The 199,979-nt window shown below is 54.8% G+C and carries 169 protein-coding genes, 3 tRNA genes, 2 pseudogenes and 1 riboswitch (1 of these 175 cut by a window edge); of the genes and pseudogenes, 98 read left to right on the top strand and 76 right to left on the bottom strand.

The genetic code is table 11. The features are described 5' to 3' along the window. From KO499_RS19620 to KO499_RS19610, 3 genes are all read left to right on the top strand, one after another. Positions 1-1,001, top strand: a 1,001-nt coding sequence (locus KO499_RS19620) for an MFS transporter (protein ID WP_215985422.1), incomplete at its 5' end; no start/stop codon positions are given. Next, positions 1,001-1,618: a flavin reductase family protein gene (locus KO499_RS19615; RefSeq protein ID WP_215985421.1), complete on the top strand. Its 618-nt coding sequence runs from the start codon at positions 1,001-1,003 to the stop codon at positions 1,616-1,618. The genes KO499_RS19620 and KO499_RS19615, both read left to right, overlap by 1 nt. 19 nt (positions 1,619-1,637) lie before the next feature. Then, a complete protein-coding gene (locus KO499_RS19610) occupies positions 1,638-2,531 on the top strand; it encodes a LysR family transcriptional regulator (RefSeq protein ID WP_215985420.1) in 894 nt (297 codons plus the stop codon). A gap of 3 nt (positions 2,532-2,534) precedes the next feature. Here the strand turns inward: KO499_RS19610 and KO499_RS19605 are convergent, their stop codons facing one another. Further along, positions 2,535-3,194 (bottom strand): cupin domain-containing protein, encoded by a 660-nt coding sequence (locus KO499_RS19605; protein ID WP_215985419.1) that lies wholly within the window; start codon positions 3,192-3,194, stop codon positions 2,535-2,537. 65 nt (positions 3,195-3,259) lie between these two features. Next, positions 3,260-3,790, bottom strand: coding sequence for an isochorismatase family protein (locus tag KO499_RS19600; protein ID WP_215985418.1), 531 nt, complete (start codon positions 3,788-3,790; stop codon positions 3,260-3,262). Between the two features lie 221 nt (positions 3,791-4,011). Here KO499_RS19600 and KO499_RS19595 point away from each other — a divergent pair. After that, a tRNA-Ser gene (locus KO499_RS19595) sits at positions 4,012-4,102 on the top strand. 153 nt (positions 4,103-4,255) lie between these two features. On the opposite strand, the gene KO499_RS19590 is transcribed toward KO499_RS19595, so the two are convergent. The 3 genes from KO499_RS19590 to KO499_RS19580 form a co-directional block, all read right to left on the bottom strand. Next, positions 4,256-4,861 (bottom strand): DUF938 domain-containing protein, encoded by a 606-nt coding sequence (locus tag KO499_RS19590; protein ID WP_215985417.1) that lies wholly within the window; start codon positions 4,859-4,861, stop codon positions 4,256-4,258. Between the two features lie 58 nt (positions 4,862-4,919). Beyond that, the gene (locus KO499_RS19585; protein WP_215985416.1) at positions 4,920-5,195 is read right to left on the bottom strand and encodes an acylphosphatase; all 276 of its coding nucleotides are present in this window, start codon (positions 5,193-5,195) and stop codon (positions 4,920-4,922) included. Between the two features lie 180 nt (positions 5,196-5,375). Continuing rightward, positions 5,376-6,323, bottom strand: coding sequence for an AEC family transporter (locus tag KO499_RS19580; protein ID WP_215985415.1), 948 nt, complete (start codon positions 6,321-6,323; stop codon positions 5,376-5,378). 253 nt (positions 6,324-6,576) lie between these two features. On the opposite strand from KO499_RS19580, the gene KO499_RS19575 reads away from it, so the two are divergent. Next, a complete protein-coding gene (locus KO499_RS19575; protein ID WP_228340053.1) occupies positions 6,577-6,990 on the top strand; it encodes a DUF1330 domain-containing protein in 414 nt (137 codons plus the stop codon). Between the two features lie 6 nt (positions 6,991-6,996). Here KO499_RS19575 and KO499_RS19570 read toward each other — a convergent pair whose 3' ends face one another. Together KO499_RS19570 and KO499_RS19565 are read right to left on the bottom strand one after the other, a co-directional pair. Further along, on the bottom strand, positions 6,997-7,326 hold the full coding sequence (locus tag KO499_RS19570) for a branched-chain amino acid transporter permease (RefSeq protein ID WP_215985414.1): 330 nt from the start codon (positions 7,324-7,326) through the stop codon (positions 6,997-6,999). Next, entirely contained in the window at positions 7,319-8,023 is a 705-nt protein-coding gene (locus KO499_RS19565; RefSeq protein ID WP_215985413.1) for an AzlC family ABC transporter permease, read from the bottom strand. The genes KO499_RS19570 and KO499_RS19565 overlap by 8 nt, the downstream gene beginning before the upstream one ends. Before the next feature lie 166 nt (positions 8,024-8,189). Here KO499_RS19565 and KO499_RS19560 point away from each other — a divergent pair, with 166 nt between their 5' ends. From KO499_RS19560 to pgsA, 5 genes are all read left to right on the top strand, one after another. Continuing rightward, positions 8,190-9,809 (top strand): methyl-accepting chemotaxis protein, encoded by a 1,620-nt coding sequence (locus KO499_RS19560; RefSeq protein ID WP_215985412.1) that lies wholly within the window; start codon positions 8,190-8,192, stop codon positions 9,807-9,809. Between the two features lie 84 nt (positions 9,810-9,893). Then, the gene (locus tag KO499_RS19555; RefSeq protein WP_215985411.1) at positions 9,894-10,145 is read left to right on the top strand and encodes a hypothetical protein; all 252 of its coding nucleotides are present in this window, start codon (positions 9,894-9,896) and stop codon (positions 10,143-10,145) included. Positions 10,146-10,240: 95 nt separating this feature from the next. Further along, positions 10,241-10,903 (top strand): UvrY/SirA/GacA family response regulator transcription factor, encoded by a 663-nt coding sequence (uvrY, locus tag KO499_RS19550; protein WP_215985410.1) that lies wholly within the window; start codon positions 10,241-10,243, stop codon positions 10,901-10,903. Continuing rightward, the gene (gene uvrC, locus KO499_RS19545; RefSeq protein WP_215985409.1) at positions 10,887-12,749 is read left to right on the top strand and encodes an excinuclease ABC subunit UvrC; all 1,863 of its coding nucleotides are present in this window, start codon (positions 10,887-10,889) and stop codon (positions 12,747-12,749) included. The genes uvrY and uvrC overlap by 17 nt, the downstream gene beginning before the upstream one ends. A gap of 7 nt (positions 12,750-12,756) precedes the next feature. After that, a complete protein-coding gene (gene pgsA, locus KO499_RS19540) occupies positions 12,757-13,335 on the top strand; it encodes a CDP-diacylglycerol--glycerol-3-phosphate 3-phosphatidyltransferase (protein ID WP_215985408.1) in 579 nt (192 codons plus the stop codon). Here pgsA and KO499_RS19535 read toward each other — a convergent pair. Genes KO499_RS19535 through KO499_RS19520 form a run of 4 tightly spaced genes read right to left on the bottom strand, consistent with a single transcriptional unit; the run spans position 13,268 to position 16,792 of the window. Then, on the bottom strand, positions 13,268-13,921 hold the full coding sequence (locus tag KO499_RS19535) for an ABC-type transport auxiliary lipoprotein family protein (protein ID WP_215985407.1): 654 nt from the start codon (positions 13,919-13,921) through the stop codon (positions 13,268-13,270). The genes pgsA and KO499_RS19535 overlap by 68 nt on opposite strands. After that, a complete protein-coding gene (locus KO499_RS19530) occupies positions 13,918-14,856 on the bottom strand; it encodes an MlaD family protein (protein ID WP_215985406.1) in 939 nt (312 codons plus the stop codon). The genes KO499_RS19535 and KO499_RS19530 overlap by 4 nt, the downstream gene beginning before the upstream one ends. Before the next feature lie 2 nt (positions 14,857-14,858). Next, the gene (locus KO499_RS19525) at positions 14,859-15,683 is read right to left on the bottom strand and encodes an ABC transporter ATP-binding protein (protein WP_215985405.1); all 825 of its coding nucleotides are present in this window, start codon (positions 15,681-15,683) and stop codon (positions 14,859-14,861) included. 11 nt (positions 15,684-15,694) lie between these two features. Further along, positions 15,695-16,792, bottom strand: coding sequence for an ABC transporter permease (locus tag KO499_RS19520; protein ID WP_323133379.1), 1,098 nt, complete (start codon positions 16,790-16,792; stop codon positions 15,695-15,697). A gap of 295 nt (positions 16,793-17,087) precedes the next feature. On the opposite strand from KO499_RS19520, the gene KO499_RS19515 reads away from it, so the two are divergent. Next, positions 17,088-17,163, top strand: a tRNA-Gly gene (locus KO499_RS19515). A gap of 59 nt (positions 17,164-17,222) precedes the next feature. Beyond that, positions 17,223-17,296: transfer RNA gene (locus KO499_RS19510), tRNA-Cys, on the top strand. Positions 17,297-17,652: 356 nt separating this feature from the next. On the opposite strand, the gene KO499_RS19505 is transcribed toward KO499_RS19510, so the two are convergent. The 3 genes from KO499_RS19505 to KO499_RS19495 are packed head-to-tail and all read right to left on the bottom strand — an operon-like array spanning position 17,653 to position 20,623. Beyond that, positions 17,653-19,158 carry a tripartite tricarboxylate transporter permease gene (locus tag KO499_RS19505; protein ID WP_215985404.1) on the bottom strand — a complete coding sequence of 502 codons (1,506 nt, stop codon included), beginning with the start codon at positions 19,156-19,158 and terminating at the stop codon, positions 17,653-17,655. Then, positions 19,158-19,628 (bottom strand): tripartite tricarboxylate transporter TctB family protein, encoded by a 471-nt coding sequence (locus KO499_RS19500; RefSeq protein ID WP_215985403.1) that lies wholly within the window; start codon positions 19,626-19,628, stop codon positions 19,158-19,160. Before KO499_RS19500 ends, KO499_RS19505 begins: the two co-directional genes overlap by 1 nt. 26 nt (positions 19,629-19,654) lie before the next feature. Then, the gene (locus KO499_RS19495; RefSeq protein WP_215985402.1) at positions 19,655-20,623 is read right to left on the bottom strand and encodes a Bug family tripartite tricarboxylate transporter substrate binding protein; all 969 of its coding nucleotides are present in this window, start codon (positions 20,621-20,623) and stop codon (positions 19,655-19,657) included. Between the two features lie 536 nt (positions 20,624-21,159). On the opposite strand from KO499_RS19495, the gene KO499_RS19490 reads away from it, so the two are divergent. From KO499_RS19490 to KO499_RS19440, 11 genes are all read left to right on the top strand, one after another. After that, positions 21,160-21,936 (top strand): SDR family NAD(P)-dependent oxidoreductase, encoded by a 777-nt coding sequence (locus KO499_RS19490; RefSeq protein ID WP_215985401.1) that lies wholly within the window; start codon positions 21,160-21,162, stop codon positions 21,934-21,936. Between the two features lie 93 nt (positions 21,937-22,029). Continuing rightward, positions 22,030-23,607 carry an aldehyde dehydrogenase (NADP(+)) gene (locus KO499_RS19485; RefSeq protein WP_215985400.1) on the top strand — a complete coding sequence of 526 codons (1,578 nt, stop codon included), beginning with the start codon at positions 22,030-22,032 and terminating at the stop codon, positions 23,605-23,607. 83 nt (positions 23,608-23,690) lie between these two features. Continuing rightward, positions 23,691-24,425 (top strand): ribonuclease activity regulator RraA, encoded by a 735-nt coding sequence (locus KO499_RS19480; protein WP_215985399.1) that lies wholly within the window; start codon positions 23,691-23,693, stop codon positions 24,423-24,425. 123 nt (positions 24,426-24,548) lie between these two features. After that, entirely contained in the window at positions 24,549-25,538 is a 990-nt protein-coding gene (locus tag KO499_RS19475; RefSeq protein WP_215985398.1) for an EamA family transporter, read from the top strand. Positions 25,539-25,634: 96 nt separating this feature from the next. Then, the gene (locus KO499_RS19470) at positions 25,635-26,336 is read left to right on the top strand and encodes a FadR/GntR family transcriptional regulator (protein WP_228340052.1); all 702 of its coding nucleotides are present in this window, start codon (positions 25,635-25,637) and stop codon (positions 26,334-26,336) included. Between the two features lie 126 nt (positions 26,337-26,462). After that, the gene (locus KO499_RS19465; RefSeq protein ID WP_215985396.1) at positions 26,463-28,178 is read left to right on the top strand and encodes an NADH-ubiquinone oxidoreductase-F iron-sulfur binding region domain-containing protein; all 1,716 of its coding nucleotides are present in this window, start codon (positions 26,463-26,465) and stop codon (positions 28,176-28,178) included. 9 nt (positions 28,179-28,187) lie between these two features. Continuing rightward, a complete protein-coding gene (gene fdhF / locus KO499_RS19460) occupies positions 28,188-31,037 on the top strand; it encodes a formate dehydrogenase subunit alpha (protein WP_215985395.1) in 2,850 nt (949 codons plus the stop codon). Between the two features lie 33 nt (positions 31,038-31,070). After that, a complete protein-coding gene (locus KO499_RS19455) occupies positions 31,071-32,192 on the top strand; it encodes a metallophosphoesterase family protein (protein WP_215985394.1) in 1,122 nt (373 codons plus the stop codon). Further along, entirely contained in the window at positions 32,189-34,837 is a 2,649-nt protein-coding gene (locus KO499_RS19450; RefSeq protein WP_215985393.1) for an AAA family ATPase, read from the top strand. Before KO499_RS19455 ends, KO499_RS19450 begins: the two co-directional genes overlap by 4 nt. Before the next feature lie 312 nt (positions 34,838-35,149). Further along, positions 35,150-38,278, top strand: a complete 3,129-nt coding sequence (locus tag KO499_RS19445; protein WP_215985392.1) for a DEAD/DEAH box helicase — start codon at positions 35,150-35,152, stop codon at positions 38,276-38,278. Further along, positions 38,245-39,957, top strand: a complete 1,713-nt coding sequence (locus KO499_RS19440) for a class I SAM-dependent methyltransferase (protein ID WP_323133372.1) — start codon at positions 38,245-38,247, stop codon at positions 39,955-39,957. Before KO499_RS19445 ends, KO499_RS19440 begins: the two co-directional genes overlap by 34 nt. A 102-nt stretch (positions 39,958-40,059) precedes the next feature. Here the strand turns inward: KO499_RS19440 and KO499_RS19435 are convergent, their stop codons facing one another. Continuing rightward, positions 40,060-40,878: an SDR family NAD(P)-dependent oxidoreductase gene (locus KO499_RS19435; RefSeq protein ID WP_215985391.1), complete on the bottom strand. Its 819-nt coding sequence runs from the start codon at positions 40,876-40,878 to the stop codon at positions 40,060-40,062. Between the two features lie 87 nt (positions 40,879-40,965). After that, positions 40,966-41,904: a lipid A deacylase LpxR family protein gene (locus tag KO499_RS19430; protein WP_228340051.1), complete on the bottom strand. Its 939-nt coding sequence runs from the start codon at positions 41,902-41,904 to the stop codon at positions 40,966-40,968. A 214-nt stretch (positions 41,905-42,118) separates the two neighbouring features. Here KO499_RS19430 and KO499_RS19425 point away from each other — a divergent pair, with 214 nt between their 5' ends. The 3 genes from KO499_RS19425 to KO499_RS19415 are packed head-to-tail and all read left to right on the top strand — an operon-like array spanning position 42,119 to position 47,100. Then, positions 42,119-45,061, top strand: coding sequence for a hypothetical protein (locus KO499_RS19425; RefSeq protein WP_215985390.1), 2,943 nt, complete (start codon positions 42,119-42,121; stop codon positions 45,059-45,061). Then, on the top strand, positions 45,054-46,481 hold the full coding sequence (locus KO499_RS19420; RefSeq protein ID WP_215985389.1) for a hypothetical protein: 1,428 nt from the start codon (positions 45,054-45,056) through the stop codon (positions 46,479-46,481). The genes KO499_RS19425 and KO499_RS19420 overlap by 8 nt, the downstream gene beginning before the upstream one ends. After that, a complete protein-coding gene (locus tag KO499_RS19415) occupies positions 46,474-47,100 on the top strand; it encodes a condensin complex protein MksE (protein WP_215985388.1) in 627 nt (208 codons plus the stop codon). Before KO499_RS19420 ends, KO499_RS19415 begins: the two co-directional genes overlap by 8 nt. Before the next feature lie 11 nt (positions 47,101-47,111). Here KO499_RS19415 and KO499_RS19410 read toward each other — a convergent pair whose 3' ends face one another. Then, a complete protein-coding gene (locus KO499_RS19410; protein WP_215985387.1) occupies positions 47,112-48,818 on the bottom strand; it encodes a putative bifunctional diguanylate cyclase/phosphodiesterase in 1,707 nt (568 codons plus the stop codon). Between the two features lie 167 nt (positions 48,819-48,985). After that, positions 48,986-49,078, top strand: a riboswitch (glycine riboswitch). Positions 49,079-49,241: 163 nt separating this feature from the next. Here KO499_RS19410 and KO499_RS19405 point away from each other — a divergent pair. After that, positions 49,242-50,459: a D-amino acid dehydrogenase gene (locus KO499_RS19405; protein ID WP_215985386.1), complete on the top strand. Its 1,218-nt coding sequence runs from the start codon at positions 49,242-49,244 to the stop codon at positions 50,457-50,459. A 25-nt stretch (positions 50,460-50,484) separates the two neighbouring features. Beyond that, a complete protein-coding gene (locus KO499_RS19400) occupies positions 50,485-51,177 on the top strand; it encodes a cytochrome b/b6 domain-containing protein (protein ID WP_215985385.1) in 693 nt (230 codons plus the stop codon). A 12-nt stretch (positions 51,178-51,189) separates the two neighbouring features. Here the strand turns inward: KO499_RS19400 and KO499_RS19395 are convergent, their stop codons facing one another. The 5 genes from KO499_RS19395 to KO499_RS19375 all read right to left on the bottom strand — a co-directional run bounded on the left by KO499_RS19395 (position 51,190) and on the right by KO499_RS19375 (position 57,429). Continuing rightward, positions 51,190-51,654 carry a c-type cytochrome gene (locus tag KO499_RS19395; RefSeq protein WP_215985384.1) on the bottom strand — a complete coding sequence of 155 codons (465 nt, stop codon included), beginning with the start codon at positions 51,652-51,654 and terminating at the stop codon, positions 51,190-51,192. 110 nt (positions 51,655-51,764) lie between these two features. Next, positions 51,765-53,324, bottom strand: a complete 1,560-nt coding sequence (locus KO499_RS19390) for an FGGY-family carbohydrate kinase (protein WP_215985383.1) — start codon at positions 53,322-53,324, stop codon at positions 51,765-51,767. Next, complete coding sequence (locus tag KO499_RS19385; protein ID WP_215985382.1) at positions 53,314-54,912, bottom strand: glycerol-3-phosphate dehydrogenase/oxidase; 1,599 nt, start codon at positions 54,910-54,912, stop codon at positions 53,314-53,316. The genes KO499_RS19390 and KO499_RS19385 overlap by 11 nt, the downstream gene beginning before the upstream one ends. A gap of 26 nt (positions 54,913-54,938) precedes the next feature. After that, the gene (locus KO499_RS19380; protein WP_215985381.1) at positions 54,939-56,543 is read right to left on the bottom strand and encodes an FAD-binding oxidoreductase; all 1,605 of its coding nucleotides are present in this window, start codon (positions 56,541-56,543) and stop codon (positions 54,939-54,941) included. A 238-nt stretch (positions 56,544-56,781) separates the two neighbouring features. Then, entirely contained in the window at positions 56,782-57,429 is a 648-nt protein-coding gene (locus KO499_RS19375; RefSeq protein WP_215985380.1) for a type II secretion system protein N, read from the bottom strand. Positions 57,430-57,595: 166 nt separating this feature from the next. Between KO499_RS19375 and gspE the strand changes: the two genes are divergently transcribed. From gspE to gorA, 11 genes are all read left to right on the top strand, one after another. Then, entirely contained in the window at positions 57,596-59,104 is a 1,509-nt protein-coding gene (gene gspE / locus KO499_RS19370; protein WP_215985379.1) for a type II secretion system ATPase GspE, read from the top strand. Between the two features lie 3 nt (positions 59,105-59,107). Continuing rightward, on the top strand, positions 59,108-60,319 hold the full coding sequence (gene gspF, locus KO499_RS19365) for a type II secretion system inner membrane protein GspF (RefSeq protein WP_215985378.1): 1,212 nt from the start codon (positions 59,108-59,110) through the stop codon (positions 60,317-60,319). A gap of 70 nt (positions 60,320-60,389) precedes the next feature. After that, the gene (gspG, locus tag KO499_RS19360; protein WP_215985377.1) at positions 60,390-60,842 is read left to right on the top strand and encodes a type II secretion system major pseudopilin GspG; all 453 of its coding nucleotides are present in this window, start codon (positions 60,390-60,392) and stop codon (positions 60,840-60,842) included. A gap of 6 nt (positions 60,843-60,848) precedes the next feature. Further along, positions 60,849-61,379: a type II secretion system minor pseudopilin GspH gene (gene gspH / locus KO499_RS19355; protein ID WP_215985376.1), complete on the top strand. Its 531-nt coding sequence runs from the start codon at positions 60,849-60,851 to the stop codon at positions 61,377-61,379. Then, positions 61,376-61,750 (top strand): type II secretion system minor pseudopilin GspI, encoded by a 375-nt coding sequence (gspI, locus tag KO499_RS19350; RefSeq protein ID WP_215985375.1) that lies wholly within the window; start codon positions 61,376-61,378, stop codon positions 61,748-61,750. Before gspH ends, gspI begins: the two co-directional genes overlap by 4 nt. Beyond that, the gene (gene gspJ, locus KO499_RS19345) at positions 61,750-62,523 is read left to right on the top strand and encodes a type II secretion system minor pseudopilin GspJ (protein WP_215985374.1); all 774 of its coding nucleotides are present in this window, start codon (positions 61,750-61,752) and stop codon (positions 62,521-62,523) included. Before gspI ends, gspJ begins: the two co-directional genes overlap by 1 nt. A gap of 5 nt (positions 62,524-62,528) precedes the next feature. Further along, positions 62,529-63,533, top strand: coding sequence for a type II secretion system minor pseudopilin GspK (gene gspK, locus KO499_RS19340; RefSeq protein ID WP_215985373.1), 1,005 nt, complete (start codon positions 62,529-62,531; stop codon positions 63,531-63,533). Between the two features lie 2 nt (positions 63,534-63,535). Next, positions 63,536-64,840 (top strand): type II secretion system protein GspL, encoded by a 1,305-nt coding sequence (gene gspL / locus KO499_RS19335; RefSeq protein WP_215985372.1) that lies wholly within the window; start codon positions 63,536-63,538, stop codon positions 64,838-64,840. 4 nt (positions 64,841-64,844) lie between these two features. Further along, on the top strand, positions 64,845-65,375 hold the full coding sequence (gspM, locus tag KO499_RS19330) for a type II secretion system protein GspM (RefSeq protein ID WP_215985371.1): 531 nt from the start codon (positions 64,845-64,847) through the stop codon (positions 65,373-65,375). A gap of 57 nt (positions 65,376-65,432) precedes the next feature. Beyond that, the gene (locus tag KO499_RS19325; protein WP_215985370.1) at positions 65,433-66,104 is read left to right on the top strand and encodes a GNAT family N-acetyltransferase; all 672 of its coding nucleotides are present in this window, start codon (positions 65,433-65,435) and stop codon (positions 66,102-66,104) included. A 26-nt stretch (positions 66,105-66,130) separates the two neighbouring features. Beyond that, positions 66,131-67,492: a glutathione-disulfide reductase gene (gene gorA / locus KO499_RS19320; protein WP_215985369.1), complete on the top strand. Its 1,362-nt coding sequence runs from the start codon at positions 66,131-66,133 to the stop codon at positions 67,490-67,492. Between the two features lie 43 nt (positions 67,493-67,535). On the opposite strand, the gene KO499_RS19315 is transcribed toward gorA, so the two are convergent. From KO499_RS19315 to KO499_RS19305, 3 genes are read right to left on the bottom strand one after another with little or no spacing between them, the layout of a single operon-like run. Continuing rightward, a complete protein-coding gene (locus tag KO499_RS19315; RefSeq protein WP_215985368.1) occupies positions 67,536-69,479 on the bottom strand; it encodes an ATP-binding protein in 1,944 nt (647 codons plus the stop codon). After that, positions 69,472-70,449: an ABC transporter substrate-binding protein gene (locus tag KO499_RS19310; protein WP_215985367.1), complete on the bottom strand. Its 978-nt coding sequence runs from the start codon at positions 70,447-70,449 to the stop codon at positions 69,472-69,474. The genes KO499_RS19315 and KO499_RS19310 overlap by 8 nt, the downstream gene beginning before the upstream one ends. A 32-nt stretch (positions 70,450-70,481) precedes the next feature. Next, entirely contained in the window at positions 70,482-72,629 is a 2,148-nt protein-coding gene (locus tag KO499_RS19305) for a TonB-dependent receptor plug domain-containing protein (RefSeq protein ID WP_215985366.1), read from the bottom strand. 130 nt (positions 72,630-72,759) lie between these two features. On the opposite strand from KO499_RS19305, the gene KO499_RS19300 reads away from it, so the two are divergent. Further along, positions 72,760-73,395 (top strand): J domain-containing protein, encoded by a 636-nt coding sequence (locus KO499_RS19300; RefSeq protein ID WP_215985365.1) that lies wholly within the window; start codon positions 72,760-72,762, stop codon positions 73,393-73,395. A 13-nt stretch (positions 73,396-73,408) separates the two neighbouring features. On the opposite strand, the gene KO499_RS19295 is transcribed toward KO499_RS19300, so the two are convergent. From KO499_RS19295 to KO499_RS19280, 4 genes are all read right to left on the bottom strand, one after another. Further along, the gene (locus KO499_RS19295) at positions 73,409-74,404 is read right to left on the bottom strand and encodes a bile acid:sodium symporter family protein (RefSeq protein WP_215985364.1); all 996 of its coding nucleotides are present in this window, start codon (positions 74,402-74,404) and stop codon (positions 73,409-73,411) included. Positions 74,405-74,407: 3 nt separating this feature from the next. Next, positions 74,408-75,085, bottom strand: coding sequence for a FadR/GntR family transcriptional regulator (locus tag KO499_RS19290; RefSeq protein ID WP_215985363.1), 678 nt, complete (start codon positions 75,083-75,085; stop codon positions 74,408-74,410). 80 nt (positions 75,086-75,165) lie between these two features. After that, positions 75,166-76,653: a flavin-containing monooxygenase gene (locus KO499_RS19285; RefSeq protein ID WP_215985362.1), complete on the bottom strand. Its 1,488-nt coding sequence runs from the start codon at positions 76,651-76,653 to the stop codon at positions 75,166-75,168. 89 nt (positions 76,654-76,742) lie between these two features. Continuing rightward, positions 76,743-77,654 carry a LysR family transcriptional regulator gene (locus tag KO499_RS19280; protein ID WP_215985361.1) on the bottom strand — a complete coding sequence of 304 codons (912 nt, stop codon included), beginning with the start codon at positions 77,652-77,654 and terminating at the stop codon, positions 76,743-76,745. Between the two features lie 101 nt (positions 77,655-77,755). On the opposite strand from KO499_RS19280, the gene KO499_RS19275 reads away from it, so the two are divergent. Next, positions 77,756-79,369, top strand: a complete 1,614-nt coding sequence (locus tag KO499_RS19275) for an NADH-quinone oxidoreductase subunit L (RefSeq protein WP_215985360.1) — start codon at positions 77,756-77,758, stop codon at positions 79,367-79,369. Further along, positions 79,366-81,822, top strand: coding sequence for a YbcC family protein (locus KO499_RS19270; RefSeq protein ID WP_215985359.1), 2,457 nt, complete (start codon positions 79,366-79,368; stop codon positions 81,820-81,822). Before KO499_RS19275 ends, KO499_RS19270 begins: the two co-directional genes overlap by 4 nt. A gap of 36 nt (positions 81,823-81,858) precedes the next feature. Here the strand turns inward: KO499_RS19270 and KO499_RS19265 are convergent, their stop codons facing one another. Both KO499_RS19265 and KO499_RS19260 read right to left on the bottom strand, forming a co-directional pair. Next, on the bottom strand, positions 81,859-82,131 hold the full coding sequence (locus tag KO499_RS19265) for a YebG family protein (RefSeq protein WP_215985358.1): 273 nt from the start codon (positions 82,129-82,131) through the stop codon (positions 81,859-81,861). A 146-nt stretch (positions 82,132-82,277) separates the two neighbouring features. Beyond that, the gene (locus tag KO499_RS19260; RefSeq protein ID WP_215985357.1) at positions 82,278-83,246 is read right to left on the bottom strand and encodes a beta-ketoacyl-ACP synthase III; all 969 of its coding nucleotides are present in this window, start codon (positions 83,244-83,246) and stop codon (positions 82,278-82,280) included. 167 nt (positions 83,247-83,413) lie between these two features. Here KO499_RS19260 and KO499_RS19255 point away from each other — a divergent pair, with 167 nt between their 5' ends. Both KO499_RS19255 and KO499_RS19250 read left to right on the top strand, forming a co-directional pair. Continuing rightward, positions 83,414-83,665, top strand: a complete 252-nt coding sequence (locus KO499_RS19255; RefSeq protein WP_215985356.1) for a YdcH family protein — start codon at positions 83,414-83,416, stop codon at positions 83,663-83,665. Positions 83,666-83,836: 171 nt separating this feature from the next. Beyond that, entirely contained in the window at positions 83,837-83,989 is a 153-nt protein-coding gene (locus tag KO499_RS19250) for a hypothetical protein (protein WP_215985355.1), read from the top strand. 145 nt (positions 83,990-84,134) lie between these two features. Here KO499_RS19250 and KO499_RS19245 read toward each other — a convergent pair whose 3' ends face one another. The 6 genes from KO499_RS19245 to KO499_RS19220 form a co-directional block, all read right to left on the bottom strand. After that, on the bottom strand, positions 84,135-86,141 hold the full coding sequence (locus tag KO499_RS19245; RefSeq protein WP_228340050.1) for a methyl-accepting chemotaxis protein: 2,007 nt from the start codon (positions 86,139-86,141) through the stop codon (positions 84,135-84,137). Positions 86,142-86,259: 118 nt separating this feature from the next. Continuing rightward, the gene (locus KO499_RS19240) at positions 86,260-87,225 is read right to left on the bottom strand and encodes an ABC transporter substrate-binding protein (RefSeq protein WP_215985354.1); all 966 of its coding nucleotides are present in this window, start codon (positions 87,223-87,225) and stop codon (positions 86,260-86,262) included. Positions 87,226-87,506: 281 nt separating this feature from the next. After that, positions 87,507-89,351 carry a protein kinase domain-containing protein gene (locus KO499_RS19235; protein WP_215985353.1) on the bottom strand — a complete coding sequence of 615 codons (1,845 nt, stop codon included), beginning with the start codon at positions 89,349-89,351 and terminating at the stop codon, positions 87,507-87,509. A 9-nt stretch (positions 89,352-89,360) separates the two neighbouring features. Then, positions 89,361-90,944, bottom strand: coding sequence for a dihydrolipoyllysine-residue acetyltransferase (locus KO499_RS19230; protein ID WP_215985352.1), 1,584 nt, complete (start codon positions 90,942-90,944; stop codon positions 89,361-89,363). A 26-nt stretch (positions 90,945-90,970) separates the two neighbouring features. Further along, a complete protein-coding gene (locus KO499_RS19225; RefSeq protein WP_215985351.1) occupies positions 90,971-91,948 on the bottom strand; it encodes an alpha-ketoacid dehydrogenase subunit beta in 978 nt (325 codons plus the stop codon). A 1-nt stretch (position 91,949) separates the two neighbouring features. Then, on the bottom strand, positions 91,950-93,134 hold the full coding sequence (locus KO499_RS19220; RefSeq protein WP_215985350.1) for a thiamine pyrophosphate-dependent dehydrogenase E1 component subunit alpha: 1,185 nt from the start codon (positions 93,132-93,134) through the stop codon (positions 91,950-91,952). A 267-nt stretch (positions 93,135-93,401) separates the two neighbouring features. Between KO499_RS19220 and KO499_RS19215 the strand changes: the two genes are divergently transcribed. The 4 genes from KO499_RS19215 (at position 93,402) to KO499_RS19200 (ending at position 96,754) form a co-directional block, all read left to right on the top strand. Continuing rightward, on the top strand, positions 93,402-94,865 hold the full coding sequence (locus KO499_RS19215; protein ID WP_215985349.1) for a malate:quinone oxidoreductase: 1,464 nt from the start codon (positions 93,402-93,404) through the stop codon (positions 94,863-94,865). A gap of 73 nt (positions 94,866-94,938) precedes the next feature. Further along, entirely contained in the window at positions 94,939-95,340 is a 402-nt protein-coding gene (locus KO499_RS19210) for a hypothetical protein (RefSeq protein ID WP_215985348.1), read from the top strand. Between the two features lie 186 nt (positions 95,341-95,526). Further along, positions 95,527-96,507 (top strand): LysR family transcriptional regulator, encoded by a 981-nt coding sequence (locus KO499_RS19205; protein ID WP_215985347.1) that lies wholly within the window; start codon positions 95,527-95,529, stop codon positions 96,505-96,507. A 76-nt stretch (positions 96,508-96,583) separates the two neighbouring features. Beyond that, on the top strand, positions 96,584-96,754 hold the full coding sequence (locus KO499_RS19200; protein WP_215985346.1) for a hypothetical protein: 171 nt from the start codon (positions 96,584-96,586) through the stop codon (positions 96,752-96,754). Positions 96,755-96,817: 63 nt separating this feature from the next. Here KO499_RS19200 and KO499_RS19195 read toward each other — a convergent pair whose 3' ends face one another. Then, positions 96,818-97,687, bottom strand: a complete 870-nt coding sequence (locus KO499_RS19195) for an AraC family transcriptional regulator (protein ID WP_215985345.1) — start codon at positions 97,685-97,687, stop codon at positions 96,818-96,820. 109 nt (positions 97,688-97,796) lie between these two features. Here KO499_RS19195 and KO499_RS19190 point away from each other — a divergent pair, with 109 nt between their 5' ends. Together KO499_RS19190 and KO499_RS19185 are read left to right on the top strand one after the other, a co-directional pair. Then, positions 97,797-98,264 carry a YHS domain-containing (seleno)protein gene (locus tag KO499_RS19190; protein ID WP_215985344.1) on the top strand — a complete coding sequence of 156 codons (468 nt, stop codon included), beginning with the start codon at positions 97,797-97,799 and terminating at the stop codon, positions 98,262-98,264. An 82-nt stretch (positions 98,265-98,346) separates the two neighbouring features. Then, positions 98,347-98,685 (top strand): thioredoxin family protein, encoded by a 339-nt coding sequence (locus KO499_RS19185; RefSeq protein ID WP_215985343.1) that lies wholly within the window; start codon positions 98,347-98,349, stop codon positions 98,683-98,685. A 100-nt stretch (positions 98,686-98,785) separates the two neighbouring features. On the opposite strand, the gene KO499_RS19180 is transcribed toward KO499_RS19185, so the two are convergent. The 7 genes from KO499_RS19180 to KO499_RS19150 all read right to left on the bottom strand — a co-directional run bounded on the left by KO499_RS19180 (position 98,786) and on the right by KO499_RS19150 (position 103,773). Next, a complete protein-coding gene (locus tag KO499_RS19180; RefSeq protein ID WP_215985342.1) occupies positions 98,786-99,256 on the bottom strand; it encodes a DUF1348 family protein in 471 nt (156 codons plus the stop codon). Between the two features lie 115 nt (positions 99,257-99,371). Beyond that, entirely contained in the window at positions 99,372-99,617 is a 246-nt protein-coding gene (gene nrtS / locus KO499_RS19175; RefSeq protein WP_215985341.1) for a nitrate/nitrite transporter NrtS, read from the bottom strand. Further along, positions 99,595-101,025, bottom strand: a complete 1,431-nt coding sequence (locus KO499_RS19170) for a dihydrolipoyl dehydrogenase (protein WP_215985340.1) — start codon at positions 101,023-101,025, stop codon at positions 99,595-99,597. The genes nrtS and KO499_RS19170 overlap by 23 nt, the downstream gene beginning before the upstream one ends. 48 nt (positions 101,026-101,073) lie before the next feature. Beyond that, positions 101,074-101,349, bottom strand: coding sequence for a glutaredoxin family protein (locus tag KO499_RS19165; RefSeq protein ID WP_215985339.1), 276 nt, complete (start codon positions 101,347-101,349; stop codon positions 101,074-101,076). A 140-nt stretch (positions 101,350-101,489) separates the two neighbouring features. Further along, positions 101,490-101,954 carry a DMT family transporter gene (locus KO499_RS19160; protein WP_215985338.1) on the bottom strand — a complete coding sequence of 155 codons (465 nt, stop codon included), beginning with the start codon at positions 101,952-101,954 and terminating at the stop codon, positions 101,490-101,492. Continuing rightward, the gene (locus tag KO499_RS19155; protein WP_215985337.1) at positions 101,947-102,573 is read right to left on the bottom strand and encodes a TetR/AcrR family transcriptional regulator; all 627 of its coding nucleotides are present in this window, start codon (positions 102,571-102,573) and stop codon (positions 101,947-101,949) included. The genes KO499_RS19160 and KO499_RS19155 overlap by 8 nt, the downstream gene beginning before the upstream one ends. A 72-nt stretch (positions 102,574-102,645) precedes the next feature. Beyond that, positions 102,646-103,773 (bottom strand): MFS transporter, encoded by a 1,128-nt coding sequence (locus KO499_RS19150; protein WP_215985336.1) that lies wholly within the window; start codon positions 103,771-103,773, stop codon positions 102,646-102,648. Between the two features lie 108 nt (positions 103,774-103,881). Between KO499_RS19150 and KO499_RS19145 the strand changes: the two genes are divergently transcribed. From KO499_RS19145 to KO499_RS19135, 3 genes are all read left to right on the top strand, one after another. Beyond that, positions 103,882-104,814: a LysR family transcriptional regulator gene (locus KO499_RS19145; RefSeq protein WP_215985335.1), complete on the top strand. Its 933-nt coding sequence runs from the start codon at positions 103,882-103,884 to the stop codon at positions 104,812-104,814. Positions 104,815-104,981: 167 nt separating this feature from the next. Further along, the gene (locus KO499_RS19140) at positions 104,982-105,680 is read left to right on the top strand and encodes a glutathione S-transferase family protein (protein ID WP_215985334.1); all 699 of its coding nucleotides are present in this window, start codon (positions 104,982-104,984) and stop codon (positions 105,678-105,680) included. 15 nt (positions 105,681-105,695) lie between these two features. Continuing rightward, complete coding sequence (locus tag KO499_RS19135) at positions 105,696-106,385, top strand: glutathione binding-like protein (protein WP_215985333.1); 690 nt, start codon at positions 105,696-105,698, stop codon at positions 106,383-106,385. An 80-nt stretch (positions 106,386-106,465) separates the two neighbouring features. On the opposite strand, the gene KO499_RS19130 is transcribed toward KO499_RS19135, so the two are convergent. Beyond that, positions 106,466-106,717 (bottom strand): hypothetical protein, encoded by a 252-nt coding sequence (locus tag KO499_RS19130; protein ID WP_215985332.1) that lies wholly within the window; start codon positions 106,715-106,717, stop codon positions 106,466-106,468. Between the two features lie 417 nt (positions 106,718-107,134). Between KO499_RS19130 and KO499_RS19125 the strand changes: the two genes are divergently transcribed. From KO499_RS19125 to KO499_RS19115, 3 genes are all read left to right on the top strand, one after another. Then, positions 107,135-108,160: a lipid A deacylase LpxR family protein gene (locus KO499_RS19125; protein ID WP_215985331.1), complete on the top strand. Its 1,026-nt coding sequence runs from the start codon at positions 107,135-107,137 to the stop codon at positions 108,158-108,160. Between the two features lie 121 nt (positions 108,161-108,281). Next, on the top strand, positions 108,282-108,605 hold the full coding sequence (trxA, locus tag KO499_RS19120; protein WP_215985330.1) for a thioredoxin: 324 nt from the start codon (positions 108,282-108,284) through the stop codon (positions 108,603-108,605). 139 nt (positions 108,606-108,744) lie between these two features. Further along, on the top strand, positions 108,745-109,698 hold the full coding sequence (locus tag KO499_RS19115; RefSeq protein ID WP_215985329.1) for a LysR family transcriptional regulator: 954 nt from the start codon (positions 108,745-108,747) through the stop codon (positions 109,696-109,698). A gap of 85 nt (positions 109,699-109,783) precedes the next feature. Here KO499_RS19115 and KO499_RS19110 read toward each other — a convergent pair whose 3' ends face one another. Continuing rightward, positions 109,784-109,927: a hypothetical protein gene (locus tag KO499_RS19110; protein ID WP_215985328.1), complete on the bottom strand. Its 144-nt coding sequence runs from the start codon at positions 109,925-109,927 to the stop codon at positions 109,784-109,786. Positions 109,928-110,186: 259 nt separating this feature from the next. Between KO499_RS19110 and KO499_RS19105 the strand changes: the two genes are divergently transcribed. Then, positions 110,187-110,594 carry an ACT domain-containing protein gene (locus KO499_RS19105; RefSeq protein ID WP_215985327.1) on the top strand — a complete coding sequence of 136 codons (408 nt, stop codon included), beginning with the start codon at positions 110,187-110,189 and terminating at the stop codon, positions 110,592-110,594. Positions 110,595-110,650: 56 nt separating this feature from the next. Here the strand turns inward: KO499_RS19105 and KO499_RS19100 are convergent, their stop codons facing one another. Then, on the bottom strand, positions 110,651-111,613 hold the full coding sequence (locus KO499_RS19100) for a LysR family transcriptional regulator (protein ID WP_215985326.1): 963 nt from the start codon (positions 111,611-111,613) through the stop codon (positions 110,651-110,653). Between the two features lie 101 nt (positions 111,614-111,714). Between KO499_RS19100 and KO499_RS19095 the strand changes: the two genes are divergently transcribed. Next, positions 111,715-112,755 (top strand): zinc-binding alcohol dehydrogenase family protein, encoded by a 1,041-nt coding sequence (locus KO499_RS19095; protein ID WP_215985325.1) that lies wholly within the window; start codon positions 111,715-111,717, stop codon positions 112,753-112,755. Positions 112,756-112,785: 30 nt separating this feature from the next. Here the strand turns inward: KO499_RS19095 and KO499_RS19090 are convergent, their stop codons facing one another. Next, entirely contained in the window at positions 112,786-113,673 is an 888-nt protein-coding gene (locus KO499_RS19090; protein ID WP_215985324.1) for an AraC family transcriptional regulator, read from the bottom strand. Positions 113,674-113,837: 164 nt separating this feature from the next. Here KO499_RS19090 and KO499_RS19085 point away from each other — a divergent pair, with 164 nt between their 5' ends. After that, a complete protein-coding gene (locus tag KO499_RS19085) occupies positions 113,838-115,001 on the top strand; it encodes an iron-containing alcohol dehydrogenase (protein WP_215985323.1) in 1,164 nt (387 codons plus the stop codon). A gap of 12 nt (positions 115,002-115,013) precedes the next feature. Here the strand turns inward: KO499_RS19085 and KO499_RS19080 are convergent, their stop codons facing one another. Genes KO499_RS19080 through KO499_RS19060 form a run of 5 tightly spaced genes read right to left on the bottom strand, consistent with a single transcriptional unit; the run spans position 115,014 to position 122,687 of the window. Continuing rightward, complete coding sequence (locus tag KO499_RS19080; RefSeq protein ID WP_215985322.1) at positions 115,014-116,315, bottom strand: sensor histidine kinase; 1,302 nt, start codon at positions 116,313-116,315, stop codon at positions 115,014-115,016. Then, positions 116,308-116,997, bottom strand: a complete 690-nt coding sequence (locus KO499_RS19075) for a response regulator transcription factor (protein ID WP_228340048.1) — start codon at positions 116,995-116,997, stop codon at positions 116,308-116,310. The genes KO499_RS19080 and KO499_RS19075 overlap by 8 nt, the downstream gene beginning before the upstream one ends. Further along, positions 116,991-120,158 (bottom strand): efflux RND transporter permease subunit, encoded by a 3,168-nt coding sequence (locus KO499_RS19070; protein ID WP_215985321.1) that lies wholly within the window; start codon positions 120,156-120,158, stop codon positions 116,991-116,993. Before KO499_RS19070 ends, KO499_RS19075 begins: the two co-directional genes overlap by 7 nt. Further along, on the bottom strand, positions 120,151-121,317 hold the full coding sequence (locus tag KO499_RS19065; protein WP_215985320.1) for an efflux RND transporter periplasmic adaptor subunit: 1,167 nt from the start codon (positions 121,315-121,317) through the stop codon (positions 120,151-120,153). The genes KO499_RS19070 and KO499_RS19065 overlap by 8 nt, the downstream gene beginning before the upstream one ends. Continuing rightward, entirely contained in the window at positions 121,314-122,687 is a 1,374-nt protein-coding gene (locus KO499_RS19060; RefSeq protein WP_215985319.1) for a TolC family protein, read from the bottom strand. Before KO499_RS19060 ends, KO499_RS19065 begins: the two co-directional genes overlap by 4 nt. Positions 122,688-122,928: 241 nt before the next feature. Between KO499_RS19060 and KO499_RS19055 the strand changes: the two genes are divergently transcribed. The 9 genes from KO499_RS19055 to KO499_RS19015 all read left to right on the top strand — a co-directional run bounded on the left by KO499_RS19055 (position 122,929) and on the right by KO499_RS19015 (position 134,080). Then, positions 122,929-124,668: a HAMP domain-containing sensor histidine kinase gene (locus KO499_RS19055; RefSeq protein WP_215985318.1), complete on the top strand. Its 1,740-nt coding sequence runs from the start codon at positions 122,929-122,931 to the stop codon at positions 124,666-124,668. Beyond that, positions 124,661-126,010 (top strand): sigma-54-dependent transcriptional regulator, encoded by a 1,350-nt coding sequence (locus KO499_RS19050; protein ID WP_215985317.1) that lies wholly within the window; start codon positions 124,661-124,663, stop codon positions 126,008-126,010. The genes KO499_RS19055 and KO499_RS19050 overlap by 8 nt, the downstream gene beginning before the upstream one ends. Next, a complete protein-coding gene (locus tag KO499_RS19045; protein WP_215985316.1) occupies positions 126,007-127,257 on the top strand; it encodes an ABC transporter substrate-binding protein in 1,251 nt (416 codons plus the stop codon). Before KO499_RS19050 ends, KO499_RS19045 begins: the two co-directional genes overlap by 4 nt. 262 nt (positions 127,258-127,519) lie before the next feature. Next, positions 127,520-129,166, top strand: coding sequence for a fatty acid--CoA ligase (locus KO499_RS19040; protein ID WP_215985315.1), 1,647 nt, complete (start codon positions 127,520-127,522; stop codon positions 129,164-129,166). A gap of 143 nt (positions 129,167-129,309) precedes the next feature. Then, positions 129,310-130,119 carry an ABC transporter ATP-binding protein gene (locus KO499_RS19035; RefSeq protein WP_215985314.1) on the top strand — a complete coding sequence of 270 codons (810 nt, stop codon included), beginning with the start codon at positions 129,310-129,312 and terminating at the stop codon, positions 130,117-130,119. 8 nt (positions 130,120-130,127) lie between these two features. Next, the gene (locus tag KO499_RS19030; RefSeq protein ID WP_215985468.1) at positions 130,128-130,844 is read left to right on the top strand and encodes an ABC transporter ATP-binding protein; all 717 of its coding nucleotides are present in this window, start codon (positions 130,128-130,130) and stop codon (positions 130,842-130,844) included. A gap of 65 nt (positions 130,845-130,909) precedes the next feature. Beyond that, the gene (locus KO499_RS19025) at positions 130,910-132,124 is read left to right on the top strand and encodes an ABC transporter substrate-binding protein (RefSeq protein ID WP_215985313.1); all 1,215 of its coding nucleotides are present in this window, start codon (positions 130,910-130,912) and stop codon (positions 132,122-132,124) included. A gap of 92 nt (positions 132,125-132,216) precedes the next feature. After that, positions 132,217-133,104, top strand: coding sequence for a branched-chain amino acid ABC transporter permease (locus KO499_RS19020; RefSeq protein WP_215985312.1), 888 nt, complete (start codon positions 132,217-132,219; stop codon positions 133,102-133,104). A 49-nt stretch (positions 133,105-133,153) separates the two neighbouring features. After that, positions 133,154-134,080 carry a branched-chain amino acid ABC transporter permease gene (locus tag KO499_RS19015; protein ID WP_215985311.1) on the top strand — a complete coding sequence of 309 codons (927 nt, stop codon included), beginning with the start codon at positions 133,154-133,156 and terminating at the stop codon, positions 134,078-134,080. Between the two features lie 93 nt (positions 134,081-134,173). On the opposite strand, the gene KO499_RS19010 is transcribed toward KO499_RS19015, so the two are convergent. From KO499_RS19010 to KO499_RS18950, 13 genes are all read right to left on the bottom strand, one after another. Then, a complete protein-coding gene (locus tag KO499_RS19010; RefSeq protein ID WP_215985310.1) occupies positions 134,174-135,352 on the bottom strand; it encodes an ATP-binding protein in 1,179 nt (392 codons plus the stop codon). 1 nt (position 135,353) lies between these two features. After that, positions 135,354-137,207: a PAS-domain containing protein gene (locus tag KO499_RS19005; RefSeq protein WP_215985309.1), complete on the bottom strand. Its 1,854-nt coding sequence runs from the start codon at positions 137,205-137,207 to the stop codon at positions 135,354-135,356. Continuing rightward, on the bottom strand, positions 137,204-138,538 hold the full coding sequence (locus KO499_RS19000; RefSeq protein WP_215985308.1) for a sugar phosphate nucleotidyltransferase: 1,335 nt from the start codon (positions 138,536-138,538) through the stop codon (positions 137,204-137,206). Before KO499_RS19000 ends, KO499_RS19005 begins: the two co-directional genes overlap by 4 nt. A gap of 22 nt (positions 138,539-138,560) precedes the next feature. Continuing rightward, entirely contained in the window at positions 138,561-140,051 is a 1,491-nt protein-coding gene (locus KO499_RS18995) for a WecB/TagA/CpsF family glycosyltransferase (RefSeq protein WP_215985307.1), read from the bottom strand. 170 nt (positions 140,052-140,221) lie between these two features. Beyond that, positions 140,222-141,247 (bottom strand): glycosyltransferase family 2 protein, encoded by a 1,026-nt coding sequence (locus tag KO499_RS18990; RefSeq protein WP_323133371.1) that lies wholly within the window; start codon positions 141,245-141,247, stop codon positions 140,222-140,224. 48 nt (positions 141,248-141,295) lie between these two features. Continuing rightward, complete coding sequence (locus KO499_RS18985; RefSeq protein ID WP_215985306.1) at positions 141,296-142,519, bottom strand: glycosyltransferase family 4 protein; 1,224 nt, start codon at positions 142,517-142,519, stop codon at positions 141,296-141,298. Then, a complete protein-coding gene (locus tag KO499_RS18980; protein ID WP_228340047.1) occupies positions 142,516-143,784 on the bottom strand; it encodes an O-antigen ligase family protein in 1,269 nt (422 codons plus the stop codon). The genes KO499_RS18985 and KO499_RS18980 overlap by 4 nt, the downstream gene beginning before the upstream one ends. Next, the gene (locus KO499_RS18975) at positions 143,754-145,172 is read right to left on the bottom strand and encodes a hypothetical protein (protein WP_215985304.1); all 1,419 of its coding nucleotides are present in this window, start codon (positions 145,170-145,172) and stop codon (positions 143,754-143,756) included. The genes KO499_RS18980 and KO499_RS18975 overlap by 31 nt, the downstream gene beginning before the upstream one ends. Further along, the gene (locus KO499_RS18970) at positions 145,169-146,431 is read right to left on the bottom strand and encodes a polysaccharide biosynthesis/export family protein (protein ID WP_215985303.1); all 1,263 of its coding nucleotides are present in this window, start codon (positions 146,429-146,431) and stop codon (positions 145,169-145,171) included. The genes KO499_RS18975 and KO499_RS18970 overlap by 4 nt, the downstream gene beginning before the upstream one ends. 360 nt (positions 146,432-146,791) lie before the next feature. Next, positions 146,792-148,105: an oligosaccharide flippase family protein gene (locus KO499_RS18965; protein ID WP_215985302.1), complete on the bottom strand. Its 1,314-nt coding sequence runs from the start codon at positions 148,103-148,105 to the stop codon at positions 146,792-146,794. Positions 148,106-148,132: 27 nt separating this feature from the next. Then, positions 148,133-148,468, bottom strand: a complete 336-nt coding sequence (locus tag KO499_RS18960; RefSeq protein WP_215985301.1) for an STAS domain-containing protein — start codon at positions 148,466-148,468, stop codon at positions 148,133-148,135. Continuing rightward, positions 148,443-148,946, bottom strand: a complete 504-nt coding sequence (locus KO499_RS18955) for an ATP-binding protein (RefSeq protein WP_215985300.1) — start codon at positions 148,944-148,946, stop codon at positions 148,443-148,445. The genes KO499_RS18960 and KO499_RS18955 overlap by 26 nt, the downstream gene beginning before the upstream one ends. Next, positions 148,943-150,220, bottom strand: coding sequence for a PP2C family protein-serine/threonine phosphatase (locus KO499_RS18950; protein WP_215985299.1), 1,278 nt, complete (start codon positions 150,218-150,220; stop codon positions 148,943-148,945). Before KO499_RS18950 ends, KO499_RS18955 begins: the two co-directional genes overlap by 4 nt. Before the next feature lie 294 nt (positions 150,221-150,514). Between KO499_RS18950 and KO499_RS18945 the strand changes: the two genes are divergently transcribed. From KO499_RS18945 to KO499_RS18885, 13 genes are all read left to right on the top strand, one after another. Next, entirely contained in the window at positions 150,515-151,351 is an 837-nt protein-coding gene (locus tag KO499_RS18945; RefSeq protein WP_228340046.1) for a phosphate/phosphite/phosphonate ABC transporter substrate-binding protein, read from the top strand. A 36-nt stretch (positions 151,352-151,387) separates the two neighbouring features. After that, a complete protein-coding gene (locus tag KO499_RS18940; protein ID WP_215985298.1) occupies positions 151,388-154,483 on the top strand; it encodes a PAS domain S-box protein in 3,096 nt (1,031 codons plus the stop codon). Between the two features lie 32 nt (positions 154,484-154,515). Continuing rightward, a complete protein-coding gene (locus tag KO499_RS18935; RefSeq protein ID WP_215985297.1) occupies positions 154,516-155,991 on the top strand; it encodes a sigma-54-dependent transcriptional regulator in 1,476 nt (491 codons plus the stop codon). 129 nt (positions 155,992-156,120) lie between these two features. After that, on the top strand, positions 156,121-158,289 hold the full coding sequence (locus KO499_RS18930; protein WP_215985296.1) for an EAL domain-containing protein: 2,169 nt from the start codon (positions 156,121-156,123) through the stop codon (positions 158,287-158,289). A gap of 169 nt (positions 158,290-158,458) precedes the next feature. Beyond that, positions 158,459-159,634, top strand: a complete 1,176-nt coding sequence (locus tag KO499_RS18925; protein WP_215985295.1) for an efflux RND transporter periplasmic adaptor subunit — start codon at positions 158,459-158,461, stop codon at positions 159,632-159,634. A gap of 10 nt (positions 159,635-159,644) precedes the next feature. After that, positions 159,645-162,839: an efflux RND transporter permease subunit gene (locus KO499_RS18920; protein WP_215985294.1), complete on the top strand. Its 3,195-nt coding sequence runs from the start codon at positions 159,645-159,647 to the stop codon at positions 162,837-162,839. 183 nt (positions 162,840-163,022) lie between these two features. Further along, a complete protein-coding gene (locus KO499_RS18915) occupies positions 163,023-163,940 on the top strand; it encodes a pirin family protein (RefSeq protein WP_215985293.1) in 918 nt (305 codons plus the stop codon). Between the two features lie 571 nt (positions 163,941-164,511). Further along, a complete protein-coding gene (locus KO499_RS18910; protein ID WP_215985292.1) occupies positions 164,512-165,642 on the top strand; it encodes a DUF1116 domain-containing protein in 1,131 nt (376 codons plus the stop codon). A 109-nt stretch (positions 165,643-165,751) separates the two neighbouring features. Continuing rightward, positions 165,752-166,903 (top strand): ABC transporter substrate-binding protein, encoded by a 1,152-nt coding sequence (locus KO499_RS18905; protein WP_215985291.1) that lies wholly within the window; start codon positions 165,752-165,754, stop codon positions 166,901-166,903. Positions 166,904-166,972: 69 nt separating this feature from the next. Beyond that, positions 166,973-167,845, top strand: a complete 873-nt coding sequence (locus tag KO499_RS18900) for a branched-chain amino acid ABC transporter permease (RefSeq protein ID WP_215985290.1) — start codon at positions 166,973-166,975, stop codon at positions 167,843-167,845. A gap of 1 nt (position 167,846) precedes the next feature. Beyond that, positions 167,847-168,893 carry a branched-chain amino acid ABC transporter permease gene (locus tag KO499_RS18895; protein WP_215985289.1) on the top strand — a complete coding sequence of 349 codons (1,047 nt, stop codon included), beginning with the start codon at positions 167,847-167,849 and terminating at the stop codon, positions 168,891-168,893. After that, positions 168,890-169,693, top strand: a complete 804-nt coding sequence (locus KO499_RS18890; RefSeq protein WP_215985288.1) for an ABC transporter ATP-binding protein — start codon at positions 168,890-168,892, stop codon at positions 169,691-169,693. Before KO499_RS18895 ends, KO499_RS18890 begins: the two co-directional genes overlap by 4 nt. Next, on the top strand, positions 169,686-170,399 hold the full coding sequence (locus KO499_RS18885) for an ABC transporter ATP-binding protein (RefSeq protein ID WP_215985287.1): 714 nt from the start codon (positions 169,686-169,688) through the stop codon (positions 170,397-170,399). The genes KO499_RS18890 and KO499_RS18885 overlap by 8 nt, the downstream gene beginning before the upstream one ends. Positions 170,400-170,401: 2 nt before the next feature. Here the strand turns inward: KO499_RS18885 and KO499_RS18880 are convergent, their stop codons facing one another. The 4 genes from KO499_RS18880 to KO499_RS18865 form a co-directional block, all read right to left on the bottom strand. Further along, positions 170,402-170,902: a MarR family winged helix-turn-helix transcriptional regulator gene (locus tag KO499_RS18880; protein WP_215985286.1), complete on the bottom strand. Its 501-nt coding sequence runs from the start codon at positions 170,900-170,902 to the stop codon at positions 170,402-170,404. A gap of 101 nt (positions 170,903-171,003) precedes the next feature. Then, on the bottom strand, positions 171,004-172,140 hold the full coding sequence (locus KO499_RS18875; protein WP_215985285.1) for a 2Fe-2S iron-sulfur cluster-binding protein: 1,137 nt from the start codon (positions 172,138-172,140) through the stop codon (positions 171,004-171,006). After that, positions 172,137-172,946 (bottom strand): FAD binding domain-containing protein, encoded by an 810-nt coding sequence (locus tag KO499_RS18870; RefSeq protein WP_215985284.1) that lies wholly within the window; start codon positions 172,944-172,946, stop codon positions 172,137-172,139. The genes KO499_RS18875 and KO499_RS18870 overlap by 4 nt, the downstream gene beginning before the upstream one ends. After that, positions 172,946-175,330, bottom strand: a complete 2,385-nt coding sequence (locus KO499_RS18865; protein WP_215985283.1) for a xanthine dehydrogenase family protein molybdopterin-binding subunit — start codon at positions 175,328-175,330, stop codon at positions 172,946-172,948. Before KO499_RS18865 ends, KO499_RS18870 begins: the two co-directional genes overlap by 1 nt. Positions 175,331-175,564: 234 nt before the next feature. Between KO499_RS18865 and KO499_RS18860 the strand changes: the two genes are divergently transcribed. The 4 genes from KO499_RS18860 (at position 175,565) to KO499_RS18845 (ending at position 180,844) form a co-directional block, all read left to right on the top strand. Continuing rightward, the gene (locus KO499_RS18860; protein WP_215985282.1) at positions 175,565-176,827 is read left to right on the top strand and encodes an amidohydrolase/deacetylase family metallohydrolase; all 1,263 of its coding nucleotides are present in this window, start codon (positions 175,565-175,567) and stop codon (positions 176,825-176,827) included. Between the two features lie 2 nt (positions 176,828-176,829). Then, positions 176,830-177,840, top strand: coding sequence for an XdhC family protein (locus tag KO499_RS18855; RefSeq protein WP_215985281.1), 1,011 nt, complete (start codon positions 176,830-176,832; stop codon positions 177,838-177,840). Between the two features lie 90 nt (positions 177,841-177,930). Beyond that, positions 177,931-178,683, top strand: a complete 753-nt coding sequence (locus tag KO499_RS18850; RefSeq protein ID WP_323133370.1) for a hypothetical protein — start codon at positions 177,931-177,933, stop codon at positions 178,681-178,683. Between the two features lie 487 nt (positions 178,684-179,170). After that, positions 179,171-180,844 (top strand): methyl-accepting chemotaxis protein, encoded by a 1,674-nt coding sequence (locus KO499_RS18845; RefSeq protein ID WP_215985280.1) that lies wholly within the window; start codon positions 179,171-179,173, stop codon positions 180,842-180,844. A 51-nt stretch (positions 180,845-180,895) separates the two neighbouring features. Here KO499_RS18845 and KO499_RS18840 read toward each other — a convergent pair whose 3' ends face one another. Continuing rightward, positions 180,896-181,342, bottom strand: coding sequence for a hypothetical protein (locus KO499_RS18840; protein ID WP_215985279.1), 447 nt, complete (start codon positions 181,340-181,342; stop codon positions 180,896-180,898). Positions 181,343-181,625: 283 nt separating this feature from the next. Between KO499_RS18840 and KO499_RS18835 the strand changes: the two genes are divergently transcribed. The 4 genes and pseudogenes from KO499_RS18835 to KO499_RS18820 all read left to right on the top strand — a co-directional run bounded on the left by KO499_RS18835 (position 181,626) and on the right by KO499_RS18820 (position 185,642). Further along, complete coding sequence (locus KO499_RS18835; protein WP_215985278.1) at positions 181,626-182,387, top strand: hypothetical protein; 762 nt, start codon at positions 181,626-181,628, stop codon at positions 182,385-182,387. Positions 182,388-183,032: 645 nt separating this feature from the next. After that, a complete protein-coding gene (locus tag KO499_RS20005; RefSeq protein ID WP_416240404.1) occupies positions 183,033-183,203 on the top strand; it encodes a TnsA endonuclease C-terminal domain-containing protein in 171 nt (56 codons plus the stop codon). Next, a pseudogene (locus KO499_RS20000) lies at positions 183,191-183,397 on the top strand (Tn7-like element transposition protein TnsE); the annotation flags it as partial. The gene KO499_RS20005 and the pseudogene KO499_RS20000, both read left to right, overlap by 13 nt. Positions 183,398-183,662: 265 nt before the next feature. After that, on the top strand, positions 183,663-185,642 hold the full coding sequence (locus tag KO499_RS18820) for a TonB-dependent siderophore receptor (protein WP_228340045.1): 1,980 nt from the start codon (positions 183,663-183,665) through the stop codon (positions 185,640-185,642). A gap of 134 nt (positions 185,643-185,776) precedes the next feature. Here KO499_RS18820 and KO499_RS19995 read toward each other — a convergent pair whose 3' ends face one another. Beyond that, positions 185,777-186,109, bottom strand: a complete 333-nt coding sequence (locus KO499_RS19995) for a sucrase ferredoxin (protein ID WP_215985274.1) — start codon at positions 186,107-186,109, stop codon at positions 185,777-185,779. Positions 186,110-186,309: 200 nt separating this feature from the next. Between KO499_RS19995 and KO499_RS18810 the strand changes: the two genes are divergently transcribed. Continuing rightward, complete coding sequence (locus KO499_RS18810; protein ID WP_215985273.1) at positions 186,310-189,471, top strand: PAS domain S-box protein; 3,162 nt, start codon at positions 186,310-186,312, stop codon at positions 189,469-189,471. A gap of 237 nt (positions 189,472-189,708) precedes the next feature. Here the strand turns inward: KO499_RS18810 and KO499_RS18805 are convergent, their stop codons facing one another. Together KO499_RS18805 and KO499_RS18800 are read right to left on the bottom strand one after the other, a co-directional pair. Then, the gene (locus tag KO499_RS18805) at positions 189,709-190,857 is read right to left on the bottom strand and encodes a hypothetical protein (protein WP_215985272.1); all 1,149 of its coding nucleotides are present in this window, start codon (positions 190,855-190,857) and stop codon (positions 189,709-189,711) included. Between the two features lie 220 nt (positions 190,858-191,077). Then, positions 191,078-192,025, bottom strand: a complete 948-nt coding sequence (locus KO499_RS18800; protein WP_215985271.1) for a LysR family transcriptional regulator — start codon at positions 192,023-192,025, stop codon at positions 191,078-191,080. 194 nt (positions 192,026-192,219) lie between these two features. On the opposite strand from KO499_RS18800, the gene msuE reads away from it, so the two are divergent. From msuE to KO499_RS19770, 6 genes and pseudogenes are all read left to right on the top strand, one after another. Then, positions 192,220-192,801: an FMN reductase gene (gene msuE / locus KO499_RS18795; protein WP_323133378.1), complete on the top strand. Its 582-nt coding sequence runs from the start codon at positions 192,220-192,222 to the stop codon at positions 192,799-192,801. A gap of 45 nt (positions 192,802-192,846) precedes the next feature. Beyond that, positions 192,847-193,827, top strand: a complete 981-nt coding sequence (locus KO499_RS18790; RefSeq protein WP_215985269.1) for a DUF1852 domain-containing protein — start codon at positions 192,847-192,849, stop codon at positions 193,825-193,827. 33 nt (positions 193,828-193,860) lie between these two features. Next, positions 193,861-194,886, top strand: coding sequence for a methionine synthase (locus KO499_RS18785; protein ID WP_215985268.1), 1,026 nt, complete (start codon positions 193,861-193,863; stop codon positions 194,884-194,886). Beyond that, on the top strand, positions 194,883-195,455 hold the full coding sequence (locus KO499_RS19775) for a bile acid:sodium symporter (RefSeq protein WP_416240398.1): 573 nt from the start codon (positions 194,883-194,885) through the stop codon (positions 195,453-195,455). Before KO499_RS18785 ends, KO499_RS19775 begins: the two co-directional genes overlap by 4 nt. A 393-nt stretch (positions 195,456-195,848) precedes the next feature. Continuing rightward, entirely contained in the window at positions 195,849-196,241 is a 393-nt protein-coding gene (locus KO499_RS18775) for a globin (RefSeq protein WP_215985267.1), read from the top strand. Positions 196,242-196,259: 18 nt separating this feature from the next. Further along, a pseudogene (locus KO499_RS19770) lies at positions 196,260-197,036 on the top strand (serine hydrolase); the annotation flags it as partial. Between the two features lie 118 nt (positions 197,037-197,154). Here the strand turns inward: KO499_RS19770 and KO499_RS18760 are convergent. Continuing rightward, positions 197,155-197,877 carry an SDR family oxidoreductase gene (locus KO499_RS18760; RefSeq protein ID WP_215985266.1) on the bottom strand — a complete coding sequence of 241 codons (723 nt, stop codon included), beginning with the start codon at positions 197,875-197,877 and terminating at the stop codon, positions 197,155-197,157. Positions 197,878-198,113: 236 nt separating this feature from the next. On the opposite strand from KO499_RS18760, the gene KO499_RS18755 reads away from it, so the two are divergent. Together KO499_RS18755 and KO499_RS18750 are read left to right on the top strand one after the other, a co-directional pair. Further along, positions 198,114-199,058 carry an AraC family transcriptional regulator gene (locus tag KO499_RS18755; protein WP_215985265.1) on the top strand — a complete coding sequence of 315 codons (945 nt, stop codon included), beginning with the start codon at positions 198,114-198,116 and terminating at the stop codon, positions 199,056-199,058. Between the two features lie 848 nt (positions 199,059-199,906). Further along, positions 199,907-199,979: the start of a hypothetical protein gene (locus KO499_RS18750; protein WP_215985264.1), read on the top strand. The gene runs 611 nt beyond the window's last position; only the first 73 of its 684 coding nucleotides appear in the window; its start codon is at positions 199,907-199,909; its stop codon lies beyond the right edge, outside the window.

Genomic DNA, 199,979 nt, shown 5'->3' with positions numbered 1-199,979 from the left:
GGCGCAAGCGTGTGATGTTGCTGGGCGCGATGATGGGCATTGTGGCGGGCCTTGTGGGCGCGTTGGGATCCTGGGCAGGGCTGTTTTCGCTTTTGTGTCTGGCGGCTGTTCTGGGAGGCACCGGCCTTGCGGTAGTCCACCAATACCGGTTTGCTGCCATGGAATCTGTCGCCCCGGATATGGCCGGCTCTGCCGCTGCTCGTGTACTGCTGGGCGGTCTTGTGGCCGCCTGGCTCGGGCCGGAAGTTGCCGGTCTGGGTAGTGACGCATCGGAAGAATACCCATTTCTGGTTAGCTGGGTTGCTCTGGCGGTGGTCCAGGGAGTAGCTTTGCTGATCCTTGGTGCCGGCTACCGGGCCGGGGCTGAGCATGTTCATGCGTCGCGCCCCGGAGGCGGTCGCCCGTTGCGGGACGTTCTGGCAAATCCTCTGGTATGGGCAGCCATCAGCGCTGCGGCCATTGGTTATGCGGTTATGAGCTTCATTATGACGGCCACGCCGCTGAGCATGACCGAGATGGCCGGCCATGACTTCGATGACGCCAAGCGCGTCATCCAGCTTCACATTATGGCCATGTATCTTCCGTCGCTTATCAGCGGTTGGCTGACTCGGGTTATGGGAATACCACTGATGATGGGGGCAGGGCTGCTGGCGTATCTGGCCTGTATTGTTCTGGCCGCCAGCGGTGTTAGTTTTCACCATTATCTGTCGGCGCTGTTGTTGCTTGGTATTGGCTGGAATTTCCTTTTTGTTGGTGGTACCACGCTTCTGCCCCAAGGCTATCGGGATGCGGAGCGCTTCCGTGTGCAAGGGCTTAACGACATGATGGTTTTTGGCTCGCAGGCCATAGCTGCTTTGTCTGCGGGTGCCATTCTGAATTGGCTGGGTTGGGGTGGATTGGTGATGGTCGCGGTGCCTTTCCTCATACTTCACGGGTTGTTGATGATTTGGTGGCTGTTGCGGGAGCGCGCACCGGCAACGGCAAGTAACGGGAGAAAGTAATGCTGATAGATGTCGAGGGTCTCGATCCGAAGGATGCGTACCATATTCTGACACAGACAGTGATTCCCAGACCGGTTGCCTGGGTACTCACTGAAAACCCCGATGGCGGCTTTAATCTGGCGCCGTTCTCGTTCTTTACCCCCATCACGAGTAGCCCACCTTTGCTGATGATTTCTGTTGGCAAGAAACCGGCACAGGCTGTAGCCAAAGACACTCGTGTCAATATCGAGGCGAGGAAGCATTTTGTTGTTCATATCGCCCATCGGGATCTTGCCGCAGCGGTCACCGAATCGTCACGAACCTTACCCCATGGTGAATCCGAACTGGAAAATCTGGATCTCGAGCTGGTGGATTTTGAAGGTTCAACGTTACCGCGTCTCAAAGACTGTCATGTTGCGTTTGCATGTGAGCTATACGATATCAAGGAAATCGGCGATGGGCCCCAGTCGTTGGTCTTCGGGAAGGTTACCCGGATCTGGGTCTCGGATTCCGCTGTCCGGTATGATGAAAAGGATCGTCTGACTTTTGATGGCGCTGCCATTGACCCGATTGGACGTCTTGGCGGAAGCGAATATGTCACGTTTGGTGAGGTATTCAAGATTCCGAGACCATCCTGAAGCGGAGTAGGGCAAAGGAATGGAAGACCTTAACCTTCGCCACCTCTACTATTTCTGGGTAATCAGCCGGGAAGGATCGATTGCATGCGCGAGCGAGGTGCTGGAACTGGCGCCTCAGACGTTGAGCGGCCAGCTGGCTACGTTTGAAGGCGCTGTTGGTGGACGTCTGTTCTCCCGGGAAAGGCGCAAGCTGATCCTGACGGATCTCGGGAGGCTGATCCTCGGATACGCTGACGACATTTTTGCCTTGACTGGCGAACTGTCCGAAACCCTTCGGCTGGACCCCGCTGAGCGTCCCTTGCCTCTGCGCGCCGGCGTATCGGCGTCCATCCACAAGTTGATTGCCTACTACCTGTTGCAGCCAGCCATGGCTGGCGAGCGTTCGATCCAGCTGGAGTGTCAGACTGGTGGCACCGACGATCTGGTATTGAGCCTGAAACGCAAGGAGCTGGATCTGGTACTGACAGATCGCATGCCCCGGCTGCAGGATGACGGGAATCTCACAGTACATCCGCTGGCGGGTTCAAGCATGAGTCTGTTTGCTGCGCCCGGGCTGGCTAAAATCCTGAAAAAGGGATTTCCGGAATCCCTGAATGGCCAGCCGTTGCTCGCTAACGACACCGACGCGCCCTATTTCGCGAGGCTGATGAACTGGTTTTCACTGAACGGGGTTCGCATGAAACTCGTTGCCCGGGTAGACGACAGTGCGCTTATCAAAGTGTTCGGCAGCCAGGGCTATGGAGTCTTTGCCGCGCCGACATCAATCTGCGAGGAAGTCTGTCGTCAGTATGAAGTAGAGCAGATCGCCTCAATCGATGAGGTGATGGATGAGCTTTTTGCCATAACCCGGGGCCGCAAGACCACGCATGCAGGGGTTAGAGCGATTGTCGAATCCCATAGCGACGACGCCTGAAAATCATTGAGGCTTGACCGGTAAGTGGCCGGTTTTTACCCAAATGACAGTTTCCTTGTCTACGAAGGGCGTGTGTTGGCTCAAATGTGGGCTTCGTATCCAGGAAGCCGCAGGATAGCGGCCATGCTCGTCGCAGAATTCTCCGGATAGCACGAAAATTTCCTCGCCCCCGAAGTGTCTGTGAGGCTGGAAGACTTCATTGGCAGGCCATTTAACCAGGGCTACATGTTCGTGCTCGAACTCGTGCAGAGGCATTACCTGAAGACCACCGATACCCTGCAGCCAAGCTGTATTCCTGGTGTTTATCCGCACCGCGGATTGATCCCGTTCATCAAACTGATGAAGCTTGACCAGCAGGGTGCATCCCTCTTTGCTGAACGGGGCATGTCCGCTGCCGGGAGGGTTGCGCAGGTAGGTGCCGGCGGGGTAGTCGCCATTCTCATCGGAAAACACACCGTCCAGGACCAGAATTTCCTCGCCCAGAGGATGCTCATGCCGGTTGAACGATGCGCCGGGCTCGTAACGGACCACGCTGGTGGCGTGACCGCGCTCGGCTTCCTCGCGGGCGAGGGGCTTTCGTAAAACACCGCCGGCAGGGCTGGGAACCCACGCTTGTTCGGCGGTGCGAATGACAACCTTTTTGGAAAAATCCATGTTGAGCATTGTGAACCTCAAAGCCACGGGTCATTGGCTGGAATGTTACGTCTGCACCGGCTTGCCGGATGCCTCTATTTGATCAGCGCCTGGATGTTTCTGAACTGGGGGTGCTTGCAGTGCCGCATCCATTCAAATGCCACCATCTCAAGCGTTACGATTCTTGCACCGCTCTCGTTCAGACGATCCAGTGCTACGTCCCGGTCAAATTCGTTGCGGGATCCTGTAGCGTCCGCCACCACCCAGACTTTATAACCTGCATCAATCAGACTCAGGGCGCTCTGCATCATACAGACATGGGTCTCGCAACCGGCGATGACAATATGCTGCCGTCCCTCCGGTAGCTGGTCGACAAGACCATCCGGGCAAGCATCGAAGTGATACTTCGAAAGAGTCTGATCACATAGTTCCCGAACGGCTTCAACGTTGTGGCCCAGCTTGTCCGGCAGTTGTTCGGTACCCAGAACAGGTACCTGAATAAGCCCTGCAATCGTGGCCAGAGCAGTGCATCGTTCTACAACCTCATCGCCGTGGCTGATAGCAGGCATCAGTTTTTCCTGAACGTCGATGATCACTAGGGTCGATTGTTCGGCTTTCATCAGCATTGTTATATTCTCCTGGATCCGGGGGATCGCCCTCAAAACCCCGATGATAATTGGCCATGGTGGATTACGATAGTCGCGAATCTGTTCAACTTGTATGGGGAAGGTCGTCCGCACATCTTTTTTTGATGATTTTTCTCTTGGGAGTTGCCAAGCGTCTATAAAACCATTAAAGTTTGCGCCCTCAAATGAGCGACGACGTAGCTGATTTGAAACAGTTTATTGGAGAGGTGGCCGAGTGGCTGAAGGCGCACGCCTGGAAAGTGTGTATACGTTAATAGCGTATCGAGGGTTCGAATCCCTCCCTCTCCGCCAATACAGAACCCCAGCATTGCTGGGGTTTTTTATTGCCCGATCTGCAGGATAAAAATAAGCTCTTCAGATCTGATCGAGGCACGGGGGATTCCGGATAATCACATCCGTTACCGGATGTCTGAATCCCCGTAACCGGGCTCGAATCTTTCTCTTTTAACCGACCTTTCGCCAAACCAGCAGGCGATTATTGGCCGGCATATCAAAATCTTCCTCAAGCGCCAGGCCACTGTGTTCGCCGAGAGCCTTGATATCCTCCATGTCCCTTATTCCCATATGCGAAGCCTCAGCGTTCAGGCTGCGGTCGAACCGTTCGTTACCTTCACTGGTATGCTGCCCACTGTAGCTGAAAGGCCCGTACAGGCAGAAAATACCATCCACAGGCATTACTCCGGAGATGCCGCGAAACATCGCCTGCACTTCGTGCCAGGCCATGATGTGGGCTGTGTTGGCGGAAAACGCACCGGTAATGGCGGGCAAGCTGGACCAGTCACCATCCAATACGTTCAGGGCGATAGGCGGATAGATGTTCGTCAGGCCTGAATCCTGGAGCCAGGAATTGGAGAGTTGGGCGTTGCGGGGGTGGTCGCTGGGCTGCCACGTCAGATGTGGTAAATGGCTGGCAAAATGCACCGCGTGCTGACCTGTGCCTGTACCGATTTCGAGAATCGTCCCCGGCTGTTTGAAAACTCCCGCAAGCTTTTCCAGAATCGGCGCTTTATTGTTTTCGCAGGATTGGGAAAACGGCTTGTCTTTGTGCATGGTTTGATCCTCGATACAACGGCTGGTTTTTGGCAGTTCTCATTCCAGGGCTCATTGGCTAGCGCACTCCGAAATCGCTGAATTCTCCGGTGGGGGTTTCGAGGGAAGCATCAACAGAGTCTACCCTCGCAGCAGGTGGTCCGTCCGCACACCAGGTCTTGAGCTGATTCAACCCGTCCTTTGGCCCTTCTGCAATGATCTGAACCCGGCCATCGGGAAGGTTGCAAGCGTAGCCGGTGAGCCCCAGGGAGGATGCCATTTCCTGCGTTGAGGCGCGATAGTAAACACCCTGCACCCGCCCGGATACCAGAAGTCGCCAGCGTGTGTTATCCATGATTTTCCCCCGCTAATTCTGTCGTGTCAGGCTTTAATTCAATCTAACGGTTCGGGCAGGAGAACTTCAAGGCGTGCGCAGAGCCATGGTCGATACTCACCTGAAACAGAGTGCAACCGGGTATTCCGATGCCCTGATCTGTGAGGCGTTCTGTCACGGCAACTCAATCGATTGGGTTATCTAGATCAGTTCCGCACTTCGCAGAATGAAGACTCCGAGGGTTACCGTGATGCTCGCCAGTAGCGTGGTGAGCGCAATGATGTTTGCCGCTAACCGGTCATTTCCGCCCAGTGCTTTCACCATCACGAAACTGGCGGCAGCGGTGGGGCTGGCAAAAAACAGAAACATCAGCCCCAGTTCCGAACCCCGAAAACCTGCCAGCCACGCGGCGACGGTGCAGACCGCTGGCAAAACGACCATCTTGAAGAGGCTCGACCCCAGAGCTGTTTTACTGTCGTTGCGGATGGCGTTCAGGGAGACGGTGGCGCCGATACACAGCAGAGCAAGGGGGAGGGTAAGGGATGCAAAATAGTCTCCGCTGATCATTATCCAGCCAGGAAGAGTGATATCCAGTGCGGCAACGGGAATGGCCACACATACTGCCAGAATGAGAGGGTTGCGGATGATGTCGTGAAAGATCTTTGTCCAGTCTGTGGTTTGCCCTGGCTGATAGGCCACCAGAACGATCACCGACAGAACGTTGTAAGAAATGATCACCAGCCCAAGAAGTATCCCACCGGCCGACAGGCCAAAATCCCCGTACAGGTTGGCAGCAAGCGCCAGGCCGACGATGCCACAGTTCCCCCGAAACGCACCTTGCACATAGACGCCCCGGTCGTCCCGAACAACGCGCCAGCGGGCCCAGAGCCAGGTAATAACAAAGCTCGCCAGGGTTGCGCTGAGGTAAAAGACCAGAAGGCCAGGGTTGAACGCGGTATCCAGGTCTGCCCGAATGATGCTCAGAAATACCAGTGTCGGCAGTGTGGCTTTGAACACCAGCGCTGAGGCGGTGTTAATGAAAGCATTGTCGATCCAGCCAATCCGGCGCAGTCCCAGACCGATAAAGACCATGGCAAACACCGGCAATGTTGTTTCCAGGGTTTGCTGGAACAGTTCGATCAGGTTCATTTGATGAGACCATTAGTTCGGGGAAATGGAAAGAGTGCTCCGGAATTATAAGCGGGGAGAAAGCTAGGATGCTACGGGAATACCACCAAGGTATGGGCTATAAAACGATGAAATGAAGTATTGATGAGGTTTGCGTATCTCTCATTGAAGCCCCGCGAAGCAGGGAGATAAACGGGCAATCTGAATGAAAGGTAATAAAATCGCTTGCGTGGACGCCTCCAGCCTGAGCTATAGTAAGCCCCGGAAACATGAGATGAAGAGGACAAGGATGGACGCTGTGAATCCCGCGACCGAACAGCTGAAAAAAGTGCTGGCGGATACCCCGAAAGACCAACCCGTGGTCATGTTGAATCTGATGCGCTTCCGTGACCGTGCCCATTACAAGGAAGAGGAGCCTGAACGAACCGGGCGGGAAGCTTACAAGCTTTATATGGAAGAGGCCGCTGCCTGTGTGGAATCAGTAGGCGCTGAAGTTATCTGGTCAGGTCGTAGTGTGGGGTCGCTGATTGCGCCTCCGGATGAATCCTGGGATCAGGTGTTGCTGGTTCGATACCCGTCAATTGACGCCTTCATGGCCATGATCGAAAGCCGGGAATACAAGGGCGTTGTCAAACACCGGACGGCCGCCCTTCAGGACTCACGGCTGGTAGCCAATATCGAAAACTGATTCTGATCAGATCCCGGCTTGCTGAATAGCCATATAGCTGATGGTCCCGACTGCGATAGAGAGCAGGGCATTCCGGCGCCATAAATGGATGATAATCACCAGAGCGCCGGGTAGCAGTGCGTCAAATCCCATCCATAAGCCGTTCCAGTCCGCCGAGCGTTGCAGAAACACGGTTGCCAGCAGCGCCATGACCGCCGCCGGAAGATAACGCCCGAGATGACGTACCAGAGGATGTTCCGTGTGACGCGCGAAAAACAGGAACGGAATCACCCGCGTGGCAAAGGTTGCGGCCGCTGCTACCACAATGAACGCGGCGAGATAGCCAGACTCACCCATGTTTGGACTCCTCTTCAGATGGCTGACCATGACTCTTCCGATACTGTACGAGGAGTGCTGCGGTAACGAGGGCTATTGCGCCGATCAACTGGTGTGCTGAAGGAAGCATCAGCATGGCAACACCAGCCGCCGCCGCGCCAAGCCAGATCGGAAATCCCTCGCCCAAAGCCTTGAACTGTTCCAGGGTCAGAACAAGGAACAGAGCTACCAGTGCAAACTCAATTCCGGTACTGTCAAAGACCACGTTCTCGCCAAGCAGTGCGCCAATTGTGCATCCCACCACCCAATAGCACTGGTTGAACCCGGTGATCCTGAAGTCCAGTTCCTGTTCGTAAGCCCTGTCGGTTCCCCGGGGTCTGCTGGTGAGCAGAGAGTAAGTTTCATCGGTCAGCCCGAAAATCAGATAGAGCTTGCGCCAACCGGCGCCCTTGAACTGGCCAAGCAGAGACAATCCGTAGAAAAGATGGCGGGCATTGAGAACAAACATGGCGATGCACACCTCCAGCAGGCCGGCATTTAACGCCAGCAGGCTCACCGCAAGTATTTGCCCGGCACCGGCGTAAATGACAATGCCCATCAGGGGGGCCGTCCACCAGGCATAGTCCAGCTGGGTGGTGAACAGCACACCAAATGCCATCCCAAGCGGGAGGTAGCCGAACAAGATCGGCAGTGTCAGACGGAAAACGGACTGATTCATTAGCATCCAAACGTTAAGAAAGCGGCGATCATAGAGAAATGATGGTTTCTTTTGAAGAGGTTAACCGTCTGGCAGGCCACCAATGTGGAGGATTGGCGCACTTTGGGCCATAAAAGTGTCACAAAAACGACATAGCATTTCGCTATTCCCCGTTTTTGGAGCTGTCATGTTCAGCACAGTAAGAACCCGAATTCTGTTTTTCGCCTTTCTCTCGGTCTTTGCCCTGGCGGGACTTTCCGCTTTGTCCTGGAGCATCATCCTGAAAGCCGAAGATGCGTCCAAAACCCTGATCCGAAACAATCTGCACGAAACCTGGCTTCTCGCAGACCTCGCGCAGGATCACCGACACCTCCAGGATCTCGCCTACAAGATCAAGGCGCAACTGTTGCTCTGGGATGAGATCGAGACCGAATTCAGCCGTCTTGAAACTGCTTTACCCGGGCATTGGCGAAGTCTCGAAGAAGATACCGGTCTTGATAGCTGGGCGGAGGTTCACAGCGAGGATTTCAAACGGGTTCAGGCTTTGATGGCCCGAATGAAGGATGGCATCGCTGAGAAAAGCTATTACCGTGTCGGCCAGGTGGTCGACTTTGATCTGTTTCCGGCCATGGAGCCCATGCTCGGAGCGATCGCAGAGCGTCAGCGTCAGAGTCGCGAATCGGTCTCAGCCGGGGCCGATGAGTTGTTGTCATTCCTTGATGCACAGCAGAATTTCCTGGTGATCGGATCTGTGTCCTTTCTGATGATTGTTGTGCTGATGACCGGATGGTTGCGACAGTCTGTCATCCTGCGTTTGCAGGGTATGGAAAGTGATCTGGAGGCCATGGAGAAGAACGCCGACCTGACCCGGGTTCCGGTTCTGAAAGGACGCGATGAAGTGGCTGGAGTGGCGAAGGCTCTGGGTGGCCTGGTTTCCCGGTTCGAGCATTTCATCGGTGATATCCGCTCCGCTGCTGGCGGTCTGGACGAACGCTCCGGCGCTCTGGATAACGGCGCGGAATCGCTCCAGGCAGCATCCGAGCAAACCCGGAGGCAGATTCATGATGTCAGCCAGTCAATGGCAGCTATTGCGGATCAGGCGTCAGCCATCGAACGTGCGACCGACGAATCGGCCACCACCGTAGAAACAGCTGTCGCGGCCAATAAAGAAGTCCAGAGCCGGCTCTCGACCAGTGAAGAGGCTGCAGATCACACCGTAAACGTTATATCCCGTGTTTCGGGCTCAATTCACGCTCTGAGCGAGTCTACTGGGAAAATCAAACAGGTCATCGGTGTGATCGCCGAGATCGCGGAGCAAACCAATCTGCTGGCCCTGAACGCGGCTATTGAGGCGGCTCGTGCCGGCGAGCATGGTCGCGGTTTCGCGGTGGTGGCTGATGAAGTCAGGACATTATCCCGCCGAACGTCCGAGTCCACCCGGAATATATCTCAATGGGTACAGGATCTCGTTTCCGGAGTCGGCAGTGTAGATGGTCAACTGGAGGAAATGCGTGATGCGGGGAGCAGTAACCGCAAGCACCTGGCCGAGCTCAAGGGGCATCTGGAATCGTTGCAGGGGCAATTCGTCGATCTGGAACGCCACAGTAGCGAGATCAGTTCTGCTGTAGCATTACAACGTGATGAAATCGGGCGGGTGGGGCGCCGGGCTGATGCACTGGACGACAGTGCTGACGTCCTGATCCGGAGTGTCGAGCAAACCCGCAACGTGAGCGAGGCGTTACGGCAGGAGTCGGTTTCGATGCGACAATTGATCGCACGCTTCAAAACTGCCGCAGACTCTGCCTGAGCGACGCACTGTCTCCCTGGTTCCGTAACCGGGCTTCTCACTTACCGATATTATGCTTACCATGGTGTTAACATGGGAGGCAGTATGACAGACAGTACCGGACATCGGCCCGAGCAGGACCCAAGGCAGGAAAAGTTCATTGTTGATGCCGATTTGCTGACGGCAGATCAGATTCAGGGCCTGGTAGAAGAGTACTGTACCCGCTACCACGGGCTGAACGACACGGAGAGCCCGCTGGACGAACAGGGCAAGGTGTTATCTGCGGTTCGCCGGGGCGATCTGGTTGTCTGGTTCGACCCGGTGGAGAACACCGCGGGCCTGGATGTGCCGGCCTAACCGCCATATGCGTCACGGTATTTGGCTTTACACCTACCGGGGGCCGACACTAAACGATACAATCGCCCTGTTTTGAGGCACGTGCGAGGTGGAATTTGATCAGGGTACTGGTTGTTGATGACCATGAGCTGGTGAGATCGGGTATTACCCGAATGCTCTCAGACAACCCGGATATTGAGGTCATCGGGCAGGAGGCATCCGGAGAGGCGTCTATTGATTTCGTTCGGCAGCACCGGCCGGATATCGTTCTCATGGATATCCGCATGCCCGGTATCGGCGGCCTGGAGGCGACTCGCCGTATTCTTCGCATTGATGATTCCATCCGGGTAATCGTTGTCACCGCCTGTGCGGACGATCCTTATCCAACCCGGGTTATGCAAAGTGGCGCCACTGCGTACATCACCAAAGGTGCAGACATCAAAGAGATGGTCCGTGCCATTCGTATGGCCCACTCGGGGCAACGCTACATCAGTCCGGAAATTGCCCAGAAAATGGCCCTGAAACAGCTTGGCGGTGGTGACCGGGATGAAGACGGCGAGCTCTCGCTGTTCGAACGGCTATCCGAGCGGGAAATGCAGATTGCCATGATGGTGGTGGACTGTCAGAAAGTTCAGGATATCTCGGACAAGCTGTGTCTGAGCCCGAAAACGGTGAACAGTTACCGCTACCGGATTTTCGAAAAGCTGGAAATCTCCAGTGATGTTGAACTGGCCCTGATGGCCGTGCGGCTCGGACTGCTTGATGCCGACAAGGTCTGACCCTGAGAGTACACACATCGGGGAGTTTGACAGTAAGAGCTTCCTGAAACAGCTTACCGAACGGCCTGGCGTCTACAGAATGTACGACGATGGCGGCTCGGTGTTGTACGTGGGCAAAGCCCGCAACCTGAAAAAGCGGGTAGGCAGCTATTTCCGCAAGACCGGTCTGGCGCCGAAAACCGAAGCTCTGGTCAGCAAGATAGCCTCTATCGAGGTGACAATTACCGGCAGTGAAACCGAGGCGCTGTTACTTGAGCAGAACCTGATCAAGTCGTTACGGCCGCCCTACAATATCCTGCTCCGTGACGATAAATCCTACCCCTATATCTACCTGTCCTCCCACGACGACTACCCCTCACTGACGTTTCGTCGCGGGCGCACCAAGAAGGGTGGCGGTACCTGGTTCGGGCCATTTCCAAGCTCGGGTGCGGTTAAGGAAAGTCTTAATATTCTGCAAAAGGTTTTCCGTATAAGATCCTGTAATGAAAGCTATTTTAGGAATCGTACCAGGCCTTGTCTGCAGTATCAGATCAACCGTTGCACCGCGCCGTGTGTGGGCTATGTCACGCCTGAGGAATACCAGCAGGACATCCGTCACGCCGCCATGTTCCTGGAAGGAAAGAACCCGGCCATCATTCACGACCTGATGAATGCCATGGAAACGGCGTCGAAGAGCCTGGAGTTTGAAAAGGCGGCGGCCTATCGGGATCAGATCAATCATCTGCGCCATGTTCAGGAACAGCAATCCGTCGACGGTGAGGGCGGTGACGCCGATGTCATTGCCATTGCCCAGGATGCCGGTGTTGTGTGTATCGTGGTGATCATCGTGCGCGGTGGCCGTGTGTTGGGTACCAAGGACTACTTTCCCCGGTACTCCATTGAGCAGACAGAAGGCGAGCTTCTAAGTGCTTTTCTTGGCCAATATTATTTTGGTGGTAACACCCGCCGGGAGATTCCTCGGGATATACTGGTGCCTGTCGAGGTGGATGGCCAGGAGCTGTTGGCTCAGGCCTTAACCGAATCGGCGAACCGTGAGACCCGGATAAGGGGTAATGTTCGTGGCGAACGGCGCCGGTGGCTGGAACTGGCTATGACCAACGCCCGTCAGACACTGCTTACCCATCTGGCCAGCAAAGAGACAGTCTTCCGTCGCCTGCTGGCACTCAGGGATCTCCTCGAGTTGGCGGAGACCCCTTCGCGCATGGAGTGTTTCGATATCAGTCATAGCCATGGGGAGAATACCGTCGCATCCTGTGTCGTTTTCGATGAGAATGGCCCTCTGAAAAGTGACTATCGGCTGTACAATATTGAAGGCGTTACCGCCGGCGACGATTACGCGGCCATGCGTCAGGTGCTTTCCCGTCGCTACAAGCGATTGGTGGCCGGGGAGGGCAAACGCCCGGATCTGGTTTTCATAGATGGTGGTAAGGGGCAGTTGAACATTGCCCGGGAAGTCTTTGAAGAACTTGAGATTTCAGATATTCCGCTGATCGGTGTCGCCAAGGGTGTCACCCGTCGGGCGGGCATGGAGCAGCTCATCGATGCCATGACGGGCGATGTGTTTCGGGCTCCGGCTGATTCGCCAGCTCTGCACCTGATCCAGCACATTCGGGATGAATCACACCGTTTTGCCATTACCGGGCACCGGGCCCGTCGGGACAAGAAACGCCGACAGTCTACGCTGGAAGGCATTGAAGGCGTGGGGCCGAAGAAGCGTCGCGACCTGATCCGGTATTTTGGCGGCATACAGGAACTTCGCAAAGCCGGGGTTGATGAGATGATCAAGGTTCCAGGCATCAGCAAATCACTGGCCGACACCATATACGCAGCATTGCATGACGAGTAAGGACAGTATGAATTTACCAAATATCCTCACCCTCTCCCGCATTATCATGATCCCGGTGTTTGTGGTGATTTTTTACCTTCCCGTGGGGTGGAGTTACCTTGTGAGTGCGGCCATTTTCGGATTGGCGGCGGTCACCGACTGGCTGGATGGTTATCTGGCAAGAAAACTGGATCAGAGTACCCCGTTTGGCGCCTTCCTTGACCCGGTGGCTGACAAACTCATGGTAGCTGTTGCTCTGGCTGTTCTGATCGAAGAGCATTCTGCGATCCTGCTGACGATTCCGGCCACCATCATTATCGGTCGTGAAATTGTCATTTCCGCCTTGCGGGAATGGATGGCAGAAATCGGTAGCCGTGCCAGCGTGGCGGTTTCCTATATTGGCAAAATCAAGACGACAGCGCAGATGGCCGCGATTGTAGGTCTGCTGGCGTTTCCTCCCGGGGTAATCTGGGCGAATGTCGCCGTGGCACTGCTTTATATCGCCGCGATTCTCACGCTCTGGTCCATGGGGCTGTACCTCAAGGCTGCCTGGCCCGATCTGTTTCCTGAGAAGGCATCAGGCGAGACGGATAGTCGCACCTCCTAGCCCATTCAATCACGCTGGCAGCCAGTTTGCTGCCAGCGGTTCCGAAAGCAGTCACTATCTGATCAACAGATGAGCCCGAGGCTGATTCCACGATCCGGACTGTGCGGGTGCACAGTGTGGCCCGGGAGCGGTTGTGAACCATCTGCAGATGCAACTCGATGATCACCTCTGGTCTGGATTCCGGATTTTGCGCGTGGAACGCCGACAGTTCTGTTACCAGGGTCAATTCGGCCTGAGCGGGATTAGTGTCGGTAATAACGGTGGTGTAGGTGCCACTCTGACGGATGCGGTTAACCAACGCGTCCCGAACCACCACCGGTGCCGCATCTCTCCAGCGGGTTTCCGGGTAAGCCCGGAACTCCCGGGGTGTCGGTTTGGCCAATATCAGCGAACTGTTAAAAGGCTCTGAGGCATAGGGTGTGTCAACGCGAAGTGCTGCCCGAATTGGTTTCTGGGCTCCTGCAACCGATTGGCCCAAAGCCAGGTCCATAACTCTGGGGGGCTCCAGGTTTGGAAACACCGTGCAGCCACCGGTAAGGGCAACAGCAAGGACAAAGATGACGTTTCTGATGGAGCTTAATGTCACTGTGCCATCTCCTGCATGGGTTCATTACCGAACAGCGTACCTGAAGGATCCCGCTCCAGACGGTGTGTGAACCGGTTCAGGCTGCGCAGGGTTGCCCTCAGTTCCCTCATGGCAGGCGCCAGCTCACCCATACCCTGGAGACCGGCATCCATCGCACCCTGGTTGCTACGGGCCAGCTCATCAAGCCGTGCAATGGAGGTAGTGATCACCGCCAGGGCCCGGTCCATGGATGCGAGAACCCGCCGTCCGTCGGTTTTCAGCAACTCGTTGGCGTTATCTGAAACGCCGGACACCTTGATCGCAGCCTCCTCGGTGCGAATGGCAGCATTGTCGAACTGTTCCAGCAGGGCAGTGAGCTGGTCCCGCCTGGCGAGGAGTGCATCCGTGGCTTCGCGGGTGTTCTGCAGGATGGCCGTTGCATTCCCGATGTTGTCATCGGATAACAGCTCTGTAGCACTGGTGAGCAGTCTGTCTGCCTTGGTCAGCAGCTGTTCGCCACTGGCAAGCAGGTTATTGAATGCCGAGGGCTCGGCAACAATGACCGGCGGGTTGTCCCGGTCGCCCTGTAACGCTGGCTGGTCCGGACTACCTCCGCTGAACTGAACGCTCATACTGCCAGTGATATTGGCCAGCACCAGGCCTACCCGGGTGTTCTCGCGAATGGGGACCGACTGGTCAACCCGAACCAGCACACGAACCTGACCGGGATTGCGGGGATCCAGTGTCAGTTCCACCACATCCCCAACCTGAACGCCGCTGTACAGCACCGGATTGCCCTCAGAAAGGCCGCCTACCGTCTGGTCAAACACGATGTCGTAATAGCTCCAGTCCCGATCAGCGGACGATTTCGCCAGCCACAGGGCAAAGATCAGCCCGGCCGCAAAGGCCAGGATCGTAAACAGACCAATAATCAGGTGGTGGGCGCGCGGCTCCATGGTTACTGCTCCTGAGTCCGTTGGTTCAGATGTTGCCTGAAGGCGTAGCTGGCTGCGCGGCCACGGGGGCCGTTAAAGTAGTCCTGAATCCACGGGTCCTCCGTGGCGGCAACCGACTCCAGCGTATCAGCTACCAGCACCCGGCGTTGCGACAGTACCGCAACCCTGTCACAGGTTGAATACAGGGTGTCGAGGTCATGGGTAATGAGAAATACAGTCAGCCCCAGGGCGTTGCGCAGAGTCACGATCAACCGATCAAATGCCGCCGCACCAATCGGGTCCAGGCCAGCTGTTGGCTCATCCAGAAAGAGGATTTCCGGGTCGAGGGCCAGGGCCCGGGCCAGTCCTGCCCGTTTGACCATTCCGCCAGACAGCTCGGACGGATATCGCACCGCCGCATCGGGTGGTAAACCGGTCAGTGCCAGCTTCATGCGCGCAAGCTGCTCCGCCTCCGGCCGTTTCAGGCCCGCATGCTCCATCAGCGGAACGGCGATATTTTCCTGAAGGTTCAGAGAAGTGAACAGCGCGCCACCCTGGAACATAACGCCGAAGCGTTGTTCAATTCGTGACCGGGCGCGGGCGGAAAGCCGGGTAAGATCTTCGCCAAACACCCGGATATGTCCGGAAGCGGGGGTGCTGAGCCCGACAATGCTCCGGAGCAGAACCGTCTTGCCGGTACCCGAGCCGCCAACCACACCCAGAATTTCGCCTCGGAGCAGATCAAGGTCAAGATTTTCGTGAACAACATGGGTGCCAAAACGGTTGCACAGATCCCGCACCGCAATGACGGGCTCATTGCGAGTTTCAGGTTTCGGGGATGCGGCCATGATCACCATGATTACCAGCCCATTTCCATAAAGAAGAGTGCAGCAATGGAATCCAGAAGAATTACCATGAAAATAGACTGAACCACGCTGGAGGTGGTGTGCTCGCCCACCGATTGTGCACTGCCTGCCACTTTGAAGCCTTCCAGACAGCCGATTACAGCTATCAGAAAAGCAAAGATAGGTGCTTTGACCATGCCGACAACGAAATGCTTCAGGTCGATATCCCGTTCCACGATGGCCATGAACTGGACTGGTGAGATATCCAGCACCAGGGCGCAGACCACCGCACCACCAACCATTCCAGACATCATTCCCACAAAGGTCAGAATGGGCAGGCTGACCATCATCGCCATCACCCTCGGCAGTACCAGCAGCTCAATCGGGTTGAGGCCCAGGGTGCGGATGGCATCCAGCTCTTTATTCACCTTCATTGCACCAATGTTCGCTGTGAAAGCGCTGGCGGTTCGTCCTGCCAGCAGGATTGCGGCCAGCAGAACACCGAATTCCCGAAGGAAGGAGAATGCCACCAGGTTTACGGTATAAATGGTGGCACCAAAATCCTCCAGAACCGTCGCCCCCAGAAAAGCCACCACCGCGCCCACCAGAAACGTCAGCAAAGCCACAATGGGCAGGGCATTCAGGCCAGTGTCATGAACGGCGGCGACGAACGACGTCATGCGCCAACGCCATGGTTTGGGAAGATTCCAGGCCAGAGTGCCCAGGGTCTGGCCAATAAAGCCCACCAGGACCCACACCAACCGGAAGATGCTCTCCACCTTCTGACCGGTACCGATGACAAAACTGAACACCAGAGACGGCGAAGCGCGAACGGGTGTGGGCTGGTCCTTCATGGCTTCGCACACGGCTGCAATCAGGGCGGATTGCTCACGAGGTAACTCCCCGGCGGTGGTCGCAGCTTCGAGCAACCGGGCTGGCCCGACCAGCGAGGCCAGTTGCGAGGCACCGGCGGTATCAATTCGCTCAAGCCCGGCAAGTTCGATCGGCAACCTGGCTAACTCTTTGGCTGAGACCGTCGGCTTTACGGTCGCCAGAGCGCGATAATGTTTCAGCAACCAGTCGCCGGTGACTCTCAGCGCGCCGGCTTCAATGGTCACGGACCCCGGAGCGGAGGAGGGCGCCTGTGGGACGGTCTGCTCGGAAGACAGGGAATCTGGCACGTATTTGTCGAATCCATCAGTAATTTTGTCGGCCACTCATTAGCTTAGAGACTGCCGTGGTTATCCGCCAGTTTGGAATCTGCATTGGCCGGTAACCCGTTATCAGTTGGCCAAAATTTGCTCACAAACCTCAATAAAACAGAAACTTGATAAAAAACTGTTGACGCCCGAACGGTAATCCGTAGAATACGCAGCCGTTGACGAGGCAATGCTTCGGAAACAAAGAGCGGGAATAGCTCAGTTGGTAGAGCACAACCTTGCCAAGGTTGGGGTCGCGAGTTCGAATCTCGTTTCCCGCTCCAATTTCAAGTCTCTCAACGCCCACCTGAGAGCACAAAGATCCGATCCTTCGATCTTTTCCGGCGCGGTGGCAGAGTGGTTATGCAGCGGACTGCAACTCCGTGTACGCCGGTTCGATTCCGACCCGCGCCTCCATTTTGATTATCTTGCTCAACAACACAGTTGTTCGGTGTTGCTTGAACAGTCATCCCTATAGAATCCCAAAAAATCTCATGCTGTGTCTGGTAGGCAATCTTGTTGCCACAGCCAGATCAAATGATTTGCCGTCCAGCATTGTTGTTTGCTGTCTACCCATAGGAGCGTCCACGAGCAGTGGGTTCCCTCCCTTTCAGGACGGTTCTGAATCTTCATTATCCAGTCTTGCTAGAGCCTGTGCCCATGGGGTTTTCTACAGACGCACCTCAGGCTGCGCACCTCAGGCTTACACAAAACCGGCTGTGGTTTGGAGTAAGCCTGGGCGTCTCGGTAATGCGGTTGGTAGATAGGGGCGCCTATTGGCTGAATGGCAGCCGGCTGTTAGTGCGGCGAAAGGAAATGCTATTTGCCATGATCATTCCCCATATCAGGGTGGCTGCAACGGCGAGCGTTATGGCAATGGGCCGATCAACAAATGCTGTCAGGTCGCCATTGGCCTTGATGATCGAGCGCATGAAGTTGCTCTCTATAATTGGCCCAAGAATTACTGCGAGTATTAATGGTCCGAGCGGGAAATCATTTTCTGCCATTACGAAGCCGAGCAATCCGAAGGCGAGCATAATCCATATGTCGAACATTGAGTTATTCGCGGCATAGGCTCCCACCATGCAGAATATGAGGATCAGCGGGAAGAGCACTCCGGAGGGTACCGATAGAATGTGTCGTGCCCCTTTAATGGCTATGAAGCCAAGGGGAAGCAGCAATAGATTGGCAATGATAAAAGACAGGAAGATTGCATTGACCAGCGGTGCTTCACTGACAAAAACATCCGGCCCTGGTGTGATGCCTTTGGTCATCAAAACGCCGATGATGATTGCAGTAATGGCGTCGCCCGGGATACCAAAGACCAGCGCAGGGATGTACGCCCCGGATAGTGAAGCGTTGTTGGCCGAGCTTGCGGAGATCAGCCCTTCGGGGTGACCGGTGCCGAACTTTTCGGGCGAGCGCGAAAGCTTGCGGGCGATGGCGTAGCTAATCCATGAGGCAATGTCTGCACCTGCGCCAGGCAGTGCGCCTATCATGGTTCCCAGCACGCCGCTTCGTGCTACGCCGAACTTGTATTTCCAGAGTAGCGGTGCAGTACCTGAAAAGGGTTTTTTCACGCGCATCTGTACTTCTTGGTGCGGATTGTTCGTTTCCGGCATCCGACGAATGAGCTCTGAAATGGCAAATAAGCCAATCAGTACCGGCAAAATAGAGATGCCTGCGAGCAGGTCATAGCTACCCAGCGTGAAGCGGGCCTGGCCTGAAACGCTGTCCATGCCAACCATTGAAATCGCCAGGCCAACAAACATTGAAATCGCGCCTTTCAGTCGGTCTCCGCCTGAAACCAGAATGGCGCACGATAGCCCCAGTAGCGCGAGCCAGAAATACTCATCGCTGGTGAACTTGATGGCAAAATCAGCAATAAGCGGCCCAACCATGGCCAGGCATATCACGCCAATAATCCCGCCAATCATGGAGCAAACGATATTGAGGCCAAGCGCGACACCAATTTTGCCTTGCTTGCCCATAAGGTAGGCTTCGTCAGTGTAGACGGCAGATGCGGGGGTACCGGGCATGCGGAGCAGGGCACCGGGCAGATCGCCGGCCACAATAGCCATGGCCGTGGCCGAAACGATCGCCGCAATTGCAGGTAGCGGCTCGAGGAAAAACGTGGCCGGCACCAGCAGTGCGGTTGCCATCGTGGCAGTAAGGCCTGGAATCGCCCCCATGAATAACCCGAAAATGGATGCAGACACAATGATAAGCATCACTTCCCAGGTGAACACGAGCGTCGTCGCTGCCAGAAAGCTATCCATTAGTAGACCACCTCTTCCAGAATACCCAGTTCGAGCGGCACCTGGAGCAGGCGACCAAAAACAACCCAGATGACAGCCGTCGAAGCTATCGCTGTACAAGCTGCGAGCGTCCAGTTCTGACGATAAAAGCCGTACAGCAGAAGGCACAACAGAGCCGTTGAGACAATGGGGAATCCAAGGACCGGAACCAGCAATATGTACGCGACAATTGCTGAGACAATGGCCAGCAAGGTCAGGTAGAAGCGTTTGATCGGCACTTCGTTTACCCAGACCATCAGCGGAGCGCGACTGCTTAACCCCCTTAAAGCCAATAGTCCACCAAACGCTATCAATAGCCCTCCAATAACTATGGGGAAGGTTCCTGCTCCGTAGTCCTGCTGGGGCAGGTTATTCAGCCCTCTGGAGTTGGTTATTACCAAAACCCCGAACGTTACTGTCACCAGCCCTGTGATTTTGTCGTTGCTGCGCATGCGGCTGCCCTCTGGGTATTGTCGGCTTAGTTGGCCAGGCCAAGCTTTTGGATCGTTACAGCGTTCTTTTCACTTTGGTCTTTCATATAGGCTTCGAACCCTTCTGCGTCAGCCCAGACGGGGCCGAATCCACGGCTCACCATAAAGGATTGGAATGACTCAGAGTTGAAGACCTTTTTCGCTGCAACTTCCAGACGTTTGGTGACATCGTCGGGCAAATTGGCCGGGCCAACCAGGCCGCGCCATGAACCCTGGGTCCATTCGTCTCCGGTTACTTCTTTGGCAGAGGCGACATCGGGGAACCGGTCCAGGCGTTCGTTCGACAGTACGGCCAGTGTGCGAGTGCGTCCCGACCTGTTCATTGGTTGGGTTTCCGGAAGAGAATTGAAAACAATATCCACGCCGTTAGCTGCGAGTTCCTGTAAGCCCGGAGCTGCGCCTTCGCTCGGAACCAGGTTGATTGTCTGAGGATCTATGCCTTGCTGGTCGATAAAGCCGGCAAATGACAGGTGATAGGCGGCACCCGGGGCTGAGCCCGAAACGGTATAGGTGTTCGGATTGTCTTTTAGATCGTTCAGTGCGTCGTCCAGATTCTTCCAGGGCGACTCTGCATTCACAGTGAATGTGGCGTAATCAACGTTGAGTAGGGAAATTGGTGTGAAATCTGTGTACGAAATGTCTGCGGTACCGATGTGCTTGTACGTTGCGATTTCAGCCGTGCCCAGGCCCAGAGTGTAACCGTCCGGCCGGGCCATCTTCATGTTCATGTGGCCGATAACGCCTGCTCCGCCTGTTTTGTTCACAACGTTTACAGGCTGTCCCAGTTCTTCCTGGAGCCCCATTGCAAATTGTCGACCTACGGCGTCTGATCCGCCACCCGCAGACCAGGGCACAATTAACGTAATCGGCTTAACCGGGTAGGAGTCGGCTGCGTGGGCGATGCTGGCGCCAATGGTGAGAACCGTGGCGTATAGCAGTTTGGATAGTGTGCTCATTTTAAACCTCATTGTTTTTAGATGGTTTAGCGAGTGGCGGGCTGCGTGCACAACGAAAAGAGCCGGGTGTGCTGTCTTGCCCAGATAAAGCCACTGGCAAACGGACGCTCTCAGGAGACCGTTTGCTTGGGGGAGTATCATCGTGGTCAAAAAAATTTGCAAGTATTTACAACATCTATTTTTTAAAATCGTATTCGGCCGTTTTTTCTGCGAACCTGGCGTAAGAGTTTCAGGTTGAAGGGCGTCTTTTGCACTTCTGAATAGCTCTGATTCATAGGTGTTAAAATTATCCAAGTAACTGGATAAAAAGGATAATAAGGAAATTTTCGGTTTTCTGGAGAGGCGTTTTATATAGCCTTAAGTCAGCGCGCCAGCCTTGCTGGGCAAGTCTCAGTTAGGTGATGACCAAGTTGTAAAGATTTGTTTGATTCTCACTGGGTGCTCGTCTATATTGTGAGCGTCTGGCAGTTGCGACAGGGTATCGTTAGCCCTTCTCGCGCCACGTAATGCTTATACAAGAGATTCAAGGAACTGACATGTTTGATGATCTGAAAAACAAGAGAGTACTGGTCACCGGTTCAACTAAAGGAATCGGGTTTGCCGCAGCTTTGGAGTTCGCCAAGCAGGGGGCCGTGGTGGGCATCAATAGCCACGTCATGGACGCTGCGGCAGAGAAGGCAATTGCACAATTCGAAAGCCTTGGTATCAACTTCGCCTACTTTAAGCATGACCTCAGCCGCAGCGATGAGTGTGCAGCACTGGTTAATGAGTTTGTCGAAACATTCGGCGGGCTGGATGTGTTGGTTAATAACGCGGGAGGCCTGGGTGTACGTGAGGGCCTTGAAAACCTTGATGATGCGGCCTACGACCTTGTTTTTGATCTGAATATTCGTTCTGTTGTTATGACCACAAAATACGCTGTGCCGCACCTGAAAGAATCTGCGGTCAAGAGCGGCACCACATCAGCGGTTATCAGTACAGGCTCTATCGCCGGTCGTGAAGGGGGAGGTCCTGGGGCCAGTCTCTATGGCGGGTCTAAAGCGGTAATTCACAACCTGCATCGTACCTGGGTGAAGGAACTCACCGGCAGTAATATTCGCTTCAACGTAGTGGCGCCGGGCACAATCGATACCGCTTTCCACGAAGACAAAAGCCCCGAACTGAAAGAAAAAATCCGCAATTCAATACCTATGGGCCGCTTTGGTACATCCGAGGAGTGCGCTCCAGCCTATCTATTCCTGGCTTCACATCAGGCGAGCGGTTACATCACCGGTCAAGTGATTGACGTGAATGGCGGGCAGATGTGCCCGTAACGGCGTTCACCCGATAGGGAAATAGCGTGTCATAGCGCCCCTGTGGGTTCAGCGGGGGCGACCATTTCATATCTATCTTCAGGGTATTTTTTTATGCACCTCAAGGGACACCAGCTCATTGGGCAAGAATCGTTTGCAGCGACCGGCAACCCGGTCTTCGCAGTTAATCCGGCTACTGGCCAGCGTATCGAGCCTGGCTATGGCACTTGCGGCCAGGAAGAGGTTGATCGGGCAGCTGAACTGGCATGGTCAGTATTTGATCGGTATCGCGAAACATCATCCGCATGCAGGGCGGAATTCCTGGAAGCAATTGCTGATCAGATTGAAGCAATCGGGGATGTATTGATCGAGCGCGCCATGGAAGAAACCGGCCTGCCTCGTGCCAGGCTGGAAGGTGAACGCGGCCGGACATGTGGCCAGTTACGGCTTTTTGCGAGAGTGATTCGTGCAGGAGAATGGCTCGATGTGCGAATTGATCCGGAACTGCCAGATCGCAGTCCGCTGCCACGCAGCGATTTACGTCAGCGGCGCATCGCACTTGGGCCGGTAGCCGTATTCGGCGCCAGTAACTTTCCTTTGGCGTTTTCAGTTGCCGGTGGCGATACCGCATCGGCACTGGCGGCAGGTTGCCCGGTTATCGTCAAAGCCCACTCTGCCCACCCAGGCACCTCCGAGCTGGTGGGGCGCGCTGTGCAGAAAGCAGTGGCTGACTGCGAGCTTCCATCCGGCGTGTTTTCATTGCTCTACGGTGCCGGTAATGAACTGGGCCAGGCACTGGTTACCCATCCCCGTATTCAGGCGGTTGGTTTCACGGGGTCGCGCAGCGGTGGAACGGCTCTGATGAAGGCTGCCAATAACCGGCCACAGCCAATACCCGTGTATGCCGAAATGAGCAGTATCAACCCTGTGGTGCTCATGCCCGCAGCACTGGAAGAAGGGGCCGAAGCCCTGGGGAAAGCCTTTGTTGCCTCGCTCAACATGGGAGCAGGGCAGTTTTGCACCAATCCTGGATTGATCCTGACTATCAAGGGCGCAGCTCTGGATCGTTTCAAGGCTGCGGCAGCGGAAGATATCCGTGAAAGCGCGCCGCAAACAATGCTGACACAAGGCATCTGTTCTGCCTATGGCGCCGGGCTTATGCAGTTGCGTGAGACAGGCAAGGTTGAAGAGGTTGCTGCAAGCAAGCTCGATAGTGATTCGCACAGCCCGTGTCACAGCACTTTGTTTGCGGTCAGTGCGACTGATTTTATCAGCGATGAGCGTCTGCACGCCGAAGTATTTGGTTCCTGTTCATTGATTATTGAATGCGATGAGGTCACTCAGCTTCAAGACGTACTGGAACACCTGGAAGGCCAGCTGACCGCTACGGTGCACATGATTGAGTCCGATTACTCTGCGGTTGAGGGGTTGCTACCTACCCTGGAGCGCAAGGCCGGGAGAATTCTTGCCAATGCGTGGCCTACCGGTGTCGAGGTCTGCGACGCGATGGTTCACGGCGGCCCGTGGCCTGCCACTTCTGATAGCCGGAGTACATCGGTTGGCACCGCGGCCATTCACCGTTTCCTCCGCCCGGTTTGTTATCAGGGCATACCGCAAACGCTACTACCTGATGCACTCAGGGATGGTAACCCTCTGGAAGTCTCACGGCTGATCGATGGCAAACGAGAGTAGGGCGATTCGTTCTGTAAGCAAGGCGCGCCGCAAATCAAAGCCAGCGGACGTGATACTCATTACTACCGAAAAGAGAATAAAGCATGAGCACATCTGAATACGCTCCGAACAAGACTCTATCGAGCGCCGCCAAAGCAGGTCTGATGCGCGCATCTACTGCGACATTGCATACGATTCTGTTCAAGCGTGGCCTGCGCAACACCTACATTCAAGGTGTTAGCAAGATGAATAAGGGTGCGGTTAAAATGGTTGGCCAGGCCTTCACCCTGCGTTACATTCCTGCACGAGAAGATATTGATACAGTGGCTGCCTTCAGGGATCCGAAGCACCCGCAGCGGGTTGCTGTAGAGACCGTTCCGGAAGGTATGGTGCTTGTGTCCGACTGCCGTCAGGATGCCTCTGCTGCCAGTGCAGGGAGCATATTGCTGAATCGGCTGGAGTACCGTCATTGCGCGGGTTTTGTATCGGATGCAGGCATCCGTGACTCAGCGGATGCTGCCGCCATGAACATGCCGGTTTTTTGCGCCAAGGCGAGCGCACCAACCAACCTCACAAAGCATCACGGGGTGGATATTCAAGTACCCATTGGCTGCGGCGGGGTGGCTGTTTTCCCCGGCGACGTACTGGTAGGCGATGACGACGGAATCATTGTCATTCCGTTAGAGCTGGCAGACGAGGTCGCTGAGGAAGCAGAAAAAATGGAAGCGTTCGAAGACTATGTGCTTGAGAAGGTTCGTAATGGAACCCCTGTCATCGGTCTGTACCCGCCCAACGAAGATACTCAGGCGGAATACAAGCGCTACCTGGAAAGTCGTTAATGAGCTAGTTGTGTGGATCTGTGCGGTAAGGCGCCTGAATGAGGTTGCCTGCCGCAGAGTCAATCCCGGCGTAGGCCGTGTTGCCGTTGGCGAGTAAACCTATCTGAAGTGGAAGCTGCTGTCATGAAGTCGTCTGCTCAATTGCCCCGTCCCATTGCGGTGCTGGTTCTCGTAATTCTGGCCTGTTCCTTCGCCGGCAACCATGTAGCTGCCCGCATTGCATTCGACCACGATGCCGGATTGTTGGTAGCCATACTCTTCCGCTCAGGTGTGGCGATGGTAGCCTTGTTTTGCCTGGTGATCTGGCGTCGCGAATCGCTCCGCTTCAAACCACAAGCCTGGGGCTGGCAGTTGGTGATGGGGCTGCTTATTGCCATTCAGAGCTTCAGCATTTATTCGGCCGTGGCACGTATTCCCGTTGCCCTGGTGCTACTGGTCGTTAATCTCGCGCCCATTATGCTTGCACTGCTGACGTGGGCGTTGGGAGGCCCACGTCCAACGCGCACGGCGAGCCTGCTAATGCTGTTTATCCTGTTTGGGTTGGCGTTGGCGCTGGATCTGCCTTCCCGACTCTCTGGCTCCGGTGAAATAGATACCAACTATATAGAAGGGTTGTTGTTCGGTGTCACTGCAGCGGCGGTGTTTGCCTGTGCGCTATGGATTACAGATCATCGTTTGAGCCGTATGCCTGGATTGGTGCGCAGTATGCTCACAATTATGGTGGTTTTTGTTTCCGCGGCCAGTGCCGGAGTTGCTGGGCTGGTTCCCAATGGCATGAGCCTGCCCACGGCTCCAGCGGGCTGGGTTGCGCTGGGCAGTCTGGCCATTTTGTATGGAGCGGCATTCTCAGTATTATTCACTCTCGTTACGCGGTTGGACATCGCTCGCAACGCACCGGTGATGAATGTCGAGCCAGTGGCAGGCCTGATCCTGGGTTGGCTGATTCTTGATCAGGTTCTGGGCGGGATCCAGATTGCAGGCGGGTTGATTGTGGTTATCGGAATCGTCATGCTCGCCTACACCAAAATACCTGACAGACAGCTGTCACGGCCCCCTTGTGAATTGAAAACCGGCAAGCGCGGAGATATCCGCACCGCGGACTCCCAGGTTTGAGACAACTGTTGACAGCTATTCCGGTGCAGTCATTTTTATCGTATTTTCAAAGGCGCATTCAGGGGTCACAGAGTGCGCAATCAAGGCTCATAGCGAATGAAAGTTAAAACTGAAAAGCATTCTTTATCATCAGTTGTATATGAGAGAATTTTGTCCGCCATTATCGATGGTGACTACCCCGTTAATCAGAAGTTGCCGACCGAAGCCGATTTGTGCGTAGCCTATAACGTTTCGCGGCCCGTACTCAGGGAGGCACTTGCGCGCCTGCGTGAAGATAATCTGGTTATCTCACGTCGAGGGTCGGGGAGTTTTGTCATAAATCGTCCCGACAGCGCCGTGCTCGAGTTTGCGCGCATCGCCAGCATCGCAGATATACAGCGGTGTTTTGAGTTTCGTACCAATGTTGAATCCAGTGCAGCGTCCCTGGCGGCAATTCGAAGAACAGATGAGCAGCTGAAACTCATATGGGAAAAGTATGAGGCGATCAACCAGGCAAACAGCAAACATGACCTGGCAACAGACGAAGATTTCGAGCTCCATCTGGCGATTACCGAGGCAGCGAGCAACCACTATTACACGACGGTTCTGAAGTCGCTCCACAAAAGCATTAAGGAGGGCATGAACATAACGCGTGGGCTGTCGTTGCTTGCGCCCGAGAGTCGTTTGAGAATCGTCCAGGACGAGCACCTTGCGGTAGTAAAAGCGATTGCCGATAAGGATCAGGATCAAGCGGCGCAGAGCATGCGCAGACACCTGGAAAATGCTCGGCGAAGAATGTTTGAGGGGGTCTCGGAGTAACGTTCCTGTTGCCAGAGCGCTTTGGTTCCATCTGGCGGCAACATACCCTGATATGCTTCAATGACTTGTAAATAGTCAGGTCGGCCAAAAAGGCTGTCTGTTGTACTTCGGGGCTTGGTCAGAACAATGGGAACAGACGAAAAGAGAGTCAAACCCCGGCGCGCGTCTCTTCGTGGGCGCCAACTGGAACCCGCCGTACTGGCGGAGCTGCGGGACCTGATCGGAGACGAGCGCATTGATCCGGGCCTACGCCGCCGCGATCGCCTGATCGAGCACCTGCATGCCTTGCAGGACACCTACGGCCATCTCCCCATGGCGCGGCTCAGGGCCCTGGCATCTTTCATGAATCTGCCCATGGCCGCCATTTATGAAACGGCCACCTTTTACGCCCATTTCGACGTCGTTCACGACGAACAAACGCCACCGCCTGCATTGACCCTACGGGTATGTGAGTCGCTGTCCTGCCGGATGGCCGGAGCAGAAGCCCTGCATCATGCGTTGGTTGCCGGGACCGATCCCGCCAAAGTACGGGTACGACGGGCGCCCTGCATGGGTCGCTGCGATACATCGCCCGTGGTGGCCGTTGGCCGCCATCATGTTCTGAATGCCAACGTGCGGAATGTGGGGGTGGCCATAGAACGCGAGCAGGTTGAGCCAGACGAGATTCGCTGGCAGCGGCTGGCAGATTACCGTTTGGCCGGTGGCTATCAGCTTCTGATCGATTGCAGGCAAGGCAAGATGACCCTTGACGCGCTCGCCAATCAACTTGAGCTCGCCGGGTTGCGTGGTCTGGGCGGTGCCGGATTCCCCACCTCCCGGAAATGGCAGGCGGTGCGGGCCGAGCCGGGGCCACGCTACACAGTGATCAATGCCGACGAAGGCGAGCCCGGCACTCTGAAAGATCGTTTCTACCTGGAAAACGCCCCCCATCAATGTCTCGAGGGCGCCCTGGTGAGTGCCTGGGCCGTCGAGGCAGAGGCCGTTTATATTTATCTGCGGGATGAGTATCCCGGCCTGCACAGGGTATTGAGCGACGCCATTGCCGAGCTTGAGGCAGACGGAATCGTCGAGCCGGGTTTCGTCATCCTGCGTCGTGGCGCGGGTGCCTACATTTGCGGTGAGGAGTCTGCACTCATCGAGTCTCTTGAGGGCAAGCCCGGCAAGCCACGCCTGCGACCGCCTTTTGTGGCTCAAAAAGGCCTGTTTGGTCAGCCCACCCTGGTGAATAACGTGGAGACCGTCTACTGGATCCCGATTATCCATTCCCGGGGTGCCGAATGGTTTGCAAACCACGGGCGGCGCGGTCGTCGCGGCCTTCGCAGTTTTTCGGTTTCCGGACGAGTGGCGAAACCCGGTGTGCACCTGGCTCCGGCGGGGATCAGCCTCAATGAACTTGTCGAGGAATACTGCGGCGGCATCGCCGACGGGCATCGCCTTCTGGCCTATCTGCCGGGCGGGGCATCCGGCGGAATACTGCCAGCCAGCAAGGCAGACATCCCCCTGGACTTCGACACCCTGCACGAACACGGCTGCTTTATTGGCTCCGCCGCGGTGATTGTCCTGTCCGATCAGGACGATTTGCCCGCGGTGGCCACCAATCTTTTGGGCTTCTTCGCCGATGAATCCTGCGGCCAGTGCACGCCCTGCCGAGTCGGCACTGAAAAGATGCTGACGCTGCTTGAGCGCAATACCTGGGATGAGGAGACTCTGCAGCAACTGGCCAGGGTGATGGCCGACGCCTCCATCTGTGGGCTGGGCCAGGCTGCCCCGAATCCAGTACTAAGTCTGCTGCGGGACTTCCGCAGCGAACTCGCCAGCCACAACCTGATTGCCAAAGGGTAGGGAACCGCCATGAGCACAGCTTTTACCCTGATTCTCGATGGCGTTGAGGTTCATGCCTACCCCGGAGAAACCCTGTGGCAGGTGGCCAGGCGTGCCGGCGAGAAAATTCCTCACCTGTGTTTTAAGGATGCGCCGGGTTACCGGGCTGATGGCAATTGCCGGGCCTGCATGGTGGAAGTGGAAGGTGAGCGGGTCCTCGCCGCAAGCTGTATTCGCGAGGCTGTTCCCGGCATGGTTGTGCGCAGCGCAGAGTCTGCACGTGCCCAGGAGGCTCGCAGGGGCGTGATTGAATTGCTGTTGGCGGACCAGCCTGATCGGAACGACAGCCCCGATCGCGCCAGTCAGTTGTGGAGCCTGGCGGATGAATTGGCCATTGATGCCGGCGCGGTACGCCAACGCCTGCCCGTCCGCAAGGAACGTGACGAGCCTACGGTTCACCACGTTACCCCACGATCGGATTCACTGGCCCATGTCCGGGGCCAGGACGCCACCCATTCCGCCATGAACGTTAACCTGGACGCCTGTATCACCTGCGGCTTGTGCGAGCGCGCCTGCCGTGAGGTGCAAGGCAACGACGTTATCGGGCTGGCGCATCGTGGTGGCGCGTCCAAGGTTGTGTTCGACTTCGATGATCCTATGGGTGACAGCACCTGCGTTGCCTGTGGTGAATGCGTGCAAGCCTGCCCGACCGGCGCACTGATGCCCGCCACCCTGATTGATGAACAGGGCCGCGGGGATTCTGCCATGGCCGATCGCACGGTGGATTCCGTGTGTCCCTATTGTGGCGTAGGCTGCCAGCTTACCTATCACGTAAAAGACGACGATTCCGAGGCAGGAGAGGGGCCGGGACGTATCCTCTTTGTTGAAGGCAGAGACGGCCCCTCAAACCAGGGCCGGCTTTGTGTGAAGGGGCGCTTTGGCTTTGATTACCCTGCGCACCCGGCACGGCTACCCCGGCCGCTTATCCGCAGGGAGGGTGTGCCCAAAGGTCTCGATCCTGATTTTGATCCGGCCAATCCGTTGACTCACTTTCGCGAGGCCAACTGGGACGAGGCCCTGGAGCTGGCGGCCAGTGGCTTAACCCGGCTTAAAGCGCAACACGGGTCAGATGCGCTCGCCGGCTTCGGCAGCGCCAAGTGCTCCAATGAAGAAGCCTGGCTGTTCCAGAAACTGATTCGCACGGGGTTCGGTTCCAACCACGTTGACCACTGCACCCGGCTTTGCCATGCCAGTTCCGTGGCGGCGTTGATGGAGTGTCTGGGCTCGGGCGCCGTGACCGCTTCGTTCAAGCAGGCGCTTCAGGCCGATGTAGTGATTCTCACCGGATGTAACCCGGCGGTGAATCACCCGGTGGCGGCCACCTACTTCAAGCAGGCGGCACGGAACGGCACCAAACTGATTATCCTCGATCCCCGGGGCCAGGCGCTTGATGCCTATGCCTGGCGTAGCGTGCGGTTTTCACCGGGAGGCGACGTGGCGCTGTTCAACGCCATGCTCCATGTAATCATCGACGAAGCGCTGTTTGATCAGTCCTACATTGATACCCATACCGAGGGTTTCGAAGCCTTGGCCGCAAGTGTTGTGGACATGTCACCGGAGGTGATGAGCCCGGTTTGCGGTGTTGAACCGGAGGCCATTCGGGAAGTGGCCCGTGCCTATGCGGGGGCCGACAAGGCGATGATCTTCTGGGGCATGGGCATATCCCAGCACGTGCACGGTACCGACAACGCCCGTTGCCTGATCTCGCTGGCCCTGACTTGCGGCCACACGGGCAAGCCCGGCACCGGGCTGCACCCGTTGCGCGGCCAGAACAACGTTCAGGGCGCCTCGGATGCCGGGCTGATCCCCATGGTGCTGCCCGATTACCAGCCGGTGGGAGATGCCCAGTTGCGCGCCGCTTTTGAAGAACTCTGGGACACCGAACTGAACCCTGAGCCGGGGCTTACCGTGGTGGAGATTATGGACGCCATTACAGCAGGGACCATCAAGGGAATGTACATCCTCGGCGAAAACCCTGCGATGTCCGATCCGGATCTCACCCACGCCCGGGCCGCGCTTGCTGCGCTTGAACACCTGGTGGTACAGGATTTGTTTGTCACTGAGACCGCCCAGTTTGCCGACGTTATCCTCCCTGCGGCCGCCTGGTCGGAAAAATCAGGCACGGTTACCAACACCAACCGGCAGGTACAAATGGGCCGTGCGGCGGTTCCGCCACCCGGAGAGGCGAAGGCCGACTGGTGGATTATTCAGGAGATCGCCCGGCGTTTCGGGCTGGGCTGGAACTACGCCGGCCCGGAGCAGGTGTTTGCCGAGATGAAGCAGGGCATGCACTCACTCGATCATATTTCCTGGTCCCGCCTGGAACGTGAAGGTTCCGTGACCTACCCATGCCCTGCTGACGATGCGCCAGGGCAGGACGTTGTTTTCTCTGATGCCTTCCCGCGCGCCGGTGGCCGGGCCAGATTTTCGCCGACGCGGCCTCTGCCACCGGACGAACCGGTGGATGAGGCTTATCCCATTGTATTAACAACCGGGCGACTGCTTGAGCACTGGCACACGGGTGCCATGACCCGTCGCAGCCGGGTGCTGGATGAACGGGAGCCGGAAGCGGCAGCGTTTCTGGCTCCGGCGGATCTGGATCGCCTGGGCGTAGCGTCGGGTGATGCCATTCAGATTGACACCCGCCGTGGCAACATCACACTGACGGCACGGTCTGATCAGACCATCCCCGAAGGCATGGTGTTCGTGCCCTTTGCCTTTGCAGAGGCGGCAGCCAACGTGCTCACCAACCCTGCGCTGGATCCGGATGGCAAGATTCCCGAGTTCAAGTACGCAGCGTGCCGGTTGAGCCCGGCGTAGACATTCACTTCTTGGATTTTTCAGGAACAGAAAATGCCAAAGTTCTTGCACACGGCCGACTGGCAGATGGGCCGGGCATTTACCCGTTTTGAAACCGAAGACGGTGCAGCACTGGTCGAGGCCCGGTTTGAAGCTATCGAAAAGCTTGCGCAGCTGGCTAATGAACACCAGTGCGATGCGGTACTGGTGGCCGGTGACGTCTTCGATGCACAAACGGTATCCGATCGAACCATTCGCCGGGTGTTCAACGCCACAAAAGGATTTACCGGCCCATGGGTCATGCTGCCGGGCAACCACGATGCCGCCCTGGCAGAGAGCGTGTGGACCCGCGCCCAGCGCCTGGGTGCAGTGCCCGGGAATGTACACCTTGCGCTTCAGCCTGGTGTCATCAATCTGGAGCCTCAGCATCTCAGCGTACTTTGTGCACCTTTGACTCAACGCCATACCTACGGTGATCTGACCGAGCCGTTCACCGGCTACGAGTCGCCGGAGGGTTACCTCAGAATCGGTCTGGCCCACGGCAGTGTTCAGGGCCTGTTGCCGGAGGAAATCGACTCCACCAACCCCATCGCTCCTGATCGGGCAGAGGCCAGCAGGCTCGATTACCTGGCGCTGGGTGACTGGCACGGCACCAAACAAATCAATGAACGAACCTGGTACAGCGGTACCCCGGAGCCAGAACGGTTTCGAAACAACGAAGCGGGCAATGCCCTGATTGTTGAAGTTTCAGGGGCAGGGGCACCGCCCACAGTAACCCCACTTCAAACGGGGCGATACCAATGGCATCAATGGCGGGAATCCCTGGCGGTACAGTCTGACCTTGAGCAATTGCTGGAACGCCTGGACGCCTTGCCCGAATCGGCCGTTGTCGATCTGCGCCTTGAAGGCTCGATAACCCTCGCCGGTGAAGAAACATTGTTGAAGGCGTTGTCGGTTGCAGAGGCGAAATTCCGCAGCCTTCGCTGCGAGCGAAGCGGGTTACAACTTGCACCCACCGATGAGGACATTGCAGCGCTGAAAGCGGATGGTTACGTGGGCGAGGTGGTTGAGAGCCTGCGCGAACGGCAAGGAGAGGCGCAGGATGATACAGCCCGGGATGCGCTGGCCATCCTGGCGGGTCTGCTCCGGGAACGTGAACAGGAGGCCGGCCAATGAAACTGCAGAGAATGCGCGTTGAGCAGCTTCGCCAGTTCCGCAAACCCTTCGTTCTGGACAACCTGCAACCGGGCCTCAACCTGATTCACGGCCCCAACGAATCCGGTAAAAGTACGCTGGTGCGAGCCATTCGTGCGGCGTTTTTCGAGCGTTACCGCTCGACCGCCATCGACGATCTGCGTCCCTGGGGCGATTCTGCAGCGGCACCCACCATTGAACTGGATTTCGAGCACGAAAACCGCAGCTGGCGCCTCACCAAAAGCTTTCTCCAGCGAAAACGCTGCGACCTGGCCGTTGGCACCGAAACCTACAGCGAAGACGACGCCGAAGAAAAACTGGCCGAATTGCTGGGTTATCAGTACCCGAAGCGTGGCGCCAGCAAGGCCGAACACTGGGGTATACCGGGTTTGCTGTGGGTTGAACAGGGCACCGGGCAGGACATCGAACAGGCCATAGAACATGCCGGCGACCACCTGAAGTCCGCCCTGAATTCCATGGTGGGCGAGGTGGCCAGCTCCGGCGGCGATGACCTGATCGAGACCGTTCGCAGCCAGCGGGACACCCTGCTGACCGGAACCGGTAAACCCCGTGGAGACTACCTGCAACTGGAAAAAGACCGCGCCCGGTATGAGGCCGAAATCGAAGAACTGAAGGAGCGGGTGCATAAATACCAGGAACAGGTCGACCGGCTTGGCAAACTCGCCCACGACTATGATCAGACCGAGGCCGAGCGCCCCTGGGAAGAGGCCCAGCGACAGTTGGAAGAAGCTCGCACGCGCTATCAGCAGGTGGAGCGCCTGGAACAACAGCAAGCCCAGGAGAAAGCCACACTCAGCCAACTGCAGCGAAACCAGGGTTTGTTGCAGCAGAACAGGGAACATCTGGCAGGGCTGAGTCGGCAGCTTGAAGAGCGAAAAGCCCAGCTTGAGCGTGCCGAGCGAGACCTCAGCCTGGCCCAGGCTCAAACGCCGGCTGTGACAGGCCGTTTGACCGAAGCCAGAACCGCCTATGAACAGGCAGAAAAACAACGAAAACTGGCGGGTTTGCTGCAAACCCGGGAACGGCTGAAGCAGGATGTCCGGCGGCTGGAGCAGCACAAACAGGTGCTTACCCAGAACCTTGCCAAAGCGAAGGAATATCACCAGCAGCTGGAGCAAGCCAGGCAGCAGGCCAGAGAAAACCGGATTGATTCAGCCCTGGTCAAAAGACTGAGAGCAACCGGGAGCCAGCTAAACGAGGAAACCATTCGCTCACGGACCATTGCCACCCGATTGAGCTGGCAGCTGGACGCCGGCGCCTCATTAACGCTGAACAACGAGTCACTGACCGGGCAGGGCGAACAGCAGCTCCTGGAGGAATCGGCGCTGGTCATCCCGGGCGTGGGTACCCTGGGCATAACGCCCGGCGGGGAAGAGCTGGCCAGCACCCGCAGGAAGCTCAAAGCCCTTGAACAAAACCTGGAAGAACAATTGAAAGCCCTGGGCGTGACATCGGTGGAACAGGCGGAGGATCGTCTTTCCGCCTATGACAGTGCCGAAAGAACGCTGAAGCATGCCGAGGAACTGTTCAAATCCGTGGCGCCGGCCGGGCTTGAGCAACTCGTCTCTGAACAGAGCGAGGCAGAGATCGAACTGGAGAACGTCAGAAAACAATTAGAGGCCACGCCAACACCGGATCCAAAACAAAATGTTCCCGCCCTGGAACAAGCGGAAACCGCTTTCACTCAGGCCGGGACCGCCCTGGATAAAACCGAATCGGATGAGCGAGCGCATCAGTCCCGATTGTCTGCCCTGACACAGGCCCGGGACAGCGCCCAAACTGAATGGCAGCGACTGGCCGATGAAGAAAAGAGCCCGGAGCGGCTGCAGCAGCTGCAGCAGATAAGCACCGAGCTGGCGAATATCGAAAAACAACAGGCCGAGTTGGAGGCCAGCCTCGAACGCCGCGAACGGGAAATCCGGGAGGCCCGCCCGGACTTTCTCAAACAGGATATCGAGCGCTACCAGAATGCGGCCAATCACCTGCGCCAGACCCAGGAAAACCGGGGCCGGGAACTCCGCGATATAAGAGTCCGGCTGGAAGCCTGGGGGGCGGAAGGGCTGGAAGAACAGCTCAACGAGAAAGAAGCGGAGCTCGACCAATGCAATCGCCGCTACCAGGAACTGCACCGCCGTGCCGAGGCGCTGGATCTGCTGCTGACCCTGCTCACCGAAAAACGCCAGGCCCTCACGCGCCGCCTTCAGGCACCGCTGCAAAAGCACTTCAACCACTACTTGTCGGTGCTTTTCCCGGAAGCCTCCCTGGAAGTCGACGAACAGCTCCGGCCCGGCACCTTCAGCCGGGGCAACGAACTGGGGCAGATCACCGAACTGAGCTTCGGCGCCCGGGAACAGATGGGCCTGATCAGCCGCCTTGCCTATGCCGACCTGCTACGGGAAGCCGGAAGACCGACACTGGTGATACTGGACGACACCCTGGTGCACAGTGACAGCGAGCGCCTGGAAGATATGAAACGCATTCTGTTTGACGCGGCCAGCCGGCATCAGATACTGCTGTTTACCTGCCATCCAGGGAACTGGAACGACCTTGGTGTACCACCTATTGACCTCCAGAGCTTGAAGGTTAATGCAGTTGCACAGGCATGACTAGCGACGCCAAGCAGTGCTTTGCAAGTTACGGACGGCTGACCGGCAAGCTGGATATTCGGTTGTGGCTGTCCGGTGCGTCCACATTGTGCAAGCGCTCGATCTATCTGGTGTCATGTAAGGCTACACCGTAATCGATAGCAATGGCTCAATGGTCAGAAAAAACCTGTCGTGAGGATCGCGGATCTCATGGAAATCCGACACGTTAGGGGTTAGCGTCATTCTGCCGGATTTAGTTAGATTGCGAGATATAAGGAATGCCGGTGGCCACAGCGCCGCTATTCTGGAAGTCATCAATGTGGGACGTACACGATGCAGCAGACCGGAATCTACGAGCAGCTTATTACCCGGCTCGTAGAAAACAGATTGGACCGAAAACAGTTTTACGTAGGTGAGCGCCAGCTTAGCAGTGTGGAAGCATCTGTATGGTTGTCACGATTCCTGACTAACATTCTGGAGTTCGCTATTGGGTCGGTGCCTTCGGGCGACAACCGACTTCAGGAGCAAATCGAGTTATCGAATCAGTTGCTGCTGTGGCTCAGGGGGCAGGTGCAGGATGATGGGTTCCTGGATGAGAACCTGCTCGATAGCCAAGGAAAGATCCTCACCGCCCTTTATGAGCTGAAAAACCCAGTTGCTGCGAACCTGAAGCAGTATGTTGAAGACATTTTCCCGCTCACAGGACTCACACAGAGTGAGTTATTTTCAGGCAGTAATGCTGGCTTGTCACTGGAGTCAGAGCTAAAACGCGAGATTTTGTCAGCGGACCGGATTTACTGGTTGGTCTCGTTCATCAAATGGGCCGGAATTCGGATATTCCGGAAAGAACTGGAAGCCTTCACAGCGAGTGGGCGAGAGCTGAAAATCATCACCACCTCTTACATGGGGGCAACGGATGCCAAAGCCGTTGAGTATCTGGCTAGCCTGCCGAACACCGAAGTGAAGTTGAGCTACAACACCGAGCGTGAAAGGTTGCACGCCAAGAGCTATTTGTTCCTCCGGAACACGGGTTTTCACACCGGTTACATCGGTTCATCAAACCTATCTCGATCGGCGCTGACCAATGGCCTTGAGTGGAATCTTAAGATCACCGCTCAGGAAATCCCTCACATCATCAACAAATCGCTCAGTACCTTTGAAACCTATTGGGCTTCGGAAGACTTTGAATGGTTCGATGGCCGGGCTGAGAGTACAGAAAAGCTCAACCGCGCACTAAAACAACAAAAAGGGTTGGACGCTCCCGGCTCCTCCCACTATTTCGAAATTACGCCGTTTCCGCATCAGAAAGACATTCTAGAGCAACTCTCTGTTGAGCGGGACGTGCACCAGCGTTTGCGAAACCTCGTGGTGGCCGCCACTGGCACTGGCAAGACCCTGATCTCGGCGTTTGATTTTCGGCGCTTTCTGAAAGCAAAACCAAACGCCCACTTTCTGTTTGTGGCGCACCGGGAGGAAATTCTGCGCCAAGCCCGGGAAGCTTACCGTGGCGTGCTGCGTAATAATGCTTTCGGTGAACTCTGGGTAGGCGGCCAGTTGCCGGAACACTACCGGCAGTTGTTTGTTTCGATTCAGACTCTGAATAACCAGCTGGATCAGCTAAAGCTCACTGAAGGCTATTACGACTACATCGTAATCGACGAAGTGCACCACATCGCCGCATCGAGTTATCGGGCGGTATTGGAACACTTCTCGCCCGAAATACTGCTGGGACTGACAGCGACTCCGGAGCGACACGATGGCGGCGATATTCTCAGCGACTTTGGTGGCGTGATTGCCGCCGAACTCCGGTTACCGGAGGCCATCAACCGCCGCCACCTTTGCCCCTTCCAATACTTTGGAATAGATGATGACACCGACCTGCGCACCATTCCTTGGAGTCGTGGGCGTTACGATATTGCTCAGTTGACGAATTTGTATACGCACAACCAGAATCGCGTAAAAAAGATTCTGCGAAGCTTGCGGGAAATCGTCACCGATATAGCCAGCATGAAAGCTCTCGCTTTCTGTGTGAGCCGTGAACACGCGACCTTCATGGTGGAGCAGCTCCTGTTGCACGGCATCAAGGCCGATGTGCTCACCAGTGACAACAGCCACGAACGCCAACAAAAGCAGCAAGCCATTCGCTCCGGGCAAATCAACGTGCTGTGTGTGGTCGACATATTCAACGAAGGCGTCGATATTCCGGAAGTCGACACCCTGTTATTCCTGCGCCCAACCGAAAGCCTGACCATCTTCCTTCAGCAACTGGGTCGGGGTTTACGCCTTGCTGACGACAAAGATTGCTGCACAGTCTTGGACTTTGTTGGTAATTCTCGGCCTGAATATGATTTCGCCAATAAATTCCGGGCACTGGTGGGTAAGTCAGAACGCTCAATTTCGGAAGAACTGAAGCAGGGTTTTCCCCATGCACCACTGGGTTGCCGAATTGAGCTCACCAAGAAAACCCAGGAGATGGTGCTGAGCAACATCCGGCAAGCCACGCTGACCATGAAGCGGCTGGTGTCTCTTGTTCGGCAGTTCCCACAGCATTCCACTCAGCCACTCACGCTGAAGAACTTCATAACCCATCATCCCCACATCGACCTGAACGAACTCTACAAACGGGGCAGTTGGGCCGAGTTGGTGAGCAAGGCAAAAGACGAAGACAGAGCCGATGACTCGTTTAAACTGGCGAAGAAGGCCATCCACAATCGGATTTTGATCTGCGACGATCACCAGTACCTGATGTTTCTTAAGAAGCTATGCCAGGCAGGGTTTAGCTGTGACGACCCGAAAGGTCGCCAGGCACTTATGTGCCATTACGACTTCTGGCAGAAAGCAGGGCCAGAGCTGGAATTTGATTCGCTGACACAAAGCTTGGCAGGACTCAGCAAGCTGGGGCTGGAACAGGAGCTGGTGGACGTGCTCGACTGGAAATTGGCGAAAACCAAACACGAGCAGCCGGCGATGCCGGAGTTGCGGGAAGTCCCGCTACGATTGCACGCCCGCTATTCCCGAGAGCAGATTCTGGTTGGCTTCGGTGCGATGACGTTCGAGCATCAGCCACCATCGAGGGAAGGTGTATATGTCATTCAGGATCAAAATATTGAGCTGCTGTTTGTCACCTTGGACAAAAACGAAAAGCAGTTCTCCCCAACCACTATGTACCACGACTACGCTATCAATGAGCAGTTATTCCACTGGCAGTCGCAAAACAGTTCCCGGCCTGACCGTGGTAAAGGGAAGGACTATATTCAACACCAAGCCATCAACAAGCGGTTGCTCTTGTTTGTAAGAGAGCAGGCGAAAGACGAATATGGTCGCACGATGGGGTTTGTGAATTATGGTGAGGTGGATTACGTGTCTCACACCGGTTCCCAGCCGATGAGTATTACCTGGAAACTCCGAACGCCGATGCCGAACTTTATGTGGCAGCAGGCAGCGAAGCTGGCGGCGGCATGAGTTACGGTCCCTACAACAAAAACGCCCAAAACTTCTTCACCCAATACCAGTCCCTGACCTTCGAACAGGTTCACCAAGACTGGCTCTCCTTCCTTGGCGATAAAGCAGGCCTTGCTCTCGATGTGGGCGCAGGCAGCGGTCGCGATTCCGGCGCTCTTGCAACACGGGGCTGGGACGTTGTTGCGGTAGAGCCGGCAGCTGGCCTACGCGACTTGGGGCAGGCCTCCACTCACAATCAGAGCATTCACTGGTTAGACGATCAATTGCCCGATCTAGGTAAGATCCGGAAGTTGAGCTATCGCTTCGATCTTATTCTTGTTTCCGCAGTCTGGATGCATATCCCGCCATCTGATCGTGAACGTGCTTTTCGAATCCTGACTGAGCTTTTGGCACCCGGTGGAATGCTGGTGATTACGCTTCGGCATGGACCAGGTGACGGCGAACGGCGTTTTTACGATGTCAGCAGGGAAGAGCTGGAGGGTTTCGCCAAACGCCGAGCACTGATCCCGCTTCCGTTGCCGGTCGGGCGCAAGAAGGATGAGCTCCAAAGGGACGAAGTTTCCTGGGAGACTCTGGCTTTTCGCTTGGCAGACGATGGCACAGGCGCATTGCCGACAGTCCGTCACATCATCGTTAACGATAATAAGTCGTCGACTTACAAGCTGGGTTTACTGCGAACCCTTGTCCGGATTGCTGATGGCGCCCCTGGTCTGGCTCTTAAACGTACCGATGATTGGGTGGATATTCCGCTTGGTGCAGTCGGGCTGTTCTGGATTATGCTTTATCACCCACTGGTTCTCCGGCATGAGCTGAGGCAAGCGCCAGGTAGCCGTGGCTATGGCTTTGCGACGGAGGATTTCTTCAGGCTGCAGAGTTTCACGCCTCTGGATTTCAGAGTGGGGATGTCGCTGTCGGCGGATGTTGCTCCGGTAGTCCTGCGCGCTATCCGGGACGCTTGCTCGACCATTCTCAAGAACCCCGCACATTTCACGACCTGGCCCGGCAGTAACCGTCAGATCTTCGAGGCCGGTTCGGCCAGAATGACCATCAGGAAGGCACCTGTGCGTTTGGACAAAGCAACGCTTTCCCGGTTCGGTACCTTCCGCGTTCCTTCATTTCTTTGGGATGCATTCAGTCGCTATGCGTGCTGGATTGAGCCTGCGATTGTTAATGAATGGATTGATTTGATGGGTAGCTGGGATCTGCGTTATTCCATGGATGTCTACCATCGTGGTTTACAGTGGGTTGAAGGTCGGCGCGATACGTCAGCTGTCCGTCAACTGGTTCAACAGCAGCTGCAGACCGGCAAAGTCGAGTGCGTATGGACAGCACAGAGTCTCAAAACGAAGCGGTTTGACGTTGACCACTGTTTTCCTTGGTCGCGTTGGAACAACAACGATCTCTGGAATCTGATGCCAGCAACTCATACAGCGAACGCTTCGAAGTCCGAAAAGCTGCCCGGGGACCTGCTGCTCAAGGAAGCGCACCCTCGAATAGTGAACTGGTGGGAGCAAGCCATTGTGGGCACGCCTCGCGAAGAGCAGTTCTTCTCAGAGGCCGAGGCCTCGCTACCATTGTTGGGGCAGGAACGATCCGTGGAAGGCGTTTTTGAGGGAATGCTTCAGCAGCGATTGAGGCTGAAAGCCAATCTTCAGCTGGCAGAGTGGTTGGGCGTGTAAATCAGATGGGCGATGGACTGTCGTTCTCTCGCCATATAGCGAGCTTTGCGTGGGCTCAATCACGAAAACAGATGTCCTGTTTGTAGGCGAAGCCTCGGGACTCTACCCCAACATTCTCCGCTGCATAGAGCAGGGCAGAAATCGAGTGATAAAAGCAGCAAGATAAGTCTGCGGTGTAACCAGATATCGAGGCTTGGACCGCACAGCTTCTGCAGCCCTGAAAATCTTTTCGGCAACGTCGGCCGCACTGGCTGTAAAGGGCTTCATTTTAGCCCCTGGCGCGAGTGACGCTGCCATTGCTTCGTACTTGTTCTGGTGCTCTGAGCCCGCGTTACCAATCACGGGCTGTAAAGCGGCCAGCGCATGCTCTCTGAACTGTGTCTTCACGGGCCCTGGAAGCACCAGCGAAACACTCTCCAGGCTATTACTGCCCTTTTCATCGAACCAGAAGCTGTCGTGAGCCGCGTTCATCGCGGATTTCGCAGCACAATAGGCGCCTTTCATTTGTTGGGGCACAATGGAGAGCACGGAGCTTACGGCGATAACCCGCAAGGGTATACCGTGTTGCTCGCAGAGCCTTAGACAGACAGCAGCCAGCTTGATCGGGCCGAATACGTGGGTGCTGAACTGCTTTTGCCACATGGATTCGGACAGGTCGCGAAGCGCGCCGAATTGTCCGTAACCCGAGTTGTTCACCAGAATAACCCGTTCGGCGCCCGCAATTTCGGCGTCCAGTGCATCTGCAAGCCACTCAATCTGCTCGAAGGATTCAAGATCCAACGCCAACTCCAGGGCTGCGGACTCTAGGCCACTGGGCTCTCGGGACAGCGCTATTACTCTGTAGCCATTCCGGGCAAAGAGGTCGCAGGTCTCGCGGCCAATGCCGGTGCTGGCACCGGTTACCAGGGCTAGTTTTGTCATCGCACTCTCCGTTCCAGGTTTTTTACGACCACTGAATTGCGGCTGTCTCTGGAGCCAGTGCACTGCATCAAGCGTGAAGCGGGCTATTTATAAAGCCCATATTGCTGAGAGGCTTCCAAAGGTGAAGTTCTCTTTATTGGTTTCTTCTTCTCCCGTGGTTGCTCGAAGGATCAGCGACAGTTGCAGCTTTTCCCAAAGCATCGTGGCACCAATTCCGGCGTGGCCCTGAAACAGGCTCTCCTCGAACCGGTAACGCCCGGAGTTTTTATCGAGATAGGAGTAGGGAACAGCTTCAAGGCCTAACCCTATGAAAACTGACCATCCGGGGCCGTTGCTATCAAGAGCGCCCGGCAACCCTATAGTGGAGGAAGAGCTGGCGTAGTCGGGTAAGAAATTCACTGGTAGATTGTGCCCGGTACGCCAAACGGTTCCGAATCTGAGACTGGTTCGAAAGCTTGAAAGGGTTGCAGAACCAACGAGCGAGAGCTCTTGTTGCAGCTCATCTGATGAACCGTATTGTATCAGTTTGCGCCCGTGGGCTCCCTGGATGCCCCCGATGACATCGGTGCCCAGCTGGGAATCCCATCCCCTTGGCTTTTGGCTTCCCGTCAGTTTGTGGACCCACTTCTGGGAAGCCGCCGCACCGCTCTCGGGGCCAATAACTCCCAAGTGAACGCCATAGCCTGTAATTGTGTCGGTATTCCAGCTCCATAACGTAGCGCTGGCAGAGAGAAAGCCGGCATAGGGCAAATCGTTTGTGTCTGGTGGCGTGGCCGCAATGTTGGCAGGCGTTACCATAAGCTGCCTCAGACTGAAGGCCAGCGCCTGTTGCTGTCCCGGGGAAGAAACTCCGGGCAGAGCGCCCAGGGTGTTTGCAGCTGTGCCAACAAGACCGGAAGAGTGAGCTTCGTGATTCTGGATCGGGTCAGTGAGGTAGGAGATCATGAGGCCGTTGGTGTAACCCCGGTCTGAACCCGTCAGTAAATCATTGTCCCAGGCGACACTCAGCAAATCGGCATGGGACATCCCGGGGAGGGTGACCGAAGCAGCAATTAATACACACAGAGGCATCCGCAGTTTGATCGGGTATCGGCACATCCGCTTTCTCGATGGGGTATTTTCATTAGAACAACAATACAATCTCTGAATTGTCATTGCGTAGCAAGCAATCGATACAATACATTCCCGATAGCGTTTCTTTTAAAACCTGAACCTGATGTTCGTGAGGAGATAATTCTGGATGAGTGACTCCCAGGGGAGCCCAGGCAATTTCAATTTTGGTATCCGCCGTCTGGTGTTGGTGGATTCAGCCGGCTTTTGTTACGTGGAAATTCCGGTGGATAACCACGGCCTGGTTTTGGGTCCCGGGAATCTGGGCAAATCCAGCCTTTTAAACAGCCTGCGTCTGTTCCTGTTGCCGGAAAACAACTTCAAGAACAGCCGCAAGAAATTTGCCTTCCGTAATGCCAGTGCCGGCAGCTTCTACACCAACGAGGAAAGCTACCAGCATTACTTTCCGAGCCAGTTCAGTTTCCTGATCATGGAGGCCGAAAACCCGGCCGGGGTGCATTGCCAGATCCTGTACCGGGACAGCGCCAGCCAGCTTAGCTATGGCCGTGCCTTTGTTCCGGTGGGTTACGACCAGCTGCGGCCGCTGTTCTGGAACGGGGATGATGAGGATGGTATTGGCCAAGCGGTGCCGGAGCTCTCGTTCAGCCGTTTGTCCGAGGCGCTGAAGAAGCTCTCCAGAGAAACCCGGCTGGTGAACGATCCCGGCAAGCTCAAGCAGATGCTCTACAGCAGCGAACTGATGAACGCTGATGCGGTGCGTTATTCCGTGCTGCCCCTAGGTGAGTCTGATGAACGACGGGTGCAGTCTCTGCGCACGCTGATCCTGCTGTTGTTCGAAATGAAGGCGGACGATCAGGCCATGTCTAACGCGGTGGCCAGCATTATCGAGGCGGATAAGAAATTTGCCGATGATGCCTTTGATTTCAATATCGACGACTTCCTGAACCGGCATGACCAGTTGAAGCAGCAACAAACCCAGCTGACACGCATTGAGAAAGAGCGCTCACGGTTTGAAAAGCTGCAAAAGGATTACCAGGCCTACCAGACGTTACTCCGCAGCCAGCATGACTTTGCCGTTTTTCGCGATGGCGTGACTAACGCACTGCAGGACATTGGCGAGCGACGCAAAGGCGCTGTGGAGGCGTTCAATGAACAGAACGAGACGCTGCGCCATGTGCTGCAGGCCCTGAAGAAACTGGAGCAGGAGGCCAGCGGCCTGAAGGGCGAAATCCGCTCTGCCGACCGTCGGATCAAGCAGGCTGAGCAGAACCAGAAAGATGGCGAACTGCTGGTGTCCCAATACGGGGAAATGACTCTGCAGGAAATCGAGGAGATCCAGAAAGAGGAACTCGACAGCAAGAAAGGGCATCTGGCTGCCCTGAAGAGCGCCGCCCAGGCAGAAATCCGGCTGGAGCAGATCAAGAAAAAGCAGCAGGAACTCGAGCGCAAGCTGGAATCCCTCAAAGATCGCGAGAGCAAGCAACATTGGCAGTTGCAGAACCAGCTGGATGAGGCCACCGCTGCGCCGCTGCGGGCCGTGGATCCGCGCCTGGTCATGGCCAGCCCGGGTCAGGATCTGAGCGGCGAGACCAGGGCCGCCATTGAGGCCTTTGCCCGGCTGTTCGTGCCCAATGATAAAGGTTTTGACTGGTTCGATGCCGAATACCAGGGGCAGCCAGCCCGGCAGACTGACTTTGCGGAGCAGCGCCGGCATATCGAAGGCGAGCTTCATGGCCTGGAAAAGGAGCGTGCCGAACTGGCAGACACCGCCAATCAGGAACATGACCGGCCCCGACTGATCGAGCGCACGGAAAAGGAAATCCGTGCCATCGAAAAAGATCTGGAAACACTCCAGCGTTTCCCGGCTGCCGCCACCACCCTGCAGGACGCCACCGAGGAGAAACGGGCCGCGGAAGAGCAGCTGGCCAGACTGGAAGAACAGGCCCGGCTGGAGCAGGAAAAGCAGGATGCTGTGCAGCAGAAGGTTGCCAACGCCAGAGCCGAGAAAGAGCGTATCGAAGAGCGCGAACGGGAGCTGGCAGGCCTCAGCCGCAGCGTGGGCACCGTGGAGCACCGGTTTGCGCATCTGAAAGCCGTGGAAGCGGAGCAGCCGCTGGATATAGAGCAGGTGGCTGTCGCCGCGTTCGACGATCTGCAAAATCAGCTCGACGACCTGGAAGAGCGCCGTCGCAGCATCCTCGACCACCTGCGCCAGTTTGTCTATCTGGGCATTCATGACGATGCCGAAGGTGAGTTGCAGAAAGACAGTCCGGCGTCATCGGTTATCCGGGAAACCTTCAAAAGCCTCGCGGATCTGTTTGCCGGCATGGCCGAGCGATGGAATGTCCTTGAACAGCAGGTTGGTATCCACAACGAAACTGTGGCCAGCTACCGGCAGGCCCTGAAATCCAACCACGAACACATCAGCCGGTTTGAATCGCAGCTCAACCGGGAGCTGGATGGCGTGTGCATCAACGATCTGGTGGAAATCCGCGTAGATATTCACACCGATCCCAAATTCCGCAATCTGGTGGAAGAAGCCAACAACATCGATCCCTATGGCAATCAGCTGCAGTCCGATGCGTTCTACGACCGATTGCGGGTGTTTGTGGCAGACTTCTTCGGCGAGCAGGGCGGCAGCAAGCGCCTGACCATGGACAAGGTGATTACCGGCATTTCCTACCGTACCCGCAAGGAAAACGCCACGAACCTGGACAAAAAAGGTCAGTCCACGTCTACCACCGCACTGATCAACCTGGAGCTGGTTTATCGGCTGCTTAAACGGGTGCTGTACCCGGGTGTGCAGCTGTCGTTTCCCATGGTGCTGGATGAGCTGGCCAGCGTGGACATCAGTCAGATGCCCACGCTGCTGGAAAGGCTTCGCAAGCAAGGTTTCAATCTGTTCTCCGCTGCCACCCACAGTGCCAGCGCGGAGGTGATTTACCTGATCGGGCGCCACCTGGAAGTCGGGCAGATGCGCACGGCACGACCCTATAGCCCACAGCGTACCCTGGTGTTCTGGGGTGGGGCTGAAGGTTTCACCAATGGTGAATCGCTGAGCCAATGGGCGGATCAGACCCAGAACAGCCTGCTGGAGCTGGCGGATGAGTAAACGCTTCAGCACCCTGGACACCACCCGGCTGCTGTTCGAGCACCCGAAGATTCTGTTCCGGATGATTGAACGGATGGACCGGAACGAGGCCAGATTCATCCGTGAGAGCGATCTGGTGACCGAGGTGATGGACTATACCCGAACTCTCGGCAATGCCGACCGGGAGCGGGTGAGGCTGGCGCTGAATACCGAGAATCTGTTCCGCAGCGGCCTGGTGATCGACATCATCAAGGCCGATGGCGAGCGCCGGCTGGTGTTGCAGGATGCCCTGATCAACCTGATGCGGGCCTGTAACGCCTCGCTCTATCAGGAACTGACCGATGCCCGTTTGCGGGGCCATCTGGTGACCCTTAGAGATGTGCGTAATCGACTGGAAACCAGCAGCTTCAGCGATGTGGACCCGGACTACACCGAACTGAGGGACGATCTGAATGAACGGGTCAGCCAGCTCATTGGTCTGTTGCGCCAGAACGTGCTGCGCATGCAGACCATCAGTGCACAGCTTGCGGATCTGTCCGGCGATGCCAGCCGGGCGCCCGAGAAATACCTGGAGTTCCGCCAGAATCTGTTTGAACAGATCGTTACCCTGTACGAGCGTCATATAAAACCGACCCTGGTGTTCCTGAATCCGGATACCCGACTGCCTGATGGCAGCAACCTGTTCGAGACTCTGGAAGCTATGGTGCGGCTGCTGGAAAGCCACGGTGATCACAGTCTTGCGGACCAGTTGTTCCGTTCTTCGATCAGTCTCAACGCCCTGTACAAGCCGATTCAGGCGGTGGCCCAGGAAGTGGAGCACTTTCTGCGCAAGACCCGTCAGGGCATGGTTCAGTACAACGCCATGGAGCATTTCTACGGCAAGCTGCAGGAACTCAAGGGCGAAACCGAAACCCTCAGCCTCAAACGAAAATGGCTGGAGGGCGGCGACTTCGCCCGCAGCACGGGCTTTCTGGTGGGGCTTCGGGCTCAGCAGCGGCCGAAACACTACGCCTTCGGTGAATCGTCCAGCTACTACCAGCTGTTGTTCAGCGAGCTGGACCTGCGCCTGAACGATCTTCGCCGAAAAGCGGAGGTGCCGGTATTGCAGGAAGTGGAGGGCAGTGGTCGCCACACCCGCATTGACGTACAGCGTATCAATCAGCTCTATCAATGGCTGGAAACCCTGGAACTGCGACCAACCAACGATCTTGTGCGGGAGCTGCACGGTCGCCTGGACGGCTTTATTCCCGGCTATCGCTTTGCGGATTTACTGGCGGCCCTGAACCGGCTGGTAAACTCGCCCCCGGACGGAATGCAGGTGGTTACCACCAACCGGTTCCGGATTCTGGATCAGCAATCGCCCAGCGAGCAGTTTGTCTACCGCAAACGCCGTCTGGAAACCCACGCCCCGGTCAATCAAGAAGAGCAACACCATGCCTGATTTTTCTGACGCGACGGATGTCGAAACATCCGTGGACAGTGCCCACACGTCCAGCCGTTTCGAGCAGATTCTGCCGGCCCATAGCGCCGCGATCTACCGGGAATTCCAGGCAGGGCGGGTGATCGTGCGGGACCTATGGGACAGCAACCACTCCGAGCTGCGGGCCAATCCGCTCTACAATCTGCTGTATAACCATCTGTCCCACTTCCGGACCTTCTATGAACACCTGGGCAGCGAACTGGTGTTTAACGAAACCGGGGCGTTCTTCTTCCTCAAGGAAAGCAGTGACGACGAGAATGAGGAGCATGACGAAAACGCCTTCCGGGTGCAGGTAACACTGCTACTGATAGGGCGTTACTTTGCTCGCAGTGGTCGCGACCTGGAATACCTTGGCCGTCCGGACGCCGGACTGAATGAGCAAGACCTCTCGGCACTGGTGAACGATGAGGAATACCAGGACATTCTCAGGGCGGCGCGCTTTGAAAAGGGTTTCACTGAAGCCCTGGAATATCTGGATAAACGCCATCTGGTATTTCGATCGGGTACTGGTCGATGCTTCCTGAGTTCAGCGGGGCTCTATTTCCTGCAGGAGCTGGTCCGGGAGTATGAAAAGGGGTAGCCGCACGCTGCTCAGAAGTTGGTCAGATATTCTTCTGTCTTAGCTGCCGGCATGGGTTTGGCGTAGAGGAATCCCTGAGCGACATCGCACCCCATGTCGGTCACCAGTTTGGCCTGTTCTTCCGTTTCCACGCCTTCAACGAGCACACTTAAGCCCAAACTGTGCCCAACGGTAATCATGGCCTGCATGATGGCCATGTCGGCTCTGTTCTGCATCGCATGTTGAAGAAAACTCCGGTCGATTTTTATTCCGCATACCGGAAGCCTTCGCAGATACACGAGAGATGAATGTCCGGTGCCAAAGTCGTCGATCGAGATGTGCACTCCAGCCTGCTTGAGTATTTGCAGCTGTTTGATCTGGCTTTCATCGCTACCGAAAACCTCGTTTTCAGTCAGTTCCACACCCAGCTGCTCGGGTCTCAGGTTGTAACGTACAAGGGTATCCAGAATGTGGTTTGCCAGGTAAGGATTCGTTAACTGTCGGCCAGAAAGATTGATGTCGATCCGTACGTTTTTGAATTCGGTTTTCTGCCAGGCGCTGAGCTGTTTGCAGGCGGTTTCGATCACCCAGTCGCCAATACGGTTTATGAGGCCGGACTTTTCTGCCACTGGAATAAACGTGGCCGGGGAGACCGCCCGGGGTTGCCCGTGAAAACAGCGCAGAAGTGCTTCGCAGGAGTCGCATCGTTTTTCACCCAGGCCGACCTGAGGCTGGTAAAACAATTCAAGGCCTTCGTTATTGAGTGCGTCACGAAGCAGGCTGGTGATTTCCTGGTAGCTTACCAGCCTGTCGTTGATGTCCGGCGTGTAGAAGCAAACGCTGTTTTTTCCTGCCTCCTTTGCCTCGTACATGGCGGCGTCTGCATTGCCCATAAGGTCCGAGACTGTGGTGCCGTTATGTGGAAACAGGCTGACACCGAAGCTGGCGGTAACCTGATAGCAATCATCGTCCAGTTTAACTTCGTGTTCCAGGGCATTGAGTAATCTGAAGATAAGTTCGTGAATCCCTTCTGGCCCGTCGAAGTCGAATAGAAGAAGAACAAATTCGTCGCCGCCGAAGCGACTCAGAAGATCTCCGCCACGGAGTTCCCGTTTGAGAGTTTCTGCGACGGCCTTCAGGAGCTTGTCGCCGTGATGATGGCCAAGGGTGTCGTTTATTACCTTGAAGTTGTCGAGGTCGATAAACACGACCGCCACTTCCTGTTGCAAGCGGTCAGCTTCGTCCAGTCGGCTTGCCAACTCGGCTTCCATCAAATGCCGGTTCGGTAAACCGGTCAAGTCGTCGAAGCTGGCTCGCTGATACAGTTCATCCCGTGCCCGTTTTTGCTCCTCGAGGCTAATGTCAATGCAGAACATTTCACACTCGCCGGTCTCTTGTTTGAGCATCACGTGGCTTGAATAAACCGGAACCAGATGCCCGTTCTTGTGCTTGAGCTCAAGTTCCTCTGCGGGAATGCTGGCGGTGTTTTGAAGCCATTCGCTGTGCGCCTTGATCACGTCGTCGCGCATGTGGTCTGGAATGATCAGGTCTTCCAGCAGCTGGCCCTGAGCTTCTTCCCGGGAATAACCATACAGGCGGGCGCTTGCCTGATTCCAGTAGATCACCCGACGCTGTCTGTCATAGCCCTGGACAGCCACCATAGGGAGACTCTCTATCAACTCGTAAAACTTGTTTTCACTCTGTTCTGAGGCTGAGAGAATTCCTTTTCTATCATGCATTACGGATGAGGAACCTCCTGTCCGACGTCAAACGCAGCGAATCAAAATGTCTCATAATCATTGAGAATAGCTTGGTATTCTCAGGTTATCTACCTGCGCCTGCTGGTTTCCTGGTTCTGGGTTATTTGCTATGTTTGTTTATGCAGATTGGCAATTATGACCAATCAGACATGTCTGCGGGAGAGACTGAATCGCTTGCGATCAGCGCCGAAGGAGCAACTGCCCCGGAAACTCTCAGGCAAATGGACCGCTGACATGAATACTTTCCGAAGAGCTGTCGACAATCGCGTCAGTCGGCACACCGAAGGAGCAAGCGGCCGGTTTCTCTGAAACGGCTCGTGAATCTCTCAGGTCCCGTGACGGAAGGGGTGCTTTCTGCTATTTGGAGCAGGGAGGAAACCCTGGGCGCTCACGGAGATTGCAATGAAGCGAATCGCAGTAATTGGCGGTGGTATCACCGGTATTACCACAGCTTACACCCTCGCCAAACGTGGGTTTGATGTTACCGTTTACGAAAAACACCGTTATGCGGCAATGGAAACCTCTTTTGCCAACGGCGGACAGCTTTCCGCGTCCAATGCGGAAGTCTGGAATAACTGGCAAACGGTCATGAAAGGCATCAAATGGATGTCGCGCCGTGATGCGCCTTTACTGGTTAACCCCAAGCCCTCCTGGCACAAACTCAGCTGGTTCGCCGAGTTCATGGCCGCGATTCCTCAGTACGAGAAAAACACTACGGAAACCGCCCGTCTCGCCATTGCTGCCCGTGATTATCTGTTTGCCTGGGCGCAGGAAGAAGGCATCGATTTCGATCTCAAGAAGCAGGGTATCCTGCACATATACCGCGATAAGGCCGGATTCGATCACGCGGCTCGAGTGTCACGTCTTTTGTCCGCTGGTGGTCTGGAGCGCCGATCGGTAACGCCGGACGAAATGAAGGCCATCGAGCCGACTCTGGCAGGTGATTATTACGGTGGCTTTTTTACCGAGAGTGATTCCACCGGTGATATTCACAAGTTCACCAACGGCCTGGCGGATGCCATCCAGCGTCTGGGCGTTAAAACCTGCTATGGCCAGACCGTTACCGAACTGGGTGCCGATGAGCGCAATGCCTGGGTTACGGTTGACGATGGCACCGGGCAATCCCGGGATACGTTCGATGGGGTGGTAATCTGTGCCGGTGTCGGAAGCCGCGGGCTTGCGAAGAAGCTGGGTGACCGGGTCAATATTTACCCGGTAAAGGGATACTCCATTACGGTGGAGCTGGACGACGAGGCATCACAAAAGGCGGCACCCACGGTCAGTCTGCTGGACGATGCCACCAAGATCGTTACCAGTCGCCTGGGCGATGGTCGTTTCCGGATTGCCGGTACCGCCGAATTCAGCGGTTACAACCGCGATATCAAGGATGACCGGATCCGCCCGCTGACGCGATGGGTTGAACAGTGTTTTCCTGGAGTCTGTACCCGTAAGGTCGTCCCCTGGGCCGGACTGCGCCCCATGTTACCGAATATGATGCCGAAGGTCGGGCAGGGCAGCCTGCCGACTGTGTTTTACAATACCGGGCATGGCCATCTGGGCTGGACCCTCTCAGCGATTACCGCCGAGATGGTGGCAGAAGAGATGTCCCGGAAGTTCTGAAATTCTGACTGATTAGAGAGACACCATGACAAGTATTCGCCTTTGGGACCTGCCGTTGAGAGTATTTCACTGGCTGCTGGTCGTGGTTGTCGCCGGTTCTCTGATTTCGGTCAAAGTCGGTGGAGACTGGATGGTCTGGCACGAGCGGTTTGGACTTGCTGCCGTCGGGCTGCTCAGTTTCCGGCTGATCTGGGGGGTTCTGGGATCCACTTATGCCAGGTTCTCGGTTTTTTTACCGAGTCCGGCCGCTGTGAAATTGTATATTCAGGGCAAATGGCAGGGCATGGGCCATAACCCGCTGGGTGCGCTGTCGGTTCTGGCGATGATCGGTTTGTTCGGGTTTCAGGCGGTTACCGGGTTATTTTCAAACGATGAGATTTCGTTCAACGGACCGCTTTATCCCCTGGTTTCATCAGATCTGAGCAACATGCTCAGCGGGTGGCACCGGCAATCCGAATATTTCCTTTATGGTTTGATCGCGCTTCATGTCGGGGCGATCCTGTTTTATACCTTTGTGCGAAAAGACAATCTGATCAAGCCGATGGTGACTGGCAACAAACCAATTGAGGATCGTCGTTTCAGCAGTGCAGAAGGGGGTGGAATTGGCGCGTTTATGACGGCATTGTTTGTGAGTATTGTTTTGGTCTGGCTTGCCAGCGGCGAGTTGATTCCCCCGCCACCGGCACCTGAGCCCGCACCTCAGGATCTTGGCTGGTAATCGCCGGCTGGATCAGTCATCCCGGAAATTATCGTGACAGGCCTTGCAGCTTTTACCCAAAGCGGCAAACTGTTTAGCGATGGCTGCCTTGTCGCCACTGGCAGCAACTTCCTGCAGTTTATTTGCTTCGCGTACAAAGTTACCGCCGACTTCCCGTGCCTTTTCCGGTTGCTCAAAAAACTCCGGCTTCAGACGGGTATTGTCTGCCTTGTCCAAGGTTGAGTCTGGGCTAAACAGAGCGCCAAGTCCGGAATTTGCGGTCGCCGCGATGGCGTTTGCTGCCGCCATGATCTGTTTGGCGTTGAATTCCACATCGCCCTCTATTGCCTGCGCCTTGATCTTGCCCATGTTCCATGACATGAACTGGTATGCTGCCTGGCGAGCCTCAATCTGATCTTCAACACTCATCTGTGCCACGCTGGTACCAGCGAATGCCATGCAAAAGATGGCGGTGGTCAGAGTTCCGGTCTTCTTCATTTGTCATCCCTCATCGTCTTTGATTAGTCAACGCAATCCCAAAATAGCATAACCAAATTCAATTTAAACATATCCAAAGGTTGGGGTTGGTCGTCTGAAAATGCGGATGCCTATGACGGATAGCCCGTGATATTCCTGATTTTCTGGTACAGAGGTTGGAGCTGGGGGTACATCTTGAGGTAAACCTCTGAATAGAGCCGCTGATACAGCGCGCGGGATTCTTCGTCTGGATGGAAAACATCGCCGACCCGGGTCATGTTCGCTACGGCAGTATCGAAATCCGGATGCAAACCCAGCCCCACAGCCGCATCAATGGCGGCACCGAGCCCGGAAGTCTCGCTGGTGTGGGGTCTTTCGGCCGGCAAGCCGAATACGTCAGCGGTCAGTTGCATGGCGGCATCACTCTGGGAACCGCCGCCGGCCACCCGTAACTTTCTGATCTTCACACCACTTCGGATTTCGATTTTTTCCTTGCCCTCCCGCAGTGCGTAGGCGAGACCCTCGAGTATGGCACGGTAGATATGGGAGCGGGTGTGAACGTCGCCGAAACCGATGATAGACCCTTTTGCTTCCGGTCCCGGCTGGCGTACGCCCGGTGACCAGTATGGTTGTAGCATTAGCCCCATTGATCCCGGTGGAACCGCCTTGACCAGTTCATCGAACAGGGCTTCCGGCTCAATGCCTCGTTGTTCGGCGATTTTCCGTTCCCGAAGGCCGAATTCCCGTTTGAACCAGCTCACCATCCAGAAACCCCGGTAGATCATCACTTCTGTTGAGTAATGGCCGGGCAGTGCGGAGGGATAGGGTGGCATCCACCGGATCGGCTCCACATAGCGGTCGCTGGTGGTGTTAATGGTGGCGGTGGTGCCGTAGCTCATGCAGCCGATATCCGGTGTCAGCCCGCCGGAACCGAGGATTTCGCAGGCCTTGTCTGAGGCGGCCGCGACCACCGGGAGGCGCTCCACCAGGCCAAGGTGCTGGCGCGCTTCCTCTGTGAGATGCCCCACCGTTTCTCCTGGCGGCACCAGCTCAGGAAGCATGAAAGGCTCGACCGGCATGGTCTGCCATTTGAAATCCCTGGGGCCAGCCCAGCGGTGTTTTTTGTAGTCGAAGGGAAGGTAGCCGACCTGGCTTCCGGTTGAATCCTTGAATTCGCCAGTGAGCCGGTAATTGAGGTACCCGGAAAGCAGCAAAAAGTGACGGGTTCTGGACCAGATGTCGGGTTCATTCTGGGCAATCCAGTTAGCCTGGGTCTTTTCCCGAAACCGGTTAATAGTGGCTTCAAGGCGGGCCAGCTTGAACAGCCATCCCCACGGGCCTTTTACGGGGCCCTCGATTTTTGCGTGACGCTGGTCGAGCCAGATGATCGCCGGTCGCAATGGCTCGCCGTGCTCATCGAGATTGATGACAGTGCCGCGCTGGGTGGTGACTGTGACCCCGGCAACCTGATCCGGCGTTGCTGTTGTGGTGCTCCAGAGCAACTTGCAGGCTTCCCCAAGCTGCTCCCAGAAATAGGCCGGGTACTGCTCGGCCCAGCCGGGCTGTCTGGAGAAATAGGGTTCGATGTCCTGCTTGCCTTTGCCCACCAGATTGCCACGGGTATCGAACAGCAGAGCGCGTATGCTCTGAGTGCCATTGTCGATGGCGAGGATCAAAGGCTCAGCCGGCATCGGAAGCCTCCCCGGATGGCAGCGAATAGGCGTTCTGGTAAATCTTCAGGTAGCGGGCCTGTTCCTGTTTCCACTGCTGGTCATCCCAACCAAGCAGGGGTTGGCAAAGCCGGCGGATCTCCGGCAGAAGAGCCTTGCCGGCTTGTGGCAACACCAGTCCCAATCGTGTCCGGCGCAAAAGCAGGTCATCCAGGTGCTGAACATCTTCTTTCTGGCAGGCCCAGTACAGTTCCGCCCATATCAGGTCCGATCCCTGGCCAGACGTAACAGGGGCGAGCGGGCCCGAAGCGATCAGCTCGTTAAGATCGGGGCCATAGAAGCCCTGCAGTCTCTGCCAGTTCTGATGCCCTACGACTGATGGCCTGGGTACAGTATTTGCCGGCTGAAATACCGGCTCGGTTTCGGCCCGCAGCAGCTTCCGTTTGTTTTCGCCAAGTCCCTGGGTGAGCGCTTCCCGGGCGATTACCCGGAAGGTGGTGAGCTTGCCGCCGGCAATGCTTACCAGGCCCCGGTCTACCCGCAGTTCGTGTTCCCGGTTCTCCCGGGAAGGCGCCTTGCCTGTGCCATCGGTAACCACGGGCCGCACGCCGGCCCAGCTGGAGAGTATGTCGCCTCGGCCCAGGTGAGTGCCTGGAAACAGCGTTGAGGCAATCTCAAGCAGGTAGGAGACTTCCACCTCGGAAATAACGGGTTCCCGATCCAGGTTGCCTTCATGATCCAGGTCGGTGGTACCAAGAACGGTGGTTCCCAGCCAGGGGAAAGCAAACACAGGGCGGCCATCTTCAGGGTGAAACAGGGATACTGAACAGGAAACTGGCAGGCAGGACCAGGGAAGTACGAGATGGCTGCCACGCAGGGGCCGGATGTGCATGGTGGTATCGGAAGGCCCGCCGGATTGCAGCCGGTCGGCCCAGGCGCCGGTGGCATTGATCACCAGGGGCGTGGAAACCTCGATGGGCGTCTCGCTCTCCTCCGGCTGCACCAGCAAACCGGAAACCTGGCCGTCAGTCCGTTTCAGCTCCACCGCCTTTGTGTAGTTCAGGCACAGTGCCTTGTCCCGACGGGCTTCGGCGATCAGGCGCAGAACCAGCCTTGAGTCATCCGTTACCGCATCGGTAAAGCCGCTGGCGCCCGAGAGGTTCTCCCCGGTCAGGCCCGGCACCCAGAGCATGGCCTGGGCCGGGTTCAAGACGCGGCGGTTACGTTTGCGGGCGATAAAATCGTAAACCCGGAGCAGCGCCTGGAATACTCGGGGGCCGGGAAACTGGCCTTTGAAATGAGGCATGATAAAGGGCAGCGGATTGATCAGCCCGGGCGCTTCTGTCATCAGTCGTTCCCGCTCGCGCACCGCGTCACGGGTAAGACCGTAATGGCCACTGCCCAGATACCGCAAACCACCATGAACCATCTTGGAGGAACGACTGGAGGTGCCCCAGGAAAAGTCTTTCTGCTCAACCAGCAGTGTCCGCAGACCGCTGCCCGCGGCCTCTCTGGCTACCCCGGCGCCCGTGATGCCACCACCGACGACGACCACGTCAAATTCGTTGGTCTCTGCACGCAGGGCCTTCAGGATTTCACTCCGGGTCATCGTTCGCCTCCCGTTCTGTCTGGCGCTCATTTCAACAGGGTTTCCGGGTTCAGGATGGCGTCCGGATCAAAGGTGTCGCACAGGGAGCGGATGGCGAGCATACCCAGTTCACCTTTTTCGACCGGCAGGAAGGGGGCGTGATCCTTGCCAACGCCATGCTGATGGCTGATGGTGCCGCGATTGTTGACGATCAGTTCGGAGGTGCTGGTCTTGAGCTTTTGCCAGCGCGCGAGGGTTTCCTCATAGCTTGGGCCCACGCGGAATACATAGGTGGTGTAGATGCTGCAGCCCTGACTGTAGAAATGGGACAGGTGGGTGAACACATGGGTGTGTTCCTGCCGGTCTGCAAGACTTTCCTGAAGATTGGTCTCGATCAGATTCAGAAGGTGATCGACGTTGTCCCAGTCGGTTGCTGTCTCCAGAGTGTCGACGGCATAACCCATCTGCCAAAGCGCCTCTCGCAGGTAGGGCATGGTAAACCGTTTGGCAGCCCATTTGTCCCCTAGACGGGTGCCGGTGTATACCCCGTTATTGCTTTTGCAGATGTTGCGGGCTTCTTTCAGCGCGCTCCGGGTCTGGTTGCGGGTTCCGGTAACACCGAAGGTCATCATGCATTTGCCATCGCCCGCGCCCCGGAGCGAAAGGAAACTCTCGAGCATGCTGATCAGGCGGGGATGGCCGGCCAGGGCAAGCTGGGTTTCAGTCTCAACGGCATTGCTGAGGCGGAGCATGGACAACTGTGTACGGTTTTGCACCAGCTGTCGGCTTGCGGTGCGGGCGCTTTCCCAGTCCGGAAAGAAAACCACATGGAAGCTCTCATGTTTTGGAAGCGGCGTTACGCGAACCTTCACTTCTGTGATCAGTCCGAGGCGGCCCTCGGAGCCCAGAATCATTTCCCGGATATCCGGGCCGGCGCTGGAGGCTGGAATGGTTGGCAGGGTTAGGGTGCCTTGCAGGGTTTCGACGCGACCTCCGGCAAAGAGCTGTTCGATCCGACCATAGCGCAGGGATTGCTGGCCACTGGAGCGTGAAGCAACCCATCCGCCTATGGTGGAAAGCTCGAAAGACTGGGGGAAATGTCCGAGGGTATAGCCGTGGGCGCGGAGCTGGGATTCCACCAGCGGGCCGGGCGTTCCGGCGCCGAATGTGGCAATCTGGCTTTCACGGTCCAGGTCCTGCAGGCGGTTCATTCTGCCCATATCAACGGTCAGCACGGGCTGGCCCTTGTCCACCGGATTGATGTGCCCGGCGACGCTGGTGCCGCCGCCGTAGGGAATCAGATGGATGTTCTGTTCTGCGGCCCAGCGAAGTAGTGTTCGGACTTCATCGTTGTTGGTCGGGTAGGCTACGCCATCCGGAAACATCCCGAATTCACCACTGCGCATGGCCAGCCAGTCGGCCAGGCTCTGGCCCCGGGCGTGCCTGACCCGCTCTTCCGGGCCTGTCTCGATTAATGCGTCAAGGCCTGGCTCGGGACGCAGGCGGCTTTCAGGCACATTAACGCACACGGAGTCCAGGGTAGCGTCCGAAAGAGGATGGCCATCACCGATCCTGGAAGCCAGGAATTCCTGGCCCTGTTCCGGCATTGCCAGGTTGAAACCTTCGTCGCCCCAGCCGTTCCAGCGTCGCATTTTTGTCTCCAGATTCTAAAGTATGAGGCAGAGTTTATCTGTTGTTTGTCGTTTACCGGTGTCACTTGGCGCCAGGGTCGCTATCCTTTGCCGCCAGGGTTTGGCCTTCTGCCACCAACATCGTTCCATCAGGCGAAGTCTAAGCGCCACGACAGCCCAGGCTATACCAGGCTCCATGGCGCAGACAGAAGGCCGGAAACTTGGTGAATCTGGGGTCTTGGCGTTTCCGGCGTGGGCTTCAGTTGTTGTTTCGCAGTCGTTCTCTGAGTTGTTCAAGACGCCGGCGTATTTCTTCCCGACGCTGTTCGTCGCTGGTGGAGGCGGGCGCCTTTGAAGGAGAGGCAGGGGTAATCTGCTGAGGGGGAGGCGTAGGCTCTGTCTGCTGGTTGGCTGTGAAGGATATGCCGCTGCGGTCCTTCAGTTCGGGGAAGTACAGGTTTTCAAGTTTACCGGAGCGCTCAATGATCACCCGGTGCGGGTGCACCGAGCGCAGGGTTGCGTTGCCAGGCAGTTCATCGCCAACCAGATAGGCTTCGGTTTTACTCTTGTCGTCTTCGATAAGCGCGCTGCCTGGAAACTCACCATCGGCGGCCAGAACACCGCGAAGAAACAACCGGAGATTGGTTTCGGGCAGATTTTCAGTATCAGGTTCTGTCGGGGGTGCCTCTTTGGAGGCCGCCCCGAACAAATCCAGTGAAGCCAGCGTCACTTTCGGTGTTTGTCGACCTGTCGTAGGATCCGAAATCAGGGGAGGCATGCTGTCAAACTCCGGGTTTCGGCTTTCCACTTCCCAAAAACGGTAACCCTGGTAGGCGGTCAGAGTGACCATCGCAGCCCCTGCGACGAGCGCCAGAATCAGGGGAAGCCGTTCATTGTTTAGGAGCATCGATCATCCTGAATGCATGTTTGTGAGCCGGGAAAAGGCTCACAGGTTATCAGACTGCAACGTTTTATTGGCAGTATAGTGTACAGAGTTATTCAGCGGGTCCATATCCTGTGGTAGCCTTTCTGAATTAGTTGAATCGAAAAGGGTTTCACGAACGAGGACGACCTTGACCACAGACACTGAACTTCAGCCTCAGGATGCTCCGCTGGGCCGTCTTCCTTTTACTTTTGCCAAGCGCAACGGAGTGATTCTTACCCGATCTGATGCCGGCGAGCCGGTTATTCTGGTGCGCCCCGGTGCATCGCATTCCGCACTGGCGGAAGCGAACCGGATCAGTGGTGGCCGGGCCCGTTTTTCGTCCATTGATCCGGACCAGTTTGATCAGGCACTGAATGTCGCCTACCAGAACGATTCTGCAGAAGCCATGCAGATGGTGGAGGGCATCGGTGATGACATGGATCTGGCCTCACTCGCCGACTCGGTGCCGGAAACTGAGGATTTGCTGGAGCAGGAAGACGATGCTCCGATTATCCGGCTGATCAACGCCATCCTGACCGAAGCGGTTAAAACCAGCGCCTCGGATGTTCACATTGAAACCTACGAAAAACGACTGGTCGTTCGTTTTCGGGTGGACGGCGTACTGAGAGAAGTGGTGGAACCCAAGCGGGCGCTCGCACCATTGCTGGTGTCCCGGATCAAGGTTATGGCGAAGCTGGATATTGCTGAGAAGCGCGTGCCGCAGGATGGTCGGATTGCGCTTCGGGTGGCAGGTCGCGAAGTGGATATCCGGGTTTCCACCATGCCATCTTCCAGCGGCGAGCGTGTGGTTTTGCGTTTGTTGGACAAACAGGCCGGCGCTATCCGGCTGGAATCTCTGGGCATGGCAGGGCACGACCTGAAAGTGCTGCGCAAGCTGATCCACCGTCCCTACGGCATTTTGCTGGTAACCGGCCCGACAGGCTCGGGTAAATCCACGACACTCTATGCTTCGCTTCAGGAAATCAACGATCGCAGCCGCAATATCCTGACCGTTGAAGATCCCATCGAATACAACCTGCCGGGCATTGGCCAGACCCAGGTAAATACCAAAGTTGACATGACCTTTGCCCGAGGCCTTCGCGCCATTCTGCGTCAGGATCCGGATGTGGTGATGATTGGTGAGATCCGCGACCTTGAAACGGCAGAAATCGCAGTGCAGGCGAGTCTGACAGGCCATCTGGTGCTGTCTACGCTGCACACGAATACAGCCGTTGGCGCCATCACCCGGCTGATGGATATGGGCATTGAGCCCTTCCTGATTTCGTCAAGTCTGGTTGGTATTGTTGCCCAGCGATTGGTTCGTGTTCTGTGTGAGGAATGCCGGGAGCCATACACTCCCAGCGAGGAACATTGCGAATTTCTGCAGCAGGATCCCGCCAATCCGCCCACGATATACCGGGCAACAGGCTGCAGTCATTGCAACCAGCTTGGTTACCGTGGGCGTATCGGCATCTATGAGGTAGTGGAAATTTCGGAAGAGATCAGCGCGCTGATTCACAAACGTGCCGGAGAGCTGGATCTGGAGAAGGTTGCCCGTCAGCATGGCCCAAGTATCCACGCGGACGGTGTGCAGAAGATACTGGACGGTGTGACTACGGTAGAAGAAGTGCTTCGTGTTACACACCGGGGTCAGTAAGACATGCCAGCGTATGAATATAAGGCGCTCGATGCGCGCGGAAAGCAGAAGCACGGGGTGGTTGAGGCGGATGCTCCGAGAGCGGTACGCCAACAACTTCGTGAGCGAGGCCTTACCCCGCTGACAGTTGAACCCGCGGCAGAGAAGCAGGCGCGGAGCAATCCACTGAGCAGAGGGGGTGCTCTGGCTGCTGCCGATCTGGCACTGGTAACCCGCCAGTTGGCAACGCTGATACAGTCTGGCATTCCCATTGAGCAGGCGCTTTCGGCGGCTGCGCAGCAGTCCCAGAAACCCCGATTACGCAGCATGCTGATTGCGATTCGCTCCAAGGTCATGGAGGGGTATACGCTGGCCGATAGTCTTGGCGAGTTTCCGCGAGCCTTTCCAAGGCTTTACCGGTCGACTGTCGCGGCAGGAGAGCACGCCGGCCATCTGGACCTCGTGCTAAACCGTCTGGCTGATTACACCGAGAGTCGTCAGGAGGCGCGTCAGAAAATCCAGTTGGCGGCGATCTATCCTATTATTCTGAGTATCGTTGCCATTGCCATCGTGGTGTTTCTGCTCACCTATGTGGTGCCGGACATCATCGAAGTGTTCCTCAAACAGGGGCAGGAATTGCCCACGCTGACCATGGCGATGCTTGCGGCGTCGGAATTTCTGGCAAATTACGGTGTCTATCTGTTTATATTGCTGGTTGGTGCACTAATGGTTTTCCGGTTTTTCCTGGCCAAACCTGCTTTCCGACTTCAATTTCACAAGCGCCTGTTACATCTGCCGTTATTTTCCGGAATGGTACGGGGGGTAAACACCGCCCGCTATGCCAGCACACTGAGTATTCTGACCACCAGCGGTGTCCCGTTGGTCGAGGCGATGCGCATCGCCGGTGAGGTGCTTTCTAACGATTTCCTCAGGCAGGAATTGCGGGACGCGGCCAGGAAAGTCAGCGAGGGTGGCTCGTTGCACCGCGCGCTTGATCAGACCGGGTATTTCCCGCCAATGATGTTGCACATGATTGCCAGTGGGGAGGCCAGTGGTGAGCTCGACAGTATGCTGGAAAGGACCGCTCGCATGCAGGAGAACACACTGCAATCCAGGATTGCCGCGATTGTCGGGCTGTTCGAGCCTATGATGCTGCTGGTGATGGGCGGTGTAGTGCTGATCATAGTGCTGGCCATTATGCTGCCGATATTGAATATGAGTAATCTGGTGGGATAAAACCCGCCTCCGATATGGTCAGAAGACCAATCCGAACCAAAAGCAATCCATGCCAATGACGAGTGAGACAATGACCTTCAAGAACCTCAATACACGCAACTACAGCCGCGGTTTTACCCTGATTGAAATTATGGTGGTGATGGTGATCCTGGGTTTGCTGGTGGCCATTGTGGCGCCAAACATCATGGGGCGGAGTGATCAGGCAAAGGTTACCGTGGCAGAAACCCAGTTGAGCAACATAGCCAATGCGCTGGACCTTTACCGTCTGGATAACAGTCATTACCCGTCAACCCAGCAGGGCCTTGAGGCTCTGGTCTCCAAGCCCAGCGGGAACCCTGAGCCGAAGAACTGGAACAAGGATGGTTACCTCAAGAGCGTGCCGCAAGACCCCTGGGGTTCCGAGTACCAGTATATAAGCCCGGGCACTGAAGGTGCTTATGATCTGTATTCCTATGGCTCTGATGGCCAGGAGGGTGGCGACGACGATGCTGCCGACATCAGCGTCTGGGATACCGAGGGTTAAACCACTGTGCAGGTCAGATCCCGACAGGCCGGTTTCACCCTCATTGAGATACTGGTGGTCCTGGTGGTTGTGGGTCTGCTGGCTTCCCTTGCCGTGTTCACGATGGGAGGGAACTCCCAGCAACGTGAACTGGAGAGCGAAGTCAGGGAGCTGTTTCTGCTGATGCAGACAGCCTCAGAGCAGGCGGTACTCAATAATATGGAGCTGGGCCTGAAGCTGGAAGAAGACAGCTACCAGTTTGTGGCATATCAGGATCAGACCGCGGACTGGAAAGCGTCAGGTGAGCGCCTGTTCCGGTCCCGAAGCCTTCCCGAATGGTTGACCGTTACCGAGTTTATCGAAAGCGATGCGCCCAGGTTGTCCTCATCTGAGGACGCACTGCTCCCGGACGTGGTGTTCTTTTCCAGTGGAGAGACAACGCCGTTCGAACTTGAGTTCACCCTCGGCAACGGATCAGACACCATGCACGTGTTGTCCTCGGATGGTGTGTCGCCCATGGAGTGGCGCAAACCGGGTGACGAGGGGCATGGCGAGTGAGAAAGCAGAAAGGGTTTACCCTGATCGAAGTGCTCATTGCGCTCCTCGTTTTTGGCCTGATTGCGACGGCCGCCGCTGAAGTTGGCAGCCAGTATATTTCCAGTTATGAACGGGTGAGAGACAAGACTCTCGCCAGTTGGCTGGCGGATAATCGGATCAATGAGATCCGTCTGCAGGAAAACCTTCCGGGAATCTCCGAGACCTCCAGTGACACCGATTTTGGACCTTACCGCTGGCGGGTGACCACAGAGGTACTGGCAACCTCTGAAGCCAAGATGCGGCGCGTGGAGGTTACCGTAGCCCGTTACCGGGAGAACAGTGTGGAACCGGCTCAGGTTCATACGTTATCGGCATTTGTGGGGGCAGAATAATGGCGCTCTCCCGAAAGCACAGTCAGAATCAGCAGCGTGGTTTCACGCTGCTGGAAGTGTTGATCGCTGTCACTATCACTGCCGTTATCGGGCTGGGCGTATGGCAGGTTATCAGCGGTGTTGTGACATCCCGTGATCGGGTAAACGAGCTGTCTGAGCAGTTCGACGGCCTGCAACGGGCCATGTTGCTGATGGAGCGGGATCTGATGCAGGTGGTCAACAGGCCGGCAAGGGATATCTATGGGGATTTCCAGCCGGCATTGTCCAGTCGTGAGGAGGATTTCTCCCTGTTGCTGACCCGTCAGGGCTGGCGGAACCCCCTTGGCATTCGCCGCAGCGGCTTGCAGCGTGTTGGCTGGGAATACACCGGCAGTGAACTGAGGCGTCGGTATTGGCCTATGGTAGACCAGGGCCAGGAAGACGACAGCCGCGACGTCCTGCTTCTGGAGGATGTCAAAAGTCTGGAGGTGCGGTTTCTGGATTCCAACCGAAGCTGGCAGTCCGAATGGCCCACCGATGAAGTGATGGCAGGATTAACATCCGGCAGCCGCCCGGATATCCCATTGCCATTGGGGATAGAAGTCACGTTCGAGCACGAGCGTTTCGGAACGCTGGTCCGGACGTTTGCTTTGCCTGACTTTGATCCGGCGATTGCCCAGGGTGTTCTGAATCAGGTGAACGAGGCCGCCAGTGAAGCCGATGAGGAAGATTCTGAAGAGGCCTCTGAGGAACAAAGCGACGCTGATTCCGGCGTGACGGAGCAGGGAGGCTAAGGCGTATGTGGCAGGTCCCCATGTTACCGGGCAAACAGCGCGGAGTGGCTTTGATCATGGTGTTACTGGCCATGGCTCTGGTGGTGATGCTCGCCTCAGGTATGACCCAGCAGCAGAGCCTCAGGGTGTTCAAGGCGGGTCATTATCTGGCCCAGCAGCAGGGACAGAGTATTGCACTCGGAGCGGAGGCTTTTGCCCGTCAGATTCTTCGAAGAGACTTTGACGAGGACAAGGACGAGAATCTGATGGTCGACAGTCTTGATGAATTCTGGGCTGCTAACGCGGCCATTCTGCCGCTTGATGATAACGGTGTGGCCGAGGTGCAGATAGACGACCTTGGAGGTCGGTTGAACCTCAACGATCTGGTCGGCTCTGGTGGCCAGCCGGATCCCGTGGTCAGGGGGCGTTTTGTACAGTTGTTTGCTGCGCTCGGGATTACGGCCGTTTCTGTGGACTCGCTGGTAGACTGGATTGACCCTGATGATCAGACCCTTACTGCCTATGGTGCCGAGGATGGCCAGTACTTGATGGCCGACCAGGGTTACCGGGCTGCTAATCAGCCGTTTACTTCGGTGACCGAACTGCGCTTGATTGAGGGCATGACCGAAGAGATCTATCAAGCTCTCCGTCCCCATTTGGCGGCCCTTCCGGTAAACGGGGCGGGGATCAATGTGAACACGGCCACAGCCATGGTGATCCGTTCCCTCCATGAAGAGCTGACGGACGCCCAGGCTGCGTCTATCCTTGAAAAGCGGGAAGAAGAACGGTTTGAGAACCTTCAGGATTTTCTGGCGTTGCCGGAGTTCGCCGGTCTCGGGCTCAAGTCGGTTGGTTTGGGGCTTCAGACACGGTTTTTTGAAGTTGCCTCACGGATTACCTACGATAACCGAGTTGTGAATATGGTTAGTACCGTGTTCCGGACTCCGGAAGGCGAAGTCCAGACGGTTAACAGGGATGTCGGGCAGAAGAACCGGATCACCAAAGACCCCTTTACGATTTCAGAAGGATAATCATGTCTTATCGCCTTTACGTCCGCCCGCTACCGCCGTTTGCGGACGCTGACCAGAACCCCGGTGCCCAGCTGTTCAACTGGGTTCTGCACGACGCCAGTGGCGAAGTCCAGGCCCGAGGGACTGGCGACGACCGCAATACCATTGAGCAGACCCTGGGCAAAAACGCTCTGGATAACGTTCTGTTGATCGGTCTTATTCCCGGTGAAGAAGCGATTTATTGCCTGGCTGAGATTCCCGCAAAGCAAAGTCGGTTTATCAATCAGGCCTTACCCTATGCCGTTGAGGAACAGATCGCCCAGGATATTGATTCTGTTCATCTGGCTCTTGGATCCCACACAGATCATGGGTACAGGGTGGCCGCAATAGACCGGGAGCGAATGGGCCAGTGGGCAGCGCTGTTCAGGGGCTGGGAGTATGTGCGTCTTGATGCCATTTACCCGGATGCCTCTCTATTGCCGTGCAAAGAGGGAGGATGGTCGGTTTGTCTGGATGGCGAGACGGCCATGCTGGTAAGCGGGAGGGGAGAGTGGCTGAGTATGCAGTCTGCAAACCTCGGTATGTTCGCCCATACCCTCGCGGCACCCTCAGCGGAAGAAGTCGTGGCGGAAATGCCGGTCACGCTTTACGGTACTGACAAGGAATTTGATATCCAGCAATCGGCCATCGCCGAACTGACTGCCTCTGGCCGACTTGCCGTTCACAAAGAGGTGCTGGAACTGATGCCGCTGGAATTGCTTGCCTACACCCACCACCATCACTTGTGTGAGCCGGTGAATCTGTGTCAAGGCATGTTCTCCTTGAAATCCGGGAAAGGCAGCCCGTTCACGCCATGGAAGCCGCTTCTTGCGGTGGCAGCCGTCTGGTTCGTCGTTCAGGTGGCGCTGAACGCCGGAATGGGGTTTTATTACCAGAATCAGGCAGAAAAACTACGAAGTGAGACCATGGCAATCTATCAGGATTCGTTCCCTAATGACCGGCGAACCCATGCGGGCAATGTCCGGCGTATCATCGAAGGGCAACTACGGGTAGCCGGCTCCGGCGGACCGGAGGTCGACTTTATAACTCTGATGAAATACACCGGTCAGCAGTACTCCCGGCTGCCGGGTAGCCAGGGAGTAAATTTCAATTCGGTAAATTACAGCCGCTCAAGGGGTGAGCTGATTGTGGATGTGAGAGCGGATAGCTACGATCGCCTGAGTGCCTTGAGAAACGGATTGGCAAGCCAGGGTCTGGAAGCGCAGATTGGCTCTGTTGTGAATGAAGCCAGCGGTGCCCGTGGCCGCCTCACAGTCTCGGGAGGTTAAGGCTATGCTCTCCCGAATCAAGGACCAGCCAGCGGTCGGAAAACTCATTGCGCAATACGACCAGTTGCCTCGTCGCGATCAACAGGCCCTTGTTGTACTCGCTATCGCGCTTTTTCTTGGCATTCTCTACTTCGCCATTTGGCGCCCAACGGCAACCTTCTATGAGCAGTCGATGGCTGAGCGCGATAACGCCGGGGAATTGCTGGCCTGGATGCAGGCAAACGAACAGACGATTCGGCGACTGGGTCGTGGTGGCGCTAACAGGGCGACAGCAATGGCCGATAAGCCTGCTGATGGTCGTGCTCTGATGGCTCTGGTGACTCGATCCGCCGGTGAGGCGGGCTTGTCGCTTCAGCGTTTTGAGCCCAGTGGCGGAGATGCCATTCGTGTCTGGCTTGAGAATGCGCCCTTTGCAGACGTTGCGGCCTGGCTGGAGCGTTTGAGTGGCAACCATGGCGTGGTCATTGATCAGGCCGCTATGGACAGGGCAACTGACCCGGGACGGATATCCGTTCGTTTAACCCTGGCCATCTGATTCTGAAACACCAGATCCCGGGCCTTTCGTCCGGAAGTGACGCAGGAGAGGGAAGCGATGAGTAACGGCAGCGATAACAAAAACAAACCGGAGCCCGCCATTGTTCGTCTGGATGAAACGGCGCGTAATGAGGCCAGATCCATACTGTTTCATGCTTACCGAAAAGAGCCGACATTCCAATACCTGTTCGATCATCGACGGCCGGGATACGATCAGAGAGTGCGTGCAACAGTGCGTGAGTTGATTGATCTGTACTTCGAACTCGAACAGGATGCTATTGGGGTAATGGTTGATGATACGCTCGTGGCCGTGGCTTTTATTGGAGATCCGGAACTGAGGATGAACCTGGCGGACCAGATCAGCTGGCGGATCCGTATGGTCCTCACTGCCGGTTTTGCCTCCACTCGTCGGTACCTGGATTATCACGAGAAAATCCGTGACATGCTGCCTCAGCCGCTTGCCCATCAACTGCCCTTGATGGGGGTAAACCCTAAGTACCAGAACCGGGGCTACGGTCGCTTGTTGTTAAAAACCGTAGAAAAACTCTGTGCAGAGAATCCACGGGGTAGTGGGCTGGTGCTCGACACCGGAAACAGTCGTTATTTGCCATTTTACGAATCGGAGGGTTTCCGGAGCCTTGGCAAGATACAGCTTGGTGATTTTCAGGATCACGTGCTGTTCAGAGAAGTGCATCCGGAATCTGAAACGGCCAGGCATGGCCAAACCTGATTTATTGACGTTCAACAGGAGAAGCTGTGTCTGACCAGCGGGATTTTGATCTGATTGTTATCGGTGCCGGCTCTGGCGGTGTCCGTCTTGCACGCATGTCCGCCCAACGCGGCGCCAGGGTAGCCGTGGTTGAGTCTCGGTACCTCGGAGGAACGTGTGTGAACGTTGGTTGCGTACCCAAAAAGCTGTTTGTGTACGGGGCCCATGTCCACGATGAACTGGAAGACGCTGCCGGTTACGGCTGGCAGGTCCCTCTCGACGATGTCAGCTTTGACTGGCCGAAACTGGTGGCCAACAAGAACGCCGAGATTGAGCGCCTGAACGGTATCTATGGCCGGATGCTGGAGAACGCGGGCGTCACCATCATTGAAGGCACAGCGTCGCTGTCGGATGCACACACCGTCGTCGTTGGAGACACCTCTTACCGAGCAAAACACATTACCATTGCTACGGGCAGTTGGCCGGTGGTTCCGGACGTGCCCGGCAAGGAATGCATTCTGACCTCCAATGAGATGTTCTACCTGCCGCAATTACCCAAACAGGCAGTGGTTTGGGGCGGAGGCTATATTGCAGTGGAGTTTGCCGGCATCCTGGCTGGCTTGGGCGTTGATACAACCTTGCTGTATCGGGGTGATCTGTTCCTCCGGGGGTTTGATGAAGACGTCCGTCGGTTTACCGAACAGGAAATGCGCAAGAAAGGCATCAACCTGCGTTTTGGTGTGACCATTGACTCGGTTGAAGCGGAGAATGCCCTTTACCGGGTTCGATTGAATAATGGCGAAACGCTGGAAACCGGGCTCGTTATGGCGGCCACAGGGCGCCGTGCACTTGTTGACGGGCTTGGCTTGACAGATCTGGGCATTCAGCTAAGCGCCTCAGGCCATGTTGTGGTGGATGATCACTTCCAGACGGCAGTGCCTTCGATCACAGCCCTGGGTGATGTGATTGGTACACCACAGCTCACGCCGGTGGCTCTGGCGCAGGGGATGGTTCTTTCCAGGCGCCTGTTCGGAGATGGTAAAGGGGCGATGGATTATTCCGCGATTCCAACCGCCGTCTTCTGCCAACCTAATATTGGTACGGTTGGGTTGACCGAAGAAGAGGCTCGGGCAGCCGGGCATCAACTGAAGATCTATCGCTCCGAGTTTCGCCCGATGAAATATACGCTCAGTGGTCGGGATGAACGTAGTCTTATGAAGCTGGTCGTCGACGAAGAGACGGACAAGGTGCTGGGTGCCCATATGGTGGGGCCAGATGCAGGCGAGATTATGCAAGGGCTTGCGGTCGCGATCAAGGCTGGGGCTACCAAGGCCCAGTTCGACTCGACGATTGGCATACACCCGACCTCAGCGGAGGAGTTTGTCACCATGCGGGAACCCGTGGCCTGAAGATTGTCCGGCGCCTGTTTGAGGGCGCCGGAACCCTCCTTTTCTATAGTTTAATCCAGCGGCCAAGAACCTCACGCAGCATTTGCTTGCGGACGGGCTTGGCCAGGTAGTCGTTCATCCCGCAGTCGAGACAGGTCTTTTCGGTTCCCGGGAGTACATCTGCGGTCAGGGCGATGATTGGCGTGACGGACCGGCCGTTGGTTTGTTCCCACTCCCGTATGTAACGAGTTGCTTCGTAACCATCCATTAAAGGCATCTGGCAATCCATCAGGATGATGTCGTAGCTGGTGTGATTTTTGGTGACTTTCTCCAGCGCGTCTTTGCCATTGTTGGCTGCATCTGTCTCAAAACCGAGTCGCATGAGCATGGCAGTAGCCACGCGTTGGTTTACATTATTGTCTTCCACCACCAGAGCGTAACGTGTGTCATCGCCCGTTGAGTTTGGGGGTAGTCCTTCCGGCTCCGGCCGGCAGGTCCGGTTAGCCAGCTCAAAGGGCAATTCAAACCGGAACGAGGAACCTTTACCCAGATCGGTCTCCACCTGAATATGGCCGCCCATGAGCTCAACGAGACTCTGGACCAGAGAAAGGCCGAGACCTGTACCACCATGATGCCGGCTGTCTCCACCATTGACCTGCTCAAAGGAATTGAAGATGTCCTGCAAATGATCCATCGGAATGCCGGTACCTGAATCGCTGACCGAACAGTTCAGAATGACGCAGTCGTCTTCCAGTGCGAAAAAACCGGCCTGAATATTGATAAAACCGTCGTCGGTAAATTTGATCGCGTTGTCAGCCAGTCCGGCAAGTATCTGGCGAAGCCGGGCCGGATCTCCAATTACAATCGGATAGTCTGGCCAGTCACCGTAAAATTTCAGGTTCAGGGCCAGATCCTGTTGCTTGGCCAGGTGACGGTATGTGGCGGTACAGTTGGAAATCAGGTCACGGAGGTCAAACTCCTGACTCTCGAGCTGCAGGGTGCCGCTATCCATTTTCGAGTAGTCAAGGATATCCGCGATCACCGTGAGCAAGTCTTCGGTGGATTGGCGTGCCGTATTGAGATAGTCCCGTTGTCGATGGGTAAGGGGATCTTCCTGAATCAAATCCACCATGCCGAGAACGCCGTTCAACGGTGTCCGTAACTCATGGCTCATTGTGGCAAGGAACTCGGATTTTGCCTGGTTCGCCGTTTCCGCCTTTTCCCGAGCGCCCTCCGAGGCCGCCAATACCTGGTCACGGGCGGTTTGCAAATCGGCCAGATGGCTTGCAAGCTCGTTGAGTTGTTCTTCAATGGCGACAATTTCCTGAGAACTTTCATGGGTATTCAGGGGGCGTTCCTGATAGTCCCCGGCGGTCAGTTTTCCGATCCGGCCGGCAAGGTCACGGATAGGCGCAAGAATGGTCCCGAGAAAATGATTGATTACCAGAATAGTAAATAGAAGCAGAGCCACGCCTACGGCGATGGATGTCCAGAGAATATCCTGAAGCCGGCTGGCCAGCACATCGTGACTAACGCCCACTTGAACAGTGCCGACCCGCAAGGAGCCTGAATCGAAGCCATAGTCCGGTTCGAACCATTCTGCGACGCGCTCAGACTCTATTTCGAGTGGTTGTTGGAGTATTTCGGCCTCATAGATCTGGTAGCGCGTATCCATATCATCGAGATTGACTGTTTCGTGGGAAGCGAAACCGATCTGATCGCCCAAAACGTCAGAAACGCGTATCCAGTCTGCTTTGCTGCGTAGCAATGACCGGGACAGGATCTGATCCAGTGCCAGCGTGTTGCCGGAAACAACGGCATATTCCAGAGCAGGCGCCAGGCTGTCCGCAAATATTTGGCTGCTGTAGGAAAGGTCCTGCCGGGCGTCGTCAAAGCGTGCGGAAGTGAAGAACACCATCAGCACGATGAACATAACAACGGCCGGCAGAGCCCCGAGCAGCAAAAGCTTATGGGACAGGGGGCGCTGCTGGCTATGGGTGCTACTCATCAGACGCCTCCTGATTGATATTCAGTTGTCGATCAACCCGTTCGGAAATTTCCTCGGGATTGGGCAGGGGAATGTTCAGGGAACGAGCAACCTGAGCATTGGTTTCTATTCGGTACTCTTGCAGGTATGAGGGTGCCGGAAACTGTCCGGTATCAAAAAAAGTGGCCAAAAAGTTCCCGGCTTTCTCAACCATCTCCGGGAAAGGTGCATAGCTGGATGCAAGTGAACCGGCTTTCACATAAGCCTGAGTGGGCCCTATTACAATCTGATTACGCCGGTAAGCGGTCAGTAGAATGTGTTTGATCGTTCTGGGGTTGTAGATTGCACTGTCCGGAGCGGCCAGAAGAAAGTCTCCGTATCCCAGTGCCCGAACCAGTGTTGGGATCAGTTTATCGTTGCTTTCCACCAGAAAGAGTCTGGCTGACATTCCGTAAGTAGAAAGCTCATCTATAAGGGGTTCGTAGAGCTCTACCGAGTCAGCGGTGGCCAGCAGGGCTATCTTGGTAGCTTGTGGCAGGATGGCTTTTCCGATCAGGGCCTGACGGATCAGGGGGACGTCGTACAGAACCGCAGTGACCTGGCCAGGTGACCGCTCGGCAAACGCCGATATAAATGACCGGTCAACGAGCATGGCGAGGATGGGCGCCGATCGGTTGGCCTGCCGGGCATGGGAGAAGGCAGTGGGCCCGACGGTGATAATCGGTCCATTATCGAGTGTGGCAAGCTTGTTATCGGGAACTTCTATCAATGACGTTGTTGGTGCAAGCTCCTCCTTGAGGAGCTGGAGCAGGTACTGATCAAGAGGGGCGTTGCCTGAACCGGCAAAGTAAGCGGTTCTGACCTCTGATTCCTGAGCGTTGATGACCGTGGAGCTTACGATCAGCAGGAGATAACAGAGTGCCCTGAGCAAAGGCCTCCCGACTCCGCATCGGAAACGCTCCCGGTGTTTCTTGCCTGTACTTCGTTCCATAGCGTCCAGGGCTCGTGCTTTCCTTGTCAAAATTAGAAACGAATACCAGCCTCAACAAAAAACTGGTTGTGGTCCTCAATCCTGTTATCCGGGCTGACCCAGGGTTTGGCATTCAGATAGTGCTGCATCGTTAATGCAAGGGTATAACTGTATGTGGATTTGTCGACCTGGCGTGCGAGCCTGAAATCTGCCCGCTCGAACCGGGTGTCCCGCACCTCGTTGGTCCAGTAAAAGGCGGCTGACGTCATGAATCCCAGGGGTAGTTCCTGAATCCAGGCCAAACTACCTGAATTCTTGGCAGAAAGGCGGTTTAACAAGTCCACCACCTTGTCTTGTGTGCTTATCGGCAAAGTGGGATCACCTACGTAGCTGCCCTCCTGCTCAAGGTAGGCAAAGGTTGCCCTCAGTTTTGTGCCGGAGAAATCCAGGGAGGTTTCGAGCTCAACGCCCTCCTGCTCCAGGTTTACGTTATTCGCTATAAACCAGTCTTCCTCGTTGATGAAGCCGCTAATCATGTCCCGGAAGTAGTCGTTGAAGTAACGGATTTCAACGGCAAGTACCGCTCTCTCAAGATTGAATTGACCAAAATAGCTTATTTCCCGGGAGGTTATCCACTCTTCTTCAAGTTCATTGCCATAAGTAGAGGTGGTTGGATCCAGGAGGTTCTCGACCAGAATGCGAGAGCCTTCAAACGCTTCAAAAGGCGACTGGACATTCCTCGGACGGTATGACCAGTCGGGGTCTTGCTCGAAGGCGTCAGGTGTCCGGACTGCCCGTGAAAAAACGAAGCGTAAGGCATGGTTGTCCGTAAAAATAAGGTTGGCCGCCGCGCGTGGAGAGAAATAGTCTTCGTTGGTTGTTGTGGTTCTTTCCCAGTTTCCACCTGCGTTGAACGTCAGCCATCGAAATGGCGAGTACTCTGCATTGGCAAACACCCGGGATTGATGGTTGTGACCTTTGCCGTTGAAGTACGTCTCAGAGTTATAGGTGTCCTTGCGATAGCCCAGACCGGAGACCAGTTTGAACTCGTCGCTCAGGATCAGGGTGTCCTGAAATTCAATTTCCCGGCGAGTTTCCTCGATATCTTCATTGAGTTCAGCGATGAACGGGCCCTGATCTTCGGGGAAGGGCGGAACATCCGAAGGCAGGAAATGATTAAATTCCTCGGCCGGGAATGAAACCGTCCAACGGGAACGTTGCCGCTGATTCTGATAGCTCGCCTGAAGGTGGTAGAAATGATCCGGCGATGTTGCACCGTCGAAACGAACGTTAAAGTAATAGTCATCAACCAGCAGGTCCGGATTGGTGGTCGCGTTCAGTTTTCCGGACTTTTCGAGATCTTCCTCATTCACGCCTGAGAGTACGCCGGCCCGGACATCTACAGAGTGCTGGCTGTCAATTCGAAAAACGCTGTCGAAATTGAAGTTGTTTATGTCATGGCCGTCATGGAACGGGAAAATCCGGTCGTCATCGATCTGATTGTCAAAACCGTTCGATTTTCGCTTTTCATAGGAAAGGCGCCAGCTATTGTCCTCATCGGCATCACCCAACGACGTAAACGTACGAACGTGGCCGCGCGACCCAACCGAGGTGTAAGCCTCAACGCCGGCGGTATCTTGCGGTGAGAGGGTAATGATGTTGATGCTGCCAAGAAACGCATTGATGCCATAGGCTGCGGAATTAGGCCCACGACTGACTTCTATGCGCTCAATATTTTCTAGCGCTACCGGCATGCTCAGCCAGTCCACGTCTGCCAGGCTGACCCGATAAGCGGTTCGACCGTCAATCTGAACCTGAAGCCGGCGCTGTTCGTACTGGGACGTCCCATGATAGGTTGCCACCGGGTTAGTGCTACCCGAATAGCCAACCACCATGCCGGGAACCAACCTGAGGGTTTCATCCAGAGTCATGATGCCGAGGTCTCTGATCATGTCCCCGGTGATGATTGTGGTGGTTCCGGGCACCCGGAGCTTCGACTGGCGCAGCCGGGTTGTTGTCAGCACTTCGGGAATTTCGCTTTGTTCGCCATCCAGGGCGAGCAAACCTTGAGAAAAATCCGGTGTGATTGTCTCGCCAAGCGCGCTGGAAGGTAACAGCGTCGACAATGCAAGGCCAAAACTCAGGCACTCTATGAGAGGGCGGCGGTGTAACATTACGGCCGCTTTAGTCGATTGATGCATGATTGACGTTCTATAATCTGCCGAGAGATGGATTACAACCACTTTAGTGTGATTTAGTTCTATCGTAAGGGACTAAAGGCGTTTTGTCTCTCAGAAATGTAATGAAATTCGGCCCGGGAGTTACAGCCGTATGAATTGTTGGGAAATCCTAGGAATTGAACCAACCGGTGACCGCCGGAGAATTCAGGATGCTTATGAGCAGCAACTCAAGTTTGCCTCTGAAGAGGAGGCCCGAACTCTGGAACAGGCCTTTCGGGAAGCCGTTGGTGATGCTCCGGCGCCGATAACAGCGGTTACGGACTCCGGGCAGCCTGAGCGTCAGGCTCACGAGGAGGCGCAGCGCCCTCTGGATGCAAACGAAGGGCAGGTTGTCCGCGAGGTCGTCATACAGGTCAAGGCATTGCTCAATGATGCCTCCCGAAGCAAGGATCCGGGTATCTGGAAAGCGATTCTTGGCGAACCACCCGCCGATGAGCCACCACTGCGGCACGAGATAGGCCGACAACTTGAACCCCAGGTACGTCCGATGGCAGAAAACGGCACCTTCCCGGTTTCGGTAGCCCAGTTCCTCGGAGACTGGTTTGGCTGGTTTTCCGTTGAAGAAGCTTCTGAGATTGAAGATGAAGGCGAGGGCCGGGAACCAGGCGTGGCAAGCGACCAGGCTGAACAGCCACCCCAGATGGTGAATTTCTGGCCCGCGGTTATTGGCTGGATTGTTGGCCTGGTGATTCTCACCACATTGTTTGGCGGGATGGGGGGCGGGTAACGCCGCTGCTCCGTCAGCTCACCTTATCGGCATTAGCCCGCTCAATTTTTTCACGGTATTTCTGGGCCAGAATGGCTCCAACGATCACCTGAATCTGGTTGTAGCACATGATTGGTAACACGATCATGCCAAAACCAGGGTGGCCGGAAAATAGAACCTTGGCCATCGGAAGGCCAGACGCGAGGCTCTTTTTCGAGCCGCAGAACACGACCGCAGCCTCGTCTTCCAGGCTAAAGCCGAAGCGTCGCACCAGAAACCTCGCAAACACCATGAACAGCAGGAGCAAACCAAGGCATAGCCCGATGGCAAACAGGATGGCGTGCAACGGCAGATTTTGCCATAAGCCGCTTTCGACCGAGTGTGAGAACGCGGAGTAAACAATCAGCCAGATGACGCATTGGTCATATCGGGACATCAGCGATTCGTTTCTGCCAAGAAAGCCACCGAGCCAGGGTCTCAGTGCATGACCTACCGCAAAGGGCAATAGCAGTTGCAGGATGATGTCCTTCAGGGCTTCAGCTATAGCGAAGTCCCCACTGCCCGATTTGCTCACCAGCAGCAATAGCAGGAAAGGGGTCAGCATCATGCCGAAGACATTGGAGGCGGCTGCGCTGCAGATAGCCGCGGGCACATTGCCCCGGGCCATCGCGGTATAGGCGATAGAGGAAGAGACCGCAGAGGGAAGCACTCCCAGATACAGAAACCCCAGTCCCAGGTCCTTGGGCATCCAGGACGGCGCTATCTCACTGAAACCGTTGATCGGCAGTACCGCGAGCGGGAAGAATACAAACGTGAGCGAGGTGATCAGGATGTGCAACCGCCAGTGGGTGGCTCCAGCAATGATCTGTTCCCTGGACAGCGCGGCGCCATGAAAGAAGAAGAGCAGGGCGACTGCAATTGTTCCAGCCGTTGCCAGTGCCTCGCCTGCCTGTCCTGTGGCGGGCAGGAACGTGGCCAATACGATGGCGCCGAGCAGTAACAGGGTGAAGAAATCGATCCGGAATTTCATGACTCAGGACTCCCGACGCTTGAGTGCCCGAAGGCTGGGCTTCAAAAGTTCTCTGGCCAGCGCCTCAGCTTTGCCCTCATTCCGTTGTCTGATGGCAGCAAACAGCAATTCATGGTCTTCCTGGGAGGGTTCAGGCAGGCCGGCATCGGTTTCGGTCTGCTCAATGGTCTGGCTGACGGCATGCGAAAAGTAGTCGTAGAGTTCGACCAGTGCTGAGTTATGGGAGGCAGCTACCAGAGCGTGATGGAAGGCTTCATCGTGGTGTATGCGAGCCTGCAGGTCGGTTCCGGCTCTGGCGCGGGCATCCAGGGCGGAGGTCATATCGTGCAGGTCCTGGTCGGTTCGATTGCCCGCGGCCAGTTTGGCGGCTTCTGTTTCCAGCATGATTCTAACCTCCAGCTGATCCGTCAGCTGGGTGCGAGCAATTCTGCGGAGTGTTTCTCCGGCATCGCGGGTGGCGCGCACATAGGTGCCGTCACCCTGGCGGGTTTCCAGCATTCCCACGTGCACCAGAACCCGAACTGCCTCGCGAACGGTATTGCGACTAACCCCCAGGGAGCCAGACAGTTCCGACTCCACAGGCAGGCGATCGCCAACCGACCAGTCGCCACTCTCAATGGCATGTTTAAGGCTATCGATAGCCGTCTCAACCAGAGATCCTTTGCGGATAGGTTCCAGCATGGTGTTTGTCATCCTTCGAATCAATAACCCAATCATCCTATGAATGTAATTGTGCTTCAAGCGTGAATGCGCAAAGGAAGTTAGTTAGGAGTCTCGGGGTACAGAAACTGGTAATCGGCGGTGTCCACCCGGCGGGTGGCAAACCGATAGGTGAACGTGAATCCCGGCCAGTTGATGGTGTTCCGGCCATTGGCATCCAGGTACCAGGAGGTGCAGCCAGAGCTCCAAACCTTGTTTTTCAGGCTCTGCTGCACGACATGGGTAAAGCGGTCCTGTCGGTCCTGACGTACATCCATGGCGGAATGGGGGTATTGCTCAAGCGATTCCAGGCAGCCCAGAACATAGTGAAACTGGGATTCCAGCATATAGAGGATGGAGTTGTGGGCCAGGTTGGTATTCGGCCCATACAACATGAACATGTTCGGGAATCCGCTGACGGTGATGCCTTTGAAGGCGGCAGCACCGGTTTGCCAGGCTTCGTTCAGGCTCTTGCCGCCCCGGCCGGTAATCTGGATGGGTGAGAGAAACTCCGAAGCCCGGAAACCGGTTCCGCAGATGATGGCATCCACGGCATGATGGTGACCATCTGAGGTAAAGACGCCGGTTTCGTCGATTCGGTCTATCGGATTGGTAACCAGATTCACGTTGCTCCGGTTTATGGCCGGGTACCAGTCGTTGGAGATCAGGATTCGTTTACACCCGAATGAGTAGTCGGGAATGATGTGCTTTAATTTTGTCGAGTCGGTGACCAGCCTCTGCGCATCCCGCTTTGATTGCCTGGCGCGAAATTCCAATAGCCAGCGGAATCTGGTGAACGCTAATGCCCGACTCTCGTTCTTCCAATAGATCAGGTAACGGTAGAGACGGTCCCAGACCGGAATTCTTCTGAACAGAGTGTGCTCCCACCGTTTGAAAGCGCGATCCGGCTTTGGAAGAACCCACGCACCGGAGCGCTGGAAGAGATCCAGTCGGGCCACCTTGGGTGCAATCTCCGGGACGAACTGGATAGCGCTGGCGCCCGTGCCGATAACTGCGACCCGTTTACCGGAAAGATCATAATCGTGAGCCCAGCGGGCGGAATGAAAGACCTTGCCGGTGAATTGTTCAAGGCCATTGAGCCGGGGCCAGGCGGGCTGATTGAGTTGTCCCGTGGCAGTAATAAGGACGTTGGCAGTCAGTTGCTCGCCGTTTGCCAGGGTCACCGTCCATTGGTTGGAGGGCTCGTCAAACGTTGCCTGCTGCACTTCGGCATGAAACCTGATGTGATCGGCAAGCCGGTATTTCTCGACACAACGCTCCATGTACCCGAGGATTTCCTGCTGCAAACCGAACTTCCGTGACCAGTCGTGCTTTGGCTCAAATGAATAGGAGTAGAGATGAGACTGCACGTCACAGGCGGCGCCGGGGTAAGTGTTATCCCGCCAGGTGCCCCCAACACGGTCGGATTTTTCCAACAGGGTAAAGTCCGTGAAGCTGGCCTGCTTGAGTTTGATGGCCATTCCGAGGCCGCCAAATCCGCTACCGATGATCAGAACGGATGGGCGCCCAGACGTGCTGTTGTGGGTCATGATGAGTGTCCGGATTTATTATTGTGATCATTCAGACTCAGTATACGGATGTGAACCGTTCTGAAGGATGACCTTTTAAACCAGACGAACTAGTCAGAAAGACCAATTGGTGTTCGGGTGAGAGAACTGTCAGGCGTTTGGGACAATAATTCCCGTAAAGCCGGAGACTGGAACTGTCGCCGAATACTGATGGCATAGAATTCTTCGAATACGCCGGGCAGGGCACCATAATCTGCAAGGGTTCCGTTCTTCATTTCATCCCTGACCACAACGGGGGGCATGATCGCAAAGTAACCGGTGTCTCGAGTCAGAAGCCGCATCAAGGCCATGTCGTCGACCTCGGCAGCAATGTTCGGCCTGAGTTTGTGGTATTCGCACAGTTGGTCAAACGCCTGACGTACGTTGTTGTCTGGTCCGGGAACGATCAGGCGCCTGTCGCCAAGCACATCGGCAAAATCTCCCTCAACATCCATTCCCGGTGGGCCAATGATGCTCACAGGTTGCCTGGCGATCAGGCGCGAGCGCCAGGGATTCTGTTCGTCTCCGTGAACTGCCTGATTGGCAAGGATCAGGTGCAGCCTGTGGGCTGAGAGGCGTCGTAGCAGGTCATCAATGTGGCTGCTTTGCAGGCTCAGCTCCAGGTCTTCCCGGTTGAGCAGAGGCTGGAGGAAACCCTCCTGAAAGTTCCGGGACAGCGTGGCGACAGCACCGATACGAAGAATCTCGCGATTCGGTTGAGAGCCCGAGTCGAACAGTGCCGTCAGCTCTTCGCCCTGTCTGAAAATGTCCTCTGCATAGGAAAACGCCATTCTGCCCGCCTCGGAGAGCTTCAGGCGCCGTCCTTCCCGGATAAAAAGATCATGCCCCAGGCTTTCTTCCAGCTTCCTGATCTGGCCCGAAAGGGCCGACTGGGAAATATGCAGCGACTCTGCGGCACGTGTGAGATGCCCGGTTCGGGCAACCTTCCAGAAGTAGAAGAGATGGTGATAGTTCAGCTTCATGAGGTGTTCGTTCTCAAAAACAGAATGAAGCGATCAGTATAAACCATTTTCTAAATGAGGCGAGTGGAGGCAAAGTAGCGCCACACAGGAGGTTTGCGACTATGAATCCAATCGCTGAGTTTTCGTCACTACTGGTCTTAGGCATCTGGCTGATGCTGCCGCTGAGTCTATTCATGTTGGCCGGGCTGAGTAGCTGGTTGAAGAGTTCTCTGAAACTCAATCACTGTTGGGCCGTGGCTGGATGGATATTGATGTCCTCCATGGGGGCTTCTCTGATGGTGGCCCTGTTGTTGCTGGTCCAGTCCGGCGCAGGTAGCAGCTCATTGGCGGCGCTGGGCGGTCGCTTCGGACTTTACCCGACAGGGATTTCGGTCTGGATGGCCTTGATGGTGGCCTTCATTGGCTGGGTGATTCTGCGGTTTGCTGACAACTATCTGAAGCAGGATCCAGGTCGCGACCGCTTCCTGCCCTGGTTTCTGCTGACGGTTGCGTTGGTTCTGGTTCTGGTTTTCACCAACCACCTGTTGATTCTGGCGGGCGCCTGGATTGGTATCAGCCTTGCCTTGCATCATTTGCTCACCCTCTATCAGGAGCGCCCTGAGGCTCGCCTGGCGGCAGTCCAGAAATTCATTGTCAGCCGAGTAGGTGATGTACTGGTTGTCTCCGGTGTGGTTGCCCTGTATCTGCATTACGGCACCTTCTACCTGCCGGATATGGTACAGAGTGAGACGCTCGGTGCTGGTGGATCCACGGCGTTGACGATTGCTTCGATTTCCCTGGCACTTGCAGCAGTACTCAAGTGTGCCCAGATTCCCTTCCACGGCTGGCTCATCCGCGTGATGGAAGCGCCGACGCCGGTATCAGCGCTGCTCCATGCCGGGGTTATCAATCTGGGCGGGTTCCTTTGGTTGCGCCTGTTCCCGGTGTTCGATGGATTTACTGCTGGCCATATGATTCTGCTGGTGATTGGTGGAATAACCGCGGTTGTCGCCGTCCTGACCATGATGACGCAGTACTCGGTCAAACATGCTCTGGCTTGGTCAACCTGTGCCCAGATGGGATTCATGCTGTTCGAAATCGGAATGGGGGCCTACACCCTGGCCTTGCTGCACCTTCTGGCTCACTCGTTGTATAAGGCGCACTCATTCCTTGCTTCTGGCCGCACCGTGGGCGTATCGGCGGCAAGCCCTTTCCCTGAGTCCCCGTCGTTCAGTCGACTGCTCTGGGCAGGCGCTACCGGGCTGGTGGCGGCTACCATCCTGGTTCAGGCGCCCTGGATTGTTGAGAACAATCCGGTATTTGGAGCGTTGCTGGTGCTGGCGGTGTCTGCGGCAGCCATGGGTATTCCGGCCGGAGCCACTGTCGCAGTGAAATTGCGGCTTGCGGGCCTGGCAGTGTGCCTGGTTCCTGCTTATTCGCTGCTGCATTTTCTCGTTGGCCCGGCCGTGCCGGTACATGAGGGATTTGATATTCCGGCTGCGGCCTGGGCAGTTGGTTCTGCAATGGTTACCTTGTTGGCCGCCTGTTCCCTGATGATCGTGTTCGGAGCCCGCTTCCCGATATCCCGAGCCCTTTGCTCCCATTTCCGGCAGGGGCTATACCTTGAGGTGCCGTTTGACAGGCTGACACGCTTTCTTGCGGCGGAAGCCCTGAAAGTTCCCACCATGCTCCGTCGGGTTCCCCATCATCCGTTCAGACTGGAGAAGAAATCATGAGTCACGTTTGCGTGTCGGTACCTGAGTTGAAAGCAGTGAACGATAGCTGGCGGGAGCCATTCAGGCAGGCTTGCGACCTGATCGCTCCGGTTTGGCCTCTCGATCAGTGGATTGCGGTGAATCCGTTCTGGGGGATTCGTCACCGGTCTGCCTCACGAGCTGATCAGGTGCTCAGTGAGCGAGGAGGGTTCAGCATACTGATGCCTCGGGATTATTACCTGGAAGCCTGGGAGGGTGGTCGGATTCGCACGGATGATCTGCAGGCAAGCATTGCCGAGCATGGCAGTGGGCGCACTATGGACTGGTATCTCGATTGGCTTGATGGGAAGACAGCGCCAACGGCGCCGCCAAGGATTTCCATTCTGGATACTTTCAGGGAGGAGAGCGGTGACGATGACGTCAGCGGTTTGGCTGATGCGGTCTGTGATCAGGTTTCTGGTGTGTGTGGTGCGTTTTTTGATCAGCGACAAGGCCGCTGGTCTCCGGAAGGCAATAGTGCAGAAGCGAGCCTGTTCAGCTTCTGGCTGGAGTCCATCCGAATGGACTTGGCACTCGATTTCCGCACGGGCCTCAAAGGCGCGAGAGCGTTCTTTAAATTGGTGTCTGACGACAGAGAAGAGGCCATACAGGAAGCGATAAAGCTGATTGGCCTCCCTGGGGCAGAGTTGGAGGCTCTGTGTCACAGTTTGTTGTTGAGGGTAAATGGCTGGGCATCGTGGTGTCGTGGAGAAGACTGGAGGGCTGGCCTTGAGGGTCGTTCATCCGAACGCTGTGCGGAGATACTGGCGATCATGCTGGTATGGGAGTCTGCCGGTGTTGCCCTGGCCTCGATGGGGCAGAAAGCCGCGTGGCAGCAATACAAGGTCCGCGCACGTCAGGGCATAAACGACGAGGATCGCCACAGGCAGTGGGTGTGGCAGCGAGCTTTAGAAATAGGTTACCAGCGTGCTTTGTGGCGGGAGCTTGAGTCTGTTCCGGCAAAGCAAACGCGGTACGAGTCGGAAAATGATACACCGGATGTCCAGGCCGTATTCTGCATTGATGTTCGCTCTGAAGTGATGCGCCGCCATCTTGAGGACGTCTGTCCGGGGGTGCAAACGCTGGGATTTGCCGGTTTTTTCGGAATGCCAATAGACCATAAGCAGCACGGGCCTTATGCTCCGGCTCGCCGCCTGCCGGGCCTTTTGCCTGCCTCGTACCGGCTGATCGATACCAAAGGTAGCCTGAGTAGTGATAGAGCCGAGAATCGAACGCTCGACCAGAAGGAGATTGCGCGGGAATCAGTGAGAAAGGCAAAGTACAGCAGCCTGTCAACCTTCACCCTGGTTGAGACGACTGGTCTGGCCTGGGCCTGGAAACTGGTGAAAGACTCATTGAAAAACGGCCCTGGGGCCTGCCAGAAACAGAACGTTGAAGGACGCTTGGTACACACGCATGGGGGGGATCCGCTGTCTGATGCCGAAAAAGTGACTCTGGTTGCGAACATGCTCCGTGGTATGTCCCTAACCGGTGGCTTTGCCCCATTGCTGGTCCTGGTGGGACACGGTAGTCATACCGACAACAACCCGAATCAGGCGGGTCTGGATTGTGGTGCCTGCGGTGGTAAGAGCGGCGCTGTCAATGCGCGGCTTGCAGCTCGCCTGGTGAATGATCGGGCGGTTCGGGCGGGACTGGCAGCCGAGGGCATCAAGATTCCGGACTTTACCTGGGCGGTGGCAGCGGAGCACTGCACCGCGACGGACAGGGTGACCATTTTGGATCGCGATTTAATTCCCGATTCCCACCGACACAAACTGGCAGATCTTGAGGCGGGATTCGGTGAGGCCGGAATCCGTGTGCGTAAAGAGCGGGCTACGCCGCTCAAATTGAACGGTCTGGACGATGACAGCCTGAAGCAGGCCATGGAAACCCGCACACGCGACTGGTCCGAGGTGCGGCCGGAGTGGGGCTTGGCCAGCAACGCCGCGATTGTCTTCGCCAGGCGTAGCAAAACCCGCGGCTGTGATCTTGCCGGCCGCGTGTTCCTGCATGATTACGATCCGGTCCTGGATGAGGACGGCAGTCTGCTGGAGGCGCTGCTCAGTGCACCAATGATTGTCGCTAACTGGATCAACCTCCAGTACTTTGCGTCGGTAACCGTTCCGGATGTCTATGGTTCCGGTAACAAGCTTCTGCATTCGGTGATTGGTGGCAATCTTGGTGTGGTGGAAGGCAATGGCGCACGCCTGAGAATTGGCCTGCCATTACAGTCTGTCCACGACGGCACTTACTGGCGTCACGAACCGCTTCGCCTGACCGTGCTGATTGATGCACCGGCCCAGCGCATTGAATCGGTACTGAACCGTCAACATGATGTAGCAGCACTGGTGGAAAACCAGTGGGTCAGTCTGCATCGGATGTCTGGCCAGGGCGTGCAGCGTTATGACAATGGCAACTGGGTAGCAGTCGCGTGAGGGAAGGGGTGGCCGTTGCAGGCCACTCCTGTTTTCTTATGCCTGTTCTGAGTTCAGCAGTTCCGGCTTCTTGAGAGCCTTCTGGAACAGGTCTTTGTCCTCGGCGATTGCCATGGCACAGCGCTCGGCAAGATCATCCCCCAGGCCTTCAACCTTGCGGCCCAGGAATACCTGGATCTCTTCAGCCAGTTCGAGCACCTTGTCGCGGGCGTCGGCGTCGGCTTTTGAAGTGAACAGCATCGTCTCAGGATTTTTCAGTGCCATATCCAGGCCGTCCCTATCGGAGAAGTAAACTGCTTGTACTGCCATGGTTATTCCTCGCAGTGAGCGTTGATTGTACTGTATAAAAATACAGTATATCTGACTGGGTGCGCTAAACACAATGAAAAACGGGCTTCAGCAGATGCTGAAGCCCGTTTCGTTTTCCGGTCGGATGGCAATCCTCAAAGAGGAAATCAATACCTTAGCAGCGCCGATCCCCAGGTAAATCCGCCGCCGAAGGCTTCAAGAAGAAGCACTTCATTGCGTTTGATGCGCCCATCTCGGACGGCCACATCCAGGGCCAGCGGAATGGACGCGGCAGAGGTATTGCCATGTTCATTAACCGTTACGACCACCTGATCCATAGACATATTCAGTTTCCTGGCCGTCGCGGAAATAATCCGTAAATTGGCCTGATGCGGAACCAGCCAGTCGATATCCGACTTCTTCATCTGGTTGGCCTCAAGGGTTTCGTCAACGATCTTGCCCAGCGTATTGACGGCCACCTTGAACACTTCGTTGCCCTTCATCTCCACAAACGCGCGTCCGGCTTTTACCTGATCGTAGCCATCGGCAATGCCGCAAGGTACGTGCAGAAGTTCTTCGTACTGGCCATCGGCATGAATGTGGGTGGAAAGGATGCCGGTTTCCTCATCTGCTTCGAGAATCACAGCGCCGGCACCGTCACCGAACAGGACGCAGGTGCCCCGGTCTTCCCAATTGATAATACGGGAGAAGACTTCGGCTCCGATGACCAGGGCCTTCTTGCTGCTTCCGGTCTTGATAAACTTTTCGGCGGTTGCCAGGGCGTAGACAAACCCGCTGCAGACAGCCTGAATATCGAAAGCAGGGCAGCCATGGATCCCGAGCCGGGCCTGAAGGATGCACGCGGAGCTGGGAAAGATCTTGTCCGGCGTGGAGGTGGCAAACACGATCAGATCAATGTCTTTCGCGTCGATGCCGGCCGCATCAATAGCGTTCTTTGCCGCCTGTTCGGCCAGATCCACCGTGGTCTGGCCTTCGACGGCAATATGTCGCCTTTCGATTCCGGTGCGCTCACGAATCCACTGGTCGGTTGTGTCGACCATTTTTTCAAGGTCTTTATTGGTAACAATGTTGTCAGGCAGGTAAGAACCGGTGCCGGTAATTCGTGCAAAGGTCATTCGCAAGTGTCCCGAGGCGTAACTGGATAACATTCCGACATGCTATACCCATGTAACGTCGTGCGTAATTAGCGATTTGTCAAAGACGCCCAGAAACTGGCAGGCTCGTCTATGCTGAAGGTGATCAGCCGTAATCAACACTCTGCAAAGGAAAGGAGAGTTAAACAATGGGCATTTCCAGCCACGAGCTTCATAAAGAATTCCCCCAATTCCGGGATCTTATTCAAGAACTCAAGAGCAACGATGTCAGCTTCAATGAAAAGCTCCGGGAGTACACGGGACTTGATCACGAAATCGAAGGCCTGGAAAAGCGGGACTCGCCCATTGGCGATGACAAATTGCACCGTATGAAACAGAGGCGGGCGCAACTCAAAGACGATCTCTATCAGGTGTTGATTTCAAACGCCGAAGCTTCATGAAACTGCAACAAAGTTAACACGCCAAGGAAACTCGAAAATGCTGGGAGACCCCTGTTTATAGGGGTTTCCAAGTATTCATAAAGCTCCTCGTCAAGCCTAGAATAGGATCCTAATTAAACAAGATCCCGGTTTTCATAGACCGAATTTCCGGATTGACCAAGGAGTTATGAAATGAAAAAAGCTGCATCTCTGTACAAAGGCTGGCGGATGAAACGTAATTTTATCCACTTGGTGCTTACCATGGATCGTCACCTGCTGAATGACGTCGGATTTCCGCCGGAACTGGTTCAGCAGAAACTGAGCACTCCGTTCTGGAAATTCTGATCCGCATAAGCGTTTCCGAAGTTCGAGCTTTCCGTGGCAGCTGACCGCTGCTGTCAGGGCGCATAGCCACGCCACGGATGCCCGACGGTATCCGGTCCTGATTAACGCTCTCCTGACATGGCTAGCAACCGCAGCCATTGTCTGTTCAGGACTCCTCAGAGCGGAAGCGCCTTACCAGAATGTTCAGGTCATCGGCCATGTCCGCCAGAGAGCGGCTTGACTGATTGACGTGAGAAATATCTCCCGCCAGATCTTCTATGGCGCTACTGCTGATTTCCACGTTCTGAGTCATCTCCGCAGCGGTCGCTCTTTGCTGTTCGGTTGCGCTGGCGATCTGAGTGGTCATTTCAACAATGCTGTGGACTGCCGAGAGAATGTCAGTCAAAGCCTCCCCCGACTTGCTCGCTTCTTCGTTGGCTTCCTCGGCCATTTGCCTGGCCTTGCTCATATCCACTACAGCACCGGCTGCGCCACTTTGAAGCTCGGACACGATGCGCTCAATGTCGACTGTCGATTCCTGAACCCGCTTCGCAAGGCCACGGACTTCATCAGCGACAACAGCGAAGCCGCGTCCGGCGTCGCCAGCCCTGGCGGCCTCGATTGCAGCGTTCAATGCCAGAAGATTCGTCTGTTCTGCAATACTCTGAATCACAGCCAGCACATTACCAATCTCGGCAGATTCGTTTTCCAGCTGCTGTATTCGGGTAGACCCTTTCTCGACCTGATTGGCGAGATTGGTAACCGCGCGAATGGCAGAACCGACGGTCTCCTGGCCGGAGTCAGCAAGCGAGGAGGCCCGGCGGGCTGACTCGTCGGTATCACTGGTGTTTGAGGCAATCTCTTCAGATGTTGAAACCATTTCCTGCATGGCCGCAGACACTTGCGTAATCTGATCGCGCTGTTGCTCAGAATTGGCGGTGGTACGTTCTGTGATGCCGGAGAGTGATTCGGACTCTCCCGTCAGTCGGCGAGACGCCGTGACTATTTTGGAGATCGTTTCCTCAAGGGTTTCCAGAAAGGTATTGACCGCGCCGATGAAATCTCCAATTTCATCCGGACGACCCGGTGTGAGTCGGGTCGACAGATCACCTTTGTTATGAGCAATATCATTGAGATAACCCAGGATCTCTGTCTTTGCCCGCTTTACGCTGGAGCCCATCAGACGACTCATTACAATTGCAACGATCAGCCCGAGTACCGCGGAGACGACAAACGCGGTGAGTGTGAACTCAAGCGCAATATCGGTTCCTGCGGTGGCTTCATCGGCTTCTTTCCCAAGGGATTCGAAAATACTGGCCTGAAGCTCGCGGGCCATTGTTGCGATTTCAGGGCCCAGAACATCCAGTTTCTGGGATTTTACGTTTATCAGAACGCTCTGTTGTTTCAGCATCTCCTGAACGGCCGAGCGGTAGCTACCAAGTTCCTGAACCACAGTATTGAGATAAACCTGGACAAATTCGGGGCCATTTTCCGCGTCGATAAGCTCCAGCGCATCGGACAGATCTTCAATGGCCCAGCTCAGTGCTTTTTTCGACTCCTCATTACCATTTGCCAGATAGCGTTCCGCGGTCATGCGCATGATCAGGGCATCGTTCAGGAGCTGTTCGAGTCCGGCTCTGAGGTCACTTTCCGGCTCTCTGTTAGCGATACCGTTGAGCGCAAGCCTGAGAGCCTTGGTGGCATTAGGGCCGTGTTCATCGAGTTTTTGATCAATGATCTTGAAAACCTGACGTTTTACAGGCACCAGCTCATTACGAAAGGTATCGATATATTGATTGGTGGTCTCTTCGATGCGATCTACAAGGTGCGCGCGCTCAGGATCCTGAATTTCCTTCTGGGCTCTGACCATGACGGAATCAAAGTCCGCCTCAAGCTGATCGAATTGGCCAAGTATCTCTTCATGGCCTGTCGAGTAATAGTCGAAAACCCGAAGTCGCATTCTGTACACACTGATCACCGAGTCGGTGCCAATGGCGGTATCTGGTGCCAGATCCCGGGCCACGGTATTCATGCGTTGGTCCAGCACCTGAAACTGGTAGATGCTGAAAAAGGTTACAAGCGCGAATAGTAGAAGGATAAAAACCGGTGCAATCAGTAGTTTGCCGGGAACACCTAATTTTCGTTCTGCGGTTTCGAAGAATGAGGAAGCCAAAGTGTAGCCCTTTAATAGTGTTGTTTTATCGGGTATCGACTGCACCGATTGAATCTTAAGTTCTGTGCCAGATTATCTGGATCGGTGCAGCGATTATCGACGAGCGCAGGGATCGGGCTCAGTTCACGAAGTTTGCCTGACTGGCAATCAGGGGAGACAGGTGCAGGTTCCAGTGTGCCAGTCCGCTTTCACTGTAAACGTAGTGGCCACTCAGGGATTTCAAGTGGGGTATGCGGTCCGGTTTCACGCCGTTGAGAATCAGTGATGCCAGGCGGGCTGCCGTGAGTCCCTCCTGGTGCGCCGAAATAGTGAAGCCCCCGATACTTTGTGCCTCGCCAACAAAGATATCCCAGAACGAAAAGAGTGGGAGTTGAGCCCGATGAAAGGCGTCTTCAAGCAGATCATGAGGGATAACGTACTCGCCCTCTTTGTCACGGATTGTATGATGAGTGCCGAGTACGACCGCATCGTAACGCTCGTGGGCATTAACGACAGTTTCAAGCCAGGTGTCCCTGTCGTTGGTCAGGACGATATCCAGTTCAGAGCCATAGATGGTTGCCTGACGGTCGTCTCCAAAGTACTCATTAACGGCGTTCTGCATGGTGGGTGAGTTGTCCATGAGAACCAGGAAACGCTGTTTTTGCCGGAGTATTTTCCGAAGATGACGGATGCTTTCCGCAAAAAACGGTCGCTCAAGTATTCCGGTAACCAGAGGGTTTTCCAGAGTAGGGTGTTGAGCGGGGCCGCCATTCACACCGAGGAATACCACCGGAATTTTCTGACTGACAAGATGATCGGCCATTAGTGTAAAAGCATTGTCATCGCCGAGAATAGCGACATCGGGTTTGACGTCCGCGATCTTGCCCTGGATTTCAGCCACTTTCTTTGGCCATTCTGATTTTGGCAGACGTTTGGTGTCGAGTTCGAAAACGTGGATGTCGTGCTCCGTGCCGAGCACGGATTTCAGCGCAGCCACATAGTCTGCATCCCATTTGTATTCGAGGTGGTAGCTCTGGATGATGGCAACGGTTTTACCGAAACACAGGGGGCTGGCCAGCAAAAGAGCCAGAAAGACTAAACGCATAGTTGTTCCTTATTATTGTCTGGGCAAATTGAAATACAGAATGCTTAACGATTTGTTATTCAGGCAGTTTTAGTTTTTATGGAAGACCCCGATACAGAATCCGTGCCAGATACCTAACTCACTGTTTATTAGGGTTTTTGGTGATATTCGAAGCCAATATTCAAGGGTTTCTGGTCTTAGTGTCCGGTTGTCGGGACACTGGGTGCCAGGAACCCATGATTGTGTCCGGCTGCCCAGACAAAGGTGTCCGGATGCTCGGACAATGCGCGGGTTGTCTCAGCTCAGCCCGACATGTTTTCAGTTCTGGGATTTCGGGGGTAGTAGCGTTCTGGCAGGCGCTCGATATGGGGGAAAAACCGGGTGTCCTTGTAAGGCATCTTCATGAAGCCCGATACCCCCAGGCCGGTGATTTGTTCTACGGCTAGAAGAATCTGATCCAGCAGTTGCCTGAACGCCAGCTCCTGGCTCGGATCCAGCAGTCGGTAGTGGCTATGGATCTTGAGATGGCGGGGCAGGGCCTCGAAGATAATCATGCCGGTGTGGTGGATGTTGTTCAGGGCTTCCAGAGAGGCAATGATGGCTTCAGGCAGAACGAGGAATTCTTCCGGGTCCGGACCGTCTTCGAAGTAGGAGTGTACGCGGCTTTCATCTTCGACATCTGGTGCCGAGCTTACCTCGTAATGCAGTGTCATCTCCGGCGACACCAGAAATGGCTGGTCCGGCTCGTCTCGCTCAATGTGGAGAGTATTCCGGGCGTTGAACAGGCAGCTCTTGAAAATGCCTTTCCGGTAGATGGCCTGGGCCAGGTAGACCATATTATTGACCGCCTGTACGAAGGCGGACTTCAGGGCGGGATCGTGCAGGTTCAGTGAGGTATCAATATAGATTCCGTCGGTTTCCCACCGGACGGCCAGTCCGCCCTCTACCGGGTAGCGCCCCAGACGGCTGACGGCAGCCAGGAACGCCTTCTCGGTTTCACCCATGCCCTGCATGAAGTTCTTGTAGTATCGATCCAGTTGCACGTCATTCACGTCGTTGAGGGTTTCCGGTGCGCCTTCCTCGCGCAGGAAAGACTTGCGTGAGCTGTACACCACGGTGTCGATTTCCTGATCTGTAGTGCGTACCCATACCGGAACCTGTGGGGCGACAGGTGCCTCTGGCAGATCGATCATCACGGTTTGTGCCATCCGCGGCATTTCCCGCAGGTAGTAATCCCCGGCCTTGCGACGGGTGTCAGGATCCGGAGACAGCATGCCATCCAGCATCCGCGCAAACTCCATCGGCAGGCCCAGGGACGTGGCGGGGATAGCGCGGTGACCAAACCGACAGGATTGCGCCGAAGCCAGCGCATACAGAGTGCCCGCAGCTCCCTGTTCGTCGAAACGCGGAGAAGACAGGCCACCGTTCAGCTGTTCATCGCCAATAAAATACACATCACCGAGCCGCGCGTTGGTTTGCTGAAGGTTGTCGGACATCAGCTCCATCACATTGGCGGTGATGAACTGCTGATTGGCGTCCAGCTGGGCAAACACCGAGGAGCCCCAGTCAATCAGGGCAATTGTCTCGGTGCTGGCGTCGAAGACCAGGTTCGAGGGTTTGATATCACCGTGCACTATGGGGCGTCCGGCCGGACCGTTTTCACGACGCAGACTGCGCAATATGTCGGCTAGCTGATCAGCAATGCGCATAATGAGCCGGGGCTTCAGGCGTCCATCGCGCAGGGACACTTCTTCCAGATTAAGGCCGGCGGCCCGCTCCATCACCAGGATCGGCTGGTTGTTGGCGCGCTGGTAGGAAATCAGCTGGGGCACCCTGGGGTGGCGGACCTGTTCGAGAATGTAAGCTTCATCCTCCAGCCTGTCCTGCAGATGTTGGGGCAGGTTGATGCGGGTGAACTTGAACACGTGCTCCGGGCCCTCAAACCCCGGGCCAGGCAGGCGACCAGAGAAGACAAAGCCATAGGCGCCTTTGCCAATCAGTTCAATGTCGCGGTAACCCAGTTGGCGGAGCTGGGCAGCACACAGTGCCACCCAGTCCTTCAGCTTCTTGGCGTCATCATGACTCAGCAGATAGATCGACTGCTCTTCGGGTATGTAGAACTGTTGCAGTTGAGCCTTCTGCGTCATGATGAACCGTCAGCCCATATGCAGGAGCATGGTTTGGGGCGCTTCAAGGTAGCCCTTCCAGCGATTGCAGAACCGGGCGATGGTGCCCCCGTCGATAATGCGATGATCGCCCGCCCAGCTCACCGTCATGATGGCCCGTTCCACAACCTGGCCATTGGCGTCGAAGCGGGGCAACTTCTGCGTTCGGCCAAGCGCAACAATCGCCACCTCCGGCGCGTTGATGATCGGGGCCGCATAGGTACCCCCCAGCGCGCCTATGTTGGAGATAGTGATGGTTCCGCCTCTGAGGTCTTCCTGGCTGACGCGGCCTGAGCGGGCCGCTTCGGTCAGGCGGGCGACTTCATCGGCAATGCCCAGCAATGACAGGGATTCAACTCCCTTGATATTCGGCACCATCAGGCCCGCCTTGCCATCCACGGCCATGCCGATATTGCACCGGGGCAGGTAGTGGATCTCGGTGACTTCTTCATTGAGCTGGCTGTTGAGCACCGGAAATTCCTGAACCGCCAGGGCCATGGCCTTCATGAAGAAGGGCATGAGCGTCAGTCGCGAACCCCGGGTTTCTGCCTCCGGTTTCAGCTGTTCCCGCAGCGCGAGCAGATCGGTGACATCAATATCCTCACTGTAAATGAAGTGAGGAATGGTGGTTGCCGATTTCACCATGCTTTTTGCCATAGCCGCTTTCATGCCGCGGATAGGCTCTACACGAACTTCCTGCTCAAGCGCAGGTTGCCGGCGCGCCTCGCCGGTGCTGGTAGCTTGTGCCCCGCTAACCGGTTCCTGGCTCTGTGCGGGCTTTGAGCTGACTTCAAGGTGAGCAAGGACGTCGGATTTCAATACACGGCCATCCTTGCCGGAACCGGCGATGTCACCGAGGTTGAGCTCGTGCTCTCGAACCAGGCGGCGGACAGCCGGGCTGGCAGGAATGCGATGCCGGCTGGCCGCTGCAACAGGAGAGGCTGTTGCCGTGGATTGTTCAGTGGAGGGCTCAACTTTCGCTGCAGGCTCATCCGTTTCTTCACGATCTCGGGGAATAAAAGCGAACAGCGGCGCATGGACTTTCGCCATGGCCTGCTGTTGATGGTAAAGCCTGGTGATTCGTCCGGCCTTGGGCGCGGTGATTTCAACCATGGCCTTATCGGTCATCACGTCCACGACGGGTTGGTCTTCTTCGATCTCATCTCCTTCGGCGACCCGCCATTCCACGACTTCGCACTCAACAATACCTTCGCCAATATCCGGCAGGATAAAGTCTTCGGTAGCATTATCGGCGGACTCAGGGCGGGTAGCAGGTTCGGCACTGGGCTCGCGTGCTGGCTCCGGAGAACTTATTTCGGGCTCCTGGCCACCACTCTCGCTTTCATCAACCAGCTCGAACAGCGGGGCATGGACCTTGGCGATATCACCTTCCTGATAATAAAGGCGGGTAACCCGCCCCTTATAGGGGGCCGGAATTTCCACCAGCGCCTTGTCGGTCATCACCTCGGCCACCGGCTGATCTTCGTCAATAACATCGCCTTCGCTGACCAGCCATTTGACCAGTTCACATTCCACGATACCTTCACCGATATCGGGCAGTATAAAATCACTCATATTCGCTCTCCTGTCCTGATATCAGCCTAGAATTCAACGCTCGCCCTGATGGCCTCGTAGACCTTCAGATGGTTGGGCAGGTGCTCTTTTTCCAGCACCAGAGGGAAGGGTGTATCCATCCCGGTTACCCGCGCGATTGGAGATTCCAGATACAGGAAGCAGCGCTCCTGGATGGTGGCGGCGATTTCACCGGCGAAGCCGCCGGTCAGGGGGGCTTCATGGGTAACCACCAGCCGCCCGGTTTTGAACACGGAATTGGCTACGGTTTCCACATCCCAGGGCAGAATGGTCCTCAGATCGATGACTTCACAGGAGATACCGTCCTTCTCAGCCCGCTCCACCGCCTGGTCGATGACTTCCATCTGGGCGCCCCAACCAAGGACCGTTACGTCGGTGCCTTCCTTGGTAATCTCGGCTTCACCCAGTGGCAGTCGGTAGTCTTCATCCGGAACTTCGCCAACAGAGGCCCGATAGAGCCGTTTGGGTTCAAAGAACAGAGTGGGGTTGGGATCATGAATTGCGCCCAGCAGCAGCCCCTTGGCCTGGTGCGGATTACGCGGAACCACAATCTTCAGGCCTGGTGTATGGGCAAAGTAGGCTTCCGGGGATTGTGAGTGATAAAGACCACCGGCAATACCGCCACCGTAGGGTGCCCGGATGGTCAGGCCGCCGACATTGAACAGGTTGCCCGAGCGATAGCGGAACTTGGCCGATTCGTTAACGATCTGGTCAAATGCCGGAAAGATGTAGTCGGCAAACTGAATCTCGGCGACCGGCACGGAACCCTGGGCTGCAAGACCGTTGGCAAAACCGATAATGCCCTGTTCCACCAGCGGGGTGTTGAAACAACGTGCCTTGCCGTATTTCTGTTGCAGGTTACTGGTCGCGCGGAATACGCCACCGAAGACGCCCACGTCCTCACCGAAACACAGAACCCGTTCGTCCTCGGCCATGGCGGTATCCAGGGCATTATTGATGGCCTGGAGCATATTCATCTTGGTCATCTCAGGCTCCTCCCTTGGCGTGTTCGGCACTCTTCGGATATTCGTCCGGATGACGGCGAATATGCGCTTTCAGCTTGTCGAACTGCTCGGCCAGGGATGGCGGAACCTCGTCGTAGACATCGCTCACCAGTGTTTCAAGCGGGGGCGGCGGACGCTTCTGGGCGCGCTTCATCGTTTCGAGCACTTCCCGACGCATGGTTTCCTGAAGTTGCTTTTCGTCGTCTTCGCTCCACCATTTCTTGCTCTCAAGCCAGAGACGCATACGCAGAATCGGGTCTTTCTCACGCCAGACGGCTTCTTCATCCTTGCTGCGATAGCCCGACGGATCATCGGAGGACGAGTGGGCGGCCAGGCGATAGCTCATGGCTTCAATTAACACAGGGCGGTTGTGCTCAACGGCAAGTTTTCGGGCTTCCTGCGTGGCCTGGTACATGGCGAGAATGTCGTTTCCATCCACCCGGATCACGTCCATCTTGTAACCGTAAGCCCGGGGTGCGACGCCGTCGGCCGCAAATTGCTCGGTGGCAGGCGTGGAAATGGCATAGCCGTTGTTCCGACATAGGAAAATCACCGGCACGCGATGCACTGCGGCCATGTTCAGGGCGGCGTGGAAGTCACCTTCCGAGGCTGCACCCTCGCCAAAATAGGTAATGGTGCAATGTCCTTCGCCCCGTAGTTTCTGACCATAGGCATAGCCGGTGGCCTGCGGAATCTGTGTGGCCAGGGGTGATGAGATGGTCATGTAATTCAGCTGTACCGAGCCATAGTGAACGGGCATCTGGCGCCCCTTGCCATAATCGAGCTCGTTGCCAAACAGCTGGTTCATGAATTCGTCGATGGCGAAGCCCCGGTAGGCGAGGGCGCCTTGCTCACGGTACTGCGCCATGATCATGTCGTTATCATCCAGCGCAGCGGCGCTCCCGATAACTGCGGCTTCCTCTCCGGTACATTGCATGTAAAAGCTCAGACGGCCCTGGCGTTGGGCGGCGAGCATGCGCTCATCGAGTATCCGGGTGGTGACCATGGCCCGGTAGATGCGAAGGGCCTTGTCCTTATCGAGATCAGGGGCCTTGGCACTCTTATAGAGTTTGCCGTCCTGTTTCAGAATTTTGAACGTTGGGATGTGGAATTCCGCACCGTCGGTAAATACCGGTGAATACACAACTTTGGATTTTGTTGTTGTCATAATCCTCTTCCTGGGGTGATGGCCTGAGGAACAAAGCACTCCTTTTGGGAGTGTCGTTAATGTCATTGTAGTCAGCCTGACTGAATCTGGTGTGGTTTTCGCCAAGCAATGTTTACCTTAACGTAAACTGCTAACCGGGGGTAGTCCTGGCAGCGAATTTTCAACATTTCTGTGACAGGTTTTCCGTGTTTGCCGGAAGCGTGGTACCTTTTGGTTACAAACTTTTACTGACTGAATTCAGCACATTGACTCGGGTGGATAGAACCTATGAACGTAATTATCATCGGCGCAGGGATTATGGGAACGACGTTTGCCACCCTGGCAAAAGAGTTGGCGCCCGAGCTGGATATCACGATTCTTGAGCGACTGGACACGCCGGGAGGAGGGAATTCGTGGGTCTTCAACAACGCTGGTACGGGACACGAAGCAAACTGCGAACTGAACTACACGCCGGTTGATGAAGAGGTTATTTCGGTTGATAAAGCCGTCAAGATTCACGCCCAGTTCAATGTGGCCAAGCAATTCTGGGCTTATTTGATTCAGAAAGGGGCTATCAAGGATCCCGGTTCGTTCATCAATCAAACCAAGCACTGCACCATTGTATCCGAGTCATCAATTGATGAGCTCCGCTTACGCTTTCGGGAAATGTCAGGGCACCACTTCTTCGAGCAGATGCGGTACTCGGAGGATTTCGACGAAATAAAAAGCTGGATTCCTTACACCATGGAAGGCCGTCCTCGGGATGAGAAAATGGCGGCGACGGTGATTGAAACGGGCACAGACGTTAACTTTGGTGCATTGACAGAGCAGATGGCCGAGTACGCCAAACAAGAACTGGGCGTGAAAATTGAATACGGTACCCATGTTAAACGAGTGCACCGTAGTCCTGCCGGAAGCTGGTTGGTGGAAACCCAGAGCGGTGGAACTGACCGTCGGTACAAGGCGGATGTGCTTTTTGTCGGTGCTGGTGGTGGTGCCTTCCCTATCCTTAAAAAGAGTCACCTGCCATTTGCGAAACGGTTCACCGGGTTCCCGGTTGGCGGGCGGTTCCTGCAGGCACCGATCAGCGCCGAAGAGGCCGAGCAGTATCGGGCCAAAACCTATGGCAAGGCGAAGGTGGGGGCTCCTCCGATGTCTGTCCCGCATCTGGATCTTCGGGTAGCGAATGGCCAATATTATCTGCTGTTTGGGCCGTTCGCCTCGTTCAAGCCGGTTCTTGAGCGAGGTCGGGGCTTTCTGGACTATCTGCGTTCTATGCGTCTGCATGATATTCCGAGACTTCTTAACGTCGCGCTGGAACATTTTCCGCTGGTCAGGTATCTGGTCTCGGAGACCTTCAAGGGTGAAAAAAGCATGCTTGAGGAGTTGGACAGCTTTGCGCCCGGTTTGAGTAAAAAGTTTAACTGGAAGGCGGTCGAGGCCGGCCAGCGCGTGCAGATTATCAAGGATGGCGACTTGCAGATGGGGACGGAGATTCTTGTCTCCACCGACAAGACCTACGGTACGTTACTGGGTGCTTCTCCGGGTGCATCGGTGTCACCGGAGGTAATGTTGCGGTGTCTGGAACAACTGATTCCGTCTGTGTTTAGCACCGAAGAAGCCATCCAGAAGAAGAAAGAGATCTTTCCCGAGGACAATCTGGACGCCCTGGCCAAAAATCCGGAACGTTATCGGGAAATTCGTGATGCAACGAATAAAACGCTGGGAATACACGAGCGCGACAGCGAGTGATCAGTGATCCTTGCGTTCAGGCGGGAAGGATCAGTCCTGACGGATCGTTGAAGCTCAGGTATGGCAAACAATCATGATCTCGTGGGAAGGCAATTCCTTGGTAGTTACCCTGTTCAGAACCTGGGCCAGCTCCAGTATGGACGACTACCTGACCGCCTATAGATCCATGGTTGACCATTATTACCCGCTCGGGAAGTGGGTGAAAATTATCGACTTTATGGATTACGTAGAAGTCGGCGAGCTCCTTGATCTGCTCTATACCGAGGAATTGAAACAGATCAGAAAAGAGGTTGTTGACTGGTCCATCTCGCGAGGCATGATTTCACAGGTCATTATTCTCGATCCGGTCATACCTGATGATGTTATTGAGCAGGTCATCCGTGTTTTCGATAACGAAGGCGCGCCGGCCGAAATTGTGGCGACCCGCGTCGAAGCAAGCTTCCGGGCGGAGGAGACTCTGAAGGGGTACCTCTGAGCATCCAAGGCTTGCCTTGGGCTGGGTGCCAGCGGGATTCCGGGTGTTTGTGTGAGATATAACCGATGCGAGTGTCAGGACAGTCAATGAAGTTTCTTTAGCCTTACCTGTAACAGATTGTCTTCCCGGGCGTCTGTGGAATGCGTGGCATTTGTTCACAACCTCATTTCACACCAGAGACGCATCATGAAGAACCAGGAACTCAATTTGTTGCACGTGTTCAGCACGATCATGACCGAAGGATCGATCACTCGGGCGGCTGATCGCCTTGGAATGACTCAGCCTGCGGTGTCAAACGTCGTATCCAGAATGCGGACGAGCTGGAAGGACCCTATCTTCGTGAAACGAGGGCGGCAGGTAGAACCAACGTCCTACGCCCAAAGCCTCTGGGACCAGATTCGAAACCCGCTTCACGAGTTGTCCAACGCGGTGAATTCTACCCGATTCAGTCCGGGCGAATCGCGGCGGACATTCCGGGTAGCGGTGACCGATCTGATGCTGGAGATGATCTGGCAACCCCTGGTTTGTGAGTTACAACACAGTGCGCCAGGTATTGATCTGCATGCAGTGCCTTTCTCGCCAGCGACCGCAGCAAACCAGTTGCGTGACGCGAGTGTTGATTTCGTGATTGGGTTTTTCGAACAGCATGACCATAGCCTGAGAAGCCACTGGCTGTTCGATACCGGCTATGTTCTGGCGATGAGAAGCGGCCACGCCCTGAGCGGTCAAGAAGTTGATCTAGATTCATTTCTGGATGCCCAACACCTGCTGGCGACCATGTCCGGTGAAGCTCACGGAGTTGTCGACGATACGCTTCAAAGCAGGGGGCTTGAGCGCCGGGTGGCGGTAACCGTAAATCACTTTTCTGCAGTACCGAATTTGCTCAGGAAGTCTGATCTGATTGCAACGATTCCGGAAGTCATAACCGGAGATTGTGAATTCTGCTCCGGCCTTTCGATCAACGATCTGCCTATTGATGTGGAGCCCACCAGTCTCTATCTGGCATGGCATACGCGCCATGACCGGGATCCCGGCATTATCTGGATTCGCAACCTGATGGAACGGGTTGCCAAGGAGTGCTGGACAAAAGCGATGGCTGCGCGTGGACGCGATTGTGGGTCGTTTTCAGTTAACGAGGCAGGTTTGCACGATCGGCCCATTATATAAAACGGCTGTACATTTGTTGGGCTGCTCCAATGGTTACTATTTCTCTCGACGGTATCAAACATTGGAGAAACGAATTATGAAAAACGTAACCACTAAAGCCCTGCTTGTTGTTTCTATCGCCCTGTTCTCGGCCTCTGCCAGTGCTTCTCTGGCTGACCGAAAGTCAGACATCGACAATTACGCCGAGAGTGTGACCAGCCCATACTCTGGTCAGAAAGTTATCCGCGGCGAGATTGCGATGAAGTAAAAAGGGAAAACGGGAAGGGGCAAGGATCCGTAATCCTGCCCCTGTTTCGGGCCCTGACAGTCATTACGCGACGTTGGAGTCGTTTTTGACCGTGGTGTTTTCTGACTCCGTTACGCTTGCATTCAGTTTCTTCCATTCCCTCGGTGTCATACCTGTATTCTTTTTGAAGGCCCTGGAGAAGCCTGATGCGTCTTCATAGCCCACGTCGAAGCAGATTATCGACATTGGCTTGTCTTTGAGGATGAGCCTCTTGGCGGCAGAGATCCGGGCGTTCTGGACGTACTCACCCGGTGCCAGTCCAAGCACATTCTTGAAATGCTGTATGAAGGTTGACCTGGACATGGTCGCTACTTCTGCCAGCTTCTCCACCGACAGATCGCCATTCAGATTGGTATCAATGCACTTCAGTACCTTGCTTAACGGCTTATCAGCCAACGCAGACAACATACCTTTGGGCGTTTCACCTTCCGATACGATGTGCCGCAACACATTCACGAAAATGACCTCCACAAGCCTGTTCATGATGGCCTCTCGCCCTTCCTGGGCGGCTTCGGCCTCCGAGAACAGGACATCCACGAAGGCGGTAAGACCCTGAACTGAGGAAAGGGGCAGTACGACTCTTGAAGGCAGAGCTTCCAGGACAGGATTCTTTGCGCCCGTCTGGAATTTGATAGAAGCGCAGACCATCTCCGCACCCTCGCGATTGGCACCGAACAGCTGGTGAGGTTCGGAACGTACCGAAAAAATCATCGTCGGTTCATTGAGTGTCGTTTGCTCTTTGTTCGATTCGATGATGTCGAGGACTCCAGAGCGGAGTACATGAATGTAGCCGGCTCCCTCTTCTTCAAAGGACGCAAGCCCGCAAAGTTGCCCCTGAAAGAACACGCCGGCGTTCACATTGAGTTGGTCGAGAATGTACGAAAGCCTATCCATAAGCACCCCAGATAATTGGCATAAAAGTTTGAACGATCATACGTATTCAGTACCCCGACACCCTTTATTGTTTCAACGGTAGTCAACAATCATTCGAAGGAGATACTCCATGATTCGCTTCAAGAAACTTCGTGCCCTGGTTGCTGTTGCCTCGATTGGCGCTGCTGCTGTTTCTGCAGCAGATCTCGATATGAACGCCAATGCCAATGATGTCGCAATCAGCGGCTATGACCCCGTGGCTTACTTTTCTGAGTCAGAGGCCACCAAAGGCTCTGTACAGTATACCGCAACCTACAAGAACGCTATCTATCACTTTTCGAGTGAAGAACACCGTGATCTGTTCCGTGCAGACCCCGGCGCTTATGCTCCCCAGTACGGCGGTTATTGTGCATTCGGCGTGACAAAAGAGAAGAAGTTTGACGTTGACCCGGAGGCCTGGCGAATCGTTGATAACAAGTTGTACCTCAACTTGAACAAAGACATTCAGAAGCATTGGCTTAGGGACGTACCGGGCTATATCGCCACCGCAAACGACATCTGGCCGGACATCAAAACGGTTGAAGCCGCAGAGCTTTAACATCAAGAGGGCGTTCTGATCTGACCCTGGAGGTCTTTGCGCTCGCCCTATTCTGAAGAGAGTTTTCTGGAGGTTGTTGGTTGTGGCGATTATTAATCTGAATGCATTTGAAGAACTGGGAGAACTGGCAAACAGCCACGAATGGCTGTTGCTGGATTTCTGGGCTACCTGGTGCCAACCCTGCAAAGCGATGAATCCTGTGCTCGAAGCGTTCAGTGAACTGAATTCGGACGCGGCGGTTGTGAAGATTGATGTGGACGAGAAGCACGATCTTGCAGTGCAGTTTGGTATCAGAGCAGTGCCTACGTTGGTTTTGCTCAGGCGGGATCAGTTAATGGGGCAGGACGCTGGAACCAAATCCTTGAAGGATCTGGAGGGCTGGGTTGAGGGCCTGAAGCGTAATGTGCCGCAGGCGGTGTGAGTGACTGTCGATATTGTAAGTAAACTCAGTTCGCCGGGCTTTAAGCCCGGCTTTTTTATGGGAGAGAATCAGCAGTCAGGAGAATCCGGATAAGGCGCCATCAGAGGCCCAGGTCACTGAGACCAGGATGATCATCCGGGCGCCGGCCAAGGGGCCAATGGAACAACCGGTCGGATTCCTTGATCGGGCTGTCGTTGATGCATGCGAAGCGGCGTTGCATCAGCCCGCTGGTATCAAACTCCCAGTTTTCGTTACCGTAGGACCGAAACCAGTTGCCACTGTCATCGTGCCATTCATAGGCATATCGCACGGCGATCCGGTTGTCGGTATAGGCCCAGAGTTCCTTGATCAGCCGATAATCCAGTTCGCGATTCCACTTGCGGGTCAGGAAGTCTTCGGCCTGCTTGCGCCCTTTTACAAACTCTGCGCGATTACGCCAGTAAGTGTCTTCAGTATAGGCAAGGGCAACCCGTGCCGGATCACGGCTGTTCCACCCATCTTCTGCAAGTCGAATTTTTTCAATGGCGCTTTCCCGCGTGAAAGGAGGAAGCGGTGGACGTTGGTTACTCATGAGTCTTCTCCTGATGTCAGTAATGGGGCATGGCTCTCACGGCCAGGGCTAGTGCCTGACGGTTGATGTGACGCCGCACTGGTATTGCAATCCAGTGCGGCACGGTCGGGACAGATTACCGGTATCGAGAAACGGGAATATCCAATCCTGAGGATGTTTGTCGACATTGCCCGGAAGAACGCTTGCCGAGCATGAACACGCAAAACGGCACGAAATAGGTCAGTAGGGCAGGACCCCACTGAATATCCTGATGTCCGAACAGCGCATCATGTTGGTTGATCAGCAACAGCAGGGTGCCAACCACGAGGGCCACCCTGGTGGCCTGGGCATAATACCGTTTAAACAATTGCGGCAGTGGCATCACGGGATCCTTTGGCATTAGCCAGTTTCAACTGGTCTGCAGCGTCTCTGAATGCCGTCCGAACGCCCTCCTCAATAACCGGATGATAGAATGGCATGGCGAGAATGTTTTCAACCGTCAGAGCCTGCTGCACCGCCCAGGCCAGAAGATGTCCGATATGCTCTGCGGCAGGCCCGAACATTTCAGCGCCTAAAAAGATGCCTGTTTTTGAGTCTGCATAGACTTTGAGCATCCCCTGGTTTTTCGCCATTACCCGACTTCTTCCCTGGTTGTGAAAACTGACCTTTCCCGTTACGTAGGTCTGTGACGATAACTCGTGCGCTCGTTTTCCAATACTGGCAATCTGGGGATCCGAAAAGACAACACCCAGCCCCGCCCGCCGGTGGCCCGCCTCGACAGCCGGATAAATGCCTGCGTTGCGCCCTGCAATGCGTCCTTCATCTGAGGCTTCGTGCAACAGCGGTAGCTCGTTATTGGCATCACCCGCAATAAAGATATGAGGTTGGCTGGTCTGCATCGTTTTCCGGTCGAAGGTGGGCGCGCCTCGTGAATCTGCCACAAGGCTGGCATGCTCCAGGCCAAGTCTGTCTGTATTCGGGATACGCCCGGTGGCAGCGAGAACATAGTCGGTCGATATCGTGTGTATCTCGCCGTCGCCATTGCGATAGGTCACCTCGACGCCCGACTCAACTTCTTTAGTACTGACAATTTCAGAATGAAGTCTCAGATCGAATTCGGACTTGAACGCCGTCGCCGCCATCGCGCGAATTTCGGCGTCCACGATGCCACCCACGGAATCTTTCCGGGCAAGCATGGTTACATTTACACCAAGCCGGCTCAGGGCCTGTCCCAACTCCAGGCCAATGACACCCGCACCCACCACCAATATGGATGCAGGCAGGGTTTCAAACTCAAAAATATCGTCATTTATGACCAGGCGACTACCCGCACCCTCGAGAGCCTTCGGGAGGAAGGGTCTGGAACCGGTGGCAATGACAATGCGGTCGGCAGTAATTTCAAGACCGTTATCGACCAGAATACGATGTGCATCCAGAAATCGGGCATACCCGCGGACTTTGTGGCGGGAATCAAACGCCTCGACATCGTCGACAACAAATCCGACAAACCGGTCACGTTCTTTTCTGACGCGCTCCAGAACGGCGGAGCCATCAGCTTGTACACTGGGTACCTGAATGCCAAACAGTTCCGCATGTTTCGCCGTGTGAGCCGCATCTGCTGCCGCGATCAGCAGTTTGCTGGGCATGCAGCCAACGCGGGCACAGGTAGTTCCATAGTGACCAGCCTCTATCAGGGCAATGCTGTCAGTGTGCTTTCGAGCCTCTCGGTAGGCTCCCATGCCCGCTGTTCCAGTGCCGATAATCGCAATATCAACTTTTCGTTTGAGCATTTTTCTCTCCGGTAATGTGTTTTGTCTGGATAATGAACAGGGCGGCATTCAGTGATGGTTTGCGGCATGGCGCTGCAGGAAGCGGACGATGTCCCGGGATTCGTACAGCCATTGAATATCTCCGTCCGAATCAATTCTCAGACAGGGAACCTGTGCTTTCCCGCCCCCCTGGATCAGCTCCTTTCGGTAGGCCGGTTCCTTTGCGATGTCGCGCTCTTCAACGTTTATGTCGATGTGCTTCAGAGCGGAACGGGTAAATGCGCAGAATGGGCAAGCACGGTAGTGGTATAACAAGAAAACGGCTGATTGTGGTCGGCTTGGCATGGCTGTCTTCTTTGTGGTGACTGTGGTGGCCATTATCCAGGCCGGAAGACAGCGGAAGGTGGCAGAATGGTTTGAATAGTTGCCCATCTGTTCAGGACAGGCAGATTCCCGGGCGGTTCAGGCTGGTTTGGCCCCGAGCCCTAACTTGTGCCAGGCACGGCCTTGTTAAGGACCAGGAATACCCCGGCTACCATCAAACCAAGGCCTGCCATACGTTGCGGTGCCAGACTGAATTGCTGTGCTCCGAGCAACCCGAAATGGTCTATGAGGCTCATTGCTATCATCTGTCCGAGCAGTACGAAAGCAATTGCGTTGGATATCCCGAAACGAGGGGCGACCCAGGTAATAGTCAGGATATAAAAGAGAACGAAGAAACCGCCGAAGTAATAATAAATAGGGGTGCTGCTGTGAAAAATCTTGTCGGGGATGCCTTCGGTAATCAACAGATAGGTGCCCGCCATAAGCAAGCCGACGAGAAAGAGAATGGTTGCGGCCAGTGTCGGGCTCTGAAGGCGGGCGCCAAGCCCTCCGTTTAGTGTCGCCATGATTGGAATACCGATTCCGGCGATGATCATGAGAACGGAATAGGCGAAGGGGTTATTCATGGCTTGTTGATTCCTTGTTGTATGTTGGTTTTTGCAGGTTAACGGAAGCAAGGCGGCCGGCAGAGTCGCGGCCGACCTGAAGGATTCGATCGGATAACTGGCTGGAATCCACGGCTCGTGACAGGGCCATTGAACCAACAATCAGAGACATGAACGCAATAATATCGTCTGCCTGAGCCGGATCCAGTTGATCGAAATCCTCATCGGCGATTGCAGACAGCGTTTTGGTCAGTTCGTTTTCATAGGTAGAGCGGAATGCCTTGTCGCCTCGCGCGGCTTCGGAGCACAGCGTAGCCAGGGCGCAACTGTCCGCCAGGTTGTCACGGTGTTTTCCGGTGAGGTATCGTTTTGCGAGGGTGGATAGCCGATCTGCCCAGGATCCCCGCAGCCACCTCCCTGTCCAACGGTTTCGGTTTAAGCGGGTAGCCTGTTCCAGAGCACGTCTTGCCAACTCATCTTTATTCGCGAAGTGAGAATAAAACGCGCCGTGGGTAAGCCCGGCGTCGTCCATGACCGAAGCCACGCCGGCGCCTCCCAGACCTTCAATACGCAACCGTTTTGATGCGGCAGTCAGTATTCTGCGTCGGGACTCTTCTTTTTTTTCAATTCGGGTTTGCATGCCAATTCCCATGATGCCCATCATGCGAACTAGAATCCCGCATGATGGGCATCATGTCAAATTGTGAATACCCTAAGCTGTTGCAAGGCTATTTCGGGCCTTCAGCTGGATGGCACACAGTATTCCAACGCCCGCGCACGCCAGAAGCGTTTCAGACACGGGCAGAGGTACGAATTCGAAGAACGACGTCATAAACTGCCCTGAGAATACGGCTATACCGAACAGCGACAGGTTTTTCCCCCGATTTTGATCGGTGCTCCGTTCCACTGTTGCATGGTTCAGCAGGGGAATTGTGAATCCAAACCCGATGCCTGCACATAATGCGGCCAGAATCAGCATTTGCGGCATCGTGCTGATGGCGAAGAGGATATGTGCGCAGGCGAAGCTGACAAAGCCGAGCATTAATGTGGTGTTTTCCGAAAATCTGCCTACGACTTTCGGCATCACCATGGCGGTAAAAACGGCCACCAGTGAGATCAGCGACAACAGATAACCTGTTTGGGTTTCGGTGAACCGGAAATCCGCAAGTAAGCCGGGCAGTGTGGTAAAGAGGGTGAAGAACAGAGACATTGCAAGAACTGTGTAGATCATGACTGGGCCAATAGACCGGGCCTTTCCGGCAGGAGGAGTTGCGCCAGAACTGGCTGCGTCAGGGTTTCTTTTCGGCACAGTCAACAGCGTAAGGAGAACGCAGATAAACGCCAGAGCATAGAGCATGAAAGGCACTCGCCAGCTCATCTCACTGAGATGTCCGCCAAAAAACAGGAAAACGACACCCCCGAATTCAATGGCCATTCCCTGCCTGGCAATCATGCTCAACCGGGCTTTTCCTGTGTACCACTGGGAGATCAATGCCGTCCCGGCAGCCATCGTTCCCACAGCAAATCCGCCGAGCAGAATACGATCTGCGATAACCATCACAGGTCCGTAGATGAGCATGCCTCCTGCACCCAGAACGAAGTAGCCCAGCAAACTCCAGAGCAGGGTGGTGCGGGCACCGATGGCATCAATCAGCTTTCCGAAAAGTGGTGCAAAAAGAATGGCACCGAGGGCTGGCAGGGTAATCAATAGGGGTGCATGAGCGTCAAAGTCCAGAGCGCTCGCAATCGAGTTCAGCCCGGGCGCCACTACTGCACCTACCATAATGGTGAGGGTGGCAACCAGGAGCAGTGTGAATTCGCCCAGTCGGGATAACTGCATAGATATCTCGTTTGTTCGTTAAAAATCAGGGCATCACTTTACAAAGCTTCCACTAATACCTTAAATGATTTTTATACCTTCAATTTATCTCAGATTGGCATTAAACAGATGAACCTCAAACACCTGGTCAGCTTTGTAGAAGTGGCGAATTACGGAAGCTTTTCATTGGCCGCCCAGCATTTGCATACGGTGCAGTCGGCTGTCAGCCGGCATATTCATGCCCTGGAAGAAGACCTTGGTGTCACGTTATTGCAGCGAAGCACACGTCATGTGGAGCTTACAGATGCAGGTAAGGCCTTCTTTCGGGACGCGGAAGCGATCCTGCGCCAGTGCTCACAGGCCCGGCAACATGCCCGGGATATCGCAAGCGGGAGGCAGGGCGTACTGCGTATCGGCTACATGGGCTCGGCATGCGCCCATTTTCTTCCCGCCATGTTGCGGCAGTTTGCGGTCTACGCAGATAATGTTGATATCCAGATATTCGAGATGACGGCGGCAGAACAGATAGAGGGATTTTCGATCGGCACAATTGACCTTGGTTTTTCGCGACCGATGAACGCCCATCTGGCCCCACGGATTTGCTCGCGGCACCTTCTGGATGATCCGATCGTTTCCGTTCTTTCCGATACTCATCCTCTGGCAGGCGAACCCAGCCTGAGTCTTTCGCAAATCGCAGATCAACCTCTGACGTTATTTGCTCGCCGGCACGCACCGAGTCTTTTCGATACGCTGATCAGTGGTTTTTTCAAGCATCATTTGCAACCTCGAGTGGTGAATGAGCCTGCCAATATGCAGGCACTCCTGACACAGGTTTCGAGCGGGCACAGTGTAGCCCTGGTGCCTAGTTGCGTGGCAAACCTGCAAACCAATGGCTGCCGTTTTGTGCCGCTGCGTGAGTCCATGCACGTTCCTCTGGAGATGCACTGGCCGCAAACTACCAAGCCACTGACGAATATCTGGCTGAGCTGGTTTGAGGATCAGACATTCCATCTATCGGCGTCACCACTGGCGGCCGGATCTGATCTGTCAAAGATGAATTGAAGTCAGGATCGATAAGCACGGAATAAAAGAGCAAGCGTTTAATGTCGCTAATTGCGCGGGTTCCAATCAGCGCGAAGGGAGGTTTATGATAATTATGTTGAACGAATGCTCAAAAATACCTAGAGTGTCCTTTCCAATCCTGAAAATCACGTATTCCAGAGGTCATAATGATCAAATTCTATTACCACCCGGGCCCCAACCCGATGAAGGTTGCGCTTTTCTTTGAAGAAACCGGTCTCCCGTATGAGCTGATTCCTGTCGACACTCTCAAAGGTGAGCAGCATTTGCCCGAATTCCGGGCGATCAATCCCAACGGCAAGACTCCCGCTATCGACGACGATGGCGCTCGGGTATTTGATTCCAATGCGATTCTGCTTTATCTGTCGGAGAAGAGTGGTCAGTTGGGTGGCACCGCTGAAACCCGTTCCGAGCTACTGTCCTGGATGATGTTCCTGGCCTCAGGCCTCGGACCCTATTCCGGGCAGTGTGTGCATTTCCGGCACGCAGCGCCCGAGCAGATTCCTTACGCTGTCAATCGATACCGGCGTGAAGCTCAGCGTCACTACGGTGTGCTGAATGCGCATCTGGCCGAACGCACCTATATTGTTGGTGAGGAATACAGCATTGCCGATATCGCTGCGTGGGGCTGGATCGACAAGGCCAACGTGGTGCTTGGGGAGGGAGAACTTGCTGAATTCCCGCACCTTGAAAGTTGGTACGATCGGATCAGTCAGCGGCCGGCAGTCGCCCGTGCCCGGGTAATTGGCCAGGATGTTCCCTTTCAGAGCGAAATGGATGATCGTGCCAAGCGCGCGCTCTATCCGCAAAATTTCCCTGAGAACGATACGGCAACCGGCACTCATTAAAGAGGCGATAGAACAATGATAGATCTCTATTACTGGCCGACGCCGAATGGCCATAAGATTACTATCTTTCTGGAGGAAGCTGGGCTTGAGTATACAATTCATCCGGTAGATATCAGCGCTGGTGATCAGTTCAAGCCATCGTTTCTCGCGATATCACCGAACAACCGGATGCCAGCAATTATCGATCCTTCACCAACAACGGGTGAGGGGCCTTTTCCGGTTTTCGAATCAGGTGCCATTCTGATGTACCTGGCCGAGAAAACGGGGTCTTTCTTGCCGTCAGATCTCCGAGGCCGTTTCGATGTTATGCAGTGGTTGATGTGGCAAATGGGGGGCCTCGGTCCCATGGCTGGGCAGAACCATCACTTTGTGCGATACGCCCCGGAGCCGGTGCCATACGCGATCGAACGATATGTAAACGAGACCAACCGACTGTACGGTGTCCTTGATCGGCGACTGGAAGGTCGGGACTGGGTTGCTGATGAGTATTCCATTGCAGACATGGCCATCTATCCCTGGATAGTGCCACACGAAGCGCAGCGACAGAACCTGGATGACTTTCCAAACCTTAAACGCTGGTTCAGTGCCATGCAAAAACGGCCTGCGGTTATCCGAGCCTATGAAAAGGGAACGCCCTGGTCCAGTCGACCAGCGGTGACTGAAGAAGGGAAAAAGCTGCTGTTTGGTCAGAAGGCCGGTAAGTAGGAGAGGGCCATGGTTGTGGCCAAAGTTGAAGGAAAAACGCACCTTCCCTGGTGCCAAGACGCAAATGGAACTTGCAGGGCTCAGCCGTGGCTTTCAGACCTGACTTCACCACGGATCACAATCTGACCGCTGTACGGTGCCGGCTCAGCGGAATTACGCTTTTCGGCACGGTCCTGAATTTCTCCTCGAATCACGATCTGGCCGCTATAGGGTGCGGGCTGGGCCAGCTCTGAGCGAGGCTCGTCGGATTTACGGTCTGCCAGGGAAGCATTTGCAGGCAGAGCAGAAACCGCAAGAAGTGACGCAAGAGTAACCAGTGCAAATTTACGCATAACATAATCTCCAGAGTTCGATGGATTTACGCTCATATCGCAGTCGCCAATCGACTTGATATCAGATGCAGCGAAGTATGAAGTGGGAAGGCAGTGCTGAATAATTTACAAATGATATGCGCTACATCATCTGGAGTGATGAAGTGCCTCTTCCAGGGTTGAAGAGTAAACGACGGAAGATCATGCACTGAAAATAGAGGTTTGAATAAGACGCCTATAAAACAAAAGCATAAAGAGGGAAAATAAACTCATTTCTAGAATAATCAGATTCGCCGCTGAGACGAAATCCTTCGTAAAAGTACGTATTCATAACCAGGGGTGATGTTGTGAATACGAAGCCTTGATTAGTCCGACGGCGCAGATGTTTGAAGAATAGCGGCCAACTTGTTTCCGACCTTTTGTCTTTCGGAGTTGGCTATGCATCATCAACTTTTGGCACTCTTCCTTGTTGCCGGGGTATTTACTTCAGCGGTTCATGCGGAGTCTTCTGGCTCAGTTCTGGCTCTTTCGACGGATAACGACCTTTTCGCACCAACCCAAACCGACCGGGACTATACCGCGGGCGTGGCTCTTACCTACTCATCGGGTGGACCGCATTTTCTTAACAATCCCGTTTCCCGAATGAGCCAGGCTCTGGATGGGATTGTACTGCCCGGCGTCGGAGGCGGCATTGAAGAACCTCAAAGCACGGCGTTGGAATTCGGTGTTTATGGCTTTACTCCGGAGGAGATCAAGGCATCGGAAATTGACCGGAGTGACCGACCGTATAGCAGCCTCGTTTACCTATCCTCGAGCCATAGTTATCAGACACTGGGCGGCAGCTCCGGTTGGACAACATCGATGACCATCGGTGTGCTGGGGCTGGATGTTTTCAAGTCCAGTCAGAATGCCATTCATAAAGTCATCGGCAGTGATCGCGCACGGGGTTGGGGGCATCAGATCTCGAACGGTGGGGAACCGACATTCCGCTATTCTGCGGCTTACCACCAGTATCTGAATGCCAGTGAGCCGGATCAGAAGTTCAAAGTGACGTATTTTGGTTCTGTTGGCTATCTGACCGAATTTGGTGCGGCACTGGTGTTTCGCGGTGGCCTGATTTCCTCGCCGGATAACCGATTCAATCCGGAACTGATGGCATACGGAGAAAGGGCGCCCGGGGTGTCGGCGCCGGGTGGGCGCGAGAATTACTTCTGGGGCGGTATGTCTGTGAAAGCCCGTGCCTACAACGCCTTTTTACAAGGCCAGTTCCGGGATTCAGATCATGAGCTCGGCGCCAACGATCTCAATATTCTGCTGGCCGAGGCCTGGGCGGGTTATACCCATGGCTTCTGGTCGGGCACGGAACTGAGTTATGTGTTGCGGGTTCAAAGCTCCGAGATCAAGGGTGGAACCGGTAACCGAACTCTGGCGTGGGGTGGGCTGGTGCTGAGTAAACGCCTGTGAAACACCGGCGAATATCCTACTCATCATTTCCGGAAATACGTCATATACGCAACGGCAATTGGAGATCGGACCGTTTCAGACGCAGAGTTACAGATAACCTATCAGGCACAGGAGATAAGATATGAGCAACATCATTAACGTAACCGACGCAAATTTTGAAGAGGCTGTGGTCCGCAGTAACCGGGCAGTTCTGGTGGATTTCTGGGCGCCCTGGTGTGGACCCTGCAAGACCGTGGCACCGATGTTGGAGGAAATCGCCGATGAGATGGGTGATCAGCTGACCATTGCCAAAGTTAACGTCGATGACAGCCCGGAGATCACAGCCAGTATGCGTATCCGGGGCATCCCGACCCTGGCGTTATTCCAGGATGGCGGAGTGATTGCCCAGAAAACAGGGGCTGGTAGTCTGAGTGAACTGAAGGCATTTGTGAAAGGTCACCTGTAACCCGGATCCCAAGCCTCCTGTTCAGGGGGGGCTTTCTCATGTTATCCGCAGAAAATGCTGTGTCTTCAGGGTAAGCCGTAATTGCGGTCAACGTGTTTGCGCGCCAGACTTGATTGGCTCTCATTTCCAGGAACGTCGAATGAAAACTCAAGAACTTCAGCTGTTGTACATCTTTGATGCCATCATGACTGAGCGTTCCGTTACTCGCGCAGCGGATCGGCTAGCGATGACCCAGCCGGCGGTGTCTAATGCCATATCCAGAATGCGCCAGATCTGGAACGATCCGCTTTTTGTGCGTAAAGGCAGGAATATCGAGCCCACCTCCTATGCCCTGAGTCTCTGGGATCAGGTGAATGATCATATGTTTGCTCTGACCAACGCAGTCACCGCCACGCAGTTTGATCCAGGCACATCAAAACGGAAGTTTCGGCTGGCTGTAACGGATGTAACTGTGGAGATGATCTGGCGCCAGTTGATCGAGTTACTGGAACGTGAGGCCCCCGGAGTGGATATCCATGCGGTTCCGTACACGCCGGAAGGGACCCACGATGATCTGCGGGAAGCCCACGTTGACCTGGCCGTAGGTATGCTGAATCAGCACGACCATAGCTTGCGAAGTACGTGGTTGTTTGAAGGCGGTTACGTTCTGGCGATGCGCGAGGACCATCCTCTTGCCGGCAGGCCTATTACAATGGAGGAGTTTCTGGAAGCTCGTCACTTGCTTGTGACTATGTCTGGAGATGCCCATGGTTTCGTGGACAATTATCTTGATCAAAAGGGGCACAGCAGACGCATTGCAGCGACGGTCAACCATTTTTCGATCGTCCCGCAGGTCTTGAGGGATTCGAACCTGATTGCCGCGGTTCCGGAACTGATCAGCCAGGACTGCGGCTTTGTAAATGGTTTGTGGATGGGGGAGCTTCCGTTCGGCGTTGATCCTACGAGCCTGTATCTGATCTGGCATGCCCGCCACGATCGTGACCCGGGGGTCGTGTGGTTAAGAGCTCATGTTGAGGCGCTTCTTCAGGAACGTTGGCACGACATAATGACAAACTCGCCGTGTGGAAAGCGGCTCGCCAAACCGGCGGCTTAGGAGCAGGCTTTGTCATTCCGGACGATGCCTGTCGAGCGATGATGGATCAGGGCGGCCTTCTGGACCGCCCTTTATCAAGGTCAGCTTAGTTGCTGATACCCAGATCGACCGTTTCAACTGCCGGATTGTTTCCGCGCTCAATGTCATCCTGGCTAACACCTTCCGCTTGCGCGAAGGCAGAGAAAGCGAGGACAGAGAAAACGAGAAAGAACTTGTTGATTGCGTTCATGTGGTATTCCACCTTTTAAGAGAATTAAGTTAAGGAACATCGCCTCATTGGCTTGATTGGTATTCTCTGTGTTTCCCGCCGCCAAAAAAAATTGCTTTACCGTATACAGCACATCAGTACAAATGATGGGTTCAGAGAGAAAAGGTAAAAGCTGAGTCAGAATTCCGGCACGGAAACTGATATGTTGGTCTGCATCACTGAGGTAAATGCTAGATTAGTGGTATGACAATGCATTTTGGCTAAAGGAAAGTATTAAACCATGCGAACACAATTCCTCCAGGATTTGATCAAGCAGCTGTCGCCAAGACTGGATTCTACGTCCTATGTCTATTGCACGGTGGCCAAAGCAAAATATGGCGAATTGGAAAAGCTCAAGCCCATTGTCAGTATTGCCGAACTGGAAGGCCTTACTCTGGTGATTCCTCTTGAGGAAGCCAAAGCTGAGGGCCTGGACTACTACAGGGTCTTTCGTCGCATCACTCTCGAGGGCCACTCAAGCCTGGAAGCGCTCGGCCTCACATCCGTGGTGACCAGCCTGTTGGCAGAGCAGGGAATCACCACCAACGTCATTGCCGGGTTCTATCACGATCACATATTTGTTCCTGATGATCGGATTGATGAGGCGATGAGTGCACTGAAGCAGCTCGCGAGCAATCCCGCCGGCTAGCTTGGAGGGCTTTTGGTGTTGTTGGTTGGTGTGTCTGACGTTCAAGGCGTTGTCGGCTAAGGCTGAGGGTTATTCCTTGCTTGCGTATGCTGATCTTCCGTGGACAGGACGCCTGCATGGGTCATGGTTGCGATGATGTCATTGCAATACCTTGTCAGAGAGTCCCTCAGTAGTCGTACCGCTGGCGTGATGGATTGCCGGGTGGGGCATATTAACCATAGCTCTGATACCGGTGGCGCATACTCAGGCATGACATTAATGATCCTGCCTGCCAGCAGATCGTCCGAGATGTCCAGACACGACTTCACGGCTATGCCGTGTCCTGCCACGCACCACCGCCGAACCAGATCGCCGTCGTTGGATGCCCGGTTGCCTTTCATTTTTACACGGAACTCGTCGTTGTTCCGTTTAAAGGTCCATACATCGTAAGGAATGTCCTGGAGTTGATAGAAGAGGCCGTTATGCCCGGCAAGATCGTCAGGGTGCGCGGGGATACCATGTTCCTTCAGGTAATCGGGGGTGGCGCACAGCAGTCGTGGAACGTCGCAGATTTTGAATCCATAGAGATTGGAGTCGTCCGGAGAACCGTAACGCAGTGCCATATCGACCGAATCCCGATAAAAGTCCACATTGCTATCGGTAATCTGAACTCGCAAACTCAGCCCAGAGTGCGATGTCATTAACTGATCAATCCAGGGCACGACCCGATTCCTCCCAAGATCGGATGACACCGATAGCCGAATTTCTCCTGCCACAGTTTCATTACCCGAACGAATGTTCTGCCGGGCCTCGTCGAGCAGTGCCAGTGCTCGCTCGCATTGAGGCAGGTATTTTTCGCCGGCAGCTGAGAGTCGCAGTTGACGGGTTGATCGGACGAACAGCTCAACCCCCAAGGTCTTTTCAACACGTTTGACGGCGGCGCTGGCCGTCGCAGGTCGCATGTCGAGGCTGGTAGCGGCAGCGGTAATATTGCGAAATTCTGCCACTTTGAGGACAACAATCAGGTCGTCGAAGGTCATTTTCAAAAACTTTTTGAATATGTTTATGGAATTGGGCTGTTTTTCGTAGTGTAAAGAGCGATCACACTGCTTGCCACTACCTAATGACTGGAGGCTAGAAAATGAAAGCAGTTGGTTACACCAAGTCTTTACCCATAAACGATCCAAATTCCTTGCAAGACGTTGAGCTGCCAGTGCCAGTGGCGCAGGGACGGGATCTGTTGGTCAGGGTCAGTGCGATTGGCGTTAACCCGGTTGATTTCAAGGTGCGTCAGCGGGCCGAAGCGGAGGCGGGCGAGGTTAAGGTCTTGGGCTGGGACGCCGTAGGCGAGGTTGTGGCAACGGGTGAGGGGGTTTCACTTTTCAAGCCTGGGGATAGGGTTTACTACGCAGGCGATGTAACCCGTCAAGGTAGCAATGCGGAATACCAGACCGTGGACGAACGGATTGTCGGCCGTAAACCTGAGACCCTTAGCGATGCGGAAGCAGCCGCACTGCCGCTAACGACCATCACAGCCTGGGAAATGCTCTTCGACCACCTGGGCATTGAGCAACAACCGCCAGGGACTGATACTCAGACTGACAACGTTATCCTGGTCATCGGCGCTGCCGGCGGTGTGGGCTCCATTCTCATCCAGTTGGCCAAAAAACTGACCGGTGTCACCGTGGTAGCAACAGCCTCCCGGCCCGAGTCCCGTCAGTGGGTGGAGTCATTGGGTGCGGATTTTGTTGTGAACCACCGCGAGCCGTTACAGCCGCAAATCCAACAACTGGTGTCCGAGGGTAAGATTGGGCAGATCACACACGTGGCCAGTCTGAATGCCACGGATCAGTATTTTGACGATTATGTGGCGGTGCTCCGGCCGTTTGGCAAGATTGCCATGATTGACGATGCAGACTCTCTGGATGTCATGAAAATCAAGCCAAAGAGTTTGTCTCTGCATATCGAGTTCATGTTTGCCCGCTCCATGCACGGTGCCGATGATATGCAGGTACAGCACGACTTGTTGGAAACGGTCGCGGGTCTGGTGGAGGCGGGCTACATCCGTACCACCGCCGGCAAAAATCTGGGAGTGATCAACGCCGACAATCTGCGCACAGCCCATACCGAGCTGGAGGCGGGAACGGCTGTCGGTAAGATTGTTCTGGAGGGTTTTGAATAAGCCGTGGCAAACGGGGCCATTGAGTTCGTGTCATGCTGATGTCGGCAGGGCCATGGCTACTGATTGCGGTGGCTGTCCGTAAAATCGCTTGAACTCCCGGCTGAACTGGCTGGCACTCTCATACCCCACCATTGTAGCCGCCTGGCTGACCTTGACCCCCTGGTCGGCCAGCAGCTCCCTGGCTCTGGTCAGGCGAATCCGCTTAATGTACTGGATGGGGGATTGAGCGGCGACCTGGCGAAAATTCCGGTGGAACGATGCCGGGCTCATGTTGGCCAGAGCGGCCAGTTGTTCAACATCAAGCGGCTCCGAAAAATGGCAGTGAACATGCTTTAGGACTGGCTCAAGTCTGGACAGCTGGGTGTTATGCCTTACCAGGTCGACCAGTGAGGCACCATTAGGTCCCCTCAACGCGTGCAGCAGCAGCTCCTTTTTGAGCCCTGCACCCAGGGCCTTGGCCGCCAGCGGGTCATTAAGTGCACCGGCAAGTCGCAGGACGCTGGCATTGAAGGCTTCGGTAGCAGGTGCCACATACAAGGTATGTGCATTCAGTGCAGGTGCATGGGCACCGCCCGGTTGTCGGCATTCGTCGAATATACGGACCAGCTCATGCAGGGCCGAAAGATCAAGATCCATTACCAATGAGAGCAGGGGACCGTCCTGCGGCGTAATGGCTTCGCAATCAGCCGGCGTGGGCAGGGGCAGCACCAGGTAGTTGTCCGGGTTGTACTCGTAAACGTGATTCTCCAAAAACACCCGTTTGGTGCCCTGGGCCATGACAATGATGCCCTGACTGTAGCAGAGAGGTTCCCGGCCGGTGGTTTGATTGCTTCGATATACACCGACACCTTCGATTGGTGTTGGGTTGTAGCCTTCGGCGAGAGCCAGAGGGGTCAGTAGATCGGCAAGTGTCGGCATTGGAGTGTCTCCTGAACGATTGGGCACAATATTACCTGGCCACTCTTCTACTGCCTAGTCATCTCATCAATGATAGAAAAAGGCATGACCGTGATCGAAATGCCCATTCGAATCTAGCCTCACGGGGATACAATCTCTCCATGCCTAAATAAGGAGAGAGAAATATGCAAAATTTTGACTTCTACAACCCAACGCGCATTGTGTTCGGCAAAGATCGCTTGCAGGAACTCGACCAGTTGATTCCGGCCCAGGCAAAAGTGCTCGTACTTTACGGTGGTGGCAGTGTTAAACGCTTTGGCACCCTTGATAAGGTACTTGCCGGGCTGGGGGACAGAACGGTCTTTGAGTTTGCCGGTATTGAGCCGAATCCGCGCTACGAAACCCTGATGGAAGCGGTGCAACTCGTTCGCCGGGAACGCATCGACTTTCTGCTGGCCGTTGGTGGTGGTTCTGTGATGGACGGCACCAAGTTCGTCGCCGCGGCCGCACCTTTTGAAGGCGAAGAGGAAAGCTTGTTGGGCCACGGATTTGCTGGACTTCCGGTTGATCAGGCGCTACCTCTGGGCACTGTTGCAACCTTGCCCGCTACTGGCTCCGAGATGAACATGGGCGCAGTGGTGTCCCACAATGGTGGTAAGTGGCCGGTGATGAGCCCGCTGCTGTATCCCAAGTTCTCATTCCTGGACCCATCTTTAACATTCTCATTACCGACCAAGCAAGTGGCCAATGGTGTCGTTGATGCATTTGTTCACGTGGTCGAACAGTATGTGACCTATCCGGTAAACGCTCAGATTCAGGATCGTACTGCCGAAGGTATCCTTAAGACATTAATTGAAGTTGGATCGGTAACCCTCTCTAATCCCGAAGATTATGATGCTCGGGCTAACCTGGTCTGGGCGGCTACATCGGCACTGAATGGTTACATCGGTGTTGGAGTGCCCCAGGATTGGAGTACCCATATGATCGGGCACGAACTGACCGCGATGTTTGGCATTGACCATGGGCAAAGCCTCGCTATCCTTTTGCCCTCAGTCTGGAAGTTCAGAAAGTCACAAAAGCGCGAGAAACTCTTGCAGTACGCCGAGCGGGTGTGGGGAATCGTCTCTGGCTCCGAGGATGAACGCATTGATCAGGCGATTAATCAGACCCGTGCATTCTTTGAGAGCCTGGGTGTCCCGACCCGACTTGATCGGTATGACGTGAAGGAAAGCCAGCTCGATGACGTTGTTGAGGCACTTAAAGCCCATGGCATGACCGAACTGTCGGAACGAGGCGATATGACGCCGGAGGTCAGCCGAATGGTGTTGCTGGATGCGTTTACCGGATAGTAAGCGAGGCGGCTAAGGCCGCCTCGTTGCTCCTATGTCAACAATGACACGGTGTATGTTCTGGTGGCGATCGGACGTGTAATGCCACCCAATGCGCTGACTAAGCGTTGTCGTAAGCTCCAGTCCAAGCCCATACCCGGTGATTTCTGACGGATGCGCTGGTGTATTCTGCTCCTCCGGCTCAGCAGGATTGCTGATCATAACCCTGTTTCCCTGCTGTTCAATCACTACCGTGCCTTCCCAGCAGTGCTGATAGGCATTGCGGATCAGGTTGCCCAGAACGATTCGCGCTGGAACCCGGGGAACCGCGCAGCTGAAGGGCTTGGTACTGATTTCCGTGGTCACCGGTTTACCGGCCAAGAGGTACGTCATCTCTGCTGCCAATTCCCGTATCAGCTCTGGCAGGTCAACAACCTCAGACTCTAGTGGTGTATCTGGTTCATGATTCAGCCATAGCAAGGTTTCGGTCAGGTGTTTCATGGTCAGACTGGCGCGATCAATGCGATCAACAATGTTCTGTTCGTCCTGGAGCTTTTCCCGTGTCTGAGCAAGTTTTCGTTGCAGCTCGATGTTCGAGCGGATCGTGCTGATGGGGGTTCGGAGTTCATGGCTGGCATGCCTTAGAAATCGACGCTCTCGTTCCACCGCCTGTTGAACCGAGGAAAGACTGTTGCGAATTAGCTCTGCCATTTCGTTAAGCTCAGGGTAAGAAAAGTCCGGAGCCGGGTGCGAGAGCTTTTCGTTATCAAGGGAATGAGTCCAGGCCCTCAGGGCTGCGATCGGGCGGGATACGTGCCGTAATAGCAGCCAGGTGACGGTCGAAATGAACGCGATCACCAGAATACTCACGGCGAGCGTAAACATCCGGTTCTGGCGCGCTGCCTGGGGGATAAGTCTGGATGTTGCCGGAGGCGTCAGTTCCTGGCTCAGGTACAGTGGGCCATTAGCCGAATCGTAACGCATTGCGAAGATGATAAAGCTCGGCCGCTGGAACCAGGTACTGTCCTCTTTTTTAAGCAATTGGCCAGATTCGCCCGGCCCGTTCGGAAAGGCACTGTGGGTATAGGCGGGCAAGTCGCTCCATTGGGTCCGGATGTCAAAACCACTGAATTTTCTGACCTGCTTGCTGTCCGTCGCCCCGATCACCTCGCTGAACGTTCGGGCTGTCTTTTCCATATTGCTTGCCATCGCCGCATCGAGCCCACGTATGAAGTGCTCTTTGGAAACCAGTGAATAGGCGGCGACCAGAATGAGCCCCAGTACCAAAGAGGACGCGATGAGTACTGTTCTCAGGCTGATTCTCGAATCAAACATCGGGAGTGTCCGCCTCGGGAGGTTTGATACAAAATCCGGCTCCGCTGATGGTGTGCAGGAGAGGACCGGAGAATGGGCCGTCGACGGCCTTGCGAAGGTTATACATGTGAACCTTCAGGCTGTTGCTGTCCGGGTGATCATCTCCCCAGACAGCGTCCATCAGTGCCTCTCTCGATACCGGAAAGGGTGAGGCACGCATCAGGCATTCCAGCAAACGCCAACTGGTAGGTGAGAGCTTCAATACCTGCCCGCCCCGAATGACGCTCCGTTCACTGAGGTTCATTTGGAGATCTCCGCACGAGAGCTTCTGGATCTGACCACTACGTCGGTGCGAGAGGGCCCGGACCCTGGCAACCAATTCCTCCATGTCGAAGGGTTTTACCAGATAATCGTCGGTCCCTGCATTGAACCCCTGGAGTTTGTCATCCAGTTGATCGCGGGCTGTCAGCATCAGTACAGGGGTATCGTTCCCCTCGTCCCGTAATCTTTGGCAAAGTCCCAGTCCGTCCAGGCGGGGCATATTGATATCCAGTAACAGGACGTCGTAACTGTGCTGTTTGATCAGGTTCAGCCCGGCAATACCGTTGCTGACGTGATCACAGATGAATCCCTCCAGCTCCAGGTATTGCACGAGCGTCTGGGCAAGGTCCAGATCGTCTTCTGCCAATAGCAGCTTCAACATGATTCTGACTCGTGTTTATCTTGCTTCAAGGTAAACCAGTGGCGAACCTCTGTGAATCTTTCGACCACGTCGTGCTGAATAGCGATCAGTACAGGGATCAGAATGAGGGTGATCACGGTTGCGAACATAATCCCGTATCCCAGTGCCACGGCGGCCGGTATCAGAAACTGTGCCTGCGATGATGTTTCAGACAGCAGGGGTGCCAGACCGGCAAAGGTTGTGAATGACGTCAGAAGAACCGCACGGAGACGGCTTCTGCAGGCTTTGCTGATAGCTTCGAGCTGATGATCTGCATCAGGTTTCAGTTCATTGAAACGGGATACCAGCAAAAGGCTGTCATTCACCACGACACCACTGAGGGCAATAATACCATTGAGCGACAGAATGCTGATGGAAAGATCATTCATCCAGTGTCCCAGGATTGCTCCGACGATTCCGAACGGAATGGCGGTCATGATCAGGACGGGCTGAATATAGGATTTCAGGGGGATCGCCAGCAGCATGTAGATGACCAGCATGGCGATCATGAACACATGAACCATGGAGTTCTGTGTTTCAGCCTGTTGCTCCGCTTCACCGGCAAAATTGATATCCAGCCCCGGGTATTGGCGCTCCAGTGTCGGAACCAGATCCTGCTGCAGGTTGGCGACCAGCTCGGACGCCGACAGTATGTCCTTGTCTACTTCGGCGGAGAGATACAGTGCCCGCTTGCCGTCAATGCGGGTAATGGTGTCTCTGGAGTAACCATAGGTGACTTTGGCAACACTTGACAGGGGAAGCACCGTGCCGTCATCTGTGCGGATGTTGGCACTCAACACGTCCGTTGGGTTTTCCCGGGCGCCTTCCGGATAGCGGACTTTAACCTCTACTTCGTCGTTATTGCGCTGGAAGCGCTGGACCACCTGACCACTGAAGGCCTGAAGCACTTGCTGGGCCAGGTTATCGGTACTCAAGCCCAGGGCTTTGCCTTGTGCGTTGAGTTCCAGGTACAGGCGGGGCTGGCTGGCTTCGATATTATCTTCGATGCCACTGATCGCGGGGATTGTTGATAGCTGCTCCTTGATATCCCGTCCGGCGGCTGTCAGCAATTCATCGTCAGAAGCCCTCAATTCTATACGGAGTGCGTCTACCGTTCCGCGCCGGCTGGCAATGCTAAGGGTTCGTACACCCTCAGGGGCGCTGGTGCTGCGTTTCCATTGGTTGGAAAAGGTGGTGATGTCGTAAGGGGCGTCTTGTGCCAGCTCGACCGTGATGGTTCCGGACTGGTCGTTTGCAGAGAGCACCTGCAGGTTGGCAATGCCCGTCTCTGAATCGACATTGGCGTGTCCAATGAGTCGCTTGTCAACGAGATAGGCCTTTTGCTCAAGAGCGAGCAAAGCGGAGTGAGTCAGGCCAAAGCTGGCATCGGTTTCCATGGTGATGTTTGCCCGGACAGTGTCTCCCGGTATGTTCGGGAAAAAGCTGGTCTTGACGGTACCGTTGAAAGGCATCGCCATGACCAGCGCAAACAGAGCAAGAAACAGAACCAGAACGGCGTATCGGTAGGCGAGTGCCCAGTCGATAACCGTTTTATAGATCCGGTCGTTGAACCACTGAAGTCCGGAATCTGCGCCGTGTTGGATGCGACGCCAGATTTCAAGGAACGCGTTTTGACTGGTTCTGCGGTGAGTGTTCAGGTGTGCCAGGTGCGCCGGAAGAATGAGTTTCGATTCGACAATGGACAACAACAGGCAAATAGTGACAACGGCCGCGAACTGGGCGTAGATCTGTCCCAGCTTGCCACTGAGATTCGACAGGGAATAGAAGGCCACCACGGTAGTGAACACGCCGAAGAGTGTGGGCACCGCTACTCGCAGGGTGCCTCGAATGGTGTTGCGAAGGGTGTCGCCTTCCTGTTTGCGCACGGTATAAACACTTTCGCCTACCACCACGGCATCATCCACCACAATTCCCAGAGCCATGATAAAGCCAAAGGTGGTGAACTCGTTCAGTGAAAGACCGGCAAACCGGTCGCCCATGAAATACAGTGTTCCGAAGAAGATAAATGGCAGGCCCATGGATACCCAGAACGCCACCGTCAGATTCAGGAACAGCGCCAGAAGAACGAACACCATCACAATGCCGGTAAGTGCGTTGGTGACGAGCAGGTCCAGCCGTTCACTGATAGAGGTGCTCCGGTCGTACCAGCTGGTAAGCTCTACGCCCTGTGGCAGAGCTCCGTTGCCATGCCATTCTTCGACCACCTGTTTGGCGGCTTCAACCGTCTCTGTGATGTCGTCCAGGCCGGTGGTGATCACCTGCAAAGCCACGCTGTTTTCGCCGGCAAAGCGGGACAGCACCGCGGTATCATCATCGTAGGTGTCGTTAATGAAAGCGACATCACCCAGGGCTACAATCACGCCATTGCTGTCGGTAATCAGAGGAATGGCTGCAAATTCCTCCTTGAGATAAGCCTGTTGCGACGCCTTCAGTTGCAGATAGACCTGTTCATTTTTCAGGACCGCCGTCATCGTGCTGGACGAACCCTGATTGATCGCATCCTCGACATCAGACAGAGACAAACCGTAGGCCTGTAGACGCCCCTCATCAATCTCTATCGACATCATGGGATCAAGCCAACCGGATTTGCTGACCCGGCTGATGTCAGCCTTTGCAAGCAGATCAGATTTCAGCTCTTCGGCCAGTTGCTGCAGGGTGTGGCGGTCGGTGTCGCCATGGAGCTGCAACCAGAGCGAGTGCTCCTCACGTTCCGCTTTTTCAATAACCGGGCTCTTGGCGTCGGACGGGAAGGTGGAAATCGCATCCACTTTGTTCTTGACGTCTCGCAACAACACATCCAGGTCGTAATCACTTTTCTTTTCGATAGTGACTTTGGTGCCACTGGAGGTAGACGTACTGGTGATGTCATCAATGCCGTTAACATCTTCCAGTTGCTCTTCGATCTTGATAGCCAGTCCTTCTTCCGACTGCTGCGCTGAGCCACTGTTGTAGGTGACCGAGACAGAAATACTGTCTGGTTCTGTGCTCGGAAATGCTTCTTTGCGCAGGTCCCCGACCTGGAGAACGCCAAGACCAATAACCAGGATCAGCAGAAGATTGGCAGCAACCGGGTTATTCGCAAACCAGGGGATGATTCCTCTGTTCCAGCTCTGGTCAGTCATCGGATACCTCCACCGGGTTGACGGCCATGCCAGGCATATAGGTGCTTAGTGGGTGGACCAACACATTCACCGACTGGCCATGGAACGATTCCGGTGGACGGATATAGATGGCCTGTTCATCGCTGGCGACCGGCTCGGTAGAAAACCGGGCAAGAACGCCGTCGGTTTCGTACCAGATTTCGCCTCGCTGGCTGAGAGAGGAAGAGGGCAGGCGCCAGATGTCACTCAGTACACGACCCTGGATTTCGGCACGCACAAAGGTTCCGGGTGTCAGTATTTCGTCCTGTTCCAGCGGCCTGTCAACGGCGGCAATCAAAGATTGCTGACGGGTAGTCTCATCCAGATGACGCTCCGTGCGCTGGACATAGCCATCCCACTTCTGTCCGGTTTCCACCGACGTCAGGGAGACAGGCCAGTCACCCCGGCTCAGTACCTCAAGATCGGGAAGGTTTTGCCAGGCCGTTTGTGACAGAGGCAAGGAAATTTCTACCCGGTCGGCGCTGTAGAGTTCTGCTATGTCATTGCCTGACTGCAGGTAGCTGCCGGGCGAAACGCTGCGGCTGACAACCAGGGCATCAAATGGTGCACGGACGCTGGCTTGTTCCAGATCTTTCCGGGCGCTTACAACAGATGCCTCGGCATCGGAAACCGCCGCTCTGGCTTCTGCTACCTGGGGTTCATGCAGAACCAGTAGAGAATCCGGCTCACCGGTCATTCCGGAGCTCTGCCACTCCGTAAGCGCCTGTTCTGCCTCGCGCTCGGCTTCAAGAAGATCTACCCGGGCGCTGGCGAGGTCGTTCTCTGCGCTGGCCAGTGCGGATCGATAATCGCTGTCTTCAAGTTTTAACAGAAGCTCCTCTTTCTTGATGAGCTGTCCGGTTTCAAAACCGTCAGAAAGTTCTGTAACCCGTCCGGAAACCTGTGCGGTGAGGGTCATTTCATAACGGGATCTGGCTGAACCAAACGCTTCAACAGCAACGGAATGCGGCTCTGTAGAAACCCTGATCACACTGACATCGGCCGCGATCTCTGCTGCTTCTTTTGCGGGCAGAGGGCGTTTATCCTGCTGTCCTATCTTCTGGCTGTTGTAGATGAAAACAAAAACCAGCAAGCCGATGGCTGCCAACAGGACAAACCATTTCGAGTACTGTCTGATCATGACTGATCGGTCTCCTTGATGCCCAGTCCCAGTGCGAGGCCGAGAGTGATGCGGTTGTTCAGGCGTTGATAGATAAGGTCGTTCAGTTGCGATTCGAGATTGAAGGCGCTCTGCTGCACATCCAGAAGATCCAGCACCGACACCAGGCCATTCCTGTATTTCTGCTGGTATTGCTCAAAATTCCGCTGGGCGCTTTGCAAGGCACTTTCAATGTGCTCTTGCTGCTTGGCCAGACTGGACTCCTGACCAATCGCATCCTCCACTTCCTGTACCGCGGTCAGCAGGGTTTCCCGGTATGCCTGGTAGCTCTGAGCCGTGGTCAGCTCGGCTGCGTCGGCGTTGGCCTGCAGTTCACCACCCCGGAACAAGGGCGCCGTGAGTTGACCCAGCAGTGACCACAGTGGATTAGTTAGCAGGGCTTCGCCGGGCGAGGTGCCGGCGTCGGTGAGGGCGGCTCCAAGGCTGATCGAGGGCAGCATTTCCTTGTAGGCTACCTTGGTGCGGAAGTCGTTCGCCTGAATCGCCAGAAATGCAGCTTTCAGATCAGGCCGTCGCTGCAGAGTCTGCTCAGGAAGCTCGGTCAGAGGCAGTAAAACCGCAGGATAGTCAGCGACGATCAGTTGGGTGCCCTGGCCGCGACCCAGTAAAACATTCATGGCACGCTGCTGTTGCTGCAGGGATTCCCGTTTTTCTTCCAGTGTGGCCCGGGCACTGGCTGCCGAACTCTTGGCGCTGTCCAGATCCTTGAGATCACCCAGTCCGGAACGGTAACGCTGGATAACCCACTGCTCATTCTTTTCAAGCAGGTTGACCCGCTGTTCTTCGATAACGATAGAGCGCTGTAGATTCACCAACTGCAGCCAGCCTTGCATCACTTCTGCAGTGAGGGTGTCCCGGGCAGATTGGTAGAGGGCCTGCTGCTCGGCAACATCGCTGGCAGCAGCTGAGGTCTGGTTGGCAATTCTGGACCACAAGTCCAGCTCCCAACTGATCTCGACGGATCCGCTGTAAACGGTGTCTGCATTCTCGGTTTTGGAGGCACTAAAGCCCGCATCCACGTCAGGTAGCTGATCTGCCCGGGTAGCCTGATATTGCGCCTGGAGAATCTTCAGGGACAGGAGCGTCTGTTGCAGACTCGGATTGCTTGTCTGTGCTTCTGCAATCAGCACATCAAGGTCCGGGCTGTTAACAAGGTCATTCAGATAGGCAGTTTCGGATCCTCCACTGATCTGTGACCAGGCTTCAATATCCTGTCGTTCCTTTTCGGTGGCGGAGAGATAGTCCGGCTGGGCCTGAAAGGCCCCGCAGGCGGTCAGTAGGAAACTGACAAGCAATACAGGTGACATTTTGCAGAGATCATGACTGCACATAGACCGTTTCCTGAAAACGAAGAGTTCCAAATCGGCTGGATTTCCTTGCCAGCGTATAGAGGCGTTGGTTAATGATGGGTTAAGGGCGAGATTAACAATCTGACGGATTCCGAAAGGGTTGTCGGGAACGACAGGAAGAGAACGCTTGAATAGGAGACCACGCAAAGGAAGCAGGTTGGCTTATTAATTGCTTTTCACTTGAGAGTTATCAATAGTAACCACCCCCTGGTTCAGACCAGAAATGAAGAGTGATTTGACTTTGCGGGATCTCACCGGAAACCAGAAAAAAATCAGTCTATGGCGCAACAGTCTGGTTCGGCGTTACCTGGTACTCGCGCTGTTGGTGACGGTCTTACCGCTCCTGGTGGTTACCTGGCTCTATGATCGCTTTACAGGCGAACTGCTGGAAGACCTGGGCGAACAGCAGGTTCAATATTCCATGAACGCGACCCGCGCTGCATTGTCAGGTTTCCTGAAGGCCCGGCAGTTTGAGCTGGAAACGATCGTGGATTTGCCCAACATCGAGCGGTTCGTGCTGGAAGATCCAATGTCATCGGATTTGGAACCCACCCATGCTCTGATCAGTTTCGAGACGGACAGTTTTGATATTTATGGTGTGCTTTTTTTCGATGCTCAATGGGAGTTGAAAGCGGCGTTGCCGGGTGTGGCTTCATCAGGCTCTCCTTACTGGGGAGAGATGGAGCTTTCGCTGGCCGGTTTGCCCAGGAGAAAATTCGCCAATTTCTGGCTAATTGGCCCGCAAGAGCCCCGTCAGGGGCTTTCGGGCTGGTTTTTGCTCGCTGCGCCTTTGCCGAAAGGTGCCGATGACACCTCTTCTCCCGGATTCGTAGCCCTGCACATACGTTTTGCCAGCCTGACAGAACTGCTTAAAAATCAATCCAGAATTGATGGGTTTACGCCATTGGTAAGTACCTCCGACGATCATAGGTTTACGGTTAATGGCCAGATCGCGCTGGATGAGACTCCCAGTTGGCTAAGCGAAGAATTTGCACCGGGTTGGTCCATCGAGGTGGTCAAACATGATCCCGCCGTTGATGTGACTGAAGAACTCAGGCGCCCGGTTTTTCTGCTGGGGGTGGGTGTATCGGTGGTGCTTGTCACAGGCTTCTTCATGACCCTGATAATGCGAACCAAAAGACGGTTTGTACCCTTGATAGAGGGGGCTGAAGCCGTTTCCCGGGGTGACTGGAACATTCATATACCCCCGGAAGGGAACGATGAAATTACTCTTCTGGCCAAAGCCTTCAATCGAATGGGGGGCAGGCTTCAGGCGTTGATTGATTCCCGTCTTGACGTGGAGAAAAAAGCGGTGATCGGAGAGTTTTCGGCCAGCATCGCCCATGAGGTACGCAATCCTCTGGCCACCATCAAGGTGTGCGTTCAGAGTTTCCCCCAGGATGGTGATCCACGAAACACCGAGTTGATGACCCTGGTTCTTGAAGAGATTGACCGTGTAAACGGGGTTGTTGAAAACCTTCTGAGCTTTGCCCGGCCTATCGATCCTGAACGTGTCCGGGTGACGGCCGGCGATCTGCTTCGGCGTCTGGTCGCTTTGATCGAACCTCTGGCGGTCCGGGAGAATGTTCTCCTGAGTCTGTCGGGCGACCAGAATGCCATGTTGTGTGTTGATGAGAATCAGATCCAGCAGGTACTTATGAATCTGGCACTCAACAGTATCCAGGCCATGCCTGACGGCGGGGAACTCAACTTTGATGTCAAGTCCGACCAGGACAGTACGGTGATTGCAGTCAGCGACACGGGGGTGGGTATGGCATCTGAGGCACTGGAGAGAGCGACGGAGCCTTTTTATACCACCCGATGTCAGGGAACGGGCCTGGGTTTATCGATTTCCAAGCGCCTGGCACAGCTCAATGGCGGAGACCTCCAGATCAGCAGTGAGCCGGGAGCCGGTACCCGGGTTTCGCTGACCTTCAATGCTCCAGGGGACAAACATGGATAAGGCACTCATTCTGATCATTGATGACGAGCCACGTCTGGTGCGCTCGCTTCAGTTGGCTCTGGAAGCCGAACACTACCGGATAGCGATCGCACATGCCGGTAATTCCGGAATTGAATCAGCACTCGATCTTCAACCCGATCTGGTGTTACTGGATCTGCGGCTGCCTGATATCAGCGGCCTTGAGGTGCTGAAGCAGTTACAACTGCAGCTACCGACCTGTCCTGTCGTGATGTTTTCCGCCCATGGGGATATCAAGGTCGCCATAGAGGCGGTGAAAAGCGGCGCTCTGGATTTCATTACCAAGCCGTTTGATATTCATGAGCTCAAGTCGCTCATTGCCCGCACGCTCGAACGTTGCCGGCTCGATAAGGAAGTGCGTTTTTTCCGCGAACGGGAGCTGGGAGAAGCTCGTCTGATTGGTCGAAGTGATGCGATGCGACGGCTGCATGAGGACGTAACACGAATTGCCCGCAGCGGTGCCAAAACCTTGCTGTTGCAGGGAGCTTCAGGGACCGGTAAGACAGCCGTGGCGCGGGAGGTGCATCAGTTGTCGAAGGTGGCTTCTGGTCCTTTTGTGGAGGTGAACTGTGCCGCGTTGCCGGAACAATTGCTGGAAGCCGAGCTGTTCGGGGCAGAAAAAGGCGCTTATACCGGCGCCCACCAACGCCGCTCAGGGTTAGTTGAGTTAGCCAATGGGGGGTCGCTGTTTCTGGACGAGATCGGGGAAATGCCCCTCGCCCTGCAGGCCAAATTATTGAGCTTCCTTGAGGACCATACCTATCGTCCGATTGGCTCCAGCCGTGTTTACCAGGCCGAAGCCCGGATTATCGCGGCCACAAATCGGGAGTTGGAGCAGGCGGTGGAAGAGGGCAGTTTCCGTGCAGATCTTTACTATCGCCTGAACGTCATGCCGGTCCGGGTTCCGGAACTGGCAAAGCGACGGGAGGATATCCCGTTGCTTATTGAACATTTCAGCCTGAAGATGGCTGCTGGCGAAGGGTGCTCGCCGGTGTTGTTCGAACCACAGATTCTGGGCCATCTCACCGAATACCAATGGCCCGGCAATATCCGCGAGTTGAAGAATCTGGTTGAACGACTGACAGTTCTCTATCCGGGCGAAGTCGTTACGCCCTCCATGTTACCGCCGGAAATGCAACTGACTGATACGCAAACTCCTGTTCCGGATGGTTCAATCGAGGATCGTCTTGCGGAAACAGAGCGGGACATTATTGTCAGGACTCTTGAGCAGGCTGGCGGGCGAAAGGGTGCCGCGGCAGAAAAGCTTGGAATCTCGCGACATGCACTGAAGCGCCGATTGCAGAAACTGGGGATTGGAGAATGAGGATCCGGGCTCTGGTCGCAACCCTTATGCTGTGGTTATGGGTGCCTGTGGTCTATGGCCAGATATTGCTGGCACGAGAAGCTCTTGAGGAGCCTCAGCTAAGCGTCGGCTGCCTGTATCCGTTGACCGGCCCAATGGGTTTTTTCGGTCGTGATGCAAATGTCGCGATAGGTATGGCACTGGACCGGATTCACAAATTGAATCAACAGTACGAGGCGATTGGTGAAAAACTCTATCCTCGTCTGAAAGTCCTCCTTGAAGACAGCAAAGGCAAGCGCCACCGCAGCGCAACCATAGCTCGCCAACTGGTAGAGGAGGAGGGGGTCAGTGTCCTGTGTGGTGTGGTGTACTCAAGCATTGCTCTGGAGATCAGTGCCTACGCGCAACAGAAGGAGATGTTGTTCATTGGCGCAGGGCACAGTTCATCAAGACTGACTCAGGAGCCCGTGAATCCCTGGTATTTCAGAGTCAACAATGACAGCCGCCAGTCGATGCGGGCCGGAGCACGCTACCTGAAAGAAATGAAGCTGGAGCAGCCCTGGACCACGCTCGCCTATGTCGGGCCGGATTATGATTACGGCCATCAGGCACTGGAGGATCTGTTGGAAGGGTTGGAGGATCTTGGTGTGCCTTTCAGGATCAGCGGTGAGTATTACCCCAAGCTCTCTGAACCCGATTTTTCAGCGTACATTGAGGCACTTCTGGTCTCGCCACCAGACATCGTAATTTCCAACTTCTTTGGCGATGACTTTGCCAACTTTGTCCGCCAGGCGCATCTCCAGGGCTTGTTGAAGGTCAGCCGTCTGGCCAACTTCGACACTGGCGGCGGATACGATGTGATTGCCGCGCTGGGAAATGACTTGCCACCCGGAGTCATTCTGTCGGGGCATCACCATATCAACTGGCCGGACACGCCGAGAAATCGTGAGTTTGTAGCCGAGTTTTACCGGCGCAGTGATCGGTATCCGAACTTCATGGCAGAGAGCAGTTATGCCGCGATTCTGGCGGTTGCTGAGGCGTGGCGGGAAGCAGACACGCCCGACGCGGAAGGGATGCGCCGTGCCCTTGAAGGAATGAAGCTGCCTTTACCGGAAGATCCGCCAGGCTTTCAGTCATGGATCGACCCGGTCAGTCACCAGATAATGCAGGTGACTGCCATTGGCGAATCGCAACCCAATGACGACTATCCGCCGGCCAAACGTATGTTGGGCAACTGGAAGATCTATCTGCCTGAAATTCAGCCCTGACCTGTTGAGGCGTCAGGAATCCCGCTTCGTAACTTTGATGATCCCGATGCCATGAGCGATCTCCGCTCGTGGCCAGCGGATTTATGAGCGGAAACCGCTCACTGATCCCGTTAAACGTGAGCGGTTTCCGCTCGGTTTTTCCTGTTTCCCTTATGTGTCCCGGTTCTACCACCGCGAAAACAGCGGATTATTCGTTTTCCTCAAGGTTGGCACCAGGCTTGCTCTAGCCCGTTAAAGCCCAAATAAAAATACGAGGCCAACGATGAAAAAAACCAAATTGCTACCTTCTGCCGAAAACGCTTATCAGTACCCTCTGTTGATCAAGAGCCTGTTGTTATCGGGCAAGCGATATTCCCCGGACCGCGAAATCGTTTACAGCGACATCACGCGTTATGACTACGTGACATTGAACGAGCGTATCGCACGACTTGCCGGTGCATTGGAAAAAGCGGGTATTGGAGCCGGCGACACCGTGGCGGTTATGGACTGGGACAGCAATCGGTACCTGGAAGCCTATTTTGCCATTCCGATGATTGGTGCTGTTCTGCACCATGTAAACATCCGCCTGAGCCCCGACCAGATCATCTACACCATGAATCACGCAGAAGATGACATTCTCCTGATTCACGATGACTTTATCCCACTGGTGGAACAGGTTGCTCCCGAGCTCAAAACCGTGCGTGGTTATATTCAACTGACAGACGCGACGGAGGCTGCTCCGACCAGCTTGAACGTGATCGGTGAGTACGAGTCGATGCTTGCTGAAGCGGACGCCGAGTACGATTTCCCGGATTTTGATGAGAACTCGATTGCGACAACCTTCTACACCACGGGTACCACGGGCAACCCGAAAGGGGTGTATTTCAGCCATCGTCAGTTGGTGCTGCACACGCTGGGAACCGCAATAACGCTGGGCAGCTCGGACGCAAACGCTCTTTTGCGCAGCGACGATGTCTATATGCCCATGACACCAATGTTCCATGTCCACGCCTGGGGCGTTCCGTACATCGCTACCATGCTTGGAGTTAAACAGGTTTACCCGGGACGTTATGAGCCGAACCGTCTGGTTCAGCTGTTCCGGGAAGAGGGCGTTACCTTCTCCCATGGTGTCCCGACTGTTTTGCAGATGGTGCTCAATTGCGAAGAGGCCAAGACGACGGATCTGTCGGGCTGGAATATGCTCACGGGTGGGTCTGCTCCCACGCAGGCTTTGTCCGGGCAGATGGCAGAACGCGGTATCAACTTCGTAACGGCTTATGGCATGTCCGAGACCTGTCCTGTCATCACGATGGTCAACCTGAGCGATGAGGAACGTGCGCTGCCAATCGCTGAACAGAGCGCCTCCCGAATCCTCGCGGGTATCGCGACACCCCTGGTTGACATTCGCATTGTAGATGCCGATGGCAACGATGTTCCCCACGACGGTGAAGCCGTTGGTGAAGTGGTCGCCAGGGCCCCCTGGCTGACTCAGGGCTACCTGAAAGAACCGGAGAAAAGCGCCGAGTTATGGGAAGGCGGCTGGCTCCACACAGGTGATGTAGGTTCGATCAACCGCAAACACACTCTGCAGATCAAAGACCGGATCAAAGACGTGATCAAGACCGGTGGCGAGTGGATCTCGACCATTGAGCTGGAGAACCTGATCAGCAAGCATCCTGCCGTGTTGGAAGTGGCCGTTGTTGGTATTCCTGACGAGCGTTGGGACGAGCGACCAGTAGCAACCATCGTCCCGCGGGACGGGGAGCAGCTCACCGCTGATGCGATCAAGGACCACCTCAGACAATTTGTCGACAGTGGTGAGATTGCGAAGTGGGCGATTCCGGAGCGGATCGAGTTTGCCGTCTCGATTCCGAAGACCAGCGTTGGAAAGATCAATAAAAAGGTGATTCGCAGCGAGTTGCTGCCCTAAAACCGAATCTTGCTTCATGCCTTTGAGTGCGGTCGGCTCGCACTCTGCCCGTCAGGCCGTTCGCCCTCACCTCACCGTGTCAACGACAGTTGAATGGTGAGGTGAGGGCGACGTCCGGCAACCAATAAGAACAAGGAATACCTATGAATCAGGATCTGATCCTCGAGACGAGAGGCCTCGTCAAAGAGTTCAAGGGCTTTACCGCCGTCGACGATGTCAACCTGAAAGTCGAACGCGGCACTATCCATGCTTTGATCGGCCCCAATGGTGCAGGTAAAACAACCGTCTTCAACCTGTTGACCAAGTTTCTGACGCCTACCCGTGGACAGTTGTTGTTCAACGGCCAGGATATTACCCGGAAGGATTCAGCCTCTATCGCGCACATGGGAATTGTGCGTTCATTCCAGATCTCGGCGGTATTTCCGCATCTGACAGTCCTCGAGAACGTTCGGGTTGCACTGCAGCAAAAACGAAAAGACACCTTTGCCTTCTGGCGCTCAGAGAAGATTCTGGACGAACTCAACGACCGTGCTCTGGCGTTGCTGGATTCGGTAGGGCTGCGAGAGTTCTCCCACGCACTGGCCGTCGATCTTCCATACGGTCGTAAACGCTCACTGGAAATTGCCACCACCCTTGCGCTGGATCCGGAACTGCTGCTTCTGGACGAACCTACGCAGGGTATGGGCCACGAGGATATCAGTGTGGTTGCCGATCTGATCAAAGAGGTCGGAAAGAACCGCACCATCCTGATGGTCGAGCATAACCTGAACGTGGTTGCCGATCTCTCTGACACCATTACGGTACTCCAACGCGGTGCAATTCTGACCGAGGGCAACTACGAGACCGTGTCGGCGGATCCCAGGGTGCGCGAAGCCTATATGGGGGTTGAAGAAGACCCGCTCGAAGGCGAGGGCGGCGAAGGTAATGCCCCCGTCGTGGAGGCGTCGGTATGAGCAAGGCGATGGCAGTCAAATCCAGCCGGGAAAAGCTCCGGATCAATGATCTGCACGCTTTTTACGGTGAATCACACATTCTCCACGGCATCGATATGAGCGTTAACCAGGGCGAACTGGTGACGTTGCTGGGGCGCAATGGGTCAGGGCGCAGTACCACCCTGAGAGCGATCATGAATATGGTTGGTAAACGCACGGGATCGATCGTGATCAATGGCCAGGAAACCCTGGATATGCCGGCTCACAAGATCGCGCACCTGGGCATGGGGTTCTGCCCTGAAGAGCGCGGCATTTTCTCAAGCCTGAATGTCGAAGAGAACCTGATGCTGCCACCGAGGGTCCGTTCTGATGGCATGTCGGTGGAAGAGATTTACGAGATGTTCCCGAACCTTGCCGAGCGCCGGAAAAGTCAGGGTACCCGTCTCTCCGGGGGCGAGCAGCAAATGCTGGCAATGGCACGAATCCTCCGAACCGGAGCCAACATCCTCTTATTGGATGAAATCACCGAAGGTCTTGCCCCGGTCATTGTTCAGAAGCTTGCTGAAATCCTTAGGAAACTCAAAGAGCGTGGCCTGACGATCGTTCTGGTCGAGCAGAATTTTCACTTCGCCGCACCGATTGCCGACCGTCATTACCTGATGGAACACGGCCATATGGTGGACGAAATCAAAGCCCACGAAATAGGAGCAAAAACCGACCTGTTGAATACCTATCTCGGCGTCTAGAACCCGGGAATCTGTTCCTCAACGAAGCACAATCCGAAACAAAAACAATGAGTTTGGAGATAATCATGAAATTGATGTTTAAAACAGCTGCTGCTACTGCGTTGATTGCCGCTGCCGGTCTGGCACACGGGAGTTTTTCTGACGACAAGGTCAAAATTGGTGTCCTCACTGATATGGGCGGTGTCTACTCTGATATCACCGGTCAGGGCAGCATTGAGGCGGTCCAGATGGCTGTCGAGGATTTCGGGGGTCAAGTGCTTGGCAAGCCTATCGAGGTGGTTGGTGCAGACACCCAGCTCAAGCCGGACATCGGGTCCACGATCGCTCGTCAGTGGATTGAAAGCGAGCAGGTTGATGTTATTAATGGCGCTGTTGCCAGCTCGGTAACCGGTGCTGTTACCAAGCTCATGAGCGACGCCGGCAAAATCACCTTGATTGCCGCGCCGGCCAGTCATGCATTCACTACCAAGGGTTGCTCTCCTTATAACGCGCATTGGAGCTACGACGTGGTCTCCCTCGCCAATGGCACCGTTAAACCCATGGTAGATGCTGGCAAAAACCGCTGGTTCTTCATTACCGCTGACTACGGTTTTGGCCATGCCCTGGAAGCGGTCGCAACGGGTGTAATCGAGGCAAACGGTGGTGAAGTTGTCGGTTCCGTACGTGCACCTCTGGCCACTACTGATTTCTCATCCTATATCCTGCAGGCCCAGGCCTCCGGCGCAGATGTGATCGCACTGGCGAACACCGGCAGCGACATGGTTAACGCTCTTAAAACGGCGGCGGAGTTTGGCGTCACCGAGATGGCTGAAGTTGCCGGTTTGCTGGTGTTCACACCCAACGCACAAGCTCTGGATCCTGCTATCGCAGGTGGCATGAAACTGACCACCGGTTTCTATTGGGACATGGATGACCAGACTCGTGAATGGTCCAAGCGTTATATGGCCCGTATGGACGGCAAAATCCCGTCTATGGCCCAGGCAGGTGCTTACTCTTCCACCATGCATTACCTGAAAGCGGTAGAGGCGGTCGGTACTGACGAGTCTGATGCTGTCATGGCAAAGATGAAAGAAATGCCAGTTGAGGATTTCTTCTCCCGTAACGGATATCTGCGCATCGACGGCCGAATGGTGCATGACATGTTGCAGGTTCGGATCAAGAACGCTGATGAACGTAGCAATGACAATGACATCTTCGAAATTGAAAAAGTGATCAAAGGTGAAGATGCCTTTTTGAAGCTTGAAGATGGCGGTTGCGAATTCGCACTGAACCAGCAGTAACCTTCCCGGGGCAGGGTTGCCTGCCCCTTATCCCTGATTTACGACAAGAAAGGGAAGCGCCTGCTTCCCTCTAAAGACTGTTGGGTGTGGTTATGGCGACTATTTTCGATATCAATCTATTTGCCCTTTTTGGACAACTGCTGGTCGGATTGATCAACGGTTCGTTCTACGCGTTGCTTGCTCTGGGCCTTGCGATCATCTTCGGTTTGCTGAAGATCATTAATTTCTCTCAGGGTGCGCTCTACATGCTTGGCGCTTTTGCCGCGTGGATCGGCCTGAATTATCTGGGAATCAGCTATTGGTGGGCGCTGGTATTGGTTCCACTGGCCGTGGGTGCATTCGGAATTTTAATGGAGCGCACGCTGATTCGACCCATCGCGAACGAAGACCACCTGTACAGCCTGCTGCTTACTTTTGGTATTGCCCTGATACTGCAAGGTCTCTTCAGCCACGGATTTGGTTCCTCCGGTTTGTCCTACCCGATGCCTGAAGCGCTCAGGGGCGGGACCCGACTGTCCTTCATGTACCTGCCCAACTACCGGGCCTGGATCATCGTCTTCTCATTGCTGGTGTGTGCCGGAACCTGGTTCATGATCGAAAAAACCAGGCTGGGCGCCTATTTACGTGCCGGGACCGAGAACCCCCAGCTGATGCAGGCTTTCGGCATCAACGTACCGCTGCTGGTAACCCTGACCTATGGTTTCGGAGTTGGCCTCGCGGGACTGGCCGGTGTATTGGCTGCCCCTGTCTATACAGTGTCCCCGGACATGGGAGCGAACATTCTGATTGTAGTTTTCGCAATCGTAGTTATCGGCGGCATGGGTTCCATCGGTGGTGCCATTCTTACCGGACTGGCCATGGGTATCGTCGAAGGGCTCACCAAGTACTTTTATCCAGAGGCCTCCAACACTGTGATTTTCCTGGTAATGGTGCTGGTACTGATGGTTAAGCCAGTCGGTTTGTTTGGTAAGGAAGCGTAGAGATCCCTGCGCTTCGTTTTCGCCGCTGTTTCGTTGTGAGGTATTAAACATGTACAACAAAAAGCTCAACCTGGTGTTGCTGGGCCTGGCACTGGTCGCGCCTTTCGTTCTTTATCCTGTCTTCCTTATGAAGGTGCTTTGCTTTGCCCTGTTCGCCTGTGCTTTCAACCTTCTTCTGGGGTTTGCCGGGTTGCTTTCATTCGGCCATGCAGTATTTCTGGGCACCGGCGCTTATGTCACAGGCTATGTGATGACAACCTATGGCCTTACGCCGGAACTTGGCATTCTTGCAGGCGTTGCCATGTCTGCGCTGGTTGGTCTGGTCTACGGAAAACTGGCAGTAAGACGTGAAGGCATTTACTTCGCGATGGTGACCCTGGCGCTCGCCCAACTGGCTTTTTTCTTCTATCTTCAGACTCCGTTCACCGGGGGCGAGGACGGTCTCCAGGGTATCCCGCGCGGTAACCTGTTTGGTCTGATCGACCTGACCGACAACATGACCATGTACTACTTTGTTCTGGCGGTCTTTATTGGCGGATTCCTGACCATTTATCGCACCATTCACAGCCCCTTCGGCCAGGTCATGAAGGCGATTCGAGAGAATGAGCCGCGCGCTATTTCTCTGGGTTACAAGGTAAACCAGTATAAGCTGATGGCCTTCGTGATCTCCGCGACTCTGGCTGGCCTCGCCGGATCCACCAAGGCACTGGTGTTTCAGCTCGCATCCCTTACTGACGTCCACTGGTTCATGTCGGGCGAAGTGGTTCTGATGACGCTGCTTGGAGGGATGGGCACGATCTGGGGACCGGTTCTCGGTGCAGCCAGCATCATCTCAATGCAGAATCTGCTCGCCTCAGGGCCTCTGGCAAACTACATACATGTGGTGATGGGGGTTGTCTTCGTTATTTGCGTACTGGCGTTCCGCAAGGGGCTGGTTGGGGAACTGCAGAAGGTACTTCGGAAGAACTCGGGCTGAGAACCACCCGAAGGAAGACTCGGATGTAGACGGCCAGAGCGCATTGGTGGTTGCAGGAAACACTCACCAATGCGCCTGATGGGTTGTGAAGCCTCAGGTCTCCTGTGAGAGATCTGACCATTTATTGAGCATTCCGAGAAGCGTATTTTTCACCACGGGTTTGGCCAGATAGTCATCCATGCCTGCTTTCATGAATTTCTCCTGGTCACCCGGCATGGCATTCGCGGTGAGGGCAATGATTGGTAGATTGCTCGCACCCTGATATTCACGAATTTTCCGGGTTGCCTCCAGACCATCCATTTCAGGCATGAAGATATCCATCAGGACCAGTTGGTAATCCATATGGTGTATTGCTTCAACGGCTTCCAGTCCATTTCCAACGATATCCGGAATATAGCCAGTGTCCTGCAGCAAGGCTCTGAAAACGATCTGATTGGCCGGCGAGTCCTCGGCAATCAATATGCGAATCGGTGCATGCCCCAGATCGGCAGGCGTTCGTTCTTTTAAACACGGGTAACTGGCCTCAGGCATGGCCTTCAGACTGATATCCAACGGAATGCTGAATGCGAAGGTTGCGCCCTGTCCAGGCCGGCCATAGGCCTTGATCTCGCCACCCATCGCCTTGACCAGCCGTTTGCAGATCGCCAGTCCGAGTCCGGTACCTTCATGTTTACGGGACGCTGTAGAGTCCAGTTGCCGGAAGGGCGCAAACAGGGTTTCTGCCTGGGCATCGGTAAAGCCTGTACCGGTGTCGGTCACCTCGAATCTTACCCAGGTTTTGTCGACCTGGCTGTCGTCTTTGCTGACGGTCAGAGTAACGGAGCCCTGTTGGGTGAATTTAATAGCGTTGGAAAGCAGGTTGAGAAGGATCTGCTGAAGGCGACCGGCATCTCCTTTAACCATCAACTCGGTTTCCGGAGCAATGGCATCAACAAGTTCCAGTCCTTTCTGATGAGCTTTTGCCTCGGACAGTTTCAGCGTCTTACGGACGATCTCCGCCAGATTGAAGTCACCCGGTTCAAGTTCAAGTTTACCGGATTCCATTTTGGAGAGGTCCAACAACTCATTGAGCAGATTCAGTAAGTGCTCCGCGGATTCGTGTGTTGTGTCAATATACGCCTGGTCTTGCGCGCCAAGCCGGCCACTGATCTGAACGAGATTGAGGAGTCCAAGTATGGCATTCATTGGTGTCCGCAGCTCATGACTGACAGTTGCAAGAAATGCTGTTTTGGCCTCATTGGCCCGCTCTGCGCGCAGGTTTTCTTGCGCCAACTCAAACTCCTTGGTTTTCAACATCCGAGATGTCGCTGTAGGAAATGACTGTGCCGCCAGAAGGGACTCTGGATTCAATTGTGCGTATCCAGCGCCCGCAGGAGAGCTCCATTTCCATGCCTTCCTGCCGGGGGTGACGGTGATGATCAAGTCGTTGGTGTAGAAAGGCCTCTTGAGCTGTTTGACTGTCATCCAACAAGCGATATACACCGGATTCGAGTCCCTCTTTGACCAACTCTGAAAACGGCACACCCAGAGGCACCGGCTGATTCCGGACCTGGAAAAACTCCCGGTATTTTTCATTGCAACGTACCAGCCGGTCGTTGGAATCGAAAACGGCGAAACCATCAGGCAGGGATTCGATGGCATCTTTGAACCGGGCATTGCTTTCACTGAGATCTTCTTTTGCGTTATCGACCGCCTGCTGGAAACGGAAGGGCAACCTGAGCAGCCCATACAGGAGCATTGCGACCAGAGTTGCCAGGGCAAAGCCAAAAACGTATTTCTGCAATGCAATATCCCGTAGTCCGGGTTTTTCTGAGGTTTTGATCCCGATGTTCCAGCTGCCGGCAGGCAATGCCACTTCAGCGCTCAGGTGTGGCCCGTTGAACACGGCCTCAGTACCCTTGAAGGTCTCTCCGTTCTCGCCAAGACCATTGCGACCACGAATGGCAATAATGGTGCCGTTTGGTAGCTCGTTGAGGCCAGATTCTTCAAGAAGGTCGGGGAGGTCGACGAGTACCGTCGCAAAGCCCCAGAAAACCTCTGGCTGAACGTCACCGGAAGCAGAATTGCCGGTGACAAATATAGGAGCCCGGCCAATCAGGGCAACACCGCCCTGAAGCAGCTCATGGGGCCCGGCCACCCAAAGGCGGCGAGACTCTATCGCCTTCATCGCCGCCTCACGGCGCGCGGGATCAGTCAGCAGGTCGTGTCCCATCGCAGGACTGTTTGTTGCTTCCGGCCAGAGGTAAGTTACGACCCCCTCGGGTGCCAGTTGCAAGCTGCGAACTCCTGTCAGACTTCTGCCCAGATCGCTGGCGAATGCCTGAAAACGCTCGTTGTTGATTGAATCAGGGCCGGCCCGAACAAAGCCAGCTAGACCGTAGGTCAGGTGTAGTCTGGCATTGAGCTCTGTTTCCAGCCGTCCTCTGATGTTAAATAAAGTCTCTGACTTCGCTGCCTCCATCTCAAGGTGCCTGCTTTCGAGATCCTGCAAAAAATGATGACCACTCACACAGAGAAGCGAGAAAAAGGTAATTGCGGACAGCACCAGTGCGACGGACTTTTTTGAAAGAGCCGAGCCTGCTTGCTGCAGACACTTCCCCCAGCGGCTTCCGGGGCATAGGAGCGGATCATTGGCCGGAGGCCGGGTAGCCCGAATTTCCTCTTCTACCATGGTTACAAGGGTTCGAAGCGCAGCCAGTTCCCGGGTTCCGAAACGTCGTGGCTGATGGTCGATAAGGCAAAGCGCGCCGAGCGGAAATCCATCCTGTGAGTGGATGGGGTATCCCGCATAGAATCGAAGGCCAAAATCACCAGCAACCATGGGATTATCACGAAAACGGTTATCTTTGGACGCATCCTCGACCACCAGTGGCGTGTCGTCTTCGAAGGTATGGGCGCAGAACGAAGTACATCGGGGGGCTGTTGTCTCAAAGGTACCGATTTTGGCTTTGAACCACTGGTGATCCTCGTCAACCAGCGTAATCAGTACGATGGGAACATCAAACAATTCACGAGCCATTGACACGATTCGGTTGAATCGGGCCTCGGGAGCTGAATTCATCAGTCGGGTGTCAGCCAGCGCTTTGAGACGTTCTGCCTCATTTGCAGGAAGGGCTGCTTCGCTCATGACTGGACTTCCTCCACAGCGCAAGAATGGTTGGAGTACCGGGAACCAACAAACATGGTGCGAAATCCACGTTTCAGCAGTGTTCTCAGGGATGATCGGTCATTCAGCTCTATCTCTGCCAATGACAGTAGAACCGGATCTGTGGCGTCCGGATAGACTAACGAAGCAGGACTCAAGGCACCGATTGGCAGGTTTTGGAATTGCTCGTGCCACGGGTAGTTCTCCCCGGCCAACTGGTCGCTGATGCGCGACGATTGAGGCCGGCCAAACAACCGTATCTTACCCAGAAGGGCATGTTTCAGGTCCTGGTGTGCCTGAACCCGTTCCAGACTTTGCCGGCGGGGTTCCTGGCGGATTCTTGACGTGATGAATCCTGCTATAAGCAAAAGACCCGCCAGCACACGTTCAAGCAACTGATAAATTGTGTTCTTCGCCGCCTTCGACCGGTTTGGCGCAAGGAAAAAGCTGTCACGTATATCGAGTGTGGCGTTCAAATCGACCCGGATAACGCGTTGCTGGACAACAATGGCGTTTTCCACGCGCATACCCGCACCCACAAAGGTGTTGTCAAGGATCACCGCATTTTTCAATGCTGCGCCCCTGGCTACGAAGCAATGGTTTCCTATTGAATTGAGCCCGGAAAGTTCAGCACCCAACTCAATCATGCTGAAGTCCCCGACGCAGGAAAAGCCGTCTCTGAGGCTGACGGGATGAACCCGTGTCAGCGCGCCGGAACGGAGATCCTCGCTGCGTCCTGCAGATGACGGCCACCAGCCCGGATCAGCACTGGCGGTTGCCAATTGGTGATACTCGGTGAGACTTGTCAGGCCCCGGAATCCGCACTGGCTTGATGTGCTCTCCGTGCTCTGGCCAGCAGTTTTTTCCCAGACCAGTGCCTCCAGAGAGTTATTGGTGTTGTGCCAGAGTTCGTACTGATTGCGGTAGCCCTCTGAAATTCCGCAATAGGGTGCTGATTCATCCTGGCCACTCGACGATGGCGAGCGCCAGACGTCGCCTCGAAGAGCCGCAAAGGGTGCGTTAAGCGACCCGCCCAAACGGGCCCGAACACGGTCAGGAGTGTCATCGGAGCGAGCACTCAGGTATTGAATGCTCAAGCTCCAGCGGACACCGGTTTCAAAATAGTGCCGAATTTGCGTGTCATTGGCGGGGACGATAAGGAAAACCTGCTCAATGCCCCTGGATTGGAGCCGATCCAGTGTGTATTCCAGAACCGGGTGGCCTGCCACAGGGAGCATCGCAGGACTGAAATGCTCGTTGAGTGGGAATAATTCGTCACCGGAACGATCGGCAAACACCAAAGCCTGTTTCATTGGAAATTCCTTTTGCTGGGCGTTAGCTGGCGCCTTGGCCCATTAGCAATGCCGGTATGGTTTTGATCATGAGTTTTAAATCCCCCCAGAACGAACGCTTATTGCGGTAAGCTACGTCCAGTGCAGCCTGCTCAGCGAAGCTGAGATTGTTTCGACCGGCAACCACCCATTCGGAAGTAAGCCCCGGCTTGATATCCAACCGTTGCCGCTGTTCCAGGTCATATTTAGTCAGTTCCGCATACAGCCCAGGGCGAGGCCCGACAATAGACATAGACCCACACAGCACATTGAAAAGTTGCGGAAGTTCATCAATCGAGTATTTTCGTATGAAGGCGCCAACACGGGTGATCCTTGGGTCCTTTTTAATCTTGAAGGTGACACCGTCGCTTACCTCATTCAGCGCCTCCAGCTCGGCGCGCAAAGCTTCCGCATTGACCACCATGGATCGGAATTTCCACATCTGAAACGGATGGCCACGTCGGCCTGCACGGGTCTGGCGAAAAAGAACAGGGCCCGGGTTGTCGAGTTTGATGGCCAGCGCGACAATCAGAAAAATCGGGGTGAGAAACAGCAAGGCTGCCAGACTTAATGTGATGTCCGTAGCCCGTTTGGATGAATCGAGGCTGGTTATCCGGAATTGGTGAGTGGCACGCTGAATCCGGGCACGCCATGCCAGCCTCGCCCGACGGGAATGGTCAGCCAGTTGGGTGGGTATGGCTGCAACATAGTTCCTGGTGCGCACCTCGTGCTTTAACCTCAGAGCAAACCGGGGATTACCGAGAATATAGCGGCGCCACATCCGGCGAGGTTCCTGTAACAAACGCCAAACCCATTCCAGCCCTCTGTTTCGAAGCCATAAGGGCGCCCGGGACACGTTCCCTGCGTAAAAATCAAATAACCCACCAACCGCTACGTTGAGCCTGGTTGCAAGTTTGGGTTGCATGCGGTCCAGCCACAACTCCTGCGTTGGAACGCCCATGGCAACCAGCAGAATATCGGCGCCGCTGGCGTTAATCGCCTCAACCACGCCAGCTTCTTCGTCGGCACTGAAATAGCCGTGTTGGGTACCCGCGATCTGCAGTTCAGGGAATTCTGATCTGGCCCAGTCGGCAACTCGTTCGGGTGTGCCGGGTTTGGCGCCGAGCAGGAATACCCGTTTACCTTTTGTTGCTGCCAGTTTGCAGATGTGTGGAAACAGATCGGTACCGTTCAGGTTGTACTTCAGCGTTTCACCATTCATGGTGCATCCCATGGCCACACCGCTACCGTCAGGGAAAACCAGAGGAGCCCGCGCTAACGCCCGCCGATAGGCCAGGTTTTCATAACTGACATTGAGGCAATGGCTGTTGACAAAAAACAGGTTCACTCCGGACTCCTGATCCACTGCATCACACAGCTGTTCTATCGCTGCATCCAGGGACAAGTTGGCGAAAGAGACACCCAGCAGAGCGCTGAGATCGTTTTCGGTGTCTGAGGTGCTGTCTGCAAGGATCGTTTTGGTTCCCAAGACCATGCGGGTCTCCATGTATAAAAAGCCATTTGGAGATCCATTTCACATTCCGTGCCAAGATATAAAAGGCTGAGTATCAGTGGTCTGGAGGAAGACAGGCGGGGCTGGAGGAACCTTAGTGCAATCGGAGTCGCCGAATGCGTTGCATATTGCAACGCATTCGGCGGCGCCGGTCAGGAACTGGCGAGATCCCTTTCAATGCGCTCCTGCTGAACACGACCAATCAGCGTGGCTGCGGTTTTTTCGGTTTTGCGATAAAGCGTCGGAATGGTCCAGAGAAGATAGGCAGCCACACCGGTTACAAGGGTTCGACCGAGCTCTTCAAACGCGGGCCTTAAACTGCTTTTCAGCGACCGGTTGAAGAACCTTATGGCCGCCGTGCCGTCACCCAGACGAATAGCCTGTCGAGCGAGGTAACGTAACTGATACGCTCGAGCCCGACTGGCGTGCCTTTCGACAAATTCCGGCGCGTAACTGGCGGTTATTTCAGCCACCTGCTCCCAGGAGCCAAGCTGTTTGTGCAGTTGGGCCGAAAGACCACCGGCGTTCAAACGGTAGAAGGTCAGTGGTTCAGGAATACCCTCAATACACCAGTCGGTTTTCAATGAAATCCTGAGCCAGCATTCGATATCTTCGGATTGGCGCAGGCTTGAGTCAAAGTAACGGATTTCGTCTATTCCACCGTGATTACCAGGGAACGCAATGTCATTAAATACGGCTTTTCGTATGACCGGGGCCGAGCCATTTCCGATCGGGTTGCGACAGAACAGGTGACTTGCGGTAATCCCCGACAATTTGGGCATCTGGTAGAAGTTCGTTGGCACTCCGTCGGCATCCACAAAGGCTGAACGGCTGAAGGAGATGCCCACCTCCTGATGAGCGTCCAGGTGACTGACATGGCACTGGAGCTTGTCATTGCGCCAGAAATCATCGGAATCCAGAAAGGCCAGATACTCTCCGCGGGCATGATGTATGCCGGTATTTCTGGCGCCGGCCAGACCACGATTAAGCCGGTGACGAATGATCCGGATTCGTGAATCATCGAATGATTCACAGATTTCAATACTGTTATCCGGCGAACAGTCATCAATGATGAGAAGTTCGAAATCAGAAAAGGATTGAGAGAGTACAGATTGTATGGCCTGTGATACAAAGGCGGCCACGTTAAAGACGGGCATGACAACACTAACCTTGGGCACGATGAAACTCCTGAATGATGGTATTACTTGAATAAAGAACAGCGAAATTCATGCCGGTTTCGGCGTTGCGAGCGCGAAGGCATAAATTTCCTGGTGTTTTTGGACAATTGAAGGCCAGGAATAGTCCCGCTCCAGTTTGTTATGCCCGGCCTCACCCAAATGCTGGCGATAAGCTGGTTCTGCAAGCAGACGGATGACTGCCCTGGCAAGGTCAGTGCTATCGGACCGGCACAGCAACCCATCCACGCCGTGACTGATGACGGATTGCAAAACCGGGATATCGAGCGCGACCACCGGTTTCCTGTAGTGCCAGGCCTCCAGATAAACCACGCCCAGAGATTCTTTGTCCGAGGGAACACAAAGTAGCTCGCACCCGGCCAGAGCTGCGTTTTTATCGGCTTGACTGATCTCTTCAATAACGGTGATCCGGGGGTCTGTGTGCTCTTGGAAACTGGCCCGGGAAAGCTCGGTCTGTGGGCCTATAAAAACCAGGCGCGTGTCTGGCCGGGATCGCCAGATAAAATCTGCCGCCTGTAATAACCGCTGGTAGCCCTTGGCTTCATCGTGTCGGCCGAGAAAAAGTACATACGGATCGTTGCCAATGCTGTGACGCTTCCGAAATTCCCCGACAGGTGAGGGCGAAGCAACCATTGGCCCCATAGGACAGACGAAAGTGCGTTCCTGAGGAGCACCCTGGGCAACCAGCCATTCCTGTTCATGGCGAGTTAACGCGATTAATGCGTCAGCCTCCTGGTACAACTTGCGAAAACGCCTTGAAGACCAGCCCAGGCCCTGTGGTAGATCGGTATTGGCAAGAGGCGACCAGATGAATGGCACACCCTGGTTCCTGGCTGCGGCTAGCGATGACTCAGCAACAGAGGTCAGACCGTTGTATATAGAGTGAATCACCTGTGCGTTGGCGGAACGCCGCTGGATTGTCCTGGTGCTGAAGGTCCTCAGTAACTGATCAAATAGAGGGCGGACCGAACGGAATCGCTGATGATTGAGGGCAAGAAGCCGCAGAGCCTGTCGTTTTGGCCCTGTCGGACATTCGCGGTACACCATGCAGTGGCCGTCCTGTTGTGCAATGCTGCTCTCTCGGGTCAGGGCCAGTTCTGTTGGTTCCGTGTCCGTAGAGCTGTGACAGATCACCTGAATATCATGACCGGCGCGGGTCAGAGCGTGAGCCAGTTCCCGGGAGTGCATCTCGGAGCCTCCGCGGGCAGGCCAGAATCTGGAGACAGTCAGCGTGGCGTTGATTTGAGTTGTCATGCAGGGGGCCCTAGAGTTAAAGGTTGAGCCGGACGCGGCTCATGTTTATGTGCCAACCCGATGAACATAAGACCGGGCCAGATCAGATAGGCGAGAATTTCAAGGTTTTCGCCGAAGGTATACAGCAGCAATAACAGAGCGCAGACGAAACCTGTCCGCTCTGTGATCCCACCCCGGGCAAGCTTCAGGCCAAGAAACAGCAGAGAGGCAGCCAAAGGAATGGCCAACGCGGCAAACCCAACCAGACCTTTGACAAAAAGAAGCCCATACCAGCTGTGATGACTACCGATAGGCATGTACTCAACCAGGTGGGGACCACGTTCAACGACCCCGTGCCCCCAGACCGGCGCTTCGGTTTGCCAGCGATGCAGAGCAATGCGGGCCAGTGCTTCGCGAACCCGGGTTGAATCTGCACGGGCCGATTTGATGGATTCATATGCGTTTTCGGCGCTCTCAAGGAACCAGCTTCCGGCAAAGGCAAACACCAGACTGGCGGCCATCACTGTGAACGCCATGACGGGGCCCCGGAGATATCTGAGAGTAAACAGAAGACCCACCACGGCCAGAAGTACCAGTATGGCGAGCCGGGATTGGGACATAAGGATCATAAGCACACTGGCGCAGATGCCAATTCGTCGCCAACGTGTATCCTGTTCGACAAACGCCAGCAGGAAGAAGATATTGGCAACAAATCCCAATGCCGGGGCCCAGGGAGTAAATAGCCTCCACCGCGGGAGTTGGCTTTGAGGATCAAGTTCGTAAAGAGAGACTGCAAAGAATTCGGGTCCGGGGCCGCCAATTGCTTTCAATGGAGACACATATGCGGTCTCGGGTAACCGAAGCAGCCAGGCACCCACGAAAACAGGCAACAAAACCAATGTATGCAAACACACCCGCATGGCCGCACGGGCTATCAGCTCGGCCCGGATGTTGAGGGTGGATCCGGCAAGAATGAACAACGCCATCAGGGCCCAGCCTTTAGCCCAGCCAATGGACGATTTGATCAACTGCCCGGTACCCAGGCCCTGTAGCAAGTGACCAACCACGATACAGACCAGCATCAGCAGCATACCCAGCAGCCAGAGCGTGACCGGACCGGGCACCCTGAACTCCTGACCAGGGTCGAGCAGCCGACTGAACACCAGTAAAAACAGAAGCCAGCCAATAACCGGTCCGACCAGATACAGAGCGCCCAGGACGTAGAACCCGTAGGTCCAGCCCAGTCCGTACCAGATTATGCGTTCTTCAGGAGTTTCTGGAGCCATGGCTTTCTGATCCACAGTAGGTAGAGGCCAACGACCAGGGCCAGGGTTGCACCGACACCGCCGATCAGCGCTATTTTTGTGGCCGTGCTATTGGCCCGTTCGGGACGCGTAGGATGTGCCAGCATCTGAACCAGCGGATAGGACGAGTAGCGGTCGGCATTACCGATATCCTGTTTTGCCAGAGCAGTTGAAAATACGGCGGTGGCGACCTGTTGTTTACGACTCAGGTTTTCCAGTTCCACGGAATCGCCGGCCGAATCCTCAATACGCCGAGACAGGATTTCGATAAAGGCAGCATCGGACTGTATTCGTTGCTCAAGCCCATTTCTTTCAGCGATCAGAGAAAGAAGTTCAATCAATACCTGATCGTGTCCGGTCTGGTTGCCCAGATCGATCAACTCTTTAGTCGACCAGCTGTTGTCCTCGGTAACCTGACGACCGCGACGGGTAAGCTCTGTATCAACAGTATGATGAGCGGCATGCAGCTGATTGAGTTGCGGGTGGTCATCGCCCCAGATGCCGTCGATAGTGGACATCTGGGTGTGAATATCGGCGTGTCGTTCGAGCAGTCGCTGAAACGACCGGTCGCTACGGAGCGCGATGGCGGCCTTGAGTCCCTCATCCGTCAGGCTGAGGCCCTGTTGCATGGTTGCAATGCGTGATACCAACGCCTGGTGTTCCGAAATCAATTGTTCGTGGCGGTATCTGCTGTCTTCCAGCCGTTTGATAAGGCCTTGAAACTGGTCAAAAGAGACGATGTCTGACCTTACCTGATACGCGAGCTTTCTCTGTTGCGCCTGCTCCAGTTTGTCGTTGAAGCCGGCGATCATTTGAAGGCCGGATGCCGTCAGATGATAGGTTTCATCGTCCCGGAGCTTGTCCAGTTGGGACTGCAGGGCCTGGTACAGTGCGTAGGATTTACGTTGAGCGAGTTCTGCGGAACCTGCGCCCATCTTGAACTCCATCAAAGAGGTCTGATCCACCAGTTTGATCTTTGGAGCGCCGAATTCTTCGACCGACATGTTCAGGTGTTGAGCGGCAACGGCGAGTACGGGTTTGCTGGTAGCGATGGCTTTGTAATTCACAACCGGATCAACAGAGCTGTTGGTAAAGGGCGAAGCGACACTGGCCGTGGCCTGGCCGATACTTTCAAGGCTGACCGCCAGGCCATTTCCGGTACCGGGCAGAATCAGTGTCCATTCACTGGTGTAGGACGCAGGCTTGAAAATGATCAGGGTTGAAATTGGTCCCCAGATCACAGCGAGACACGCAAACATCAGTGACAGATACAGTAACCGACGTTTGGCTTGCGTCAGGCTCAGCCCATATACCGCAAGTCGAACAAGCGGCCCGCGCCTGGGTGTCTGTTCCGTATGGTCAGGCTTCATCGAAAGAGGCCAATCGGTGACAGGATGTCGCTGATGGCTCGGCCAATATCGCGAAGATTGCTGATGTCTGAGTCATAGCAGACCACGCTGTCATTCGGCATCAGGTAGGGGTTGACGGACCTGCTCTGGGGCTGACTGAGCACTTGCTCAACGCGACGCTCCACTGTTACTGGCCGACGGGTGACCGGATCTGTGGTAACCAGAACTGCATAACGATCACTGTTGGTCGAGGCCGCACCGCCGGCGCAGTTGCCGGACACTACAGCCGTGTGAAGCTGAGCACCGTAAGGCAGGCTGGTCGCATGGCGACCTATGGCCGAGGACGCATTGTTCAGCGCCGGGACCGTCAGATTGGAGATGAAAACCCGGATTCCTGGTGGTGTGATCGCCGTAGGCCGAATGATGCGCGGATCCGGAAGGCCCCGGCTGGGTACACGAATCTGATCCCCCTGAATCAGGGCCATATCCTCAATTCGATGTCCGTCGACAGTGCCGCTGAGATTGAGGCGATGGACCTTGTTGCCGCGCACAAGTTCGATTCGCTGAATATCAGCATCGGGTCTTACGCCACCTGCGGACAGCAATGCTGTGGTCAGGAAACGCTTGATCGCGGTGCTTCCGCCGCGGAGCGTAAGTTGATCACCTGAGGTCTGCTGGCCTCGTGGATTTACAGAAACAATACCCGGGTAAAAGACAGCCCCGGCAACCGATACCTGAACCGGTGCCCATTCCTGGATAGAGAGATTCAGCCGTGCCATGCCAGGCCTGAAATAACCTTCCGTTTCTAAAGCACGGTTTACGGTGATTTCAGTCTGATCAAGGGACAAACCCGCTACCTGAATCGCGGCAATGTAAGGCAGCTTCAGTCTGCCATCAAAACCTATTTCGTATACGCCGGCCAGCGCTGAATCAGAGGAATCAAACACCCCCTGGAAAAATGCTTTCGGCGGCAGATCAATGCGAACGCGGTCTCCGGGGGAGAGCGGGGGTGACACCGGGAGCCCTGCGGTGAGCCCCGGTTCCTCCGCGGTGACTCTATCTATGGTATGAAGCAGCTCTTCTGCGGAATGATCGTAAGCAACAAATGCATCCCTGGGGCCGAGGTAGGTTGTCTCAGTGAGCTGGCCCCCGCGAGACTCGTTTAGCCAGTGATTCCCGTTCATTGCACGTTCATCGCGATCGCTGCTGAGGTTCGGAGCAGCACAACCGACCGCCGCAAGAATACACAGGACACTCAGACTTCCAATAACGATTTTCATGGTGACGATCTCCGTTGTGACAACAGACCGTCCTCTGACGAACTGCACACTAAAAAAGGAATTTAAATATCAGGTATCAAAAGACGTGCCATGATTGGGCAGGCTTTAACCGATTGTTTTAATTGCAGAAAAATGCGACGCACTCTCAGGATGGGGTCTATTCGCAAATTGCAAATCAGTTTGGAGGTAAGTGCAGGCCGGAATGGTGGTGGTTGTCGCATTTTGCAAACAGACAGAGAACATGGCTGTGCGCTCTGGCTTGCCAGCTCTTTCTCTGGTGATGTGCAGTCTTCGGGCTGATGAAAAACCCGCGTTTATCGCGGGTCTTCTTCGAGAAGTGGAGGCGCTTGCATGATCCCGTTATGGGTGTACAAGGTGCGGTTGAGGGGAGGTTGAAGGTTCACAGAGGGTCGGTTTTCGGCAGTAGTGCATCATCACTATGGCCCCGACACCATAGGTGACGAACGTTGCAAAGGCGACGGCCCAAAGGCCGAATGGAACGCTGGCCGAGACACTGGCGACCAGAGTCAGTGTGAGCCACGCATGGCACTTGAGATCTTCTGCAGGCCGGTCGAGTGCCCGCAAGTACTGACTGCTGGCTTCAAACAGAGTTTTCGGCAATGCGGTAAGGCATAGTAAAACGATCAGTGGAATGCTGCCTGCTGCGGCCCAGGACGTGCCAAAAATCAGGGGCACGTAGAAGGGTGCGGCGACAGACTGCAGGCATACCAACCCGCCAACGACAATGGCGATCATCAGAATACCGGCACGATACCGTTGATTGCGCTGCGCGTCAGAGTTGTCTCCGTCTGCGTTGCAGAGGTGCGGCAAGAGGGCACTGTTAATGGCATTTGCAAAGGTGCTCGCAATTCCCAGACCCGCATTGAACGCGAAAAAATACAGCCCCAGAGCTTCAAGGCCAAGAAAATACCCGATCAACAGATAGTCCAGGTTCTGTCTCACCACGTGAAGCCCGTCAACTAGCAGCAGGTTAGAGCTGTAACGAAGTATTTCACGCCAGGAAGAGCCTTCAATCGACCTGTCGAATCGCCAGGTATTTTGCGCACGGTGACCCAATACCCAAAGGAGGGGCGCAATAATTTTAGGTATCACCAGAGACCAGATACCCATTCCTGCAGCAATTAGCAGCAAAACGCCCGTCGCTTCGGCGACGGTCTGGGCAACCTCAATTTTTGCTACCAGTTGAAGTTTTCCGGCTCGAACGTTAAGCGCAGCCTGAACCATGCCGGCGGGTAGCAGCAGATGCGACAGCCCCAGCAAACTGATCGGAAGCCAGAGCTCGGGAGTGGCGTAGAACGTGGCTACCAGGAACCCGGTCAGGAACTGTGCCGCGAGCAGGCTAAGGCTCAACACCCAGTTGAGCGGGTAGGTTGTTCGACACAGAGAGGGCAGGTCTCTGGTGGGGGCCTGGATCAGCTTGACCTGAGTACACCGCTGTATAAACAGCCCGATAATCTCATGAGCTGTGAAGATTAACGCGATCTGTCCATAGTCCAGTGGTGTAAAGGTTCTGGCTACCACCACGGTTATTCCGAGGCGCAAAATCCGCGTGGCTAACATGCTCAGAGTCAGCCAACCCACATTGCGAACAAAATGGTTAACCCTCAAAGCCTGGCCGGCTCCATCAAGGTGCCTCCGAATCCGATCTCCCATAGCGCTACTCCTCGCCAAGTGATGGCATCAAGCCGCCATGTCAGCCTGTGCTGCATCCATATCTTCGTAAATTTCGAAGATCTCGTGCAGGCGGGTAAGCTCCAGGAGAGCCCGTACACTGGGTGCGGGAGAGACCAGGATCACTCGACCGCCGAAGGGCTTCACTTTCTTCCAGGCCGACATAAGCACTGAAAGACCGCTGGAATCCATGAACTCTACCGGTTGAAGGTTCAGGATCAGCCGATGCAACCCGGCCGAAATACGGGACTCAAGTTGCTTGCGAACAGGATCACTGTTACCCATCACCAGAAGCGGCGGAAGGTCGATGATTTCAAAATTACTCGTTGGGCTTGGCGTTTCCATAAAATTCTCCGTCTGTATTGATCTGGTTGGGCGAAACTGGGCAATTGATATTGCAAGGTTCGGTGGATACACCAACCGGGCTATTTGCAAGTGCCCGTATCAGTGTGAGACGGGTGGCACCATTGACGCTGCGGTGCCGTACCCGATCCATCCAGGCCTCCATGATGGGCCAGCCCCGGCCAGACAAGCTGTCCAGAGGCATGGTGTCAGCGGTATCCGGTCTCGGCACAAAGCCGGGATGGCTGAAGGTGACAAACAGAACCTTGCGCCCGCTTACTCGTGCAAACCGAAGTTTTGTTGAAAATGAACGTTGGCCTGAGTGTTCGACAATGTTATTCAGGGCCTCTCGGCAACAGGTGCTGATCTCGAACAATTCATGGGGAGACGCCAGCCAGGTTGTCAGAGTGTTTTCAATAATCGACAGTATCTGCTCAATGGAATCCAGGCTGACAGGGCTCGATATGGTTGAGTTCTTCATGCCGGTACACACTCAGACGGTGTCGATGGGCAGGCTGGGGTTGCCGGCTCCAGAGCGCGCTCAATCATCATGGCTGAGATATCATCCTCAAGTTCCTGGGCGGCTATAAACGAATCCAGAGTGGATGAAAGTTTCGTCTGCTGATGGGCCGAGGGTAATTGCGCAATGCGGTTGAGCAATCCGGCCAGATGTTCTTTTGTCAGCAGGTTGCCTGACTTCATCCTGCACGAGAAAAGTCCGTCGGACGTCACGATCAGTCGCTGCCCGGGTTTCAATTCAAAAGGCACGTCTTCGTAGGTTGCCTCTGCCAACATCCCTATCGGAAAACCCGGTCCTCCCAGTATCGCCGGAGCCCCCGATTCTGAGCCAAGAACAAACGGATTGGGGTGTCCTGCCTGGCAAAAGCACCCTTGCCCGTTCTCCAGGTTGAGAATCCCGTACACCATGGTCAGATAATCACCATCATCGAACTCCGCCAGAAATCTCTGGTTTAGCTCTTGAGCCACTTGACTGGGTACCGGCGGCAAATCACTCCCATTGACCGGTTTGCTGGTGTTCGAAAGCAGTTGGGTTGCATAAAACGACAGCATCGCTGAACGGATACCGTGCCCTGACACGTCAATCAGATAGAACGCGATCATCGTTGGTGACAGAGCAATGACGTTATAGGCGTCTCCGGCAACTCCACTGGCGCCCTTGAAATAGTGGAGCATGGTGATGCCATCCGGGAGACTCGTCGGGTCAGGAAGAAGTGCGCGCTGCAGTGTTTCAGCAGCCATCAGATCGTCTTTAAGCTGAACCAGAGTTTCTGACTCGCGGGCAAGGGAAAGTCGCAATTGTTGGTTTTTTTCGCACAGCCGGTGGCGCAAATTGATCACCCGACGGCCCGCGTTCATGCGGACACGGAGCTCCTCGACGGCGAAGGGCTTGGCAATAAAGTCATCTGCTCCGGCATCCATGGCCGCAACCAGATCATGAACCGTCTTCTGTCCGGTCAGAAGAATGAAATAGGGCGCCAGATCTGCTGTTGCCTTGACTTGTTTACACAACTCAAAGCCATTCATTCCAGGCATGCGCCAGTCACTGATGACAATGTCAACGTGCTCTTTCTCAAGATAGGCGAGAGCTTCGAGACCATTAACGGCTTCTATAACCCGGTAGTCGAGCTTTCCAAGCATGGCGATCAGGCGAACACGTTCCGAGATGGAATCCTCCACAACGAGTACTGTGCTTTGGCGCTCCTGGTCGTCTTCAATCTGTTGCTGGTTCCACATGGGCTTTGGGCCTTTGACCGACGTTCATAATAGATTTTCTGTGCCTCTGAGCTTGTACAGGGCAAGTTTGATGCCAACGCTCGAAATGCCCGGTAAACAGGGGAGTAAGGGGAGTCCTTGTCGCTCTGATGGCAGATTGATTCGCAATTTGCGATTCAAATCTGTAAATCATGTACTTAACTTTAGATTTAATGGCTACTCATTTGTTATTTAAAGTCTTAATAAACTTGGACCGAATCCTGCTTCAGAGAGTGGCACACACGTCGTACTCTATTTAAAAACAAGGGAAGCGCCATGAAGGTTCGTATACCTAATTGCAGTATCAAGATTCTGTTTGCTCTCGCGCTTATACTTATGACTCGATTGGGTTGGACAGACGTGCAGGAAGACCAATCTCTCGTTCTGGGTGTGGTTCCCCAGCAGGCCAGCGAGAAGCTCGCCCGTGAGTGGCTTCCTCTTGCAAAATATCTGTCGGAGCAGGTGGGATTCACTGTGCGTTTTGCGACAGCGCCGGATATTCCCGAGTTCGAAAAACGGATGGGGGCCGGGGAGTACGACCTCGCTTACATGAACCCCTACCATTACACGGTGTTCAGTATGAATCCGGGTTACGAGGCTCTGGTCCGTCAGCGTGACCACCAGATACAGGGTATTATCGTTGTGCGGTCTGATCGGATGATTGAGTCACTCGAAGAACTGGACGGTACGTCGATTGCATTTCCAGCTCCAAACGCTTTCGCAGCAACACTGATTACGCGCTCTTTTCTCGACAAGGCAATTGCTGATTACAACCCCAGTTTTGTCAGGTCACACGATTCGGTGTATCGCGCGGTGGCCAATGGGCTTTTTGAGGCGGGTGGCGGGATCGTGCGTACCTTTGAGAATATGTCTCCAGAGATCCGTGAAAAACTGGAAATACTTTGGCTGTCACCAGGTTTTACCGGCCATGCTTTTGCCGTACATCCGAGAGTGCCTGAAGCTCTCAAGGCAGAGATCAGAGAAGCGCTGGTCGACTTTGACCGCTCAGAGAGGGGCCGGGAAATTCTGGAAGGGCTTGGCATGAGTGGTTTTCAAAGCGCTTCCGACAACGACTGGGACGAGGTCAGGGCGCTGGATATCCGGGGGCGCTGATAGAAAAAACGCCTTCGACGACAGGGAGTTCGGGCAATGTCATTTCGTTGGAAAACCATTCTGGGCATCGCCCTGATTGAAGTTATCTTCCTTTCTCTGCTGGTATGGCAAGCATCTACCTACCTTCAAAACACTGGAGCCCAGGCCTTACATAAGCGAGCGAACGATACTGTGCAAATGGCAAGCTCAGTGCTTCTTGACTCGTTAATTGCCTTTGATCTTGCATCCCTAAACGAGCAGGTAAACGAATTGGGGACGCTCTCAGGTGTATCTTATGTTCGGGTTCGTGGCTATGGTCGCTTACTCGCCCAGACTGGTATGCCGGTCAGTGACTCGGTGTCACCTGATGGCTCCTTTGACGACGTGGACGATGGTATCTACGACGTACAGAAAGCAATTGAGATTGATGGCGAGGAATTTGGCACCCTCGAGATTGGATTCTCTGTCCGCGAGTTGCGCCAAATCTGGTCAGAAGCGCAACGTCGTCTGCTTCTGATTGCGTTGTTGGAGCTTGTGCTCGTTGGTATCTGTTCCTGGCTATTTGGCAGCTATCTCAGCCGACGTATTCTCGCGCTGCAAAAGGCCAGCCGGGATCTGCAGGAAGGCAAACCTGTCAAAGCGCTCAACAGCAGGGGCCGTGACGAGGTCTCGCAAACAATCCAGTCGTTCAACACTATGTCTTCAGTGCTTACGCAGCAAAAAGCAGAGCTGACGGCGACCAATCAGCGACTTGAAACCGCAAATGCGAGCCTGCGACAACGCGAAGCGGAGTTTGTAGCGCTGTTGGAAGCTGCCCCGGATGCTATCGCCATGTTGAGCGTTGATGGTGACATCGTTTTCGTGAATCAGGCGTTCGAGCACCTGTTCGGTTGCGCACGGAGTGCCTTGAACCACACCCTGTTGACGGATCTTCTTGCGAACCACTCGCCTGAATGCAGAGAGCAGAGTACGTTGGACAGGTTTACTGAGAATGACTGGCAGCCGATAACGCTTGAATCAGATACCGGTAACCGGTTTGTCGATGTTCGCCTGAGGGGCTTCGAAGCAGGCGAGGAAGGGCGGTCGCTGGTTATTATTCGGGACTACACCGATGAACATAACCTTATACAGGCGGCCAAAGTCAGTGAGCATCTGAAAGCGAACCTGGTGGATTCCAGCCTGGATGCACTGATCACTGTTGATCATGAAGGTTTGGTGACGGATTTCAGTCGTTCGGCGGAGACGCTTTTTGGTTGGCGCCGATCGGAGGTGCTGGGCGAGCCCATGCACGAATTCATGATACCCCCTGAGTTCAGGGAGGCTCATGCCAAAGGAATGGCGCACTTTCAGGCCACAGGCGAAGGCCCCCTCATTGGCAAGCGTGTAGAGACGACAGCGCTGCGGAGAACAGGAGACAGTATCCCTGTTGAACTGGCGCTAACCGCCATCACGGTGGAAGGGCAGGTATTTGTTACGGCGGCCATCCGCGACATTTCCGAGCGAAAACAGAAAGAACAGGAACTGATTGAATCCAGAGCGGAGGCGGAGCAGGCATCTACCGCAAAGTCTCGTTTTCTATCTTACATGAGCCACGAGATCCGATCGCCAATGAACGCCGTTCTGGGCTCTCTGTCGCTGATGTCTGATGACGGCTCGATGAGTCAAGCCGCGCGTCGGTACCTGAAATTGGCCCAACAATCCGGGGAATCACTGCTTCAGGTAGTCAATGAGGTGCTGGATTTTTCAAAGATTGAGGCCGGACAGATGGAATTTCATCGCGTCCAGTTTGAACTGAATCCATTGATCGATGGTGTGGTAAATGCCGTCGGTTTACACCGATGCAAAGATACCGTCACACTCACGTCAACGACGGATCCCGCGCTGCCTGCCCAGTTGTCTGCTGACAGGGATCATCTCAGACAGATACTCACCATTTTGCTGGACAACGCCTGTAAATTCACAACGGAGGGTGAGGTCACGGTAAGGGTTGGTCATCAGGACCCGGCTGGACCGGGGATGGAACCGACTCTGGTCATTGAAGTGAGTGATACCGGTCCGGGAATTCCCGCCCATCTGTTAAGTACGGTTTTTTCTGAATTTGAGCAGGTAGATGCGCTCAGGGACACGGGTTTCGGTGGCTCTGGACTTGGTCTTGCAATAGCTCGCAAGCTCCTGGACGGTATGGACGGAAGCCTGTCGGTGGAAAGTGAGGAGGGGGTTGGAACCACCTTTACCATAAGGCTCCCCTACGAAATGCCAGATCCGGCGCTCAGGTGCTGCGATCCCATGGATCCAGGCCAGGACCAGCCGGGTGCTGCGGCTGAATCGTCTGTTCTGGAAGCGGTCACTGAGGTCAACCCCGTAAATGATCAACCAACAACCGATAAGGGACATTTACTATTGGTTGATGACGTCGAAGCCAACCTTCTCATTGGTTCTGAAATGCTCAAAGCCCGGGGTTACGTGGTTGACCTTGCTCATGATGGTGAAGAGGCCTGTCAGCGGGCTGGTGACAAAAATTACGCGGCGATCCTTATGGATATGAGAATGCCCCGCATGAATGGTATGGAGGCAGCGCTCCAGATAAGACAGGGTAACGGGCCCAATACGCAAACACCGATAATAGCCTTGACCGCCAATGCGGAAAAAACAGAAGTGGAGCGTTGTTTAAAAGCGGGTATGAATGATTTCGTCAGCAAACCGTTTAACATAGAAAAACTGGTTGGATCGATTGAGAACTGCCGGTTTGCAGCAGAGGCAAGCGCCATGAACTCTCCCGAAGAGGAAGCACAATACGAACTGTTATCTGATGCCGTTCTTGATCAGCTTGTAGCGGACACGTCGGCAGAAACATTGCCAATGATGATTTCTGTGTTCATCAATGAGGTAAAAAAACGAATACAGGCGCTTGAAAATGCCGAGGCTACAGGAGATGAAGCCGAGATCAGGGAGCAGGCGCATGCGCTCAAGAGTTGTGCGGGCACATTTGGAGGGGAGCGTCTTCAGGACAGCGCCCAGCGACTCGAAGAGTTGGCCAGTATGGGGCGTTCGATTGAGGATTCAGCAACAATTCAGTTGGTTAGAAAAGTGGCAGGGGACACGCTGATCGCATATTCTCGATACCATGAACAACTTGAGAAACCACCCCTCTAGTTTTCAGGAGACAACAGCAAAAGGAGCTGCTGATGCTGCATGACGGCCAACCCAGAATACTTCTGGTTGAAGACAGTCCCTCGAATGCACTGGTTTACCGCAGTTATCTCGACAAACAGTACGACGTGGAAGTGGCCCACACCGGGCTGGATGCTCTTCAATGTCTGTCGGAGCGGGAATTTGACGCCCTGATCACTGATATTCGGCTGCCGGACACCAGCGGACTGGACATCCTCGACAAGATGCAGAGAGAAAAACCGGATTTGCCGGTGGTTGTGATCACCGCGCACGGCTCGGTCGATATGGTCGTTGATGCCATGCAACGGGGTGCCAGCGATTTTATATCCAAACCCTTCGACAAAGCTCGCCTTGATGTAACACTGACGAATATATTAAAGAAACAACAGCTTAAAGAAGTTGTTGAAGAGTATGAAAAGGTTTTTGTCAGGGAGCAGTTTCATCGAATGATCGGCGCGTCTCTGCCGATGCAGAATGTTTATCGCATTGTTGAGAGTGCTGCGAAAAGCCGTGCTTCTGTGTTTATCACTGGCGAAAGCGGTACGGGTAAAGAGCTGTGCTCTGAGGCCCTGCACGCGGAGAGCAACAGAGCGGACAAGCCGTTCATTGCCTTGAATTGTGCCGCAATTCCCCGGGAATTGATTGAGAGTGAGATATTTGGCCATGTGAAGGGGGCCTTCACTGGAGCCGCCTCAGCCCGGGATGGCGCAGCCTTGAGGGCGTCGGGGGGCACGCTGTTCCTGGATGAGATCGGTGAGATGCCCCTTGATCTGCAAAGCAAATTGTTACGCCTGATACAATCCGGAAGCTTACAGCCGGTGGGCAGCAGTAAAGAAGTCAACGTCGACGTGCGGTTTATCTGTGCCACCAACCGCGACCCCTTAAGAGAAGTTCAGGAAGGGCGCTTCAGAGAAGATCTTTACTATCGCTTGCATGTCATTCCCGTTCATATGCCTCCTTTACGTGAACGTGGTAAGGATATTCTGCTTATTGCCCAGTCATTGCTGCTTCAGTACGCCATGGACGAGGGAAAAGGTTTCAAACAACTCCATCGCGACGTTGAAGCTTTCTTTTTACGGTACAGCTGGCCGGGCAACGTCAGAGAACTCAGCAATGTGATTCGGAATATTGTTGTCTTGAACGACGGCAAAACCGTGGATATGACAATGCTCCCTGATTTGACGCGATCTCGGCATGAGTATCCTGAGTCCGCGATGGCTTTGGACTCAGAGCAAACACAACCTGACGGCCCCATGGACCTTCCTGCGAATGCCAGTGTGGAAGCGCCCCTCCGGTCATCACCCTCATCCCGGGGCAGTGAGGGCATTATGCCCCTCTGGCTGGAAGAAAAGAGGATTATAGAATCAGCCATCGAACGGTGTAGTGGCAATGTCCCGAAAGCCGCCGCCTTTCTCGAAATCAGTGCCTCAACGATCTATCGCAAAAAGCAACAATGGGACAAATTGCAAGACCAGCGCTTTTCATTATGAGTTGCAAATTGCGAAGCCGAAATTCCCCCTGAATTCATGGGGGTTTAGTTGTTGATTCACAAAGAATAAATATTGTTGGCACGGCCAATGCTATATCTCTCGTAAATGATCTGAAATAGGGAGAAGGGCATGCTTGGCTCAAGCCTTGATGACGAAACCGCCACTGACGGAAGCCAGGATTCCGATACTTTCCGCCTGCTGGTCGTGGATGACGATCTGGTTGTTCGCCTCGTATCTCGTGTGGCGTTAGAAAAAGCCGGATTCTCGGTCACAGAGGCCTCTGATGGGTATACAGCCTTGAGTTGGCTCGGATCCCATCGTTTTGATGCCATCATTCTGGATGCGAGAATGCCAGGCATGGATGGTTTTTCAACCTGCAGAAAAATGCGGGAATTCCTGGAAGATGATCCGGTCCCCATTATCATTGCTACCGGCCAGGACGATGATGCTTCTATTGATGCCGCTTTCGAATGCGGTGCGACGGATTTCGTTGCAAAACCCCTTAATTGGAAAATTATTTCACAACGGCTTAACTCCCTGATTCGGGCCCGCAACATAAAAAAGCATCTCAGCAGTCGCAGTTTTCAGATTTCCTCGATGCTCAAAACCTCATCAGAAGCCATGCTGGTACTGGATCGGGATGGTGTTATTCAGGCAGGGCACCAGATAGAGCGTCTGCCGTCCGTCATTGGCCAGACGTTCTCCGCGGGGCAATGTTTTTTCGAGTGCCTTCCGAGCCATTGCGTGAGCGACGCGTTTAAAACATGGAAGACAGCAACCCCGACTGAAAGCGTTAATAAATTTGTATTGAATTACGATTTGAACAACACGTCATTCACTATTCAGGGCCGATTTATCGCAGGTGTCGAAAATGAAATCCTGTGTTTGTTGCAGGATCACAGCGAAGCATTTGTGTCTGAACGACGGATGTTTGAGCTGGCCTACACCGACACAGACACTGGCATCCCCAACGAAAAGCAGCTGGTTTCAGAGCTGAATCTGCGTCTGAAAAACGACCTGGAAACGGGGCGCCATACGCTGGTAATTCGATACTCTGCGTCGGACCTTAGCGGTTTCGAACCGAGAATTGGACGGCGAGGGCTGACAAAACTGGCCTGTGCTGTTGTTGAACGCCTGGATATTGGGCTCGACGGTTTCATGACAGCGTTGCCCCGGGATCTGGTCGGCACGCCGGCTCTGATAGCCCGGCTATCTGACACGGATTTCGTCATTGTTCTCTCCGGACTCCGAACTATTGAGTTCGCCGAGGATCTGGCGGAGGGGCTGGCAAGAAGACTGTCCTCGGCGTTTGAGGTGGATGGTTTTTCCTGCATGATTGACTGGAATGTAGGAGGGGCGGATAGCTTTGAGACAGTGAGTTCTGCTGATGGCCTGCTGAGTGCTACAGCCTACGCATTGCACTCTGAACCAGAATCCCTGGGCCTAAAACGTGTGCGCTGGTTCAATGCAGAACTGCGAAATACAATTTACAAAGACATTGAGCTGGAACGTCTACTGCGCCGTGATATCGCGGACGGAGTGCTGGAGATGCACTATCAGCCCAAATTCGACCTTTCGGGGCTCGAGCTGATCGGTGTTGAGGCTCTGATCCGCTGGACCAATACTGAGCTGGGCTTCGTCTCGCCCGCAAAGTTTATTCCCATTGCCGAGCAGGCGGGACTTATTGTCCCTCTTACCCATTTGGTGACCGAGCGCGTTTTCGATCAGATGGTGGCCTGGAGGGAGGAGGGGCGCAAAGAAGTGCCCATCTCAATCAATATTTCGGGCATACATTTAAGCACACGAACCATTGTGGAAGAGCTGCGAGCCGGAATTCAACAACGAAATATCAAACCTGAGCTGGTAGAGCTCGAGGTAACAGAGAGCATCATGGTCGATGGCGTCAGTAAGGCGCTCCAGAATCTCAATGACCTGAGAGAATTGGGTATCCGCGTTGCGATTGATGACTTTGGCACAGGGTATTCCTCGCTAAGCTATCTCCGGAAATTGCCAATTGATTGCCTGAAGATCGACCGTAGCTTTGTCAGTTCCGTAAATTCCGACCCAACAGCCCAGGCCATTGCCCGCGCCATTACAACGGTCGGGCACGATGTGGGGCTGCATGTCATTGCTGAAGGGGTCGAAACCGCTGAGCAATTCGAGTTCCTCAAGCAGATTGGCTGCGATTCCGTTCAAGGTTATTTCACTGGCCGGCCAGTTCCCAGCAAGGATTTTGCGACGTTCTTCGATGGCGCCCAGCTTGATCAGTGGGAGTTAAAGAATCCAGCCTTTGGTTGAAACCCACGAAACACAGCAATATCACCCTCAGTGATAATCCCAATACCGCATGGTGATTATTTTCACTGTCTTGAAGCTCAGATAATTCCTCGAACCCGGCATCAGCCCAGGAACCAGAATATCCGTTCCGGCGCTAACGTCTCCCTCATGAACATAAAGGGTCGAGTCCATGAATTATCGAATTCTTGCCGCACTGGGTGCGGCAGTTTTTATTCTTGCGGGTTGCGAAAGCGCAGCCCAGAACAACGGGTCCAAAGCGCAACCGCCCTCGATTGAAGTTGTCGCGGCCTCCAGCGTCGGAGTACAACCCCAAAAAACGTACACCACACGTATTGAAGCACCCGAGACCGTGGAATTGCGGCCCCGCCTCTCTGGTGTAGTCGATCGGGTTCATTTTCTGGAAGGCCAGAAGGTTGAGAAAGGCGACATGCTCTTCCAACTGGATGACCGCCAACTGACGACGCGTGTGGAACAACTTAACGCCGAACTGGCCCGGGCCCGCGCTGCGCTCCAGCAAGCCGGAGCCGAAGCCCAGCGCGCTGGTCGTTTGCTGCGCAGCCATTCCATCGCTGAAGAACAGGCAGAACTTCGAGAATCGATTCGCCGCCAGGCGGAAGCAGAGGTTTCATCCCTTGCGGCCCAGCTCAAGGAAGCTGAACTTCAGCTGAGTTACACCGTCATCCGGTCGCCGATTAATGGTGTTGTTTCCAGGGCTGATATCACCGCAGGGAATACCGTCATCGCTAATCAGAGTCGTCTCACGACGATCGCCTCGAACCAGGATCGATACGCCTACTTCGATATGGATGAGGGCACCTGGTATCGCTTCTTCGGTGCCCGTGATGTTGCCTTGAGGGCTCCGGTTCGCATCCAGTTGACCGGTGAGCGGGATTTCCCGCACGCGGGCGAAATCGATTTTGTCGACAACACTATTGATACCAGCACTGGCACCCTGCGTCTGCGGGCAGTGCTGTCGGGATCTGGCGAAGCTCTGGTTCCGGGGGCATTCGCTCGGGTAAAGATTGCTGTAGCCGAGGCTGAACAGAAAATTCTGGTTCCCGACCGGGCCATTGCCACCGATCTTGATAGCCGGTTTGTTCTGACCGTGGACGACCAGGGACAAACCCGCTACACCCCTGTGGAACTCGGTGAGCGCTTCGGCAGGTTTCGGGTGGTAGAGCAGGGCATAGCGGAGGGCGATGTACTGGTCGTTAATGGTACAGCCAAGGTTGGGCCAGACATGACCATTACACCGGTCTTGCTCTCGGAAACGCCGTTGGATGTTGCTTTCACCCTTGAAGATCAAGCATTCGATGTCCAGCATTCCGCTGGCATCAAGTTCTGAGGCCTGACGGATGAAATTCCCCCACTTTTTCATCGATCGGCCGATCTTCGCCGCCATGCTGTCCCTGGTCATACTGATTGGGGGCGGCATCTCTCTTTTCCAGCTGCCAATCAGTGAGTATCCGGAGGTGGTACCACCCACCGTTGTGGTTACCGCGAACTACCCGGGCGCCAATCCAACCGTTATTGCGGAGACGGTTGCTTCGCCCATTGAGGACGAAATCAACGGTGTTGAGAACATGCTGTACATGTCCTCTCAGGCGACCGCAGACGGGCGCATGACGCTTACGGTGACATTCGCCCTGGGCACCGACCTTGATAAAGCTCAGGTTCAGGTGCAAAACCGCGTTGACATCGCTCTGCCGAGACTACCGGAAGATGTTCAACGCCTGGGCGTGGTGACGGAAAAATCGTCTCCAAACCTGAGCATGGTTGTACACCTCCATTCTCCCGATGAGAGCCGGGACATCACTTACCTGGCGAATTATGCCGAGTTGAATGTGAAGGACGAAATCGCTCGTCTGGGAGGTGTCGGAGATGTCCAGTTGTTTGGCGGCGGCGAGTTTGCTGTCCGTCTTTGGCTGCGTCCTGACGAACTGGCGGCCCGTAACCTGAATGCGTCGGATGTCGTGAACGCAGTTCGCGCCCAGAACCAACAGGTTGCGGCAGGCACTCTTGGCGCCCAACCCGCCCCAAATAACAGTCAGTTCCAGCTGATGCTGAATGTACGGGGTAGACTGACTTCTCTGGAAGAGTTTCGGGATATCGTACTGAAAACGGGAGAGAACGGCGCTGTCACCCGCCTGGAAGACGTGGCCCGCGTAGAACTGGGGCAGAATACCTACGCCCTGGAAGCCAGACTCGACGGAAAACCCGCCGTCGCGATGCCTATTTTCCAGCGTCCGGGAACCAACGCCATTGATCTCTCCGACAGTGTCCGGCAAACGATGGCGAGGTTGTCGGAATCCTTCCCGAAAGGCGTAACCTACGACATTGTCTACGACCCGACCGTATTTGTTCGTGGTTCCATCGATGCCGTCATTACCACATTGCTGGAGGCCATTCTGCTGGTCGTGCTGGTCGTTGTGCTGTTCCTGCAGACCTGGCGTGCATCCATTATTCCGTTGGTGGCGGTCCCCGTATCGCTGGTGGGTACCTTTGCTGTGATGCAGTGGCTTGGAGTGTCGATCAACACGCTGTCTCTCTTTGGAATGGTACTGGCCATCGGTATCGTGGTTGATGACGCGATTGTGGTGGTGGAAAACGTGGAGCGAAACATTCATCGCGGATTGTCGCCCCGAGAAGCCACCAAAGTCGCCATGAACGAGGTAACCGGACCAATCATCGCCATAGCCCTGGTGTTGTGTGCAGTCTTTATTCCGACTGCATTCATCACCGGGCTGTCTGGTCAGTTCTATAAGCAGTTTGCGTTGACCATCACCATTTCGACGATCATTTCGGCGATCAACTCGTTGACTCTGTCTCCGGCTCTGTCTGCACTGTTGCTGAAGGGCCACGATGAAAAACCGGACCGACTTTCCCGCGCACTCGACAAAGTGTTTGGCCGCTTCGTATTCCGGCCCTTCAACCGATTCTTTGATCGGACCGGTAAGGCCTATGAAAGGCTGGTCAGGAAACTGATTCGCTACGGCGCCATTGTAGGGTTGGTGTATGTGGGTCTCACCGTTTTCTCTGGCCACCTGTTCAATATCGTCCCGGGAGGATTCATTCCGCAGCAGGACAAACAGTATCTGGTTGCTGTGGCTCAGCTGCCGGATGCCGCCAGCCTGGATCGTACCGTTGCGGTGGTGGATGAGATGCAGGAACTTGCGCTGGAAACGGAGGGTGTCGCCAATACGGTTGCGTTTCCGGGGCTCTCGATCAATGGCTTCACTAACAGCCCGAACAGCGGAATCGTGTTTCTGCCACTGGACGACTTCGACAAGCGCACAACGCCTGAGCTCAGCGCCGGCGCCATTGCCGGCAAACTGAACGCCGCCTTTGCCGGCATTGATGAGGGCTTTGTGGCAGTGTTCCCGCCACCACCCATTCTGGGGCTTGGCACCACCGGCGGTTTCAAGCTGCAGATAGAGGACCGCAGCAGTAAGGGCTTTGAAGCTTTGTTCGCCAGTTTGCAGAGCACCCTGAACGAGGCCCGCAAGCATCCGGCGCTGACCGGCCTGTACTCCAGTTTTCGGGTTCAGGTTCCACAGTTCGACCTCGATATCGATCGGGAACGTGCGATGCTTCTGGGCATTCCGCTAGAGTCGGTGTTTGATACCCTGCAGGTGTACCTGGGCTCGGTCTACGTCAACGACGTCAACCTGTTTGGGAGTACCTATCAGGTGATTGCACAGGCAGAGGCCGAAAAAAGGTTGGATCCCGAACACATCCTGAACCTGAAGGTTCGTAATCAGCAGGGTCGGATGATTCCGCTCTCCGCGATTATGGATGTGCAATCAACCATTGGTCCGGACCGGGTTATGCGCTACAACGGTTACCCTACGGCCGAATTGAACGGTTCGCCAGCTCCGGGTTTCAGTTCAGATCAGGCCCAGTCGGCAATTGAGGACGTGCTGGCGCAGACACTGCCAGAAGGCATGGCCTTCGAATGGACCGAAGTGACCTACCAGCAAGAGTTGGCCGGTAACACCATGGTATTTGTGTTCCCCCTGGTTATCCTCCTGGTATTCATTGTACTGGCCGCCCAGTACGAAAGCCTGCGGTTGCCGTTTGCCATCATTCTGATCGTGCCAATGACCCTGTTGTCGGCATTGGCAGGTGTATGGTTAACCTCCGGTGACAACAATATTTTCACCCAGATTGGTTTGATCGTGCTCGTAGCGCTGGCGAGTAAAAATGCGATTCTGATGGTGGAGTTTGCCAGAGATCTGAACCTCAGAGGCTACACTCATTTTCAGGCAATCATTGAGGCCTGTCGTCTGCGCCTGCGCCCGATCCTGATGACCTCCATCGCCTTCACGGCCGGCGTTGTGCCACTGGTACTGGCCACTGGGGCCGGGGCGGAAATGCGACATGCCATGGGTATTGCCGTATTTTCCGGGATGATCGGGGTCACTGTATTTGGTCTTCTGTTTACACCGGTGTTCTATGCGGTGATTCAACGGGCGAAGGCGGGCGCTGAAACGCCTGAGAGGACAGCGGTAGCAATGCAGCAGCAAATCACAGAGAACAACCGTGCCTGAGATCGCCGGCTGGCAAAGACCTTCAGGGCCTGTTTTCGGGAGGTTCAAATGAGGCCGCGTGGACGATTTCTGATTTATGAGGTATGACTATTTTACCAGGGCAGGGGTAGGCAGAAGATTTTTCGTCCCGCTCAGGAGCGGGTGCTCTGGAAATGAAATGCTAATCGCCACCGGAGAGGACCCATGAGTAACGTTCTTCAAGATGTCGAACAGGAATGCAGCAGCAACAATGCAACCTGCGACTCAGTTCAACTGATACTGACGCCCCGGATAACCGATTTAGGTGGATTTTCGGTCAGGCGACTTTTACCGACCGCAAAACGGAAGATGATTGGACCCTGGATATTCTTCGACGAGATGGGGCCCGCTGATTTTCAGGCCGGCGAGGGCATTAACGTGCGGCCGCATCCTCACATTGGCCTTGCAACGGTAACCTATCTTTTTGAAGGCGAGATTCTGCATCGGGATTCCGTTGGCAGCGTTCAGCCAATCCGTCCCGGCGATATCAATCTGATGGTCGCAGGCAAAGGCATTGCTCATTCAGAACGAGAACGGCCGGAAGTAACCAATGCCAATCACCGGGTTCATGGGCTTCAACTGTGGCTCGCCTTACCGGAACATGACCAGGAGGCAGAACCTTCTTTTCATCACTATTCGAGCGAGGACATCCCGAAAGCGGACATCGACGGCGTGACCGTGCGAGTGTTGATTGGCAGCGCCTGGGGCCTGACTTCTCCCGTCCGCCAGTTTTCCCGCACACTGTATGCCGAAGCTGAACTGGAATCGGGACAATCGTTGGATCTTCCCAACGCCTCCGAGCTGGCCATCTATGTCGTCACCGGGGATCTGGAGATTGCTGGCACACCCCTGTCTGCCCATTCCATGGCCATCCTGACGCCCGGTTCTTTTGCGTCTATCACAGCCAGACAGGACACGCGGATTGTGTTGATCGGCGGAGAGCCTTTGGGTAAACGTTTCATCGAGTGGAATTTTGTTTCCACACGGAAAGAGCGCATAGAACAGGCCAAAGAAGATTGGCAGTCGGGTCGCTTCTGCAAGGTTGTGGGTGACGAGGAGGAGTACATTCCGCTTCCCGGATAGCTGGCAAATGCACGTCCAGGTTGCGTTAGGTTCCCATCTCGCCATCAAGGGGAAGGTTGCTCAAGACGCTGTCCCATGCTCCTGAGAAGATCATTGAGCGAGGAAAAGAATCGGTCGACATACGGAAGTGCGTGCAGTTTCATGGCTTATGCGACTCAAGAGCATGCAAGATAAACCTGACAGGTTGTCGCGGGTTCCCGGTATCCTCGAGTGTCTCATGGGACGTCATGTTAAGAATTGACGTCCCAGTTCATCCAGATTTTCCGGATAATACCGGGCCGCTACCCAGGCTGTTGTGCAGGGTAGGGGCCGGTCATTCCTGCTTTTCCCCCCGTACATCGTTTCGCCTGGTTTCACGTCAAAGTCGGGCCTTTATTTGGTGCATTGCTCAGTATACTGAGCGTTTATGAGGCATTCTTCGAGTTTCCAATTGGCAAGCCACAAAAACTTCACATCAATCTTATTAGCTTTTAAAACAATACTTTAACGATCTTCCGCATTCAAAAAAGCCGGCTTGGCACAGCTTGTGTATGCAATACCGTAACGATCAAAAATTCAGTTGCGAAATGTCATGAGCCTTATAGATACCGACAGACACAAAAAGTTTATTGGGATTTTTCTTGAGGGTGTCAGCCCGCTGGGTGAAGTTCTTCCCAATTTCGACACCACCATTTTACTCCACGCCGGACCTCCGTTTTACGATTCTCCAATCCCGGCGGCGGTTCGTAATGCAGCCATACAAGCCTTGATGTTTGAAGGACTCGCTACGACACCGGACGACGCGGCAGTACTGATTGATCAGGGTAAGGTCAGCTTTCAACCTGCACAGGACTGGGGGGTGGTCACACCGTTGGCTCAGGTTGTCTCCGCATCAATGCCGGTTTTCGTGATTGGCGACGGGGATCGCGTTGCCTTTGCGCCAGTTGTTGAAGGAGCCCCCACGGGACTCAGGTTTGGGTCACGAGAGTCTGTGTGTCTGGATAACCTGGAGTGTCACGCCCGATTTGCAGAGCTCGAACTAAAACCTCTGTTGGCCGAATCGCCCGTTAACCTGGAAACAGTTATCGGGAAAGCTCTGGCCGAGGGTAATGAGTGCCACTCCTCAACCGATCGCGCGAATGCGGCCCTGCTTGAACAGTTGCGAGGGTTGTCTGACGACTACCGGTCACTGCTCGAAAACAGTCCAGGTTTTGTTCTTCCAATTCTTATGGGTGCCTGTGGCTGGCTATTGCAGTTTGGCCAGTCTTCAGCACAAACCGAACCTGAGGTGGTCGCTGTAGGTGGCAATGGTGTGCAGTTTGGCCTGCGCCTGAGAGGCCAGACGTCCTGGGCCACCACTCCTGCTCAGCCGCCCGAGGGTAAACGGTTTGCCGGTCAGGAACACCGGCCGGTTCTTGGTGCGATAGGCGACAGTGCGGTCATCGATTTCTGTGGCCTGGGCGGTCAGGCACTGGAGTTTGCGCCCGAGGTCGTGTCTGACTGGCAGGCACTTTTGCCGGATGACTGGAAGTCCCGGCCTGACACCATTCTTAACCCCGATACAGGCGTTGTCTGTCCCTCCCGAGTACTCGCTCAGCATAAAGCTCCGATCATCAATCTTGCCCTGGTAGGCGAGGACGCTATGGCCGGAATCCTGGGGAAGGGGTTCTATCAACCGGACCTGAGTGTTTTTGAAGCAGCCACGGACGCGGCGGCGTCATGAGTGACACGGTTTTCGTCATGTTTCATCACCCGAATCATTGCGCGTGAATCAAGCGCGTCTGATGTTCAGTTAACCCAGTACCACAACGTAAAAAACGAGAGGAAATTCAATGGCTATGTCTAAGCGCTTGTTAACTTCGCTGCTCTTCGGAACGCTGGCTGCGACGCCAGTTTGGGCAGCTGATCCGATAAAAATTGGTGTGTCACAGCCGCTGACTGGCGCCGTGGCCGCATCAGGTAACTATGTAACCAACGGCGCTAAAATCGCCGCTGCGAAGATTAACGAGAACGGGGGGCTGCTGGGTCGTCAGGTTGAACTCGTCATCGAGGATAATAAATCCAACCCGCGAGAGGCCGTCAACGCGGCTGAAAAGCTGATCCTGAGTGACAAGGTGCCGGTCATCATGGGCGCGTGGAGTTCCACATACACGCTGGCCACCATGCCGAAGCTTGAAGAGTACGGTGTCCCGATGGTTGTTGAGACTTCGTCGTCCAGCAAGATCACCAAAGCGGGTAATCCCTGGATCTTCCGAATCGCGCCCACCTCGGCAATGGAAGCACAGGCCTTTGCCAAGACTCTGGACAGCTTCAATCCGCCAATCAAGAAAGTCGACTTCCTGTCGGTGAACAACGATTGGGGCCTTGGCGCATCTCAGGAATTCGAGAAGATGTTCAAGGAACACGGTATTGAGATCGGTCGTAAGGAAACTGTAGCTCCAGCCACCGTTGACCTTTCTGCGCAGTTGTCAGCGCTGAAGGACACCGGTAGCGACACCTTGATTATGACCTCTGGCGTAGAACAGCTGACGCTTGGTATTCGTCAGGCCGCTGAGCAACAGTTGCCTCAGCGTATCGTGACCACGGGCGGTTCATTCCCGGAACCTCTGCTGGAATCACCGGGACCGAAGGGTTACACGAGTTCCCACCTGCTGTTTTTCTCTCCCTGGACACCTGAAAGTGCCGTTCATCCTGAAATTGCTGGAGCTTTCGTGGATGCATGGAACGAAGAAGGCTACTCATTCCCTGGCCTGAGTGAAGGCTTCCGTGGTTACGACGGCATCATGACTATTGCGGCTGCTATTGAAGGCGCAGGTTCTACCGAATCGGAAGCCATTCGTGCGGCTCTGTGGGACGTTCAGGTTAAAGGCGTAAACGGCGACATCTCGTTCTTTAAAGATGGCCCAGAGGGCAAGGAAAGCGCACAGAACGAGCCCAACGTTTACGTTGTTCAGCTCAAAGACGGTGAAGTGACTGCTCAGTAAACGAGTTTAAGGCGAAAACCATGGTGGTTTTCGCCTTTTAAACGCATGAACAATCCCGGGAGGGAGCAAGTGCAAGAGATTCTACAACACACCGTCAATGCCATGGTGCTGGGTTCTACCTATGCACTGCTGGGTATTGGCCTGACCATTATTTTCGGCATCATGCGCGTGGTGAATTTTGCACACGGTGAGCTTTATACCCTGGGAGCCTACGTTGCCTATGGCATGGTGGCACTACTTAATCTGGATTTTTTCAGTTCGATTCTGGTTGCCGCTACCGTCGGGATGCTGATCGGCGCGCTCATAGAATTTGCCTTTCTGCGTCGCAAGGATCTGAAAAACATTGATGAAGTGATGCTAATCATGATCGGTATCATGATCATCATGCAGAACCTTGAGCTGATGGTTTGGGGTGGCGTGGCCAAGATTATTCCGACTCCCTTCTCACAGGACCCTATTTCTTTCGGTGATGTATCCATATCGCCGACCCGCCTGTTCGTTTTCAGTATTGCTGCGATTTTGTTGTTCATCTTCTACCTGGGCATTGAACGTACCCGGTTTGGTCTCGCCATACGAGCCACCTTCCAGGATCAGGATGCGGCGCGGATCGTGGGTGTGAACGTAAAGGCTATTTATACTCTGACATTTGCTCTGGGCTCTGCCATGGCGGCGGTCGCCGGGGCGTTATTGGCGCCCATGTTCGTTGCCACGCCGCTGATGGGCGACCTGGCAAGTCTCAAGGCATTTGCAATCGTTATCCTTGGTGGTTTGGGAAGCCTTGGCGGCGCCGCCATCGGAGGATTTCTGCTGGCCTTCATTGAAGAGTTCGGCGCCAGCTACATATCCAGTGCCTACCGTGATGCGTTTGGATTCCTGGTCATCATTATCGTTATGTTGTTCCGCCCTCAGGGCCTGTTCGCCGCAAAAGAGAGGGTAGGCTGATATGAACTGGAAATTTTTTGGAGTCTTTGTTGTTTGTCTCGGGCTATTCCCTCTGGTCTGGCCGGATCCCTACATTCTTTCTGTGATGGGCTCTGCAGGCATCATGATCATTGCAGCCATCAGCCTGAACCTGCTTCTGGGCTATACCGGGCAACTGTCACTGGGACACGCGGCGTTTTTTGGCATTGGCGCCTACACCAGTGCATTGATGTCCCTCGGTTTCAATGTAGACCTCGGCTTCGGAATCACCGTGCAAGTGGATCCCAAGCCGGTCTGGGCAGCCTTTGCAACCGCCATCGTTGTGACTGCCTTTTTTGGCTGGCTGGTTGGTAAGCTCGCCTTCAAGGTCAGGGGTGCCTATTTCGTCGTTATCACCATCAGTTTTGCGCAGGTGATGCGGATGATTTCCCTGAACTGGACTGACCTGACGGAAGGACCCATGGGGATGATCTCCATACCTCCACTCAGCCTGTGGTTACCCGGCGAAGGCGTGGTTAACCTAACCTCAAAGGCCGAAATCTACTGGTTGGTTCTGGCGGTTGGTGTGATCGCGTATCTGCTTGTCGCCATGCTGGTGAAATCCCGCCAGGGTCGGGCCATGATTGCCTTGCGTGAAAATGAAACCCTGGCCACTTCGGTTGGCATTCCGGTGACTTACTTTCTCGCACTGGCAGCGGTTATCTCTGCTGCGATTGCCGGCGCTGCCGGGGGGCTATACGCCCACACCGTTCGGATCATAGACCCGGATGTTTTCCTGTTCATCTACACGGTGACTATGGTGATCATGGTGGTCGCAGGTGGCAAGGGCACTCTCGGCGGCCCTGTCGTTGGAGGACTGATCTTTGGCCTCATGCCTGAACTGTTGCGGGGTGTTGTTCAGCCGGAAGTCCAGTGGGTTATCTACGGAATCACCATGATTCTGATCCTGCTCTTCCTGCCACGGGGATTGGTTCCTGCCATTTACGATTTCATCGCATGGGTACGTACTCCCATTGCCATACCTGTACGTGAATCAAAACGTGCACTGTCCGCGGGGGCGAAATCATGACTCTGGCAAAACAGGCTTCAGAGAAAGAGCAGATTGTTCTGTCTCTGGAAGGGGTAACCATGAAGATCGCCGGGCTGGTGGCGTTGAACGATGTCACCTTCAGCATCCCGGCAGGTAAGATTGTCAGTTTGATTGGCCCGAACGGTGCCGGGAAAACCACAGCCTATAATGTAATTTCGGGCTATATGGCACCAACATCCGGCATGGTCAGACTGTTTGATGAAGATATTACCGGTCATACGCCCCACAGCATTGCTGCACGTGGCCTGGTTCGCAGTTTTCAGCGTACCAGCGTCTTTGATGATCAGACTGTTTTCGACAATCTGCTGACCGCCTACCACCTTCAGGGGCGTGCTTCTCTCATCCAGTCGTTGTTGCGATTGCCGGAATTCCGTCGTGAGGAAGCCAGGCTGAAAAAACAGGTGTGGGAGATGCTGGACTTTCTGGAGCTCCGGCACCGTGCCGACGAACGGGCAGCGTCTCTGTCGTACGGTGAACAGCGCATTCTTGGAGTGGGAATTGCCTTGGCAGCCAGCCCGAAGATTCTTTTGCTGGATGAGCCGGCGGCGGGCTTGAACCCTTCGGAGACCGATGAGTTCAAAGCGATGATTCGTCGTATCGGTAACAGCGGAATAACCGTGCTGCTCGTCGAACATGATATGCACATGGTGATGTCTATTTCCGATCAGATTGTCGTGCTCAATCAGGGACAGGTGATCGCTGAGGGCGACCCGCAGGACATTCAGAACAACCCGGCTGTCATAGAAGCCTATCTGGGCTCAGGAGTGAAACGTGCTTAAGTTGGAAAACGTAACTGTCTGTTATGGCGCCACCGAGGCTGTCAAAAACGTTTCAATGGAAGTGATGGAAGGCGAGTTCGTTACGCTGATCGGTGCCAATGGAGCAGGAAAGTCTACGACGCTCAGAGCCATCAGTGGTTTGGAGCCGGTGCGCAGTGGCCGTATTCTGTTTGAGGGAGATCCGATTCAGAATGCGGCGCCACAGGATATTATTCGTCTGGGAATTGCCCATTGCCCGGAGGGGCGCCGTGTATTTCCGCAGCTGACTGTCCGCGAGAACCTGGAGATGGGGGCCTTCCGGCGAAATGATCGCCAGACAATAAAGGCCGACATTGACCGAATGCTCGGTATGTTTCCCCGACTTGCGGAAAGGATTCGACAGTCAGCCGGTACCTTATCGGGTGGCGAACAACAAATGCTCGCCATTGCACGGTCGCTGATGTCGCGGCCCCGTCTGGTGATGTTCGATGAGCCTTCGCTGGGGCTGGCCCCGAATTTTGTGGAACAGGTGTTCAAGCTTGTTTCGGAAATCTGTGAGGGTGGTACAACCGTGCTTATGGTGGAGCAGAATGCCTACGCAGCGCTTGATCTGTGTGATCGTTCCTATCTGCTTAGCACCGGCGAAGTAATGCTAAGCGGGACCGCCGATGAGATGCTGAATAATCAGGATGTCCGGCGGATATATCTGGGCGGCGATGCCGCCTGAGCCTACGATAATTTAAGTGAGGCTCGCCCGTGATCATTGTTGGCACTGACAATTTTGCTCATATAGCGGATGAAACGCATCCGCTCTGCTTTTGTCAGTGGCTCCAATGTGCGGTCATGGGCGCGAAGAGCACTCTCTGTCACCTGACTTAACAGTTCTTCCCCTCTGGGGGTCAGTCGGGCCAATTGGCGCCGTCCATCTTCAGGGCATTTCCGCCGTTCGATCCAGCCAGCCTTTTCGATCCGCCGAAGCACATCCGTTGTTGAAGCTCTGTCGATTCCCACTTTCTGGCCAAGTTGCTTCTGATCGAGCTCCAATCCTTCGAGCGCGCTTATGGCACTGTATTGCACCGGGGTAAGGCCGAACACAGCGCATTCTTCGTGAAACAGGGCAACATGAATTTGATGCAGGCGCCGGATCAGAAATCCCGGACGCTCTGCAAGAATGCTCAGACGATCCTCGTTTGTCTGTTTGGCGGTCGTGGTGGACTTCGATTTAGACATGGGAAAACACTCTCTTTTGGCTCTACACTGACGCAAGGAGTGCATTGTTACTCATCACACCCAGGCAAAGCCAATCAGTGTGGCGTACCGGCGCCTTAGAATCAGCGCCTTAACCACCGTCGGAATGCCATCCAGGCCAGCTGGAAAATGCCGAGAGACGCCTGCTTTACCGGGGCCTCACCAGCCAGATGGCGACTGAAATTCGTTTGGAACTGTTCTATCAGTACACCGATTATTTCTTCAACCAGGCCGCCACGGCTGAACTGGGCCAGAGCACCACTCATTTCGAAACTGATTGCGACGGTCATTTTACTGTTCGACGCATCCAGTTCTGCCAGTGAAAAGGAGAGGGTACCTTGTGCTCGTGAGTTGGAACGGCTGTCGGAACCTTGACCGCTCACCTGGCCTTGCCAGGAACTGTCGTCAAAGGTTGCTTTGCCTTCGCCTTTTATGCGGGCAGATACCGGTCCTAGTTTGACGTTGAAAAAGCCTTCTAAGGTACCGTCATCGTTCAGCGAGGACAGTTCTGCACCAGGAAGGCAGGCGACGACTGCGGGCAATTCTTCGCGCAGGATGGTCCATACCGCCGCGGCTGGATAGGCTAGCTCAAACTGTGTTTCGATTCGTCGACCATTGCCATCGGCCATGCTGCGAGTCGCCGCCGTGCGGCTTTCCTGGTTGGCATTCTGTTCCAACGGAATGGTATCCAGGGCGGGCAGGTTCAGCGTCTCTACTGTGTTGCAAATCATGGCTTCCGGTTTGGGCCCGGTTTTATAGCTTTCCAGCACCTTCTGGATGGCCCTTACAATTCCAACGTATCCCGTGCACCGACAAAGATTCCCGCTCAGTTCGTAGCGAATGGTCTTGTCGCTGATGGTTTCGCCTGCGAACCGGCGGACAATATCCTGAGCGGTGATCAGCATCCCGGGCGTGCAGAATCCGCACTGTAACGCATGCTCCTGTGAGAACGCTTCACGCAGACGGATCATGAGGGCATCCCCGTCAAAGGATTCAATGGTTCTGACCTCACTGCCTTCACAACTGCTGGCCGGGGTAAGGCAGGAACGCACCGGACGGCCATCCCGAACCACTGTGCAAGCACCACAAATACCTTGTTCACATCCCACGTGGGTGCCTGTCAGCAACAGGTCTTCACGCACATAGTCAGCAAGATTACGCCGGGGTTCGACGTTTAATTCTTCCGCGCGACCGTTGATTGTCACCGTTTTGCCGTTCATTGGGTGTTGCTCCGCTCAAACGCTTTTTTCATGACATGGAGTCGCACGCCGATTTCTGTGCCTTCCATATCCGGATACCGGTCTGCCAGCGCCTGTTGCCAGGTAGTCGGGTCTAAAGCGTTGGCGCCAGTCTGAATCATCGGCGCTCCCGGAAGTGCTCCGAACACGACACGAAGATCCGCAGAATCTGCGCCGCCAAAAACCGCTGCCATGGCATGCGCCAGTTCCCCTGTCTTGCGACACAGTTTGAAGTAGCCGAAACGACTGGTTTCCGGAACATCGGGCACAAAGACAGCGGTCAGTAATTCATCCTCGGCAATGACGGTTTGCATGGCCCCGGTAATGAAGTCCTGCAGGTGGAGCCGACGCCTTGAAGGGGCGCCTTCAGACGGGCGCTGAAGGATGACCTGGGCATCCAGTGCAATCAGAGTAGTGGCCCAGTCCGCCGATGGATCTGCGTGCGCAAGGCTGCCTCCTATGGTGCCGCGACTGCGGATAGCACGATAGGCGATGCCACGGGCGATTTGGGGCAAGATGCCACCCGTGTTGTCGGGTACCAGGCCGTCTTCAATTTCGGCATGGGTAATGGATGCCCCTATCAGTAAGCCACCCTGGACACGTTGGCAGCCTCGAAGCTCACGTAAAACTGCCACGTCCAGCAAAGCACCGGGACGCGCCAGCCGAAGGTTAAGCATGGGCCCAAGTGACTGACCGCCCGCGATAGGACGCGTCTCGATGTCTTTCATTTTCTGGCACGCCTCAGCGACAGCCTCTACCCGGTGATAGTCGAATGCCTGGGGTTTCATTACGCTGCCTCCTCAGATTTGGCCAGTTGCGCTTTAAGGATGGCCCCCAACATTCGTTGCGGAGTCACCGGCACTTCGGAGATTTCCGCGTTCAGCGGCCGTAAAGCGTCGTTGATGGCGTTCACAATGGCCGCTGGTGGTCCAATTGCACCACTTTCGCCAATGCCTTTCTGACCAAACTCGGTGTACGGTGACGGCGTTTCCATATGGTCAATCGCTATTTCCGGTACTTCCGTTGCGCCCGGTAACAGGTAGTCCGCCAGAGTCGAGGCCAGGGGCTGGCCATTTTTATCAAATGGCATTTCCTCATAGAGAGCACTGCCTATCCCTTGGGCTACGCCTCCATATACCTGGCCATCAACGATCATTGGATTAACCAGAACACCCCCGTCCTCAACGATGGCGTAATCGAGAATTTCCGTTGTGCCGAGCTCCGGGTCAACGGCGACCACGACAGCATGACAGGCGTAACTGAAGGTGCCGCTGTCCCGTTCCGGCTTGTAACCCGCAGTTACCTCCAGACCTCCGGCATCCACATTCTCTGGCAACAATTGAGGCTTGAGGTACCAGGTGCGGGCAACATCCTGAAGTGTCACAGTTTTAACAGACTGGGGGGAAGACACGGTGCCGTCTGCAACCACCACGCTTTCAACCGGCACTTCCAGCAAGTGAGCGCCGATGGTGGCAACCCGAGCAGACAAGGATGTGCAGGCACGAGCTACCGCACCTCCAGCCATTACCATGCAGCGAGAACCCCAGGTGCCGGTAGAGTAGGGCGTCAGGGCCGTGTCTCCGTGAACGACCCGTACCCGGTCCGTATCGATGCCGAGCACTTCCTCGGCAACCTGAGCCAATGTTGTTTCCAGGCCCTGGCCATGAGAGTGAATGCCAACACGAATTTCGAGAGAGCCATCCGGCGTCAGCCTTACCTCCGCCTGCTCGTGCCCTGGCACCATGGGAATACCCCAACCAGCATAAACCGAGGTACCGTGTGCGGATTGCTCACAGAATATGGACATACCGACCCCAATCAGCCGGCCGTCTGCTTCCGGCGTTTCCTGGCGTTGCCTGACTGCCTTGAGATCAATAGCTTCAACGGCACGACGAAGGCAGTCAGGATAGTCACCGCTGTCAAAGTGCTTGCCGGTAATGTTATCGAATGGCATGTTTTCCGGTTTCACCAGACAGTCCAGGCGAACATCTGACGGTTCGCGCCCAACCGCTCTTGCCAGCGCATCCATGGTGAGTTCCATGGCAAAACAGACACCCGTTCGGGCCACACCGCGATAGGGCAGAATGGGGGGCTTGTTTGTTGAGGCAGAGACCGTACTGCATCGGTATGCCTGGAAGTCGTATGGGCCCGGTAAAATGCTGGCTACCTGAGCTCCCTCGAGACAGGCAGAAAAGGGGTAGGATGAGTAGGCGCCTGCGTCAACAACAGCATCCGTATCCAGCGCCAGCAAACGACCAGTCTCATCGCCATAGGCGGTAACACGGTAGTAGTGCTCCCGGCAGTTGGCATTTGCCGTCAGTTGCTCGCGACGATCTTCAAGCCAGCGAACAGGGCGCTTGAAATGCATAGCCAACCAGGCAACGCATACTTCTTCAGGCAGAAGTATGCCTTTATAGCCAAATCCGCCACCAACATCAGGGGCTACCACTCTAATTTGTTCATGGTCCAGACCCAGGCATTCCGAGAGCCCGGTCCGCACAATGTGAGGCATCTGGGTTGAGGTATAAACCTGAAGCTGTTCCAGGCGACTATCCCAGAAAGCCAATACCCCTCGACCCTCCATCGGTGACATACACTGTCGGGCGGTTCTGTACTCTCTCTCTATCTTGATGGCGGCGTTACTGCGTATGGATTCAAGATCGCCGTCCACAAGAGTGTGCTGAAAAACATTGTCGCCCCAGTGTTCGTGTACCAGGGGAGCCTCTTCGTCGAGGGCCCCAAGCATGTCTGAAACCGCGGCAAGATTCTCAATATCCAACTCGACATTGTCGGCGAGATCTTCAGCTCTGGCTCGGTCGGGTGCGATGCACGCAGCTACCAGCTCACCAACATAGCGAACTTTTTCTTTCGCAAGAATCGGCTGCTCTGAAGATTTGAAGCCAGGAAGGGCAGAGTTCGCAAGAATACCTTTAACACCAACAAGGTCCTCTGCCACAAAGACACTCTGATCGGCATCGGTGGGCTTGGTGACATGCTTAAGATACCCATGTGCCACCGGACTTCGGAGGAAGGCTACTTCCAACATGCCCGGCATCTTCATATCGCCTACGTAATCGCCAAGCCCGCGCATGTAGCGGTCATCTTCTTTACGCACTTTACTGGCGCCGACGCCGCGCGAGACCGACGCGTTGTCATCGTTTTTGCTCTGCACCTTGGAAAACCTCCGGCAAGTCGAAATTAAACGATAAAAATTCAGTTTAAAAACGCCAACTTACTGTTAAATAGGCGAATACACACAATATTTATTCAGTACACTGTATATTTATGGAGGTGTCACTGTATACTATTGATTCGTGTACTGCATATTTTTTTCACACTGGCGATGGCGGGCAGGAGAGAGCAAGCAATGCCCATGCCGGTCACATGAGACAGAGGAAAGAAGCGAATGGAACCGAGACCCTATGATCTGCTGTTGAAATCGGGGCGTGTCGTCGATCCTGCCAATCGTACTGATGGAATTTTCGACATTGCTATCAGCGGGGGACGGATTGCAGCTGTAGAGGCGGATATAAATCCAGCCCTTGCCTGTGAAGTGTTCGATGTAGAAAACAAACTGATCACCCCGGGACTGATCGATACCCACGCTCATGTATTTGAACACGTTACCGGGAGCTTCGGTCTCAATCCGGACAGTTGCGGAATCCGTGCAGGCGTCACCACGCTTGTGGATCAGGGTGGTCCCAGCTTGATGACACTACCGGCCTTTCGTAACTACGTAGCAGACCCGGCCGATAGTCGCGTTCTGTGTTTTCTGTCCGCTTACCTCGTGGGAGGCCTTGAAGGGCATCACTATCCCCAGTTGTATGGCCCGGAAGACGTGGACGTTAAAAGGACTATCGAAATCGGCCTCGCGAACCTTGATCTGGTCAAGGGCATCAAAGCCCACGCAGAAGTTGGCGGCAAATCCCGGTGGGGTATGGAGGTTATAAAGCAGGCCCGGGATATTGCTCGTGGTATCGGTGTGCCGCTCTATATCCACCTGGGCCAGATATGGCCGGAGGCTGGCAAAGGAATTGAAGATCCAGATACGGTTATTGAAGAGCTTGTCCCTCTGATGAAGGAAGGTGACATCCTGGCTCACCCCTTTACCCGGCATCCAGGGGGATTCATTTCAAGCAAAACCGGAGAGCTTCACCCGATTGTTCGTGCCGGCCTTGACCGAGGACTGAAGGTTGATGTTGGCCACGGTTCGCACTTCAGTTTTGACATGGCACGGAAGGTTATTGAAGCCGGTATCCTGCCTCATACCCTTGGCGCAGACATGCACGGGTACAACACTGACGCTGGCCAGGCCAAAGCGACAGATTTCGAATCCAGCCCATTCTTTGGCAAGACCCGCTTCTGCCTGACCCACGCCATGACAGAGTTGCTGGCATTGGGTGTTTCTCTGAACGACGTCGTTTCTACAGTAACCAGCAACGCTGCAGGGATGCTGGGAATTGATGATGAATCAGGCAGTCTTTCGGTTGGCAAGATTGCGGATATAGCGATTCTGGAACACCTGACAGGGCGCTTTACGCTGTCTGATAACAGTGGCGCAAGTGTCATTGGAACCGAAGCGATCAGGCCGGTCTTCTCATTGCGCGAAGGCGTTCGTTTTGATGTGGACAGCCCTGTCATTGTAGACCCTATGGAACTGGCAGGCTGATTTTGGACGGCATTACTGTACTTCGGGCCGCACTGGATTATCAGACCCGGGACGTTGCGATTGCTCTGATCACATTGATCCGTCGCGATGGGTCTGCCCCCCGGCCACTGGGTAGCCAGATGGTCGTCACAGAGCGGGGCGACTGTGTGGGCAGTCTTACCGGCACCGGTTGCGCCGACAGCGTGATCGTTCACGAAGCCTGCGCCGCCATCCGTGAGGGGACAAACCGAACGCTGCGCCTTGGCAATGGATCACCGTATCTGGATATCCGCTTGCCTTGTGGGAATGGCATCGACCTCTACATTGATACCTGTATTGGTGCTCAGACTCTGGCGACGTTGCTTGAGGCCTATGAGGCCCGCCGTCCCGTGGCCCTGGAAACCAACACCCTTGCCCGCAGCCATCGGTGTGTCACGGATCAGACCGCTTCAAAGCTGCATTCCGGTATGTTCCGGAGCTGGATTTATCCCCGCCAACGTCTGATCGTCATCGGTCAGGGACTCAATGCTCTGGCACTGTGTCAGCTTGCAATTGCCAGCGGATATAGCGTGGAAGTTCTCTCTCCCGACCAGGAGATGCTTGCAACGGCGGGCCAGGCGGGTGCGCAGATTACCCGATTGACTACCGCCAACGGCTTCGTGTGCCCTGAACTAGACCCCTGGACTGCTGGCGTCACGATGTTTCATGACCACGACTGGGAAATTCCGGTTCTGCGGGCCTTACTGATCAGCCGTTGTTTCTATCTCGGCGCACTCGGCAGCAAGAGCACCCATGCACGCCGACTCGCTGCATTGAATGACCTGGGACTGGCGGATGCCGCACAACGCCTGCATGGCCCGGCCGGACTTGATATCGGCGCCCAGACGCCCTCGGAGATAGGCCTATCAATTCTTGCCGAAATGACCAGCACCTATCGATCCTCGAACCGTGCATTGCTGGAGATAGGAGATGTCGCAGGTGAGGATATCGTCGGAAACGAACTATCACACAGTGTGATGAACACCATACGGTAAAGGAATTATTCAACCTTTCGACAACTCACAATAATGTCCCGCAGGCCACCTCTTGAGAGGTAACACCAGAAGCTGTGGGAGAGTAAACGGGTGAGTGAGAGCGATTGCGCGACTTTGGGTAGTCTTGAACTGCAATCCTGTCGGGAGGAGAGTGCCCCCGGTCAGAAGTGGTACAAGCCCATCATCTGTATCAATACAAAGACCAACGGCGAGAAGCGGTTGTTCAAAACCTACCGGTACCGGCAGGGCCCTTTGGGTCAATATTTTCGGCTTCTGGCCTCACATGAATATCGAATGCTTACACGAGTTAGTGGGCTGGCGTTCACCCCCCAGGGGGTGGAACGCGACGCCACGTGTTCAAGCACGATCAGCTATAGATACGTTGACGGGGCTCCTATTAAAGAACAATTCCGGAAGGGTGATATTCCGGATCGCTTTTTCTTTCGGCTCTATCAGGCGGTGAGTGAGTTGCACGAAAAGGGGATTGCGCACCTGGACGTGGGCAACTCTGGCAATATTGTGGTGTCGCCTGAGGGCAACCCGGTGTTGATTGATTTTGGTTCGTCCATGCTGCTGAAGCGGCTCCCGGTTATCACCCGGGCCTGGGCCCGGAAAAGAGATCTACTGGGGGTGCTGAAGCTCTGGCGCCGATACGATGACGAAACTATGCCTGACATACTGCGTCAGTATTACGAGCGCTATTACCGGAAAAATATATACACACCAAAACGCTTCTTTAAGGCTTGTAAGCGTTACTGGTTAAGCGACGGCGAAGAAATGAGCGAGCTTGGAGCCGTCGCGGGCATTTTCTTTATGCTTTGGTTCCTGATTACCATCGTCTAGCAGCGCGACAATCAAGAGCCTGTGACCTGGGTGTCGTTTCATTTCTCGACGGTCTGGGCGAGGCCGACCGCAAATCTCAACGTAACAGCCAATGTAAAAAATGCCGCCAGACCGCCAAACAGAGTAATTACAGGGATAATGTTCATAGCTTATCCAACCTCCAGTCGTTTTTCGTTCGGATGTTCGCTACGTAAAAGCTGAGCCAGCTTTGCTGAGCTGCGAACCTATTAAAAGATACGACCAGTTTAAGGGCTGGGGGCGCTTCGGGGCGTATGCAAAAACCAGTATCGCCCGTCTGGAATTACCCGTATTCAGGGTGACTGGCAAGCCCTATTTTGCAGGGCTGTCTCGCCAGAAAGGACAGTCTGTTCAGTTTTTTTCTCATCTTCCCAGCCGATCTGCCGTTATAATCTACATAGACTTCCCGGCATTCCACCTTTTGCTCAAATGGCACCGTTTGCTGACGCAAGCGCAGGAGACCTTATTCATGAAATTTTCGATCCGGAACCGATTGATGATCATCGCTATCGTCCCGGTAATGCTTATGGCTGTGGTGTTGTTCATCGACTTCAACATGGCTAGCCAGCAAATGACCAAAGCCCAACTGGAAATTGCCCACCAGGAAGTCACAGCGATTAAAAAGGCGGAACTCAAACTGCTGATGGAAACGGCCAGCAGTGCAATTAAACCTCTGTATGAAAGCGGTGCCTCGCTGGAAGAGGCTTTGCCATTGCTGAAATCTATTCAGTATGGCGATAACGGCTATCTCTTCGGCTATTCAACCGACGGTATTCGCAGGCTGTTGGGAAGCAGCGAGAAAGGCATTGGGGATAACTTCTGGGATTTGCAGGACAAAAAAGGCAATTATCTTGTTCGTGAAATCGTTGATGCAGCCGTAAACGGCGACGGATATTTCACCTACTGGTTCCCAAAGCCGGGCAAAACCGAGGCCGAACCCAAAACCTCGTATAACGTTTACCTACCCGACTGGGATCTCGTTATCGGGGCCGGATTTTACTTTGACGAAGCCGAGGAAGTTGTTGGTCGTCTGGATGAAAGCGCTCAAAGAGAGTTGGCTGACGCCGGAATCACATTTGTTGTACTGGGAGCGATTACTCTCGCAATCGTGGTTGCCATCGCGCTTGTCATTCGTGCCACGATCATGAAGCCTCTGACAGCCATTCAGGACTCGGTGCGCAACCTCAACGGCGGCGATGCAGATCTCACAGCCCGAGTCGACGTAAAAGACAAGCACGAACTCGGGTCACTGGCGGGTGATATCAATACTTTTATAGGACAGCTCGAAACACTCATTGCCGACATGAAAGACCACGCCAGGCTGCAGGGTTCAACCAGCAAAGAAATCTATGAGCGCATGGGCCGCATGGTTGGTCTGCTTTCCGAGCAGGGCGATGAAACAACTCAAGTGGCGACCGCCGTCACCGAAATGACCGCTGCAGCAGAAGAAATCGCCACCAATGCGGCCAATGCCGCAAGTTACACCAATGAATCTACCACCTCCATCAATCACGCCCAATCCAGCATCACCCAGGGTGCGGAGGTTTTACAGGATCTGGCCGATGAAATTGAAGCTACCGCAGAACAGGTAGAGTCACTAGGCGCTGGAGTCTCCAATATCGATACGATCATTACGACGATCAACGGCATCGCAGATCAAACGAACCTGCTCGCACTCAATGCCGCCATTGAAGCCGCTCGGGCCGGAGAGCAGGGTCGTGGTTTCGCCGTTGTTGCAGAAGAGGTTCGTAGCCTTGCGCAGAAGACTCAATCAAGCACCACGGAAATCTCCGACATGATTGAGGACCTCAAGTCCAAGACCAATTCAACCGTCGAATTCATGCGTTCTTCGCAGATCAAAAGTTCCAAGGCTGTTGAGAGCAACAACGAAGCCGTTAATGACATGAACTCGGTCGTAGGGTCCATGAAGCTGATCTCTGAACAGAGCGAACAGATTGCTTCTGCCGCTGAAGAGCAATCCAGTGTTTGTAATGATATATCAGAGCGACTGGAGAAGATTTCAGATCAGTCAGCCCGCTGCACGGAACAGGGGAAAGAAACATCGGAAGCCGCTGACCGAATGGAGCATGCTTCCGAGGATCTTGGTTCGATGGTTGATCAATTGAAGACCACACCACGATAACTCTCATGAACCTGGAGTGCGGTGAAGTTGGCTCGCACTCCAGGGGTCTCTTTAGTTGCAGGAATCAAGAAAAAGCCGTATCTCGTTGACCACGGCACGCTGCTTATTATAGCCCATCGATGCCATCGCCGTAGCGGCGTTCGCGCCGTCTGCGGTGAGTATCTGAACGACCCCGGCATGAGAAGAACCACCTTTTCCTGTTCTGATGGTCACGCTTTGTATAGCCGACAGAGGCACCTCAACGACGTTGGTGCCGATGATGCGCGACGATCGTATTCTGGCAGTCTGATTTTCCCGTGAAAAGATAGCCACTCGATAATCCAGCAAACACGCGAATACAGACACAGCAAAGAGGAAAATTCCCAGGTCTGTCAATTTGGCCTGTCCTGCAAGCCATCCATACACAGCTCCGGCAGTGACAACCACGCAGAATCCTGCCAACAGACCGGGAAAACTTTTAATCACAAGCTCTTGGCTTGAAGCATGGACGTTAATCATTTGAGCCTGCGTATCGATTTGGAGATGGATATCCTTGCCAGGACAATCGTGAATGAACCATTAATATCCTTGTTTGGCATGATAAAGATATGTTCCACCCGTGTTATGACAGATCGGATTTTCGCTCTTAGATCGCTCTTTTGCCTATTTTTTAAGGCTAAATACCTGATAAAGTCAAAAAATCACGCAATATGTAGCCTGTTACTCACTCGACGTTTTCCCGGGGTAAATGAGCTGGGTTCAGGCTGCTTTGCGAGATACTAATCACAATAAGGAGCAGTAAATGTTGTACAGAATAAAAGCGAGCGCTCGGATCTCTTCCCCATTGCTTATGGGGCTGGTTTTGGCCGCTTGTGGTGGCAGTGGTGGAGGTGGTCTCACATCAGACACTCCAGACCAGCCGACAATTGAGCTTAAACCGGGTGGGTATGCGACGACTATTGCGTTTGACGATGGCAGCACGGTTGATGCGGCAACCCTGCTAAGCCCTTCTGGTCGTTTCGTGGTTCTTGTCGACTTCGATGACATCACAAGTGGCATTCTGGAATACGGTTCCGGTGGGACAATTACAGGGATCGGTACAGACTACGTATTTGACGGTCTCTCCTGGCAGACCCAAAGCGGCACGATCTCTGGCGAAGCGGCTTCTTCCAGCAGCGCCACAATTACGGCCATTGCACCGGGATACGAGTCTACTTCGACCCTTGAGCGAGATGATCAGTACAGTGATCTCGGCGTGACGCTGGCCTCTCTGTCAGGCACATACACAATGGATGTACCTGGTGTCACCCTGACATCTGTGACGATCGCTTCAGACGGAATAATCACAGGAAACGACGAAACCGGTTGTGTTTTCAATGGCAATGTTGCGATTCCGGACCCCCGCTACAACGTTTATGAAGTCACTTATAGCGCCAACAATTGCGCTGACTCCCAACGTAATGGCGATTACTCTGGAATAGGGGCCTACGACCCTGATCTCGGTGAGGTTCAGTTTGCCGGTACAGGCAATCAGGTGGCCTCGTTCTTTATAGGCACGAAGTAAATAGAACCTCAGCCGGGACAGAATGGATGTCCCGGCACTATCGAGATCTAATGTTGTGACATGGCCCTCCGATCCCCGATCGTTGTTGCTCACAGGCAATCTCCGGTTATCTACAATTCGGACTCAGTTGAATGACGCATTATGCCAAGACCCGATCCGGAAAATTGATGGAGTGAAGCAGTCAATTGACAACCGGGCCTACCTTCAGCGGATTACACCAAGAACAGCCCGAAGCATTTGGTCGAAAAGAAATACAGAGCTTGCCGAACGCCTGATTACCGAAAGCCGGATGCAAGAACCTGGTCTATCACAGGTTCGCGCTGCCAAAATCGAGTCGCGGATGGCATCAATAACTTAAAGATTTTTTCGGCACAAAGTGCTAAACAAACTTAAAGTAGATTCGAGAATAGGGTGGTCATTCCGGTTTCCACACAAAGTGCTAAATCGTCGTCCAACTCTGAGTTCGGAATAGTCTCACTGGAGCCGAAAGACTGGAGGCGAGCAACAGACCTTGTTTGAAGGGGCGCTATAACTGAGAAGCAGATGCCTCACACCATAATGGAAAATCTGGATCTGTTTTACTCGGCACGAGTACAAAGCGAAAGCATGGAAGTGTTGTTTTGAAGCTTGCCAATCTACGTCGATGTGTTGGCACAAAACCCGAATACCAGGCTTCCGGAGCTGGGCATGCTGGTTGACCAGTCATACTCGCTTGAGCCGGGGACATTGCTCGATCGGTTACGGGCGCTAGCGGCTTTAAGGGCGCTAACATTTGATATATCGGATAATAAAAAAATCTATCGACGCTGCTCTTGAAGCAACCTTCTCCGCATTTCGATTGGCGGGCTGAAATAACCACATTAGAGCAACATTTACTCAGGAAATCATGGAACTGGCCAGCTTCTCACCTAAAGTTGGTGTTTCCTGACCACCACAAGCGCATCCCGCATCCCAGAACGTCGTCAGAAAAAAACTTTAGAGCCAGGTTCATTGCAACATTGGGCAGATAGGGTACTTGCGGCGTTAGCATGACCCTCAGAACACGCTTTATCGAGGGTTTGCCATTTTATGCATATACTCGATAATAACGTTTAAACGGTAATGGTAACCATTAGCATTTTTAGTTACATTAATGGCTGGATGCTTTTCGCCCCAAAATGCTCACACTCAGCTCAAGGTAACACTATGCCTCCTAGCGCATGTCAACGTCGCCCTCTCCCAAAAGCCATATATTACGCCGCGCCTATAGCGTGGCTGGGCCTTGTGCCTTTGGCCATGGCACAAACTTCCGACAGCGACACCGAAGTACTCACTCCGCTTGTTATAACCGGGACTGCGCTGAAAGTGGAGGCTCCTATTGCTGAAACGCCTCGGCCGGCTTCTCTCGTCACCCGAGAAGAGCTGGAAGAGCGCAACGTTCAGTCTCTTGATGAAAGCTTCCGCTACCGTGCGGGCGTTTTAACGGGGCAATATGGCAGTGATAACGATACCGACTGGTTTAAAGTGCGGGGTTATGATCAGTCGACGTATCAGGATGGTTTACGGATCTACCGAGCCGGTTTCTACCAGTGGCTACCAGAGCCATATGGGCTTGAGCAGGTAGAGTTGTTGAAGGGTCCAGCCTCGGTCCTCTACGGTGAAGCGCCTCCGGGCGGGGTTATAAACGCGATCAGCAAGCGCCCCACAGAGGACCGGCAGGGGGAAGTTATTATCGAAGGTGGCACGAATGACCACCAGCGGATTGGGTTTGATAGCTCTGGTCCGGTTAATGACAGTAACGATGTGCGTTATCGCCTGGTGGGCCTTTACCAGGACACTGAAGGTGACATCGATGACTCGGAAAATAAACGCTACTACCTTGCTCCCAGTCTTGAGTGGGACATTAGCGACGACACCTCACTGACACTTCTGGCTAGTTTTCAGAAGGATGATGCGGTGCCATACAACGGTTTCAAATTACCCTATGGCACCATTGAAGACACGCCCTTTGGCAAAGTCGACCCCGAGGTAAATTACGGTGAGCCTGACTACGATGTGAATGAGCGTGAGCAGACTTCACTGGGCTACCAGTTCTCGCATCAGCTTAATGACACCTGGCGCTTTGAGCAGGACCTGCGTTACAGCAAACTCGACATGCTGCTGCGCAGTACCTATATCTTTTTCCAGAGCGCGCCGAGAGAAGGTACCCGGGGCCTGGTATACCGCGATGGTGACATTACCTCCTGGACGATTGATAACCGTATGGTTGGTAAATGGTTCACGGATCGCACCGAAAATACGCTTCTCGTAGGTGTGGATTACCAGGATCTGGAAAATTCGGGAAAAGAGGCGGATCCCTTCCCTTTCGGGACTGTGGATCTGTTCGAGCCCCAGTATGGAAACTACACGCCGGTGGCTGAAAGCGATCTGACGCAACGAACAATCAATAAACAGCAAACGGGTATTTATCTTCAGAATCAACTCCGGCTGGATGATCGGTGGATCTTTCTGGCTGGGGCACGCTATGACAAAGCTGAAACAGATAACCTGGCAAACGGTACCAAAGACCGTGCCGACGACAACGAGGTTTCGTTATCCGGTGGCGTCATGTATGTAACGAATAATGGTCTTTCGCCCTACATCAGCTATACCGAGTCATTTCAGCCCATAGTAGGTACCGACTCCAATGGCGATTTGTATAAGCCCAGGGAAGGAAAGCAGATTGAAGCAGGTATCAAGTATGCGCCCGAAAGCATTGATGGTTATCTGAATACCTCGGTGTACCAGATCGAAGAGAAAAACTCTCTGGTGACTGATGGTGCTGTTCAGGTGCAAGAGGGTGAGCGCAATACCAATGGTTTCGAGCTGGAGGGGGTTGCCTATCTGACTAACAACCTGCAGGTGACAGCGGCTTACACCTACAGCGATTCAACGACGCAAAACCGGGCGACCGGCGCTGATGAGGTTCGAGCGGCGCTGATACCGCGCCATATGGCCTCGGCATGGTTGGACTACGCGTTCTCGCAAGCCGTTCCTGGTTTGAAGGTAGGGGCGGGTGCACGCTTTGTTGGTGAAACCAAGGACGAGACCTATGGCTACGAGGTTCCTTCCTACACAGTGTTTGATGTCATGGCGAGCTATGATTTTGCCAGGAATTGGCGGGCGCAACTGAACATAAACAACGTAGCTGATAAAGAGTATGTCGCGAGTTGTGATTACTGGTGCTATTACGGCGAAGCAAGACGCGCCACTGCGAGTGTAAGTTACCGCTGGTAAGTCAGTGATCGTTATGGGTGGGCATGGTGCCCACGAGGTGATTACTTCATCCTTTTCCCGAGGTGTTATGTTCGAGTTGCAAGCGGCCAGTTGGCAGATCAACGGTAAAGTGCTCTTGCACCCCATAGATCTGGTTATTGACCCGGGGAAAGTGCTCGGGTTGATCGGTCACAACGGTTCACGGCGGGCGTCAATGTCGAGTCGCCGCGGTAGCAGGGCCGGTAGGGACGGTCCTCGGACTCGGCCTGCAACAGGTGCGGAACATCGTCGGCGGTGAGGCGGCAGTGCTTGCGTAGCGCCGGGAAGACCATGACGCTCGCGGCCAGCCGACAGCCACCCAGGTGGGAGCTCTCCCAGACATCGAACGGGTGCGCATGCTGCTGCGCGGCGTTGCCCTGTGCCTTGTAGCTGCGGTAACCGAACTTGGCGCAGCACTTGTCCTTCTTGCCATGGGTGCAGCTAAACAAAAGCGAACAGTTGCCGCCACATAAACTGCTCGATCACTTGCCCCCTGAGATGTGTAAAATCCAACCCAGCCAGAAATTGGCAAATGACCAAAGGGGCTGTATGTTGAGGACGCGGCGATGGCAGACTCGACAAATGAATAAATTCGCTTGATTGGTGTTGGGATGCATTGAAAACGGCTACAGGGAAAAGGAAAGGATCATTGACAACCAATCGTTTTCGTAACGCGACACGCAGTGGTGACGAATCTCGTCGGATTTCTGAATTGATCAAGCTTAGGGTTCTGGATTCGCCTCCCGAGCGTCATTTTGACGATCTGGTTGAGCTAGCCTCACTAATTTGCGACAAGCCGATTGCGCTGGTGTCTTTGGGGGATCGAGATCGCCAGTGGTTCAAGGCGGCCAAGGGTATTTCGTTCCAGAAAACAGGTCGTGACATACCGTTTTGCGCCCATGCGATCCAGGGTCCCAGCTTCCTTGAGATCGTTGATACACAGAAAGATAAACGCTTTGCCGAGAACCCTTTGGGCACCGGTGAACCGGGTTTTCGGTATTATGCAGGGGTGCCGCTGATTGGCCGTTCCGATTTTACGTACGGTACATTGTGCGTGCTCGATACCGTACCGAACGCCCCTTTGACCGAACAGCAGCGAGTCGGTTTGGAGCGGCTTGCCCGACTGACCGTCGACCGTCTAGAGGATTGGTCTCGTCAGCAACAGGCAGATTTAGATTCAAAAACCCTCGCAACCCTTCTCGAATTCATGCCGGACGCCGTTGTCTCCTGTGATAGCGAGGGAAATCTTGCAGAATTTAATCGTGCCGCCCGCGATTGGCACGGCGTTGATCCACGTTCGTTGGCGCCAACGAAATGGGCCGAACACTTTGACCTGTACAAGCCTGATGGCAAGACCTTGCTTGTCACTGAAGAGATACCGCTTTTGCGAGCATGGCGAAGGGAGCCGGTTCGCAACACTAAAATAGTGATACGGGCAAAGGAACAACCTCCGCGAGTAGTGCTTTGTAATGGTGATCTCTTAGCGGATGACCTCGGTCGACCGCTCGGTGCTGTTGTTACCATGAGCGACATTACGGAACTGCAACATGCCTACAGCAACCTGAATGATACCCGTGGCTCTCTGCAAGCCGTGATTGATGCGTCTGTGGGCGTTGCCATTATTGCAACCGATACCGAAGGGCGCATCACGCTTTTCAATTCAGGTGCAGAGACGCTGCTTGGCTATCGCGCCGCAGAAGTGGTGGGGACTCATACGCCGGCACTGTTCCATCTGGAATCTGAAGTGGTTCTCTCGGGGGAGCGTCTGTCTGAAGAGCTTGGTAAACAGGTGGAGGGGTTCGATGTTTTCGTCGCTAGGGCCCGAGACGGGGTTTCAGACACATCGATTTGGACGTATGTGCGGAAAGACGGTGAACATCGCACTGTTCGATTGTCCGTGAGTCGCCTCAAAGATGAAGACGATGCGACGATGGGCTACCTCGGCATGGCTGTGGATATAACGGAGCAAAGGCAGGCTGAGAGAGAAGCGCGGCTTGCCAGTGAGCGATTTGGAGAAGCATTCAACTCCGCTGCCCAAGGTATGGCCCTGGTCTCATTGGAAGGGTGCTGGATGGACGTGAATGAGGCCGCAACCAAACTGTTTGGCTACTCACGTGAGGAATTGTTGGCGACCGATTTTCAAACGCTCACCCATCCCGACGATCTGGAATCGGATCTGACCTTGCTGCACGATTTGCTGGCTGGTCGAATTGAACAGTACCAGATGAAGAAACGCTACTATCGGAGCGACGGGACGACTATTTATGCCTTACTGTCTGTCGGCCTCGTTGTCGACGAGGAGCAGCGTCCATTGCATTTTGTTTCGCAGATTCAAGACGTTTCGAGCGAACATCATGCGCTCCAGCAGCTAAAAGCGAACCGTGCATTCTTGCAACAGCTGTTTGATTCTTTGGCTGATGCGGTGCTGGTGCTCGATGTTGATACAAGAATTGTTGGGCACAACTGGGCCGCCAGTGAACTTTTCGAGTTGCCTTCCGATGCCACCGGTTCACCCTTGAGTGCTCGTTTACCTGAGTTGGCCGCTCGGCTATCCGCCACCGAAGCCGAGCAAACAGATGATATGAAAATCGCTGGGTTGCTTGCCAGGTGGAATACGACGCTTGCTGTCGCTGGTAAAGAGCCGTTGTCGTTAGAACTCAGCCTGTCTCAGGTTCGTGGGGCGGAAGAACCTGCTTTACGTTGGGTGTTAGTCGCTCGGGATCTATCTGAAAGTGAGCGAAATGAATTGCTTAAAAATCAGTTTGTTTCGACGGTGAGCCACGAATTACGCACTCCTTTGACCTCGATTTCAGGGTCATTGGGGCTGATCGCGGGAGGAGCTTTGGGTGAGTTGCCCGATCGGATGGAGGGGATGCTGCGCATTGCTCAGCAGAATACTCGGCGATTGATTCAACTGGTGAATGATCTGCTCGATCTGAACAAACTGTCCGCCGACGAGATGAACTTCAGTATACAGCGTTTGGATGTATCGACGGTCCTGGAACAAGCCATCGAGCAGATGATGAGTTACGCCGAACCCTACGGCGTGCGACTTCGAATAACTGGCGATACGTCCGGACACATCAAAGCCGATCCGGATCGGTTGTTACAGATATTGCTCAACCTTATCTCTAACGCCTGCAAGTTCTCTCCGCAAGGCGAAAGCGTAGATATCCATTGCGAGCCGGACGCTGAAGATGGCGCCCTGATAAGCGTTGTGGATCGAGGTTCGGGTATTCCTGAATCTTTCCGAAGCCGAATTTTTGAGCGTTTTGCGCAGGCGCAGGCCTCTGACAACCGAGCCAAAGGCGGCACAGGGTTGGGGCTCGCGGTCACGAGAGAACTGGTTGAGCGAATGGGCGGTGTGATCGGGTTCGAGTCACGGGAGGGTGAGGGCGCGCGCTTTTGGTTTCGCTTCCCGCGTGCTGAGGTTCGTAAGGTGCAAGAGCCAGGCATTGCCCGCGTGCTGCACGTTGAAGATGATGCGGACTTAGCGGCGGTTGTTCGGGGACAGTTGGCTTCACTGGCAAGGGTCGATCGGGCGGAAACATTGCGGGAGGCACACGAACGACTCAGACAGGTCTCTTACGATTTGATTCTGCTTGATCTGAAACTGGAAGATGGCAACGGGCTGTCATTGTGGGAAACGATACATCGATCTCAACCTAGTGTGCCAGTGGTAATTCTTTCCGGATACGAGGTACCGAGGGCGATCGCCTCTAAGGTCGCGGCGGTGGTGCAAAAAGCATCGGTCACGCCGGGTGAAATTGAAGCCCGGGTTTCGGAGTTGCTGAAGGAAAGGAGCCTGTAAAGGGACTCTTTCGAGTCTCTCTGTGTAAACAAAGCGAACACGCGAGTCAGGGCTTGAACGAGCGCATTACACCTTTGTCCCGAGCGCTTATGCGTGTGAAAAATTGCTCGCCCCGAACGGCCCAGTAACCGGTTGACCGCGTGACCTTTTAACAGCGCATCTACCAATTTATGACTCTTAGCAAAAGGAGGATAATCTGGTAGCTGTCTAATCGAAGAATCAACAGGCCGGATCTAGTCAGGCGCTGCAGCTATACTTGGATGGGCCCCGCCCCTCGATCACCTTCCCAGATTTGTAGTCCACGCTCTGTGTAGGCAACAGATCCGACTCGTATACCCATTCAGCCCCCTGGTTTGTGAGAAGATAGTTTTGCCTCTGGCAATCACGGCCATCACTGGTTTCTACATTGGCAGCGGCTCGGCAACTTGCCTTGTCAGCCGTCTTGGTCAGATAACATCGAATCGATGTGCCTCGCGTATCGCTGACCAGCAACAGCTGTTGCAGATGGCTTTCGAAACGCTGCCCTGCGACATGCGCAGCTTTAGCGCCTTCAACAGTACGGAGGTTTCCTTTCAAACTTCTTAATACCGGATGAGCTGGATGAATCTGATTGGCAGCGAGTTCGTTGACGACTTCCCAGCCGTTTTGCTCCATGAGGAATTGAAGCTTAAGAGTTATAACGTGGTCATCAGAAGCTCGCCCTTCAAGACCCACAAATGCAGTCGACGGATTAGCAGTTCCAGAGGTATGCAGTGTTGTACCAAAAGTCTTCTCAACAGTGACATCAGGGTAGCTTTCCGCGGCATACTGCCTTGCTAATAAATTAAGTGTGTCCAAGCTTTCGTAGCGGCGATTCAGCCTGCCATTGCTAACCTTGATATCTCCGAATGTGGCAAAGCCTGAGCCTTGCAGCTCTGTCTGATTCTTTGCTGCAGTCAGCTCAATGGTGAACGGAACACCCAACGCTTCAGATTCACCAAACACCAGCTTTAACTGGTAGTCACTCACTAGGGTTTGCTGGTCAGGTGTGCTCTGGTCCTCCAGCTTTTTATTGAGTCGCAGGTGAGGAGTTATGCCCGTGCCATCAGTTGGCACCGTATATGTTTTCTCGGCCGGGTTTTCATCGAAGATCACGATTTCCGCTGCAAGATCGGCGAAGAATTCCGAGCCTTGCCGAAGCTCCAATGTTCCGTGAGTGAGGATCGCTTGTTCCGCGATGAATTGACTGTCGCGGATCTGGCCGGCCACGGGCTGAACGTTTGCGGTGGGCGCCGATGAGCTTTGGACTTCCGAGGTGGGTTCTGGAGCCGGTTCGGTGGCTGCGGTTGAAGCAGGCTCATCACTGCAGCCGGTGGCGATCAGGACGATGGAAACAATCGCGGCCATACTTCTACGCGTTAAGGGATTCCAATCCATAATTGTGCTCTCATAAATGTGCTGGGCGTTTTAGCGATCTTTATACCATAGTTATCTATGTAAATGAGGCCCGTGGAAAGCGCTGTTTTGGTTGGTGTAAAAGGTCCGTTTTGTGGTCAAAGCGGACAGATTCTGGCGTTTGTCCATTTCACACCAAAACAGCAGTAGCGCGCGCAAGATAGAGACCAAGTCACTTCGACCCGTAGTCAGGCTCCAGCCCTGGACGATCAATGACGTGAGCGATGTCCATGGCATGCGCAGGCTGGCGAGCCAATTCGATGAAGGCGCGCACGTAGTCGATGGTGGTGTCTGCCTCGCGCGTGCCCAGGAATATCTGCTTGGCAATGCCGCGCGGCCCCAGTCGCACGGGCACCACCTCCATCCTGGTCGCGTACTCGTCGACGAGCCAGCGCGGCAATGCCGCCACGCCACGGCCGCTGGCCACCATTTGCACCATGATGTCGGTGGTTTCAATGGCTTTGTGGCGCTTGGGCGTGATACCTGCCGGCAGCAGGAACTGGTTGTAGATGTCCAGGCGCTCGATGTCCACAGGGTAGCTGATCAGTACTTCCCGCGTCAGCTGCTGGGGCTCCACATAGGCGACCGAGGCCAGGGCATGGCCCTTGGCCACGAGGAGCACCTGCTCGTAGTCAAACACTGGCTCGAACTTCAGGCCTGGCTTGAACAGCGGATCAGGTGTTACCAGCAGATCGATCTCGTAGCCAAACAGGGCGCTAATGCCACCGAACTGGAATTTCTGTTTCACGTCCACCTCCACGTCCGGCCAAGCCGTGAGGTAGGGCGAGACCACCTTGAGTAGCCACTGATAGCAAGGGTGGCATTCCATACCGATGCGCAGCGCACCACGCTCGCCCTGCGCGAACTGGCCCAGGCGTTCCTCAGCCAGATCAAGCTGGGGCAGCACACGGTTGGCCACGGCCAGCAGGTACTGGCCAGCCTGTGTCAAGCGAAGGCTGCGGCCTTCGCGCAGCCAGATGTCGGTGCCCAACTGCCGCTCCAGCTTCTTCATGCTGTGGCTCAGTGCCGACTGGGTCAGGTGCAGCACGCCCGCAGCGGCCGTCAAGGAACCTTGTTTCTCGACCTGCTGGACGATGCTGAGATGGATGCGCTCAAGCATTCTATGATTCCTGCTCATGGATTGGTGAATTAATACCATTTTACTTCATTGAATCAGGTCGGGACAATGCCGCCCATCGTTTGTTTACATGCATCGGAGCGGCTATGACACTGTCTAAAAACTCGAATTTCCCGGAGACTGGGGGGATGGCTCGCCAAGCAGCGTCGCCCTGGTCGGCTGACCTGAACTCCAAAGTGACACGTCCACTTCGCGTCGTGGCGGTTTCCGGCGGACTTCAAAGCCCCTCCAAATCGGCAGGCCTGGCCCAGCACCTGCTTGACTTAATTGCTGACCAGGTGTCGTGCCTCCCGCACTTGGTCGATTTGGGGTTGATAGCGCCACAGCTCACCGGCTCGGTCTGGCGCACTCAGGTACCTGCCTCTGTGGAACAGGCGCTGGCAGCGGCCGAGCAGGCCGATGTACTGGTCGTCGTCAGCCCGGTTTTCCGTGGTTCGTACACGGGCCTGTTCAAGCACTTCTTCGACCTCATTGAGCAAGAGGCCCTGATCGACACGCCGGTGTTGCTGGCCGCCAATGGCGGCAGCGAGCGCCACTCCCTGGTGATCGACCACCAACTGCGGCCGCTGTTCAGCTTTTTCCAGGCACGCACGTTGCCCCTGGGCGTCTACGCCACCGACAAGGATTTCGTGGATCGCCGCCTGAGCGACGAAGCCGTGATCGAGCGAGCCAGGTTGGCGGTTCAACGGGCATTGCCCCTGTTTGAACTGACGCAACACAGCATTTCCTCCAACGCTGAACGCTCACTGGCAGTCTGAAACATTCAACGTCATTTACTCAGTTAATCCGTTTCGAGAATAGTCATGAACACAGATTTTACTTATAGCCTCAAGAGCATCCGTTTCGATGAGCACTATGTCCCGTCGGCCAGTACCCGCCTGACGACTAATTTTGCCAACCTGGCACGTGGAGAGAGCCGGCAGAAAAACCTGCGCAGAACGCTGAAGATGATCGACAACCGTTTCAACGACCTGGCGCATTGGGACAACCCCACCGGTGATCGCTACGCCGTTGAGCTGGAGATCATCTCCGTCGAGCTGGATATTGGTGTACGGACCGACGCGGCATTTCCCTTTTTCGAGATCCTGAAGACCCACATCGTCGATAAGAAGTTGAACCGGCGTATCGACGGCATCGTGGGCAACAACTTCTCGTCGTATGTGCGTGATTACGACTTCAGCGTCGTGCTGCCCGAGCACAACGCCGACCGGGCCGAGTTCAGCCTCCCCGACAACTTTGGCGTCCTGCATGGCACGCTTTTCAAGCACTTCGTTAACTCCAGCGTCTACCAGGAACGCTTCAGCAAGCTTCCAGTCATTTGTCTGAGCGTGTCGACCAGCAAAACCTACCGGCGCACGGCCAATCATCACCCCATCCTGGGCGTGGAGTACCAGCAAAACGAGCTGTCCTTGACCGATCAATACTTCGCGAAAATGGGGATGCAGGTTCGCTTCTTCATGCCGCCCAAGAGCGTGGCCCCCTTGGCCTTTTACTTCTTTGGCGACCTGCTGAGCGACTACACGGATCTCGAGCTGATCGGTACCATCAGCACGATGGAAGCTTTCCAGCGCATCTACCGTCCCGAGATCTACAACGCCAACTCCGTGGCAGGGCAGGTTTATCACCCAAGCCTTAATCGTGACGATTGCTCGTTGACGCAGATCGTCTATGACCGGGCGGAGCGCAGCCAGTTGGCCGTCAAGCAGGGCAAATTTACGCAAGAGCAGTTCATCAAGCCGCACCAGCGCATCCTTGAGCAATGGGCCGCCGAAGCCGCGCATTGATCTGACCACTATTTACCTTGTAAGGAATCCTACATGTTTGAAACTTCCATCGTCGGCAGCCTGCCCAAGCCCGCCTGGCTGGCTGAAACCAACAAGCTCTGGCCAAAATGGGCGGCTGAAGGCGACGCACTCATCCAGGCCAAGGCCGACGCGACCCTCTTGTGGATCAAGGCCCAGGAAGACGCCGGTCTGGACATCGTGTGCGACGGCGAACAATCTCGGCAGCACTTCGTGCACGGTTTTCTGGAGCAGGTCGAGGGCATCGACTTCGACAATAAGGTGAAGATGGGCATCCGCGACAACCGCTACGACGCGATGGTGCCGCAGGTGGTATCAAAGCTACGCATGAAGGGCCGCGTGCACGCCTTCGAGGCGCAACTGGCGCGCGCCCACACGAAGAAGAAACTCAAGTTCACCCTGCCGGGCCCGATGACCATCGTCGACACGGTGGCTGACCGCTTCTACGGGGACAAGGTCAAGCTGGCCTTTGCTTTTGCCGAGTTGCTCAACCAGGAGGCGCTGGCGCTGCAGGCCGATGGCGTGGACGTCATCCAGTTCGACGAGCCCGCCTTCAACGTCTACATGAAGGATGCCGCAGACTGGGGTGTGAAGGCGCTCGAGCGCGCGGCGCAGGGCCTGACCTGCAAGACTGCGGTGCACATCTGCTACGGCTACGGGATCAAGGCCAACACCGACTGGAAGAGCACCTTAGGCGAAGAATGGCGTCAGTACGAACTGGTGTTTCCCGCGCTGGCCAAGAGCCGCATCGACCAGGTGAGCCTGGAGTGCATGCATTCGCATGTGCCGCTTGAGCTACTCAAGTTGCTGGAGGGCAAGGACGTTCTGGTCGGCGTGATCGATGTGGCTAGTGATGTGGTCGAGACGCCCGCGGAAGTGGCTGACGCCATCGGCCAGGCCTTGCAGTTCGTGCCCAAAGAGCGGCTGTTTCCCTGCACGAACTGCGGCATGGCGCCCATGCCGCGTGAGGTGGCGGAGCGCAAGCTGCAAGCCCTGGCCGAAGGCACGAAGCTGGCCAAGGAGCGCTTGACATCGAGGTGAGCGCGGGCCGCAAGCACCAGGGCGGCACAGCCGACTGGTTCCTGATCGGCATGGGCCTGAGCACCGACAACTTCAAGCATGGGGCATCGCGCTGGAAGCTGCACCTAATGGTGCAGCTCAGCACCTTTGCGCTCTTCCGCTGTGGTGGCTGTTGCTCAATGCGCTGGTGGAGCCAGCATGGCCTTAGCCTGATGGTGATGACGGCCGTGGGCGTGTGCCTGTTCTTGTTCCCCTTCCTGTGGCTGACCAAGAGCATCGCCAAGGCCCTGAACTTTCCGGTCGAGGACGAGATCGTGGCCGTGTTCTGCGGCTCCAAGAAAACGCTGGCCTCGGGTGTGCCCATGGCCAAGCTGCTATTTGCAGGCAACCCCGCCATGGGCGTGCTGGTGCTGCCCATCATGTTCTATCACCAGCTTCAGCTGTTCGTGTGCGCGGTGATGGCCAAGCGCTACGCGGAGCTCCGGTCGATGGTCACTCTCGGGTTTCGATCAGGCTTCTCCAGTCGTAAACAAAAGCGAACGTTCAGATCTCTCGCGTTTTGGTCTATTTTCAGCCTTCGAGACGTCTGATGTGATCGTCGCTCGATTATGAAAAATCGGCATCTGGTGGTAGACGAACTTAAAGCAGGAAACTCAAACTGGTTCTAGCGCCCAGTCCCATATGCGCAACAAGTGGTCCATGGACTCTCTTAGAGTCTTCAAGTGCTGATCTGTATGGGGCAGAGGACGGAAGAATGGGCTCGGAAGTATTGCGATTAATGTGTGGCACGTACAGAAGACTCAACAATCACAAACACCAAGTGAAGTATGGCGGGCACCGATGAGAGTGTTCGAGACGGGTGTATAGCCTAAAAAAGGCTTTTAAATAGAAATCCGTTACAAACTCTGACGGAAAAGACTCTTTTGAATGGGTATATTGACGCTGATGTTTTTGGAACTCTGCCTCAGGGATAAAATCGCTCCATGAATAGTACAGACCTTGTATTTCAGAGCTACGGACGCTGTTGTCGTAATGACGCCTTTTTCATCGATTTCTATGATTATTTCATGTCCAGCTCGGAGGTAATCAAAAATCGTTTTATTGATACTGACATGGCGGCGCAAAGGCACTTGCTTCGTAACGGAATCATGCAACTGATCCTCCATGCCAGAGGCATGTCAGACCGCAAGTTACGTGCTCTTGGCGAGAGTCACAACAGGAATCATTACGACATCAAGCCGGAATGGTACGAGCGCTGGCTGAGCTCTCTGCTTAAAACCGTTCGCAAACACGACCCTGAGCATACGCAAGCGCTTGAAAGCGCCTGGGTTGAGGTCCTGACACCCGGTATTCAGTTGATCAAGGGCGCTTATTGAGCTTCACAGCTCCCTGAGCATCAATCTGGCTACCTATACAGGGGGAGGCCTACGTTGTTCGTGCCCGAGGACATCACCAATCATGCTTCTCTCATGAATTGGTATCGAGAGTGGCAACCAACCGAGGCCATTGGAGAAAGCCGAACCTATTCGAACCTCAGCATCGGTCTTCTGGGACTTGCCACAGCCGCACGTTTTGATGACGACTTTATAGCAGTGATGCATTCCGAAGTTTTCTCGCCTTTGGGAATGTCCCAAACCTGGTATGAAGTACCTGACGCTCAAACAGACCACTATGCAATGGGCGAAGATAGAGAGGGTAAGTCGGCACGTGTTTCGCCTGGCATGCTCGATGATCAGGCCTAGGGCATCAAAACCACCGCAAATGATTTAGCAAAGTTTGTTCAGGCTAATCTCGGACTTCTAAAGCTAGACGAAACGCTTCAAGCGGCAATCTATTCCACCCAAAGAGGGCACTACCACGTTGGTGAAATGACCCAAGGATTGGTCTGGGAACAATACCCGCTACCAGTGAAGCTCCAAACGCTGCTTTCCGGTAATGGCTACGACATGATTCTGGAACCGAATGTCGCTGAGGCTATCGTGCCTCCTATGGAGCCCAGAGACGATGTTTGGGTCAATAAGACTGGCTCGACTAACGGGTTCGGCGCATATATCGCAATGGTTCCCGGTAAGCAGGTCGGAATAGTGATGCTGGCGAACAAGAATTATCCTAACGAAGCGCGAGTGGAGTCTGCTTTTCGCATTATGGTCAGTCTTGGTGTGATTGAGTGAATAATCGAAAGAGAATAGCGTGATGATCTGGCAATACGGGCGGCACAGAACCTCGATCCGTTAGATTGTGTGCCGCCCAAAGACCACTAATAACTCAACATTTCCTGAATGTTGAAGTTCATGCCGGACTTGCGGTCGGTCGAACGACAATATCGCTGGTGTCTACGTCGGCAGGCTGGTCGATGACGTGGGAAATGGCCTTAGCGATTGCGTCGGCTTTCAGAGCGATTTCGCGGAAACCCCTCATCGCTTCGGCAGTGCCGATATGAGTAATGGTATTGGCCAATTCCGATTCGACTACGCCAGGGTAAACACAGGTAACACGGAGGTTGTTGTGTTCCTGCCGTAAGCCGTCAGAAATGGCCCGCACTGCATATTTGGTTGCACAATAGACCGCGGCAGTTGGCACAACGTAGAGCCCCCCTATCGAGGATATGTTGATAACCTGACCGCTGTGCTGAGCCTGCATGGTAGGTAGTACGGCTGCGATCCCGTGAAGCACGCCGCGGATGTTGACGTCGATCATGCGGTCCCATTCGTCAACCTTGAGCGAAGCCAGCGGTGAGAGCGGCATGACGCCAGCATTGTTGATGATAACGTCGATGCGACCATAAAGCGTCAGCGCCGCATCGGCGAAGGCTTGGAGATCTTCGCGCCGTGTAACATCCAGCGCACGATACTCCACGTTGCCGCCCTCAGAGCGCAAATCATCGGCCAACGCCGCGAGCCGCTCAGTACGTCGAGCGCCAATAACCAGCCGATGACCTTGTTTTGATAGAAGTCTTGCTGTGGCCTCGCCAATACCACTGCTGGCGCCAGTTAGAAGAATAACTTTGCTCATAAAAGAATCTCCGTATGGGTGTTTTGCAGCGCGCCTGGTTCACGGACTGACTAACGATCAATGAGTTTTTCCAAGGGCGCCTTCTAAAATCATAGGGAGAGGGCGGAGATGTTGATATTCACGTTTCTCTGAAATTCTTGCCTGTTTCTATTGAGAGGATTGCTTTTAGAAAGGCTTTCGTGAACGATCGTTGCCTATACCTTTGCCGATTTGGCAGGACGACGGAGAATCTCAATATGCTAGGACAAACGAATTCGGCTGCGCAAGAACGGATGGTCGAATTGCTGTATTCGCTGGCACCTGGCGAGGGTTATACCCAGTCATTGCTCGAGGGCGTGCGTTTCATGCGGTCAAACCGTCCACTGAAGCTGACTCCAGTCCTCTATGAACCAAGCATCGTCATCGTATGCCAAGGGCGTAAACGAGGGTATCTGGGCAACGAAGTCTACGTTTACGACGCAATGCATTACCTCGTGCTGTCCGTGCCGCTGCCCTTTATCTCAGAGACGGAAGCCACCCCTGATGACCCTCTGTTGGCGGTTTCGATTCGACTCAACATGGCGACGGTGGCAGAACTGGTCAACATGGTGGCGCACGGGGAGACCCGTTCCAGCAACTCGCCCCAGTGTATGTTCTCAACACCTCTCAAGATGACTATGGCGAATGCAACTGGCAGGCTGCTTGAGACGCTTCGCTCTCCCGAGGAGGCACAGGTCTTGGCGCCCAGCATCGTGCGCGAGATCTGCTACAGGGTTTTGGTTGATGAACAGGGTGGGGCAGTACGAACGGCCTTGGCACAACAAGGCCAGTTCGGAAGAATCGCCAAAGCGCTAAACCGTATTCACGCCGATTTCGCAGAGCCTTTGGAGGTTAGTCGGCTGGCCAACGAAGTCGGTATGAGCACATCAGTATTTCATGTGCACTTCAAGGCGGTGACGCAAAGCAGCCCTCTGCAATACATCAAGTCCACCCGGTTGCATCATGCTCGCATGATGATGATACGGGATGGTTTGCCCGCAGCGGCCGCCGCCATGCGGGTGGGCTACGAAAGCCCTTCGCAGTTCAGCCGTGAGTTCAAGCGATTCTTCGGGCGTCCACCTGGAGAGGAGGTGCGTGAGATGAAGGCCTTGTTGACGCTGCTTCCGCCCGAACGGATTGAAGGCCTGGCCGTGCCGCATTGAGAAGCGCCCTGATACGCCAACCTTGTAAATATTTGCCTGGCGTATCTCCGACGACCTCTCGGAAGTTGGCAGCAAATAGACGTCCACATAAATTCCTTCATCAACAGAGAAAAAATTCAATAAGTTAACGACCTTTTTCAACGCAAAGTACTTAAAGCACTTGCTTCAAACTTCCTTGGGGCGACTGTAAGCAATTTTCGACGCAAAATACTTAAAATGGCGTATCAGCCCGTTCTGGTAGTGTTGCCCTGGACAGTTGAGGATTCGAACCTCAAGAAGCTTAATAATGGTTAATCAGCGGGAGAGTGGGGCAGCAGTTTCGCATTGTGTTTGGGTAGCTCGCGAATGAGCGGAGCTAAACAAAAGCGGACATTCAAGAATCACCCATTTCCGCCCCTTTTTTCCTCCAGCGCCTCTCTGATACCACGATTTCCAAAATTCAGAAACGTTCGATCGACCCGATTGCGGCCGGTGAATCTCGGTGGCGATACGGCCTGTCGCTATAGTGGGGGTATAATGAAAAACACTCAAAAGCGCGCCAAAAGTTCTGCGGTTTAGTGTGCACGTCTCTGCACACTTTTCACGAAGCATTACTGTAGGTATCTGTTTCGGCATGGGGAAATTCTGTCCCTCTGGATTTAAATTGCAAAAACGTGCACAAATATCCCGCGTGCACTCTTTTCACAAGATCAGGATCTCGAAAATCCTCTGGGATAGAAAAGTAATGCTCTGAAAAATCGCGCTTATTCGGGTTTTGAAGCAGTGTTGGACGGGGTGATGGTGTTGGGGTTTAATAAGAATGCAAACTCATAAGCTGTTATAAGCCTCTACTAAGTTGAGAGTTATCAATGAGTGATTATCAAGATTTATGTGAAAGGTACGGTAGAAGCCCGAACGATCCAGAGTTTATCGATGATTTAA

The organism is Marinobacter sp. F3R08, from assembly GCF_018860425.1.
Lineage (GTDB): Bacteria > Pseudomonadota > Gammaproteobacteria > Pseudomonadales > Oleiphilaceae > Marinobacter.
The sequence above is the reverse complement of the archived record's forward strand: the minus strand, read 5'-3'. Positions and strand labels throughout refer to the sequence as shown.

Coding starts and splice junctions, on each gene's coding strand:
- KO499_RS19435 (WP_215985391.1), bottom strand. CDS start 40,878: ATGACAAAACTAGCCCTGGTAACCGGTGCCAGCACCGGCATTGGCCGC.
- KO499_RS19300 (WP_215985365.1), top strand. CDS start 72,760: ATGAATTGTTGGGAAATCCTAGGAATTGAACCAACCGGTGACCGCCGG.
- KO499_RS19375 (WP_215985380.1), bottom strand. CDS start 57,429: ATGCTCCTAAACAATGAACGGCTTCCCCTGATTCTGGCGCTCGTCGCA.
- KO499_RS19475 (WP_215985398.1), top strand. CDS start 24,549: ATGAAGTCGTCTGCTCAATTGCCCCGTCCCATTGCGGTGCTGGTTCTC.
- KO499_RS19075 (WP_228340048.1), bottom strand. CDS start 116,997: ATGTTGAAGCTGCTATTGGCAGAAGACGATCTGGACCTTGCCCAGACG.
- KO499_RS18915 (WP_215985293.1), top strand. CDS start 163,023: ATGAGTAACGTTCTTCAAGATGTCGAACAGGAATGCAGCAGCAACAAT.
- KO499_RS18870 (WP_215985284.1), bottom strand. CDS start 172,946: ATGAAACCCCAGGCATTCGACTATCACCGGGTAGAGGCTGTCGCTGAG.
- KO499_RS18930 (WP_215985296.1), top strand. CDS start 156,121: ATGCTTGGCTCAAGCCTTGATGACGAAACCGCCACTGACGGAAGCCAG.
- KO499_RS18955 (WP_215985300.1), bottom strand. CDS start 148,946: ATGAAGAACTCAACCATATCGAGCCCTGTCAGCCTGGATTCCATTGAG.
- KO499_RS19290 (WP_215985363.1), bottom strand. CDS start 75,085: ATGCTGGAACCTATCCGCAAAGGATCTCTGGTTGAGACGGCTATCGAT.
- KO499_RS19200 (WP_215985346.1), top strand. CDS start 96,584: ATGAAAAACGTAACCACTAAAGCCCTGCTTGTTGTTTCTATCGCCCTG.
- KO499_RS18800 (WP_215985271.1), bottom strand. CDS start 192,025: ATGCTTGAGCGCATCCATCTCAGCATCGTCCAGCAGGTCGAGAAACAA.
- KO499_RS19390 (WP_215985383.1), bottom strand. CDS start 53,324: ATGCCGGCTGAGCCTTTGATCCTCGCCATCGACAATGGCACTCAGAGC.
- KO499_RS18940 (WP_215985298.1), top strand. CDS start 151,388: ATGTCATTTCGTTGGAAAACCATTCTGGGCATCGCCCTGATTGAAGTT.
- KO499_RS19160 (WP_215985338.1), bottom strand. CDS start 101,954: ATGAATAACCCCTTCGCCTATTCCGTTCTCATGATCATCGCCGGAATC.
- KO499_RS19270 (WP_215985359.1), top strand. CDS start 79,366: ATGAGTCACGTTTGCGTGTCGGTACCTGAGTTGAAAGCAGTGAACGAT.
- KO499_RS19385 (WP_215985382.1), bottom strand. CDS start 54,912: ATGACCCGGAGTGAAATCCTGAAGGCCCTGCGTGCAGAGACCAACGAA.
- KO499_RS19485 (WP_215985400.1), top strand. CDS start 22,030: ATGCACCTCAAGGGACACCAGCTCATTGGGCAAGAATCGTTTGCAGCG.
- KO499_RS19585 (WP_215985416.1), bottom strand. CDS start 5,195: ATGGATAACACACGCTGGCGACTTCTGGTATCCGGGCGGGTGCAGGGT.
- KO499_RS19170 (WP_215985340.1), bottom strand. CDS start 101,025: ATGCTCAAACGAAAAGTTGATATTGCGATTATCGGCACTGGAACAGCG.
- KO499_RS19420 (WP_215985389.1), top strand. CDS start 45,054: ATGAGTAAACGCTTCAGCACCCTGGACACCACCCGGCTGCTGTTCGAG.
- KO499_RS19605 (WP_215985419.1), bottom strand. CDS start 3,194: ATGCTCAACATGGATTTTTCCAAAAAGGTTGTCATTCGCACCGCCGAA.
- KO499_RS19060 (WP_215985319.1), bottom strand. CDS start 122,687: ATGTGCAGTCATGATCTCTGCAAAATGTCACCTGTATTGCTTGTCAGT.
- KO499_RS19090 (WP_215985324.1), bottom strand. CDS start 113,673: ATGCCGACACTTGCCGATCTACTGACCCCTCTGGCTCTCGCCGAAGGC.
- gspK (WP_215985373.1), top strand. CDS start 62,529: ATGTGGCAGGTCCCCATGTTACCGGGCAAACAGCGCGGAGTGGCTTTG.
- KO499_RS19210 (WP_215985348.1), top strand. CDS start 94,939: ATGATCTCGTGGGAAGGCAATTCCTTGGTAGTTACCCTGTTCAGAACC.
- KO499_RS18785 (WP_215985268.1), top strand. CDS start 193,861: ATGTTTGAAACTTCCATCGTCGGCAGCCTGCCCAAGCCCGCCTGGCTG.
- uvrC (WP_215985409.1), top strand. CDS start 10,887: ATGCCGACAAGGTCTGACCCTGAGAGTACACACATCGGGGAGTTTGAC.
- KO499_RS19180 (WP_215985342.1), bottom strand. CDS start 99,256: ATGAGTAACCAACGTCCACCGCTTCCTCCTTTCACGCGGGAAAGCGCC.
- KO499_RS19190 (WP_215985344.1), top strand. CDS start 97,797: ATGATTCGCTTCAAGAAACTTCGTGCCCTGGTTGCTGTTGCCTCGATT.
- KO499_RS19145 (WP_215985335.1), top strand. CDS start 103,882: ATGAACCTCAAACACCTGGTCAGCTTTGTAGAAGTGGCGAATTACGGA.
- KO499_RS19490 (WP_215985401.1), top strand. CDS start 21,160: ATGTTTGATGATCTGAAAAACAAGAGAGTACTGGTCACCGGTTCAACT.
- KO499_RS19395 (WP_215985384.1), bottom strand. CDS start 51,654: ATGAAGAAGACCGGAACTCTGACCACCGCCATCTTTTGCATGGCATTC.
- KO499_RS19570 (WP_215985414.1), bottom strand. CDS start 7,326: ATGGGTGAGTCTGGCTATCTCGCCGCGTTCATTGTGGTAGCAGCGGCC.
- KO499_RS18970 (WP_215985303.1), bottom strand. CDS start 146,431: ATGAAAATCGTTATTGGAAGTCTGAGTGTCCTGTGTATTCTTGCGGCG.
- KO499_RS19410 (WP_215985387.1), bottom strand. CDS start 48,818: ATGCATGATAGAAAAGGAATTCTCTCAGCCTCAGAACAGAGTGAAAAC.
- KO499_RS18860 (WP_215985282.1), top strand. CDS start 175,565: ATGGAACCGAGACCCTATGATCTGCTGTTGAAATCGGGGCGTGTCGTC.
- KO499_RS18755 (WP_215985265.1), top strand. CDS start 198,114: ATGCTAGGACAAACGAATTCGGCTGCGCAAGAACGGATGGTCGAATTG.
- KO499_RS19265 (WP_215985358.1), bottom strand. CDS start 82,131: ATGGCAGTACAAGCAGTTTACTTCTCCGATAGGGACGGCCTGGATATG.
- KO499_RS19555 (WP_215985411.1), top strand. CDS start 9,894: ATGACAGACAGTACCGGACATCGGCCCGAGCAGGACCCAAGGCAGGAA.
- KO499_RS19040 (WP_215985315.1), top strand. CDS start 127,520: ATGAAAAAAACCAAATTGCTACCTTCTGCCGAAAACGCTTATCAGTAC.
- pgsA (WP_215985408.1), top strand. CDS start 12,757: ATGAATTTACCAAATATCCTCACCCTCTCCCGCATTATCATGATCCCG.
- KO499_RS19230 (WP_215985352.1), bottom strand. CDS start 90,944: ATGAGTGATTTTATACTGCCCGATATCGGTGAAGGTATCGTGGAATGT.
- KO499_RS18820 (WP_228340045.1), top strand. CDS start 183,663: ATGGCACAAACTTCCGACAGCGACACCGAAGTACTCACTCCGCTTGTT.
- KO499_RS19225 (WP_215985351.1), bottom strand. CDS start 91,948: ATGACCAAGATGAATATGCTCCAGGCCATCAATAATGCCCTGGATACC.
- KO499_RS19295 (WP_215985364.1), bottom strand. CDS start 74,404: ATGAAATTCCGGATCGATTTCTTCACCCTGTTACTGCTCGGCGCCATC.
- KO499_RS18935 (WP_215985297.1), top strand. CDS start 154,516: ATGCTGCATGACGGCCAACCCAGAATACTTCTGGTTGAAGACAGTCCC.
- KO499_RS18775 (WP_215985267.1), top strand. CDS start 195,849: ATGAATAGTACAGACCTTGTATTTCAGAGCTACGGACGCTGTTGTCGT.
- KO499_RS19615 (WP_215985421.1), top strand. CDS start 1,001: ATGCTGATAGATGTCGAGGGTCTCGATCCGAAGGATGCGTACCATATT.
- KO499_RS18995 (WP_215985307.1), bottom strand. CDS start 140,051: ATGGTCTTGGGAACCAAAACGATCCTTGCAGACAGCACCTCAGACACC.
- KO499_RS19115 (WP_215985329.1), top strand. CDS start 108,745: ATGAAAACTCAAGAACTTCAGCTGTTGTACATCTTTGATGCCATCATG.
- KO499_RS19425 (WP_215985390.1), top strand. CDS start 42,119: ATGAGTGACTCCCAGGGGAGCCCAGGCAATTTCAATTTTGGTATCCGC.
- KO499_RS19035 (WP_215985314.1), top strand. CDS start 129,310: ATGAATCAGGATCTGATCCTCGAGACGAGAGGCCTCGTCAAAGAGTTC.
- gspJ (WP_215985374.1), top strand. CDS start 61,750: ATGGCGCTCTCCCGAAAGCACAGTCAGAATCAGCAGCGTGGTTTCACG.
- KO499_RS19030 (WP_215985468.1), top strand. CDS start 130,128: ATGGCAGTCAAATCCAGCCGGGAAAAGCTCCGGATCAATGATCTGCAC.
- KO499_RS19125 (WP_215985331.1), top strand. CDS start 107,135: ATGCATCATCAACTTTTGGCACTCTTCCTTGTTGCCGGGGTATTTACT.
- KO499_RS19215 (WP_215985349.1), top strand. CDS start 93,402: ATGAACGTAATTATCATCGGCGCAGGGATTATGGGAACGACGTTTGCC.
- KO499_RS19255 (WP_215985356.1), top strand. CDS start 83,414: ATGGGCATTTCCAGCCACGAGCTTCATAAAGAATTCCCCCAATTCCGG.
- gspL (WP_215985372.1), top strand. CDS start 63,536: ATGTCTTATCGCCTTTACGTCCGCCCGCTACCGCCGTTTGCGGACGCT.
- KO499_RS19150 (WP_215985336.1), bottom strand. CDS start 103,773: ATGCAGTTATCCCGACTGGGCGAATTCACACTGCTCCTGGTTGCCACC.
- KO499_RS18840 (WP_215985279.1), bottom strand. CDS start 181,342: ATGATTAACGTCCATGCTTCAAGCCAAGAGCTTGTGATTAAAAGTTTT.
- KO499_RS19415 (WP_215985388.1), top strand. CDS start 46,474: ATGCCTGATTTTTCTGACGCGACGGATGTCGAAACATCCGTGGACAGT.
- KO499_RS18945 (WP_228340046.1), top strand. CDS start 150,515: ATGAAGGTTCGTATACCTAATTGCAGTATCAAGATTCTGTTTGCTCTC.
- KO499_RS18895 (WP_215985289.1), top strand. CDS start 167,847: ATGAACTGGAAATTTTTTGGAGTCTTTGTTGTTTGTCTCGGGCTATTC.
- KO499_RS18880 (WP_215985286.1), bottom strand. CDS start 170,902: ATGTCTAAATCGAAGTCCACCACGACCGCCAAACAGACAAACGAGGAT.
- KO499_RS19505 (WP_215985404.1), bottom strand. CDS start 19,158: ATGGATAGCTTTCTGGCAGCGACGACGCTCGTGTTCACCTGGGAAGTG.
- KO499_RS19405 (WP_215985386.1), top strand. CDS start 49,242: ATGAAGCGAATCGCAGTAATTGGCGGTGGTATCACCGGTATTACCACA.
- gspM (WP_215985371.1), top strand. CDS start 64,845: ATGCTCTCCCGAATCAAGGACCAGCCAGCGGTCGGAAAACTCATTGCG.
- KO499_RS19020 (WP_215985312.1), top strand. CDS start 132,217: ATGGCGACTATTTTCGATATCAATCTATTTGCCCTTTTTGGACAACTG.
- KO499_RS19480 (WP_215985399.1), top strand. CDS start 23,691: ATGAGCACATCTGAATACGCTCCGAACAAGACTCTATCGAGCGCCGCC.
- trxA (WP_215985330.1), top strand. CDS start 108,282: ATGAGCAACATCATTAACGTAACCGACGCAAATTTTGAAGAGGCTGTG.
- KO499_RS18975 (WP_215985304.1), bottom strand. CDS start 145,172: ATGAAGCCTGACCATACGGAACAGACACCCAGGCGCGGGCCGCTTGTT.
- KO499_RS19590 (WP_215985417.1), bottom strand. CDS start 4,861: ATGCACAAAGACAAGCCGTTTTCCCAATCCTGCGAAAACAATAAAGCG.
- KO499_RS19155 (WP_215985337.1), bottom strand. CDS start 102,573: ATGCAAACCCGAATTGAAAAAAAAGAAGAGTCCCGACGCAGAATACTG.
- KO499_RS18805 (WP_215985272.1), bottom strand. CDS start 190,857: ATGGCCGCGATTGTTTCCATCGTCCTGATCGCCACCGGCTGCAGTGAT.
- KO499_RS18980 (WP_228340047.1), bottom strand. CDS start 143,784: ATGGCTCCAGAAACTCCTGAAGAACGCATAATCTGGTACGGACTGGGC.
- KO499_RS19135 (WP_215985333.1), top strand. CDS start 105,696: ATGATAGATCTCTATTACTGGCCGACGCCGAATGGCCATAAGATTACT.
- KO499_RS18950 (WP_215985299.1), bottom strand. CDS start 150,220: ATGTGGAACCAGCAACAGATTGAAGACGACCAGGAGCGCCAAAGCACA.
- KO499_RS19465 (WP_215985396.1), top strand. CDS start 26,463: ATGGGAACAGACGAAAAGAGAGTCAAACCCCGGCGCGCGTCTCTTCGT.
- gspG (WP_215985377.1), top strand. CDS start 60,390: ATGACCTTCAAGAACCTCAATACACGCAACTACAGCCGCGGTTTTACC.
- KO499_RS19285 (WP_215985362.1), bottom strand. CDS start 76,653: ATGACCCACAACAGCACGTCTGGGCGCCCATCCGTTCTGATCATCGGT.
- KO499_RS19470 (WP_228340052.1), top strand. CDS start 25,635: ATGAAAGTTAAAACTGAAAAGCATTCTTTATCATCAGTTGTATATGAG.
- KO499_RS19100 (WP_215985326.1), bottom strand. CDS start 111,613: ATGACCTTCGACGACCTGATTGTTGTCCTCAAAGTGGCAGAATTTCGC.
- KO499_RS19065 (WP_215985320.1), bottom strand. CDS start 121,317: ATGATCAGACAGTACTCGAAATGGTTTGTCCTGTTGGCAGCCATCGGC.
- KO499_RS18965 (WP_215985302.1), bottom strand. CDS start 148,105: ATGGGAGATCGGATTCGGAGGCACCTTGATGGAGCCGGCCAGGCTTTG.
- KO499_RS19080 (WP_215985322.1), bottom strand. CDS start 116,315: ATGTTTGATTCGAGAATCAGCCTGAGAACAGTACTCATCGCGTCCTCT.
- gspF (WP_215985378.1), top strand. CDS start 59,108: ATGCCAGCGTATGAATATAAGGCGCTCGATGCGCGCGGAAAGCAGAAG.
- KO499_RS19195 (WP_215985345.1), bottom strand. CDS start 97,687: ATGGATAGGCTTTCGTACATTCTCGACCAACTCAATGTGAACGCCGGC.
- KO499_RS19240 (WP_215985354.1), bottom strand. CDS start 87,225: ATGCGTTTAGTCTTTCTGGCTCTTTTGCTGGCCAGCCCCCTGTGTTTC.
- KO499_RS19085 (WP_215985323.1), top strand. CDS start 113,838: ATGCAAAATTTTGACTTCTACAACCCAACGCGCATTGTGTTCGGCAAA.
- KO499_RS19380 (WP_215985381.1), bottom strand. CDS start 56,543: ATGCGACGCTGGAACGGCTGGGGCGACGAAGGTTTCAACCTGGCAATG.
- KO499_RS19260 (WP_215985357.1), bottom strand. CDS start 83,246: ATGACCTTTGCACGAATTACCGGCACCGGTTCTTACCTGCCTGACAAC.
- KO499_RS19495 (WP_215985402.1), bottom strand. CDS start 20,623: ATGAGCACACTATCCAAACTGCTATACGCCACGGTTCTCACCATTGGC.
- KO499_RS19280 (WP_215985361.1), bottom strand. CDS start 77,654: ATGAAGCTGAACTATCACCATCTCTTCTACTTCTGGAAGGTTGCCCGA.
- KO499_RS18905 (WP_215985291.1), top strand. CDS start 165,752: ATGGCTATGTCTAAGCGCTTGTTAACTTCGCTGCTCTTCGGAACGCTG.
- KO499_RS19005 (WP_215985309.1), bottom strand. CDS start 137,207: ATGAGCGAAGCAGCCCTTCCTGCAAATGAGGCAGAACGTCTCAAAGCG.
- KO499_RS18910 (WP_215985292.1), top strand. CDS start 164,512: ATGAGCCTTATAGATACCGACAGACACAAAAAGTTTATTGGGATTTTT.
- KO499_RS19325 (WP_215985370.1), top strand. CDS start 65,433: ATGAGTAACGGCAGCGATAACAAAAACAAACCGGAGCCCGCCATTGTT.
- KO499_RS19310 (WP_215985367.1), bottom strand. CDS start 70,449: ATGGAACGAAGTACAGGCAAGAAACACCGGGAGCGTTTCCGATGCGGA.
- fdhF (WP_215985395.1), top strand. CDS start 28,188: ATGAGCACAGCTTTTACCCTGATTCTCGATGGCGTTGAGGTTCATGCC.
- KO499_RS19220 (WP_215985350.1), bottom strand. CDS start 93,134: ATGACAACAACAAAATCCAAAGTTGTGTATTCACCGGTATTTACCGAC.
- KO499_RS18960 (WP_215985301.1), bottom strand. CDS start 148,468: ATGGAAACGCCAAGCCCAACGAGTAATTTTGAAATCATCGACCTTCCG.
- KO499_RS18890 (WP_215985288.1), top strand. CDS start 168,890: ATGACTCTGGCAAAACAGGCTTCAGAGAAAGAGCAGATTGTTCTGTCT.
- KO499_RS19105 (WP_215985327.1), top strand. CDS start 110,187: ATGCGAACACAATTCCTCCAGGATTTGATCAAGCAGCTGTCGCCAAGA.
- KO499_RS19445 (WP_215985392.1), top strand. CDS start 35,150: ATGCAGCAGACCGGAATCTACGAGCAGCTTATTACCCGGCTCGTAGAA.
- KO499_RS19070 (WP_215985321.1), bottom strand. CDS start 120,158: ATGACTGACCAGAGCTGGAACAGAGGAATCATCCCCTGGTTTGCGAAT.
- KO499_RS19600 (WP_215985418.1), bottom strand. CDS start 3,790: ATGCTGATGAAAGCCGAACAATCGACCCTAGTGATCATCGACGTTCAG.
- KO499_RS19250 (WP_215985355.1), top strand. CDS start 83,837: ATGAAAAAAGCTGCATCTCTGTACAAAGGCTGGCGGATGAAACGTAAT.
- KO499_RS19095 (WP_215985325.1), top strand. CDS start 111,715: ATGAAAGCAGTTGGTTACACCAAGTCTTTACCCATAAACGATCCAAAT.
- KO499_RS19000 (WP_215985308.1), bottom strand. CDS start 138,538: ATGAAACAGGCTTTGGTGTTTGCCGATCGTTCCGGTGACGAATTATTC.
- KO499_RS19235 (WP_215985353.1), bottom strand. CDS start 89,351: ATGACGCAGAAGGCTCAACTGCAACAGTTCTACATACCCGAAGAGCAG.
- KO499_RS19565 (WP_215985413.1), bottom strand. CDS start 8,023: ATGAATCAGTCCGTTTTCCGTCTGACACTGCCGATCTTGTTCGGCTAC.
- KO499_RS18845 (WP_215985280.1), top strand. CDS start 179,171: ATGAAATTTTCGATCCGGAACCGATTGATGATCATCGCTATCGTCCCG.
- KO499_RS19025 (WP_215985313.1), top strand. CDS start 130,910: ATGAAATTGATGTTTAAAACAGCTGCTGCTACTGCGTTGATTGCCGCT.
- KO499_RS19500 (WP_215985403.1), bottom strand. CDS start 19,628: ATGCGCAGCAACGACAAAATCACAGGGCTGGTGACAGTAACGTTCGGG.
- KO499_RS18985 (WP_215985306.1), bottom strand. CDS start 142,519: ATGACAACTCAAATCAACGCCACGCTGACTGTCTCCAGATTCTGGCCT.
- KO499_RS19530 (WP_215985406.1), bottom strand. CDS start 14,856: ATGGAGCCGCGCGCCCACCACCTGATTATTGGTCTGTTTACGATCCTG.
- KO499_RS19400 (WP_215985385.1), top strand. CDS start 50,485: ATGACAAGTATTCGCCTTTGGGACCTGCCGTTGAGAGTATTTCACTGG.
- KO499_RS18920 (WP_215985294.1), top strand. CDS start 159,645: ATGAAATTCCCCCACTTTTTCATCGATCGGCCGATCTTCGCCGCCATG.
- KO499_RS19055 (WP_215985318.1), top strand. CDS start 122,929: ATGAAGAGTGATTTGACTTTGCGGGATCTCACCGGAAACCAGAAAAAA.
- KO499_RS18835 (WP_215985278.1), top strand. CDS start 181,626: ATGTTGTACAGAATAAAAGCGAGCGCTCGGATCTCTTCCCCATTGCTT.
- KO499_RS19315 (WP_215985368.1), bottom strand. CDS start 69,479: ATGAGTAGCACCCATAGCCAGCAGCGCCCCCTGTCCCATAAGCTTTTG.
- KO499_RS19575 (WP_228340053.1), top strand. CDS start 6,577: ATGAAGAGGACAAGGATGGACGCTGTGAATCCCGCGACCGAACAGCTG.
- KO499_RS19560 (WP_215985412.1), top strand. CDS start 8,190: ATGTTCAGCACAGTAAGAACCCGAATTCTGTTTTTCGCCTTTCTCTCG.
- nrtS (WP_215985341.1), bottom strand. CDS start 99,617: ATGCCACTGCCGCAATTGTTTAAACGGTATTATGCCCAGGCCACCAGG.
- KO499_RS18760 (WP_215985266.1), bottom strand. CDS start 197,877: ATGAGCAAAGTTATTCTTCTAACTGGCGCCAGCAGTGGTATTGGCGAG.
- KO499_RS19130 (WP_215985332.1), bottom strand. CDS start 106,717: ATGCGTAAATTTGCACTGGTTACTCTTGCGTCACTTCTTGCGGTTTCT.
- KO499_RS18925 (WP_215985295.1), top strand. CDS start 158,459: ATGAATTATCGAATTCTTGCCGCACTGGGTGCGGCAGTTTTTATTCTT.
- KO499_RS19140 (WP_215985334.1), top strand. CDS start 104,982: ATGATCAAATTCTATTACCACCCGGGCCCCAACCCGATGAAGGTTGCG.
- KO499_RS19045 (WP_215985316.1), top strand. CDS start 126,007: ATGAGGATCCGGGCTCTGGTCGCAACCCTTATGCTGTGGTTATGGGTG.
- KO499_RS19580 (WP_215985415.1), bottom strand. CDS start 6,323: ATGAACCTGATCGAACTGTTCCAGCAAACCCTGGAAACAACATTGCCG.
- KO499_RS19525 (WP_215985405.1), bottom strand. CDS start 15,683: ATGGCCGCATCCCCGAAACCTGAAACTCGCAATGAGCCCGTCATTGCG.
- KO499_RS19450 (WP_215985393.1), top strand. CDS start 32,189: ATGAAACTGCAGAGAATGCGCGTTGAGCAGCTTCGCCAGTTCCGCAAA.
- KO499_RS19305 (WP_215985366.1), bottom strand. CDS start 72,629: ATGCATCAATCGACTAAAGCGGCCGTAATGTTACACCGCCGCCCTCTC.
- KO499_RS19110 (WP_215985328.1), bottom strand. CDS start 109,927: ATGAACGCAATCAACAAGTTCTTTCTCGTTTTCTCTGTCCTCGCTTTC.
- KO499_RS19275 (WP_215985360.1), top strand. CDS start 77,756: ATGAATCCAATCGCTGAGTTTTCGTCACTACTGGTCTTAGGCATCTGG.
- KO499_RS19205 (WP_215985347.1), top strand. CDS start 95,527: ATGAAGAACCAGGAACTCAATTTGTTGCACGTGTTCAGCACGATCATG.
- KO499_RS19610 (WP_215985420.1), top strand. CDS start 1,638: ATGGAAGACCTTAACCTTCGCCACCTCTACTATTTCTGGGTAATCAGC.
- KO499_RS18790 (WP_215985269.1), top strand. CDS start 192,847: ATGAACACAGATTTTACTTATAGCCTCAAGAGCATCCGTTTCGATGAG.
- KO499_RS19455 (WP_215985394.1), top strand. CDS start 31,071: ATGCCAAAGTTCTTGCACACGGCCGACTGGCAGATGGGCCGGGCATTT.
- KO499_RS19015 (WP_215985311.1), top strand. CDS start 133,154: ATGTACAACAAAAAGCTCAACCTGGTGTTGCTGGGCCTGGCACTGGTC.
- KO499_RS19165 (WP_215985339.1), bottom strand. CDS start 101,349: ATGCCAAGCCGACCACAATCAGCCGTTTTCTTGTTATACCACTACCGT.
- KO499_RS19430 (WP_228340051.1), bottom strand. CDS start 41,904: ATGTCCCATGCCGATTTGCTGAGTGTCGCCTGGGACAATGATTTACTG.
- KO499_RS19050 (WP_215985317.1), top strand. CDS start 124,661: ATGGATAAGGCACTCATTCTGATCATTGATGACGAGCCACGTCTGGTG.
- KO499_RS18875 (WP_215985285.1), bottom strand. CDS start 172,140: ATGAACGGCAAAACGGTGACAATCAACGGTCGCGCGGAAGAATTAAAC.